This is a genomic window from Gordonia sp. CNJ-863, from assembly GCF_001942325.1.
GTDB classification, from domain to species: Bacteria; Actinomycetota; Actinomycetes; order Mycobacteriales; family Mycobacteriaceae; genus Gordonia; species Gordonia alkanivorans.
In genome coordinates this window covers 173,014-403,699 of the sequence record NZ_MKKG01000022.1, presented here as the reverse complement: position 1 = coordinate 403,699, position 230,686 = coordinate 173,014, and the positions used below count along the sequence as shown (strand labels likewise).

Here is a 230,686-nt window from a genome sequence, read left to right as displayed (position 1 = left end):
TGCGACGAGCTCCACAGCACGACTGCACCGGCATTCGGTGCACGCTGCGCACCTCGCGATGACCACCCTCAACCGCACAAGCGGCCATCTCTGCGTGGCCGCGCATCACGACGGCCGCTAACGGCAGCCGCTACGAAGGGATTCCACCCCACATGACAGATGTGAACACCACCGAAGAATTCACCGACGAGTACGACGACGCCATCACCGAGGCCACCGCGATCATCGACAACGGGAGCTTCGGCACCCGCACGATCCGCTTCGAGACCGGACGCCTCGCCCTGCAGGCCGCCGGCTCGGTGACCGCGTACCTCGACGACGAGAACATGCTGCTCTCGACCACCACCGCGTCGAAGCACCCGAAGGAGCACTTCGACTTCTTCCCGCTGACCGTGGACGTCGAGGAGCGGATGTACGCCGCCGGCCGCATCCCCGGATCGTTCTTCCGTCGTGAGGGCCGTCCGTCGACCGACGCGATCCTCACCTGCCGTCTGATCGACCGCCCGCTGCGCCCGTCCTTCGTCGACGGCCTCCGCAACGAGATCCAGGTCGTCGTGACCGTGCTGTCGCTCGACCCGAACGACCTCTACGACGTCGTGGCCATCAACGCCGCGTCGGCGTCGACCCAGCTCGCGGGTCTGCCGTTCTCCGGCCCGGTGGGCGGCGTGCGTGTCGCGCTCATCCCGACCGAGGAGAACAAGGCCGGCCAGTGGGTGGCGTTCCCGACCGTCGAACAGCTCGAGGGCGCCGTGTTCGACATGGTCGTCGCGGGCCGTATCGTCAGCGGTGAAGGCGATTCCGCCGACGTCGCGATCATGATGGTCGAGGCCGAGGCCACCGACAACGTCATCGACCTGATCGCCGGCGGTGCTCAGGCGCCGACCGAGGCGATCGTCGCCGAGGGCCTCGAAGCCGCCAAGCCGTTCATCGCCCGCCTCTGCGAGGCACAGAAGTCGCTGGCCGCAGCCGCTGCCAAGGACACCGGGGAGTTCCCGCTGTACCCGCCGTACCAGGACGACGTCTACGAGGCCGTCGCCGCCGCCGCGACCGAGCGCCTCTCGGAGATCCTCACGATCCCCGGCAAGCAGGAGCGCGACGACAAGACCGACGAGCTCAAGGCCGACATCCTCGCCCAGCTCGGCGAGCAGTTCGAGGGTCGTGAGAAGGAGATCGGCGGCGCCTACCGTTCGCTGACCAAGAAGCTGGTGCGCCAGCGCATCCTGACCGACCACTTCCGCATCGACGGTCGTGGCATCACCGACATCCGCGCACTCTCCGCCGAGGTCGGCGTGATCCCGCGCGCCCACGGCAGTGCGCTGTTCGAGCGTGGCGAGACCCAGATCATGGGCATCACCACACTCGACATGGTCAAGATGGCGCAGCAGATCGACTCGCTCGGACCCGAGACGTCCAAGCGGTACATGCACCACTACAACTTCCCGCCGTACTCGACCGGTGAGACCGGCCGCGTCGGTTCGCCCAAGCGTCGCGAAATCGGACACGGAGCGCTCGCCGAGCGTGCCCTCATGCCGGTGCTCCCGAGCGTCGAGGACTTCCCGTACGCGATCCGTCAGGTCTCGGAGGCCCTGGGCTCCAACGGTTCCACCTCGATGGGTTCGGTCTGCGCCTCGACCATGTCGCTGCTCAACGCCGGTGTGCCGCTGCGCGCCCCGGTCGCCGGCATCGCCATGGGCCTGGTCTCCGACACCGTCGACGGCGAGACCCGCTATGTCGCACTGACCGACATCCTCGGCGCCGAGGATGCCTTCGGCGACATGGACTTCAAGGTCGCGGGCACGAAGGACTTCGTGACCGCTCTGCAGCTCGACACCAAGCTCGACGGCATCCCGTCGCCGGTGCTCGCGGGTGCGCTCAGCCAGGCCAAGGACGCCCGGCTGACCATCCTCGACGTCATGGCCGAGGCCATCGACGAGCCCGACGAGATGAGCCCGTTCGCACCGCGGATCACCACCATCAAGATCCCGATGGACAAGATCGGCGAGCTGATCGGCCCCAAGGGCAAGACGATCAACGGCATCACCGAGGAGACCGGCGCCAACATCTCCATCGAGGACGACGGCACCGTGTTCGTCGGCGCCTCCGACGGGGTGAAGGCACAGGCTGCGATCGACCGCATCAACGCGATCGCCAACCCGCAGCTCCCCAAGGTCGGCGAGCGTTTCCTCGGCACCGTCGTCAAGACCACCGCCTTCGGTGCGTTCGTGTCGCTGCTGCCGGGTCGTGACGGCCTGGTGCACATCTCGAAGCTCGGTAAGGGCAAGCGCGTCAACAAGGTCGAGGACGTCGTGAACGTGGGCTCCAAGCTCCGCGTGGAGATCGCCGACATCGACGAGCGCGGCAAGATCAGCCTCGTCCCGGTCGACGAAGAGGCCGACAAGGCAGAGGCCGCAGCCGCCGAAGCGGCCACCGCCGACGCCTGAGCCGTTCTGAACTGAGGTACCCATCGGGCCCGCCGTCCATCCGGACGACGGGCCCGATGTTCGTCCTCTTCGGCCTAAGATCTTCAGAGATGAACGGTCCGCCTGACCAGCTGACGGTCGCGCACCGCCGCGACGCCGCGCGCACACCCGCGTCGCGCACCGTGGCCGACCTGCTGCGAACCGCGCCGGTGATCGGACGGGCGGACATGACCGTGCGTCAGGCCGCGACGCTGATGACCGAGCGCGACCAGGACTACGTCGTGATCCCGCAGCCCGGCCACGGTCTCGGGCTGCTCACCGACGCCGACATCCGGGCGCGCGTCGTCGCCGCCGGACGAAACCTCGACACCCCGGTGGGGGAGGTCGTCGACGGTCCGGCGTTCGTCGTCGACGCCCGGACGTCGGCGATCGACGCCCTCACCGCGCTCGTCGACCGCGACCTCACGGTGATCCCGGTACGCGACGCCGACGGCACCGTCCTCGGCGTTGTCGGCGCGAGTGATTTCGTCGCCGACCCGGCCGGTTCGAGCATGCCGCTGCGCGAACAGATCTCACGGTCGCAGACGGTGGAGGAACTGCAGGGACACGCGCAACGCATCCCGCAACTGGTCGCCGATCTCGTGCGGCGCGATCGACCGGCACACGAGGTCACCCAGGTCGCCTCCCTCATCGTCGACGCCGTCGTGCTGCGGGGACTGCGGCTGGTCGTCGACTCCCGTCCCGACGTCGATCCCGCCGCGTACACCTGGTTGTCGCTCGGCAGCAATGCGCGTCGGGAGCCGGTGCTGAGTTCGGATGTCGACTCCGCGGTCGTGTTCGACGACTCGCTGGGAGGGTCCGAGCTCGACGGCTACCGTGGGGCTTTCGCGGAGCTCGACGACCTGTTGCGCGGTGCCGGCCTGACCGTGGACACCAAGGGCGCCGTCGCGTCGAAGCCGTTGTTCTCGCGGACCCGCAGCCAGTGGCAGACGGCGGCACGCGGGTGGATCGACACGCCGCTGGAAGACAAGGGGATGATCTTCACGTCGCTGATCCTCGACGGCCGGCCGCTGGCCGGGCCGCGTCGTGGTTCGGCGGCACCGACGCCGGGAGTCGAGATGATCGGCGCCCTGCGCGCCGACCCGCGCACCATGCGGTTGCTGCTCGAGGAGTCGTTGTCGACCAAGGCGCGACTGCGCTCGATGCGCGACGTCCTGACCCGGCGCCCGGGGGCGTTCGACGTCAAGGCCAATGCGCTGACGCCGCTGATCAACATCGCCCGCTGGGTGGCGTTGAGCGTCGAATCCACCGAGGTGAACACACGCGCGCGTCTCCAGGCGGCGTCGGGGAGCGCCTTGCTCACCGACGACGATGCGACGACGCTGACGGAGGTGTTCGACGTCCTGCAACGGGTGCGGTTGCGGTATCAGGTCGCGCAGTTCGATCGTGGCGAGACACCGACGGACGTGCTGGAGATGGGGCGGCTGTCGCCGCTGGACCGGAGCCTGGTGGCGCAGGCGGTGCGAGAGATCGCCGGTGTCCAGCGCAGAATGGCGGGTATGAGCCACTACCAGGTGAACTGAGATGCCATGTGCCTGATCCTCTTCGCGTGGAACGCACATCCCGAGCACCGGCTGATCGTCGCGGCCAACCGCGACGAGTACCACCGGCGGCGCACGTATGCGCTGTCCCGGTGGGATGAGCTGCCGATCATCGCCGGACGCGACGCCCTCGCCGGCGGCACCTGGATGGGTGTGTCCGCCGACGTCCCCGGCCGGGTCGCGATGGTGACGAATGTGCGGGTCGGTCCGCCCGAACGCGCCGGGGTCCGCTCGCGCGGGCAGTTGCCGGTGGACTTCCTTGACGGCGACGAGGACCCGAAGGTGTTCGCCGATCGCGTCGTGGAACAGGCCGCCGACTACGACCCGGTGAACCTGCTCATCGGTGATGCCACGGATCTGTGGTGGGTGACGAATCGACCGGCTCCGCACGCCGAGCGGGTGGCCGACGGCGTGCACGGCGTGTCCAACGGTGCGCTCGACAACGACTGGCCGAAGGTCGCCGACGGTACTGTTGCACTCCGTGACCTGATCTCCGCCGGCGCGTCCGACGACGACTACTTCTCGATGCTGGCCGACCAGGACCGCCCCGACCCGGTGCGGCTGCCCGACACCGGCGTCGGAGCCGAGTTCGAGGCGGCCCTGTCGTCGAAGTTCATCAACATCCCGGGATACGGGACGCGGGCGTCGACCCTGCTGCGCATCGGTCACGACGGCCACGGCGCGATCGTCGAACGCCGCTACGGGTACCGCGGGAAGCGGCGGGGAACCACCCGCATCGCCTTCTGAACGCGGGTGGCCGCGCTGATCAGTTGTGTGCGAACGGCATCGCCGCGACGGGGAGACCGAGCGCCTCGCCGACCTCGGCGGTGAACAGCTCGCCGCGATGGGTGCTCAGACCCGATGCCAGTGCCGGATCGGTGTCGCAGGCCTTCTTCCAGCCCTGATCCGCCAGGCGCAGCACGTAGGGGAGGGTCGCCCCGGTGAGCGCGTGCGTGGATGTGCGGGCGACGGTGCCGGGCATGTTGGCCACGCAGTAGAAGGTGGTGTCGTGCACGGTGAAGGTGGGGTCGGCGTGGGTCGTGGGATGCGAATCCTCGAAGCAACCGCCCTGGTCGATCGCGATGTCGACGAGAACCGCACCCGACTTCATCTGCGCGACAAGGCTGTTGGGCACCAGGACCGGCGCCTTGGCGCCCGGGACGAGGACGGCGCCGATGACCAGGTCGGCCTTCTTGACCGCGTCGTCGAGCGCGAGCTTGGTGCTGTAGCGGGTGTGGACGCGGCCGGCGAACCGGGCGTCGATCGCGCGGAGCTTGGCGATGTCGAGGTCGAAGACGGTGACCTGGGCGCCCATGCCGACGGCGATCGTCGCCGCGTTGAGGCCGCTGACCCCGCCGCCGATGACGACGACCTCGGCCGGCTCGGTGCCGGGGACGCCGCCCATGAGGACGCCGCGGCCACCCTCGGACTTCATCAGGTGATAGGCGCCGACCTGAGGTGCGAGCCGTCCGGCGACCTCACTCATCGGCGCGAGAAGGGGGAGCGCGCCGTCTGCGGTGCGGACCATCTCGTAGGCGATGGACGTGGTGCCGGAGGCGAGCAGCGCATCGGTGCACTCCTTGCCGGCGGCCAGGTGGAGGTAGGTGAAGATCGTCTGGCCCGCGCGCATGAGGTCGAACTCGGAGGCGATCGGTTCCTTGACCTTGAGCAGCAGATCGGCCTGCTCCCAGACCCCGGCGGCGGTGCCGAGGATCTGCGCGCCGGCGGCCTTGTAGTCGTTGTCGGTGATGGCCGACCCCTCACCGGCGCCCGCCTGGACGATGACGTCGTGGCCGCGGTGGTGCAGCTCGGCGACGCCCGCCGGGGTGACGGCGACGCGGTACTCGTGGTTCTTGATCTCGGTGGGGACGCCGACGCGCATGATGCTCCCTCTCTTGTCGAAGTTTGTGCAGGAAACCTGTCCTGAGGGTGAAGGAACTTCAGAAGTGACACAATGCGGGTGAAGAAGATTCTTGACCAGCCGAATCTGACGAAGATGTTTCTATCGAGGAGGGTTCGATGCCTGCCGCACCGAAGGATGTTCAGCCCGGGGAGCTCGACGCGACGGACCGTGAACTGCTGAAGCTCCTGCAGTCCGACGCGCGCATGCCCAACAGTGAGCTGGCACAACGCGTGGGGATCGCCGCGTCGACGTGTCACGGCCGCATGCGCAGGCTCGTCGAACTCGGTGTCATCCGTGGTTTCTTCGCCGACGTCGATCCCGCCGCCGTCGGTCGCCCGCTGCGCGCGATGGTGGCGGTCAGTCTCCAGTCCGATGCGCGTGGGCAGATCCGGCGCTTCGTCGGCGAGATCGCCGCGTACGACGAGGTGATCGACGTGTTCTTCCTCGCCGGCGCCGACGACTACATGCTCCACGTGGCGACCGCCGACACCGAGACGCTGCGCCAGTTCGTCGAGCGGCTCAACAGCCGTCGCGAGGTCGCGGGCACCACCACGTCGCTGGTCTTCGAGCATCGCCGCGGCGATGCGCCGATCTATTGAGAATGTCCTCGCCACTAGACTGAGACCCGTTGGCACGTCGAGATCGAAGAGGGTGGACATGAGCGGTATCACGGTGGGCGTCCTGGGCAGTCAGGGCAAGGTCGGGCAGGCGATCGTCACGGCGGTCGAGAAGGCCGACGACCTCACCTACACCGTGGGCGTGGACAAGGGTGACTCGCTGGAGTTCTTCTCCGACACCGACACCCAGGTCGTCGTCGACTTCACCCACCCCGACGTCGTGATGGACAACCTCAAGTACCTCATCGCCAACGGGATTCACGCCGTCGTCGGTACCACCGGTTTCACCGAGGAACGCCTCGAGACCGTCCGCGGCTGGCTCGCCGAGAACCCGAAGGTCGGCGTGCTGATCGCCCCGAACTTCGCGATCGGCGCCGTCCTGTCGATGCGTTTCGCCGCGCAGGCCGCCAAGTACTACGACTCGGTCGAGGTCGTCGAACTGCACCACCCGCAGAAGGCCGACGCCCCGTCGGGCACCGCTTACCGAACCGCCGAACTGATCGGCCGCGCACGTGCCGAGGCGGGCGTCGGACCGAGCCCCGATGCGACCACCTCCGAACTCGACGGTGCGCGAGGGGCCGTGGTCGACGGTGTGCACGTCCATTCGGTGCGCCTGGCCGGCCTCGTCGCCCACCAGGAAGTGCTGCTAGGGACCGAGGGTGAGACGCTCACCATCCGCCACGACTCGCTCGACCGGTCGTCGTTCGCGCCCGGTGTGCTCCTCGGGGTGCGCAGCATCGCGGACCGTCCGGGTCTGACCATCGGACTCGAAGAACTGATGGACCTCTGATCACCATGGTCGATGACGGCACTCACGACGAGGGCACCCACACCGGCGACACCGAGGGCGGCGCGCCGCAGCTGGGGCCGAAGAAGAAGGACGCGCGACCGATCGTCTGGATGATCGGGTTCCTCGTCGTGGCGCTGATCGTCTACTTCGTGCTGCTCGGCTGGCGTGGCTTCCAGCTCATCGCCACGGGGACCGCAGCGGGAATCGGGTTGGGGCTCGGTGTCATCGCCCTACCGCTCATCGGCGCCTGGCTGATCTACGCGACGCTCCGCGCAGGCCTGGAACACCAGAAGCTCGCCGCGATCATGGCCGAGGAGGGTCGCGAGCTCGACATCTCGAACCTTCCGCACCGCGCCTCCGGCCGCATGGAACGCGGCGCCGCCGACGAGCTGTTCGCCCAGGTCAAGGCCGAGTGGGAGGCCGATCCGAACGACTGGCGGAACACATACCGCATCGCCCGCGCCTACGACTACGCCGGCGACCGCCCCCGAGCCCGCGCGATGATGAAACGCGCGGTCGCGCAGTTTCACGGCAGCGAGCAGTAGGGACCCGGGAGGGCCAGATGGTTCTGCTCGAGGGTGCGAACGCGGCTGATAGGTTGCTGGCGTTCGCGGGGAGGTCGTGATGTCCGACGATGCCAAGCGACTCCTGATCGTTCACCACACGCCGTCGCCCCACTGCCAGGAGATGTTCGAGGCCGTCATCTCCGGTGCGACGGACCCGGAGATAGAAGGCGTCGAGGTGGTCCGTCGAGCCGCGCTGGCGGTGACCGCGAGCGACTTCCTGGAGGCCGACGGTTACATCCTCGGCACCCCCGCCAACCTCGGATACATCAGTGGCGCACTGAAACATTTAAGTCACGGATACCCCGCTATTAAGAGTTCGGCGAGGTCAGCGGCATGACACAGCTCCTGATCGTGCATCACACGCCCTCGCCCTACTGCCAGGCGATGTTCGAGGCCGTCGTCAGCGGCGCAACTGATCCCGAGATCGAGGGCGTCGAGGTCGTTCGCCGGGCGCTTGTCAGTCTCGGCGAGCGACTTCCTCGCGGCCGACGGGTACCTACTCGGCAGCCCCGCGAACCTCGGGTCGATTTCAGGTGCCCTCAAGCACGCGTTCGATCAGAGTTACTACCAGATACTCGACTCAACTCGTGGCCGTCCGTTCGGGCTGTACCTGCACGGCAACGAGGGCACCGAGGGAGCCGAACGCGCCGTTGATTCGATCACTACGGGCCTCGGGTGGGCGAAGGCGGCCGACTACGTCGTCGTGTCGGGCAAGCCCGAGAAGGCAGACCTGGAGCGGTGTTGGGAGCTGGGCGCGACGGTGGCCGCCGGACTGATGGGGGACGCATAGTGACAGCGACTGAGTTCTTTGGCCCGTGGGAGGGCGACCCGATCGAATCATGGTCAGACGCGCAGCGAGCGATTGAGGAGATCATCGAGAAGATCGGCGACCGCACGATGGCCTGGCGAGGCCAGGTCGATGCCGCATGGAGCCTGCACAGCGGCCTGTACCGCAGCTTACCGGGCGTGCTCGACGGGACGGGGAAGGCTCCCAAAGAGGACGATCTACTGCGACTGGAAAGGCGAGTTGTTGCTTATGTCAGGGATCGGTGGCGATTCGACCAGATGCCCTACCTCCAGCTACTCGCACAGCTTCAACACTTCCGCGCGCCGACCAGAATGTTGGATGTGTCTCTGAGTCCCCTGGTCGCTCTGTGGTTTGCGGTCGAGCGCCAGTTCGATGACGCGGATGGGGTGGATGGTCGGGTCTTTGCATTCGATGTGTCGAATCGGACCGTCTACCTCACTCAGAAATGGAGTGACTACGACATTCCGTGGCGCGAAGACGGCGCGAACACGCCGTGGTGCCGAGAGCTTCCACTCTTTTGGAGGCCGCCCGCGTACAACGAGCGGATACCGGCTCAGCAGTCAGGTTTCCTGCTGGCGGGCGTCCCCAAGGTGTACAGCGGCGACAATTCCCAGTATCGCAAGCGACCTGCGGCCGGTGACCTCTGGAAAATTGATGAGGTCCGACGAGCAACCTCAGTGCCGACGCGGTTGACTGGCCGCGAGCGTTCGGCTCAGGAGCGGTCTCAGCCGTCTTTTACGCTTCGTATCGCGGCTGCGGCCAAGGCAGAAATTCGGGCGAAGCTGGAGAGGAACTACGGGATAAACCCAGCGACTATGTATCCCGATGCGTTCGGTATGGCGGCAGAGACCCGCAAGGTAATCACACACGACGCTCTCGACGGATAGAGGCCGTGGCCCGGGAGGGGCTGCACCGCCGCTCGATACCGTCACGATGTGCGGCTTAGTGAGGCCACACGACGACGCCCCGGCCGATCCTCACGGCCGGGGCGTCGTGCGGTCTGGGCTCAGAGCAGCGCCGGGGTGATCTTGAAACTGCCCGGCACGCGGCCGGAGCGGATCGAGGCGAGCACGAAGGCTCGCGCCTCGGGCTCGTCCTCGGGGAGCCACAGCGACCGGTCGACGTCGGCCTGATTCGCGATGCCGTTGATGAACAGGTGCCGAGCAAGGCCCGAGATCGAGCCCCAGCAGTTCGCGATGAGACGAGGGACGTCCTCGGGTCGCGGGTCACCGCTGGCACGGACGACTCGCTCATCTTCCCGGCCGGACGCGGTGAGCACCCGGCGCAGCGTGCTCGACGTCGGCGGCCCGCCATGTCTCCAGTACGCCTCGGCGTACGGCCCGGCGAACGCGATACGGGCGGTGTTGATGCCCGCGAACTGCTCGGCGGCGAGGGTGCATTGCCCGACGATCTTGGGGTCGTGGGGTGTCAGCTCGACTGTGCCGACGGTATCGCCGAGCACCGTCGCGGTGATCGCGTGCCCGGCTTCGTGTGCGCAGATCGCGAAGCGCTGCTTCTCTTCTGGGGTGATGTCGCGGAGCCGGAGCTTGCCCATCATGTCGTCCTATCTATCCGTTGAGGTGAGGGTGCGTGACGATCCCGGCACCGACGAGGCGACACGCAGCCAGACCCTCGTCGGTGCCGGTGGGGCGGTGGGAAAGGAGGATGAAACCACCGCCCCTATCAGTGATCGCCAGGTGGTCTAGGTGAGCCAGGCGGTCGCGACGGCCGTTTCCCAGCCGACAACGACGCTGCGCTCGGCGATCGCGATGAACTCGTTGTTCTCGGCGCTGATGGTCTCGCGGACGGCGACCTCGTCGCGCCAGCCGAACGTCGGCGAGGTGGCGATGAGCGCCTTGCCGAGGCCATCGACGTAGCCGCCGCCGAACACCCAGGTATGGCCGAGGGGCGTCTTCAAGGTAGAGCCGGTGCGGATGACGAGGTTGGCGGCCGACGCAGCCGCCGCGACACCGGCGGACGCATGGATAAACCCGGTGGTATTGGTCTTCGCCAGCTCAGCTTCGAGGTGACCCAGTGCGCTCACCAGGTCGGCCGGTGCCGGACCGGCGGGGGCGTCGGCGATCAGCCGTGCCGCGATCTCCCGTTCGACGGCGACCTGCTCCAGCAGGCGCATGTTCTGCCGTACGCGGAGTCGTACCTCCTCCTGCGATCCCGGGGTCGGGTCGCACGAGTCGAACGCCCACACCGTGATCGGGTCGAACGGGGTGGTCTCGGGGTCGGGCCGGTCGCCGTCTTTGAGTTCGTCGCCGGGGTCGCCGCACCACGAGGCTGCCCAGACGCCGAACGCGGATTCGCCGCCGAAGTTGTGCGGGCGCACCTGCACACCGGACGCGAGCCAGCGCGGGACCGCGTCGTTGGTCCAGGTGGTGACGCCGTAGAGCCCCGAGGGGCTGGGGTTGACGAGCGGCGCGTCGAAGCGAACCGGGTGAAGGGTGGGAGTGGTCATTGCGTTGCCTCAATTCCGAGTTCGTGCAGTGTTTTTCGGTGTGCGTCGAGTTCGTCCTCGTGCGGGCGGTCGACCGGGCGGGGGTTCTGCTCGCGGTAGGTGCGGGCACGGTGAATCCGGCGCGCCAGGTCGAGCACCGCCCGGTCGAGATCGCGCAGCTCGGCGGTGAGTGCCTGACTGAGTCCGCTGGGTTCGCCGTCCACGGTCTGTGCCACCGCCCCGAGCGCATCGGCCAACGGTTGCGAGTATGGCGCGGCCAGCTCGATCAGCGGGGCGGTCCAGGTTCCGGCGAGCACGTCGGCACGGGTGATGGTGACGGCGGACGGCTTCGACAGGCCAACCAGCGCCGCCCGCGCACGTTCCCGGTCGTCCGGGGCAAGGGCGTTGATCTTCTCGCGGGCGTCACGGGCGGTGACGGTCCCCGCAACCGATGTGACGAGCGTGTGGACGGCACCAGCGATCACCTCGACGGCGTCGAGATACGACCCGGGGCAAGGCTCCTGTGCCAGCTCAGCGGCCACTGGCGCGAGGACGCCCCCGACCTCAGCGGCGAGGTTGAAACTGCCGTTGTAGGCGACGATGTGGGCGTGACGTCGCCGCTCGCGCAACTCGTCCTGGCTGTAGACGCGCGGTGTGCGTCGGGTGGGCCATTGGAGCTGCTCTCGGCGGATCGTGGCGAACCGATCGCCCGAGGTACTGACCTTGGCGATGTCGCCGCGCTTGATTCGGGTGGTCATGCGGAGTGCTCCTTGTCGATGGTGGTGATGGTGGGGCCGCTGGTCGCAGCTTGGAGGGCGAGGTCGGGTCGGCCGTGGGCAGCGAGGCGGAATACCTCACCGACCCAGTCGACGGCGATCGAGTCGGCCGATGAGGCGGTGGCCCACAATTGCCGGCCGATCTCGTCGGGCTCGATCGCGGCGGCGGTCATGCGGCGTACACCTTCGGGCCGATCGCCTTGTCGAACTCGTCGGCGAGCCCGATCAGCGGCGACCCGCCGACCTTGACGACGGCGATCTCGCCGCGCTGCCACAGCTCGGTCACGGCCTCCTGCACCGCCCAGTAGCCGCCGGTGATCTTGGGGCGGACGGTCGATAGTCGGACGAGGGTGCCGTCGGCGTCGGGGTCGCGTCGGCGTAGTTCGGTGAGTATCTGGGTCTCGACGGTGGTCATGCGGGGCTCCTCGTGGTGTCGTGCGGTGGTAGTCCTTCTCGGTTGTGGGACGCGCACGGTGGAGAGCGTCAGGTCGACATAGCGGCCTCCGTCCCGATGAGGGAGTCGAGCACAGCATCGGCCCGGTTTTCGTCAACGAGCCCCGAGGCGACCTCGCGATCGACGGCGGCGCGCAGCCTCCACCACGACAGCGCTGCCCGCGCCTCATCGACGCGGGGGCCGCTCGTTTCGCCTCGGGACGCGAGGACGCCGAGCCGAGATCGCCACCCAGCCATCGACCGGCTGCGGGGGTCTGCCATCACTTTCGTGCTCATGCTCACGATGTAAGCAAGTAGGGGTGCAACCGACTTCGGCGTAAAGGTCTCTACGTCGCCCTGTGTCCAGGGCGGGCAAGGGCGTCAAGCGCGAAAGGCGTTGCAACGCTCCGTGATTAGCCGATATTGCGATACGCCGACCGGCTGTGCGTGCTGACCACGGACAGCACGATTTTAAGCGAGGTCGTAATGTCAGGTGGTATTACGCGATGAAGCTCAGCGGCTCAGCTCACTCGTCGAACGGCCCGAACTTCCAGCCATTCTTCTTGGCCCGGTTGAGCAGCGCCTTCGCCGCGAAGTCGTACGCGCCGCGATCAGATGGCGGCAAGTTGTCGTAGTCGATATGACCGTGGGTGTCTGGGATGTGGTCGTTCATTGAGTCATCCCACGCAGTCAGGGGCCGACGCGCCTCAGAACCCTCGGGAGACTTGATCTCGATGGACTCGACATCGTCGACCGTCACCGCCAGAACACCAACCGGCGCGCGATAGGGCTTGTTGTTCTCGTCGCACCGCTTCTTGACGGCGTCAGCGCGCTCGTTGTAGGCGTCCTCGGCGGTGGTATCGCCGTGCGCGATCGAGAGCCGATTCGAGTCGGCCTTATCGGCGGTGCTGAGCTTGAAGGCCTGCGGCGTTACATCGCCGTTGGGAGCCCAAGCGCGGATGATGGGCCGGAATAGCACTGTCTCGGACTGGGTGATGGGTTCGCGAACGGTCTCGGCGACCTCGGTCTCGTCACTCACCAGTCACCTCCGAAAGCCATGTGTCGAGAGTGTCGACGAGATCGACGGCGTCGGAAGCGATCTTGTCGTCTGCGAAGGTACCGGCGGCTAGGTCGGTCGTGTGGATATAGAGCGCGCCGGACGGCTCGACCTCGATCGAGAGCTGGTTCTCGGCGTCGGGCCAGAAGAAGCTCACACCGCCGTCCTCGGTTGGGCTCACGGTTCGGGTGATGTTGCTCAGCGCGATCATCGTGTCTATCACGGCGTGGCCGCGCTCGATCACGGCCTGCGAGATAGCTTCGCCGGACTCGCCGTCAAGCCATCCGTCGTCGAGATCGGCGAGCGCATCGAGCGCTGCGCGCACGACGCGGGCGTCCTCGGTCACGTCGGTGACGTCGAGGGAGGTGACGGTCGTGAGCTTCGTCAACTTACCGTCTGCGTTGAACTCGCCCACACCTTCGGCAACGCATTCGAAAAGCTGCTTGGCGGAGTCGATACTTGCCCGCACACCGGATTCTAGGTAGGGAACGAGGATGTCTGCCTTGTGTTCGCGGTCCCTAACGACGAGGCTGCCCGACGAGACACGGAAGTCGATTACTTGACCTTCGACGGTGACGCGTTGGGTGAAGTTGCCGACGAGGGTGACGAGGGCATTGCGGCGTGCGTCGGGGGTGAACCGAGTCACGGCATCCCAAGAATCGGGGACCGTCGCGGCCACCTGGATAGCCTCGCCCTTACGGATCGTCTGCCCGAACTTCTTCATCTTGTTGGACGGCAGGCGGCGGATATCGTCGGGAATCTGCCCCTTGTCGCTGTAGCCGTAGTTGACGAACTGCTCCAGGGCGTCGATCGCCCGGGCGAAGTCTTCCTTGATCTCGTCGGGGCCGAACAGGTCGTCGGCCCGCAGCGTCGCGTCATGTTCGAGCACCGGAACGGCCGACCCTTCGCCGATCGCCGTGAGGCGCAGCGTGATCTCGTCGTCGTAGCCGTTGGGCATCCGCTTTCGGCCGGGGTGGCGATCGCGCCAGTAAAGCCGGACCAAGGATCGGAGTATGTCCTCAAAGGCGGCAACCTCGACGAGCGCGTCGGCGGGCATGCCCTCGGAGTTGAACCGTGCCCCGCTCAGGCGCATCACCGCGATAACGCGGGAGTCGTCTGGCGTTGGTTCGGTCATGGTCAGCAGGTTATCCGAGGGCACCGACTGGGGAGGCGTGAACCCCAGGGATTACGCCGCCCGGCGTAGCAGTCGGGCCACCGACGCGACGACCAACGGCCACCCTTGCGCGTCGTCAGTCCCTCATCGTTGACGACGTCGGCGATTGCGCGGGTGGCGAGGCCGTCGGCGTGGAGCGAACGCATACGGGTGAGCACCGCCTGTTCGGCGTCGTCGGGCACCAGCTCGCCCGAGGCGTCGCCGCCCCGGTATCCGAACGGGGGTTGCCCACCCGCGTAACCACCGCTGGCCTTCTTGATCCGACGCCCTGCCTGCATTCGCTGCACGATCATCGACCTGTCGTACTCGTTGATCGCGGCGATGATCGTGCGGATGAGCTTGCGCTGTGGGTCGTCGGGATCGTCGAGCATCGACTGTTCCTCGCCCGAGGTCGAGAACAGCCGGGCACCGCAGGCGCTCATCTCGTCGATCGTCAGCTCTAGGTGGACCTGATCGCGGGTGAGCCGGGAGAGATCGGAGGCGACCACGCCGTCGGCCTCGCCGCCGCACACCCGGGCGACCACGTCGACCCATGCCTCGCGGCCCGATGGGGCAACGGTGCCCGAGACATCTTCGACGACCTCGGCGACGATCCGGTGCCGGTTCCGCTTGGCCCACTCGGTGATCGCCTCGCGTTGGCGGGCGGGACCGTAGGCGGCGAGCTGGTCGCGGGTCGAGGTGCGGATGTATGCGATGACCTTCACGCGATCAACCCTATATGGCTTTGACCAGCAACGCGATACTTACTGTTAAGTATCTATCGCGGCGTTGCGTCCGTTGAGCTTTCGCCCCTTCACCAGTCGGCGGCCTCGCCGCCGATCTCGATGATGGGCTGGCGTCGGCCCGAGATCGAGCGGGACAGAAGTGGGTTGGTGACACCGGGAGGCCCGTAACCGCCGGGCTGGACTTTGTAGCGCCGCTGGCTGCTCGTGGTCTGTGAGACCTCGACGATCTCGGCGTCGATCACGTCCTCATCGCCGCTGTCGTCAGCCTCAGGTTCATCGGGCTCGGCTGCGGGCGAGGGCTGTTCGTCCGCCAGCGGTTCGCTCAGCGCCGGGGTGGGTTCATCCCACCGCTCGGCCTCGGCGGGTGCGGCCAGCGCGGGATGGTCGTCAACGTCGCCCCAGGCGGTACGCCGCCACAGGTCGGACCGCTCCTGCTCGCTGAGCAGCATGAGCACCTTCTCGGTAGCGGCCAGTTGCTCGTCCCACAACGGGCCGCCGCGCTCGACGTGGCGGAACACTTTGCCGATGCTCTCGGCGATCTGCCGATCGAGGTCTTCGGCGTTGAGCTTGCCGTCGGCGATCTCGGTTGCCGAGTCGATCCCTGCCTCGACGACGTCGAGAACAGCGGGGTCGTGTTCGTTCTCCGTGAGCACGCGGGCGAGCCCCACCGCCTTCTTCATGACGTCCTTCTTGTCGGTCATTCCTCCACCTCACCGTCGATGACGTTGCTGAACTTCGCTTCCAGTTCGTTGAGCAGATCGGTCGTTGTCGTGTGGACCACTGCCTCGACCTGATGCCGCTCGGGGCTATTCGCGCCGGTGAGCTGTGCCCACTGGCTCAGGTTCCGGTGCACCTCGCGGCTGATCTTGACGAGGGTGTCGTCGTCGCCTCGGCGACTCGCGTCGGCGAACCGGCCCATCAGAACCGAGCGCGTGATTCTCAGCGTCTCGCTGGCGGACCGGCGTACCTCGTCGACCGACTCGCCGGGCTCGGCGTCGAGGTATCGCTGCACCGCCGTACGGGCCGCACCGCGAGAGCGGAATCCTTCGCTGTCGGCGATCTCGGCCCACGTCCGGCCGAGGGCGCGCAGGCGATGCGCGCGCTCAGCGCGACGGCGCGAGTCTTCGCGGTTCATGACGGGTCCAGGGCGGGGCATGGTTCCCATTGTGTACCAATTGCGTGCAGGCCCAGAACGCCGAGTTTGACGGGTAATACGTTGGCGGCGTCTATGATTCGGCTGACCAACGCTCATCCCGCCCTGGGCTCAGACTTCGCCGACCGGGGGTCAGACGGGTCAGACGGGTCAGACTCCCCGTGTGGGAAAAATCAGTCAAACCGAAAACACCGACATAGGTAGGCCACTTCGCTGACCAGCATAGATAAAAATAGAACTCTATTTTTCTAGCGACTTAGGTGTCTGTCTTAGTCTTAGTCTTACCCGGGGGAGTCTGACCCGTCTGACCCGTCTGACCCTGAGGGGCTAGGTCAGACGGTCCGAGTCGGAGCTAGTGGAACCTACTGTCCGACAACGCCTATCAGTGTCAGTGTTAATCATGCTCCGACTCGCCGACGTCGCCGTAGACCTCGTGAGACCCGGCTCGATCAGCTATAGTTGACGCGTTCCCGGTCATGCCGATCCCAGCCGGTTCCGGGAATACTGGCCGTGTAAGAGGGTCGAGCCTCACCGAGAGGATCGCCCACCCCGCCCGGCCGGGACGCAGTGGCCGCGCTAGGGCACCGGGAATCCGGTTGTCCTCACGCCGCAAGAGCCGAGGGTCGCGTCTGGGATGACCCGCTCCGGTTGCGCGACGTGGAACCACCCGAATCCTTTCGGAGAGTTCCATGTCCCAGTTCCTCAACCAGGACGAAGTCGCTGCTCACCTCGGCGTCAAAGACCTCGGCACCATTCGCAAGCTCGTCCGTGGCGAAGGCCTACCGGCTCACCGGATCGGTAGCCGACGGTTGCTGTTTGACCGAGATGAGGTTGATGCGTGGGTTCGATCCCGCGCCAGCGGCAACACCGATTCCGATCACCCCAGCATCCTTTCTGGTTCGCCGGAGGGGTGGGTCGCTGACCAGGTTGCCAAGTTCGGCCCCGATGATCTGCGCCGGGCGGCAACACTACTCACGAGTCTCGCCAGCGATCTCGAAGCGATGGCGGGGAGCCGGTAACCCATGCCCCAGACAACGAAAAGCGGGCGCGGTCCCAGCTCCGCGCCCGCCTCCAACGTCAACACCACGATCGACAACCCCGAGAATAGCACGGGTTCTTCGCCTTTCGCTGATCTGACCAGCCTGATCGGCCTCGTCGAGACTGACGCGATTGAGGTCTGCTGGTTGCCGGTCGACGGCACCTTCCAGTTCGAGCACACCACCACACAGCTCGCCCCCGGCGTCGTCGACCGGGTCGCTGACGGTGCTGATGTGTGGTTCTCGATCAACCCCGTAGCCCCACCCGCACGAGGCCGAGGCAAGGCCGACGACGTCACCCGATGCGCAGCGCTGGCGATCGACCTCGACGTCAAGAGCGGCGGGGTTCCCGACGCGGCGACGGCGCGGGCGATCGTGACGGACTTGACGAAGGTGCTCGATGAGTACCCGGTCGCTGTCGTCTCCAGCGGCCACGGCTGGCATGTGTACTGGGCTCTGGATGCCGACGACCTGGCCTGGACCCTCGACGCCGAACGCAAGCGTGTTGCAGCGCAGTCGGTCTACCGCCGGTTCCACCGTCTCGCTGCCCACGTCGCTGAGCGTCACGGTGCAGGTGTCGACAACATCTCCGACCTATCCCGCATTCTGCGTGTGCCGGGCACCTCCAATCGGAAAGACCCGTCTCACCCGACCAACGTCGAGCTGTTCACCGCGCACCCGTATGGCGGTGGCGCACCCATGTCGATCGAGCAGGTCACCGAAGTGCTGACGGCCTACGGCGTCCCCGAGACCGATGAGGATCGTGCTGTTGCGGGAGTGGTGGTATCGGAGACGTCCGCGTGGGAGTTCGGCCGGCAGACGACCGCCTACGTCGAGGCGATGGTGGCCGGGTGGTCGGCTGACCGTCCCGACGCCGGACGTCACGGATGGCTCGTCTCGCAGGCCGTCCGGCTGGCGTGTGCGTGCCGCCTCGGTCGGATCACCGAGCCCGACTACCGGCACGCCACGGAAGCTCTGGACGCTCGGTTCAAAGAGCTTCTGCGGACCCACGGCGACTGCCGCGAACCGACGCCCGGCGAGGTGCCTGGAGCCCTTGCGTGGGGCATATGGAGGGCGTCCACCCTCACCGACGAACAGGCCGCCGACGAAGTTGGTGGAGTCGACGACGCCGATGAGCACACAGAACCCTCTCACGCCGGTGGGGTGTACCTGCCCGCGGAGTTCTTCGAGAGCCGGGCATCGCTCCGACATATCCGCGACGCGGCCTTGTCGTACCCGGCCGCGCCGGACGCGACCTTGATCGCCGCGCTGGCTCGAATCTCGGCGGCGATCCCGCCCTCGGTGCGCGTCGACACGGGCTCGATGGCTCCGTTGCCGCTGCACCTATACGCCGACCTCGTTTCCCGAACCGGAGCGGGCAAGTCCACGGCGATTGAGGCGGCCATGAAGGCCATCGAGGTGTGCCCCGAGTGGGCAGACGACGCCCTGGGGCTGACGCCCGATGGTGTGCTTATCCCGGTTGGTGAGCCCTTCCCTCACGTCGCCAAGCCACGAACCAGCGCGGGCATCGCAGAACAGTTCTGGGGGATGATCCCCGATCTCATGGACCCGAAGAAGAAGGTTCGTGACCGGGTGCGGTCCAACGTGCTGTTGCTGACCGATGAAGGCTCCGGCCTTATCAAACACATCCGCGACGACAAGGAAACCGTCGGCGAGACACTGCGGGAAGCGTGGTCCGGCACGCTGATTGGGCAGAGCAACGCCGATTACATGAAGTACCGGCCGGTCGCGCCGGGCACGTACACAATCGCTCTCGTGACGGGTATGCAGCTCTCGGTTCTGGGGCAGCTACTCAGTCGCGAGGAGCTGGAGAAGGGTACGCCGCAACGGTTCGTCTACTCCTGGTGCAAGCCCAATCCGGCCGAAGTCACCGCTGAGTCCATTGCGGCCGTCGTCGCCCCCGATCATGCGCTGGAAGTGAAGATCCCGACGCGCGGACTCCGGCTGTGCGAATCGCTACGCACTCGCGTGCGGACGGAGCGGATCGCGTCAATGCTGGCTGACGATAGCGACCAGACGACGCGCCTGATCGAGTCCCAGAAGCCCGCCTCCGTCGCTCGACTGGCCGCTCTGTTGGCGATTCTCGATGGCCGAACCGAGACCGACGACGGCGGCTTGCTGGTCGTCAACGAGGAAGACTGGGCGCTCGCCGAAACGGTGTTCGCGACGTCGGTGGCGATTGCCGATCTCGCCGTTGCCGAACGCCGAAACAAGGCCGCCACTGACAAACGGGTTCAGCGCGAACGCAACCTCGCCGAGTCGATCGAGGACGACGAAGCCCGCTCCACACCGGAAGGTCGGGCCGCCGCCCGGATCATCGGCTACCTGCGAGACGCCGGTCCCGGTACCCATCGCTGGTCCGGCAAGGGTGGCCTACGTACGAAGTTCAACAGCGACCAGATCAAGACCGCCGACGCCGCCCTCGACCAGCTCGACGGCACGAAGGTCAAAGTCACCAGGAAAGGCCAGAGCGTGAGCGTTGAGCTAATGGCCTGATGTCTCGACTCTCGAATATCGAAGTTAGACAACCGAACTAGAAGGAATTGATATGACCAACGACAACCTAACTGACTACTGGGTGACTACCGCTGTCACCGCGCTCGCGATGGGCTGGATCACGGTCTACGAGAACGACGAGCGGGCCGCCGACGGGTCATGGTTCCACGTCGAGCCGTGCCCTGGGGTGCTTCTCCGGGAGCGCCGCGACTCGGACGGCGACCGCGAGACCCGCCTCATCACCGGACACTTTACCGACGGCCTCGTCGTGCTGGAGGAGCACGGCTGCCTCGACGATGTTTACACGACGACGACCGCGCGGAGCAGTGGGCGGCCGAATGTGACTCCGCCGAGCGGTTCGTCACTGCCGCCCGAGAACGTATCAGGGAGAAGATGCTTGACCGCCTCGCCGCCGCTGGTGCCGAGGGGGTCACCGCCGCCGACTTGGTCGCTGGATTCAACCTCGATCCGGACCACCGCGCCGTGGCTGTGCGTCGCCAACTCGAAATCGAGCAGCCGAACGTCGCGACGGAATGGGTGCCCCGGCCTGACGCGATCGGCGGCCGGGAGTGCATCTTCCGACTCACCGACCCGATGAGCGATACGAACGAGACGATCCAACGGACCTGAGGCACAGCCCTAGTGGACGGCGACAGGGCGACGAGGCGTGATCGTGATCGCGTCAGACGGCTTGTGCCACCGGCCCCGGCCGACGCGGTCGATGGTGATGGTCATGGTCGACCGGATGAACTCACGCTTCGCGACCAGCGGTAGCTCCCGCCACATCGCCATCGGGTCCGGGGCGGTCGCGAGGTCGCGAATCAACGGGTCCGTGAACACCGGTGTCGTGTCGGCCTCGGCGTTGGCGATCTGCGCCTCCAGTCGGGTCGCGACCCGCGCGCCGGTGCTCGGCGGCATCCGGCCCTCGGCGATCTCGTTCTCGACGTCCTCAAGGCGATGACGTAGCTCGGCCAGCCGTGCCGGGGCGGTGGGGTCAGACGCCGGTACCTCGGCCAGCGCGGCTAGTGACTCGGGTGCGGTCAGGATGCCTTCGACGACCGCGAGAACTACGCCGTCGGTCGCCGCCATATTTCGGCCGACACAGTGCTCCTTGCACTGATAGACGACGTAGCCGGTCCCGTCTTTGCGGCGGCCGCCGCGCGCCTTCCAGACGTACTCGCCGCACACCGCACACCGAGCGATGCCGGTGAGGAGATGCTTCACCGGCACCCCACGCGGCCCGGTCTTGCGGCCCGCGAACAGCGCCACGAGGTCATGGTGCTGCTCGTCGGTGAGAATCGGCTCCCATGTGCCCTTACCGTGGATTTCCTGCGGGCCGCGTTTGCCGTCGATGGTGGCGCTGACGGTGCGGTACCCGGCGTAGGTCGCGTTGAGCAGAATGCGACGCAGCTTCGCCGAGTCCCACCCGATCGGGTCTTTCGTCTCGATCCAACGGACCACCGAGCCGAACGATTGCCCGGCCAGCACCCGACGCGCGGCCTCTTGAACGAGGGGAGCGCGGTCAGGGTCGGGGGTCCGGCCGATCGACTTGCCTGTCTCGGGGTCACGAACGATCTTGTAGCCGTACGGAACTCGTCCGTGAGGCTTTCCATCGGCGAGGTTGGCCCGGTGCGCCCGGAGGATGCGCTCGCGGGTCTTCTTGGCCTCCTGCTCGGACATCATGCCGTCGATGACGAACTTGGGCTCGTCGAGGTCGACGAGTTGCCCGCCATACGACATCGCCACGCCTCGCTCGATACACAGATCGCGCAGCCCGATAAGCGCGCCGAGATCACGTGAGAGCCGTGACGCCTCCCAACACACAATCACGTGCCCCGGGGCGACGATCTCGCGGAGCCGGTCGAAGCCGGGGCGGTCTTTGCGGGCATACCGGCTCGCCGACCGATCGTTGTCGCAGATCACCTCGGCGACCGGCCAGCCCTCCCGCTCGCACACTGCCCGGCACTCGGCCTCCTGCTCGGCGACGGATCGGCCCTTTGCGTTGTCGCGGGAGACGCGGGTGTAGATGATTGCGCTGGTCGCGGGCGTGTTCATAGTAAGAGAGTTTACGACTAATAAACACGCCTTCGACGTCAGCTACTACCAGATCCTCGACTCGACGCAGGGTCGCCCGTTCGGTGCGTACTTCCACGGCAACCAGGGAACCGAGGGCGCGGAGAAGGCCCTCACCTCCATCACCACCGGCCTCGGCTGGGTGAAATCCGCTGAGTACGTGGTGGTTTCGGAGAAGCCGACCAAAGTCGACCGCGAAGCGTGCTGGGAGTTGGGCGCGACGGTTGCGGCGCAGCTCATGGGCTAGTGTCCTCGGCCGCGTCCCCTGGGCCGGCGGCTTCGTTCCTTTTCGCCTCGATCAACCCCCGTCGTCCATTGGCGCCGTGTGTTCCGCGGAACACTTGCGAGTCTGTGACCTGCAGAATTGTCGGTGCCCGGCGATAGCTTGTTCGTATACCTGTTCGAACTGGCTGGGGGGTCGGGATGTCTGTTACCGCGTTACGTGCCGAGGGTGTGTCGTCGATGTTCGATGGCGCGGATCCGAAGTCGTTGTCGGACGAGGTGCTCGAGGTTCGGGTGCTCGGTTACGCCGCACAGATCACAGCGTTGACGGCCGATCTTCTTGATTTGGTGGCGGAGTTGGATGAGCGGGAGTCGTGGCGGGGGCCGGGGATTCACTCACTGGCGCACTGGCTTTCCTGGAAGGCGGGGATTGCGCCGCGGACGGCGCACGAACAGGTGCGGGTCGCGAAGGCATTGCGCGAGCTCCCGCTGATCCGGCAGCACTTCAGCGAAGGTCGGCTGACGTATTCCAAGGTGCGAGCGTTGACGCGGGTGGCCACGCCGATGCGGGAGCCGGAGTTGGTGAATCTGGCGTTGTCGTGCACGGCGTCGCAGCTGGAGAAGGCGGTGCGGGCGATGCGGCAGATCGACCGGGGCTACAGCGATGGTGGGGAGTTGACGCCGCCGGCGGAGTCGTCGGCTCGGTGGAAGTGGAATGCGGATGGATCGTTGTCGGTGTCGATGACACTGACGCCTCTTGATGGGGCGCGGTTTCTGGCGGGGACGGTGCGCGCGGAGTATGAACGCGCCCGCACGATGGGCGATCCGGACCTGCCGAGTGTTCCGCGGAACACTCCCGGCGAACTGGAAACCGAATCCGGGGAGACGGATTCGGAGGTGAAGCCGGCGAATCGTCGGGATCTGTGGCGAAACGTACCGTCAAATATTGCTGCGGCGGTGGTGGCGATGGCCGATGCGGTGCATGAGGGAATCGCGATGCCCGACCTCGCTCCCGGGGCCGAGATCTTGATCCATGTCGGAGACGGGGTGGAGCATGCGCATCTGGATGACGGTCCGGCGTTGTCGGAGGCCGAGGTAGAGGAAGCGGCGTGTGGTGCGTCGTTGCGGGAAGCGTTGTCCCGCCGGGTGGCGGGGAGTCCGGGGAAGCGGGCGTTGTTGGGGTTGGGGCGCAAGCAGCGGGCTCCGTCCAAGGCGATGATTCGGGCGTTGTTCCTGCGGGATCGGTGTTGTCAGACGCCGGGATGTGGGCGGACGCGGCATCTGCATGCGCATCATGTGGTGTTCTGGTCGGCCGGTGGGGAGACCGAGTTGGACAACCTGATTCTGTTGTGCGGCTCGTGTCATCGAGCATTGCATCGGGGCGAGTTTGCGATCAAGGGACTTGGGCAGCAACGGTTTTCGTTCCATATGTCCGATGGTTCGGTGATTCAGTCGAGTCCACCGACAGGCGCGTCCGGACAATGGCGACCGGACGGACGGATTGCCGCGGGTGCGACGGTGCCGATCGGTGGCGGGAAGCTCGATCTCGGGTACGCCACCGAGGTGATCTACGCGGTGTGGGAATGGAAGGAGCGCCAGTCGACGGCCAATCCTGCGGCAGCTTGATTCAGGCCGGCCCGCCCAGAGTGCAGAGCGTTCCGCGGAACGCTCGTGACGCCGATTGTCCGGTGCGCTGTTAAGCTTTCTCCCGGAGTGCCGGGAAGTCTGGTCGGCTGCGTGTTTGTCGTTGGTCGTGATCCGCGGTCGGCGGCGACGCGTACGTTGCCGCACCACTGAGGACGACCATGCACTCACTTCAGCACCCTGAACCGAAACCACGCCTGTTCGCGCGAGGCTCCTGGCCGGAGACCTCCCGCATCACCGACATCCTCCGCAAGGAAACCGTCGGCGGGATGCTCCTCCTCGTTGCCACCGTGGCGGCGTTGGCGTGGGCGAACTCCCCATGGTCGGCGGCGTACTTCGATCTCGCCGATGTTCGAGTCGGTACCGACGCCCTCGGCCTGCACCTCGACCTCACCCTCGCCACCTGGGCGGCCGACGGCCTCCTCGCGATCTTCTTCTTCATCGTCGGCCTGGAGTTGAAGCGAGAATTCGTCGCCGGCGACCTGCGTGACCCCGCCCGGGCCGCGCTGCCGGTGGTCGCCGCCATCGGGGGCATGGCGGTACCGGCCGTCATCTTCGTCGCATTCACCGCACGAGCCGGCGACGGCGCAGTACAGGGGTGGGCCATCCCGACGGCCACCGACATCGCCTTCGCGGTCGCGGTGCTGGCGGTGATCTCCACACACCTGCCCGCGGCGCTGCGTACCTTCCTCCTGACCCTGGCAGTGGTCGACGACCTGCTCGCGATCACCGTCATCGCGGTGTTCTACAGCGACACGATCAACGGCTCGGCCCTGGCGCTCGCGCTGCTGCCACTCGCGGCGTTCGCGATCTGTGTACAGCGGGGGATACGCGCCTGGTGGATCCTGCTTCCGCTCGCGGTGCTGACATGGGCGTTCGTCCACGAGTCAGGAGTGCACGCAACCGTCGCGGGGGTGTTGCTCGGGTTCACCGTCCCGGTCCTGCACCGGATATCCGACGACTCGGCCAAGCCAGGTCTCGCCGAACAGTTCGAGCACCGGATCAGGCCCCTCTCAGCAGGTTTCGCGGTCCCGGTGTTCGCCTTCTTCGCCGCAGGCGTCGCCATCGGCGGGCTCGACGGTCTCCGCGACGCCCTCGGCGATCCCATCGCGCTCGGCATCGTCTTCGGGCTCGTCATCGGCAAGGTGGTGGGGATCGTCGGCACCAGCGCCCTGCTGGCCACCTTCACCCGCGCATCGCTCGACGCCGACGTGCGGTGGATCGACGTGGTCGGCGTCGCGATGCTGGCCGGAATCGGATTCACGGTGTCGCTACTCATCGGTGACCTCGCCTACGAATCGGGCACCGAACGCGACGAGCTGGTGAAGATCGGGGTCCTGGCCGGCTCCCTCATCTCCGCGTCGGCGGCCGCGGTTCTCCTTCGCCTACGAAATCGTCACTACCGCGCAGTCGCTCGCGAAGAGTCGCGTGACGACGACCACGACGGAATACCCGACGTCTACCAGCGAGAGCAGTGACATGCAGCAGACCGGACTCGGCGTGATCAACGTTCCCGAACGCGCACAGAATCCAGTACGTGCGATCGGTATACGCGTCGCCATCGCCGTCGGCGTCATCTCGATCGCGACGGCGGTGGTCTACGTCGACCGGGATGCCTACAGCCACGCACTGGATGCTCCACTCACACTCCTGGACTGTCTGTACTACGTCACCGTGTCGCTCTCGACCACAGGTTACGGCGACATCGCTCCCATGACCCCGGGAGCTCGAGTCGTCAACGTTCTCGTGGTCACGCCGTTGCGCGTCCTGTTCCTGGTGGTGCTGATCGGGACGACTCTCGAGGTGCTGACCGAACGGTCTCGTCGGGCGTGGCGGATTCAACGGTGGCGGCACAACCTGCGCGACCATCACGTGATCGTCGGCTTCGGCACCAAAGGTCGAAGTGCGGCCCGCGCGCTCATCGACGCCGGCGTGGACACCGCGAGTCTCGTGGTGGTCGACAGCGACCCGAATGCGCTCGACGCCGCGGAATCGCTCAACCTGGTGGCTGTTCGTGGAGACGCCACACGGAGTGAGGTCCTCAAGCTGGCCGAGGCCGGCGCGGCCCGTGCCATCCTCATCGCTGTTCACAGCGACGCGACAGCCGTCCTCATCACCCTTACCGCCCGCCAGCTCAGTCCCGGGGCCAACATCGCGGGTGTGGTCCGCGACGCGCAGAACGTGTCGCTGCTGCGCCGATCGGGTGCCGACACCGTCGTCGTCTCCGCGGCGACCGCGGGGCGCCTCATGGGAATTGCGACTCGGACACCACATGTCGTCGAGGTGGTGGATGACCTGTTGACTCCGGGAACACGGCTGTCGATGGTCGACAGGCCCGAGGACCGTTGACCGCGGCAATGTTCCGCGGAACACCTACCTGGGGGTCAGCTTGATGATCGGCAGTTCTCGATCGGTCTTCTCCTGATACCCGGCGAACCGCTCGTTCTTGCTGATCTGATTCCAGGCCTGGGCGCGTTCGTCGCCGTGGAGCTGCTGGGCGCGGACCTCGACGGTCTTGCCGCCCACCTCGATCCGGGCCTTCTCGGGGTTCGCTTTCAAATTGTGGTACCAACCGGGGTTGTTCACGGCTCCGTTCGCCGACGCCACGATCAGCCAGCTGCCGTCGGGGCCCGGGAACCAGGCGAGCGGGGTGGCCCGCTCCTGACCGCTCTTGCGGCCGACGGTCGTCAGCACGAGCGCATTCATCCCGCCGAACTGTCCCTTACGGCGGATCATCGGCGCGACGACCTTGTTCACGATGCGCATGAAGGGGCCCTTCGGCACCCGGCCGCCGCGCGTACCCGCCGAGGTCTCGAAACTCATCGTCGAACTCTCCTTCGCCAGATGGTCTCAGTGTGCGCCTCCCGAGTGTTCCGCGGAACACTTCGGACCTGCCAGATCGGGCTCCGCACTACTCGACGTCGGCGAGGAGCCTGCTCACCTCGTACTGCCGCACCAGGAACGCCTTCTCGTCGAGCTTCTTGCGGCGCATCCAGGAGGTGACCTCGGAATTGCACTTGCTGGCATTGCACGAACCGCAGCACGGGACGACGTTGGTCACGGTGTAGCGGCCGCCCCGCGAGATCGCCAGCATGCAGTCGCGCTGGAGGGCGACGCCGTCCGCGCCGCAGTACGCGCACCCACCCCAGGCCTCCTGGAGTGCGAGCCACTGGGTGTCGGTGAGGTCGTTGTCGCGGGAGGCGACGCGCTTGCGACGCCGCTTGGCATAGCGGTTGGCGCGGGTGGTGCTGCGAGTGGCCACGGGAGGAGGATACCCCCGACGCCACATGCGTCACTGCAGTCACAGCAGGTGGTTGCCGCGTGTCGTGCGGGCGGCGACGTGTCGGGGGCTTTGCCTAGACTGACACCCGTGAGTACGGCCATCCGCGACATCTCATCGACCGGGACGATCCCCACTCCTTACGAGGACCTGCTGCGCCTCGTGCTCGAGACGGGCACCCCGAAGGCGGATCGCACCGGCACGGGCACAAGAAGTCTCTTCGGGCATCAGCTGCGCTACGACCTCGCCGAGGGCTTTCCGCTGATCACCACCAAGAAGGTGCACCTCAAGTCGATCATCTACGAGCTCCTCTGGTTTCTGCGCGGCGACTCCAACGTCCGCTGGCTCCAGGAGCGCGGCGTGACGATCTGGGACGAGTGGGCCGACACGAACGGTGAGCTCGGACCGGTGTACGGCGTCCAGTGGCGCAGCTGGCCGACTCCGTCAGGGGAGCAGATCGACCAGATCTCCGCAGCTCTCGAGATGCTCAAGACCAATCCGGATTCACGACGCAACATCGTGTCGGCGTGGAACGTGGGGGAGATCCCGCAGATGGCGCTGCCGCCCTGCCACGCGTTCTTCCAGTTCTACGTCGCCGACGGCAAGCTCTCCTGCCAGCTCTACCAGCGCTCGGCCGACCTGTTCCTCGGCGTGCCGTTCAACATCGCGTCGTACGCGCTGCTGACCCACATGATGGCGCAGCAGGCGGGCCTCGAGGTCGGCGAGTTCGTGTGGACCGGCGGCGACTGCCACATCTACGACAACCACCTCGACCAGGTGAACCTGCAGCTCTCGCGCGAACCCTACCCGTATCCGAAACTCGAGCTACGCAAGCGGGATTCGATCTTCGACTACGAGTACGACCACATCGAGATCGTCGGCTACCAGTCGCATCCCGGGATCAAGGCGCCGGTGGCGGTGTGACCCGCCGAGTCCGGCTCGTCTGGGCGCAGGGCCGCGAGGTCACCGGTGAAGGGGCCACGATCGGACGGGACAACACCATCCCCTGGCGCGTCCCCGAGGACATGGCCCGGTTCAAGGAGAAGACCCTCGGCAACCCGGTCGTCATGGGCCGCAAGACCTGGGATTCCCTTCCACCGAAGTTCCGGCCGTTGCCGGGCCGCACCAACATCGTGGTGACACGCAATCCGGACTGGTCCGCCGACGGTGCGGTGGTGGCCCGATCCGTCGAGGAGGCGTTGGATCTCGCCGACGGCGACACCGTCGGTGTCATCGGCGGTGGCGAGATCTACCGGGCGGCAATGCAGTTCGCGACCGAACTCTGCCTCACCGAGATCGACGTCGACGTCCCCGGAGCCGACGCGTTCGCGCCGGAGATCGGGCCGGGATGGACGGTGGCCGACAAGGGGGAGTGGCAGACCTCGACCACCGGTACGCCCTACCGCTTCATCGACTACACCCGCTGATGGCACCGGAACGGCTGTCTGTGGCACAGGCGCGTCGAACCGCGCTGGCGGCACAGGGTTTCGCCGATCGAGCACCGTCGGGCACCCCGACCATGGCCCACCTCAAGCGCGTCGTCGGCCGGACGGGTCTGCTCCAGATGGACTCGGTCAACATCGTCGCGCGGGCGCACTTCATGCCGCTGTACAGCCGGCTCGGTCCCTATGACCCCGACCTCCTCCATCGCGCCGCGTGGCAGCCGACGAGGGGCCGACGGCTCCTCGTCGAGTACTGGGCTCACGAGGCCGCACTCATCCCGGTCGAGGACTGGCCGCTGTTCCGTTGGCGCATGGACGAATTCGCCGACGGGCGGTACCGACACACGCGTGAGGTCATGCGCCGCAACAAAAGTCTCGCCGCGGACGTCCGCAGCGTGATCGAGGAGACCGGTGCCGCGATGCCGCGGACCATCGAGGAGAAGCTCGGCATCGAACGCGAGCCGGGCACGGCGGGGAGCTGGTGGCAGCGCGGCGAGGTCAAGCACCTGTGCGAGGCGATGTTCGCCGCAGGCGACCTGTCGGCGGTGCGGAACGGCAACTTCATGCGTCACTACGACCTCACCGAACGGGTCGTGGGCGCCGACATCGCCGCGCAGCGTCCGGATCGCGCGCAGGCACACCGGGATCTTCTCGCCCGGGCCGCGCGTTCACTCGGCGTCGCGACCGTCGCCGACCTCGCCGACTACTACCGCATCAAACCTGCCGACGCCCGGCCGGCCGTTGCCGACCTGGTGGATTCAGGTGTGCTGCACGAGGTCTCGGTGGACGGATGGCGCGACCCCGCCTATCTCGCCGACGGTGCGCCGATGCCGCGAAGCATCGACACCTCGGCGATCCTCTCGCCGTTCGACCCGCTCGTGTTCTTCCGGCCGCGAGCCGAGCGCCTCTTCGACTTCCACTACCGCATCGAGATCTACGTCCCCGAGCACAAACGCATCCACGGTTATTACGTGCTGCCCTATCTGCTGGGCACCGACATCGCCGCACGCGTCGACCTCAAGGCCGACCGCAGGTCCCGAACCCTGTTGGTACTCGGTGCCTTCTGTGAGTCCGGGCACGATCGCGGCACCGTCGCCGAACGATTGGCCGCCGACCTGCGGACTTTCGCGCGGTGGCTCGACCTCGACGACGTGTCGGTCGGCACGAAGGGTGACCTCGCGCGCGATCTCCGAGTCGTGATGGGATGCTGAGCACCGGGAGAACGCGAACCAGCGGAACAAACATCCGGGGACCAGAAGGAGAGTAGCGACGATGACCGTGTCGTATGAAGGCAACGACTACCGCTTGGTGATGTTCGACCTCGACGACACACTTGCCCCCTCGAAGAGCCCGCTCGATGACCAGATGGTGGACCTGCTCCATCGAATGCTCGACGTGAGCCTCGGGTGCATCATCTCCGGCGGCAACTTCACCCAGTTCGAGAAGCAGGTCCTCGCGCGCCTCGGCACCTTCGACTCCGTCGGCAACCTCCATCTGATGCCCACCTGCGGCACCCAGTACGTCCGTTGGGCGGGCAGCGAGTGGGAGACCGTCTACGCCGAGTACCTGACCGACGATGAGAAGAAGCGCACGGTCGACGTCCTCGAGACCGGTGCCAAGGCGCTCGGCATCTGGGAGAGCGAGACCTGGGGCGAGATCCTGGAGGACCGCGGCAGCCAGATCACCTTCAGTGCGCTCGGGCAGAAGGCCCCGGTTGACGCCAAGGCCGCCTGGGACCCGGATGGCGCGAAGAAGGAGTCGCTGCGCGCCTACGCTGCCGAACGTCTGCCCGACCTCGAGGTCCGCAGCGGCGGTTCGACGTCGGTCGACGTCACCAAGAAGGGCATCGACAAGGCGTACGGCGCGCTCAAGCTGATGGACATCCTCGGCCTGACCACCTCCGACATCCTGTTCTTCGGCGACCGCCTCGACGAGGGTGGCAACGACTACCCGGTCAAGGCACTCGGCATCACCTCGATCGCCGTGCACGGCTGGCCCGACACCCACGCCAAGCTGTCGGCGATCCTGGATCAGAGCTAGACCGCGGGTCGCCCGACCGGCTGGACCCGCTGCGTTCCGCTGCGCACCCGGAAGGACTTGGCGCAATACTGCCCCGAACGCGGGTTGGTCTTGTCGTTGAGGAAATACCAGTCCATCTGGGTGGCGGACGGCGTGACGGTCAGCACCGAGTATCCATGCGAGTCCAGCTCGCAGTAGCGGATGTGGTGATTGGCGGCCCCGAACGCGGCCGCGATCGTCGGACCGGTGGTGTTCTCCGGCACGTTGAACATCTCGTCGATGTTGGTCGACGTCACCGACGTCCCGACCAGTTCTGTCGCGACGGTTCCGGCGCCGGGATAGTTCGCGACGTCGACGGGGATGTCACAGGCCCACGACGAGTGGATGTCGCCGGTGATGAACACGACGTTGTCGACGCCGTTGCTCGTGATCGAGTCGAGCAGACGCCGGCGGTCGGCGGCGTAGCCGTCCCACTGATCGGCGTTGTAGGGGATACCTTCCCGCGGAACGCCGAGCAGCTCGGTGACCGCGCCGGTGGTCTGCGGGTCGAGCGGCGGGATCAGCACCGGCGTGATCATCACCGGGTTGCCGACGATTCGCCACCGGGTCTCCGACGACGCGAGTCCGTTGGTCAGCCACGACATCTGGGCGCGGCCCATCATCGTGCGGGCGGGATCGTCGATGCGTGACGACACCGCGTCGACCTGGAGGTCGCGGTAGGAACGCAGATCCAGCATCGACAGCTCGAGCAGCTTTCCGAACCTGAGTCGGCGGTACAGGTGTCGGCCCTGCGGGTCGACGCCCGGTCGGATCGGCATCCACTCGGAGTAGGCGCGCAGGGCCGCACTGCGGCGCACGATCCACGAGCCCTCGCCGGGCTGATGGTTCTCCGCGCCGTCCCGCCAGCTGTCGTTCGACGACTCGTGGTCGTCCCAGATGCAGATGAACGGCGTCGACCGGTGCAGTGCGGTGAGGTCGGGATCGGTCTTGTACTGCCCGTGGCGGGTTCGGTAGTCGCGCAGTGTGCGGATCTCGTGGCGCGGGTCGTGGATGCGGACCGCGCCGGTCTTCCCGGTGTACCGGCCGGTTTGGTACTCGTAGTAGTAATCGCCCAGGTGCACCACGGCGTCGAGGTCCGGCTGGTTGTTCAGATGCCGGTAGGCCGAGAAGTACCCGGCCTCCCAGTTGGCGCAGGACACGACGCCGAAGCGGAGCCGCGCGACGTCGGCCCCGGTCGCGGGAGCGGTGCGGGTGTGGCCGACCGGCGAGACGGCCCCGGCGGCCGGTCCGGACGTCACGGTGAACCGGTAGTGGTAGGTCGTCCGCGGACTCAGCCCGGTGGCGTCGACCTTGACGGTGAAGTCCTTCTCGGCCGACGTCTGCTCGACCCCGGAACCGACGATCGCACCGAAACCAGCGTCCCGAGCGATCTCCCAGCGGACCGAACATGGTTGTCCCACACCGGAACCCGGTGTCGATGCGGGGGACTGGGTGATGCGGGTCCACAGGATGACCGCGTCGGGCAGCGGGTCGCCGGAGGCCACGCCGTGAGCGAAGACGTTTCGCGGGGCGGCTTGCGCCGAGCCGGATTCGGCGACGGCGGGCAAGGTGAGGGCGGCGCCGGTGACGACCGCACCGGTTCGCAGGAAAGTCCGTCGGGTGGACTCATGCCGAGTGGACACATAGGGACCTTACCCACCGCGGACCGCGACTTCAGGCCGAATCCACGCCCCGTGGAGCGGTGGGGGACAATCAGGGCACACAAACGTCGAACGGAGGGGACTGCGTGTCCGAGTTGGTGCCACTGAAGGTGCAGATGGTCGCCATGACCCAGTTCACCCCGCCCGAGGACCTGCCGTGGAGCACGGATGCCGAGGGCGGCGAGGCGCTCGTCGAGTTCGCGGGCCGCGCCTGCTACCAGAGCTGGGACAAGCCCAACCCCCGTACCGCCACCAACGCCGGCTACCTCCGACACATCCTGGAGGTCGGGCACCTGTCGCTGCTCGAGCACGCCTCGGTGACCTTCTACATCTCCGGCATCTCGCGCTCGTGCACCCACGAGCTGATCCGCCACCGGCACTTCTCCTACTCGCAGCTGTCGCAGCGGTTCGTGCCCGAACACGACTCCAACGTCGTGGCGCCGCCGGCGATCGTCGGCGACGAGCACCTCGAGGAGCTCTTCACCGCCGCCACCGACGCGAGTCGCGAGGCCTACACCGAACTCCTCGATGCGCTGGAGGCGAAGTTCGCCGACGTGCCGAACGCGATCCTGCGCCGCAAGCAGGCACGTCAGGCGGCACGATCGGTGCTGCCGAACGCCACCGAGACCAAGATCGTCGTGACCGGCAACTACCGGGCGTGGCGGCACTTCGTCGGCATGCGCGCCACCGAGCACGCCGACGTCGAGATCCGGCAGCTCGCCGTCGAATGTTTGAGGCAGTTGATGCAGGTGGCGCCCACGGTTTTCGGCGATTTCGAGATCGGCACGCTCGCCGACGGCACCGAGGTCGCGACCTCACCGTTCGTGCTGGAAGGGTGAGACCCGTCACGGATACGGAGGCGGTAGCCTTTAGCACCATGAACGCAGTCCAGGAACCGCTGCACGAGCATCCCTTCGGGACGAACGTGGTGGCGATGGTGACCCCCTTCCGTCCCGACGGAAGTCTCGATCTGGACAAGGCCGCCGTCCTGGCCGACCACCTCGTGTCGAAGGGTTGCGACGGGCTTGTCGTGTCCGGCACCACCGGCGAATCGCCGACCACCACCGTGCCCGAGAAGCTCGACCTGCTGCGCGTCGTGCTGGACGCCGTGGGCGACCGCGCCCGGATCACCCAGGGTGCCGGTAGCTACGACACCGCCGAGAGCGTGCGGTTCGCCATCGAATCGGAGAAGATCGGCGCCCACGGTCTGCTCGTGGTGACCCCGTACTATTCCAAGCCGCCCCAGGCCGGCCTCCTCGCGCACTTCCGGACCGTCGCCGACGCCACCGCACTTCCCGTGCTGCTCTACGACATCCCGCCGCGCTCGGTCGTGCCCATCGCCAACGAGACGATGCTGGCGCTGGCCGAACACCCGAACATCCGCGGCGTCAAGGACGCCAAGGGCGACCTGCACTCGGCCGCCGGCCTCATCGCCACCACCAAGCTCGAATACCTGTCGGGCGAGGACGCACTCAACCTGCCGTGGCTGTCGATCGGTGCCACCGGTTTCGTCAGCGTGATCGGGCACCTAGTTCCGGATCGCCTGCGCGAGATGCAGATCGCGGTGGAGAAGGGGGATCTCGCCACGGCGCGGACCCTCAACACGTCGATGCTTCCGCTCGTCAACGCCATGGGACGCCTCGGAGGTGTCACGATGGTGAAGGCGGCGCTGCGCATTCTCGGACTCGAGGTGGGCGATCCGCGCCTGCCCCAGGTGCCCGCCTCCGGGCCTCAGATCGAGGAGCTGATCGTGGATCTACGTGCGGCAGGTGTTCTCGCCTGATGTCCGACAACACCGGCACTGACACCAACGGTCCCGAAGCACGGACCACGCGCCCCCGACGCCGTGCCGCCTCCCGTAAGGCCGGACCGCCGAGTACGCCGCCGGTGGAAGCGGTCCCGGTCGACACGGTTCCGGCCACCACCGCGCCCGACGCGGGCCCGGCTCGCCAGGCCCCCGCGAAGACCGAGACCGCACCCAGGCATTCCGCCAAGCAGAAGTCCGGTTCGTCGTCCGGTGGCCGGCGCGGCCGGCACGAACGCGGCGGCGACTCTCGCGGTCGCCGCAACGAGCAGGCGACCCCGGCGCCGGTCGATCGCCTCGGCACCCCGCGCCGCCTGCCCAAGGGTGGACTGCGGATCGTCGCGCTCGGCGGTATCGGCGAGATCGGCCGCAACATGACCGTCTTCGAGTACGACGGACGTCTGCTGATCGTCGACTGCGGTGTGCTGTTCCCCGAGGACCAGCAGCCCGGCGTCGACCTGATCCTGCCGGACTTCCGCTACATCGAAGACCGCATGGACGACGTCGATGCGGTGATCCTCACCCACGGCCACGAGGACCACATCGGCGCGATCCCGTTCCTGCTGCGGCTGCGCAGCGACATCCCCGTCGTCGGTTCGAAATTCACGCTCGCCCTCGTCGAGGCCAAGTGCCGGGAACACCGCCTGCGGCCCCAGCTCGTCGAGGTCACCGAGGGGGAGCGGACCGACCACGGCCCGTTCGAGTGCGAGTACTTCGCCGTCAACCACTCGATCCCAGACGCCCTCGCGGTCGCGATCCGCACCCCCGCGGGTCTCGCGCTGCACACCGGAGACATCAAGCTCGACCAGCTGCCCCTCGACGGTCGGCTCACCGACCTCGCCGGCTTCAGCCGCCTCGGCGACGAGGGTGTGGACCTGTTCCTCGTCGACTCGACCAACGCCGAGGTCCCCGGCTTCGTCACCCCCGAACGCGAGATCGGCGGCGTGCTCGACCAGGTCATCGGCAAGGCCAGGCAGCGTGTCATCGTCGCGTCTTTCGCCAGCCACGTGCACCGCATCCAGCAGATCATCGACGTCGCGCACACCCACAACCGGCGCGTCTGCTTCGTCGGCCGGTCGATGGTGCGCAACATGCAGATCGCGCAGGACCTGAACTACCTGTCGGTGCCGGACGGTGTCGTCGTCGACCTCGACACCGCCGCAACGCTTCCCGACCACCGCATCGTGCTGATCTCCACCGGTTCGCAGGGCGAACCGCTGTCGGCGCTGTCGCGGATGGCGCGCGGCGAGCACCGCCAGATCAACATCCGCGCCGACGACCTCGTCGTGCTGGCGTCGTCGCTGATCCCGGGCAACGAGAACTCGGTCTTCGCCGTGGTGAACGGCCTGGCCAAGCGCGGTGCCACCGTGATCACGCAGCAGAGCGCGAAGGTGCACGTGTCCGGCCACGCGTCGGCCGGCGAGTTGCTCTACCTCTACAACGCGGTGCGCCCGTCGAACGTGATGCCGGTGCACGGCGAATGGCGTCATCTGCGCGCGAACGCGGCACTCGCGGTCGCGACCGGCGTGCCGGAGGACCGCGTCGTGCTGGCCGAGGACGGTGTGGTGGTCGACCTCGTCGACGGCCGCGCCGAGATCGTCGGCCGCGTCCCGGTCGGACACGTCTACGTCGACGGACTGTCCGTCGGCGATGTCGGCGAGTCGACCCTGTCCGAGCGTCTCGTGCTCGGCGAGGGCGGCTTCATCGCGATCACCGTCGCCATCGACGCCACGACGGGTCGCGCGGTCAGCTCGCCGGAGGTCTCCGGCAGAGGCTTCTCCGACGACCCGGACGCGCTCAAGTCGGCCGCCGACCTGGTCAACCAGGTCCTCGACTCGCTGGCCGCCGAGGGCGTCAGCGACGCGCACCGCATCGCACAGGGAATCCGGCGCGCCGTGGGCCGCTGGGTCTCCGACGTCTACCGTCGCCGGCCGATGATCGTGCCGACGGTGCTCGCCGTGGGCGCCGATTAGTACTCGCTACTGTGGGCTGGGTGACCGGTGCACAGGAGGAACGAGCGGCTCTCGTCGAGACCATGAAGAAGGTGGGCCCGGACGCGCCCACCCTCTGTGAAGGCTGGACCACCCGCGATCTGTTGGCTCATCTCGTCGTCCGCGAACGTCGCCCCGACACCGGGCCGGGCATCCTGATCCCGGCCTTCGCCGGGTACACCGAGAAGGTGCGGGCCAAGGCCGCCCGGCGAGACTTCGACGAACTGCTCGACGAACTCGCCTCCGGGCCGCCGGTCTACTCGCCGTTCAAACTCGTCGACCGGTTCGCCAATCTCGCCGAGATGTTCGTCCACCACGAGGACGTGCTGCGTGGGGGAGCGGACCCGGCGGGGCGCTGGACGCCGCGGACGCTGTCGCCCGAACTCGAGGCCGAGCTGCGCGGTCCGGCCACCTCGATGGCGAAGATGACCCTCAAGAACATCCCCGCGCGCGTCACCCTGCGCACGACCGCCGGCGAGGACCTCGTCACCGTCGGCTCCGGGAAGGAAGTCGTGGTCACGGGATCGATCGGCGAACTCCTCCTGTTCGCGTTCGGACGCGCCCCCGTCGCGGTCACCTTCGACGGCGATCCGAGCGCGATCGCCGCGGTTCGTGACAGTTCTCACGGCCTGTAGGGCGTGTCGGCGATGCAGGCGGGTAACAACTTCGACACGCCGCCGTTATCAGTGTTGCCCGTGTGACTGAAGTGAACAGAGCCGACTAGTCTGTCGGTATGGCTTCGAAGGCAAGCACGGGTACGCGCACGTCCGCGTCGAAGGCATCCGGCACACGGTCGGGTGGCACGAGCACCGGACGGTCGACCGGGTCGGCGGCACGTTCCGGCGCGAGCCGGTCAGGCAAGGGCACTACGAACAGCCGCGGGACGAGCAAGTCGTCGACCCGTGCCGGTTCCGCACGGTCCGGTGCGGGCAAGTCCGGGTCCTCGCGCACGTCGAGCCGATCCACGAGCACCGGGTCCCGCACCCGGCAGTCCGCCACCGCGACGCCGCGTCGCCGGAACACCTCCGCGTCGGCCGAGTCGGTCGATCTGCACCGCCGTTCGGTGGCCGCCGCCGGCGCCTCCGCGGTCGGGAAGGGGATCGGCGCAGGCTGGTCGCTGTTCGCCCGCGGTGTCGGCAGCGCGGCTCGCGTGGGTTCCGGCGTCGGCCGGGGGCCGCGCACCGAGTCGCGACCGTTCGACGACGATGATCTCGAACTGGATGCCGTCGACGCCGACTACGACGACGAGGTCGACGCCGATGGTGCGCCCGGTCCGCGTGGACCGGCTCCGCGCGGGCAGGGACACAGTCATCGCCGCGACGGTGTTGCTCTGGGACTGCTCGCGCTGGGTCTGTTGTTCGCGGCCAGTGTCTGGTTCGGGGCCGCCGGACCCGTCGGCGCATTCATCGAGGCGCTGATCCGCGCGATCGTCGGCTCGGCGGCGGTCGTGGTGCCGGTGGCGCTCGTCGTGGTCGCGATCATGCTGATGCGACGCCCCGCGGCACCCGAACGACGTGGCCGCTATCTCGGCGGCGGGTCCCTCGTCGTGCTGCCGCTGCTGGGCATCATGCATCTCATCGCCGGTGCACCGCTGGATCTGCCGGGCCGATCGTCGGCGGCGGGTTTCGTCGGTTTCGCCATCGGCACGCCGCTCACCACGGGCGTCACCGCCTGGGTGTCCGTCCCGATCCTGTTGCTGTGCATGGCCTTCGGCGTCCTGATCCTCAGTGGACGCACGGTGCGTGAGGTCGTCGACGCCGCCGCCGGATATCTCGGACTGGGTGTGCCCGGTGCCGACGACGCGCCGTGGGAGAGCGACCTCGACTGGGACGAGGACGCGGAGAACTACGAGGAGCCCGACTTCGGCGATCCCGCGGCGGACGACGCCGACGATGACGCCTTCGGCTCCCGCGCGACACGTCGCTCGTACTCGTCGAACCCGTACGACAACTACCCGCCCGACGAGACCCCGTCGCGGCCGGTGAGCCGATCGCGCCGCAAGCCGGCCAAGGTCGCCGAGGAGCCGATCGAAGAAGCGGTCACCGAGAACTTCGCCGACGCCTACACCGAGCCGTTCGGCGACAACGCCGCCGACGAGCAGATGACCGAGGTCATCGAGCCACCGGCCCGCCCGGCCGCCGCACGTCGTACGACGCCGGCCGCGCGTCCGGCGCCCAGGCCGGCACCCGCACCGGAGCCGGAACCCGAGCTCGACGACGAGGCGTTCGCACCCTCGGAACCGGCAGCCGAGGGCGACTACATCCTGCCGCCCCCGCACCTGTTGCTCGAGGGCGATCCGCCGAAGGCCGGCACCAGCGCCAACGACGAGATGATCGACCGGATGACCGGCGTGCTCGAACAGTTCAAGATCGACGCGGCCGTCACCGGCTACACCCGCGGACCAACGGTCACCCGCTACGAGGTCGAGCTCGGACCGGGCGTGAAGGTCGAGAAGATCACCGCGCTCCAGCGCAACATCGCCTACGCCGCGGCGACCGACAACGTCCGCCTGCTCGCGCCGATCCCGGGCAAGTCCGCGGTCGGTATCGAGGTGCCCAACGCAGACCGCGAGATGGTCCGCCTGGCCGACGTCCTCAGCGCGCCGTCGACCCGCAAGGACAAGCATCCGCTCGTCATCGGTCTCGGCAAGGACATCGAGGGTGACTTCGTCAGCGCGAACCTGGCGAAGATGCCGCACCTGCTCGTCGCCGGTTCGACCGGCTCGGGTAAGTCGAGCTTCGTCAACTCGATGCTGGTGTCGCTGCTCAGCCGTGCCACCCCCGAGCAGGTCCGGATGATCCTCATCGACCCGAAGATGGTGGAGCTCACCCCGTACGAGGGCATCCCACACCTGATCACCCCCATCATCACGCAGCCCAAGAAGGCTGCCGCCGCCCTCGCGTGGCTGGTGGAGGAGATGGAACAGCGCTACCAGGACATGAAGGCCTCGCGGGTTCGCCACATCGACGACTTCAACACGAAGGTGCGTTCCGGCGAGATCACCACCCCGCTTGGCAGCGAGCGGGTGTACAAGCCGTACCCGTACATCCTCGCGATCGTCGACGAGCTCGCCGACCTGATGATGACCGCACCGCGCGACGTCGAAGAGGCGATCGTGCGCATCACCCAGAAGGCGCGCGCGGCCGGCATCCACCTGGTCCTCGCGACCCAGCGTCCGTCGGTCGACGTGGTCACCGGTCTGATCAAGACCAACGTGCCGTCTCGCCTCGCCTTCGCCACGTCGTCGCTGACCGACTCGCGAGTCATCCTCGACCAGCCCGGCGCCGAGAAACTCATCGGCATGGGCGACGGACTGTTCCTGCCGATGGGCGCCAACAAGCCCATCCGCATGCAGGGCGCCTACATCTCCGACGAGGAGATCGCGGCCGTCGTCGACTTCGCCAAGGAGCAGGCCGAGCCCGAGTACACCGAGGGCGTCACCGCGGCCAAGGCCGGCGAGAAGAAGGACATCGACAGCGACATCGGCAACGACCTCGACGACCTGCTGCAGGCGATCGAACTCGTCGTCTCCAGCCAGTTCGGTTCGACGTCGATGCTGCAGCGCAAGCTACGCGTCGGCTTCGCCAAGGCCGGCCGCCTGATGGATCTCATGGAAACCCGCGGCGTCGTCGGACCGAGTGAGGGCTCCAAGGCGCGCGAGGTGCTCGTCAAGCCCGACGACCTCGCCGGGGTCATCGCCTCCATCACCGGCGGCGGGGACGACGAGTCGGCCGAGGGCTGAGAAAGCGTCTGAACAGGGATTCCGGCGGCAGCTACCGGCATCCGGTAGGCTGGCCGCCAGATCCATGAGGGGAGTATCCCCGACGCGGCGTCTCCGTCAGTACGGTGCCGATCCGCGGTGATGCCGATCATCACCGCCTCGGTGACCCGGAGCGTCGGCCCCCGATTTCCGGGTGGGAGAGACCTCTGGCTCGTCAGCTGATGCTGCCTGCTGGAGGACTACTGTGGACGTTTCCTTATCCCTATGGCTGATCACCGTTGCGGTGATCCTCGGATTGTTCGTGTTCGACTTCTTCTCACACGTGCGCGTGCCCCATGCACCGTCACTCAAGGAGTCGGGCACCTGGTCGGCGGTCTACATCTCGCTCGCCATCGCCTTCGGTGTCTTCGTCTGGTGGAAGTGGGGCGGAACGTACGGCGGCGAGTACTTCGCGGGGTACGTCACCGAGAAGGCGCTCTCGGTGGACAACCTGTTCGTCTTCGTCATCATCATGGCGAAGTTCGCGGTGCCGCCGGAGTACCAACAGAAGGTGCTGCTGCTCGGTATCGTGATGGCGCTCGGCATGCGCGCCGTCTTCATCGCCGTCGGGGCGGCCGCCATCAACGCCTACAGCTGGGTGTTCTACCTGTTCGGGGCCTTCCTGATCCTCACCGCGATCAAGCTGCTCCGCGAGAGCGACGACCCCGTCGAACACGAGGAGCAGCGGGAGACCAGGCTCGAACGCTTCGTCAAGCGGTTCCTGCGCACGCATGACTCCTACGACCGCGACAAGCTCTTCACCCGCGTCAACGGCAAGCGGCTCGCGACGCCGATGCTGATGGTGCTCATCGTCATCGGCTTCACCGACTTGCTGTTCGCACTCGACTCGATCCCGGCGATCTACGGCCTGACCTCCGAGCCGTACCTGGTGTTCACCGCCAACGCCTTCGCGCTCATGGGCCTGCGCCAGCTGTACTTCCTGCTCGGCGGACTGCTCGACCGGCTGGTGTACCTCTCGATCGGCCTGTCGATCATCCTGGCGTTCATCGGCACCAAACTGGTCCTGCACGCCCTGCACGAGAACACGCTGTCCTTCGTCAACGGTGGCGAGCACGTGAGCGTCCCGGAGATCTCGACGCCGCTGTCGCTGTCGGTGATCCTGGGTGTCCTCGTCGTCACCACCGTCGCGAGTCTGGTGAAGAGCAGGTCAGGGGCTGACAAGGATCAGGCGCAGACCTGACGCGACCCGTCAGAACGGTCCGAAGACCTGGTTCCACTCGTCGATCCGCACGGCGTCGACGGCCTCGTGAGCCTGGAACGGGTCGTTGGCGAGGAAGGCCTCGGCGGCCTCGAGGTCGGCCGCGCTGATGATGATCAGCGCGCCCGACCCGTCCGGGTACGGCCCGGCGAGGAGCACGTTGCCCGCCTTGTTCTCCTCGCCGAGCCACTCCCGATGCAGCGGACGGTGCTGGTCGCGGAGTGCGGCCTTGGCCGGACGGTAGGTGTACTGGACGGCGAAAAAGGGCATCTGCTCACTCCTCGGAGATGGTGGCCAGCATCCTGGTGTTCCCCAGGGTGTTGGGTTTGACGTAACTCAGGTCCAGGAACTCGGCGACACCGGTGTCGTAGGAGCGGCACATCTCCTCGAACACCTCACGCGTGACCGGGGTGCCCTGGATCTCGCTGAACCCGTGCTTGGCGAAGAAGCTCGTCTCGAAGGTCAGCACGAAGACGCGGGACAGTTCGAGTTCGCGGGCGATCTCCATCAACCGGCCGACGATCTTGTGACCGATCCCGCGACCGGAGAACGTGGGGTCGACCGCGACCGTGCGGACCTCACCGAGATCGGCCCACAGCACGTGAAGGGCCCCGCAGCCCACGACCTCCCCGTCGAGTTCGCCGACCCAGAACTCCTGCACCGACTCGTACAGGGTGACGAGGTTCTTCTCCAGGAGGATCTTGCCCGCGTACTCGTCGATCAGTTCCTTGATGCGCGGCACGTCCGAGGCACGCGCGCGTCGCACCACGACATCGCCAGTAGTCGATTCGGGCGCAACGGGATCCGCCGTGGATTCGGGTTCGGCGGGCTCCGGGGAGACGGGGGACATGGGACATCACCTTAGTCCTGTGCGGACATGCGCATCGGCCCGGTTTAGCTTCTGCGCGGCGTGGGCCGATACCCTGTTGAGCGTGCGTATGAGAATTCCCGTGTATCGCGGAACCCGTCCGCGCCCGGGGGTGTGCTCATGACCGATCGCATTCGGCGGGCCGTCGACGAAAAAGGTATCGCGAATGTGGGCCGCGGGCCGGATCACATCACCGATCCGGTCGACCCGGTCCCGGTGGTCAACATCGCGAACGCACTCACCGTCTTCCGGATCCTCCTGGTCCCGGTGTTCCTGGCGGCCCTGTTCATGGAGTCCGGTGAATCCACGCTGTGGCGCACGGTGGCCACGGTCGTCTTTGCGGTCGCGGCCCTCACCGATCGGTACGACGGGCGCATCGCCCGGCAGCGCGGCCTGATCACCGACTTCGGCAAGATGGCCGACCCGATCGCCGACAAGGCCCTCATCGGCGGTGCGCTCGTCGGGCTCTCGATCCTCGGCATCCTGCCCTGGTGGGTCACCGCGGTCATCATCGCGCGCGAACTGTGGGTCACGGCGCTGCGCTTCTGGGTGCTGCGCCACAAGGTGATCCCAGCCAGCCGCGGCGGGAAACTCAAAACCCTGCTGCAGGCGGTCGCGATCGGTCTGTACCTCGCGCCGCTCGGCGGGGGATGGCAGATCGCCGCCGGGATCCTGATGGGTCTCGCGGTGGTCGTGACCATCTACACCGGGCTCGACTACACCTGGCAGGCGATCAAGGTCCGCTCCGGCGGGTCCGGCACCGGCACCCCCGATCCGGGGTCGGCGCCGCAGGCGCGACGGGCCGTCGGAGGAACCGGCGCGGGCCGCTGAGTTCGACTACTGTCGGGGGAACCGCGGCCGGGGAACGATCCGGCCGCGTGAGGCGTTGGCTGAGGAGTGAACAGGGAGAGGAGACTCGATGGCGATGCTCTTACGTGAGGCGCTCGGCGACAGCCTTCGTCGGGTCCGCACGCAGCAAGGTCGGACCCTTCGTGAGGTGTCCACCGGTGCACGCGTGAGTCTCGGTTACCTCTCCGAGGTCGAGCGCGGTCAGAAGGAGGCCTCGAGCGAACTGCTCGCGGCCATCTGCGACGCACTCGACGTGGAGATCGCCGACCTCCTCCTCGACGTCGGGCACGCGATGCGTCCCGCCGAGACGGTGGCCCCCGAGGTCGCCGAGGCCGGTCTCACCGCGACCAAGGTGGTCATCCCCGCGCCTGCCGGACGCCGCGACGCGACCGCGCTGGCCGCGGCCTGAACGCGCAGCCACTAGATTGGTCTGCACAGTCCTCAAACCCTTGAATGGAGTGACGTAGAGCATGGCGAACCCGTTCGTGAAGTTGTGGCGCTACCTGACGGCACTCGGTAACGCGAAGATCGACGAACACGCCGACCCGAAGGTCCAGATCCAGCAGGCGATCGAAGATGCTCAGCGTCAGCATCAGGCGTTGTCGCAGCAGGCCGCCTCGGTCATCGGCAACCAGCGACAGCTCGAGATGAAGCTGAACCGGCAGCTCGAGGACATCGAACGCCTGCAGGCCAACACCCGCCAGGCGCTGACGCTCGCCGATCAGGCCGCGGCCGCCGGGGACACCCACAAGGCCACCGAGTACACGAACGCCGCCGAGGCGTTCGCGGCCCAGCTGGTGACCGCGGAGCAGAGCGTCGAGGACCTCAAGTCGCTGCACGATCAGTCGCTTCAGGCTGCCGACCAGGCCAAGAAGGCCGTCGAGCGCAATGCGATGATCCTCCAGCAGAAGCTCGCCGAGCGCTCCAAGCTGCTCAGCCAGCTCGAGCAGGCGAAGATGCAGGAGCAGGTCAGCGCGTCGCTCAACCAGATGAGCGAGCTGTCGGTGCCCGGCAACACCCCGAGCCTCGACCAGGTGCGAGACAAGATCGAGCGCCGCTACGCCAATGCCCTCGGCTCGGCCGAACTGGCGAAGAACTCGGTCCAGGGCCGGATGCAGGAGGTCGAGCAGGCCGGCATCCAGATGGCCGGTCACTCCCGCCTCGAGCAGATCCGCGCCAGCATGCGCGGCGACGCCCTGCCGTCCGCCGGAGCGACCGCACCGCCGCTGCAGAAGGGGCAGCCGGCGACGCAGGCCACCCCGCCGACCACCGAGCCGCCCGCGCAGAACTGATCCGCGGCGCGTGCATGTCGCACTTGTCGCGGGTTCTGATGCAGGACATGCCTTTCCGGCCTTCGCCCTCGCCGAGCGGTTCGTCGAGGCGGGGCACCGGGCGACGGTCTACACCGGACTGAACTGGGCGGATGCCGCGCGTCGTCGTGGCATCGACATCGCCGAACTCCCGGGTCTCGCGGCCACGGATGTCGACGACGACGCCGACGCCGGGGACAAACTCGGCGCCCGTGCGGCGCGGATGGCGCAGCTGCTGGCACCCGTGCTGTCCGAGTCCGGCGCCGAACTCGTCGTCTCCGATGTCATCACCGTGTGCGGGGGATGGGCGGCGCAGCTGAACGGCCTGCCATGGATCGAGCTCTCGCCACATCCGCTGTACCTGCCGTCCCGCGGACTACCGCCGATCGGTTCGGGTCTCGCCCCGGGAACCGGGTTTCGTGGTCGCGTCCGGGACGCGCTGATGCGTGCCGCGACCGCGACCTCCATCCGCAAGGGCGAACGGCAGCGTGCCGCTGCGCGGGTGTCGATCGGTCTGCCCGCCGCCGACGACGGCCCGAGTGCGCGGTTCGTGGCGACCCTGCCCGGCCTCGAGGTGGCACGGCCCGACTGGCCCGCCGACACCCATCTGATCGGCCCACTCCTGTGGGAACCCACCGACGACCTCTTCGACCGCCCCGCCGGTGACGAGCCGCTGGTGGTACTCGCGCCGTCCACGGCCGAGACCGGCGCCGCCGACATGGTCGGTGTGGTGCTCGAGGCGCTGTCCGAGCCGGTTCTCGGACGGCGTGTCCGGGTGGTGGTCTCCGGGCTGCACCGGCCGACGGCCGAGGACCTGGCCCGCTTCGGCGGCGGCGTACCCGCCCCGATCACCGCGGGACTGGGACGGCAGGACGAGGTGCTGGCCCATGCCCGGGTACTCATCTGCGGCTCCGGGCACGGCATCCTCGCCAAGGCGATGACCGCCGGGGTGCCGGTGGTCGCGGTACCCGGCGGCGGCGATCAGTGGGAGCTGGCGAACCGTCTCCAGCGCGCGGGTGCCGGCCGGTGGGTCCGCCCGCTCACCGTCGACGCCGTCGCCGACGCCGTCCGCGCGGTCCTCGACGACACCGGACACGCCCGCTGCGCCGAGCGGATCGGGGAGAGCGGCACCGACACCGTCGACCCGGTGGTGGTGGCCGAACGTAGGGTGGGGCTGTGCGCCTGACCGAGTTCAACGAACTGATGACCACCGAATTCGGTGTGACACGGGCGGATTCGATCCTCGTCGACCATGTGCTCACCGAGTTCGCCGGCCGCACCGGTGCGCAGGCGATCGACGACGGGATCGACCCCCGCGATGTCTGGGTGGCGATCTGCCGCGACTTCGACGTGCCGCGACAGCGGTGGTGACACGCCCCGCGTGTCGCACTTGCCATCGAACACCTGTTCGTTCATTCTGGTGATCAGACGGAACCGAACGGGCCGCCGCCGCGTCTGAAGTATCGGGACCGAGGAGAAGAATGGGTCGCCGGGAGCGCCGCCAAGACTTGTCGGACCCACGCGATACCTTTCAGACATGAACGCCCGGACCGCACCGACCACCCGCCGGAAATCCGGCTCACAACCGAGGAGAACTCCGATGGCATCTGCGCCTCAAGACCGTGAGAAGGCTCTCGATCTGGCCCTCGCCCAGATCGACAAGAACTTCGGCAAGGGTTCGGTCATGCGTCTCGGTGAGGAGACTCGTCAGCCGATCGAGGTCATCCCGACCGGCTCGATCGCACTCGACGTCGCCCTCGGTATCGGTGGTCTGCCCCGCGGCCGCGTCGTGGAGATCTACGGTCCGGAATCCTCGGGTAAGACCACGGTGGCGCTGCACGCCGTCGCGAATGCCCAGGCCCAGGGCGGCATCGCCGCCTTCATCGACGCCGAGCACGCTCTCGACCCCGACTACGCCGCCAAGCTCGGTGTCGACACCGACGCGCTGCTGGTGTCCCAGCCCGACACCGGTGAGCAGGCTCTCGAGATCGCCGACATGCTGATCCGTTCGGGCGCTCTGGACATCCTGGTCATCGACTCGGTGGCCGCACTGGTGCCCAAGGCCGAGATCGAGGGCGAGATGGGCGACAGCCACGTCGGCCTGCAGGCCCGCCTGATGAGCCAGGCGCTGCGCAAGATGACCGGTGCGCTCAGCCAGTCCAAGACCACCGCGATCTTCATCAACCAGCTGCGTGAGAAGATCGGCGTCATGTTCGGTACGCCCGAGACCACCACGGGCGGTAAGGCTCTCAAGTTCTACTCGTCGGTGCGCCTCGACGTCCGGCGCATCGAGACCCTCAAGGACGGGACCGATGCCGTCGGTAACCGCACCCGCGTGAAGGTCGTCAAGAACAAGGTCGCGCCGCCGTTCAAGCAGGCCGAGTTCGACATCCTCTACGGTCACGGCATCAGCAAGGAGGGCTCGCTGATCGACATGGGTGTCGCCGAGGGCTTCATCCGCAAGTCCGGCTCGTGGTTCACCTACGAGGGCGATCAGCTCGGCCAGGGCAAGGAGAACGCCCGCAAGTTCCTGCTCGAGAACCTCGACATCCGCGACGAAATCGAGAAGAAGATCAAGGAGAAGCTCGGCGTCGGCGCCACCGTCGACGCCGACGACGTCGCCCCGGCGCCAGTCGAATTCTGATCGGTCCCGCCTGATCCGATATGAACGAGGCATCAAGCCCCGAACGGACGGACCCCGAGCGGACGCAGAAAAAGGGACCCAGTGCATGGGACTCCGCACTGCGGCTGCTCGGGGTCCGTGCGCGTTCACGGCACGAGATGCGGGAGAGGTTGACCCGCAAGGGATTCGACGCCGACACCGTCGACGAGGTGATGGCACGGCTCGACAAGCACCAGCTGCTCGACGACACCGATTTCGCCGCGGAGTGGGTGCGTTCCCGACACCTGAACTCGGGTAAGGGACGTGTGGCGCTCCGTCACGAACTGCGCACCAAGGGGATCTCGGAGTCGATCATCGCCGAGACCCTGGCCGACATCGATCCCGATGACGAACGCGGGGTCGCGGCGGGACTCGTCGAGCGAAAACTGACGCCGTCGGTCGTCGAACGCGTCGTCGCCGATCGTGCCGAGCGCGAGAAGACGCTGCGCCGGCTGGTCGCATTCCTTGTGCGGCGCGGTTATTCGCAGTCGCTGGCCTTCGACGTGGTGGGGGAGGCGCTCGGCGCGTTGGACGACGCCTGACGCCTCCCCGTCACGGGATCACTCGGATCAGAGCAGGTTCTCCGACGCGGCCTGCTCGGTCTTCTCCGGGTCCGCGGGCTCGGTCGCCCGACGCCCCTGACGCAGCCGTCGTTCGACGTAGGTCGCCAGGTTCGACAGCCCGAAGTTGATGAGGATCATGATGATCGCCACCACGATCAGCGCCGGGATGTAGTTGCCGTAGCGCGAGGCCGACAGCAGACCGCTGCGTACGACCTCCGAGTAGCCGATGATGTAGCCCAGCGCGCTGTCCTTCAGGGCCACCACCATCTGCGAGATCAGTGCCGGCATCATCGCGGTGATCGCCTGGGGGAGCAGCACGATCCTCATCATCTGGCTCTTCCGCAGACCCAGCGCCATCGACGCCTCGGTCTGGCCCTTCGGCAGCGAGTTGATGCCCGAGCGCAGGATCTCGGCCATCACCGACCCGTTGTAGAGCGTGAGGCCGGTGACCACGGCGGCGAACGCCAGCATCGACGACGGGAAGATGCCGTAGATGGCGAACAAGAACCAGGTGAACACCATCAGGATCAGCACCGGGATCGCGCGGAACACCTCGACGAATACGCTCGAGACGGCACGCACCCAGAGATGATCCGACAGCCGGCCGATGCCGAGGACGGCACCGAGGATCAGCGACAGCACGATCGAGACGGCGGCCGCCGCGAGCGTGCGCCACAGGCCGGGCAGGATGTAGCCGGTCCAGGTGGACCAGGTGACGAACGGGCTCCACTTCTCGCCGGTGAACTGCTCGTTGGCAGCGAGCACGGTGATCACGTAGATCGCGATCGCCGCGAGGATCGCGATGAACAGGATCGCTGTCAGGCGGTTCCGGGTTCGTGCGCGTGGGCCGGGGGCGTCGTACAGGACAGTCGATTCGGCGCTCATCGTTTCACCGCCAGTCGCTTGGCGAGGTAGCCGAAGACGGCTCCCTCGGTGAGGGTGATGATCATGAAGCCCACGGCGATGACGCCGAAGATCACGAACAGCTGGTCGGAGAAGGTCTCGATCTCGGTCTTCATGAGGGCCGCGGCCTCGGCGACGCCGATGACCGAGGCGACCGTGGTGTTCTTCGTCAGCGCGATCAGCACGCTGCCCATCGGACCGATGACGGCTCGAATGGCCTGCGGCAGCACGATGATCCCGAACACCTGGGTGAAGGGCATGCCCAGCGACCGCGCTGCCTCCGCCTGCCCGAGGGGCACGGTGTTGAAGCCGGAGCGCAGCGTCTCACAGACGAACGTCGACGTGTAGAGGACGAACGCGAGCACCGCGAGCCAGAAATTGTTGGACTTGATCGTCGGCGCGAAGGTCAGCCCCAGGTTCTGGTACAGGCCGATCGCGCAGAACAGCACGACGAGCGTCAACGGGGTGTTGCGGACGACGTTGACGTAGACCCCGGCGAAGGCGCGCATCACCGGGACGGGGGACACCCGCATCGCGGCGAGGATCGTGCCCCAGACCAGCGAGCCGATCGCCGAATAGAAGGTCAACTGGATGGTCACCCAGAAGGCGGGCCACAGCTGGGGGCCCATGCTCTCCCACAGAGAGGCGTCATTCATCGATTACTCCTCTCACTCGAGTCCGGGCGGGCACGGCGTGGACGGTGAATCGAGGAACTCGAGGTCACCGGGGTCCGGCAGGTAGGGGAACTTCGAACCGGGACGGTCCGCGCGGGCGATGATCTCGTCCACGTACTCGTTGCCGAGTGCTTCGCGGAGGTCGGCGTTCCAGGGCGACTCGATGCCCTCGGCCGGGGTCAGCATGGTGTCGAGGGCCTTGTTGATCGCCTCGACCGCGGCGGTGTCGCCGAGTGCGACACCCACGCCGTAGCGTTCGGTCGAGAACGGGCTGCCCGCCGTCTTCAGCGCGTCCTTGACGCACGCGTCCTTGAGGTACGTCATCTCGACGAGCTTGAACTCGTCCTTCCAGAAGTTGGAGTAGCCGGCGAGGATCGCCTCGTCGGTCGTCAGCGCGTCGACCTTGCCGCGGCGGAGCGCCTCGACGCAGGCCGAGTAGGAGTCGTACTCCTGCAGCTGCACGGTCGGCAGCTGCGCCTTCACGTTCTGCGCCGACGTCGAGCCGGTGACCGAACAGAGCTTCTTTCCGTTGTCGAGGTCGGCCAGCTCGGAGATCGAGTTGTCGTCGTCACGCACCATCAGGCCCTGGTAGGTCTGCAGGTAGGGGCCGCCGAACGACACCTTCTTGGAACGGCTGGCGTTGATCGAGTAGGTGGCGGCGATCAGGTCGACCTCGCCGTTGTCGATCATCGCCTCGCGGCGGGCCGACGGCGTCTCGCGCCAGGTGATCTCCGGGTGATCGACGCCGAGGTCGTCCGCGATGGAGTTGACCACGTAGGTGGCGACCGACGCGTCGAAGCCGGTGACGTTGCCGTCCGGCTCGTACAGGCCGAGGCCGGGCTGGTCGAACTTGACGCCCAGGACGACCGCTCCGTCACGGATCGAGCTGAGCAGGTTGCGGGGTTCGGTGCTGCCACATCCCGACAGCAGTCCGGCGAGCAGTGCCCCGACCGCGACGACCAGTCCGGCGCCACGCCATCGGGACACCTGCGGGCGTACTCGGTGTGTTTCCTGACTCATCCGCATCTCAGTGCCCCAGGATCTTGCCGAGGAAATCGCGTGCTCGGTCGGTCTTGGGGTCGGTGAAGAAGGTGTCGGGTTCGGCGTCCTCGATGATCGCGCCGTCGGCCATGAAGATCACCCGGTCGGCGGCCTTGCGGGCGAAGCCCATCTCGTGGGTGACCACGAGCATCGTCATGCCCTCTTTGGCCAGGGCGACCATGACGTCGAGGACCTCGTTGACCATCTCGGGGTCGAGCGCCGAGGTCGGCTCGTCGAACAACATGACCTTCGGATCCATGGCGAGGGAGCGGGCGATGGCGACGCGCTGTTGCTGGCCGCCGGACAGCTGGGCGGGGTACTTGTCCTTCTGGCTGGCGATGCCGACCCGCTCGAGCAGTTCCAGCGCCCGCTTGCCGGCGTCGGCCTTGGACTTCTTGCGCACCTTCGTCGGTGCGAGGGTGACGTTCTCGAGGATCGTCTTGTGGGAGAACAGATTGAAGGACTGGAACACCATGCGACGTCGGCACGGAGTCGAGCGAGGTCCTTGCCCTCGGCGGGCAGGAGCTGACCCTCGACCCGGATCTCACCCTCGTCGATCGGTTCGAGGCGGTTGATCGTCCGGCAGAGAGTGGACTTGCCCGATCCGGACGGACCGAGGACCACGACCACCTGTCCGGCGGGAACCTCGAGGTCGATGTCCTTGAGGACGTGCAGCGACCCGAAGTGCTTCTGCACCCCGCGCATCGCGATCATCGGCTGGGACCCGGGGTCCGCGGACTTGCTCGGCGAAACGGTCATTGGAGAACCCTAACCAAATTCGTGCCGAGGAGCGGTACCGGTCACGCAACGTCGGCGATTTGCGTCGGCACCGTACCCTGGTAGGAGTGAGTATCGAGTTGTCGGATCGGCCTGACCAGGCTGCATCAGCCCCAGGCCCCCTCGGCGATCAAGCACCCCGCAGCTACCAGGTTCGAACCTACGGCTGCCAGATGAACGTCCACGACTCCGAACGCATCTCCGGGCTCCTCGAGGACGCGGGTTATGTGCGTGCCGGCGAGGACGACGACGCCGATCTGGTCGTGTTCAACACGTGTGCCATCCGCGAGAACGCCGACAACAAGCTCTACGGCAACCTGTCGCACCTGGCGCCGGTGAAATCCCAGCGGCCCGGCATGCAGATCGCCGTCGGCGGTTGCCTCGCGCAGAAGGACAAGGACACCGTCATCGCCAAGGCGCCGTGGGTCGACGTCGTGTTCGGCACCCACAACATCGGCTCGCTGCCGGCGCTGCTCGACCGTGCCCGTCACAACGAGGAGGCGCAGGTCGAGATCCTCGACTCCCTGGAGCGCTTCCCGTCGACGCTGCCCGCCAAGCGCGACTCGGCCTACTCCGGTTGGGTGTCGGTGTCGGTGGGCTGCAACAACACATGCACCTTCTGCATCGTGCCGTCGCTGCGCGGCAAGGAGGTCGACCGCCGACCCGGTGACGTGCTCGCCGAGGTCCGGGCACTCGTCGACCAGGGTGTCGTCGAGGTGACGCTGCTCGGTCAGAACGTCAACGCCTATGGCATGTCCTTCGCCGATCCGGACCAGCCGCGCAACCGCGGCGCCTTCGCCGAACTGCTGCGTGCCTGCGGCGACATCGAAGGACTCGAACGGGTCCGGTTCACCTCGCCGCATCCCGCCGAGTTCACCGACGACGTCATCGAGGCGATGGCCGAGACCCCCAACGTGTGCCCGCAGCTGCACATGCCGCTGCAGTCCGGCTCCGACCGCATCCTGAAGGCGATGCGACGCAGCTACCGCCAGACCAGGTTCCTCGGCATCCTCGACAAGGTCCGCGCGGCGATGCCTCATGCGGCGATCACCACCGACATCATCGTCGGGTTCCCGGGGGAGACCGAGGAGGACTTCCAAGCGACCCTCGACGTCGTGGAACGCGCCCGGTTCTCCAGCGCCTTCACCTTCCAGTACTCGCCGCGCCCGGGAACCCCGGCCGCGACGATGCCCGACCAGGTGCCCGCCGACGTCGTCGGTGAGCGCTACCAGCGACTCATCGCGCTGCAGGAACGAATCTGCCTGTCCGAGAACGAATCCCTGACCGGCACCGAGGTGGAACTGCTCGTCGTCGCCGACGAGGGACGCAAGTCCGCCGAGACCCGGCGGATGACCGGTCGCGCGCGGGACGGACGCCTGGTGCACTTCGCGCCCGGCGACACCGCGGGCATCCGACCCGGCGACGTGATCCACACCGTGGTCACCGCGGCCGCGCCGCACCACCTGATCGCCGACGCCGGGGTGCTCTCGCACCGCCGCACGCGCGCCGGCGACGCCCACGAGCAGAGCCGCACGCCCACGACCGCCCCCGTCGGAGTCGGCCTCGGCCTGCCGACGATTGGTCCCCCCGTACCCACCCCCGCCACCGCCGCTGCACCCGCGTCCGCCGGATGCGGCTCCTGCGGCTAGAGCGCGCGCCACACCAGACCCACTCGTGAGAAGAGGCGATGACATGTCCGAGAACCCGGACCGCACACCCGGCGCTTCCGACCGGGACGCGTTGAAGGAATACGAACAGGACCTGAGGAAGGCCGAGCGCAAGGTCGCCGGTGAGATCGACCCCGGCGCACGCGCGGTGGTCGTGGCCATCGCCGTATTGCTGGCCATGGTGTCGCTGGTCCTGCCGCACACCGGCTCGGTCACCGGCCTCGAGGTGCTGTCCTTCGCGCCGGAGGCCGCAGCCGAACGAGTCACCATCGTGTCGAAGATCTTCGTCTACCTGGTGGCGATCTTCGGCATCGTGGTCTCGATGCTCGCGCTGCTGACCCGCCGGTGGATTCTGGCGTGGATCGCCTTGTGCGGCTGTGCGATCGCCTGCGTGGCCGGAATGCTCGCCTGGTGGTCGCGCAACACCCCCGGCGTCGGTGGCGTGGAGCCTCCGTCGGGTGTGGGCATCGGACTGGTCCTCGGCTGGATCTCGGTCTTCGTCCTGACCTTCCACTGGTCACGCGTGGTGTGGGCGCGCTCGTCCTACCAACTGGCGATGGAGGCCGAGCGTCGCCGCCAGGCTGCCGAGCAGGAAGCCTATGCCTCGGCGCTCTACCACAAGGACCCCGAACAGCCGAAGTAGTCGGCGGCCCGGGGTCCTCGGGTCGTTGTAGCGGGTTCGCTCAGCGGTCGGTGACGGCGCTGTGGGCGGCCTCGGCCCACTCGCGCCACTGCGCGGCCTGCTCGCGCAGCGACGCCGCCTCACGGTCCTTGCCCTTCTCCACAGCCTTGCGGGCCTGCTCCTCGAACTGCGCGGCGCGGTCGGCGAACTGGGCGGCACGCGCCTGGGCCTCCGGGTCGGTGCGCTGCCACTGGGCGTCCTCGGCGTCGCGGATGCGCTTCTCGATCGCTCGTGCGCGTCCCTCCAGCGAGTGCATCTGATCGCGCGGGACCTTGCCGATCTCGTCCCACTTGTGGCGGAACGCCCGGAACTCACGACGCGCCGCGTCGAGGTCGGCGGCCGGGTCGATGGCCTTCTCGGCGGCCTCGAGCAGCGCGATCTTGGCGGTCGCGTTGGCCGCGAACTCGGCGTCGCGTTCGGAGGTCGCGGCGTTGCGGGCGTTGAAGAAGACGTCCTGAGCGGCCTTGAACCGCTGCCAGAGTGCCTCGTCGGTGTCGCGGGGCGCGCGGCCGGCGGCCTTCCACTCACCCAGGAGTTCGCGGAACCTGGCCGAGGTGGGACCCCAGTCGGTCGACGAGGACAGTTCCTCGGCGCGGGCGATCAGCGCTTCCTTGCGTTCCTTGGCCCCGGCGCGCTCGCGGTCGAGCTCGGCGAAGTGGGCACCACGGCGGCGGTTGAAGGCATCGCGTGCCTTCGCGTAGCGCTTCCACAGGGCGTCATCGGTCTTGCGATCGATACCCTTGATGGTCTTCCACTCGTCGAGGATCTCGCGGAGTCGATCGCCGGCACCCTTCCAGTTGGTGGCCTCGGCGCCGATCTGTTCGGCCTCGGTGGCAAGGGTCTCCTTGCGGGCGATGGCGGTGGCGCGGGTCTTCTCACGCTCGGCGCGCAGCGACTCGGCGACCTCGTCGGCGGAACCGACGATGGCCTCCAGTCGACGCTGTAGCGCGGCGACATCGCCGATGACGTGGGCGTCGGGCAGGTCGTCGAGCAGGTGCTTGGCGGCTGCCTGGGCCTTGCGCGGGTCACCGGACCGTGCACTGAGACGTTCCTCGAGGATCTCGACCTCGGTGGCGAGGTCGTCGAAGCGGCGCGCGAAGTGGGCCAGACCCTCTTCGACGGTGCCGGCCTGCCACTGGCCGATCTCGCGCTCGCCGTCGGCGGTCTTGAGCCACACCACACCGGAGGAGTCGATGCGACCGTATCGGTGCGGGTCGCCGGCACTGATGTGCGTGATGACGGGTTCGTGCGGACCGGGTCGTGGGCCCGGCTTGGGACGCGGACCGGGTTTGGGGCGGGGCGTCGGGACCGGAGTGCTCGTCTGCGGCGCCTCGGTGGCCGTGGAGGGATCGGTCGGGTGGGTCATCTGCACATGTCCTGCCGCTCAGTGGTGCCGCGCGTCACGGCTGCCGGTCGCTGGGTCGGTTCTCGCGGGGCATCGTAACGCCCCGTCGACAGCCGACAGTACGGATCCATTCAAGCAGTTCAGGCGCGTGCATGTGGCGTGCGCGGCGAGTTGTCGGAATCCGTGTCGGGGTTCGGGCGTCGGTCGCGATGTCTGGTTCGACTAGCGTCGTGGTGTGCTTGCGGCCGTCGTCTTCGTACCGAGTGCCCCGTTGCTGGTACCCGAATTGGCCGGTCCGTCGGCGTTCGACACCGAACCCGTGCGATCGGCGGTGCGGGATGCCCTTGCCGACGCGGCGTCGACCGGGATCGATCGCTGGGTCGTGGTCGGCGCCTCCGACGACCCGGTGACCGGACCGGTGGAGGAGTCGGGGTCGGGCGGTTTCGCCCGGTACGGGGTCGACGTCCGGGTGAGCGTGAGCGATCGGACCGGTCGTCGGATGAGTCTGTCCGCCCTGATCGGAGCCTGGCTGCGTGAGTGGGCGGCGCTGGGACCGACGAGCATGTCGATCGTCGGCCGGGCGACGACGCCCGCCGAGTGCGCGGTCATCGGTGCGGATCTCGGCGCACGGCTGAGGAAGTCGCCGGAGCGGATCGGACTCCTGGTCGTCGGCGACGGCTCGACCGCGCTGACCCCCAAGGCGCCGGGCGGTGGCCGACGGGATTCCGCGGTTGCCCTCAACGACTCGATCGTCGCGGCGATCGCCGCCGCCGACACCGCTGCCCTCCTGGACCTCGACGACGCGCCCTGCGACACGGAGGGAGTCGGCGGCCGGGTCGCATGGCAGGTCGCCGCCGCCGCGGTCGACCACTCCGGTTCCGGCGTCGTCGCGAAGACGAGGTACGCCGAAGCCCCGTTCGGGGTCGGCTACGTCGTCGGCACGTGGACCGTCACCGGTGACCGTTCATGAGCGACCAACCGGCCCTGCGGCCGATCATGGTCGTCGGCCCGACCGCGTGCGGGAAGTCCGACCTCGCCCTCGACCTGGCCGAGCGGCTGGGCGGGGAGATCGTCAACATCGACGCGATGCAGCAGTACCGCGGCATGGACATCGGCACGGCCAAGGTCCCGGTCGCCGAACGCCGCGGCATCCCGCACCACCAGATCGACGTCCTCGACGTGACCGAGGTGGCCACCGTCGCCCGGTACCAGCAGGCCGCGGCCGCCGACGTGGAGCGACTCCTCGCCGCAGGTCGCGTCCCGGTCATCGTCGGCGGTTCGATGATGTACGTCCAGGGGCTGCTCGACAACTGGCAGTTCCCGGCGACCGACCCCGAGGTCCGCGGCCGGTACGAGGAGATGCTCGCCGAACGCGGCGTCGCCGAGATGCACCGGCTGCTGGCGTCGGTCGACCCCGCCGCGGCCGCAACGATTCTCGACACCGACGGCCGGCGCATCGTCCGCGCACTGGAGGTCGTAGAACTGACCGGGCAACCGTTCGCGGCGTCGCAGCCGACGATCGGCGAACCCCGGTGGGGGACCGTGATCCTCGCGCTCGACCGGGAGACCGCCGAACTCGACGACCGGATCGCGCGTCGTACCCGGCTGATGTTCGAGACCGGGCTGCCCGACGAGGTCGAGACCCTGTGCGCCGGCGGACTGCGGGAGGGGCGCACGGCCTCGCAGGCGATCGGCTACAAGCAGGTGCTCGCCGCCCTCGACGGTGAGTACGACATGGCCCAGGCCGAGGAACTCACCTTCATCGGCACCCGCCGGTACGTGCGCAGGCAGCGGTCGTGGTTCCGCCGCGATCACCGCGCCGTCTGGCTCGACGCCGCCGCCCCCGACCTCGCCGACCGCGCCCTCGCCGCCGCCGCTGTCTGAGGTCACCGGCGCCTGACGCTCTGCGCGAGAAGTAGTCTGGTGCGCGTGAGTTCTCATCAGACGGGTCTGCGCTTCGTCAAGGGCCACGGCACCCAGAACGACTTCGTCGTGCTCGCCGATCCGGCCGCCGAGCTGTCGCTCGACGCCGAGATGGTCGCGGCACTGTGCGACCGGCAGCGGGGCATCGGTGCCGACGGTCTGCTGCGCGTGGCGCGCACGGGTGCGCTCGTCGAACGCGGCGTCCTCGACGCACTGCCGGACGGCGTCGCGGCCGACGACTGGTTCATGGACTACCGCAACGGCGACGGCTCGATCGCCGAGATGTGCGGCAACGGCGTCCGGGTCTTCGCCCACTTCGTCCGCGCGACCGGACTCACCGACACCGACACCTTCACCGTGGGCTCGCGTGCCGGAGCCCGGCCCGTGACCATCCACTCCTTCGACGACGTGCACGCCGAGGTCACCGTGGAGATGGGTGTCGCCCGCCTCGACGGCACCTCGGTCGTGCGCATCGGCGACGACATCTATCCGGGTGTCAAGGTCGACGTCGGGAACCCGCACCTGGCGTGCGTGGTCGCCGACCTCACCGCCGACGGCCTCGCGGCTGTCGACTTCACCGCCGGCGTGGTCATCGAGGCCGACGACTTCCCGAACCGGGCCAACGTCGAGCTGCTCACCCCGCCGGTCGAGGACGTCGACGGACGTCTGTACGCGCGGATGCGGGTCTCGAACGCGGCGTCGGAGAGACGCGTAGCTGCGGAACGGGCCTGGTCGCGGCCACGCGCGCCGCCCTCGACGCGCGCGGACAGGACACCGGCGAGCTGCGCATCGGCATCCCGGGCGGCGAGGTCACCGTGACGATCCGGACCGACGGCTCGACCCTGCGTGGCCCGTCGATGCTGGTCGCCGACGGCGTCCTGCGACCGGGCTGGGACCGCTGAGCCGATAATCACGTGCTCGGCGGGGGCGGGGCGTGAGACCATGGATCCCGTATGACCGAATCATCAGCACAGATCCTGTCCGACGCGGACCTCGACGATCGCCCCGGTGACCCCCACCGCGACGACGATCCGACCGTCGGCGAACTCCAACTCTCCGAGCGTGCGTCACTCCAGCGCGTCGCCGGGCTCTCCACCGAACTCACCGACGTCACCGAGGTCGAGTACCGGCAGCTCCGCCTCGAGAAGGTGGTCCTCGTCGGTGTCTGGACCGAGGGCAGCGCCGCGTCGGCCGAGGCCAACATGGCCGAGCTCGCCGCCCTGGCGGAGACCGCCGGTTCGCAGGTGCTCGACGCGTTGATACAGCGCCGTTCGAAGCCGGACTCGGCGACCTACATCGGTAGCGGCAAGGCCGAGGAACTCCGCGAGATCGTCCTGGCGACCGGGGCCGACACCGTCATCTGCGACGGTGAGCTCACGCCCGCCCAGCTGACCGCGCTGGAGAAGGTCGTCAAGGTCAAGGTCATCGACCGGACCGCCCTGATCCTCGACATCTTCGCCCAGCACGCCACGTCCCGAGAGGGCAAGGCGCAGGTCTCGCTGGCGCAGATGGAATACATGCTCCCGCGCCTGCGTGGTTGGGGTGAGTCGATGTCCCGGCAGGCCGGTGGCCGTGCCGGCAGCAACGGCGGTGTGGGTCTGCGTGGGCCCGGTGAGACCAAGATCGAGACCGACCGCCGGCGCATCCGTGAGCGGATGGCCAAGCTGCGCCGCGAGATCCGCGACATGAAGAAGGCGCGCACCACCAAGCGTGCGGCGCGCAACCGTTCGGCCATCCCGTCGATCACCGTCGCCGGCTACACCAACGCCGGCAAGTCGAGCCTGGTCAACGCGATGACCGGCGCCGGTGTGCTCGTCCAGGACGCGCTGTTCGCGACCCTCGACCCGACGACGCGCCGGGCCACCCTCGACGACGGGCGGGCCGTGGTCTTCACCGACACGGTCGGTTTCGTCCGCCACCTGCCGACCCAGCTCGTCGAGGCGTTCCGGTCGACGCTGGAGGAGGTCGTCGACGCCGATCTGCTCCTGCACGTGGTCGACGGATCGGATCCGTTCCCGATGGAACAGATCTCGGCGGTACGTCAGGTCATCAGCGAGGTCGTCGCCGAGGAGAAGGCGGAGGCGCCGCCGGAACTGCTGGTGATCAACAAGATCGACGCGATCGACGGTAACCGGCTCACCGAGCTGCGCGGCGCGGTCGGCGCCGACGCGGTGTTCGTCTCGGCACGCACCGGCGAGGGACTGCCCGAACTGTTCGACCGGGTCCGCGAGTTCGTGGGCCGCGAAGACGTCGAGCTCACCATCGAGGTGCCGTTCTCCCGCGGCGACATCGTCTCCCGGATCCACAGCGAGGGCGAGGTCCTCACCTCCGAGCACACCGAGTCGGGTACCACCATGAAGGTCCGCGTCCCGGCCGCTTTCGCGGGCGAGATCGCGGACCTCGAGGTCTAGCTGTCAGTCGGCATCCAGGTCGGTTTCGACGAGGGTGACGATCTTGTCGAGCGCCGCCTGGTCCTCGGCGGTCACCACGACCCGGGTGCCCTTCTCGGCGCCGAGCGTCATGATCATCAGCGCGGAACCGGCGTCGACCGGGTCGCCGCCCTCGAGTCCGAGGGTCACGGTGCTGCCGGTGTCGGCGACGGCCTCGGCGATGATCGTGGCCGGCCGGGCGTGCAGGCCGACTGCCGATCCGACGGTGACGGTGGTGCTGGGCATGGTGCCTCCTGTGTTGGCGATTGCTTGTCGGTTGGTGGTTGTGCGTGGCGATGTGGTCGCGCGTCGGGGTCTGGACTTCAGGCTGCCACGGCCTCGAGATCGGCCGCGGCGATCTCGCGGGTCCGGCCGAACTGCTTCGCCGCGATCACCACGACCGCGCTCAGGACGGTGCCGGCGAGCAGGGCCACGAGGAACAGCACCCAGCTGTTCATGGCGAAGAAGACGAAGATGCCGCCGTGCGGGGCGCGGAGCTCGACACCGAATGCCATGATCAGTGCGCCGGAAAGGGCGCCGCCGGCCATCATCGACGGGATGACTCGGAACGGGTCGGCCGCGGCGAACGGGATGGCGCCCTCGGAGATGAACGACGCCCCGAGAAGCCATGCGGCCTTGCCGTTCTCGCGTTCGGGTTCGGTGAACAGGCCGGGACGCAACACCGTTGCGAGCGCCAGGGCGAGCGGCGGGACCATGCCGGCACACATGACGGCGGCCATGATCTGGAACTGTGCGGGACCGGCGGTCGCGGCATCGGCGATACCGGCGGTGGCGAACAGGTAGGCGGTCTTGTTGACCGGGCCGCCGAGGTCGAAGCACATCATCAGACCGAGCACGATGCCCAGGACGACGGCCGATCCGCCGGACATGCTCTCGAGTCCGGAGTTCATCTGCTCGGTCAGCCAGGCGAGCGGCTTGCCGAGAACCAGGTAGAGCAGACCGCCGACGATCAGGCTGCCGAACAACGGGATGACCACGACCGGCATCAGTCCACGGGCCCACTGCGGCACGGGGAGTCGCGAGATCCACAGGCACGCGGCACCGGCGATGAGGCCGCCGATGAGTGCGCCGATGAAGCTCGCGCCGACTGCGAGGGACACGATGCCCGCGACGAAACCGGGTGCGATGCCGGGACGATCGGCGATCGCAAAGGAGATGTACCCGGCCAGGACCGGGACGGCGAGTCCCATCACCCCCGACCCGATCGCGAAACTGACCGCGCCGAGGTACTGGAGGAGACCCCCGGAGGGGAGATCCCAGAGGCTGTTGTTCAGGGCGATGAAGGCGGCGTCGTTGAGGGAACCGCCGGCATCGAGCGTACTGTTGGCGATCTCGTAGCCCGCGAGCAGGAAGCCCAGCGCGATGAGCAGACCGCCCGCCGCGACGAACGGGATCATGTAGCTGACACCGGTCATGAGTGCCTGACGGGTGCGCCCGGCCAGTCCGACGCCGGATGAACCCGCCTCGGCGGACTCGGTGCCGCCGTCGTCGGTCACGCGAGCCGCATCCGGATTCCGTCCGGCCGCAACGGCTTCGGCGATCATCGTGTCGGGTTCGTTGATGGCGCGCTTGACGCCCGAGGCGATCACCGGCTTGCCGTGGAAGCGGCCCTTGCCCTTGACCCCGATGTCGGTGGCGAAGATGACGGCGTCGGCGGACGCGATGACCTCGGGATCGAACGGTGTGGTGGCCGAGGAGCCCTGCGTCTCCACCGCGAAGTCGACCCCGGCCCGTTCGGCAGCGTACTTCAGTGCGTCCGCGGCCATGTAGGTGTGCGCGATCCCGGTGGGGCAGGCGGTGATCGCGAGGATGCGCGGCCGGTTCTCGGAGACCGTCTCGCTGCGCTTCTCGGTGGCGGCCGGGGTCTCCCTCGCCGCCGGGGCTGCCGGGGGAGTGGCGGCCTTCCCGGCGTCGGGATCGATGGCCGCGGTGACCAGTTCGATGACGCGGTCGTCGGTCTCGGCCTCGCGGAGGCTCGCCACGAAGTCGGGGCGGACGAGCGAGCGCGCCAGGGAACTCAGCAGTTTCATGTGCGCGGCCGCACCGCCCTCGGGGGCGGCGATGAGGAAGACGAGATCCGCCGGACCGTCGGGTGCGCCGAAGTCGACCTTGCGGGACAGGCGCGCCATGGCGAGGCTCGCCGACGTCACCGATGCGGTGCGGGCGTGCGGGATCGCGATGCCACCGGGTAGTCCGGTGGCGGACTTGGCCTCTCGCTCGAGTGCCGCCCGGGCCAGGTCGGCGGGATCGGTGGTCCGTCCGGCCGCGGCCAGAGCATCGGCGAGAGTGGTGATGACGGCGGCGGGGTCGGCGCCGGCGTCGACGTCGAGACTCACCGTCTGCGCGGTGATGATCTGCTCGGTCATGGGATGTCCTTCGGCAATGTGGGTCGGGGGTTTGTGGGGGTCCTGTGGGCGCGGGATCGGCTTCATCTCATCGGCCGGCCCCGGAGAGTTCCGTGATCGTGACCCCGGACAGGTCGAGATGATCGGGAGTGGGGGAGGCGGTGCCGGCGAGCGCGGCGGCCGCCGAACCGTAGGCGACGGCGGAGCGGAGACATTCCGGAGCCGACGCACCGCGCGTCTGGGCGATGAGGAAGCCGGCCAGGGACGAGTCGCCCGCGCCGACGGTGCTGCGCGGGACGATCGGCGGTGGGGTCGCGCACCAAGTGCCCGCAGCGGTGACGAGGACGGCGCCCCGCGCCCCCAGCGTCGCCAGGACGCTGCCGCCGATCTGCTCGACAAGGGCCTGCGAGGCGGTCACGACCGGCCGGAGATCGTTGCGCGACAGGGAATCACGGAGCTCGGCGGCATCGGCGCCGGTGAGTTCGGCGAGTTCGTCCTCGTTGGGTTTGATCAGGTCGACACGTCCTGCCGCGGCTGCGCGCAACGGTGCTCCCGAGGTGTCCACGGCCACGCGGCATCCGGCGGTGACCAGCGCGTCGGCGACCGTCCGGTACCAGTCCTCCGGCACGCCGGGTGGAAGTGATCCACACAGCGTGACCCACTCCGCGCCGTTCGCGTGGGTGCGGATCAGAGTGGACAGCGACTCGAGCTGAGCTGCTGTCAGGGTCACGCCCGGGGCGTTGATCTTCGTGGTGGTGCCGTCGGATTCGGCGATGGTGACGTTGGAACGGACCTCGCCGTCGACGGGGACGGCGTCGTAGGGGAGTCCGAGGTCGTCGAGCGCGGCGAGCAGGGGGTCGCCGGTGCGAGCGGGCAGCAGGGCCCGTGTCGAGAGACCGGCGGCGGCGACGGTGCGGGCGACGTTGACGCCCTTGCCGCCCGGTTCGGCGCGGACGACGCCGGCCCGCTGGACCTCGCCGCGTCGCAGCGGGGTGGCGAGTTCGAGGGTGCGGTCGACGCTGGGATTGGCGGAGACGGTGAGGATCACGCGATCACGACCTCGACGCCGCGGGCGGACAGTGCGGCCGAGAACTGCGGATCGACGCCGGAATCGGTGATGAGAACGTCGATGTCGTCGATGCCGGCGAAACCGGACAGCTCCTCGCGCTCCATCTTCGAACTGTCGGCGAGGACGACGACGCGGCGGGCTGCGGCGACCATCGCCGCCTTCACCGCCGCCTCGTCGGGATCGGGGGTGGACAGACCGTGCGCCTCGCTCAGGCCGTTGGTGCCGATGAACGCGGTCGTCACGCGGAGTCGGCCGAGCGCGGCGACCGTTTCGGCGCCGACCGTCGCCTGCGTGAGTCCGCGGACGCGACCGCCGAGGGAGTGGAGACCGTCGGCATGGCGTCCGGCGAGCAGCCCGGCGATCGGGAGGCTGTTGGTGATCAGTGTGAGATCGCGGTCGCGCGGCATGGCCTCGGCGGCCCGGAAGGTGGTGGTGCCGGCGTCGAAGAGCACCGATCCGCCGTCGGGCGGGAGGAAACGAAGCGCGGCACGGCCGATCGCGGCCTTCTCCTCGGTCTGTTCCGTCTCGCGCTCGTCGATGCCGAGTTCACCGATCACGCGCAGGACCTCGGGGCGGACGGCACCGCCGTGGACTCGCTGCAGGTGCCCGGCACGTTCGAGCACCGCGAGGTCGCGGCGGACCGTCTCACTGGTCACGTCGAACTTCGCGGCGAGCTCGGCGACCGAGGCGCGTCCTGCGACGCGTACCTCCTCGGCGATGGCCTGCTGTCTCTCCTCGGCGTACACACCGGCTCCGTTCTGATCGTTCCCGTGGCGCTGATCGGGCCGTCCAATGTGGGAACATGTGGCTTTGCGTGTTGTAGTAATTGTGTTTACGCCTGTTTATGTTGACAAGTCAAGAAGAATTTGTAACCGTGGTCACATGACGCAGATTCTGACGGGGACGCCGGTTGTCGGTGGTGTGGCTCTCGGGCCCGCACTCTGGCCGGGACGCCGACCCGACCACTCCGCAGAGGCACTGGGCGCAGGCGTCGAGATCGCCGAGGACCGTCGCGCCGACGAGGCCGAACGGTTCACCGCCGCGGCGGCCGCGGTCGCCGCGCGCCTACGTGAGCGTGCATCGCAGAACACCGGCGTCGCCGCCGAGGTGCTCACCGCAACGGCCGGACTCGCGGAGGACCGCGGCTGGATCGGTGCCGCCTCGGGTCTGATCGCCAAGGGCGCCTCGGCGCCGTCGGCCGCCGTCGCCGCCACTGAACAGTTCGCCGCCGTGTTCACCAAGCTCGGTGGGCTCATGGCCGAGCGCGTCACCGATCTCAACGACGTCCGCGACCGCGTCCTCGCCGAACTCCTGGGCCTCCCCGAGCCCGGCGTGCCCACGCCGGACGTGCCCTCGGTCCTCCTCGCCGACGACCTCGCGCCCGCCGACACCGCGGGGCTCGATCCCGCCACCACCATCGCGCTGGTTACCCGCCTGGGCGGGCCCACCAGCCACACCGCGATCATCGCCCGGCAGCTCGGCATCCCGTGTGTCGTCGCGGTCCCCGGTCTCGCCGGGATCGACTCGGGCACGGTGATACTCGTGGACGGCACGACAGGCGAGATCGTCGTGCAACCCGACAACGCCGCCGCGCGGGCCCGTGTCGACGAGTACACGCGTCAGGCCGCACGGGTCGCCGGCTGGTCGGGCCCGGGTCGCACCGCCGACGGTGTGGAGGTGGCGATCCTGGCCAACGTCGCCGACGGATCGTCGGCCCGTGCGGCCACCGATCATCCGGTGGAGGGCGTCGGACTGTTCCGCACCGAACTGGCCTTCCTCGAACGCGCCGACGAGCCGTCGGTGGAGGAACAGGCGGACATCTATCGCGAGGTGCTCGACGCGTTCGGCGGCCGCAGGGTCGTCATCCGTACGCTCGACGCCGGCTCGGACAAGCCGCTGCGCTTCGTGCACCAGCCCGAGGAGGCCAACCCGGCGCTCGGTGTGCGCGGCGACCGGATCGCCTTGGCACACCCCGAGATCCGTGCCCATCAGCTCGACGCGATCACACGCGCCGCGGAGGGTTCCGAGACGAGCCCCTGGGTCATGGCGCCGATGATCGCCTCACCGGCCGAGGCGGCCGCCTTCGCCGCTCAGGTACGGGAACGCGGACTGGTCGCCGGGGTGATGATCGAGGTCCCCGCCGCCGCGATCCTCGCGCCGGCGATCCTGGCCGAGGTCGACTTCGTCTCGATCGGCACCAACGACCTCACGCAGTACACGATGGCCGCCGACCGGATGTCGGCCGATCTCGCATCGCTGACCGATCCGTGGCAGCCGGCGGTCCTGCACCTCATCGCGACGGTCGCGCGGGCCGGACGGGATCAGGGGAAACCGGTGGGCGTGTGCGGCGAGGCCGCGGCGGACCCGATCCTCGCCTGTGTGCTCGTCGGGTTGGGTGTCACCTCGCTGTCGAGTGCTCCGGTGGCGGCCGCCGCGGTCGGTGCCCGCCTCGGCGGCGTCTCACGGTCGACCTGCGAAAACGCGGCGACAGCCGCGCTCGCCACCACCGATCCGGCTGCGGCGCGCGAGGCTGCCGCCGCGGTTCTCGAGAACGAAGAGGTCAGATACGCCGCATCACGGTGACGACCTTGCCGAGGATCACGGCCTCGTCGCCCGGGATCGGGTCGAACAGCTCGTTGTGCGGCATCAGCCAGACATGACCCTTCTGGCGTTTGAAGGTCTTGACCGTGGCCTCGCCGTCGATCATCGCGGCCACGATGTCGCCGTTGTCGGCCACGTTCTGCTGGCGGACGACCACCCAGTCGCCGTCGCAGATCGCGGCGTCGATCATCGACTCACCGACGACCTTCAGCAGGAACAGCGAACCCTCGCCGACGAGCTCGCGGGGGAGCGGGAAGACGTCCTCGACGGCTTCTTCCGCGAGGATCGGGCCGCCTGCGGCGATCCGGCCGAGCACCGGCACGAAGGTGGGCTCGGGTAGCGCACCACCGGTCGGTGAGGTGGGCGTCGGCGGCTCGCTCGGTGCGATGTTGACCGCTCGCGGACGATTCGCGTCGCGCTTGAGGAGGCCCTTGCGTTCGAGCGTCCGCAGTTGGTGGGCGACGGAGGAGGTCGACGTGAGACCCACCTCGTCACCGATCTCGCGGATGCTCGGCGGGTAACCGCGCTCGCGCACGGATCTGCGGATCACCTCGAGAACTCCGCGCTGCCGCGGCGTCAGCGAGGCCTCGGCCGCCGCCATGTCTGCCGGGGCGACGGGCTCGTCGGCGCCCCGCGCTCCGGTGCGCTTACCGCCGTCATCGCTCATGATCGGGTTCCTCTCGATTCCGAACGTGCTGGTAGATCGCTTGTCTGACGACGACCCTAGCCGAGAATGCCGACCGCATCAAACATTTGTTCGACGTGTTGCGAGACAAGTGTCGGAGTGCCGTGCTACAAATCGAACATCAGTGCATCGAACAGATGATCGACAATCGAACAGTTCGAACGCCGACGACGCAGTCGGAGCACGGACAAGCGTTCGACCGGAAACACGGAGGGCATCATGCGCACCGCCACTCTCATCGACCCCGACCGCTCCACCGATTCGGTCCGTGGTGACGTCCTGGAGCGTCCGCGCCCGATGCGCCGCGGCGACGGCCGCCGGCCCGTCGACGGGCGTCCGGTGCCGGAGTCGGCGGTCCGGGTCCGCCGGGTCGCCTCCACCCGGTGCGCCTCGCCGGTCGGTATGCGGGGTCGTGCACCGGTCGTACCCGTCTCGCGTGTTGCGCATACCGCGCCCTCGGCCGTCATCCGGCGGCGTCGGCGCACGGCGACGGCAATTCTCGCCGGCGTCGGGCTCGCTCTGGCCGTGTGGGTCATCGCGGTCGTCGGTCAGAACTACGCCGCGACGGTCACACCTTCTTCGGTCGGCACCGAGGTCGTACACGTGCGGTCGGGCGACTCGCTGAGCACCATCGCATCGCGCGTCGCCCCCGAGATGCCGCGTGAGGCGGTCGTCGACGAGATCATCCAGCTGAACGACCTCCCGTCGAGCGGGCTGCGCGTCGGTCAGCCGCTGCTCGCCCCCCGGTACCACTGAGCACGGGCGGTATCCTCGATGTCACAGGGACCGGCCGACTACCGGCCTGGCATGCGGCGCGGCTGCACCAGAGTGTCCCGTGACCTGCGTGAGGATACGATGCGCTGCCCCTTCTGCAAGAACGACGACACCAAGGTCATCGACTCGCGTGTCGCTGATGAGGGGCAGGCCATCCGGCGCCGCCGCTCCTGCGTGGAGTGCGGGCGACGCTTCTCGACCGTGGAGAGCGCGGTGCTCGCGGTGGTCAAACGCAACGGCGTCACCGAACCGTTCAGTCGCGAGAAGGTGATGAGGGGCGTCCGGCGCGCATGCCAGGGACGCCACGTCGCCGAGGACGCATTGGCGCAGCTCGCCCAGCAGGTCGAGGACACCGTACGTGCCAGTGGATCGGCCGAGATCCCCAGCAACGAGGTCGGTCTCGCGATCCTCAAGCCGCTGCGCGACCTCGACGAGGTCGCCTACCTGCGGTTCGCGTCGGTCTATCGCTCGTTCGACTCCGTCGAGGACTTCCAGCGCGAGATCGACGACCTCCGAGCCGCCTCAGCCGAGTCGGTCAAGAGTTCGTAGGACCCGCTTCTCCGACACCGGGTACGCGGTGCCGAGCCGTTCGGCGAACAATCCCACCCGCAGCTCCTCGACGAGCCACTGGGCCTCGTCGTTGACGTGCGCCTTCCGGTGGTCGGGCACCTGAGTCAGTCGTTGCGCCCACCGCTCGGTCACCCGGTCGACGACGGCTACTCCGGCCTGATCCCGGGCCGCCGATGCAGGGAGCGCCGACAGGCGGGCCTCGGCGGCCGCGAGGTAGCGCGGCACATTCTCCAGATGTCGTCGTGCGGTGGCGGCGACGAATCCGTCGAAGACGAGATTGTCCAGCTGTTCGGCGACGTCATCGGCCGCGAGTGAACCGGCATGTCGGTCGATCGCGGCACGGACCGGTGCCACCCAACCGAGGGATTCGACGGCGAGAGAGAAGTAGTCCGGTGCCGACTCGGTGATCCGTGGACGCAACTTCTCGGTGAGCACGCGGAATGTCTCGGGAGAGCGCACCGCCGACAGGGTGCCGGCGTCGAGGCCCGCCACGACATCGCGGATGGCGCGACGTGTGCAGTCGGCCAGCAACGCATCGAGATCCGGGTAGGGGCTCTGGCTCAGCGCGAGTCGACCCGCGGCCCCGAGGGAACCGGCCACGCGGCGGTGCAGGGGCGGGATCGCCAGGTCGAGGAGCGCGACGATTCCTCTCGCCGGCAATCGATCACGGGTCTGCTCCGACGCGGCGTCGATCACGACCACCCCGCGCGTGCGTCCGGCGTCGTCGGTGATCGCGTCGATGGTCGGGTAACGGGTGAGGCGTTGTCCGGCGATGTCGACGGTCCGCTGTGCGGCGAGAGTGCCGATGCCCTCGTCGGTCCAGGCGCGATACAGGGTGCGCTTCACCGTCTTCGACGCTGGCGGGGTGGCCGCGCGCTGCAGTTCGGCGATGGAATCGGCTCGCGCGGTGATCTCCCCGGCGTCGTCGGCGACCGCGAAATGCATCCGTAGGTGGGCCGGAATCCGGTCGACGTCGAAATCGCCTGCGGTGACCGTCATCTGCGTGATCGTGGTGAGCTCGCGAGCGAGCCCGACCGTGAGCGGCTCGCTCCGTGGGGTGAGGCGGGCCAGTGCCAGTTCGGCGAAACGCTGTGCCGGCGACATCGACTTGCGTAGCTGCTTCGGCAACGACTTCACCAGTGCGGTGGCCAGTTCCGTCCGCATGCCGGGCACCGACCAGTCGAAACCCGCCGGGCGCACGTGGGGGAGCAGTGCGCGCGGGATGATCACGGTGACACCGTCATCGGGGGCGCCGGGCTCGAACCGGTAGCGGAGTTCGAGTCGGGTGTCGCCCTGCTGCCAGGCGCCCGGATAGTCGGTGGGGGCGGCTTCGGTACTCGCCGCGACGTCCTCCGGCTTGAGATCGAGCAGAGCCGCATCGGAGCGTCGGGCCTTCTTCCACCACGTGTCGAAGTGCCGTGCGGAGGTGACCTCGGCGCCCACCCTCTTGTCGTAGAACTCGAACAGCTGGTCCTCGGTGATCACCAGTCCGCGTGTGCGCATACGGTTCTCGACGTCGGAGGCGGCCTCGAGCAGTGCGCGGTTGCGTTCGAAGAACGGGTGCTGCGTACGCCAGTCGCCCTCGACGAGGGCATGGCGGATGAACAGTTCGCGTGAGACGACCGGGTCGATGGGGCCGTAGTCGACACGACGACGCGCGACGAGGGTGACCCCGTAGAGGGTGACCCGCTCGTAGGCCATCGCGGCACCGCGCTTGGACGACCAGTGCGGTTCGCTGTGCGTGCGCTTGACCAGATCGCCGGCCAGCTTCTCCGCCCACAGCGGGTCGATGCCGGCGACCGTGTGCGCGAACAGTCGCGAGGTCTCGAGGACCTCGGCGGCCATGATGAACGGCGGCGGCTTCTTGGCGAGCGGGGACGCCGGGAAGATCATCAGCGTCGTGTTGCGCGCCCCGGTGAACTCGCGGCCCTCGGTGTTGCGGGCGGCGATGTTGGACAGCAGTCCTGACAGGATCGCGCGATGGACGGCGTCGGCGTCGACCTCGGGCAGGTCGGAACCGGCCGGACTCACCGGCCAGTCGAGGTCCTTGACGATCTCGGTGAGCTGGCGATGCAGGTCCCGCCATTCCCGGATTCGCAGGAAGTGCAGGAACTCCCGTTCGCACATCCGACGGAACTTGCTGCTGGACAACTCCTTGCGCTGTTCGTCGAGGTAGCGCCACAGCTCGACGTAGGACAGGAAGTCCGACTGCGGCACGACGAAGCGCCGGTGCGAGGCGTCGGCGGCCTCGCGATGTTCGGCCGGACGCTCGCGGGGGTCGGGCAGGGACATCGCGGAGGCGATGACCAGCAGGTGGTCGAGGCAGCCGAGTTCGCGACCCGCGATCAGCATCCGTGCGATCCGCGGATCCACCGGGATCCGGGACATCGAGCGCCCGACGGGGGTGAGGCGCGGCGGGCCGCCCTCACGGCTCACGGTGATCGCCCCGAGTTCGGTGAGCACACCCATGCCGTCGCGGATGGCGCGCTCGTCGGGCGGCTGCACGAACGGGAAGTCCGCGATCTCACCGAGTTTCAGCGAGGTCATCTGGAGGATGACGGCGGCGAGGTTGGTACGCAGGATCTCCGGGTCGGTGAACGCGGGCCGGGCGTCGAAGTCGTTCTCGCTGTAGAGCCGAATGCACACACCGGGGGCGACGCGACCGCACCGCCCGGCGCGCTGGCGGGCGCTGGCCTGCGAAACCGGTTCGATGGGAAGGCGATTGACCTTGGTGCGGGTCGAGTACCGGCTGATACGAGCGGTGCCGGTGTCGATGACGTAGCGGATGCCGGGGACAGTCACCGACGTCTCGGCGACGTTGGTGGCCAGCACGATGCGGCGACCGTTCGACGGGGCGAAGACCTTCTGCTGGTCGGCGATCGACAACCGCGCGAACAGCGGGACGATCTCCGCGCCGCCGTTGCGGCCCGTTCCCGTCCGGCGCTTCAACGCATCCGCGGTCTCGCGGATGTCGCGTTCGGTGGGGAGGAAGACCAGGATGTCGCCGCGGCCGCCGGCCCACAGTTCGTCGATCGCGGCGTCGATGCCCTGGATCTGGTCGAGGTCGGCGTGTTCGCCGCCGCCGGTGTCGTCGCCGCTGTCGGGGCGCTCCTGCAGACTCAACGGCCGGTAACGGACCTCGACGGGGTAGGTGCGACCCGACACCTCGATGACCGGGACCGACATCTCGGGTGTGCTGAAATGCCGTGCGAAGCGGGCGGGTTCGATCGTCGCCGAGGTGATGATCACCTTCAGGTCCGGTCGTTGCGGTAGCAGCCGTCGCAGATAGCCGAGGATGAAATCGATGTTGAGGCTGCGCTCGTGGGCCTCGTCGATGATGAGGGTGTCGTAGCGCCGCAGCATCGGATCGGTGGCGATCTCGCGGAGCAGGATGCCGTCGGTCATCACGCGGATCAGGGTGTCGGCGCCCGAGCGGTCGGTGAACCGGACCGAATAGCCGACCGCGTCACCGAGTTCGGTGTCGGTCTCGTCGGCGATGCGCTTGGCCACCGAGCTCGCCGCGATACGACGCGGCTGCGTGTGGCCGATGGTGCCGCGGATGCCCCGGCCGAGTTCGAGGCAGATCTTCGGCAGCTGCGTGGTCTTGCCGGAACCGGTCTCACCGGCCACGACCACGACCTGGTGGTCCCGGATCGCGGCGGCGATCTCCTCGCGGGCGGCCGAGACGGGGAGTTCGTCGGGGAAGCGCAGCACCGGCACCGTGGCCCGGCGACGGTCGAGGCGGTGCCGGGCCTTCTCGACGTCGGCGACGAGCTGTTCCCATCTGTGCGGATCGGGGGTGCGGCCGAGTTTGTCGACCCGGCGGCGCAGACGGTGGGCGTCGACGATCGCGACCGCGTCGAGCGACCGCAGCAGTTCGGAACGGGAGATGCCGGGCTGAGGATCTCGCGGGGCTGGATCTGAGGACTCGACCGACATGATGACTCCAGGATATGGGTCGATGCCGGGGGCGCTCACCTCGCCCGGCATCATGGTGGGCATGTCTGAAACTTCTGGTGCTCTGTGGCACGGCTTCGCCGACATGGGTGCGGTGACCGCGAGTGGCCCCTTCGTCGTGACCAAGGGTGAGGGGACCCGTATCTGGGACCGCGAGGGCAAGGAATACATCGACGCGACCGCCGGTCTGTGGTTCACCAACGTGGGCCACGGGCGTACCGAGATCGCCGACGCGGTGTCGCGTCAGCTCGGCACCATCGCGCACTACTCCAACTTCGGGGACATCGCGAGCGACGTCACGCTGCAGCTCGCCGACGAGCTCGCCGCGATCGCGCCGGTGCCCGGGTCGAAGATCTTCTTCACCTCGGGCGGCAGCGACTCGATCGACACCGCGGTCAAGCTGGCCCGCCGCTACTGGGTGGAGCAGGGCAAGCCCGCCAAGCGCGTCGTCATCAGCCGCACCAAGGCCTATCACGGCATGCACGCCGCCGGTACGTCGCTGGCGGGCATCCCGCTCAACCACGACGGCTACGGCGAACTCATGCACGACGTGCAGAACGTCGACTGGGATGACGCGAAGAGCCTGCTCGGTCTGATCGAGCGGGTCGGCGCCGAGAACATCGCCGCGTTCTTCTGCGAGCCGATCATCGGCGCCGGTGGCATCTACCTGCCGCCGGCCGGATACCTGGACGAGGTCCGTGCGATCTGCCGGGACCACGACATCCTGTTCGTCGTCGACGAGGTCGTCACCGGCTTCGGCCGTATCGCCGGCAACTCGTGGTTCGCCTCGGCACGTTTCGACCTGCAGCCGGACATGATCACCACCGCCAAGGGGCTCACCTCGGGCTACGTGCCGATGGGTGCGGTCTTCATCGCGCCGCGCCTCGCCGAACCGTTCTTCGCCGGCGGCGTCTGGTGGCGCCACGGCTACACCTACGGCGGTCATGCCGCGGCCGCGGCCGCCGCACTGGCCAACCTCGAGATCATCCGCCGCGAGAACCTGCTCGCGGAGGCCACCCGACTCGAGGGCGACCTTGCGGCGGCCCTGTCCCCGCTGGCCGACCTCGACGCGGTGGCCGAGGTGCGCACCGGGCTCGGTGCGGTCACCGCGGTGCAGCTCGCCGATCCGGCGACGGCGCCGGCCACGGTGGTGAAGCTGCGTGAGCACGGCGTCAGCACACGCGCCGCCGGGCAGGGTGCGCTGCAGATCTCGCCCTCGTTCGTCATGACGACCGACGAGGTCGGCGAGATGGCCGACCGCATCCGTGCCGCGCTGAGCTGACGGCCCGAACACTGTCGAACACCACGAAGCCCGGCTGCCGAAAGGCAGCCGGGCTTCGTCGTGTTGCCTGGATCAGGCGTTCGCGAGCACCTCGGTGGTGGCGATGGCCTGGGCCACACCGGTCACGATCGAGGCGACCTTGAGGGCCTCGAAGATGGCCTCGCGGTCGACGCCGGCCTCACGCAGGGTGTTCTCGTGGGCGGCGACGCAGTGTCCGCAGCCGTTGATCGAGGACACGGCGAACGACCACAGCTCGAACGCGGCCTTGTCGACACCCGGGTTGCCGATGATGTTCATCCGCAGGCCGGGACGCAGGTCGTCGTACTTGCCGTCGAGGAAGCCGCGACCGCGGTAGAACACGTTGTTCATACCCATGATCGACGCGGCACCGAGTGCGGCGTTGTAGGCCTCGGCCGACAGGTTGTCAGCGGCCTCGTCGGCGATCTCGCTGAGCACCTTGGCGCTCTTGGTGGCAGCGGCGGTCGACAGCAGGGTTCCCCACAGCTGCTCCTCGTTCAGCGCGGTGGTGCGGCTGATCGAACCGAGGTTGAGCTTGAGGTCCTTCGCGTACTCCGGAAGGGCTTCCTTGAGATTGTCGATGCTCATCTTGATCTCCTTCTCTAGACGCCCGAGGACATGAGCTCGCCGGCGTCGATCGTCGGGTCACCCTTCTTCCAGTTGCAGGCGCACAGCTCGTCGGACTGCAGGGCGTCGAGGACGCGCAGCACCTCGTCGACGTTGCGGCCCACGGAACCGGCGGTGACCGACACGAACTGGATCTCGTTGTTCGGGTCGATGATGAAGGTGGCGCGATCGGCGACCCCGTCGGCGTTGAGAACGCCTGCAGCGGTGGCCAGCTCACGCTTCAGATCGCTCATCATCGGGAACGGCAGGGTCTTCAGGTCCTCGTGCTGTGCACGCCACTGGAAGTGGACGAACTCGTTGTCGACCGAGGCGCCGAGCACCTGGGTGTCACGATCGGCGAACTCGTCGTTCAGCTTGCCGAACGCGGCGATCTCGGTCGGGCACACGAAGGTGAAGTCCTTCGGCCAGAAGAAGACGACGCGCCACTGGCCGGGGTGGTCGTCGGAGGTGACGGTGGTGAAGTAGTCATCGGGCTGCTGGGCGTTGACCTTGCTGAGGTCGCCACCGATCACGGCGGTGAGGTTGTAGGCGGGGAACTGGTCACCGATGGTGAGCAGGGCCATGTATCGCTCCTTCAGCTGAGGGGGTGTACCGGAATTGCGCGCGAAAGACTTTCGCGACGTACGAGTACTATCGTGCCGGAAATTCGACAAAAGCGAAACGTGATTAGTAGCACTACACTGATAGCCATGCCCGATAAAACTTATCAGCCCACCATCGCCGGTCTGCGCGCGTTCGTGGCGCTCGCCCAGCGCAGACACTTCGGGTCCGCCGCCGCGGACCTGGGAGTGAGCCAGCCGTCGCTGTCGCAGGCCCTGTCGGCGCTCGAGACGGGTCTCGGGGTGACGCTCGTCGAACGGACGACGCGCCGGGTGCTGCTGACCCAGGACGGCGAGGAACTGCTGCCGCGGGCGATCGCGGCCGTGGACGCCGTCGACGAGTTCACCGCGGCGGCCGCGGGTGCCGGTCAGCCGCTGCACGGGGCGATCCGGCTGGGAGTCATCCCGACGGTCGCGCCCTACGTGCTGCCCGCGGTGCTGCGCGGACTCGCCGAGAGGCTTCCGGACCTGCGGCCCCGCGTCGTCGAGGAACAGACCGGGCGGCTCGTCGAACAGCTGCGGGGCGGCACGCTCGACGTGGCGCTCCTGGCGCTGCCGCTCGACGTGCCCGGAATCGCCGAGATACCGCTCTACCGTGAGGATTTCGTCCTCGCCCTGCCGGCCGGGCACGCTCTTGCCGGCAAACGACGGGTGGACCCGAGCGCATTGGCCGACCTGCCGTTGCTGCTGCTCGACGAGGGGCACTGCCTGCGGGACCAGGCGCTGGAGGTGTGTGCTCTCGCTGGGGTCCGGCCCGACCTGGGGCAGACGCGCGCGGCATCGCTGACGACGGCCGTGCACTGCGTCGTGGGCGGGCTCGGGGTGACCCTCATCCCGCAGACCGCGGTCGCGTCGGAGACGGCTTCGGGGGACCTGGCGATCGCCACCTTCGCCTCGCCGCGACCGGGGCGGCGGATCGGGGTCGTCTTCCGCCGGTCCGCACGCCACGACGACGCGTATCGACAGCTCGCGACGATCATCGGGGAGATCGTCGCCGACACCGGCGCCGTCACGCCGGTGTGAGGGTCAGACCTCCGCGGCCTGGGCGGCGAGTGCCTCCCACTCGTCGACGAGACTCGAGTCGACCTCGCGGACCATGGTGCCGAGATCGGCCACGATCTGTTCGATCTCCGGCGTCACCGCACTGGTCGGAACGCCCTGGCGGAGAACCCGATAGCAGTCGGACAGGTAGCGCAGCACCACGCCCTCGCTGCGGGCGAGACCGTAGGCGGAGATCAGCTCGGTGAAGGTCATCGCCTTCTCCAGCATCTCGCGGAGCACCGACTTCGGGTTGGGTGGGAACGACGCCACCCAGGGGTGACCGCGCCGGTAGATCTCGAAGGCGCCGAAGATCTCCTCGAAGAGCGGCTGCGGCCAGGTGATGTCCTCCAGCCGCGTCATCCGTTCCTCGTACTCGATGCCGTCGGCCTTCATCTCGGCGATCGCGGCGTCCCGGGCGACCTTGCGCTGGGCGAGCAGCAACGGTCGCGGGTTCTCCAGCGTCGACTCGAGAACGGAGATGACATCGAGGGCGTACGTGGAGGATTCGGGGTCGAGGATCTCGAACGTGGCCATCGCGAACGCGGACAGCGGGTTGGTCAGCGCGAAGTTCTCCGGCATGTCCACGCTGAGCGCGATGTGCCGGCCGGTCTCGTCCGGTTGGTCGAGCTGCACGACGATGCCGGCATCGCGCAGGCCGCGATAGAGCTCGATGGTGTGCTTGATGTGGCGCAGCTGCCGATCTCGCGGTTCGTGGTTGTCCTCGAGCAGGTGCCGGATGGCGGCGAAACAGTCGCCGGGACGGCCGAGGACCTCGAGCAGCATCGCGGTGGTCATCTGGAAGTGCGACCGCAGCGGCTCGTCGGGCGCGTCGATCAGCTGGGTGAAGGTCTTCTCTCCCCACGACACGAAACCCTCGGGAGGCTTGCGGCGCACCAGTTTCCGCAGCTTCTTCGGATCGTCGCCGGCCTTGGCGACGGCGCGGGCGTTCTCCACGTCGTGCTCGGGTGCCTGAGCCACGACGTACCCGACGGTGTCGAAGCCGGCGCGGCCGGCGCGGCCCGCGATCTGATGGAACTCCCGCGCCCGGAGGCGACGGACGCGGCGACCGTCGTACTTGCTCAACCCGGCGAACAGCACCGTGCGGATCGGCACGTTGATGCCCACGCCCAGCGTGTCGGTGCCGGCGATCACCTTCAGGAGTCCCTGCTGCGCAAGACGTTCGACGAGGCGACGGTAGCGGGGGAGCATCCCGGCGTGGTGGACGCCGACACCCGAACGCAGCAGCTTCGACAGGGTGTTGCCGAAGCCGGTGGAGAAGCGGAAGTCGCCGATCGCCTCGGCGATGGCGGCCTTCTCCTCCTTGTCGCAGATCTTGACGCTCAGGAGAGCCTGGGCGCGTTCGACCGCGGCGGCCTGGGTGAAGTGCACCACGTAGACCGGGGCGCGACCGCGGTCGACGAGATCGGCGATGGTCTCGTGGATCGGGGTCATCGCATAGTCGTGGACGAGCGGCACGGGCCGCTGGGCGCCGGTGACCTCGACCGTGTCGCGGCCGGTGCGGCGCGCGAGATCGTCGACGAAGAACGAGACGTCACCGAGCGTTGCCGACATCAGCAGGAACTGCGTGGAGGGCAGCTCGATGAGCGGGACCTGCCACGCCCAGCCGCGGTCGGGTTCGCCGTAGTAGTGGAACTCGTCGGCGACGAGCGTGCCGATGTCGCTGTCGCCACCGGCGGCGAGGGCCAGGTTCGCGACGATCTCGGCGGTGGCGCAGACGATCGGCGCATCCGGGTTGACCGACGCGTCACCGGTCAGCAGACCGACCTGGTCGGCGCCGAACATCCCGCACAGTTCGAAGAACTTCTCGCTGACGAGGGCCTTGATCGGCGCGGTGTAGAAGGCCCGCTCGCCCCGGCAGCGCGCGAAATACAGTGCGCCGGCGGCCACGAGCGACTTGCCCGAACCGGTCGGGGTCGCCAGGATGACGTGGCTGCCGGCGAGCAGCTCGAGCAGGGCCTCTTCCTGGTGTTCGTACAGGTCGAGGCCACGATCGGTCCACCACTGTGTGTAGGTGTCGAGCGCCTGGTCCTCATCGTCGACGGGCACCAGGGCCGTCGGGCTCGCGGTCAGATCGACGATCGCGGTCCCTCGTCTCCGGGCTCATCGTCCTTCGGGGTCTGCTCGGCTGCCTGCTCGGCGAGGAACCGTTCGAGTTCGGCGCCCAGTTCGTCGCCGCTGGGCAGCGACTCCTCGGCGGCGAGCAGCGACGCGCGCTCCTCGGCGGCCTGGGTGAAGGTGTCGTACTGCGTCTCCAATGCGGCGACGACCGACTCGATCTCGGAGTTGCCCTCGACCTCGGTGTCGACCTGGGCGCGCACCTTCTCGGCGGCGCTCTCGAGCGCGGCGAGCGGCAGGTCGAGACCGGCCAGTTCGGCGACCGCGGACAACAGTCGCGCAGAGGCCGCCGGGTAGTTGGTCTGCGCCAGGTAGTGCGGCACGTGGACCGACAGGCCGGAGGCCCGGTAGTCGTGCTCACCCATCCGCAGTTCGAGCAGCATCGAGGCGCTCGCGGGCAGCTTCATCGCCGAACCCCAGCGCGGGAGGTCGCCAAGGGCGTCGGGGTCGCTCCCGTGCGCGGTGATCGACGGCGGACGCGTGTGCGGCACGGCCATCGGGATGGCGTTGAGTCCGATCACATCGGTGACGCCCAGCCGGTCGGACAGGCGGCGCACCGCGTCGACGAACTGCTCCCAGCGCAGATCGGGTTCGGCGCCGGCCAGCAGCAGGAAGCCCTTCCCCGAGTTGTCGCGGATCGCGTGCAGGGTCAGCGCCGGCATCTCGACCTCCGTGAAGGTCTCACCGCTGAACGAGATCGTCGGGCGGCGGGAGCGGTAGTCCATCAGCTCGTCGGACGAGAACGTCGCGACCAGTTCCGACTCCAGGCTGTCCCGGAGGTGGGCGGCCGCGAGAGCGACGGCGTGGCCGGCGTCGGCGAACCCCTCGAGAGCATGGATCAGAACGGGGCCCGTGCCGTCGGCGCGGGTGACCTTCGGAGCGGGAAAGGCGAGTTCGTACAGCGCGTCGTTCCGCGCGGGTTGCTCGTCCACGTCATCCCTCCTTGTACGTGGCGGCCGTGGCACAGCACGGCCGGATTCTCGTCATATGTCTCATTGTCTCGCACCTCCGGTCGCGGTTGGGCACCGGCGTCCGGCGAGACACCGAATATGTAACGACATAGCCGCGCCAGGGATTCCCTCGTCGGGTGTGTCACCCGCACGGGCGGGCTCTCGCGGTGGCACAGTAGATCGCTGTGACCCCGGCAACCGCTGCACCCCGTACGTCCTCCGGACGCCGCCTGCCCGTGCTCGTGCTGGCCGCCGCCTGCGTCTTTTTCGCCGGTGGTGTCCTCTCGGCGTGTTCGATCGCGGGTGACGCCCAGTCGGCGAACCCGGACCTCTCGTCGAGGTCGGTGCTGGCCTCGGACTTCCCGGGTGGACCGGCGAGCCCGATCCCGCCCCAGGCGGTGGCCAACGCACTGGCCGACGTGACCGGCAGCCCGGCGCCGGGGCAGGGGGCCGACACCGAGGTCTCACCGGCCGACTGCGCACCTGCCCCGGTCTCCGCCGACGGCGCCGTCGCCTTCCTCGGCCCCGGCACCGCGGAACGCTCGACCCTGACCACCGTCGTCGCCCACGTCGACACCCCGCTCGCCGAGGTCGTGCAGCGCGCCGAGAGGTGCCCGGAACTGACAACGACCACCTTCGGGGCGTCGTCGACGGTGACCACCGAGGTCCTGCCCGCCCCGCCCGCACGGGACGGCGTCGAGACCGCGACCATCCGCCGCACCATCGTCACCGGCGGTGGTACCGCACCGGTCACCACCAGCTCGCTCGCATTGACAGGCCAGCGCGACGGGGTCCGTGTGTACGCCGAATATCGTTGGCCCGCAGCAGGTCCGGTGCCCGCCGAGGATTCGGCTGCGCTCGACGAGCTGTTCACCAAGGCGGTGTCGGCCGCCTTCGGCTGAGAAGACCACGGCCTGTGGACGGGCCGCCGCGGTTGTCCACAGGTCAGCCGGCGCGCCGTCGAGGCGCCCTCACGCGGCCGATGCTTCGTGCATGCCCGCCTTCGCGTCCTCCCGTTCCGTCCGTGACCCCATCGACCCGACGACGCTGCTGACGGCGATACCGGCGTTGCTCGGCTTCATCCCGGAACGCTCGATCATCGTGGTCGCCTTCGCGCCCGACCGGGGGATCTCGGCCACCATGCGCCACGATCTCGCCCTCGACGACGCCGGCGAACCGACATCCGAGCTGTCCACTGTGCTCGCGGGACTCGGGGCGATCACCCACTCCTACGGCGCCGACGAGGTGGTGGCGATCATCGCCGACAACCGCTATCCGGCCGACAGTCCTCGGTATCGACGGGTGCTCGCGATCGCCGACCGCCACTTCGACGCCATCGGGGGTGTCGCCGCCGGATTCGCTCTGTCCGCCTTCGATGCCGGGGCGGCGTGGTCGGTGATCTGGTGTCCCGACGGGCAAGCGTGGTCGGTCGACGTCCTCGACGACCGCGAGGGCGTCCTCGACGATCCGCAGACCTGTCCGACCGCCATCGCCGAGGCGGTGAAATCCGGCCGGCGCATCCTGCCGCGCCGGTCGGAGATGCGGGCCATGCTCGAACCGGTCGCCGGGGAGTGCAGCGCCGGACGGCCCTGCCCGGACTGCACCCGCGGCGTCGTTCCACTCGGGCGGGCGATGTCCGACGCGCAGCTGCTGGACCTCACGATCGGATCGGTCGCCGACGGCGGGGGACCGCTGGACTGCGCGGAGGTCGCCGTGCTGGAACAGGCCGTCCGACGACCTCAGGTCCGCGACGCCGCGCTGGCGCTCGCCGTCACCGACCTACGAGAAGACGCCGAATCGGTGTGGCGAGAACTCACACGCCGCCTGGCCGGACCCGGCCGTGCAGGAGCGGCCACCCTCCTGGCACATCTGCACTACATCGGCGGGGAAGGGGCGTACGCCGGAGTCGCACTCGACGTCGCCCTCGAAGCCGACCCGGACGCGAACCTGGCCCGACTCCTCGACACCGCCCTGCGGGCCGGCGTCCGGCCGACGATGCTGTGGGAGATGATCGACGGTTCCTACGGCACCGCCCGGGAACTCGGGGTCCAGATGCCAGAGATCACCCGGCGCGCCGCCGGGTGATCTCCGAGATTTTGTGGTGCCGGCCTCGTTGGGCCAGACCGCTGCCGCGTCAGACCTTCTCCACGACCTTCTCGACGAAGACCGAATGCGCCATGTCGGCGGAGAGCTCCAGGCCCTCGTGTCCGGGGGTGTTGATCGTGATGGTGCCGGCGACGTTGGTCACGGTCACGCGGGCGTTCGGAACCACGCCGGCCTCCCGCAGATGCGAGATGAGACCCACGTCGGACTGTGCGTGCTCGGACAGTCGCCGCACGATGACCGCCACGGTGTCGCCTGCGGGCAGATCCGCGATCCGGGTCGCACCGTCGTCGGTCGAGGACACCTCGACGCCGAGCAGATCCAGACCCGGGATCGGGTTGCCGTAGGGCGAGGTCGTCGGGTACTCGAGCACGGCGAGCAGACGACGCTCGACGTTCTCGCTCATCACGTGCTCCCAGCGGCAGGCCTCCTCGTGGACCTGGTCCCAGGGCATGCCGATGACGTCGACCAGGAGCCGCTCGGCCAGGCGGTGCTTGCGCATGACCGCGACGGCCAGCGACCGGCCGCGCTCGGTCAGTTCGAGATGGCGGTCGCCCGCGACGCGCAGAAGTCCGTCGCGTTCCATCCGGGCGACGGTCTGGGAGACGGTCGGGCCGCTTTGGTCCAGGCGCTCGGCGATACGCGCCCGCAGCGGCATGATCCCCTCTTCCTCGAGGTCGTAGATCGTCCGCAGATACATCTCGGTGGTGTCAACCAGATCGTTCACTGTGCCCAATCCCTTTCGTCCCCGCCAAGATTACCCTGTTCGCCCACGGTGACAGCCCTCTCACGAGGCCGCGGCACATGGCGACGACCCCGACCGTACCCACATGTGGTCGAACCGACATCGTCCAGCCGCCCGCCAGGTGAACCACTAGCCTGAACCTGTGACCGACACTTCCACGACGGCCGTCATCTGGAGCGAGGACTTCCTGTCCTACCGGTGGGCCCACACCCACCCGATGAATCCCGTGAGGCTCGCGCTGACGATGACCCTCGCCCAGAGCCTCGGGGTGCTCGACGACGTCGAGACGGTGCCGCCGCAGGCCATCGACGACGACGCCCTCACCGCGGTGCACACCCGCGACTACATCGACGCCGTCCGCGCGGTGGGTTCCGGCACCGCGTCGCTGTCGGGTCCGCTGCTCGAGCGGCTGTTCGGACTGGGCGACGCGGACAACCCGGTGTTCGCCGGGATGCACGAGGCCGCCCGGCTCCTCGTCGGCGGCACCCTCGCCGCCGCGCAGACCGTGGCGTCGGGTGCCGCGACCCGCGCGGTCAACATCGGCGGTGGCATGCACCACGCGATGAAGGCCCGGGCCGCCGGGTTCTGCATCTACAACGACTGCGCGATCGCGATCCGATACCTGCTGGACAAAGGCTTCGACCGGATCGCCTACATCGACGTCGACGCCCACCACGGCGACGGCGTCCAGGTGGAGTTCGCGGCGGACCCGCGCGTGATGACCGTCTCGCTGCACCAGCATCCCGCGACGCTGTGGCCGGGGACGGGCTGGCCGACCGAGGTCGGCGACGGCGACGCGCAGGGGAGTGCGGTCAACCTCGCGCTGATGCCCAACACCGAGGATCGCCTGTGGCTGCGGGCATTCCATGCCGTCGTGCCGTCACTGATCGCCGGGTTCAAACCGCAGATCATCGTCAGTCAGTGCGGCGCCGACAGTCATCGCGCCGATCCCCTCACCGACCTGTCGCTCACCGTCGAGGGGCAGCGCGCGGCGATGATCGCGATGCGTGATCTCGCCGACAAATACTGTGAGGGACGGTGGATCGCGGTCGGCGGTGGTGGCTACGGCGTCGTCAACGTGGTGCCGCGCAGCTGGACCCACCTGCTCGGCGTCGCTCTCGACCGGGAGATCGACCCGACCACGACCATCGACGAATCCTGGTGCGCCACAGCCGAACAGATCTCCACCCAGGTGCACTCCGACTATGCCCGGCCGCCGGTCGGGGTGATGGGCGACGGCGGCGACGTCGACTATCAGCCGTGGGACGGCGATGCGGGTCAGGAGCCATTCGAGGGGGTGAGTGCAACGGCACAGCGACAGACCGATCGCGCGATCCTGGCGACCCGCCGCGCGGTGTACCCTCTGCACGGTCTCGACCCGGAGGATCCCCGTGACTGATCAGGACGTGTCGTCCACCCCAGAGCAAACGCCGACCACGCCGGAAACACTGGCCGATCAGCCCGAACCCCGTGGCGCGTGGGACTATCCGCGACACTGGATCGCCGACGTGCTGGCCTCCGACGGCGGGGTCGTGCACCTGCGTCCGATCGTCCCCGACGACGCCGAGCGGATCGTCGCCTTCCATTCCAAGCTCTCCGAACGCACCCGCTACATGCGGTACTTCGGCCCGACACCGACGCTGCCGCCCCGCGAGGTCGCCCGGATGACGACCGTCGACCATCAGCAGCGCGTGGCGATCGTGGCGGTGCTCGGCGGCGAGATCATCGCCGTCGGCATCTACGAGGGACTCGCCTTCGACGGCAAGCCGGAATCGGCCGAGGTCGCCTTCGTCGTGGCCGACGAACACCAGGGCCGCGGTCTCGGACCGATCCTGCTCGAACACCTCGCGGGCGCCGCGGCCGAGAACGGTTTCACCCGCTTCGAGGCCGAGGTGCTCAGCGAGAACCCGAACATGGTCGCCGTGTTCCGCGACGCCGGCTACCAACTCGCCCGCAGCTTCGACGGCTCGACGGTGCACGTGGAGTTCCTGATCGACCCGACCGAGGCGCTCCTGTCGGTGCGCAACGCCCGCGAGAACGCGTCGGAGGCCCGCAGCGTCGCGAACCTGCTGCGCCCCACCTCGGTCGCGGTCATCGGTGCGTCGACCGATCCGAACAAGGTCGGCAACGCGTTGCTGGCCAACATCATCGCCGGCGGGTTCACCGGTCCGGTCTTCCCGGTGAACGGACCGGCCCGCGTCGAGGAGGAGCCCGGTAGCGACGCGCAGCGGCTCGGTCGCATGACGAGCCCGAGCCGGAAGCGAACCCGCGAACGGCCGCCGTCGGTCCGCGGCATCCGTGCCTACGAGACGGTGCGTGACATCCCGGACCCGGTGGATCTCGCGGTGGTCGCGGTCCCGGCGTCCCGGGTCGACGACGTCCTCGACGACTGTCTGGTGAAGGGTGTGCGGACGCTGGTCGTCGTGTCGGCGGGTTTCGGTGACTCCGGCGAGGAGGAGGGCCTCGAGAACGAGCGTCGCCTCGTCGCGCAGGTCCGCGAACACGGCATGCGGCTCGTCGGGCCGAACGCGCTCGGCGTGGCCAACAACGACGCCGGGATCGCGCTCAACGCCACACTTGCACCGCGGATCCCGGCTGCCGGCCGGGTCGGGTTCTTCTGCCAGTCCGGTGCGCTGGGCATCGCGATCCTCGACACCGCTGCCCGGCGGCAGATCGGGTTGTCGACCTTCGTCTCGGCGGGCAACCGTGCCGACGTCTCCGGCAACGACCTGCTGCAGTACTGGGACAGCGACGCCTCGACCGACGTGATCCTGCTCTACCTGGAGAGCTTCGGTAACCCGCGCAAGTTCTCGCGCATCTCGCGGCGGGTGTCGCGGGCCAAGCCGATCGTCGCGGTGAAGTCGGGCAGGGGAGCGATGAGCCCGGTCCGTGCGGCCCGGTCGACGGCCAACTTCGACGACCAGATCGCGCGCATGATGCTCGAACAGGCCGGTGTCATCCAGGTCGAGACGATCCCCGAGTTGTTCGACTGCGCGGCGTTGTTCGCCTATCAGCCGCTACCGCGCGGACCCCGCGTTCGGATCATCGGCAACTCGTCGGTGCTGGGCAGTCTCGCCGCCGACCAGGCACGCAACGGCGGCCTCGAGGTCGTCGACAACATCGACCTCGGTGCGGGGGCGTCGGAGGAACTGTTCGAAGATGCCGTCTCGGCGGCCATGACCGACACCGGCGTGGACGCGATCATCGTCGTCTTCGTGCCGCCGGTGGCGGTGGACGCCGACTGGCACGCCCGCGCACTGATGGCCGCGGCCAACACGCCGGGTGCCGATGGCGAGAAGCCGATCGTCACGACGTTCCTCGCCGTCGACGGCATCCCGCCGGGTCTCACCAAACCCGGCCCGAACGGTATGCCCGAACGCGGGTCCATCCCGTCATATGCCAGCCCGGAGCGCGCCGCGGCGTCATTGGCCCGTGCGTGGCAGTACGCGAAGTGGAAGTTGCGGCCGGAGTCGGCGATCCACCGGGCCGAGGGCACCGACCCCGAGGCGGCCCGTATGTACGTCCGCGAGGCGATGGACTCGGACGGGCAGTCGTCGGACCGTCTCCTCGGCCAGGTCGAGTCGGCGAGACTGCTGCGCTGGTACGGCGTCTCGGTCGTCCCGTTCCGTGAGGTCAGGACGATGCACGAGGCGTCGGCCGCAGCGCGGGAACTCGGCTTCCCGGTGGCGGTGAAGGCCACCTCGCCCAAGTGGCGGGGTCGTCTCGACCGTGAGGGTGCCCGGCTCGACCTGCCCGACGCGACGGCGGTCGTCAACGCGTTCGCCGAGCTGAGCGAACTCACCGGCGATCACGTCCTGCATGTCCAGAAGATGGCCCCGAAGGGCGTCGGCACGGTCATCCGCGTCCGCGACGACGAGTCGTTCGGGTCGGTGATCTCGTTCGGGTTGTCCGGGCGGACCTTCGACCTGCTCGGGGACCACGGCTACCGGGCGATCCCGCTCACCGAACCCGACGCCCGTGAACTGATCGACGAACCGCGTTCGGCGCCGCTCCTCTCCGGGTATCGAGGTGAGGAACCGGCCGACAAGGAGGCACTCGTCGACCTGTTGCTGCGGATCTCCACACTCGTCGACGACATCCCCGAGGTGCGCGACGTGCTCTGCGACCCGATCCTCGTGTCGGTCGAGGGCGCCTCGGTGCTCAACGCCCAGATACGAGTCGGCCCGGTGCCCGGAAGACGGGACACCGGACCGAGACGGCTCAGCTAGGAGACCGGAAGCGTCAGCTGGCGTAGGCGCGCAGGCGCTCGGCACGATCGCCGGCGCGCAGCTTGCCCATGACCTCGCGCTCGATCTGACGCACGCGCTCGCGCGACAGTCCGAACATGCGGCCGATCTGATCGAGGGTGCGCGGCTGGCCGTCGTCGAGGCCGTAGCGCATCCGGATGACCTGCTGCTCACGCTCGTCGAGGGTTGCGAGGACCGCCCGGATGTCGGAGTGCAGGAGACCGGCGATGACGGCGTTCTCGGCGGAGGTGGCCTCGGCGTCCTCGATGAAGTCGCCCAGCGGCGCCTCCTCGTCGCTACCGACCGGCATGTCGAGGCTCACCGGGTCGCGGCTGTGGTCGAGGAGGTCGGCGATCTTCTCGGCCGGGATGCCCGACTCGTTGGCCAGTTCCTCGTCGGTGGCCTCGCGGCCGAGCTGCTGGTGGAGCTCACGCTTGATGCGGGCGAGCTTGTTCACCTGCTCGACGAGATGGACGGGGAGCCGGATCGTGCGGCTCTGGTCGGCCATGCCGCGGGTGATGGCCTGACGAATCCACCATGTGGCGTACGTCGAGAACTTGAAGCCCTTGGCGTAGTCGAACTTCTCCATGGCGCGGATCAGACCCAGGTTGCCCTCCTGGATGAGATCCAGGAGCGGCATGCCGCGACCGGTGTAACGCTTGGCCAGCGAGACGACGAGACGGAGATTCGCCTCGAGCAGGTGGGCGCGTGCCGCCTCACCCTCGCGGACGATGGTCGCCAGGTCACGCTTCTTGGTGGCCGAGAGGCGCTTCTTGGTTGCCAGGACGTGCTTGGCGTAGAGGCCGGCCTCGATCTGCTTGGCGAGTTCGACCTCCTGCTCTGCGTTGAGGAGAGCGGTGCGTCCGATCCCGTTGAGGTAGACGCGGACGAGGTCCGCGGCCGGCGACTGGGCGTCGAGATCCTGCTCCGTCATCGCCGGGCGGGTGCCCGGGGCGGCGGGATCGGCGAAACCTGTGGTCGGGGTCGAACGTGCAACTGTCGAGCGTGACATGCGCCTCCTGACTTGAATGCGTTCACTGGGTCCAACGTCCATGTGATGGCGATAGTTCCCGAAAGTCATTCGGCGCAAACCCGAAGGAGGCTTGGTGACCTGCGAAGACTTTCGCCGATTCGCAGGAGCGGCTGAGAAGTTGCTGAGATGTCGAACGCGGGGGAACCGCGAGCGCGTCAGTCGTCGGGATCGACGACGTGCCCCTCGACGGTTCCCCGGTCGAGTTGCTGATCGGTGTGCGAGAGGGCGGGCGGGCCGACGACGTGATGGTCGGCGCCGTACTTATAGTGCGGTACCTCGCCGCGCTTGCGGGGCGGGCGGTCGTTGGCGATCAGCACGGCCATCCACGGCAGCGGGATGGAGATGGCGACGATGGCCAGGGCGAGGAGTCCGGAGCCGGTGATCGAGTAGGCGATGCCGGCGACTATCAGTGCGGGGACGCGGAACGCCATCATGATCAGGTACTTGCGCACCCGGGCCTTCTGCTGCGCTTCGAGCGAGTCCTGGGCGTCGGTGATCAGGAAGGTCTCGGCGGCCACGGCCGGGTGTTCCGACCTGCCGAATCGTCTCGAGTCCTCGTGGTGGTCGTGCGGCTGACGGCCGGTCGCGCCCATGGAATCCCTTTGTTCGAACACCCTCTCCACTGTCCCACTTTCGGTTGCTCATTGCACTGACGGATTCCGGGCACCTGACGGCTGCCGCGGAGCAGCCTGTGCTTCGGGTTCCCCGGTGACGCACAATAGAGCAATGGCAACTGAAACCATCGAACGCCCCGATCTCGACGAGTGGACCGACACCGAGACCGACGAGAGGTCCGACGCCGACGCCACCGACAGCAGTGACGACGACCGGCCCAAGTTCTTCCACTACGTCAAGAAGGACAAGATCGCGGAGAGCGCCGTGATGGGCAGCCATGTGGTCGCGCTCTGCGGCGAGACCTTCCCGGTGACCCGTGCGGCCAAGCCGGGTTCGCCGGTGTGCCCGAAGTGCAAGAAGATCTACGCCAAGCTGCGCAAGTAGCGAGGGGGTCGCCGGGACCGGTCAGTCGCTCTCGCGGTCGCGCGTGGGACGTCGGATCGGTCCCGACGACAACCGGTCGGGAATCGTCTTGAGCTGGCCGGTGAAGTCGGAGGTCTGCGAGTTGACCCAGTGCCGGACCTGGGTCGTCGTGGACGCCTTGGCCGGCCAGAACTGTTGCACCGCCGCGTTGAACTCGGCCCCGATGACGATGCCGAAGCCGAGCGAGAAGGTGAACAGCAGGAAGGCGATCGGTGTCGCCAGCGCCCCGTATGACACGCCCGCCTCGGTGATCTTCGTCAGGTAGATGCGCAGCACGTAGCTGGCGACCCAGAAGAACACGCCCGCGACGATCGCGCCGCCGATGAGCCGGTGCCACGGCAGCGGATTGGGCAGGGCCAGGTGGTAGAGCGTGGTGAGCACGAACAGCAGGAGCACCGCGACGAACGGGAAATAGCCGAAGTCGATGAGTGTGGTCACGAACGACCCCCACGACTCCGGGACGATCGCCCGCAGATAGTTCGGTCCGAGTGCGACCAGCGGCAGCAGGAACACCGCCACGAACAGGAAGCCGACGTAGAGGAACAGCGCGAAGAACCGCTGCCACACCGGATGCCGGACCTCGTGCTGATCGTGCGCCTTGGCGATGGAGGCGATGAAACACGACATCGCCGACGAGCCGGCCCACAGCGACAGGATGAAGCCGACCGACATGAGTCCGATGCGGCCCCGTCCCAGGACGCTGTCCACGGTCGGGGTGATCAGGTCGTCGACGACCGTCTCGGTGAAGGTGCGCTGCGCGAACTCGATGATGCGGTCGTAGACGATGTCGACGGTGCCGGGTCCGAACCAGCCCGCGACGTAACCGACCGAGCCGAGGAGCCCGAGCAGCAGCGGGGGCAGCGAAAGCGCCTGCCAGAACGCGGCCTGCGCCGCCCAGCCGATGATCCCGTCGTCCCAGGACTTCACGATCGTCCGCCACACCACCCGGTGCATGTTGGGTAGGACCGGGGGACCGGGTTCGTTCTCGGCGTCGTCCGAATCCGAAGCCGCCTTCGCGCCGTTCGCCGGGACGGGCTCGTCGACTCCCTCGGGCTTCTCCGGCCGGTCGTGCACGACCGCGACGTCACGGGAGGCGGGTGCGGTGACGCCGGGGATTTCGGTGTCGCCGGCGAGCGGGGCCGGCCGGCGCGGCGTCCGGATCGTCGTGTCGAGCGGAGCGGTCACCGCGCTCGACGGATTCGGGCGCACGGCAGCCACCGGCGACGTCGCGTCGTCGGTCAGTGGCACCGGATTCCTCTTTCGCGTTGTGATGAGTTCAATATCCCCGATCGAAGGCCGTAAAGGGTACCCGGGTCACCAGGCGCGTCGTTCGGAGCGACCACACGGTGATGTCCGCGTCGGTGTCGGCGAGCCGCGGCGAGGGGGTGTCGCGATGCGGGTGCGGGGGCGGCCCGGCGGTACGATTGCCGGGTCCCCTTCGGCGCGGGTCCTCCCAACGCGAGGGGTCATTTCATGCCCGGTAGGGAATCCGTACGCCGTCAGGAGCAACACACACGTGACGTCCGCCGAACCCTCCACCAGCAGTGCCGATGCGTCGGGAACCGCCGCTCCCAATCTCGGGTCGCTCCGTGCCTGGCAGCGCCGTGCGCTGACCAAGTACCTGACGCGCAGGCCGAAGGACTTCCTCGCGGTGGCGACGCCCGGCGCCGGCAAGACGACGTTCGGCCTGCGTGTCGCCCGCGAACTGCTCGACGATCGGACTGTCGAACAGATCACCGTCGTGGCGCCCACCGAGCACCTCAAGCACCAGTGGGCCGAGGCGGCCGCGCGCGTGGGTATCGCCCTGGACTCGCATTTCTCGAACTCGGCCGGACAGACCAGCTCCGACTACAACGGCGTCGTCCTCACCTACGCCCAGGTGGCCGCGCACCCGACCAAGCACCGGGTCCGCACCGAGAACCGCCGCACCCTGGTCATCCTCGACGAGATCCACCACGGCGGTGACGCCAAGTCGTGGGGTGATGCGATCCGCGAGGCCTTCGACGACGCGGAACGCCGCCTGCTGCTCACCGGTACGCCGTTCCGCTCCGACGACTCGCCGATCCCGTTCGTCGTCTACGAGGCCGAGGCCGGCGGACACCAGCGCTCCAAGGCCGACCACACCTACGGCTACGCCGACGCGCTGAAGGACGGCGTCGTCCGTCCGGTGGTGTTCCTGGCGTACTCCGGCGAGGCGAGCTGGCGGACCAGCGCGGGCGAGGAGTTCACCGCGCGTCTCGGTGAGCCGTTGTCGGCCGAGCACACCGCGCGCGCCTGGCGGACCGCCCTCGACCCGCACGGTGATTGGATTCCGGCGGTCCTCACCGCCGCGCACACCCGACTCGGCCAGCTGCGTGCCAGCGGGATGCCCGATGCCGGCGGCCTGGTCATCGCGACCGACCAGTCGACCGCCCGCGACTACGCCGAACTGCTCACCGCCATCACCGGCAAGCAACCGACTCTGGTCCTCTCCGACGACCCCAAGTCCTCCTCCCGGATCGCCGAGTTCTCCGCGTCGAAGGACGAGTGGATGATCGCGGTGCGCATGGTGTCCGAGGGCGTCGACGTGCCGCGGCTCGCGGTCGGCGTGTACGCCACCAGCTCGTCGACCCCGCTGTTCTTCGCGCAGGCGATCGGTCGCTTCGTGCGATCGCGGCGCCCCGGCGAGACCGCGAGCGTGTTCCTGCCGTCGGTCCCCGTGCTGCTCGACCTCGCCAGCCAGATGGAGGCCCAGCGCGACCACGTCCTCGGCAAGCCGCACCGCGAGAGCGACGGCCTCGACGACCAGCTGCTCATCGACGCGAACAAGCAGAAGGACGAACCGGGGGAGGACGAGCCGGCGTTCCAGTCGCTGCACGCCGACGCCGAACTCGACCAGGTGATCTTCGACGGAGCGTCGTTCGGCACCGCCACCTTCGCCGGCAGCGATGAGGAATCGGACTACCTCGGCCTGCCCGGACTCCTCGACGCCGATCAGGTGCGCGCTCTGCTGCAGAAGCGCCAGGCCGAACAGGTCGTCGCCCGGTCGACCCCGGCGGCCGAGCCCAAGTCGGAAACCCCTGATCCCGGTCGTGCGCCCGGTACCACCGGGGAGAACCTGCACGCGCTGCGCAAGGAACTCAACACCCTGGTCGCCATGCACCACCACCGCACCGGGAAGCCCCACGGCATGGTGCACAACGAGCTCCGAACCCGGCTGGGTGGTCCGCCGACCGCGATGGCCACCGCCGAGCAGCTCAAAGAACGTATCGCCGCGCTGCGGACGTGGCGCTGAGCGCCCTCGGGGACCCGAACATGAGAGAACCCGGCCGGATGTTCCGGCCGGGTTCTCTCATCGTCTGGGGCTCGCCCGTCAGGCCATGACGAGTGTCAGACCAGTTCGCCCTCGGCTTCGACCACGGTGGCGCTGAGCTCCACCAGTCGGGCTTCGTGCTCGTTGAAGTGATGACGGCAGAAGAGAAGCTCGCCGCCCTTGGGCAGGACGGCACGTACCTTGGCTGCGGCACCGCAGCGATCACAGCGATCGGCGGCGGTGAGCGGTAGGTAGATCGGGGCTGTGGTGGTGGCGATGTCAGTCATTGTTCCTCCGTCCCGGTCCGGCGCCGGTATCCGGACGCCTTCCCTTCGAGCCGACACATCCGGGCGATGCGTCAAACCTCACTCTGTCAGACGCTCGGCGGCTTCGTATTGTTCCGGCAGGTGCTATCGGTGTGTCGTCACTCACCGTTAACCCCAGGCAACAATCCGACAACGTCTCCCGGAATCAGCCGTCCGGGGTCGGCGACCGGTTTTCCGGAGTGCGGAACTAGTCCAGGTAATCCCGGAGAACCTGCGACCGCGACGGGTGGCGTAGCTTCGACATCGTCTTGGACTCGATCTGGCGGATGCGCTCACGCGTGACGCCGTAGACCTGACCGATCTCGTCGAGGGTGCGGGGCTGGCCGTCGGTGAGACCGAAGCGCAGACGCACCACGCCCGCCTCGCGCTCGGACAGCGTCTCGAGGACCGACTGCAGCTGATCCTGCAGGAGGGTGAAGCTCACCGCGTCGACCGCGACGACCGCCTCGGAGTCCTCGATGAAGTCGCCGAGCTGGCTGTCGCCCTCGTCGCCGATGGTCTGGTCCAGCGAGATGGGCTCCCGGGCGTACTGCTGGATCTCCAGCACCTTCTCCGGGGTGATGTCCATCTCCTTGGCGAGTTCCTCGGGAGTCGGCTCGCGGCCGAGGTCCTGGAGGAGCTCACGCTGGATACGGCCCAGCTTGTTGATGACCTCGACCATGTGCACCGGGATGCGGATGGTGCGGGCCTGGTCGGCCATCGCGCGGGTGATCGCCTGGCGAATCCACCACGTGGCGTAGGTCGAGAACTTGTAACCCTTTGTGTAGTCGAACTTCTCGACGCGCGGATCAGACCGAGGTTGCCCTCCTGGATCAGATCCAGGAACGCCATGCCGCGGCCGGTGTAGCGCTTGGCGAGCGAGACGACCAGACGGAGGTTGGCCTCGAGCAGGTGGTTCTTCGCACGGTTGCCGTCGCGGGAGATCCAGTTCAGGTCGCGCTTCTGCGCGGTGCTGATCTTCTCGCCGGAATCCATCATCCGACGGAGACGCTCGGTGGCGAACAGACCGGCCTCGATGCGCTTGGCGAGCTCGACCTCCTCTTCGGCGTTGAGGAGGGCGACCTTGCCGATCTGCTTGAGGTAGGCGCGCACGCTGTCGGCGGAAGCGGTGAGCTCGGCGTCCTTGCGGGCCTGGCGGAGTGCCTCCGACTCCTCTTCGTCCCAGACGAAGTCACCGGACTTGGCGGCGGCGTCGGTCTTGGTCGGCTCCTTTGCCGCGGTCTTGGCGCCGGCGGGTGCCGCCTCGGCCTCCTCGGACTCGTCCGCGTCGTCGGAGTCCTCGGTCTCGTCCTCGTCGTCGACCTCGATGTCGTCGATCTCCACGTCCTCGAGCTCGCCGTCGGCGACGTCGATGTCGTCGATCGAGTTCGGGTCATCGGGCTCGGCGTCGGTGTCGGCGACACCCTCGGCGGAAGTGGCCTTCTTGGCTGCCTTCTTGGGGGCTGCCTTCTTGGTGGCCTTCTTCGCTGCTGCCTTCTTCGCGGGCGCCTTCTTGGCAGCGGTCTTCTTCGCAGCCTTCTTGGCGGTCCGCTTGGCCGGGGTTTCGGTCGAGGCGGTGGTCGACTGGGTCTCGTCGGCCTCGGCGTCCCCCTGGCGGGTCTTGATGGCTGCCACGTACAACCTTTCGAACTTCTCTTCAGCGGAGTCTTTGTCGGGTCCCGTGAGACGTGACACGGCAGCACGAGCCGCCGTGGACAAGGGCTTGGTTTCTCGGTTCAGATGACCGGTGACGACCATTGTAACGACATCGGCTCGCCCGATGTGACAAAGCCCTGGTCAATCGACGCGGCGGCCTAGGTTTTGATGCCCTGTGAGACCGCCATCGCCGCGCCCACGATACCGGCGGTGTTCAGCAGCGTGGCGGGCACGACCGGGGTCTTGTTGGTGAGCAGGGGAATCCACTTGTCGGCCTTGCGGCTGATGCCGCCGCCGGCGATGAACAGCTTGGGCCAGAACAGCGCCTCGTAGGCCTTGAGGACGTCGGACACCTTCTCGGTCCATTTCTCGTAGGACCAGTCCTTCTCCTCCTTGATCCGCGACGACGCCTGGTGCTCGGCCTCCTTCTTGCCGACCTGCATGTGACCCAGCTCGGTGTTGGGCACGAGGTTGCCGTTGATGAGGATCGCCGAGCCGATGCCGGTGCCGAACGTCAGCAGCATCACCACGCCGTCGACGCCCTTGCCCGCGCCGTAGGCGTCCTCGGCCATCCCGGCCGCGTCGGCGTCGTTGAGCACCGAGACCGCGCGCCCGCCGAGGTGGCGGCTGAACAGCTCGTAGACGTCGGTGCCGATCCACGCCTTGTCGATGTTCGCGGCGGTCCGCATGATGCCCTCGGTGACCACGCCCGGCAGGGTGATGCCGACCGGACCGGCCCAGTCGAAGTGGGCGACGACCTCGGCGACCGCGGCGGCGACCGCCTCCGGGGTGGCCGGCTGCGGGGTGAGCACCTTGAATCGCTCGCCGACGAGTTCGCCGGTGTCGAGATCCACGATGCCGCCCTTGATCCCGGAGCCGCCGACGTCGACGCCGAAGCCCGGATTCCTGGGGGTCGGCGAGCTGTCGGTGGCGGGCGTGTCGGTCATGGCGGAGTCCCCTTCGGCGGCCGGCGGTGATCGACATCAGGCTATCGGCGCCCGCCGCCGCACGCGCGGCATCCCTCCAGATGCGTTGCTTCGCCTCACCGGTGAACGGTCCCGGCCGCCGATGTGCTGACATGGAACACGTGGATCAGACAATTCCGGTGGACGAACTGGCCGCCATCGCGGTGGACGTGGCGCAGGAGGCGGCCGCCCACGTGCGACGCCGCCGACCCGAATTGTTCGGTGCGACACCGGCACTTAACCCGGTGTCGACCAAGTCGACGGAAACCGATCCGGTCACCGTCGCCGACACCGAGACCGAACGCCTCATCCGGCAGCTCCTGCACCAGGCGAGGCCCGACGACGAGGTCCTGGGGGAGGAGCACGGCGGGAGTCGTGCCGTCCCGTCCGGTGTGCGCTGGGTGGTCGACCCCATCGACGGCACGGTCAACTTCATGTACGGCGTCCCCGCCTACGCGGTGTCGCTGGCGGCGCAGGTCGACGGCCGCTCGGTCGCCGGCGTCGTCGTCGACGTGGCGCGCGAGGTCGTCTACGGGGCCGCTCTGGGCGGCGGTGCCTGGGTCGCCGACGGTGACGGCGACCGAGTGCCGCTGCGCTGCAATCCTGTCGACCGTGCGGAACTCGCCCTCGTGGCAACGGGTTTCGGTTACGCAGCCGACCGTCGGCGCGCGCAGGGACGGATCGTCGCGGAGCTGCTCCCGAAGGTGCGGGACATCCGGCGGATCGGTGCCGCGGCGCTCGATCTGTGCATGGTGGCCTCCGGCGCGGTCGACGCCCATTACGAACACGGCCTGAGTCCCTGGGACTGGGCTGCGGGCGGTCTCATCGCCGCCGAGGCGGGTGCGGTCGTGGTGACCCCGCCGCCGGACTCCCGGGCGGACGAGGGGCACATCACCGTGGCCGTCGCACCGGGTATCGCCGACGAGTTCCTCGGACTGCTGGACGAGGTCGGGGCGCGGGAACCGCTGGTCTAGGACGAACTCAGCACGGGGCCGAGTGGACCGCCTTCACCAGGGCGGGATCGGCACCGGTCTCGGGGTTGGTGGGATCGGCCGACCGCAGTGCCTCGAGCGCCGCCTGCGCGTCCTGGGAGAGCTCACCACCCGAGTGGTAGGTACCGAGTGCGACGTCGACCGCGGTACCCCGGCGTCCGTCGTCGACGAGCTGCGCGCAGGGGAACGCCAGCCAGGCGGCCGCGGCGGAGGCGCGGCCCGCAGGACCGAACCGGATCTGCGCGACGCAGTTGAGATCCCGGTTGACGTAGACGGGATCGTCGGCGAACGGGGTGTCGACGGCCGGCGTGAAGCCCTGGGCCGCGAGGTCCTCGGACACCGATCGGGCAGCGCCTCGTTCCTCGGAGGCGTTGAGGACGCGGACCTGGAAGGTCGACAGGGCGGCGGGTGCGACCTCCAGCATCTCGTCGCGGGGGACCGGGGTGAGGGCCGGCGGCTCCGCCGGCTCCGGCGCGCCGGCCTCCGTGGCGGTTGCCGGGGACGGCTGATTACAAGCCGTGGGAACCGATTCGCTGTCGTCGCTGCCGAGCACGACCGCCCAGACGATCACGCCGAGGACCATGAGGACCACCACCGTGATGATCGCCGGGGCATACCGGCGGCGCGGGTACGGGCGGCCCTGTTCGTCGGTCGGGTAGCCGGTCGTAATCTTCGAGACCACCGTGGAACGACTCCTCACTGGGGAAACTCACGAGCGGGTGTACTGCACCGGGAACGACGCCCCGCGCGATCTCCGCAACACTCTAGAGGGTCGATCGCGCCGCGGGTGCGAGCCTCGCCGCCGGTGCCGTGTCGTGACCTCACCTACGGGCCCGACCTGCGTCAAACGCCCGATTTCGGACAAATTCGCGGTGCCGCATTGACGATTGACTGGACGTGGTCTATTCTTCGGGCGCTCGCGCTTCCAGACTCGGGGTGCAGCCGACATCGAACCGTGACCGAAGTCACACAATACGCCGGATTCTCGGGAACGAATTGCGCTCGAGCCGGTGTTGTAGTGACCCCACCGGCTAGACAATCCCGGCGGAGTCGTGCGCACACCCCTGGTGACGGCCGAGCCGGAACCGAGAGCGCCCCCTCACACTCGCAACAAGTAAGGCACACAATGGCTACTGATTACGACGCGCCACGACGCACCGAGGCCGAGGACCTCAACGAAGACTCGCTCGAGGAGCTGAAGGCCCGTCGGAGCGAGGCGCAGTCCGCGGCGGTCGACGTCGACGAGAGCGACACCGCGGAGTCCTTCGAACTGCCCGGGGCCGATCTCTCCGGTGAAGAACTGTCGGTCCGGGTCATCCCGAAGCAGGCCGACGAATTCACTTGTACCAGCTGCTTTCTCGTCTACCACCGTAGCCGGTTGGCCGAGGAGAACGGCAACTCGCTGATCTGCGTCGACTGCGCGTGAGTTCCGCGGATCACCCGCGGATGAGCACGACGAGTCCCTGACAGACAGGGCCTGACGAAGAAGGGGCCGCGCCATCAGGCGCGGCCCCTTCGTCGTGTCCTGTGTGACGTCCCGGTGTCGTCAGGCGGTCGTCGACGGGCGATCCGCGGCGGCGTCCGGGATGTCGAGCGCTGCCAGCAGCTCGGCCGGGCGACGGGTGGACACCAGCCAGTACGGGGTCGGGTCGTCGGGATCGTCGAGGACGATGAGGACCATGGTTTTCACCCAGAAGCGGTGCACCAGGTAGGCGGCGGGGTCGAGCTGCCGGCCGAGGGCGGCGCTCTTGGCGGTCGCCGGGATCGAGGCGCCGCGCGCGACGACGGCCCGCGGCAGACGCGCACGATGCGCCTGCAGTTCGCGGTCGGCGGTCACCCGGACGCGGGTGCGGCCCATCGACCACAGCACCAGGACACCGAGGATGGCGGTGACGATATAGCCGATCACGCTCCACTTGCTGCCGTGGGCGGACAACTGGATCTCGTAGCCCACCACGCCGGTCACGACGGCGGCGGCCAGCCACCACCACCACGGCACGTGCAGGCGCTCGTCGAACAGGTCCGCGGACCCGGAGTCGCGGCGCGTCGCCGGATTCTCCGACGTGCCGCCGGTGTTGTCAGGCGATTGAGGTGCGGTCACGTTGACCAGCGTAGTCTGCGTGCGTGACCCCAGATCTCCCCCCTCTGCCGCCCATCGCGGTCCGTCGACTCGACCCCGATCTGCCGTTGCCCACCCGGGCTCATCCCGGGGATGCGGGCGTGGACCTGTGCTCGACGATCGACCTGGAGCTGCCCGCGGGACGCCGGCAGCTGGTCGGCACCGGGATCGCGATCGCGCTGCCGTTCGGCACCGTCGGGCTGATCCATCCGCGCTCCGGGCTGGCCGCCCGCGCCGGCCTGTCCATCGTGAACACGCCCGGCACGATCGACGCGGGGTATCGCGGGGAGATCAAGGTCTGCCTGATCAATCTCGACCCCGAGCAGTCCATCACCATCTCGCGCGGTGACCGGATCGCGCAGCTGATCGTGCAGCGCGTCGAGCTGCCCGACTTCGTGGAGGTCGACGAACTCGACGACACCAGCCGCGGCGACGGCGGATACGGGTCCAGCGGCGGCCACGCCGTCCTGGGCTGAGCGCGACACGCCGGGCGTCGTCTGCCCCCGCGTCGATTAATCTTCAACACGAATGCGGATCAACGAGGAGTAGGCGATGACGAATAACGGTTCGGACGAACTGCGGGTCGGACAGGCACTGGGCCCCTACGACATCGACGCCCTCGCGACGGAGACGAGCGAGCTGGAGAACTCCCATCTCGACCTGGGCTCCGTGCTCGTGCCGGTGGTCGAGGGCGGGCAGGTGACCGTCGAGATGTCGGAGACCCACCAGCCCCAGAACGTCTACCTGGTCACCCCGATCGGCCGGATCTCGGTGAGTGCCTTCGCGGCGCCCAAGTCGCCGGGGATGTGGCGTGAGGTGGTCCGCGAACTGGCCGAGTCGCTGCGCGACGGCGGTGCGGCCACCAGCATCGAGGACGGCCACTGGGGCCGTGAGGTCGTGGCCGAGGTCGAGGGCGGCACGCACCGCTTCATCGGCGTCGACGGCCCGCGGTGGCTCGTGCGCTGTGTCGGCAGCGGTCCGTCGGAGAGCGCCGAGGATCTCGCGCGCCTGAGCCGGGCCGTGCTGGCCGAGACCGTCGTGCGTCGCGGTTCCGAGCCGCACCCGCCGCGCGAACCCCTCCCGATCGTGCTGCCGCCGGTGCTCGCCGACCAGGTGGCCGCCGCGCAACAGCAGATCTTCGCCGAGGCGGAGGCGGAGGCAGGGGCCGGGTCGCAGGCCCAGGCGCCCGCCCCCGAGGTCCCGGCCGCCGACGAATCGGACGGGGTTGCCGGGGGAGCACTGGACCAGGTCGCACACGCCACCGTCTACGGCGAGAACTCCTACACCGAGACCCCGGCCGGGGGCGGGTCGGGTGGACATGACGACCCGTCGGTCACCGCCGACCCGGACCCCGAGGACGACGCTCCGTTGCCGCCGTCGTCGGGCTCGGCGATGCAGCGCTTCTTCCGTCGGCGCTGATCCCGCTGCGGCCGGCCGACGGCTCGACGCGTAGGTATGCATCGAGGCAACTCGCACCGAGCAGCGCGGGATCACGGCCCCACCCCTCGAGGGTGACCTCGACCAGCGCCGAACGCGGTGCTGCGTCCTCCCAGGCTCGGGCAACGGTGATCGGATGGATCGCGTCGTCGGGCGCCGCGACGAGTGCCAGCGGAACGGTGAGCCCGGCTATCCGTGCGGGTGTCGGGGCGCAGTAGCGCGCCGCGTCACGCAGCTGACCGATGACCTCGGGGTGCAGTCTGCGCCAGGAACGGGACAGCTCCTCGGCCAGCCAGTCCGGACTGCTCGCCGCCATCTCGGCGACCGTCGCCTCCAGTCCGTTTCGTTCCATCGCGTCGGCGGTCGCCCGTGCGCTCGCGGCGGCGAGCGCGGAGTCGGCGTCCCCGCTCCAGGCCGGTAGGGCCGCGAACACGCCCGCACAACGTCCGACGTGGTCGGCGAGGGCCCATTCGAGGGCGATCGCGGCGCCGATCGACACTCCTCCGACCAGAACGCAGTCGTGCTCGGCCGCCGCGCGGTCGAGGCCTCGACGGTGTCCGTCGACGAGAGCCGACGTCGGCTCGAGTGCCACCAGCTCCACCCCGAGCGTCGCGGCGGCGTGACCGAAGGCACGTGTGACGTTGTCGGCATCGGAACCGGTCCCGGGAATCACCACCAGCGCGGTGGGTTTTCGTGTTTGCGGACTGTCCACGACGGCATCAACTGTCATCCGGATGCGAGGCACCCAGAGATCATCCCTTAGGGTGTCCCGGGACTGCGGGTGCGCCCCAGTCGTCCACGTTGTCACCGGAGGGTGCCGGGTCTACGCTGGCGGACAGCCACCGATCATTCGTTCGGTGGCCACGGACGCTACGGCGGAAGCCTGGCGCCGGTTGAAATCCATTGGGAGGTTGGGATGCCCACAGCTGGTTATCTCAAGCGACTGACCCGCCGACTCACCGAAGACCTCGGGGACGTCGACGCGGAGCGAATCGCCGAGGAGTCGAAGGCGACGGGCGCACAACGCGCGTCGGACTGCACCCGCGGCGAGGAGGTCACCATGCACGGCGAGCTGCGCGCGGTGGAGACCTGTTCACGCACGGCCAAGGCCGGCGTGAAGGCGGAGTTCTTCGACGGCTCCGACACCGTCATGCTGAAGTGGCTGGGCCGCAATCGCATCGCCGGCATCGAACCCGGCCGCAAGGTGACCGTACGGGGCCGACTCGCCCTGCAGGACGGCCACAAGGTGATCTACAACCCCTACTACGAGCTGCAGGGCAGCGACGACGAGTGACACCCACGAGTGACACCGGCAGGTCGGACGACGAGTCCGCCGACCACGACGTCGAGCAGGAACCGGGCCTCGAGCCGGCCCCCACGGTGCTGGAACAGATCGGCGGCGTCTCCGGCCTGATCTACTCGACCGTCCCGGTCGTCGTGTTCGTCCCCGTCAACTCGTTCTTCGGCCTCACGGCCGCCATCGTCGCCGCGCTCACCGCCGCGGCCCTCGTCTTCGGAGTGCGGCTCGTCCGCCGCGAAGGGCTCTCCCCGGCGATCTCCGGCCTTCTCGGCGTGGCGATCTGCGTCTTCATCGCCAACCGGGTGGGGGACGCCAAGGGATACTTCCTCTTCGGGATCTGGACCACCCTCACCTATGCGATCGTGTTCGTGATCTCCATCGTCGTGCGCTGGCCGCTGATCGGTGTCGCCTGGCACCTCGTCAACGGGCAGGGGACCGCCTGGCGCAAGCATCGTCGGACGTTGCGCGCCTACGACATCGCCACCGCCCTGTGGGCCCTGGTCTTCGCGGCGCGGTATCTCGCCCAGTCCGAGCTCTACGACCTCGGTGCCACCGGATGGCTGGCCTTCACCCGGATCGCGATGGGATGGCCGCTCACGGCTCTCGCGGTGCTCGCGACGGTCCTGCTCGTCCGCCGCGCGGTCCGCGAGGAAGAGACCGTCAGCGCGTGATCGTCAGCGTGTGATCTGCATGGCGTCGTAGAGGGCAGGTTCGGCCTCCGACGGGGCGATGAAGATCAGCTCGTCGCCGCCCTCGATCGGGTCGTCGCTCTGCGGCACGATGACGCGCCCGCCCCGCAGGATCGTGACCAGAGCCACGTCGCGCGGGAGTTCGAGCTTGCGTACCGGCTTGCCCGCCATCGGGGTGTTCGACGGCAGGGTGAGTTCGACGAGGTTCGCCTGTCCCTGGCGAAAGGTCATGAGGCGGACCAGGTCACCCACCGATACCGCCTCCTCGACCAGGGAGGCCAGCAGGCGCGGGGTCGACACGGCGACGTCGACGCCCCAGTCCTCACCGAAGAGCCACTCGTTGCGCGGGTCGTTGACCCGCGCGACGACGCGGTTGATCGCGAACTCGGTCTTGGCCAGCAGGCTCACGACCAGATTGGCCTTGTCGTCGCCGGTCGCGGCGATCATCACGTCGAAGGTCTGCAACTGCGCGTCTTCGAGTTTCGCGAGTTCGCAGGCGTCGGCGAGGATCCACTTGGCGCCCGCCACCGAGTCCGGGTCGATGTGGTCGGCCTTGCGCTCGAACAGCGTGACGTCGTGCGAGTTGACCAGGAGTTCGCGGGCGATCGAGCGCCCGACCGCGCCGGCTCCGGCGATGGCGACCTTCACAGGATGACTCCTCGGTGTTCGGGGCTCTGGTGTTCCGGGGTGTTCAGGACTCGGCCTGGGTGAACGGTCCCGCGGCGATGCTGCGCGCGTCGGCCAGGTGGTCGAGCAGGACGGCGCCGTAGACCACGTCGTCCTGCTGGAGAACGGTTTTGGACTCGGGCAGGATCGGCCGGCCGACCCGGTTGAGGAAGGCCACGCGAGCGCCTGTCTGCTCCTGGAACTTGGCGACCGACACCCCGATCCACGACTCGTCGACGTCGATCTCGGCGACGGCCAGGGAACCGGACGGGTCACGCCACTCGGCCGTCGCGGTCTCGCCGAGCGCGGAGACGAAACGTTCGGTCGTCCACGGCACGGTCGCGACGGTCGGAATGCCCAGACGCTCGTACACCTCGGCACGCTTGGCATCGTAGATGCGGGCGACGACGCGCTCGACGTCGAAGGTCTCCCGGGCCACGCGGGCGGCGATGATGTTGGAGTTGTCGCCGGAGGACACCGCGGCGAAGGCGTCGGCGTGCTCGATCCCGGACTTGACGAGGATGTCCCGGTCGAAGCCCACGCCGGTGATCGTGCGGCCCGCGAAATCGGTGGACAGCCGGGCGAACGAGGACGGGTCCCGGTCGATGATCGCGACGTCGTGTCCGCGTTTCTGCATCGCCATCGCGAGCGACGATCCGACGCGCCCGCAACCCATGATGACTACCTGCACGACATTCCTCTCCTGACGCGACCTGCGTGCCGCGAGTCGAACCTACCCGCCACGACGCGGACGCTCTAGGGTTGCCTGGTGTCCACCGTCTCCAAGGTGTCCGTCGCGACGAAGCGCCTCCTGCTCGGCAGGCCCTTCCGCAGCGACAAGCTGGGTCACACTCTGCTCCCCAAACGGATCGCCCTCCCGGTTTTCGCCTCCGACGCGATGAGCTCGGTGGCCTACGCGCCCCAGGAGATCTTCCTCGTCCTGTCGGTGGCCGGTATCACCGCGCTCGCGTTCACCCCCTGGGTCGCCGTCGCCGTCGCGGTGGTCCTCGCGGTCGTGGTCGCCAGCTATCGGCAGAACGTGCACGCATATCCGTCGGGTGGTGGCGATTACGAGGTCGCCACCGTCAACCTGGGCCCCAACGCCGGCCTGACGGTCGGCAGCGCTCTCCTCGTCGACTACGTGCTGACGGTTGCGGTGTCGGTGACGTCGGCGGCGGAGAACATCGGTTCGGCCGTGCCGTTCGTCAACGAGCACAAGGTCTGGTTCTGCGTCGGCGCGATCCTGATCCTGGCGGCGGTGAACCTCCGCGGCATCAAGGAATCCGGTGCGTTCCTGGCCATCCCGACCTACGCCTTCATCGTCGGCGTGCTGGGCATGCTCGTCTGGGGGTTCACCGAGATCTTCGTCCTCGGCGAGGAGATCCGTTCGGAGACGGCCGACTTCGGTATCGTCGCCGAACAGGACAACCTCACCGGACTGGCGCTGGTCTTCCTCGTCGCGCGCTCGTTCTCCTCCGGATGTGCCGCGCTGACAGGGGTCGAGGCCATCAGCAACGGTGTCCCCGCGTTCCGGAAACCCAAGTCCCGCAACGCCGCGACCACCCTCCTCATGCTCGGCGCATTCTCGATCACCCTGCTGCTGGGCATCGTCATGCTCGCCCAGGAGATCGGCGCGAAGTACGTGATGGACCCGTCGAAGGACCTCGTCGGTGCCCCCGAGGGCTACCAGCAGAAGGCGATGATCGCGCAGCTGGCTCACGCGGTCTTCGACTCGTTCCCGGCCGGTTTCTTCTTCGTCGCGGTGGCCACCGCGCTGATCCTGTTGCTGGCCGCGAACACGGCGTTCAACGGTTTCCCGGTGCTCGGTTCGGTCCTGGCGCAGGATCGATACCTGCCGCGACAGTTGCACACCCGTGGCGACCGCCTCGCGTTCAGCAACGGCATCCTGTTCCTGGCGGCCGCGGCGATAGTCTTCGTGGTCGCGTTCGGGGCGCAGGTGACCGCGCTGATCCAGCTCTACATCGTCGGCGTGTTCGTCTCGTTCACGTTGAGTCAGACCGGCATGGTGCGGCACTGGACACGACTGCTGCGCACCGAGACCGACCCCAGTGCCCGGCGGCGGATGATGCAGTCGCGGGTGGTGAACTCGGTCGGCCTGGTGATGACGGCCACGGTCCTGGTGGTGGTGCTGATCACGAAGTTCACCGCCGGTGCCTGGATCGCGGTGCTCGCCATGGTCTCGATCTTCGTGCTGATGAAGCTGATCCACCACCATTACGCGTCGGTTCAGCGCGAGCTCGACCGGGCCGAGACCGACGACGAGGGCGTGCTGCCCAGCCGGACGCATTCGATCGTTCTCGTGTCGAGTCTGCACATGGCCTCCAAGAGGGCCATGCGCTACGCCCGGGCGACGAGACCGGACGTCCTGGAGGCGATCACAGTGAACGTCGACGACCGGGACACCCGTAAACTCGTCTCCGAGTGGGAGGCCAGCGACATCACGGTCCCGCTGAAGGTCATCGCCTCCCCGTACCGCGAGATCACCCGGCCGGTCATCGATTACGTGCGACGCATCCGCCGTGAGTCCCCGCGCGACGTGGTGACCGTGTTCATACCCGAATACGTCGTCGGACACTGGTGGGAGCAGATCCTGCACAATCAATCCGCGCTGCGGCTCAAGGGACGCCTGCTGTTCGAACCCGGGGTGATGGTGACCTCGGTGCCCTGGCAGCTCACGTCGTCGGACCGCCGCAAGGAGACCAAGAGGTACTGGGCGCCGGGTGAGACCCGCCGCGCCCTGGGCGAATCGGAGCGCACACTGTGACACCCCCGGCACCGACGCGGCGCGTCGAGGTCACCGTCGATCGTCCCGCGAACGGTGGGGAGGCGGTCGGACGTGCCGACGGTCGGGTCCTGTTCGTGCGCGGCGCGATTCCGGGCGAACGCGTGGTCGCCGAGATCACCGACGACCGCCACGACTCGTACTGGCGTGCCGAGGCCGTCGAGATCCTCGACGAGTCCCCTCATCGGGTTCCGGTGGTGTGCCCGGCGGCGGCCGGGGGAGCGGGATGCTGCGATCTCGGGCACATCGAGCCGGGGCACGCGCGCGACCTGAAACAGGCCGTGCTGCTCGACGTCCTGAGCCGGATCGGCCACCTCGACGAGGCGACGATCGCCGGCACCGACCTCGCGACGCGGGGGGTCGACCGGTTGCCGGGAACCGACACCGGCTGGCGCATCAGGACACGGCTGGCCGTCGACGGACGGGGTCGCGCCGGACAGCACGCGTTCCGCGGTTCCGCGGTGATCCACGACGTCTGCGTGCAGCCGGCGCCGGGAATGGTCGACGACCTCGCCGGCCGCCGGTTCACCCCGCACGCCGAACTGGCCGTGGTCCTCGACGCCGACGGCACCCGCCACATCACCGAACTCGCACCCGTCGCCGAGGTCCGGCACGGTGACGCCCGACGCCGCGCACAGCAAAACCGTCGCCGCCGCTCCCGACCCCGCGCACAGGTGGTCGTCGAGGGCGCCGAGTCCGCGGTGCATCGCGTCGGTGACCGGTCGTGGGACATCCCGGTGACCGGGTTCTGGCAGGCGCACCGCGCCGCGCCGCAGACCTACGCCGACACCGTCGTCGGCTTTGTTCGAGACCATCTCGGCACCGGCCCGCGGGTCGCATGGGACCTCTACGGCGGCGCCGGGGTCTTCGCCGGCGCGTTGCTCGACCACCACCGAACGGGCCTCGAGGAGGTCCACATCGTCGACTCCGACGCGGGCGCACTGGCGGCCGCGGCCCGGACCTTCGACGCCGACGGCGATCGCGTGGTCACCCATCAGGGTGAGGTGGCGGCCCGGGTCCACGACCTCGGGGCGGCGCCCGACGTCGTCGTCCTCGACCCGCCGCGCACCGGCGCCGGCGAGCGGGTCGTCGAGGCGATCGCGGCCGCCGAACCGGCCGTGGTGGCGCACGTCGGCTGTGATGCCGCCCGCTTCGCACGTGATCTCGGTCTCTTCGCCCGTGCCGGATATCGCGTCGCGCAGGTGCGCGGCTTCGACGCGTTCCCGCTCACGCACCATGTCGAGGCCATCGCGTGCCTGGTTCCGGTCTGAGCTCCACCCGCCGAGTGAGGTCGTCGACCATCCGAGGGGCGGGGTCGTGCCGAATGCTTCCGTAGACTGACGGGTTATGAGCCGGGGGGTTTCTCCCGGAATCGCGAACCGGGGTTCCCGGGGGCATCACGTGATGGAGGAAACGATGGGTGTGCTCGACCGGATCAGCTCGCCGGCCGATCTGCGGTCACTGTCGGAAGCGGAGATGGAGACTCTCGCCTCCGAGATCCGGACGTTCTTGATCGAGAAGGTGGCGGCGACCGGCGGTCATCTCGGCCCCAATCTCGGCGTGGTCGAACTGACCCTCGGAATCCACCGGGTCTTCGACTCGCCGCACGATCCGATCCTCTTCGACACCGGCCACCAGTGCTACGTCCACAAGATCGTGACCGGCCGCAAAGACGGCTTCGATCATCTGCGCCAGCGCGGCGGTCTGACCGGCTACCAGGAGCGCGCCGAATCCGAGCACGACTGGGTCGAGTCCTCCCACGCCTCGGCCGCGCTGTCCTACGCCGACGGCCTGGCCAAGTCCTTCGAGCTGACCGGACAGAACGACCGCACCGTGGTCGCGGTGGTCGGCGACGGCGCGCTCACCGGCGGCATGTGCTGGGAGGCGATCAACAACATCGCCGCCTGCAACCGTCCCGTGGTGATCGTCGTCAACGACAACGGCCGGTCCTACGCCCCGACCATCGGCGGTCTCGCGAGCCACCTGTCGGGTTTGCGCCTGCAACCCGGCTACGAGAAGTTCCTCGACGAGAGCCGCCGCGTCGTCAAGCAGATGCCCGTGGTCGGCGAACCCGCCTACGCGGTCCTCCACGGCATGAAGAGCGGTCTCAAGGACCTGCTCGCACCCCAGGCGATGTTCACCGACCTCGGTCTCAAGTACGTCGGCCCCGTCGACGGACACGACATCAACGCCGTCGAGTCGGCACTGCGGCACGCCCACGACTTCGGCGGACCGGTCATCGTGCACACCGTCACCCGCAAGGGTATGGGCTACGCCCACGCCGAGAACCACGTCGCCGACCAGATGCACGCCACCGGCATCATCGACCCCGTCACCGGGCGACCCACCAGCGTGGCACCGCAGGACTGGACCAAGGTCTTCTCGGCCGCGCTGCTCGACGCCGGCGCCAACCGCCCCGACGTCGTAGCGATCACCGCGGCCATGCCCGGCCCCACCGGCCTGACGCCGTTCGGCGAGCGCTACCCGGACCGCATGTTCGACGTCGGTATCGCCGAACAGCATGCGATGACCTCGGCGGCCGGCCTGGCTCTCGGCGGCCTGCATCCGGTCGTCGCCATCTACTCGACCTTCCTCAACCGCGCCTTCGACCAGCTCCTGATGGACGTCGCGCTGCTGAAGCAGCCGGTCACCCTCGTCCTCGACCGGTCGGGCATCACGGGGCCCGACGGCCCGAGCCACCACGGCATGTGGGATCTCTCGCTCATGGCGATGGTCCCCGGTCTGCGGGTCGCCGCGCCTCGGGACGCGGTCCGGCTGCGCGAGGAGTTCGACGAGGCGCTCGGCACCGACGACGGCCCGACCGCCCTCCGCTTCTCCAAAGGTGCTGTCCCCGAAGACATCCGCGCGGTCGAACGTCTCGACGACGGGGTCGACGTGCTTCACCGCAGCGATCGCGATCTCGGCCCGGCCTCCGGTGACGTGCTCATCGTGGCGGTCGGTGCCTTCTGCAGCCTCGCCGTCGACACCGCCGAACGTCTCGGGCAGCAGGGCATCGAGGCCACGGTCATCGACCCGCGCTGGGTGCTGCCCGTGCCGACCTCGGTGGTCGAAGTCGCCCGTCGTCACCGCCTGGTCGTCACCCTCGAGGACGGCTGCGTCAGCGGCGGAGTGGGATCGGCTGTCGCGGGAGCACTCTCGGCGGCCGAGGTGACTGTTCCGGTGCAGATCAAGGGAATCCCGCAGGCGTTCATCGAACATGCCTCGCGCGGGGAGATCCTCGGCGACCTCGGTCTGACCGCCCAGGATCTCGCGCGCTCGATCACCGCGACGGTGTCGGGCATGCAGGCCGGTCCGGCGCTGGAGCGCCAGATCGAGAGCCCCGCGGATCCCGCACAGAGTCGCGCCGAGGACTGATGCCTCAGGTCGGCGCCGGAGGTCGGCGCGACCTGTGACCATCGATCTCAGCGCAGGGTGGCCAGATTCGAGATCGACTTGTGCACATCGGATTCCAGCACCCTGGCGACGAGACGCCCGACGGGTCCGTTGAGCAGACCGCCGGACACGTCGGCGGACAGGTCGAAGTGCGAGCCGTCGACGATCTCGTCGACCTTCATCGCGAGGTCGATGTCGATCCCGCCGCGGCCCGTGCCGGACAGTGCGATCAACCGTGGTTCGTCGTACTGGATGACGGTCCAGTGGATGACGTTGCGGAACCCCTTCACCTTGATCAGCGACGAGACCTTCGTCCCCTCGGTGATCGAGTCGGGGACCGGGGACTTCCACCCGCCGAAGATGGTCATCCACTCGTCGAAGCGCGAGAGGTTGCCGGCGAGTGCCCAGGCTGCGCCCGGGTCGAGGTCAGAGTCGATGCCGACGGAGACTGTGGCCACTGAGTGCTCCCATTCCGTGAGGTCGTGCCTGTTGCGAGGTCGTGCCTGTCGGAGGGTCTCTTACCCAACTCGGAGCGGGGCTACTCCGACGATGTGGTCTCGGTCGTCCCGGCCTCGCGCAACGCCTCGGTCAACGCGTCCACGCTGAGCTGCCGCTGCCACGGACGAGCTCCGGCGGCGGTGAGGTGTGCGTCCATCGCCTCGGTGGTGACGGGCTCGGCCAGTCCGTCCCAGCACAGCTGGCGGACGACGTCCGGGGCGAGGATGTTCTCCACCGGGAGGGTGTGGTGCTCGGCGACCTCTTTGAGCGCCGGGCGGACCTTCTGCATCCGCGCCGCGGCCTCCGGGTTGCGCTGTTCCCAGCGGCTCACCGGGGGAAGCCCGGGGCCGGTGGTCTTGCGGGCCGGCAACTCGCTGTCGGGGAGTTCGCGGGCCCGTTGCAGGGCGCTGAGCCAGATCCCGGCCTGGCGACGCTGGCGAGGGCCACCGAAGACCGGCAGGCGGGTCAGTTCGCTGTTCGATTTCGGGTCGACGGTCGCGGCGTTGACGATCGCGGTGTCGGGCAGGACGCGACCCGGAGCGACGTCCCGGCGCTCCGCCAATTCTTCGCGCGCCGTCCACAATTCGCGGACCGCCGCGAGTGCACGAGCCGACTTCACGGTGTGGATGTTGGAGGTCTTGCGCCAGCGGTCGGTGCGCGGGGGGGCCGGCGGGCGGGACAGCACGTAGGCGAACTCCTCGCGGGCCCAGCCGTCCTTGCCGGACTCGGCCAGTGCCGCGTCCATCGCGTCCCGGAGTTCGACGAGCACCTCGACGTCGAGGGCGGCGTAGTTCAGCCAGTCGTCGGGGAGCGGTCGTCGTGACCAGTCCGCCGCGCCGTGACCCTTGAGCAGGCCGAGCCCGAGGAACTGGGCGACCATCGCGGCGAGGTTCACCTTGGCGAGGCCGAGCAGGCGCCCGGCGAGCTCGGTGTCGTACAGCTCGACGCATTCGAAGCCGAGCTCGCGTAGGCAGGGGAGATCCTGATCGGCGGCGTGCAGCACCCACTCGGGCCCGCGTAGCGCGTCGATCACCGGGGCGAGTGCCTCGGGATCGGCGATCGGGTCGAGCAGGAAGCTGCCCGAGCCGCGTCGTTTGATCTGGATCAGGTAGGCGCGCTGGGAGTAGCGGTAACCGGAGGCGCGTTCGGTGTCGACGGCGATGGGTCCCTCGCCCGCGGCGAGTGCTCGCGCGGCGTCGGCGAACTCCGCCGCGGTCGAGAGCACCGGCGGGACACCGCCGGCGGGGGCGAGCAACGGCTCGACCTCGGGGGCTTCGTCCCCTGGGGGGTTGTTCTCGGCTGCTCGGTTCTCGGGTGGTGTGTCCACAGTGCTCACGTCGCGCCGAGTTGGGTCACGCCCGTCGGCGGGAGGCCGGCAGCGACGACAGAACCTCGCAGAACGCCTCGAGGTGCCCGTTGAGACCCTCGGCGGTCAGCGCGGTCCACGACGCCCGGACCTCGAGCTGGTGGGCGCGCGGCGGTCCGGCGATGTCGCCGTAGCGCACCGACGTCGTCGACGTCACGGTGCCGCCGAGGGCGGTCACCTCGATGCGGTGTGCGGTGCCGTTGGGGGAGGCGGGGGTGCTGCTCTCGCCGACCGGCACGCCGAGGGCGTCGGACAGCCAGCTCCAGGCGACCTCGGGCAGCAGCGGGTCCATCGCCAGGGCGGCCTCGACCTCTGCCTGCAGGTACGCGACGAGGCGGATCGTCCCGTTCCAGGCGTCCTGGCCGGCCGGGTCGTACAACAGGATCAGCCGTCCGAAGGCGGTGCCCTGAGAATCGGTGGGGACGACGTCGGGGTCGTCCGGCGGGCGCACCTCGGCGCCGACCGCATAGCTGTACGGCGCCAGCCGTTGCGGCGGGCGGATGGGGCCGACCTCGATCTCACGGCGGACGCGGGCAGCATGCAGCGACTCCACCGCCGCGCGGAAATCAGCAGGCTCGTCCGGAGCTCCCGAGGAAGTCACCGTTCGACCGTAGGTGTGTCGTGCCTGGCAGCGGCGGAGGCGCGCCGAGTCACCGGCCCCAGAAATGGGGACGCGGACCGGGAAGGGTGGCGCGAGGCGACCCGGGGCGGGTCAGATCGCCGAACATGGCAGAGTAAGCGGTGATGTCGAACGTAACTGGTACCCGGGTCCATCGGTCGCACCTGCCGCTCGTCGCCGCGGCCACGGGTGGGACCCCGTCACGCCGTCCGGTGTGGTTCATGCGGCAGGCGGGCCGATCGCTGCCCGAGTACCGCGCCATCCGCGCGAACCACGGCATGCTCGAATCCTGCTTCGACGCCGAGCTGGTCTGCGAGATCACCATGCAGCCGGTGCGTCGTCATGACGTCGACGCCGCGATCCTGTTCTCCGACATCGTCGTCCCGCTCAAGGCCGCGGGCATCGACCTCGACATCGTCGCGGGCACCGGTCCGGTGATCGCCGAACCTGTGCGGTCGGCGGACGCCGTCTCCCGCATCCCGCGCCTGGAACCCGCCTCGGTCGGCGCGATCTCCCGCGCCATCGAACTGTTGCTCGCCGAACTCGGCGACACCGCGCTGATCGGTTTCGCGGGTGCACCGTTCACCCTCGCGTCGTACCTCATCGAGGGCGGACCGAGCCGCAACTACGAGCGCACCAAGGCGATGATGCACGGCGACCCGGAGACCTGGGCCGAGCTGATGGCCCGCCTCGCCGACATCACCATCGTCTTCCTGCAGGTCCAGCTCGAGGCCGGCGTCGACGCCATCCAGCTCTTCGACTCCTGGGCGGGCATGCTGTCGGCAGCCGACTACCAGCGTTTCGTGGCACCGCACAGCGCCCGCGTCCTCGCCGAGGTCGCCGGATACGGCGTTCCGCGCATCCACTTCGGTGTCGGGACGGGTGAACTGCTCACGCCCATGGCCCATGTCGGGGCCGACGTCATCGGCGTCGACTGGCGGGTGCCGCTCGACGAGGCCGTCCGTCGCGTGGGCCCCGGCAAGGCCGTCCAGGGCAACCTCGACCCGACGATGCTCTTCGCGGGACCGGAGGTTGTCGACAGCGAGGTGCGTCGTGTGGTCGCCGACGGTGACCGGGCGCTCGCGGCCGGCGCGATCGGCCACATCTTCAACCTCGGCCACGGCGTGCTGCCGGGCACCGACCCGGACGTCCTCACCCGCGTCGTCGAACTGATCCACAGCCTCTGATGGCTGCCCGGCGCCGGATCGCGGTCGTCGGCGGAGGTGTCTCCGGCCTGACGGCGGCGTACCGGCTGCGTCGCGAACTCGGCGCCGACGCGCAGATCGACGTCCTCGAGGCGAGCGAGCGGCTCGGCGGCATCCTGCACACCACGACGGTCGGTGGCCAGTCGGTCGACGTCGGGGCCGAGGCGTTCATCGTCCGACGACCCGAAGCGCTCGGCCTGGTCCACGAACTCGGTCTGGGGGACCGGGTCGTGTCACCGACCGGCCGGCGTCCGTCGGTGTGGTCCGGCGGCCGCCTGCACCCACTGCCGGCCCCGGCGCTCATGGGAATCCCCGCGACCCCCGAGGCGGTCGCCGATCTCGCCGACCCCGCCGACCTGGAACTCCTCCGCACCGAGCCGCATCGTCTCTGGCGTTGGGACGCGTCCGCGGACCCGACGGTCGGGGACCTCGTCGCCGACCGTTTCGGTCCGTCCGTGGTCGCCCGCAGCGTCGATCCCATGCTGGGCGGCGTCTACTCGAGCCTCGCCGCCGACATCGGTCTGCGTGAGGCGCTCCCGGCCCTCGTGGCGCGTCTCGACGGCGGTGCGCCCAACCTGACCGCGGCCGTTTCCGGCCTCGTCGCCGACGCCACCGGTTCGGGTCCCGTGTTCGGCACTCTTGTGGGTGGCTACCGGGTCCTGCTCGACGCGCTCCGGTCCGCCGCGGCCGTCGAACCCGAACTCTGCTCGTACGTCCGCGGCCTGGAGCCGACCGCCACCGGTTGGACGCTCGATGTCGCCGGCGGTGCCCGCGAGGACATCCGGGACTACGACGGTGTCATCCTCGCGATCCCCGCGTGGCAGGCCGGGCATCTCCTGCGCGGTTCGTTACCCGACTTCGCCGCCCCGCTACGTGCGGTCCGGGGTGCGTCGTCGGTCGTGGTGTCGATCGCGCTGGCCCCCGGGACGCCGGTACCCGATCACTCCGGCGTTCTCGTCGGGACCGGGGAGAGTCTGCGCGCCAAGGCGTTCACGCTCAGCTCACAGAAGTGGGGACACCTGTCGCACGACGACGCGCCGGTGTCGGTGCGGGCGTCGTTCGGCCGGTTCGGCGCCCCGGTACCGAGCGTCGACGAAGAACCCGGTGTCGACGACCGGCTGCGGACCGAGGCCCTCGAGGATCTCGACGAGGTGTGCCGGGCCGCCGGCGTGGCACCCGCATCGCCGAACGTCGTCGACACCTACGTGCAGCGTTGGACCAACGGCCTGCCCGTCTACGGTCCCGGACACCTGGCCACGATGGCGCAGGTCGCCGCGTCCCGTCCGCGTCGGCTCGCGCTCGCCGGGTCGTCGTATGCGGGGGTCGGTGTCCCGGCCTGCATCGGCCAGGCCGGACGCGCCGTGTCGGCTCTGCTGACCGACCTGACCTGACTGTTCGTCCCGCCGGACACGGTGGCACCATGTCAGTCATGGCCCGCTTGGATTATGCAGAACTCAATTCCACGATCCGCTACCTGATGTTCTCGGTGTTCGCCGTTCGCCCCGGCGAGCTCGGCACCGACCGGGACCAGGCCAAGTCGGATGCCGCCGACTTCTTCAAGTCCCTCGAGGACACCGGCGTCGTGGTCCGCGGCGTGTACGACGTGTCGGGTCTCCGCGCCGACGCCGACTTCATGATCTGGTGGCATGCCGCCGGCGTCGAGTCCATCCAGGCCGCCTACGCGAAGTTCCGGCGCGAGACCGTCCTCGGCCGTGCCTGCAACCCGGTGTGGAGCAACGTGGCGCTGCACCGTCCCGCGGAGTTCAACAAGAGCCACATCCCGGCCTTCCTCGCCGGTGAGGAAGCGGGCAACTACATCTGCGTGTACCCGTTCGTGCGATCCTACGAGTGGTACCTGCTGCCCGACGAGGAGCGTCGCAAGATGCTCGCCGACCACGGCAAGGCCGCCCGCGAGTACAAGGACGTCCGCGCCAACACGGTGTCGTCGTTCGCCCTCGGCGACTACGAGTGGCTGCTGGCCTTCGAGGCACCGGAACTGCATCGCATCGTCGATCTGATGCGTGACCTGCGCGCCACCGAGGCCCGTATGCATGTTCGGGAGGAGACGCCGTTCTTCACCGGGCCGCGCGTCGAGGTCTCGGCGCTCATCGACGCCCTGCCCTGACCGAGAGACCTCCAGCAGGGGCACCCGCGATCACCGCGGGTGCCCCTGCTTTTTGTGGGGAGTGACCTGTGTCGCCCGGTTAGATGAAAAGCGGACAAAACTCCTGCGGATCAGATCACGGTGAGCGAAAGGTGAATGGAGCCTCAAGAAGAGGTAACGAATTGCTCTCGATCTGGAGGAAGCACATGGTCCGAATCGCTCCCGCGGCCCGGGTTGTCGCCGGCCTGATGTTCTCGGCGGCGCTCGCCGGTGGCGTCGCAACCGCGAATGCCGAACCGTGCAAGATGAATCTCGCCAACGGTCAGCACGCTCCCTGCGCGCCTGAAGTCATCTCGCATGTACCCGGCGACCCGGGCGGCGGCAACGACCCGGCATCCGATCCGGCGTCGTTCGAGCATGTGCTGGTGGAGCCGGCTTGGCCCATTGTCGAGGAGTCGACCGAACCCGAGCGGTCGCCCGCGGTGTGATGGCCCAGTTGCCTACCGTTGAAGGGGGCACCCGCGGACACCGCGGGTGCCCCCTTTTTCTGGGTGGAGTTTCCCGATTCTTCTTGAATATGGCTGTGGCACAAGTGACTTGGTCGACCGACCCAGGTCGCCGCAAAGGGTGAAAAACGGACAAAACGCCATAAGTTCTGTTATGACGGGAGTGTGAGCTTCGTCTCACGAGGGACACAGCACCGTTCTACCCGACGTGAAGGAACCCCCATGACCCATCTCGTCCCCGCGGTCCGCATCATCGCAGCACTGATGTTCTCGGCTGCACTGGCCGGCGGCGTCGCGACCGCGAACGATCCGATCCTGGCTCGTTCGAACACACGCCGCTGGACCGGATCTCGCCTGTCGCGGCTCCGCCCGTAGAGGAGCCGGTCGACGACCACCAGATCGACATCCCGCAGCCCGAGGAGAAGGACCCGGACAAGGAGAAGGAAGAGAAGGCGCAGAAGGAGAAGGAAGAGCGGGAGGCCAAGGAAAAGGAAGAGCGGGAGGCGAAGGAAAAGGAGCAGAAGGAGAAGGAGCAGAACGGCTAGTCCTGCTTCGTCCGACCTGCTGTGCTACAGCGCTACTCGGCCGGCTCGAGTTTCAGGCTGATCGAGTTGATGCAGTAGCGCAGGTCGGTGGGGGTGTCGTAGCCCTCGCCGGCGAACACATGCCCCAGGTGACTCTTGCAGTTCGCGCAGAGCACCTCGACCCGCTTCATGCCGAGCGAGTTGTCCTCGACCTCGATGATCTTGTCGCCGGCGAGGGGTGAGAAGAACGACGGCCAGCCGCAGTGGGATTCGAATTTCTGCTCGCTGCGGAACAACTCCGTGTCGCACGCCCGGCAGCGGTAGACGCCGACCGTCTTGGTGTCGGTGTACTCACCGGTGAAGGGTGCTTCGGTGCCGGCCTGGCGCAGGACACGGTACTCGGCCGGGGTCAGGCGCTGCTTCCACTCCTCGTCGGTGAGTGTCGCGAGGTTCTCGGTCTCGGGCATGCTGTCGGTCATGGGTTCCACGTTAGCGCGGCATGCACCTCGGTAGCGCGGCGCGCGGCGGCGCTACTTCGAGAGCGACAGCGAGTCGTCGGACTTCGCCGTCGGTGCCGGGGGAGCGTCGGTCTCCGACCGCATCACCACGTCCTCACCGGCGACGCCGTCGGATCGCATGTCGAGCCAGCGGAACAGCAGCGAGCAGAACACCGCGATCATGAGCAGCGACCATCCCCAGGTCACCTTGTTGTACTCGACCATCCAGCCGAAGGCCGTCCACCGCTGCGAGTAGAAGCTGTCGAACGTCATGCAGCCGTACACGCCGAGCCAGGCAGGCCAGTTCCGCATCGCCGACCCCGGAAGCAACACCGTCATCAGCAGCGGGAACAGCAGCATCGAGTAGTAGCCCTGGCCGAGCGAACCCACCAGGAACGCGGTGCCCAGCAGCACGCCCGACGATGTCGCGAGCCACAGCAGCTCGTTGGTCTTGCGGTAGTAACGGTAGAGGAACCACAGGGAGAACGCGGCCATCACCACGAAGGCGGCGCGCAACAGCAGCACCAGCCACGGCGAGACCCCGAAGTAGGCGCCGTTGCCGGCGATCGAGCTGTTGTAGTAGTCGCGGGCCTCGCCGAGGTAGGGAACAGTCCGGCTGATGAATGCGTCGGCGTCGACCGAGAGCGGCCAGGCGACCGCGGTCAGCACGAGGGGGACCACGACGGCGAAGACGAACACCCGCCACTGCCGGTTGAGCAGGGGGAGAAGCATCAGTGGAGCCAGAATCGGTTTCACCGCGATCGTCAGGCCCATCGGGACACCGGCCCACCAGTCGTGCCGTGAGCGCATCAGCATGAGGAATGCGATCATGCCGAGAAGGACGAACGAGTTGAAGTTCGTGAAGATCAGGGTGTGCGAGACGGTTTCGGTGAAGAAGAACACGAACAGGACCGTCGGCATCACCCAGGAGTTCAGGGCGTACCCGAACATCCGGGTCAACAGGTAGGCGGAGATCAGCAGTGCCACCACGCTGACCGCGATGAACGCCCAGCGGGCACGTTCGTAGTCGATGATCGCCACCGGCGCCATCAGCAGGGTGCCCGACGGCGGGTACAGGTAGTGCGGGTCGACCGTGGCGTAGTTCTCGCCGTAGACGGGCAGGTTGTTCAGAAAGTTGTAGGCCGCCGCGTACACCGGCTTGAAATCGTCGGTGCGGTCGCCGTTGACGCCGAGGAACACCGACCGGTGCACCACCATGAGCAGGCTGATCGGCCACAGGATCATCGGGATGATCCGTTGCGCGCTCATCTGGGGATACAGATACCTGTCGAGATTGGCCACCCGCGCACCGTACTACGAGCGGGTCGGGACCTTCCGCAGAACCCTCCGGGCCGGTGCCGGTCACGGGTGGTCAGGCGGGGCAACCCCGCTGGGTCGGTCCTTCGAGCGGTGCCTTCTTCACGTACTCGGCGGCGACCTGTGCCGCGCAGGCGCTTCGGCCCAGCACCGAGAAGCCCAGTCCGTCCCAGCTGACGGTCACCGGTTCGGCTCCGGCGTTCATGAACAGCGGCACGAGCGTGCCCGCGCCGCTACCGCCGTTGATGGGGTCCCGGGTGCCGTTGAGGACCAGCGGGTCGGCGGGCAGTGACGACGGGGGACGGACGGCGGTGCCCGACGCCCAGCCGTTGCAGCGGACCAGCGACAGCGCGCTGTCGGAGCCGGTCAGCGGACTCTGCTTGGTCCAGGCCTCGACGAGGCCGGGGATCTCGTTCTGACCCACCGGGCCGGTGACGTCGTTGCAGCGCGAGACCAGGGCGCCGTCGGTCGTCCGTAGGGCTGCGGCCCGGTCGGCCAGCCGGACCAGCTCACCGGTGTCGCCGCGGTCGGCGGCGGTGATGGCTCGGGACAGGTCGAGCAGTGCCTCGGGGCGATCCGAGGCGACGGCGAGCGTGGTGGTGATGGCGTTGAGAGCGGTGGTGTCCGACAGTCCGTCCAGGCGTCCGGCGCGCGCCTTGGTGAGCAGACCGGTCATCACCCGCACTCCGTTGGTGCCGAGCGTGCAACCGTCCAGCGTCGAGCATCGCTGCGCGAATCCCTGCAGCGCGGTCTGCACACCCTGGGCGCGCAGGAGCGCGCGATCGCGGGCGTTCGCGCCGAAGGGCGTCGGGGTGTCGAGGATGATGCGTCCCGCGCGGCCGCCGTAGAGGGAGGAGTACGCGAGGACGACGTCGGAGCCCTCACCGACGCCGATGAGACCCAGGTGCTCGACGCCCCACCGCTGCCGGAGTGTCTCGAGGTCGGCTGCGGCGAACTGTGCGCCGAAGTTGAGTTGGTAGGGCGTCAGTGTCTCGGTACAGCCGTCCGAGGCCGACGACGCGGCCGCGGCGAGCCGCGAGATGCGTGCCTGGGTGGTGGTCCCGCGCGTGGTGAGCCCGTTGTCGGCGATCGTGCTCCGCTCGAGCCGGGTCATGCAGTCGAGGTCCTCGCTCTGGGGGATGCCGCGATGGTCGACGGCCACCACGGGGTGGGCGTCGACGAAGGCCCGGCCCGGACCGGACGACATCACCATCAGCGTCCGCGACGACGGGAGATCCGATCCCGAGGTGAGGACGAGCGGCGGCGCGTCGGCGGGCGTCGCCGCGGTGCGGGCCCGGGTCGCCGCGATCCGCACGACCTCACCGTCGGGCTTGTTCCGGTCGACAGGGGAGTCGAACTCCGCGCATTCGATGGTCACCCCGGCCGGACGGGCGACCCCGTAGCGTCCGGCCGTCCCTGCCGCACAGTCCGACCACTCGAGGTCGGACTTCGGTACGGCGAGCGCCGGCGCCGGGGGCGGTGCGGACGACGAGGGTGCGGGACCCTGACCGCCGCCGCCACCGGGGATGAGTTCGGGGCCCCGGTCGGGGCCCACGGCGCACGACGACACGAGGATCGCGACGATCACACCCAGGACTGCCGTGACGGCGTGCGCTCTTCGCATGTCCGCGAGCGTAGTCAACGACGCCGGGCGACGGTCGTGCAGTGATCCGTTCGGTCAGTGGATGGACGACCGGCCGTGACGCAGCCAGCGCGTGAAGACGTAACCGTCGTCGTCGGTGATGATCGCGGCCGGTGACATCCCCTTGAGGGTGGCGGTGTCCTCCCCGTCCCCGGTGCGGGTGACGATGCGTCCCGCGCGCCCGCCGGCCAGATGGGGGCTGGTCGTCAGGCACAGTTCGTCGAGCAGGTCGTCGGCGATGATCGAACCGAGCAGGCTCGGGCCGCCCTCGCAGAGCACCCGCGGCCGGCCCCGCTTCCCGCACGTCTCGATCAGTGTCGACGTCTCGACGTCGTCCTCGCCGCAGTCGATCAGGGTGGCACCGGCGTCGACGAGCGCGGCGCGACGATCCGCGGGGGCCGACGCGCAGGTGAGTACGACGGTGTCGGGGTGACTCAGCGGCGGGTAATCCGGCGGGATCGAGAGCGACCGCGACACCAGGGCGAGCGCGGGCGCGGGTGTCTGTCCGTTCTCCTCCCGGAGGTCCGCGAACGCCTCGTCGGGTTGCGGTTGGCGGTATCCCTCGGTGGTCGCCGTCCCGGCGCCGACGAGGATGACGTCGGCGAGTCCGCGCAAGACCCGGAAGACGGTCTTGTCTCCGTCGCCGCCGAGGCCGCCCGACTTCCCGTCGTGGGTGGCGGCGCCGTCGATCGAGGCCACCATGTTGGCCCGCACGAAGGGGGCCGCGGCGCCGGGCCCCTCCGACGGCCGTGGTGGATAGCGGTAGTGCTCGGCCAGCCGGAGCAGAATGTCGTTCCCCGTCTGATCGGACTCCGCGGATGTGACCTGGGTCGCTTTCTGCAGGTGGAACATGCATCCATCATTCCGCGGATGGCTACTCTCCACACATGGCGGCCCGACTTTGCGATCGCAACCCTGCGACCTCGCCGGACGCACTCATCGACGAGATGGTGCCTCCGTCGACCTTCGACGAGGTGAGTTTCGACTCCTACATTCCCGATCCGAAGGAGCCCTCGCAGGCCCAGGCGGTCGCGAAAGCGCGCGACTTCGTCGCGCGGGCGTCGAAGGCGCGCTCGGGGAAGAAGGGGCTCTTCTCGCGCAAGGCCCCCGCGCAGGGCATCGGGCTGTACCTCGACGGCGGGTTCGGCGTCGGCAAGACCCACCTCCTCGCCTCGATCTACCACTCCATGCCCGAGCCGAAGTCGTTCGCGACCTTCGTCGAGGTCACCCACGTGGTGGGTGCGCTCGGCTTCGTGAACGCGGTGGAACGGCTGTCGAAGCACACGGTGCTCTGCATCGACGAGTTCGAACTCGACGATCCCGGTGACACGATGCTGGTGTCCCGACTGCTCACCGAGCTCACCGCCAAGGGTGTGTCGGTGGTCGCCACCTCGAACACCCTGCCCGGCCAGCTCGGCGAGGGCCGCTTCGCAGCGCAGGACTTCCTGCGCGAGATCCGCAAGCTCTCGGCGGTGTTCGAGACCATCCGCGTCGACGGCCCCGACTATCGTCACCGCGACCTGCCGCCGGCCCCGGACCCACGCACGGAGTCCGAGCTGGCCGACATCGCCGACTCCACCGAGGGCGCGACCCTCGACGAATTCGATGCACTGTGCGATCACCTGAGCACGCTGCATCCGTCCAAGTACAAGGACCTCGTCGACGGCGTCTCGCTGGTCTGCATCAACGGTGTCCACCCTGCGAAGGACCAGTCGGTGGCCCTGCGGCTCGTGGTGCTCGCCGACCGCCTCTACGACGCGCACATCCCGGTGACGGTGTCCGGCGCCAAGCTCGACGAGATCTTCACCGACGAGATGCTCGCCGGTGGTTACCGCAAGAAGTATCTGCGCGCGACGTCGCGCCTGCTGGCCCTGTCGCGGTTCGCCGAATCTGCTGCCTGAGAGGTCTTACAGCTTCTGTGTGAACACGTAGTCGTGTTCGACGCTGCCCCCGAGGTCGAAGGTCCGCACCCCGGCGCGGGTGAAACCCGTTTTGGCGTAGAACTTCTGGGCCCGTTCGTTGAGCTGGTTCACCCCGAGCCAGACGACGACGCTCCCGCGGTCTCGGGCACGATCGAGCGCCGCTTCCATGAGCGCACGCGACGGGCTGAGACCGGGACGCGCATGATGGTCGGGGAGTACGTACATCTTCGACACCTCGCTCGCCGGCCGCTCCGGGACTATCTCGGCGACAACGGGATTCGACGGATCGCCGTGCAGCACCAGTCCATAGCCGATGACCGGGCCGTCATCGCCGTCCCGGACGACGAGCACGTCGGCGTCCGGGTCGGCGATGTAGCCGCGAAAGTTCTTCTCACCGAGATTGGTCGCGATGAACTGGGCGATGTCCTCGGCCGCGGCGTGCGGCGGGCACGCCAGGGGGAAGGTCGCGCCGGCGACCTCGGCCACCGACGCCGCCCGGTCGGGATCGGTGAGGAGTTCGACGGTCGCCGCGGGATGAGTCGGCGTCATGACCGCGAATCGGCCGACGACAGCGGACGATCCGGGTCCGCGGTCCAGGCGTTCATCGACCCGTCGTACACCGCGACATCGTCGCGACCGAGTGCCTTCAGCGCAAATGCCGCTGCGGTGGCGGCGATCCCGCCGCCGCAGTAGGTGACCGGGCGCACCGTCGGGTCGAGGGCGCCCGCGTCGGCGAACAGTCCGCGCAGTTCGTCGAGCGGCTTCAGCGTGCCCGCCTCGTCGACGAGTTCGCCGAACGGGACGTTGACGCTGCTCGGGATGTGGCCGCCGGCGAACGACTCCCGGTCGAGGGCATTGACCAGCAGCACCGACGATTCGGCGGTCGCCGTGACGACCTCGTCGGTCGACGCGATCCGCTCCGGGCGGCGGTGTGCGGTGAAAGTGGCCGCCGGATGGGTGGATTCACCGGTCTCGGTGGGGAGCCCCGCTGCCACCCAGGCGTTGTACCCGCCGTCGAGGACGACGACGTCGTCGAAGCCCTCGAGGCCGAACTGCCACCACAGTCGTGTCGCCCAGATGCCGTTGACCGTGTCGTAGACGACGACGGTCGAGTCGTTGCCGATCCCGGCCGCGCCGACCGCCGCGGCGAAGTTCTCCGACGACGCCGCTGCGAACGGGGCCTCGCCATTCGGATCGGACAACTCGGTGATCTGGTCGAGGAACACCGCACCGGGCAGGTGCCCCTGCAGGTAGGTGTCGCGGCCGGAGCGGACGTGCGCGCCGTCGGCGTCGAAGCTCAGGTGGACCGTCGCGTCGACGATGCGCAGACGTCCCTCGCCGAGGCGCTTCTGCAGTTCGTTCGGGGTGATGAGCGGTGCGGGGGTCATGCCTGACACGGTAGTCCCGCCGTGCCTGCGCCGGTTCTCAGGGATCGAGCGGTTCGGCCGTCATCGGTTCGGTGTGGAAGTCGGCGAGATCGACGTGGCGGGTCTTGGCCCAGTAGTCGACGATCCGCCACGGCAGCACCGCCACGACCCGACCGTCGGGGTTGCGGTACCAGTTGGTCATCGCGGGATGCGTCCACACCATCTGTGCGTGCGCGCGGTCGACGGCGTCGTTGTACTCGTCGGTGACGTCGCGTCGCACCTCGAGGGCACCGAGCCGGCGCTCGATCATGGCGCGGATGGCGTCGCAGACGTAGCGCACCTGGTACTCGAGGATGCTGATGAAGCTGCCCCCGTGTCCCAGTGCGGTGTTGGGGCCGGTGAGGATGAACAGGTTGGGGAAGTCCGGCGCAGTGATGCCGAGGTAGGCGTACGCGTCGTGATCGCCCCAGGCCTCGACCGTCGTCTTGCCGCTGCGACCGACGACGTCCATCGGGTACAGGTAGCGGTCGCTGTGGAAGCCGGTCGCGAACACGATGATGTCGAAGTCGTGTGCCCGGCCGGTGCTGTCGACGAGACCGGTCTCGGTGACGGAGTCCACGCCGTGCCCCACCAGCTCGACGTCGGGCTGCCGCAACATGCGAAACCAGCCGTTGTCCAACAGCATTCGTTTGCCGAAGGGCGGGTAGTCCGGCGTCGACAGCTCGACGAGATCGTCGCGGTCGCCGAGCTCGCTGCGCATGTACCGCAGGTAGAACTCGCGGTGACCGTGATTCACGGCGTTGATCGACGCGGTGGGTTCGGGCCATTCGGGGTCGACGTGCAGGGTGGAGTGGACGTTGTCGTTGAAGATCCAGGACAGCCGCGCGCGGTACCACTCCCGGTAGCCGGGCAGGTTGTTCATCAGCCAGTGCACGCTGTCGCCGACCGGCGCGAAGTAGTCGTCGTTGGGGGCGATCCACTGCGGCGACCGCTGGAAGATCGTCAGCGATCCGACCTTGTCGACGATGGCGGGGCCGATCTGCATCGCCGACGCACCGGAGCCGACGATGGCGACGCGTTTGCCGGCCAGGGCGCCGGGCTCGTCGAGTTCGGTGGGCCAGTGGGCGGAGTGGAACATCTTGCCGGTGAAGGTGTCCATGCCGGCGAGCGCGGGGAGCTTGGGCCGGTTGAGGATGCCGACCGCGCTGATCAGGATGCGTGAGGTGAGGGTGCTCTCGTTTCCGTCCCGGTCGCGGACCCGGACGACCCACTGCTGGGCGGCGGAGTCGTAGGCCGCGGAGAGGACCTCGGTGCCGAATCGGACGCGGTCGCGCACCGCGTGGCGGTCGGCGAAGGCCTGCAGATAGCCCTGGACCTCGTCGCGCTTGCCGAAGTGGGTGGACCAGTCGTGGTCGAACGACGAGATCGAGTACAGGTAGCTCGGGGTGTCGACGCCGGCGCCCGGGTACTGGTTCTCGTACCAGGAGCCGCCGACCTCGTCGTTCTTCTCCAGGACGGTGTGCTCGATGCCGGCGTCGGCGAGCTGGGTGGAGATCAGCATCCCGGCCACGCCGGCGCCGATGACCAGGGCGTTCATCGTCGAGCCGAGCTCGTCGGGCAGCGCTGGCAGGTGGGTGCCGCGCAGGTCGCCCCGCACGATCTCGCTCATCATCGGCGCGAACTCCGGTGCCACCGGTTCGCCGGCTGTGAAGGACATCAGTGCGGCGACGAGTTCCTCGTCGGCCGGCACGCGTGCCGGTGAGCCCTGCTCGTACCAGTCCTCGAGGGCGTCGACGACGGCGTCGCGGATCTCGGCCTGCACGTCCGCGGGCAGGCCGCCGGTCGAGTTGTCGTCCATGCCGCGGCTACGGGTCGGACGGTAGCGGTCGGCCAGCCAGCGGCGATCCCCGGTCATCTCCACCAGCACGGCGAGCAGCGTCGGGATGTTGCCCGCGTCGACCGCGGTCCGGATCTCCGAGGGGGCCGGACGCGTCGCCGGGCGGGTGGAAACTGAAGTCATAGCTGCAACTAACCACTGTTAGTCCCGTTTCGTCAACAGGAGGAAAGTCTCGATTTCCGATGCTTGACTGCCGCTATCTCGTGTGGAACTGTGTCCCCAGTCATACTAACAACGGTTAGTGATCACGGAGGTTGACATGGAACTCAGCGAGGCAATGCGCACCACGGGCACATGCCGCTACTTCAGCGACAAGCCTGTCGAGGACGAGGTGTTCTACCGGGCGTTCGACGACGCGCGCTTCGGTCCGCAAGGCGGGAACCGCCAGCCGGTCCGCTGGGTCGTCGTCCGTGATGACGTCACCAAGAAGGCACTCGCCGACCTCTACCTGCCCTTCTGGGAGCCGTACTACAACTCGATCCTCGAGGGCTCCAAGAAGGTCGGCGCCGTCCCGAAGACCATCGAGAGCGCCAACTACTTCGCCCATCACCTCGCCGAGGTGCCCGCCCTCGTCGTGGTGTGCGCCGAGGCGGAAGGGCTGCATCCCACCGACCACGAACTCGGCCGGCTCAGCGTCGTCGGCGGCGCGTCGATCTACCCGAGCGTGCAGAACCTGACCCTTGCGCTGCGGCAGCAGGGCGTCGCCACCGCACTCACCACTCTGCTGTGTGCGGCCGAGAACGAGGTCAAGGAACTGCTCGGCATCCCGGACGAGTACATCACCGCGGCACACATCGCGGTCGGCTACCCGCGCAACGGTTTCCCGCGCAAGCTCACCCGCAGCCCGGTCGAGGAGATCGCCTTCCTCGACCGGTTCGACAATCGGATGTTCGCGTGAGTGCCCCAGCCGTGACGGACGACCGCAAGCTCACCCGAACCCAGACGTCGCCGCTCGGACGCGCGACGATCGGTGATCAGCTCCGCAGGCTCTCGCGGTCGCAGGGCGACAAGCCCGCGATCATCGCCTACGACGCGGCCGGCGGCCGCACGTCGACCAGCTACGGCGACCTCGATCGCATGGCCAACCGCGTTGCCCACGTCCTCGTCGACCTCGGCGTCCGGCGCGGCGACCGAGTCGCGGTGATGAGCCGCAACCGCGTCGAGACCGTCGCGTCGTACTACGGCGCGCTGAAGGTCGGCGCGGCATACTCCGGTGTCAGCCCGATGTTCCGCGAGAAGGAGATCGCCCAGCAGCTGGGTCATCTCGAGCCCGCGGTCCTCGTCGTCGAACGTGACCTGGCACCTCTGGCCGGTCCGATCGCCGACAGCCTCGGCGTCTCGGTTCTCGTCGTCGGGGAGTCGGGATCGGATTCGTGGAACTCCTTCGACGAGCTGGTCGGGCAGGCTGACGACGCCGAACCCGACTGTGACGTCGACGAACACGATCTGGCGATGATCGTCTACACCAGCGGTACCGAGTCGACCCCCAAGGGTGTCGAGATCGCGCACCGCAACTACCTGATCTCCACCGCACCCGCGTACACCTGGGGTCTGCGTTGTCAGAACGACGACGTCTGGCTGTACGTCATGCCGTTCCACACGATCGCGGGTATCGGATCGCTGACCTCGCTGACCCTGCTCGGCGCCACGCTCGTGCTACCGGCCGCGGTCGACCCGGCGACGTCGCTGCGGATGATCCGCGACGAGAAGATCTCGGTGCTCGCCCAGACCCCGACCTTCTTCATCGCCCTCGCCAACCACGCCGACTTCGGGCCCGACACCGTCGGGACGGTCCGCCGGTGTCTGACCTACGGCGGTCAGGTGTCGCCGCATGCCGTCGACGCATGGGCCACCGCCACGCCGGAGTCGGTGTGGGGCACCTACTGGGGCCAGTCCGAACTCACCCAGCTGGGCTCGGTCGGGTGGTTCAAGCGGCTCGAGGACGTGCCCGGACAGGACCCGACGTGGATCGGCAAGCCGGTGGGCCATCTCGAGGTGCGCGTGGTCGACGCCGACGGCAACGAGGCCGAAGAGGGTGAACTCCTCTGTCGTACACCGTCGGTCATGCTCGGCTATCACAGGGACCCGGAGAAGACCGCGCAGGTCCTCGAAGGTGGTTGGGTGCACACCGGCGACATCGTGCGCATCGACGACGAGGGCAACATGTTCTTCCGCGACCGGCGCAAGGACATGATCAAGACCGGCGGATACAACGTCGCCTCCCAGGAGGTCGAGCGTGTGCTGCAGGCGCATCCCGACGTCGAACGGGCCGCGGTCGTCGGCCTGCCCGATCCGTACTGGTCCGAGGCCGTCACCGGTTTCGTCGTGCTGCGTGCGGGTACCTCGGTGTCCGCGGAGGACATCCGCGAGTACTGCCGCACCGACCTGGCGTCGTACAAGGTCCCCAAGGCGGTGCACATCGTCGACGAACTGCCGACCGACGCCCAGGGCAAGTTGCTCAAGCGTGAGTTGAGGAGAGCCCATGGAACCCCTCAGGGCTGACGCCGCCGAGGCCGCCGTCTCGAAAGCGGCGGTGGCGGAAGAGCGTCCGCGGACCCGCCGGGACGAGATCGTGGAGGCCGCCGCACGGTATTTCGCCGAGCACGGTTACGCGAACGCGGGGATGCGCGACATCGCCGAGGCCGTCGGCATGCGAGGTGCGAGCCTCTACAACCACTTCCACTCGAAAGAGGAGATCCTCTACGCCATCGCGTTGCGGATGACCGAGGACCCGCAGCAGGATCTGCTGGTGCTCGACGGCGAGGGCGGCCCGGTCCAGCGCCTCACCGGCCTGGTGGAGGCGCATGTCCGGAGGCTCGCGCGGTACCGGGTGGAACACCTTGTGGCGCTGCGGGAACTGTCCGCCTTGACGCCTGAACACCGCCGGGCGGTCACCGACTACCGCAAGTACTACCAGCGGCGCATCCGCGACGTGATCGAGGCGGGCGCCCGCATGGGCGTGTTCGAGGTGCGCGATGCCCATCAGTCCGCGATCGCGGTGCTCGACCTGATGAACGGCATCAGCTGGTGGCTGCGCGACGAGCACGATGTCGACCAGTTGGTCAGCGACTACGTCGATTTCACGATCCGCGGCGTCCTGCACCACCAGGCGGGTTCGTGAGCGGTCCGCTCGCCGGCGTGCGCGTGGTCGAGATGCCGGGCCTGGGTCCGACACCGCACGCCGCGATGATGCTCGCCGACCTCGGCGCCGACGTCATCCGGATCCGACGCCCCGGCCCCGAGACCCCGGGTCCCGACGGCATCGTCGACGCGGACGCCGGTCTCTACCGGTCCCGGCGCAGCGTCGAGGCCGATCTCAAGGACCCCGCCGACCTGAACCGCATCCGCGAGATGATCCGGCGCGCGGACATCCTCATCGAGGGTTTCCGGCCGGGCGTGATGGAACGCCTCGGCCTCGGACCCGAGATCTGTGACGATGCAACGCAACTCGTGTACGCCCGCATGACCGGGTGGGGTCAGGACGGCGACCGCGCGATGCTCGCCGGACACGACATCAACTACCTGGCCGTGACCGGCGTGCTCGAGGCGATGGGCCCGGCCGGATCACCACCCGTACCGCCGCTGTCCCTGGCCGGTGATTTCGGCGGGGGATCGATGCTGCTCGTGGTCGGCGTACTGGCCGCGCTGCACGACCGGTCGCGGACCGGACGCGGGCAGGTCGTCGACGCCGCGATGGTCGACGGTGCCGGTCTGCTCGCCCAACTGCAGTGGTCGTGGAAGGCCGCCGGTCGCTGGGTGTCCCGATCGGAGGGCAACCTGCTCGACGGTTCCGCCCCCTTCTATGCGACCTACGAGTGTGCGGACGGCCGCTTCGTCGCCGTCGGCGCGCTCGAGGAGAAGTTCTGGCGCAACCTGATCGGCACGCTCGGTCTGGCCGACCTGCCCGACCGCTGGGACCGCGCGCACTGGCCGGTCATCTCCGCCGCGCTCGCCGCCCGGTTCGCCGCGCGCACCCGTGATGAGTGGGCCGCTGAGTTCGCCGGCGTCGACGCGTGCCTCACCCCGGTGCTCGACTTCGACGAGGCGGCCGCCGATCCCGTTGCGCAGCAACGCGTCAGCTACGTCACGGTCGATGACGCCGTGCAGCCCGCACCCGCTCCGCGGTTCTCGCGAACCGTACTGCCCACGCCGTCAGGGAGTTCGACCGCAGACCTGACGCAGATCCTCGATCAATGGTCGACCGATTCACCTGTGGAGGTGTCGTGAGTTTCACCAGCCCGTTCCCCGACGTCGAGATCCCCGAGGTCAGCGTCCACGAATTCCTGTTCGGTTCGATCGCCGACGACGAGCTCGGGCGTACCGCTCTGGTGGACCCGAAGTCCGGTGCGGTGACGTCGTATCGAGAGCTGATCACTCAGATCGACGCGGTCGCCGGCTGGCTGGCGTCGCGGGGGATCGGGGTGGGCGACGTGGTGGGCATCCTCTCGCCCAACATCCCGGCGTTCGCGCCGGTCTTCCACGGAATCCTGCGGGCCGGGGCCACCGCGACGACGATCAACGCGCTGTTCACCGCGCCCGAGATCGCCAAGCAGCTCCGCGATTCCGGTGCCACGATGCTGGTCACGATCTCGCCGATGGCTGCTCAGCCGAAGGCCGCCGTCGCCGAGGTCGGGCTGGATGACACGAGCCTCGTCGTCCTCGACGGTGAGGGACAGGACGCCTCGGCTCACCCGAACGCCGCCGACATGCTCGGCGCCCGATTGCCCGCGCCTCAGGTGTCCTTCGACCCGGCCACCCATGTGGCGGTGTTGCCCTACAGTTCCGGGACCACCGGCAATCCGAAGGGTGTTGCGCTCTCACACCGGAACCTGGTCGCCAATGTCGCCCAGCTGAAGCCGTTGCAGGGCATGACCGCCGACGACGTGGTGATCGCGGTGCTGCCGTTCTTCCACATCTACGGCATGACCGTGTTGCTGAACGCGGCGCTGTTCAACCGGTCCTCGCTGGTCGTCATGCCCAAGTTCGACCTCGTGGAGTTCTTGGAGAACATCCAGGACCACAAGGTGACGATGGCCTACATCGCGCCGCCGGTCGCCGTCGCCCTGGCGAAGCATCCGATCGTGGACGACTACGACCTGTCGTCGCTGCACACGATGATGTCGGGCGCGGCTCCGCTCGACGACGAGCTGGGCCAGGCCGTTGCCAAGCGTCTGGACCTGCACATGCTGCAGGGCTACGGCATGAGCGAGTTGTCCCCGGTGTCCCACATCATCCCGTTCGATGGGAAAGCGCTTCTCGGACTCGAAGATCCGCCCCTGTCGTCGACGGGCTGGCCGGTGCCGAACTCGGAGAACAAGATCGTCGACCCGGCCACCGGAGAGGAAGTCCCGCTGCCGACCGAGGGTCTCTCGGAGCCGGGTGAGTTGTGGGTGAAGGGGCCGAACGTGGATGCTCGGTTACCTCAACAACGAGCAGGCCACCGCCGACACGATCGACGCCGACGGCTTCCTGCACACCGGTGACATGGCGCAGGTCGATCCGACGGGGTGTGTCTACATCGTCGACCGGCTCAAGGAGCTCATCAAGTACAAGGGCTACCAGGTGCCGCCGGCCGAGTTGGAGGCCCTGCTCCTGACGCACGAGAAGATCGCGGACTCGGCGGTCATCGGTGTGATCGATGCGGAGTCGGGGGAGGAGATCCCGAAGGCGTTCGTCGTCCGGCAGCCCGAGGCCGAGCTCACCGCCGACGAGGTGATGGAGTTCGTGGCGTCGAAGGTGGCCCCGCACAAGAAGGTTCGTGCGGTGGAGTTCATCGAGGCGATCCCGAAGTCGGCGTCGGGCAAGATTCTCCGTAAGGATCTGCGCAAGTAGGAGAGCGGAGCAGCGTCTATCCCAGGTCGCGCCTGCCGAAGCCGACGACTCCGAGGATCACGGCAAACAGTGCGAGCGCCGTGACCCCGAGGATGCCTCCCGCCCCCACACTGTCGAGCGGGGCCTGCGGCAGATGCTGGAACGGTGATGCGGCGCGGGTCCATTCGGGCAGGTTGAACGATTCGGCGAGGATCTCGGCGACCAGGCAGTACGCGAAGTACGTCCAGGCGATGATCGCGGCCGCTCGGGGCACGAAGCCGATGCCGGCCACGGCGACCGCGAGGATCAACCAGACCGCCGGGACGTACACCGCTGCCGCGGCGAGAAGGCGTGGGATCTGACCGGGATCGCCGATGGTGAGGCCGTAGGCCAGCCCTTCGCCCACCGCGCCGGCCGCCAGGACGGCGGCGCTGCCGACGAGTGCCATCGTGATGTGGCCGCCGAACCAGTAGAGCCGGTTGGTGTTCGCGGCGACGAGCGACTCCGCCCGGTCGGCGGTTTCCTCACGGCGTGCCCGCAAGGCGCTGTTCACCCCGTATCCGGCCGACATCAGGGCGGCGATCGTGAGCGTGAGTGCGAGGTAGGCGTCCACGGCGTCCTCGGCGCCGCCGGGCAGGAACTCCGCGATCTGAGGGTTGTTCTCCATGAAGTCGGTGATCGCGTCGCCGAACGAGCCGTAGGCGGCCGATAGGACGAACACGCCTGTCGCCCAGGCGGCGATCGACCCGCGGTGCAGACGCCACGCCAGACCCGTCGTCGTATGCAACAGCCACGACGCCTCTGCGCGCCCGGCCCGGTTGCCGAAGATCCCGGCGCCGAAATCGCGGTGCTCGGAGACCGCCACGGCGGCTGCGATGGTCAGCGTCGCTGCCACGAGTGGAAGCAGGATCGGCCACCACCTGTCGTCGACGTACGGGTACGTGCGCTGACCCCAGCCGATGGGGGAGAGCCACGACATCGCTCCGTTGCCGACATCACCGATCGCCCGCAGCACATACGCCAGCCCGAGCATCGCGGTGATCGAACCGTAGACGCTGCGGGGATTCTCGAAGATCTGCGCGGCCAGTGCCGTCAGTGTCGCGAAGGTGAGGCCCACTCCGGCCAGTGCCGCGCCGAAGAGTACGGAACCGCCGAGCGGGAGGCCGGTGGCGACGGCGGTGATCACGACGGCGACCCCGGCGGCAAGATTCGCGACGGCCGCAAGAGTCAATGCGGTCGCGACCGGCGCATCGCGGCCGACCCGCGTCGAGCGGAGGAGTTCGGCGCGACCGTTCTCCTCGTCGGTACGCGTGTGGCGACCGACGAGAAACATCGACATGAGTCCGAGAACGATGGCGGCATAGCCGAATATCTCGAACACGACCTCGCCGCCGATGGTGGCGAGCAGCTGCTCCGGGCCGCCGAGCGCGATCACCGCGGGACTTCCGCCGATGGTCTCGCGGAGGGCGGCCAGCTTGGCCGGGGTGTCGTAGAGGTTCTGGCTGGCGACGGCCTGGAATCCCACCAGGGCGGCGGTACCGCCGATCCACGCCACGAGCGCGGCTCGTTCGCGCCGAACGTAGAACTTCAGAAGTGTTCGGAGCCCGGTGGCGTCCGCAGTCCGTCCGGCGCCACGTACCGTGTTCCGCTCCGCGACCTGCACCATCTCGATCTCCGCCATCGGATCTCCTCAGGCCCCAGTCGCCCGGGTGCCGGTTCCGTAGTGCCGGAGGAAGATGTCCTCCAGCGTCGGCGGGGCGCTGGTCAGATCGTGGACACCCAGGGTCGCGAGTTCGCGCACCACGGTGTCCAGGGCGGCGGCGTCGACGGTGCAGCGGATGCGGTGTCCGTCGCGGATCAGGTCGTGCACGCCGGGGACCGCGTCGAGCGTCGAGGGATCGTGGGCGGTCTCGGCACTGATCTCGAGCCGACCGAGGTGGCGCAGCTCCGACAGTGATCCGCTGTCCACCGTCCGCCCGGCCCGGATGAGGGTGACCCGGTCGCAGAGCGCCTCGACCTGGGCCAGGATGTGACTCGACAGCAGAACGGTGCGACCGTTCCGGCGTTCCTCCTGGATGCACCGCTGGAACTCGGCCTCCTTGAGCGGATCCAGACCGGACGTCGGCTCGTCGAGCAGGAGCAGTTCGGCGTCGGAGGCCAGCGCGGCGATCAAGGCGACCTTCTGCCGGTTGCCCTTCGAATAGGTCCGGGCCTTCTTCCGCGGGTCGAGTTCGAATCGCTCGATCAATTCGTCACGACGACGCCGGTCACGGTCACCGCGGAGGTTGCACAGGAGATCGATGACCTCTCCGCCGGTCACGCCCGGCCACAGATTCACCTCTCCGGGTACATACGCGATGCGGCCGTGCAGATTCACGTTGTCGCGCCACGGATCTCGGTCCAGGACGCGGACGACGCCCGAATCCGCGCGCAGCAATCCGAGCAGAACACGGATGGTGGTGGTCTTGCCGGAGCCGTTGGGTCCCAGGAATCCGTGGACCTCGCCCTCGGTGACGGTCAGGTCGAAGGCGTCGAGGGCCCTGACATGGTCGAACGACTTGGTCAGCTCCTGGATCGCGATCGCGGGCACATTCCCAGACTAAGACCGTCGGGCGCCCCGATCGCGGGGCCGAAAGTCACCTGATTCCGGCCCCGCGAACATGGCGATGAACTCAGCTGGAACCGAAGAGACCGTCGAGCGAGCCGCCTCCGGAGCCGGCGCAACCGGTCACGGTCACGGTGTGCCACTCACGGTTCCCGATCCATTCGCCCCCGCCTTCACCGTTGTTCCCGGGCGGGCCGAGGACCATCCGGTACTTCACCGTGTGTGTCGCGGCGTCCGGATTGGGGAGCGGCGGATTGTAGGAGTCGCTCAGATTCTTCAGATCTTTGGTGTACGTGGCTGTGGACACGCTGCGGTTGCTCACCATCCACCGGTTCTGCTCGGTGTTCTCACCTTCGGTTGCGATGTCGTCCGGCCACCGCGGGGCATCGTTGACCGTCGTGTGCATCCCACCGGTCCGTCCGACCTTGAAGTCGGCATAGTCGACGTCGCGCAGCGGTTCGTCGTCGATCTGCCAGTCGATCGTTTAGCTCGTGACGTTGGTGGTGTTCTTGATGGTGAACTCCACCTTGCAGTTTCCCTGGTTCTCGGCCCAGAACTGGACAGGACCTGTCCGCTGACCGTTGTCGGCTGCCTGCGCGACACCGGGTGCGATGGAGAGCGCCAACCCCCCGGCGGCGACCGTCGCCAGTCCGGTAACGATGGTCCGTTTGATCAATTGCCTCACCCATTTCGTCTTGTCCCGACCTGTTCGGGACGCTATGGACGGGTCAAATGTCCAATGGTGAGATCTGGATCACATGGCACGAATTTGCCGTCGCTGGGCACGTGCAAGTCACAGAAAAGCCCCGGTCCGGGGACCGGGGCTTTTCTTCCTACGAGCGGATGACGGGATTCGAACCCGCGACCCTCACCTTGGCAAGGTGATGCGCTACCAGCTGCGCTACATCCGCATGCTCACGAGCGATGGCACTGCCCGCGTGGCCAAGAGAAAGCCCCGGCCGGGGACCGGGGCTGACTTCTCTCGTGGTGCGCGATACAAGGATTGAACTTGTGACCTCTTCCGTGTCAGGGAAGCGCTCTCCCACTGAGCTAATCGCGCGGGACTGTGTTGAGTTGTGATGCGTGGAGGTGGCGACGGGAATCGAACCCGTGTACACGGCTTTGCAGGCCGTTGCCTCACCACTCGGCCACACCACCAGATGCGAGGTCGACTCGCGCCGAGCGGATGACGGGATTCGAACCCGCGACCCTCACCTTGGCAAGGTGATGCGCTACCAGCTGCGCTACATCCGCATGCCCACGAGCGATCTTGTGGATCTTGCTGCTCGCGGTGCGAAGAGAAACTTACGCGATCGATTCCGGACTTTACAAATCGGCAGGTCAGACGCTTGACGAACGGCGAATTCCCAGCGTGTGATTCCCGGTGGCTGCCGAATCGGACGTCTGTGACGTGGCGCACGTCCGTGATTTGGGAACTCTGCGCAAGCCGTGTAATCTTCTGGCTCGTGCGCAGGCGCCCCTGTCACAGACATCAGGCGCCCGACACGGTCCCGTGGCTCAGTGGAAGAGCGTCCCGTTCACACCGGGAAGGTCGCTGGTTCGATCCCAGCCGGGACCACAGAGAAAAGCCCCGCCGAGTCTCGGCGGGGCTTTCTGCGTGCTGGGTGCTGTTTCGACGCGAATCGGCAACGACTCGCGCACCGTCGGCGTTTCTCGTGATCTGGATCACAGCTCGGGCGTAGTCTCGGCCGCGTGTCCGCACCGACCGTCCACTCCCGTTCCATCCCGACGTGGGCGATCGTGCTGGCGGGGATCGCGGCTCTCGGCGTGATCGCCTGGCACATCAGCGCTTTCCCGATCACCAATCCGTTCTACGGGCTGTTCGAGAACGCGACCGATGTCCGCGTCTACCGTGCCGGCGCCGACGCCGTGCTCGACTCGCGCCCCCTCTACGACGCCCCGGTCCTGTGGCGCCTGCACTTCACGTATCCGCCGTTCGCGGCGATCGCCTTCGTGCCGCTCGCCGTGGTGGGTGCCGGGTTCGCCGACATCATCTGGTGGGCAACCGGTTTCGCCGCACTCGTCGCGGTGGTGGCGCTGGGCACGCGCAGCCTGGGCTACCGGTTGGGTGCCCGCCTCATCGTGTTCGCCGCCCTGTTCTCGATCGCGGTCACCGCGCTCGAACCCGTGCGGACCACCATCTGGCTCGGCCAGATCAATCTCGTCGTGATGGCGCTTGTCCTCACCGACCTGGTCTTCCTGCGCGTCGATTCGCGGTGGCGGGGGATCGCGCTCGGGATCGCCGCCGGACTCAAGCTGATGCCGCTGTTCGCGGTTTTCTATCTGGTCGTCACGCGGCAGTGGCGTGCGGCGGCCACCGCGATCGCCACCTTCGGCGCCACGGTCGCGATCGGATTCCTCGTCATCGGGTCGGATGCCCGGACGTACTGGACTCGTCACCTGTTCGAGTCCGCCCGCATCGGCCGTGCCGATTCGCCTGCCAACCAGTCGGTCCGCGGCTTCGGTTCGCAGATGCTGGCACACCTCGACGTCCGGCGTTTCAGCCATCCGGGACCGGGCGGGCCGGTGTTCGAGGCGCCGTCGTGGCTGTGGGTGCCCGCGGCACTGGTGGTCGCGGTACTGGGCCTGTGGGCCGCGGTCGTCGCCCGGCGGATGTCGCAGCCGCTCCTGGCCGCGACGATCGTGGGGATGACGATGTGCGCGGTGTCGCCGTTCGCATGGGGACACCACTGGGTGTGGTGCGTACCGCTGCTCCTGGTGACCCTCGATCTCGCCCTGCGGCATGGGTCGCGTCAGACCTGGTGGTACTGGCTCGCCCCGGCCGGCGTCGTCGCGCTCACCTTCACCTGGTGGCGGCACTGGTGGGACAGCGGGCCCTATCTGACTTCTGATCACGCGATCTCGCTGGGGCTGTTCATGATGCCGCGAAGTCCCGGCCCGGGCGTGGGCGGCCATGTACTGGCCGTGATCTACGCCGGTTGCTACCCGCTGCTGCTCGCCGTCACCGTGGTGGCGACCCTGGTCGGACACTCGGTCGCGCGGCGTCGTGCCGAGGCGCGGACGCCGGCACGAGATGACGTCATCGCGGTTGCGTAGCGGGATCGTCGGCGCCGAGCCCGCCCGTCTCACCGAAGTACCCGAGCCGGAGCAGGTCGGTGATCTCACTGATCAGCGGCATCCGCGGGTTGGTGCGGTTGCTCAGATCACCGAAGGCGGTCATCGCCAGCTGTGGCAGCGCGTCGAGGAACTCGGCTTCGGGCACGCCGATCTCGGCGAGTGTGCGTGGCATTCCCAACCTGCGCAACAGATCGTCCACGCCCTGGAACAGCCGGCGCCGGCTCTCGGCCGGTTCGCGGCCGCCGAAGACGACCCGACCCAGTTGCGCATACTTGTCCGGCGCGACGTACGCCGAATAGCCCGGCGCGGGCATGAACTTGGTCGGCACGGAGGCGTTGTAGCGCAGAGTGTGCGGTAGGAACACACCGTTGACCCGACCGTGCGCGATATTGAACCTGGCGCCGACGGCATGGGCGAGAGCGTGATTGGTCCCCACGAACGCGTTCGAGAAGGCCAAACCCGCGAGAGTGGCCGCGTTGGCCATGTCGGTTCGGGCCGCGAGGTCGGCCGGATCGTCGTACGCACGGGGCAGCGCGTCGAAGATCAGTCGGGCGGCCTGGACGCAGAACGCGTCGGTGTACGGGGAGGCGAAGATCGAGGCGACGGCTTCCAGCGCATGGGTGAGCGCATCGATGCCGGTGTCGACGGTCAGCGTGCGCGGCATGGAAAGGGTCAGGGTCGGGTCCACGATCGCCATGTCCGGGACGAGCGAGTAATCGACGAGAGTCTCCTTGCGGCCCGCTACGGTCAGCACCGCGGCCGGCGACACCTCGGAACCGGTGCCGGCGGTGGTGGGAATCGCGACCAGTCGCAGTGTGTGCGGGTCCTGGGGGTACTCCGCGATCCGCTTGCGGGGATCGAGGAACGGCAGCGTCAACTCCGCAAGGTCGGTCTCAGGGTGCTCGTAGAAGAGCCGGATCGCCTTGGCGGCGTCGATCACCGACCCGCCTCCGACGGCGATGAGCAGATCCGGCCGCTGACCTTGCAGCACCGCGACGCCCCGACGGATCGTCGCTTCATCCGGTTCCGGCTCGACCTCGGCGAAGACCCTGACGTGTTGGGCGCGCAGGTGGGCACGCAGCTCGTCGACCACGCCGCGTTCTTCGCTCAGGACATCGGTGACGACCACGACATCCGTACACGGGACGTCGCGGAGATTGTCCAGTGCGCCGGCGTTGAAGAAGGTGTTCGCGGGCACGCGGAACCACTGGGACGGGGACCGTCGACGGGCCACGGTCTTGATGTTCAGTAACTGCAGGTAGTTCACGTTCTCGGTGGTGCTCGACCCGCCCCAGGTGCCGCAGCCCAGCGAGAACGTGGGCGCGAGGTCGTTGTAGATCCCGCCCAGTGCCCCGACTGCGGTGGGTGCGTTGACGAGAATCCGCCCGGTGCGTACGGCGGCACTGAAGGCGTCGACGACCGACTCGTCGGCGGCATAGACGGCCGAGGTGTGGCCGAGGCCGCCGTGCTCGGTGACCAGGACCGCGGCGTCGATCCCGTGCTGCACGTCGCGGGCGCGGACGAGTCCGAGGACGGGCATCAGCTTCTCCTGCACCAGCGGGTGTATCGCGAGCTCGTCCAGATCCGACGGAAGTGGCGCGAGCAGCACCTTCACCGCGGGGTCGACGATGAAACCGGCTCGGGCGGCCAACTCGGGAGCCTGCTGGCCGAGCGCGCCGAGGTTGACCTTGTCGCCGTCGCCGAACGCGAAGTCGGCGATGGCCGTCGCCTGCTCGTCGGTGAGCAGGTGAGCGCCCATCCGACGGAACTCTGCAACCGTGGCGTCGTAGATCGCGTCGTCGACGATGCAGGTCTGTTCGGCGGGGCAGATGACGGAGGCATCGAAGGTCTTGGAGATCAGGATGTCGACGACGGCACCCTTGATGTCGGCGGTTCGGTGCAGGTAGATCGGTGCGTTGCCGGGGCCGACGCCGAGCCCTGGTTTGCCGGCTGCGTTGGCGAGTGCGACGATCTTCTGTCCACCGGTGACCCAGATGAAGTCGACGAGCCGGTGCCGGAACAGGTAGTGGGTGACCTCATGGGCGGCGTCGGGAATCACCTGCAGGGCGCCGGGGGGCATGCCGGCCGCCTCGGCTGCCTCGCGCAGGATCGCCACCGTCCGTTCGCAGGAATGCGCCGCCACCGGTGAGGGGCGAAAGATGATGGCATTGCGGGTCTTTGCCGCGATGATCGCCTTGTACAGCACCGTCGACGTGGGATTGGTCACCGGAGTGATCGCGAGGACGACGCCGATCGGCTCGGCCACGCGCGCGACATCGCGTTCGGCGTCCTCCTCGATCACGCCCACCGATTTCTTGTTCTTGAGGTGGTCGTAGAGGAACTCCGTGGCGATGTAGTTCTTGACGACCTTGTCCTCGAAGACCCCGAAGCCGGTCTCCTCGATCGCCACCGCGGCGAGTTCGGCGGCGGCCCTCACCCCGGCCCGTGCCATGGCCGCGACGATCGCGTCGACCCGTTGCTGATCCAGCGTGCGGAACTCCGTCGCGGCGGCCGCGGCCCTCTCGACCGCGGCGTCGACATCGGTCAGATCGAGTGTTGGTGCTTCGGCGTTCTCGCGGATGGTCGACATTCGATATCACCTCGAACCGGTGTGTCGTCGCGCTTTCAGAAGATACGCGGCCGTGTTCGCGCACGTTACTCGCGACCGTGGGGACACGGGCCCCTTTGGGTCTTCCCCGGCACGATCTTCGACCCGGTGTGCGCCGGCAGTCGGGTTTGCCGGCATCAGCCGTCCGGGTTCTGAGCCAGGAAGTCCGCGAGTTCCCGACGCCACCCGTTCGCTCTGACCGAGCAACAGGTGTCCACCGGAGTCGAGGCTGACCAGTCGCGCGCCGGGAATCCTCGACGCCGCCTCGGCGGCCGCGGAATACGACGTCAGTGGATCATCCACGGCGTGGGCGATGAGCGTCGGGACAGCGATCTCCTCGAGTGGGTACGTGTTGATCTCGGGGTCGGCGACATATGCGTCGAAGACCGCACCCCGCCTGCGTAAGCCGATGGGGAAGATCGCGTTCGACAACTCCGTCAGGACGTGGCGCTGGGCGGGGGAACGTGGGAAACCCCTGGGCACACCCAGTAGGCGGAAGAACGCCGGGCGGGCGAAGTGCTTCAGCCACCACATCGCCGGATCGTTGTAGAACGATCGAGCCCATCGTGGCGGGATGCGTGTCGTCCGGCTGCGCGGGAAGCTGCCCGAGATGACGACCAGATGCCGGACCCGTCCGGGATGTCGAAGCGCGAACCGGACCGCGGCGCTCGTGCCGGCCGAGAGCCCGACGGCGTCCACCTCGTGATACCCGAGGTGGTCGAGCAATTCCGCGAATGCATCTGCCTGGTCGTCGACCGAGGCACCGTCGGGCATCATCGATCCCAGGTAGCCGAAGCGCGACGGCGCGATGATCCGGCTGTCCGCCACCAGGTCGCGCATCGACAGCAGTCCGCCATCGCAGCCCTGAAAGATGCCGTGGCTCACCAACAGTGGGTCTCCGGCGCCGCGTCCCGCGTAATCGATCGCACCGAACCGCGACTCGACCGTGTGTCGGGGGGTCGACCCGATCCGTTTGCGAGCTGCGACCAGGTCGCGGACATAGGCGACACGGACGAGTCCGGCCACCGTCGCGACGACGGCGGCGACGATCAGGCAGAGTACGCGCACTCTCACCGGGGTTCGGCGACGGAGAGATCTCGATCTCATGAGAACTCGACCGTTTGTCCGGGGGCGAGTTGCACGAACGAGTCGCGACACTGGACATCGATCGGGTCGACGTCTCGTTGCTCGGAGGTCACCTCGACGCCGCTGCCGCTGACGGTCAGCTTCAGCCGGTGTCGCCGGTAGTAGATGCGAAACGACAGTGCGCCCAGCGATCGCGGCCACCGGGGATTGAGGATCAGCCGGTCGTTGCGGAGTTCGAGGCCGGTGAAGCACCGCTGCAACAGGTCGATGCTGCCGCACATGGCCGCCAGGTGGATGCCCTCCGACGTCGTGCCGCCCTGGATGTCGGTGATGTCGGCGTCGAGCACCTGCTCGAAGAACTTCACCGCGTGCTCGCGGTCGGCTCGGGCGAGGACCCACGAATGGACCACCGAACTCAGCGTCGAACCGTGCGAGGTCCGCGCCATGTAGTAGTCGATGGTGTGCGGAATCATTTCGGCCGGTAGCCCATAACCCAAGTCCTCCAACAGTTCCCGTAGCTCCTCCGCGGACAGCAGATAGAACAGCATGAGGACGTCGGCCTGCTTGGACACCTTGTACCGGGTCACATCGTCGTTCTCGGCCTCGAGGATGCGGTCGAGGCGTTGGATGCTCCCGTACCGGGCGCGGTAGGCCTCCCAGTCCAGTTCTTCGAGCCGGTCGTAGCCTTCGAACTGGCTGATCGTCCCGTCGTGGAAGGGCACGAACATCCGGCGGGTGAGGGACCGCCACAGTTCGAGCTCGGGTTCCCGCAGCCCGAGGTCGACGAGCAGATTCACGCGGTCCCGCTGCGGGATCGTCGCGAGTGCGTCGAGGGCGCGACGGATCACCCACACCGCCATGACGTTGGTGTACGCGTTGTTGTCGATCCCGTCGTAGGGCGCGTCCGGATAGCCGGCATGGAACTCGTCGGGTCCGATGACCCCGCGGATCACGTAGCGGTCGCGGTCGGGGTCGTACTCCGCGAGGTCGGCCCAGAAGCGTGCGATCTCGACGAGCATCTCGGCGCCGGGCCCGATCAGGAAGTCGAGGTCGTGCGTGATCTGGAAGTACTGCCAGACGTTGTAGGCGATCGCCAGGCCGACGTGATGCTGGCGCGCGCTCGGGTCCGGGTTCCACCGGCCCGAACGCGGGTTGAGATGCAGCTTCTGGCTCTCCTCGCGGCCGTCGCTGCCGGATTGCCAGGGGTACATCGCGCCGCGGTGGCCGGCGTCGCGGGCGGCGATCCGGGCCTCGTCGAGCCGGCGGTAGCGGTAGCGGAGCAGCGCTTCGGCCAGGCGGGGGAGTCGGGGGGTGACGACCGGGAGGACATACATCTCGTCCCAGAAGATGTGTCCGCGGTAGGCCTCTCCGTGCAGTCCGCGTGCGGGGATCCCCACATCGGTGTCCACGGTGTTGTGCGAGACCACCTGCAACATGTGCAGCATGTGGAACCGGATCGCCCGCTGCGGGTCGGGTTGGTCCTCGAGGTCGATCCGGCACAGATCCCACAGCCGCACACAGGCACGAGCGTGGCCGGCGAGCAGGCCGTGAAACCGTCCGAGCCGCGTCAGACCGTCGGCGGCGGCCATTCCCGGCTCGGAGATGCCGCGGTCGCGGGAGGTGTAGAGCGTCACGACCTTCTCGACGACGACCTCCTCACCGGCGGTGACGTCGACGGTGAGGAGATGTCCGATCCGACCGTGGTCGGAGACGAGGTCGCGGTGCGCGGGCAACTGTTCGTTCCCGCGCCACACCGTGGTCCGGGCCGCCATCGCGATCTGGACCCGCGACTGGTTGGTCTGCACCCGCAGCAGCACGGAATCCGGTGTGGGTGCGCTGGTCTCGTGCGCGGTCAGGTGCCGGCCGGCGAGTTCTCGGTAGCGATCGACCCCCGTGTTGGCGACCTCCCCGTCGAGAACCGAGGAGAACTCCACCCGGCCCGACCAGTCCTCGGCGAGGACGCTCGTCTCCAGGGCGCACACATGGGGCCGGTCCATCGACACGAAACGACGCTGCCGGAGCTTGGTGGTGCGTCCGTGCGCATCGCGGAATCGGATGTCACGGATCAGAACCGCGCGGCGCAGGTCGAGAATCTGACGGAACGCCAGGATCTCGACCGCGTCGATGTCGAAGTTCTCGCCGTCGTCGATCCGGAAGGTCAGCGGCAGCCAGTTCGGGAGGTTGACCAGGCTCTCGTTCTCCACCATGCCGGCCGGGAGATCGTCGCTGAGCCGGTTGTAGACGCCGGCGGCGTAGGTGCCCGGATAGTGGATCGCGCCGGCCACCGACTCCGGCGCGGCGCCACGCGTCGCGAAACAGCCGTTCCCGACCGTGCACAGGGCTTCCCGGAGTTTCTCCGCGCCCGGGTCGTAGTGTTCGTAGATCAGCGACCAGGCGCTCGAGGGTTGGGCGGCCTGTGCGACCAGGTCGACGACCCGGCGCAGCAGCGCAGGGACGGCCGCGGGCGACTCGACGGCGAACTGCGCGGCCGTGCGACGGTCGCGGTTCTCGTCGGCGCACACCACCACGCCGAGCCCGTCGGTGGCCACCCGGTCGAACGCATCCTCGTCGGGCAGATCGTCGCCGAAGTAGATCGGGATCGACTCGTCGTCGGCCGCGCCGACCTGATGGAGTATCCAGTCCACCGCTCGGCCCTTGTCCCAGTCGACATCCGGACGCAGCTCGAGCACCTTGCGGCCGGGAAGCGCCCGCAATCCGTGCCGGACTCCGATCTCGCGGGCTCCCGCGACGATCTCGTCGGCCAGGTCGGGGGCCGCGTTGCGGTAGTGCACCGCGACGCTGAACTGTTTGGATTCCACCAGGACTCCGGCCGAGTCGGCGAACCGCTGCCGGAGATCGGCGGTCGCGGCGGTCACCTCCGAGGTGGACGCCCGCGCGACGTCGTTGACGCGATGCTCGCCGTCCGGGCCGACGAGTTCGAGTCCATGACACCCGGCGTACCAGAGACCGGGAATGCCGACGCGCTGCCGGATGTCGGGCAGATCGCGTCCGCTGATGATCGCCACCGGGCACAGTTCCGACAGCCGGCTCAGTGCCTCGCCCGCACCGTCGACGAGGGTCGCCGCCGCCGGGTCGTTGACGATCTCCGACAGCGTCCCGTCGAAATCGAGGAAGACCACGGGTCGGCGCGCGACCGCGATGGCGTTCAGATGCTCCAGGTAGGTGACGGCGTCCGGCATCGTGGCGATCCGCGCGCCGCCGAGACGCGTTTTGATGTCTGCGGGGTGCTCGAGGACGGCATCGGCACCGTGACGCCGGAGTTCGTCGGCCGATGCGGTGCCGTCGACGCCGATCACCAGGGCGAACGCGCCGCTTCGAGCCGCGGCCACGCCGGCCGTGGAGGACTCGACGGCAACACATCGTGCCGGTGACACCCCGAGGCTCCCGGCCACGTGCCGGAGGGCGCCGCGGTCGGGCGGGCCGACCAGGGCCGGCAGATCACCCATACCCGCGGTGTCGAGCAGGGCGGGCAGGTCGCGATGCGACGAGTGCACCCCGCACGCGATGCCGAACCCCCGCAGCCGGTGGACGAGTGCCCCGGTGGATCGGAGCAGTGCCGAGTCGGCCTCGAGATCAACCGAATCGAGACCGAAGACCACGCCGTCGTGCAGGCGTGCGTCGATAGTGACCGTTCGCATCGTCCCCATCTGCTCAGCATGAACGCGTGCCCGGGCGTACACGCCGGACTTCGGTAGCCTGGACCCGACTTTTGACATTGACGGGTCCGACGTAGGGGGAACATGGCGGAGTCGTGGTGGAAGCGCATGCGGGTCCGAGCGCGTCATCGCCGGTACGTAGTGCGTTCCGACCCGCGCTGGCATCGCATCTATCGCATCGGCGTCGCCGTCGTCGGCACGATCGTGCTGCTCTGCGGCATCGTCGCCATCCCGTACCCGGGCCCCGGCTGGCTCATCGTGTTCCTCGGCCTCGGGATTCTGGCGTCGGAGTTCGAGTGGGCCCATCGCCTGCTGAAGTTCGCGCGAGCGAAGTACGACGCCTGGATGGAGTGGATCGGCCGGCAGCACTGGTCGGTGCAATCCGTGTTCTGGATCGGCACCTTCGCCATCGTCGTGGGAACGCTCTGGCTCCTGGGAGCACTGCACACGGCGGCCGGATGGGTGAACCTCGACTACCAGTGGCTCGCCAGCCCCATCTTCTCCTGATCGCCCTTCCGGGCCGCGCCGCGCGCCGGGAGAGGAGGGGTACGGCCGGTCGGGATGACACGCGGATACCATCGGAGTCGCAAACGTCCGCCGACTCCACGCGAACTCAGCGTGTCCGAACCCATTCGAGGAGCGTCCCGTGCCCGACGACGTCCAGGTGACCAGCCCAGCCACGATCCGTGTGCCGGCTGGAACTACCGCGGGCACCGCACTCCGTGACCACGACCTGCCCAACAAGGGCCCCGAGGCGATCGTCGTCGTCCGCGACGCCGCCGGCGACCTTCGTGACCTGTCCTGGGCGCCCGCCGAGGACGCCGAGGTCGAGCCGGTGGCGGCCAACACCGAGGCCGGACGCAGCGTCATCCGGCATTCGTGCGCGCACGTGCTCGCGCAGGCGGTCCAGGATCTGTTCCCCGACGCCAAGCTGGGCATCGGACCGCCCATCAAGGACGGCTTCTACTACGACTTCGATGTCGCCGAACCCTTCACGCCTGAGGACATCAAGGCCCTCGAGAAGAAGATGAAGCAGATCATCAAGTCCGGTCAGCGTTTCTCGCGCCGCGTCTATGAATCCAAGGACGAGGCACGCGCCGAACTGGCGAACGAGCCGTTCAAGCTCGAACTGATCGACGACAAGGGTGCCGCCGACGACGCCGAGGTCATGGAGGTCGGCGGCGGAGAGCTGTCCGTCTACGACAACCTCAATCCGCGAACCGGTGAACGCATCTGGTGCGACCTGTGCCGCGGGCCGCATGTGCCGACCACCAAGTACATCGCCGCGTTCAAGTTGACCCGGTCGTCGGCCGCTTACTGGCGCGGTGACCAGGACAACGCCGACCTCCAGCGGGTGTACGGCACCGCATGGGAGTCCGCCGAGGCCCTCGACACCCATCTCGAGCTGCTCGCCGAGGCGGAGAAGCGCGACCACCGCAAGCTGGGCGCCGAACTCGACCTGTTCAGCTTCCCCGACGAGCTCGGCTCGGGCCTGCCGGTCTTCCATCCCAAGGGCGGCATCATCCGCAAGGAGATGGAGGACTACTCACGGGCACGGCACGTGGCCGCCGGGTACGAGTTCGTCAACACGCCGCACATCACCAAGGGACACCTCTACGAGGTCTCCGGTCACCTCGACTGGTACCGCGACGGGATGTTCCCGCCCATGCACGTCGACGCCGAGATCGACGAGAACGGCGAGGTGCGCAAGCCCGGCCAGGACTACTACCTGAAGCCGATGAACTGCCCGATGCACAATCTGATCTTCCGGGGCCGCGGACGTTCGTATCGTGAACTGCCGCTGCGCATGTTCGAGTTCGGGTCGGTCTACCGCTACGAGAAGTCCGGCGTGATCCACGGCCTCACCCGGGTGCGCGGCATGACGCAGGACGACGCGCACATCTACTGCACGCGCGAGCAGATGCGCGACGAGCTGACGTCGATCCTCAACTTCGTCCTCGGTCTCCTCAAGGACTACGGCCTGGACGACTTCTACCTCGAACTGTCGACCAAGGACCCGAAGAAGTTCGTCGGCTCCGACGAGGTGTGGGAAGAGGCGACCAACACGCTCGCCGAGGTCGCCGAGGCCTCGGGTCTCGACCTGGTGCCCGATCCGGGCGGCGCCGCGTTCTACGGCCCCAAGATCTCGGTGCAGGCCAAGGATGCGCTCGGCCGCACGTGGCAGATGTCGACCATCCAGCTCGACTTCAACCTGCCGGAGCGGTTCGAACTGGAGTACACCGGCCCGGACGGCACCAAACAGCGTCCGGTGATGATCCACCGCGCCCTGTTCGGCTCCATCGAGCGGTTCTTCGGTGTGCTCACCGAGCACTACGCGGGCGCCTTCCCGGCTTGGCTCTCGCCGGTCCAGGTCATGGGCATCCCGGTCGCCGACGCGTTCGCCGGTCACCTGCAGGGCGTCGTCGACGCGCTGCGTGCCGCGGGTGTCCGCGCCGAGGTCGACCACTCCGACGACCGCATGCAGAAGAAGATCCGCAACCACACCACCGGCAAGGTGCCGTTCATGCTGCTCGCCGGCGAACGCGATGTCGAGGCGCATGCGGTGAGCTTCCGGTTCCGCGACGGGTCCCAGATCAACGGTGTCCCGGTGGGTGCCGCGATCGCGGCGATCACCGACTGGGTGGGCGCCCGGCGCAACGAGTCGCCGACCAAGGAGCTCCTGGAGGCGAAGCTCGGCACCGTGGGGGCCGTCGATGGCTGAGGCACCGGGCGAGATCCGCGACGAGGGCGTCGGCGTCGGTGGTCGTCTGGAGCGGCTGTGGAGTCCGCACCGGATGACCTACATCGCCGACCCGCAGCCGGCGGCCAAGACCGGGCACCCCTTCCTCGACATCCCGACGATGTCGGACGAGGACGGGCTGATCGTCGCACGCGGCGAGTCGGTGTATGCGGTGCTCAACCTGTACCCGTACAACCCCGGGCACACGATGGTGGTCCCGTACCGCCAGGTCGCCGACCTCGAGGATCTGACGCCCGCCGAGTCGGCCGAGCTGATGACCTTCACGCAGCGGACGATCCGCACGATCAAGGCGGTCTCCAACCCGAACGCCTTCAACGTGGGACTCAACCTGGGCTATGCCGCGGGCGGGTCGCTCTCCGAGCACCTGCACCAGCACATCGTGCCCCGCTGGATGGGCGACGCGAACTTCATCACGATCGTCGGCGAGACCAAGGTGATGCCGCAGTTGCTGCGCGACACCCGGGGACTGCTCGCCGAGGCGTGGCAGCGTCTCGATGACTGAGGGGGGAGGAGCTCGCGGATGCTGAGCATTCTGGGTCGGGCGTCGGTCTCCAAGGTGACGTTGCCGATGGGGCGGGCGCTGCTGCGTACCGGGCTCACGCCGGACATCATGACCGTGATCGGGACCGTGGCGACCGTGGCGGCCGCGCTCACGCTGTTCCCGATGGGCTACCTGTTCGCGGGCACCCTGGTGATCTGGCTGTTCGTCATGTTCGACATGCTCGACGGTGCGATGGCCCGTGCCCGCGGCGGCGGAACCCGCTTCGGGGCCGTCCTCGACGCCACGTGCGACCGCATCGCCGACGGCGCGATCTTCGCCGGCCTCGTGTGGTGGTGCACCATCACCGAACCCCACCGCCTGCTCCTGGTCGCGACCCTCATCTGCCTGGTCACCTCGCAGGTGATCTCGTACGCGAAGGCCCGCGCCGAGGCCAGCGGCCTCTACGGCGACGGCGGTCTCATCGAGCGCCCCGACCGCCTGATCATCGTGCTCGTCGGTACCGGCCTCACCGGTCTCGGCCTGCCCTGGGCGGTACACGTGGCGATGTGGCTGCTCGCCGTCGGCAGCGTGATCACCGTGGGCCAGCGCATGTGGTCGATCTCCAACTCGCCGGGTGCGCGGGATCTGATCCCGCTCCAGGCGGAAACCGAAGCCGCCGATCCCGACGCGGACGGCCCGACGACCCCGCCCACCGGGTCACGATGACCGGCATCGCCGCACTCGCCGCCGACCTGGGGTACCGGGCCGGCTGGGCCGCGGTCCGTTACGCACCGGAACGCGCCGCCCGCACCGTGTTCGACCGCGCCGGTGGGTTCGCGGGACGCCGCAACGGCGGTCCGGATCAGTTGCGCCGCAACCTGGCCCGCGTGATCGGGGTCGCCGACCCCGCCGACGTGCCCGACGAACTGGTCGCGGATGCGGTGCGTTCCTACGCTCGGTACTGGTGCGAGCCTTCCGGCTGCCCGCTCTGGACCGTGCCACCGTGGCGTCGACGGGGAACCTGCCCGACGCCGATCACGCCCGGCTCGACGCCGCGGTCTCGCGCGGCAAGGGTGTGGTGCTGGCCCTGCCGCACACCGGCAACTGGGACATGGCCGGCGTCTGGCTCGTCCAGCACTACGGGAAGTTCGCGACGGTCGCCGAACGGCTCGAACCGGAGTCGCTGTTCAACCGGTTCGTGGAGTACCGGGAGTCGCTGGGCTTCGAGATCTTCCCGCTCAGCGGTGGTGAACAGCCCCCGTTCGGAGTGCTCGCCGACCGCCTGCGGGCCGGCGGCATCGTCTGCCTGCTGGGGGAGCGCGACCTCGCGCGCCACGGCGTCCCGGTCACCTTCTTCGGGGAGCGCACCCGGATGCCGGCCGGATCGGCGAGGCTGGCGATCGAGACCGGCGCAGCCCTGTTCCCGGCCCACCACTGGTTCGAGGAGGCGCCCTACTCGTCGATGAGCGTCGGCGAGGAGATCGATGTCTCCGGCGGCGTGGAGACGGCCACCCAGGCGCTCGCCGACGCGTTCGCCGAGAACATCGCCGCACATCCTGCCGACTGGCACATGCTGCAACCGCTCTGGGAAGCCGACTGGACCGATCGGCAGAGGGCACGGATGAACGAAACCGGGGGAGCCGCATGAGAATCGGGATGATCTGCCCTTATTCGTTCGACGTCCCCGGCGGTGTGCAGGCGCACGTCACCGAACTCGCCCACGTCTTCATCGACCGCGGTCACGAGGTGAGCGTCCTCGCCCCGGCGTCGCGCCGCACCGAACTGCCCGAGTACGTGGTGCGCGTGGGCCCGTCGTTGGCCCTCCCGTACAACGGGTCGGTGTCGCGGGTGAACTTCAGTCCTAAAGGGTATCTGCGACTGCGTCGTTGGATCGCGGAGAACGGCTTCGACGTCCTGCACGTCCACGAACCCAACTCACCGTCGATCTCCATGCTCTCGCTGATGGTGGCCTCCGGACCAATCGTCACGACCTTCCACACGGCGACATCGAAGTCGTTGTGGCTCAGCGCTTTTCAGGGCATCCTGCGCCCGTATCACGAACGCATCGCCGGCAAGATCGCCGTCTCCGAACTCGCCCGGCGCTGGCAGATGGAGTCGCTGGGCTCCGATGCGGTGGAGATCCCCAACGGCATCAACGTCGCCGGCTTCGCCAACGCCGAACCGCTCGACGGCTACCCGCATCCCGGCCGCACGATCCTGTTCCTCGGCCGCTTCGATGAACCCCGCAAGGGCATCGACATCCTGATGCGCGCGCTGCCGTCCGTGGTGGAGAAGTTCCCGGACGTGCGCGTCCTGGTCGTCGGCGGCGGCAACCAGGCCGCGCTGCGCCGGCGCGCGGGAAGCCTCGCCGATCACCTCGTCTTCCTGGGGCAGGTCGACGACGCGACCAAGGCGCGCGCCCTGGCCTCCGCCGACGTCTACTGCGCCCCCAACCTCGGCGGCGAGAGCTTCGGCATCGTCCTCGTCGAGGCGATGGCCGCCGGTGCCGCGGTGATCGCCAGCTCGCTGAACGCCTTCCGGCGCGTCCTCGACGACGGCCGGGCGGGCAAGCTCGTCGACACCGGTTCCCCGGATCAGCTCGCGGCGGGCATCATCTCGCTGCTCTCCGACGACGAGGCGCGCGAGCAGCTGGTCGCCCGGGGACGTGTCCGCGCCGACAAGTACGACTGGTCCCGCGTGGCCGACCAGATCCTCCGCGTCTACGACACCGTGACCGTCGGTGCCGGACCGGTGGTGGTGTCCGACTGATGGCGACCTGGATCGTCCTCGGGGTCGTCGCGGTCCTGCTGGCCGCCGGCTGGGCCTATCACACCGCCAACCGCCTCGACCGCCTCAACGTGCGCGTCGACCTCGCCCGGCAGTCCCTCTACGCGAGTCTCGACCGACGGGCCGTCGTCGTGCGTGCCATCGCCGCGGAACTGCCGGGATCCGAGCTGGCCGCACTGGCGGACCGGGCGGAACGAGCAGCCCCCGAGGCTCGTGAGGACGCGGAGAACGCGCTGTCGTCGGCGCTGGCCCGCGCCGACGCCTCCGGACGGTCTCCGGCGCTGGTCATCGAGCTCGCCGACGCCGAGACACGGGTGATGATGGCCCGTCGGTTCTACAACGACGCGGTGCGCGACACCCGTGCCCTCGCCGAGCGACGACTGGTCCGGTGGTTGCGTCTGGGCGGCCGCGCGTCGCCGCCGACGTACTTCGAGATCATCGAGCGCGTCTCACCGGGCCGGGGCGAGTGATCCTGACACCAGGGCGTTCACCGGGCTGACCTAGACTGGTTCCACGCTGCCGCGGGGTCCGCTGAAGGGGGATCGGCTGCGGCACGCCGAGACAGCGACATGAGGAGAAATCAGTGAGTCACAACGGCGCGACCGTTCCCGAGGTCGGACAGGGCACTGCCCGTGTCAAGCGGGGAATGGCCGAGATGCTCAAGGGCGGCGTGATCATGGACGTGGTCACCCCCGAGCAGGCGAAGATCGCCGAGGACGCCGGCGCGGTGGCCGTGATGGCTCTCGAGCGCGTGCCCGCCGACATCCGCGCCCAGGGCGGCGTCTCGCGGATGAGCGATCCGGACATGATCGACGGCATCATCTCCGCGGTGTCCATCCCCGTGATGGCCAAGGCGCGTATCGGGCACTTCGTCGAGGCGCAGATCCTGCAGAGCCTGGGCGTGGACTACGTCGACGAGTCCGAGGTGCTGACCCCGGCCGACTACTCCAACCACATCGACAAGTGGGCGTTCACCGTGCCGTTCGTCTGCGGTGCGACCAACCTGGGTGAGGCGCTGCGTCGGATCACCGAGGGTGCGGCGATGATCCGCTCCAAGGGCGAGGCCGGCACCGGTGACGTGTCCAACGCCACCACCCACATGCGCAAGATCCGCGACGAGATCCGTCGCCTGACGTCGCTGCCGAAGGATGAGTTGTACGTCGCGGCAAAGGAACTGCAGGCTCCCTACGACCTGGTGGTCGAGGTCGCCGAGGCCGGCAAGCTGCCGGTGACGCTGTTCACCGCCGGCGGTATCGCCACCCCGGCCGACGCCGCGATGATGATGCAGCTCGGCGCCGAGGGCGTCTTCGTGGGCTCGGGGATCTTCAAGTCCGGCAACCCGGCTCAGCGTGCGGCCGCGATCGTGCAGGCCACCACCTTCCACGACGACCCCGACGTGCTGGCCAAGGTCTCGCGCGGCCTGGGCGCGGCGATGGTCGGCATCAACGTCGACGACATCCCGCAGCCGCACCGCCTGGCCGAGCGCGGCTGGTGACCCCCACCGCCGCCGGAACGCCCCCGTTCAACACGCCGGAGACCGAACAGTCGACATGCGTGGCGAGCCGGGGGTGTTCCGGCGGTAGGATCTGCTGATCATGGATGCGGCGACCATCGTTCGGGATGCCTCGGTCTCGGGCACACACATCGTGGGTGAATTGCGGCTCGAGTGGTCGGCGGCGTGCAACGTCGGCCGGGTCCGCGAGACCAACGAGGATGCCGCACTGGCACTGCCGGGCATGTATCTCATCGCCGACGGCATGGGCGGTCACGACAGCGGCGAACTCGCCAGCGAGGCCGCACTGCTCACGCTCTCCGAGGCGACGAGCGCCGGTGAATTGAACGCCACCAAGGTGCAGCTCGACGACCTGCTGGTCGCGGCACAGCGTCGCATCGGCGAGATCGACACCGAGACCGACCGTCGGGCGGGCACCACCGCCACCGGTGCTGTGCTGGTCACCCACGAACAGAGCCCGCACTGGCTGGTCCTCAACATCGGCGACTCGCGCACCTACCGGTACCAGAACGGTTCGCTGCAGCAACTCACCACCGATCACTCGCAGGTCCAGGAGTTCATCGACGCGGGCTTCCTGACGCCGGAGCAGGCGCGAACCGACCCGCGGCGCAACGTCATCACCCGTGCCCTCGGTGCCGGGATGGTCGATCCCGTCCCGGATTTCTTCAACACCCCGGCCTTCCCGGGCGATGTCCTGCTCCTCTGTACCGACGGGCTCACCGGTGAGCTGCCCGACGAGGAGATCGGCGACATCCTCGCCAACGCGTCGACCTCCGACGAAGCGGCCGAACGTCTCGTCGACGCGGCGCTCGCACTCGGCGCCCACGACAACGTCACCGTCATCGTGGTGACCGTGCACGAGTCGGTTCCGACCCTGACGATGCCTGCTCTCGACGGCGCCGCCGAGGGAAAGTCCACCGACGAGGCGACGGTCTCAGACCCCAACTGATGGAGGTGATCTGGTGAACACAGGTCACGATCCCTCGGTCTACGACCCCTCGGACGCCGCCGACACCGGGCTCGACGACGGTGCGACCTACGTCGAGTACTGCGGCGAACGAACCGCGCTCGACGCCGACCGGCGTTTCTTCATCGGCCGTGAGGCCGATCTGTCGATCGACGACAACCCGTATCTCCACCGCCGATTCCTGGTGGTGCACAACGAGAACGGGCTGTGGTGGCTCACCAACCTGGGCACCCACCTGTCGGCGAGCGTGTCGGCCGGTGATGTCGGCTTCTCGGCCACCCTCGGTCCGGGGGCCCGCATGCCGCTGGTGTTCGGCGAGACCACCATCGTGTTCACCGCCGGCCCCACCACCTACGAGCTGAGTGTGTTCGCCCGTGCGCCGCAGGTGAAGTCGGTGACCCGCCCGGAGTTCAGCGGCGGCCACACCACTCAGGGCGTGCCGACCCTGACCGAGAGCCAGAAGCTGCTCATCGTCGTACTGGCGGAGGAGATCCTGCGCCGCGAGGGGACCGGCGCCTCGTCGATCCCGTCCTCGGCCCAGGCCGCCCGACGCCTCGGCTGGCCGCTGACCAAGTTCAACCGCAAGCTCGACAACGTCTGCGACAAGCTCGATCAGCTCGGCGTCAGCGGGATGCGCGGCGGCGGCGGCAAACTCGCGAGCAACCGCCGCACCAAGCTCGTCGAGTACGCGGTGTCCTCGCGCATCGTGACCCGAGAGGACCTCCCGCTGATCGACGCGGAGGCCGCGCGGAACGCCGCAGGCTGACCGGGTCCTCTGACCTGCGGTTATGGCATGGGTAGTTCTCCCCATGCGGTGGGGAGTTCTCCCCATCGACCGGGGCGCGAAACGCCCATAATCTTCAACTCATCGCCGGCGAAGACCCGGCACAGACCACCCGGTTCGATGAGTGAAGAGGAAGCACACATGACTGCGATCGCCCACCAGGCCCCCCAGCACCTGCGCCAGATCAACGCTCGACGCGACGCCGAGGCGCAGGCCCGTCGCCAGGAGGCACTGGCCCGTCTCGCGGCCCGCCGGATGCCGCTCCCCGGGCAGGTCTCCCGTCAGAACCAGCCCGGCCTCGGTCTCCGCGCCGGGCACCCGCACCTGCACCGCGTCGCCTCGCCGATGCCGGCGTCCGAAACCGCGGTGACCACCGAGGCGTCCACCGGTCGCGCCAAGCCCAATCTCACCTCCCGCGAGGTCGAGGTGCTGCGGACCTGGATGCTCGTCGACTCCAAGCCCGCCGTCGCCCAGGAGCTCTACATCTCCCTCGGCACGGTCAACACCCACCTGACCCGCATCCGCGCCAAGTACGCCGAGATCGGTCGCCCGGCCCCCACCAAGGCCTCGCTCGTGGCCCGCGCCATCCAGGACGGGATCATGACGCTCGACGAGCTGTAGAGGCTGACATCGGGATGGGTTGCCCGGTGCGGGATACTGGTCGGCGTGGCAGCCATCGAGGACATACTCCAGGTCGAGCAGATCGAGACCGACATCTACCGGGGTGGTGCTTTCCCCAGCCACCTCCAGCGCACCTTCGGCGGCCAGGTCGCCGGTCAGGCGCTGATGTCGGCGACGCGAACGGTCGACGCCGACCATTACGTCCACTCGCTGCACGGATACTTCCTGCGACCCGGCGATCCCGACATCCCGGCGGTGTTCCTCGTCGACCGGATCCGCGACGGGCGGTCCTTCGTCACCCGGCGGGTCACCGGGATCCAGCGTGGTGAGGCGATCTTCACGATGTCGGCGTCGTTCCACGTCCGGACCGACCAGGGCTACGAGCACCAGGACCGCATGCCGCCGGTGCCGGACCCCGAGGAACTCACCGACCGCCTCGACGAGCTGGGCGAGGAAGAGCGCGCGGTGTTCAAGGAATGGCGAAACTTCGACCTCCGCATCGTGCCGCCCGAGAAGATGGTCACCTCCCCGTATCTCGCTGCGCAGCAACGGGTCTGGTTCCGGTATCGGCACCAGCTGCCCGACGACACGGTGTTCCACGTGGGGACGCTCGCCTACATGAGCGACATGACCCTGCTCGGGTCGTCGCGCGTGCCGCACCCCGAGTCCAACCCGCAGGTCGCCTCCCTCGACCACGCGATGTGGTTCATGCGCCCGTTCCGCGCCGACGACTGGCTGCTCTACGACCAGACGTCGCCGTCCGCGGACGGCGGACGTGCCCTGACGCAGGGCCGGATCTTCGACCGGCAGGGACGCATGGTCGCGGCGGTCACGCAGGAGGGGCTCGCCCGCACCGGACGCCAGATGCCCGAGGACCAGCACGCCCGGACCGATCGGTGAGCGCCGGATCGCGACCGCGGATCGGGGTTCTCGCACTCCAGGGTGACGTGCGCGAACACGTCCACGCCCTCGAGGCCAGCGGCGCCGACGCACTGCCCATCCGCAGGCGGTCCGAGCTCGACGAGATCGACGGCATCGTCATCCCCGGCGGGGAGTCGACGACGATGAGCAAGCTGCTGGGCATCTTCGATCTCTTCGACCCGCTCGCCGAGCGACTCTCGGACGGGCTGCCCGCTTACGGCTCCTGCGCGGGCATGATCATGCTCGCCTCCACGATCCTCGACACCCGTCCCGACGCGCGCCACCTCGACGCGCTCGACATCACGGTGCGGCGCAACGCCTTCGGCCGTCAGGTGGAGAGTTTCGAGACCGATCTCGACTTCGTCGGCATCACCGATCGAGCCGGTGCGCAGCCGATGCGGGCGGTCTTCATCCGGGCGCCCTGGGTCGAATCGATCTCACCCGACGTGGAGGTCCTCGCCCGGGTCCCGGAGGGGCCGGCCGAGGGTCGGATCGTCGCCGTACGTCAGGGAAATGTGCTCGCGACGTCGTTCCATCCGGAGGTCACCGGCGACCGACGCGTACATGAATACTTCGTGCAGATGGTGCGTCGGTAAGATCGTGCCGAACCAGCGACAGTGCAAGCGCCTGCGGCAGCAGTCGGCAGGCTTGAGGATCGTCGGATGCGGGGCCACGGGCCCGGCATGCGTTCCGCGGGTGACCACCCGCTGCGCACCGGCACCGGGAAAGGATGCGACGACATGAGCGGCCATTCCAAATGGGCCACCACCAAGCACAAGAAGGCGGTCATCGACGCCAAGCGCGGGAAGATGTTCGCCAAGCTCATCAAGAACATCGAGGTGGCGGCACGAACCGGCGGTGGTGACCCGGCCGGCAACCCCACCCTCTTCGACGCCATCCAGAAGGCGAAGAAGTCGTCGGTGCCCAACGACAACATCGAACGCGCCCGCAAGCGCGGCGGTGGTGAAGAGGCGGGCGGCGCCGATTGGCAGACCATCATGTACGAGGGCTACGGCCCCAACGGCGTGGCGATCCTGATCGAGTGCCTCACCGACAACCGGAACCGTGCGGCCGGCGAGGTCCGCACGGCGATGACCCGCAACGGCGGCAACATGGCCGACCCGGGTTCGGTGTCGTACCTGTTCACCCGCAAGGGCGTCGTCACCCTCGAGAAGAACGGCCAGTCCGAGGACGACGTCCTGATGGCCGTGCTCGACGCCGGTGCCGAAGAGGTCACCGACCTCGGCGACACCTTCGAGATCGTCAGCGAACCGACCGATCTGATCGCGGTGCGCAGCGCCCTGCAGGAAGCCGGCATCGACTACGACTCCGCCGAGGCCAGCTTCCGCGCATCGGTGGAGGTCGCCGTCGACGCCGACGGTGCGCGCAAGGTCTTCAAGCTGATCGACGCGCTCGAGGACTCCGACGACGTGCAGAACGTCTACAGCAACGTCGACATCAGCGACGAGGTCCTTGCCGAGCTCGAGAACGACTGAGGCTCGCCGCCCTCGCGGGGGCGTGTTGATCATCGGAGTTGTCCGCTCTCCCCGATAGGATCTCGAACAGTTGTTCGTAACATCGTTCGGATGCCTGGGAGGGTACGAGTGCGCGTCATGGGCGTCGATCCGGGTCTCACGCGGTGCGGCATAGCGCTGGTGGAGTCGGGTCGCGGAAGGTCGGTGACCGCACTCGACGTGGACGTGGTGCGCACGCCGAGCGACATGGATCTGGCCGAGCGGCTGCTCGCGATCTATACCTCGGCGTGCCACTGGCTCGACGTCCACCAGCCCGATGTGGTGGCCATCGAGCGTGTGTTCGCGCAGAACCAGGTCTCGACCGCGATGGGCACCGCCCAGGCCGGCGGCGTGATCGCGCTTGCGGCGAGTCAGCGTGACGTGCCCGTCCGGTTCCACACGCCGTCGGAGGTCAAGGCCGCCGTCACCGGCAGCGGTCGGGCGGACAAGGCCCAGGTGACCGCGATGGTGACGCGGATTCTCGGCATGCAGACCAAGCCGAAGCCGGCCGACGCCGCGGACGCTCTCGCGCTCGCGATCTGTCACTGCTGGCGCGGACCCATGATGGAGCGGATGGCAGCCGCGCAGAAACAGGCCGATGCGGCCGCCGCGAAGCATCGCCAGCGGCTCGCCCAGGCACGAGAGGGGAGTCGCGCATGATCGCGTCAGTCCGCGGTCCGGTTCTCGAGATCGCCCTCGATCACGCCGTGATCGACTGTGCGGGAGTCGGTTACCGGGTTCTGGCGACCCCGGTCACGTTGTCCCGTCTTCGCCGCGGCGACGAGGCCACGCTGTTGACCTCGATGATCGTCCGCGAGGACTCGATGACGCTGTACGGGTTCACCGAACCCGACGCCCGCGCGCTGTTCGCGCTGCTGCAGACGGTCACCGGCGTCGGTCCGCGGCTGGCGATGGCGACCCTCGCGGTCCTCGAACCCGACGCCTTGCGTCGTGCGCTGGCCGACTCCGACACCAAGGCACTGACGTCGGTGCCCGGCATCGGCAAGCGGGTCGCCGAAAGACTCTGCGTCGAACTGCGGGACAAGGTGGACCGTCCGACGGCCGACACGGCCACCGGCAGCGTTCCCGCAGTCGGAATCCGCGATCAGGTGGCCGAGGCGCTCGTCGGACTCGGCTTCACCGCTGCCCCCGCAGAGAAGGCGGTCACCGCGGTCCTCGCCGAGAACCCCGACGCCGATGCGTCGACCGTGCTCCGCCGGTCGCTGGCGATGCTGGGCAAGGCTTCGTGATGACCGGCGATCCCGACGACCTCGAGGATCGCGAGGTCAACGCGACACCGGTCCGGTCCGACGGCGATCTCGACGCAGGCCTGCGTCCGCGGTCGCTGGCCGATTTCATCGGTCAGCCGCGCGTCTGCGAGCAGCTCGAACTCGTCCTCCACGGGGCCAAGGGCCGCGGCGGGACCCCCGACCACATCCTGCTGTCCGGTCCTCCGGGACTCGGCAAGACCTCGCTCGCCATGATCATCGCGTCCGAGATGGGTGCGGCGATCCGGGTGACATCGGGTCCGGCACTCGAACGCGCCGGGGACCTCGCCGCCATGCTGTCGAACCTCGTCGAGGGCGACGTGCTGTTCATCGACGAGATCCACCGCATCGCCCGGCCCGCCGAGGAGATGCTGTATCTCGCGATGGAGGACTTCCGCGTCGACGTCGTGGTCGGCAAGGGCCCGGGTGCCACCTCGATCCCACTCGACGTCGCCCCGTTCACCCTGGTCGGCGCCACCACCCGTTCCGGCTCGCTGACCGGCCCGCTGCGCGACCGCTTCGGGTTCACCGCGCACATGGAGTTCTACGACCCCGCCGAACTCGTCCGGGTGCTCAACCGGTCCGCGGGCATCCTCGGCATGGAGCTGCGGCCCGACGCCTCCGAGGAGATCGCGCGCCGGTCACGCGGCACGCCCCGAATCGCCAACCGCCTGCTCCGACGCGTCCGCGACTACGCCGAGGTCCGCGGCGACGGCTCGATCACCGTCGACGTCGCCCGCGCCGCCCTCAAGGTCTACGACGTCGACGAACTCGGTTTCGACCGACTCGACCGCGCCGTCCTCGACGCCCTGATCCGGGCGTTCGGCGGGGGACCGGTGGGGGTGTCGACGCTGGCCGTGGCGGTCGGCGAGGAGCCCGCGACCGTCGAAGAGGTCTGCGAGCCGTTCCTGGTCCGGGCCGGGATGATCGCCCGCACCCCACGTGGCCGAGTCGCCACCGCGGCGGCGTGGCATCACCTCGGCCTGACGCCGCCCGCCGGCGCGATGAACGCCTCGTTCGGCGCCCGCCCCCGCGACGTCGGGGGCGAGTCCCTGTTCGGCGAACTCTGACCCGACCCGCGTGCGGAACCCCGGTGTGACGCGGGGCACCACCTGCAGGGATGCTCTCTCCGGTGGACGTGGCACACTGTGTGGAGCACAGCGTGACCATCTGACGCCTCTCGCCGTTCGGCGCGGGGTGGTGGTGCACGCGGTACAACCCGAAACACAAAGGACTGACTCTCACCCATGGACGCTCTGCTCTTCCCCCTCTTGCTGGCACTGCTCGCCGGCTTCATGTTCTTGTCGATGCGGAAGCAGAAGAAGCGCGCGGCCGAGATGCAGGACATGCAGAACTCGGTGTCGACGGGTACGCGCATCCAGCTGACCTCGGGCCTGTTCGGCACCGTCATCGATGCGGCGTCGTCCGACTTCGTCGACGTGGAGATCGCCACCGGTGTGGTCACCCGCTGGAACCGTCTCGCGATCATGCGCGTCATCCCCACCGACGAGGCCGCCGCGACCTACCCGGGCCACACCGCTCCGGAAGCCGACTACAGCGACTACGCCGACGACTCGGACTCGGTCAGCCTCGACAAGCCGTCGTCCGACGACGCGCGCGACACCGACAAGTAATCCCGGAGCAGCGCCGCGCCGGCGATCGGCGTGGCGCCTCCTGCCCACCTCCCGCGCATCGCCTGTCTTGCTGAGGTCTGCGTGCCCCGCTGCCATCGCGGCGCGCGCACGCAGACCTTCGGAGTCGGTGGGTCATGCGGTCAGAGTGCCCTCGGCCGGTTGACGTTCCCAAAGGAGACCTGAACAGCTGTGACAAGTCCTCGCTCGACCGCAAAGGCGGACAAGCCCGCCGGCAAGCGGTCGCGACCGAGTCGAGAGATCCCACCGTGGCGTCCGCTCGTGGCCTTCCTCGCTCTGCTCGCCGTCGTGTACGGGTTGATCTACTTCACCGGTCCCCGGACGCTCGAGCCCAAACTGGGTATCGACCTGCAGGGCGGAACCCGGGTGACGCTGACCGCGCGCACCGAGGACGGCAAGGAGCCGACCCGCCAGCAGCTCGACCAGGCCAAGCAGATCATCGAGCAGCGTGTGAACGGCCTCGGCGTGTCCGGTTCCGAGGTCGTCGTCACCGGCAACAACCTCGTGATCACGGTTCCCGGTGAGGACGGCGCGCAGGCCAAGTCGCTGAGTCAGACCGCGCGTCTGTATGTGCGGCCGGTCGTCGGCGCCACGGCGGCGACCCCGCAGCCGCCCAAGCCGGAGAACCAGGACGAGGACCAGGGCAACGCGATGCCCACCGAGGTGGCCGCGGCGGCGATCGCCGAACAGCGCAAGATCCGTCAAGCGCCCGGCGATGCCAAGCAGGAGCAGCTGGTCCCGCTGCAGGAGCAGATGGCGAAGATGGACTGTTCGCCGACCGCCAACGACCCGCTCCGCGGCAACGATCTGCCCGATCAGTACCTGGTGGCGTGTTCCACCGACGGTAAGGAGGTCTACCTCCTCGGTCCGCAGATCATCGACGGCCGCGACATCAAGGACGCGTCCGCCGGCACCGATCCGCAGACCGGCGAATGGGTCGTCACCCTCGAGTTCAAGGGCAAGGCCGCGGACTTCTGGCCCAAGTACACCGCCCAGGAAGCGCCCAACCGCACGCAGACCGCGTTCACCCTCGACTCGGCCGTCGTCTCCGCACCGGCCATCAACGAGCCGATCCCCGGCGGCCAGACCCGCATCAGCGGCAGCAGCGCCGACCCGTTCACCGAGAAATCGTCCAACGAACTCGCGAACGTGCTCAAGTACGGCTCACTGCCGCTGTCGTTCAACGCCTCCGACGCCGAAACCGTCTCCGCGACACTGGGTCTCTCGTCGCTGAAGGCGGGCCTGCTCGCCGGTGCGATCGGCCTCGTCGCGGTGTTGATCTACGCGCTGGCCTACTACCGCATGCTCGGCATCCTGACGATGCTGTCGCTGGTCCTCGCCGGAGCGATGGTCTACGGCATCATCGTCCTGCTCGGCCGCTGGATCGGATTCACCCTCGACCTCGCGGGCATCGCCGGTCTGATCATCGGTATCGGTATGACCGCGGACTCGTTCGTCGTCTACTTCGAACGCATCAAGGACGAGATGCGCGAGGGTCGGAGTTTCCGCTCGGCCGTGCCACGCGGTTGGGCGAGTGCCCGCCGCACCATCTGGTCGGGCAACGCGGTCAGCTTCATCGCCGCCGCGGTGATCTACATCCTCGCGATCGGTGAGGTGCGCGGCTTCGCGTTCACCCTGGGACTCACCACGATCCTCGACGTCATGGTCGTGTTCCTGGTGACCCACCCGCTGGTGGTCTACGCGAGCCGGTCGTCGTTCCTGTCCAAGCCGAGCGTCAACGGCCTCGGCGCGGTCAGCGAGGTGGCTCGCGAGCGCAAGGTCGCGGCCCGCCGCCAAGCCGAGGCCGCCGACAGCGAAGCGACCCCCGCCGACGCGTCCACCAGCGAGAAGGGGACTGTGCGATGACCCGTCCGGACAACCCGAACAAGGACTCGCGGGAGGCCGGCCACACCACGGTCGTCGAACCGCCGTCACCGTCGACCGGTACCGACGCGGACTTCGTCTCCGACAACAGGCGCGGCTTCTTCGCCCGGCTCTACACCGGTACCGGCGCCTTCGAGATCGTCGGCAAGCGCAAGACGTGGTACATCGTCACCGCGGTGATCATGCTGATCTGCTTGGCGTCGATCGCGATCCGGGGCTTCACCTTCGGGATCGACTTCGAGGGCGGCACCCAGATGTCGGTGCCGGTCGCCTCGTCGGAGATCACCGCCGACTCGGTCGAGAAGGTCGTCACTGAGGCCCTCGGCGAGGAGCCCGAGTCGGTCCAGACCGCCGGTGCCGGCAACAGCGCCACCGTGCAGGTGCGCACCGAGACCCTCGACCTCGCGCAGGCCGAGGCGGTGACCCGTGCGCTCACCGAGGAGTTCGGTCCCGCACTGACGGCCTCCGAGGTCAGCATCTCCGACGTCAGCTCCACCTGGGGCCGCGAGATCACCGAGAAGATGGCGCTCGCGCTCGCGGTGTTCCTCGTCATCGTCTTCGTCTACATCGCGGTCCGGTTCGACCGGGAGATGTCGATCGCGGCGATGGCGTCGCTGGCCTTCGACATCGTCGCCACCGCGGGTGTCTACTCGCTGGTCGGCTGGGAGGTCACACCGGCCACGGTGATCGGTCTGCTGACCATCCTCGGCTTCTCGCTCTACGACACGGTCGTCGTGTTCGACAAGGTGCAGGAGAACACCCGCTCGGTGTTGCAGACCTCGCGTCGGACCTATGGCGAGCAGGCGAACCTGGCGGTCAACCAGACGCTGATGCGGTCGATCAACACGACCATCATCTCGGTCCTGCCGATCATCGCGCTGATGCTCGTGGCCGTCTGGCTGCTCGGCGTCGGCACGCTGAAGGACCTGGGTCTGATCCAGCTCGTCGGCGTCGTGGTCGGCACGTACTCCTCGATCTTCCTGGCCGCGCCGCTGCTGGTGACGCTGAAGGAACGTCGTGAGGACGTCTCCCGGCACACCGCCAAGGTGCTGAACCGTCGCGCCGGGATCGAGTCGGGTGTGGCGCCGAGCGGCGACGCCCGGCCGGTTCGCCGCCGTCGGGGCGCGTCCGACACGGACGACGCCGAACGGGTACCGACCGGCAAACGCCGTCGCAACCGCTAGTCTCACCCACGTGATCGTCAGGCACCGGGAGTTCATCAGGGTCCTGAGCCTGCTCGTCGGGATCGTCACGGGCGCCGGCGTCCTGACGGCCTGCGGCGACGACGGGCCGCCGACCATCGACTACGTGATCGACGCCCACGTGACCAGCTACAACGCGAACACCGTCGACGGCAACGCCAACGGTGTGCTGATGGCGACCAGTCGTCTGCTGCCGGGTTTCAGTCTGCTCGGACCCCAGGGGCAGGTCATCCCGGACCGCGACGTCGGCACCGTGTCCCGGATCCCGGGACGCGCACCGGCGTTGCGCTACGAGTTCACGCCCGAGGCGGCCTTCACCGACGAGGTCGCGCTCGACTGCGACGACCTGATGCTGGCCTGGGCGGCCATGAGCGGACGTTTCCCGGGGTTCACACCGGCAACGACCGCCGGGTACCGCGACATCGAGAAGGTGGAGTGCTCGCCGGGCGAGAAGTCGGCGACGGTCACGTTCGCGCAGGGGCGTGAATACCGCAACTGGCTGTCGTTGTTCGGCGCGGGCACGTTGCTCCCGGCGCACATCGTGGCCCGCGACGCCGGGCTCGCCAACGTCGTCGACGCCATCCGCGCGATGGACCGCGGCGCGCTGGCCCGTATCGCCACGGCCTGGAACACCGGCTTCGACCTGACCTTCGGTCCGGTCGACCACGCCCGGTTCCCGTCTTCCGGGCCATACCGCATCGACCGCTACTCGCGGTCGGGCGGACTGGTCCTGATCCCCAACGAATCATGGTGGGGGAACAAGCCCGAGACCTCGCGCATCGTGATCTGGGGCCGCGGAACCGATTCCACGCGACGGCTGCCCGACGGCAAGTTCGACGTCGTCGACGTCACCGCGGGCATCGTCGAGGGCGATCTCGCCGGGACGTCCGGACCCGACGGACCGGCCTCACCCGCCCGGGCGATCGGGGTCGAACAGATCGTGCTCGCCGGCAAGGGTGTCTTCGGGGACGTGCGGATGCGGCAGGCGTTCGCCTCGTGCGTGCCGCGCGCCGACCTCGCCCGCGACTTCTCCGGTGGCGCCACCGTGTGGAATCTGCGTGTCCTCGCGCCCGCCGACAACCTCGCGGGACCGATGAACCCCGAGTTCGGACGCGCCTACCAGAGTCCCGACCTCGAGCGGGCACGGAACCTGCTGCGCGCCGCGACCGGTCAGGGCGCGGCGGACGGGACCACGACCACCGCGAGTCTGCAACCGCGTCGCGTCCGCATCGGCTACGTGGCGCCGACCCTGCGCTGGCAGCAGATGGTCGCGGCCATCGCGGCGTCGTGCCGGGAGGCCGGCTTCGTGGTCGAGGACGTCGCCACACCCGACGTGCAGCCGCGCTCACTCGGCAAGGACGTCGACGCGGTGATCATGGCCAGTGGCGACTCCTTCGCCGCAGCCGGTGCCGCCGACCCGAGCCGTGATGCCTACTCGTTGCGCGGCGGCGACCCGCTCAATCTCTCCGGAACCCGGGATCAGCAGGTCAGTCGCGGGATCGATCAGTTCGCGGTCACGGTGTCCGAACCCGACCGGCTCCGGCTGGCCCGCTCGATCGAGAACGCGAGCTGGTCGTCGATGCCGTCGATACCCCTGTTCGCGTCGCCGCGTATCCGGCAGTGGAAGGATCAGGTGGGTGGTGTCGCAGCGGGACTCAGTCGCGCCGGCACCGGATGGAACATGGATCGATGGACGATCCGCCAGTGACGGCAAGTGACAGGGGAGTTCTGATGGGCGGCGTGGTACCCGAACGGACCGCGGAGGCGGTGACACGTGCCCAGGCGGCGATCGCCCGGCACACCCGGCTCGTCGACGACTTCCCGAGCCCCGGGATCGCCTTCAAGGACCTGACCCCGGTCCTCGCCGATCCCGAGGGGTTGTCCGCGATCGTCACCGCGCTGACCCACGGCTGCACCGAGATCGACCTCGTCGCCGGTATCGACGCCCGCGGGTTCCTCCTCGGCGGCGCGGTCGCCCGTGAACTCGAGGTCGGGGTCCTCGCGGTGCGCAAGGGCGGCAAGCTGCCGCCTCCGGTTCATGCTGTCACCTACAGCCTCGAGTACGGCTCGGCGACCCTGGAGATCCCGGCCGACGGCCTCGACCTGACCGGGCAGCGTGTGCTGCTCGTCGACGACGTCCTGGCCACCGGCGGTACCGCGGTCGCTGCGGCGGATCTGCTCAACCGCACCGGGGCGAGCGTCGTCGGTGTCGCGGTGATCATGGAGCTCGTCGGGCTCGGCGGGCGCGACACGATCGCCGGCGGCCTCGGCCCGCACGTACCGGTCCACTCGGTGGCGCTCGACTGACCGTCGGGGATCTAGACTCGGAAAGACCACGACAGACGGAGGAGGACCGGTTATGCCCGATGAATCCGGCACGGCTCAGCACTCCGTGACTCCCGCGGCCGACGCCTCGGACGACGCCGTCGGCGCACCGACCTCGACATCGGCCTCGGCCTCGACCTCCCCGTCCGCCTCGCGGCGTGTCCGCGCCCGTCTGGCCCGCCGGATGACGGCGACGCGCAGCCAGGTCCGGCCGGTGCTCGAGCCGCTGGTCACCCTGCACCGCGAGATCTACCCGAGGCCGACGTCGCCCTGCTGCAGCGGGCCTACGACGTCGCCGAGGAGCGTCACAGCGGGCAGAAGCGCAAGTCCGGTGACCCGTACATCACCCATCCGCTGGCGGTCGCGACGATCCTCGCCGACCTCGGCATGGACACCACGACCCTGATCGCCGCGCTGCTGCACGACACGGTCGAGGACACCGGTTATTCGCTGCAGGCGCTCGAACGCGACTTCGGGCAGGAAGTGGCGCACCTCGTCGACGGCGTGACCAAACTCGACAAGGTCGCGCTGGGCAGTGCGGCCGAGGCCGAGACGATCCGCAAGATGATCATCGCGATGGCGCGTGACCCGCGCGTCCTCGTGATCAAGGTCGCCGACCGGCTGCACAACATGCGGACGATGCGTTTCCTCCCGCCGGAGAAGCAGGCGCGCAAAGCCCGCGAGACGCTGGAAGTCATTGCGCCGCTTGCTCATCGACTCGGTATGGCGACGGTCAAGTGGGAACTCGAGGACCTCTCGTTCGCCATCCTGCACCCCAAGCGCTACGAGGAGATCGTGCGCCTGGTCGCCGACCGCGCCCCGTCGCGCGACACCTACCTCGCGCGGGTGCGGGCCGACATCAACAACGCGTTGTCCGCGGCGCGAATCCAGGCAACCGTCGAAGGCCGACCCAAGCACTACTGGTCGATCTACCAGAAGATGATCGTCAAGGGCCGCGACTTCGACGACATCCACGACCTCGTCGGCATGCGCATCCTCTGCGAGGAGGACCGCGACTGCTACGCCGCCGTCGGCGTCGTCCACTCGCTGTGGCAGCCGATGGCCGGACGCTTCAAGGACTACATCGCGCAGCCGCGGTTCGGCGTCTATCAGTCGTTGCACACCACCGTGATCGGGCCCGAGGGCAAGCCGCTCGAAGTCCAGATCCGCACGCACGAGATGCACCGCACCGCCGAGTTCGGCATCGCCGCGCACTGGCGCTACAAGGAGAGCGGTTACCGGAAGTCGGGCAAGAAGTCCGACACCGCCGAGATCGACGACATGGCCTGGATGCGCCAGCTGCTCGACTGGCAGCGTGAGGCCGCCGACCCCGGCGAGTTCCTGGAGTCGCTGCGGTACGACCTCGCCGTCCGCGAGATCTTCGTCTTCACGCCGAAGGGCGACGTGGTCACGCTGCCCGCCGGGTCGACGCCGGTCGACTTCGCCTACGCCGTCCACACCGAGGTCGGGCACCGCTGCATCGGTGCCCGCGTCAACGGCCGGCTGGTCGCCCTCGAACGCAAGCTCGAGAACGGCGAGGTGGTGGAGGTGTTCACCTCCAAGGCGCCGACCGCCGGGCCGTCGAAGGACTGGCAGACGTTCGTGGTGTCGCCGCGGGCCAAGGCCAAGATCCGCCAGTGGTTCGCCAAGGAACGGCGCGAGGAGGCCCTCGAGACCGGTAAGGACGCGATCGCCAAGGAGGTCCGTCGCGGCGGACTTCCGTTGCAGCGCTTGCTGTCCGCGGAGTCGATGGCGGCGATCGCGAAGGAGCTGCGGTACAACGACGTCACCGCACTGTATGCCGCGGTGGGCGAGAACCACGTCTCCGCACGGCATGTCGTCAACCGCCTCGTCGCATCCCTCGGTGGCATCGAGGATGCGGAGGAGGCCCTCGCGGAACGGTCCACCCCGTCGACGATGCCGACCCGCTCACGTCAGGGCGGAGACGCCGGCGTGGTCGTCGACGGCGTCGACAACGTGGTGATCAAACTCGCCAAATGCTGTACGCCCGTACCGGGTGACGACATCATGGGCTTCGTCACCCGTGGCGGCGGCATCAGCGTGCACCGGACCGACTGCACCAACGCGACGTCGCTGCAGCAGCAGTCCGAACGCATCCTCGACGTCTCGTGGGCACCGTCCCCGGAATCGGTGTTCCTCGTGGCGATCCAGGTCGAGGCACTCGACCGCCACCGACTGCTGTCCGACGTCACCAAGGTGCTCGCCGACGAACGCGTGAACATCCTGTCGGCGTCGGTGACCACCAGCCGCGACCGAGTCGCCATCAGCAAGTTCACCTTCGAGATGGGCGACCCCAAGCATCTGGGTCACGTGCTGAACGTGGTCCGCAATGTGGAGGGCGTCTACGACGTCTACCGCGTCACCTCGGCTGCCTGATCTGACCTCCGAAAACCAGAGATCCCGCTGCGTTCTGTCCCGGAATTCGGGACAAAACGCAACGGGATCTGGCGTGACTCAGCGGTTTTCGCTAGTCGATGACCGCGGTTTCGATGGTCACCGGGAGCTTCGGCTTACCGTCGCCCGGCTGGCTGCCGGCGGGGCCGGGGGTGATCCCGCCCTCGTAGACCTTGTCCAGGACCGCGAGTCCGGGCTCGTCGACCTTGCCCACGATGGAGTAGTCGGGACCCAGTTCGCTGTCGTCGATGACGATGAACAGCTGGCTCGACCCGGTGTTGGGGTTCTGGCCGCCCTGGCTGCTGTTGGCGATGGCCACGGTGCCGCGCGGGTAGACGACGGGCTGCGATCCGCTCATGGGATCGGGCTGTCCGACCTTCTTCAGGTCGGTCGGCGGCTCGTCGGGGCTGGTCCAGCCCGGACCGCTCATGCCGGTGCCGGTCGGGTCGCCGCACTGCAGGATCTTCAGCTTGTCGCTGGTGGTCATGCGGTGGCAGGTCGTGTCGTCGTAGAACTTGTTCTCGATCAGCGAGGTGACCGCGGCGACGTTGCAGGGGGCGCCGTCACGTTCCAGGGTGATCGGCAGAACACCCTGGGTGGTCGTGAAGGTGGCCTGCTCGGTACCGGACTTCAGGACCTTGTCGTCGGGCTTCGGGGACTTGCGTTCGTTCTTCGCCGCCGCCTTCAGCTCGTCGAGTTCGGCCTGGTACTGCGGCCGCTGATCGGCGGGCACGTTGTCGGGCACCTGGTCGGGAAGCTGGTCGAACCGGCTCGGGGAGTCCTCGAACGCACAACTGGTCCAGCGTGCGGCCTCGCGGTCGTCCATGATCTTCTTCACCACGACGGCGGTCACGCCGGCGACGACGGCGACCACGACGGCGGTCGAGACCGAGGCGATGACGATCTTCCGCTTCCGACGGGCGAGGCGTTCGGTTTCGAGGCGTTCCTCGAGCTTCCGCTTCGCTGCCTCGCGGCGCTCCTCATTGGTGGTCACGCGGGTGGATCCTCCTGAATCTCGGCATAGTCGTGCCGACAATCTGCGCGGATGTCACTTACTCGAGAGGCAAGTCTGCCAGTTGTACCTGAGAACAGCGTTCAGCGGGTGTTGGAGTGGGGTCTCGCGGCCGGGGAATCGGTGCGTGGAGAACCGGCTGTCGGTCGCCGTGGGCAGCTAGGACACAATGGAGGGACCCGCGACCCTCGAGGAGTGCCATGCTGATCACCGGATTCCCCGCCGGCATGTTCCAGACGAACTGCTACGTCGTGGCGGCCGAACCCGGGTCGGATGCGGTGATCATCGACCCCGGCCAGGACGCCGCGCCCCGCGTGCGTGAACTGCTCACCGAGAACGATCTCACCCCGGTCGCCGTCCTGCTCACCCATGGCCACCTGGACCACACCTGGAACGCCACGCAGCTGTGCGACGAGTACTCCATCCCCGCCTACATCCATGCCGCCGACCGGCCGATGCTCACCGATCCCGGCCTGGGCATCGGACGCGCGCTGGGCGCGATGATCGGCGACGAGAAGTTTCGCGAGCCGGAGAAGGTCATCGAGTTCTCCGACGGAGAACCGGTCGAGCTCGCCGGCATCCACTTCTCGGTGGACCTCGCACCCGGCCACACCCAGGGATCGGTCCTGCTGGGCATCGAGGTGACCGTGCCGGGGGAGTCCCCGTCCGACACCCCGACGAGGGTGCAGGTCCGCTTCGCCGGCGACGTCCTCTTCGCCGGCTCCATCGGCCGCACCGACCTGCCCGGCGGCAGCCATCAGCAGCTGCTCGACTCCATCGCGGCGAAGCTGCTGCCGCTGCCGGACGACACCCTGGTTCTCCCCGGCCACGGGCCGCAGACCACCATCGCGCAGGAACGTGCCACCAACCCCTTCCTGGCCGGCCTGCGGGCTCCGGGAACCGACACCACCATCGCGACTGATCGACCGAAGGGACGACACGGACTGTGAGCGGAGCATTTCAGGCACCCCGGGGCATCCCGGACTACTTCCCGCCGAACTCGGCGGATTTCCGGAAGGTGCGGGACACGCTCACCGACGCGGCGCGTCGTGCGGGATACGGGCACATCGAGCTGCCGATCTTCGAGGACACCGCGCTGTTCGCCCGCGGCGTCGGCGAATCGACCGACGTCGTCAGCAAGGAGATGTACACCTTCAACGACCGCGGTGACCGGTCGGTGACGCTGCGCCCCGAGGGCACCGCGGGTGTGGTGCGCGCGGTCATCCAGCACGGCCTCGACCGTGGACAGCTGCCGGTCAAGGTCTGTTACGCGGGTCCGTTCTTCCGCTATGAGAAGCCGCAGACCGGTCGCTACCGCCAGCTGCAGCAGGTCGGCGTCGAGGCCATCGGCGTCGACGACCCGGCACTCGACGCCGAGGTCGTGGCCGTCGCCGACGAGGGGTACAAGCGTCTCGGACTGTCCGGCTACCGCCTCGAGATCACCTCGCTCGGCGACGACGCGAGCCGCCCTCGCTACCGGGAGGCGTTGCAGGATTTCCTCTTCAAGCTCGACCTCGACGAGGCGACCCGAAAGCGTGCCGAGATCAACCCGCTGCGCGTGCTCGACGACAAGCGCCCGGAGATCAAAGAGGCGACCGCGAACGCGCCGCTGCTGATCGACTACCTGTCCGATGAGGCGAAGGCCCACTTCGACCTCGTGCTGGCCAACCTGGACCGGCTCGGCGTGGCCTACGAGATCAACCCGCGACTCGTGCGCGGCCTGGACTACTACACCAAGACCACCTTCGAGTTCGTCCACGACGGCCTCGGTGCACAGTCGGGCATCGGTGGCGGCGGCCGGTACGACGGCCTCATGCGCCAGCTCGGCGCCAAACAGGACCTCTCGGGTATCGGCTTCGGCATCGGCGTCGACCGCACGATGCTGGCCCTCGAGGCCGAGGGAGTCGCGGGCACGCAGGCGGCGCGCTGTCAGGTCTTCGGTGTCCCGCTCGGTGCGGACGCCAAGGCCGAACTGGTCGGTGTCGCAGGCGCATTGCGCGCGGCCGGGCTCAGCGTCGACCTCGCCTACGGCGACCGCGGACTCAAGGGCGCGATGAAGGCCGCCGACCGGTCCGGTGCGCGGCTGGCGCTGGTGCTCGGCGAGAACGAGCTGGCCGAACGCCAGGTCGAGGTCAAGGACCTGAGCAACGGTGAGCAGCACCGTATCTCACTCGATGACGTCGTCGTCGAGGTCACCCGGCTGCTTGGCTGACGTCCGCGCGACGCGCTTTTCAGACGTCGTTGTCGGGGCCGGTCATCTCCTCGGCCAGGACGTCAAGTGACACCCCGCCCAAGGCCAGTGCGCGGGTGTGGAAGTCCTTGAGCGTCCACTCCGGGTGGGCGCTGAGGGCGGCGTGCCGGGTCTGTTCCCAGACTCGTTGTCCCAGTGCATAGGACGGTGCCTGGCCGGGCCAGCCGAGGTATCGGTCGAGTTCGAAACGCAGCACCGAGTGGTCCATGGCCACCGAGGCGGTCAGGAACTCCCACGCCTTGTCGGCATCCCAGATCCCGCCGCCCAGGGACTCCGGTGCGGGCAGACGGCAGTGCACGCCGATGTCGACGACCACGCGTGCCGCGCGTAGCCGCTGTGAGTCGAGCATGCCCATGCGGTCGCCCGGGTCCTCGAGCCAGCCCAGTTCGTCCATCAGCCGCTCGGCGTAGAGCGCCCAGCCCTCACCGTGCCCGGAGGTGAAGGACGCCAGCTTGCGCCAGGTGTTCAGGTCGGGATCGACGATGGCCGAACCGAGTTGGAGGTGATGGCCGGGGACGCCCTCGTGGTAGACGGTCGTCTTCTCCTGCCAGGTGTGGAAGACGGTCTGATCGTCGGGGACCGCCCACCACATGCGGCCCGGCCGGGACAGGTCGGCGGTCGGCTGGGTGTAGTAGATGATCCCGGTCGACGACGGCGCGAGGCGGCATTCGAGCCGGGACAGGCGGGCGGGGACGTCGAAATGCCGGCCGGCGAGTCCGGTGACGGCAGCGTCGGAGGTCTCCTGCATCCAGTCGACGAACTCGTGGCGGTCGTGGATCTGGTACTGCGGCTGGCGATCCAGCCAGGCGAGTGCCTCGTCGACGCCGCGGCCGGGGAGAAGTGACTCGGCGATCTCGTGCTGTTCGGCGACGATCTGCTCGAGGCGGGTCAGCGCCCAGGCGTAGGCGTCCTCGGGGTCGGCGTCGGCACCGAGGTACGCGGGCAGGTGGAGCAGGTAGCGATCCCGGCCCACCGCGTCGTCGTCGACGGAGGCCGGCAGGACCTCGGTCTCGAGATAGTTGGCGAACGTGCCGAACGCGGTGCGGGCCGCGTCGAGGGCGGTGCCGAGCGTGCCGGCGAGCGCCGGGTCGGCGGCGATGGACGCGGTGTTGTCGGTAATGGCGTCGGTGGCCGAATCGGCTTGTCGCACCACGGCCGCCACCTGTCGGCGCGCAACCGGGGGGCCGTGCCGCAGGCGGTGCGCCAGCCCGTCGACGGCGCGGTTCAGCGCACCCGGGATCGCGGTGAGGCGGGCGAGGAACACCTCGCGGTCGGTCCGGGTGTCGGTGGGCATCAGATCGAAGATGTCCCGCATCGCCTGCAGCGGCGAGGCGATGACGTTGCACTCGCCGATGTGCTCACCGGCGTCGGCGAGGGCGAGTTCACGACGCAGTGACGCAGACATCGTCGCGACCGTCACCCGGTCGACGGCGTCGACGACGGGTGCTTTCGCAAGTGCCGTCAGGGTGTCGGCGGCGACCGCGGCCCGCTCGGCACATGCCTGCGCGGAGAAGTCGGTCAGGGCATCGTCGTGGTCGCCGTGACCGATCTCGGTACCGAGCAGGGGATCGAGCTCACACAGTCGATCCAGGTGCGCCTCGGCGATCGCATCCACCTCGGTGCGTTCGCGCGGGCTCGTGGGGGTCGCGGCGGTGGGGGTCATCTCGAGGTCGCGTCAGAGATCGTTGGTCGCGAAGGTGTCGCACCGGTTGGGGTCACCGGACCGGTACCCGATGCCGAACCACTTCGCGCGTTGCGTGGCCGATCCGTGCGTCCAACCCTCCGGGTTGGAACCCGGGCCCTGGATGGTGTCGTCGCCGATTGCCTTGGCGGTCTGGATGACCGAGGAGATCTGCTGCTCGGAGATCGGGGCGAGCAACGCGTCGGGGCCGTTGTCGGCGTGGTACGCCCAGACACCGGCGAGGCAGTCGGCCTGCAGCTCCACGCGCACCGAACCCGACCGCGGTCCCTGCGAGCCCATCCGCTGCCCCTTGGCCAGGGCGCCGGTCAGGTTCTGGATGTGGTGTCCGTACTCGTGGGCCACCACGTACTCCTGGGCGAGCGGCCCGTCGCTGCCACCCATGCGGCGCAGCTGGGTGAAGAAGGACGGATCGAAGTACGCGGTGCTGTCCGCGGGGCAGTAGAACGGCCCGGTCGCCGCACTGGCCGCGCCGCACCCGGTGTCGACCGAGTCGGCGAAGATGACCGTCTTCGGCGGCTGGTAGCCGGGCATGAGCTCCGACCACACCTCGTCGAGGCTGACGGTGGTCGCCTTGATCCGGCAGATGGTGTTCTCGTTCGCCATCTCCCAGGTGCAGGAGTCGAGCTGCTGCTGGATCTCGGCGGCACCCGACGAGGTGCCCTGCTGAGGGGCCTGGCTGCCGAGGAGTTCACCGGGGTTCACGCCGAACAGCAGCGCCACGATCGTGATGATGAGACCCGCACCACCGCCGAGCGCGATCCGCCCGACACCGCCACCGCCGCCGCCGGAGACGTTGCCGGTGTCGATCGATCCGCTGCCTTGGAATGTCACGCGGTCATTCTGGCACGCCGCGGTGCGCGGACCGGGCATCTCCGGGTGGCCGGGTTCAGGACACCGACGCCGATGCGGCACGATGGGTACCTGGCCTGCGTTTCCACCGGGTCACGAACAAGCCGACACAAACAACGCCTCCGTCGCCGCCCGCGAGACCGGGCCGGCTGCACGACGTTGGGAAGGACTCTCAGTGCTCCGCACGCATTCCGCAGGTTCGCTGCGCCGGGCCGACGCGTCGCAGACCGTCACCGTCGCCGGTTGGGTCGCGCGCCGACGCGACCACGGCGGTGTGGTGTTCATCGACCTGCGCGACTCCACCGGCCTGGTTCAGGTGGTCTTCCGCGAGGAGTCGGTCGCCGCGGCCGCCCACCGCCTGCGCGCCGAGTACTGCGTCGCCGTCACCGGCGTGGTCGAGGTCCGTCCCGAGGGCAGCGAGAACCCCAACCTGAGCTCCGGCGAGATCGAGATCAACGCCGTCGAACTCGAGGTGCTCAACGAGTCGGCGCCGCTGCCGTTCCAGCTCGACGAGTCGCCGGGCGAAGAGGCGCGGCTGCGTCACCGCTACCTCGACCTCCGCCGCGAGGGTCCGAGCGCCGCCCTGCGCCTGCGGTCGAAGGCCAACGCCGCCGCCCGCGGTGTCCTCGCCGCCCACGACTTCGTGGAGATCGAGACCCCGACGCTGACCCGCTCGACGCCCGAGGCGCCCGTGACTTCCTGGTGCCCGCGCGCCTGCAGCCCGGCACCTTCTACGCCCTGCCGCAGAGCCCGCAGCTGTTCAAGCAGCTGCTGATGGTCGCAGGCATGGAGCGCTACTACCAGATCGCGCGTTGCTACCGCGACGAGGATTTCCGCGCCGACCGCCAGCCCGAGTTCACCCAGCTCGACATCGAGATGAGCTTCGTCGACCAGGACGACGTCATCGCGGTCGCCGAGGAGATCCTGGTGGCGCTGTGGAAGCTGATCGGCGTCGACATCTCGACCCCGATCCCGCGCATGACCTATGCCGACGCGATGCGTCGCTACGGCTCGGACAAGCCGGATCTGCGATTCGACATCGAACTCGTCGAGTGCGCCGAGTATTTCGCGAACACCCCGTTCCGCGTCTTCCAGGCCCCGTACGTCGGTGCCGTCGTCATGCCGGGCGGGGCGTCGCAGCCGCGTCGTCAGCTCGACGCCTGGCAGGAATGGGCCAAGCAGCGCGGCGCCCGGGGTCTCGCGTACGTGCTCATCGCCGAGGACGGCACGCTGTCCGGCCCGGTCGCCAAGAACCTGTCGGAGGAGGAGCGCGCCGGTCTGGCCGCCCATGTCGGCGCGAAGCCGGGCGACTGCGTCTTCTTCGGAGCCGGCGAGGTCAAGCCGACCCGCGCCCTGCTCGGTGCGGCGCGCGGCGAGATCGCCTCGAAGCTCGGTCTCATCAAGCAGGATGACTGGGCGTTCGTGTGGGTCGTCGACGCACCGATGTTCGAACCGACCGCCGACGCCACCGCGTCCGGTGACGTCGCACTCGGACATTCGGCCTGGACCGCGGTGCACCACGCGTTCACCTCGCCCAAGCCGGAGTCGATGGAGAAGCTCGACACCGATCCGGGCGAGGCACTGGCCTACGCCTACGACATCGTCTGCAACGGCAACGAGATCGGCGGCGGCTCGATCCGTATCCATCAGCGTGACGTCCAGGAACGCGTCTTCGAGATCATGGGCATCGGGCACGATGAGGCGCAGGAGAAGTTCGGCTTCCTCCTCGACGCCTTCGCCTACGGCGCCCCGCCGCACGGCGGCATCGCCTTCGGCTGGGATCGCATCACCGCGCTGCTCGCCGGTGAGTCCTCCATCCGCGAGGTCATCGCCTTCCCGAAGTCCGGCGGCGGCGTCGACCCGCTGACCGATGCACCCGCGGCGATCACCCCGCAGCAGCGCAAGGAGTCGGGCATCGACGCCAAGCCGGCACCGCGCGGCGGAGCCGAGCGGGCCGATGGCGCCCCCGAGAAGGCGGCCGAGCAGAAGGCAGCAGCCGACAAGTAGATCCCCAGAGCAACGAAAAGCGGTGGCCGAGCGTGAGTTCGGCCACCGCTGTCGTCTGTGCGGTCCGGCTGCGCCCGGCACCACATTCGCGGACGCCGATCCAGGCGTACTCGCTGAAGGTCGAGCCGGGGGAGCACTTCCTCAACTGGCAGCAGGACGCGTTCAGCAACTACCTCGCGCGGCTGGTGTTCCCGGAACCCTCGACCACGCTGAGCATCACCGTCAGCCTCGTGGCCGACCTGACCGCGATCAACCCCTTCGACTTCTTCATCGAGGACCGGGCCGAGCACTACGGGTTCGAGTACCCGGAGGAGTTGCGCCGCGACCTGGAGATCTTCCTGCGCCCGGTCGGTGTCGGCGAGGGCGAATTCGCCGGTGCGCCGGTGCATCCGGAGGTCGCCGCGTTCGCCGCGAAGCACAAGCCGGTCGGCAGGACACGCGTCATCGACTTCCTGGTGGCGCTGAACACCGCGGTACGCGAGGCGGTCGGCTACACCGTGCGTCTCGAGGCGGGTGTGCAGACACCCGAGTTCACGCTGTCGAGTGCGATCGGTTCCTGTCGTGACTCCGCCTGGCTGCTCGTGGCCCTGCTGCGCGAACTCGGTCTCGCGGCGCGGTTCGTGTCCGGCTATCTCGTGCAGCTGACCTCCGACATCAAGTCGCTCGACGGCCCGTCGGGTCCCGACGCCGACTTCACCGACCTCCACGCGTGGACCGAGGTGTACCTGCCCGGTGCCGGCTGGGTCGGATTGGACCCGACCTCCGGCCTGTTCGCGGGGGAGGGACACATCCCGCTCGCGGCGACACCGCATCCGGTGGGCGCCGCACCGATCACCGGCGCGACCGGCCCCTGCCACGCCACGCTCGATTTCTCCAACACCGTCACGCGCTTCCACGAGGATCCGCGCGTCACCCTGCCGTACACGCCCGAGCAGTGGGATCGCGTCGTCGACCTGGGTGCGCTCGTCGACGAACGCATGGAGCGCAACGATGTGCGTCTCACGATGGGTGGCGAGCCGACCTTCGTCTCCATCGACAACCAGACCGCGCCCGAGTGGAACACCGCCGCCGACGGCCCGCACAAACGGCTTCTGGCGTCCCGGCTCGCCGAACGTCTCAAGGCGGCCTACGCGCCGCAGGGCCTCATCCAGCGGAGCCAGGGCAAGTGGTATCCCGGAGAACCGTTGCCGCGCTGGCAGATCGAGATCATGTGGCGTGCCGACGGCGAGCCGATCTGGCGTGATCCGGACCTGCTCGCCGACCCGTGGTCGACGCCGGAACAATGCGCGTCGGCGATCGAGACCGAGACCTACGGTGCCCACCCGGACACGACCGTCGACGCCGAGCCCGCACAGAAGCTGCTGACCGCCTTCGCGACCGACCTCGGCCTGCCCACCGACCAGGTGATGCCGGCCTACGAGGACCCGCTGGTGCGCATGCGCGAGCTGGCCGCCATGCCGCCCGGAGACCCGGGCGACGACCCGACCCTGCCCACGGCCCGGAAGTTCGCCCAGTCGGAGTTCGACGTCGACCTGGAGACCCTGGAGGACGGCGACGAGGAGGAGCTGGCGCCCGAGAAGGACTCGGTGGCGCGACGCCGTTCACTGTTGGCCCGGCTCGACGCCGCGGTCGACGACCCCAGCGCCTACGTCCTGCCGCTGAACCGGTCGGAGGACCGGACCGCCTGGCAGAGCGCGGTGTGGTCCCTGCGACGCGGCCGCATCGTCCTCACCCCGGGCACCTCGCCGGCGGGTCTCCGTCTGCCGCTGAACTCGTTGTCGTGGGGGCCGGCGCCGACCATGTTCGAGGCCGACCCGACGGCGCGACGCGAAGCACTTCCGGCCGACCCGGCTGAAGCACTCGGCCACTCCGTACGCGCGGTGGACCCGTCCGAGTTCCTGCCGCGCACGGCGGTGGTCGCCGAGGTCCGCGACGGCGTGACCTATGTGTTCATGCCGCCCACCTCGACCGGCGAGGAGTTCCTCGCCCTCATCGAACTCGTCGAGGGCGCCGCCGCGGCGACGTCGACCCCGGTTGTCGTCGAAGGCTATGGGCCGCCGTCGGATCCGCGTCTCACGTCACTGTCGGTGACCCCCGACCCCGGCGTCATCGAGGTCAACATCCAGCCGGCGGCGAGCTTCGCCGAACAGTCCGAACTGCTCGAGTCCCTCTACGGCCACGCCCGCCAGGTCCGGCTCGGCACCGAGAGCTTCGACCTCGACGGCAGTCACGGCGGCACCGGCGGCGGTAACCACATCACGCTCGGCGGGACGACGCCGGCCGACTCGCCGATGCTGCGCCGCCCCGACCTGCTGGCGTCGATGCTGACCTACTGGCAGCGACACCCGTCGCTGTCGTATCTGTTCTCCGGCCGCTTCATCGGCACCACCTCGCAGGCGCCGCGCGTCGACGAGGGCCGGGAATCGGCGCTCTACGAACTCGAGATCGCCCTCGCCGAGATCGACCGGCTCGCCGCCACGGTCGCGGACCCGCGTGGGACCGGCCCCAAGGGCGCCCACAGCGCCGACGAGCCCGATACGAACGCACCCAATCCGTGGGTCACCGACCGTGCGCTGCGGCATCTGCTCACCGACATCACCGGCAACACCCACCGCGCCGAGTTCTGCATCGACAAGCTGTACAGTCCCGACTCGGTCCGCGGCCGTCTCGGCCTGCTGGAACTGCGCGCCTTCGAGATGCCGCCGCATCACCGGATGGCGATGGTCCAGTCGCTGCTGGTACGCAGTCTGGTGTCGTGGTTCTGGGAGAAGCCCTACCGCGCCCGGCTCATCCGCCACGGCGGCGACCTGCACGGCAAACATCTGTTGCCGCACTACGTCATCGAGGACATCGCGCTCGTCGCCGAGGAGCTCCGTGAGGCGGGCTACCCGTTCGAGACCGCCTGGCTCGACCCGTTCACCGAGTTCCGTTTCCCGCGTCTGGGAACCGTGCAGATCCGTGATCAGGAAGTGGAACTCCGCGGTGCCATCGAACCCTGGAACACGCTGGGGGAGGAGTCGACCGGAACCGGCACCGCCCGGTACGTCGATTCCTCCGTCGAGCGGGTCCAGGTGCGTGTCCTCGGCGGTGAGGACGACCGGTACCTGTTGACCTGCAACGGTTTCCCCATCCCGCTTCGGTCCACCGGCCGCACCGGCGAACGGGTCGCCGGCATCCGGTTCCGGGCCTGGCAGCCCCCGAGCGCTCTGCACCCGTCGATCAGCATCGACACCCCGCTGACCTTCGACCTCGTCGACACCGTCAACGGCCGGTCGGTGGGCGGTGCGACCTACCACGTCGTCCACCCGGGTGGTCGCGCCTACGACCGCCCGCCGGTGAACGCCGTCGTGGCCGAATCGCGTCGCAACGGGCGCTTCGAGGCGTCGGGTCACACCACCGGCACGGTCGACGTCGGATTGCTCCGGGAACGACAGGCCCGGCAGGCCATCGACTTCGGGGTCCCCGGGATCCTCGATCTACGGCGGGCACGTACAGTTCTCCGGTGACCTCTCCACCGGGCAACGCTTCCGCGGTGTTCGATGCATCCACGGTTTTCGACCGTTACCGTGACGAGGGTTACACGCTCTTCGACGTCGCCGGAACCGGCGATCCCGACCTCGTTTCCGGGGCCCACTACGACGAGCTCCTCGACTCCGCCGGCATGGTCCGTCCCGCGTGGGAAGACCTTGTGCGGCTGTATCAGCGGCGCGGTGACAGCCGCCTGCGCGAGTCCGCGGACCGGCTCGCCGCGGCCGTCCGGGACGACGGCGTGGTCTACAACGAGTTCGACGGTCAGACCACCCACACCCGCGACTGGGACATCGATGCGGTGCCGCTCCTCGTCGACGGCGTCGAGTGGGCCGAGCTGGAGAAGGCGATCACGCAGCGCTCGATGCTGCTCGATCTGCTGCTGCGCGATCTCTACCGCGATCAGAAGACCATCACCTCCGGTCTCGTGGCGCCGGAGATGGTCTTCGGGCACCCCGGCTACATCCGCAAGGCGGCGCGCCTCGAGGTCGCCGGACCCCATGCCCTGTTCCTGCACGCGGTCGACATCTCACGGTCCGCCGACGGTCGGTTCGTGGTCTACCGCGACCGCACCCAGGCCCCGTCGGGCATCGGTTTCTCGATCGTCGGCCGGCGCCTGCTGACCAAGGCCCTCCCGCAGCTCTTCCAGGCGTGCGCGCCGCGCCCGGTGACCGGTTTCGCCGGGACGATGCGCCTCGCGCTCGCCGAGTACGCCCCGCCCGGTGTCGACGATCCGACGGTCGCCGTGCTCAGCCCCGGCAGCATGTCCGAGACCGCCTTCGACCAGGCGTATCTCGCGTCGGCGCTCGGCTACCCGCTGGTCGAGGGTGCGGACCTCACCGTGCGCGACGGCGCGGTCTACATGCGCTCTCTCGGCAGGTACAAGCGGGTCGACGTCCTGCTGCGCCGGGTCGACGCCGCCTATGCCGACCCGCTCGATCTGCGGACCGACTCCCGGCTCGGCGTCGCCGGTCTCGTCGAGGCGATCTCGCGCGGCAACGTCACGGTGCTGAACACGCTCGGTTCCGGTGTTCTCGAGAACCCCGCCCTGCACACGGTGCTCGAACGACTCGCACCCGTCCTGCTCGACGAGGAGCTCGCGCTCGGCTCGGTCACCACCTACTGGGCCGGAGATGACCTGGAGCGCAGCAAGATCCAGAGCCGCGTCGGATCGCTGGTGCTCACCAACACCCGGACCGGCGAGGAGTTCATCGGCCCGCTGCTCGACGCGCGGACCCGGGCCGAGGTCGTCGCGCGGATCGACGCGCAGACCTGGCAATGGGTCGGACGCGAACTCGACGCCTACTCGGTGGCACCGACCGTCACCACCGGGACACGACCCGGACGCCACACCACCGCGCTGCGCGCCGCACCCGTGTCGATTCGCGCGTTCAGCGTCGCCCAGGGTCCCACCTACGCCGTGATGCCCGGCGGTCTCGGCGCCGTCCTGGCCGACGGCGTCGAAGGGGCCGCCCACCACGTCGTGTCGGCCAAGGACGTCTGGGTCACCAGTACCGAGGTCGGCGGACATGTGTCGCGTCGTTCGGAGACCCGCGTCGAACCGGCCGGTGAGGTCATCCCGGAGGCGGGGCGTCCCGTCTCGCTCGAGTACTCCGAGGTCGCGGCCGCCGCGAGTCCGCGTGTGCTCGCCGACCTGTTCTGGCTCGGCCGCTACGCCGAACGCACCGAGCAGGTCACCCGCCTCGCGAAGGTCTCCCGCCAGCGCTATCAGGACTTCCAGTACCGGCCGTGGATGTCGGGTACCCCGGCGGTGCCCCTGCTGCTGCATGCGGTCACGACGATCACGGGGACCGACGGCTACCTCGACACCGCGGATCTGGTGCTGTCGGGCACCGACCGCCAGCCCTCGCCGGAACAGGTCAACGAGGCCATCGAGAAGATCGCCGACCTGACCGTGGCCCGGTCGATCCCGGGTTCGGTCGCCCACTCGGTCGACCGCCTCGTCGGCGCCGCCCGCGCCGTTCGCGACCAGATGTCGACCAGCACGTGGATGGTCCTGGCGCCCGTCGAGCGGGTCGTCGCGAGTACCGCGCGTCTGGTCTCCCGGTCGCGGGCGGACTCCGCCGACGCGGGCACCGAGGGTCTGGGCGACGCCGCCCTCGACCTCGGTCCGGACCTCGCGCGGGCGCACGAGGAGATCCTGCACGGTGTTCTCGCCCTGACCGGACTCCAGGAGGAGTCGATGGTCCACGACCCGGGCTGGATGTTCATGGACCTCGGTCGACGCATCGAGCGCGCGATCACCCTCGCCGACCTCACCCGGGCGATGTTCACGCAGGCCCACGACACCGACACCGAACAGGCGCTGCTTGAGTCGTACCTCGCCGCCAACGAGTCCTCGGTGATCTACCGGCGCCGCAACCGCGGTCTGTACCGGTTCTCGAGTGTCGCCGAGCTGCTGCTGTTCGACCCGACCAACCCGCGTTCGATGATCTTCCAGCTCGAGAAGATGAACCACGACCTGACCTCGGTCCCCGAACCGCTGCGCTCGGCCGGGGCCGAGCGAGGGGTGCAGGACATGATCGCCGAACTGCGCCGGAGCGGTCCGGCCGACCTCGCCGGCGTCGACTCGCAGGGTCGGCGGACCGACCTCGCCGACCTGATGACCACGCTGCGAACCGTTTCCCGTGAACTGTCCGACCTGCTCAGCAGGACCCGCTTCGCCGTGCCGCGCCAGGCGCAGCCGATCTGGGGCGGGGGTGAGATGTGAGCACCCGCGTCTACCGGGTCATGCACCGGACCCGGTACACCTACAACGACGACGTGTCCTCGTCGTACGGCCGGTGCTACCTGACCCCGCGCGACCTGCCGGGACAGCGGGTGCTCTCGGCCACCGTCGACATCGAACCAGAGCCCGACGACCGGTCGACGGGCATCGACGTCTACGGCAACAACGACAGCTACTTCCACGTCCGCACTTCCCATCGGGAACTGACGGTGACCGCGCGCTCGGTCGTCGAGGTCGACGGCGTCGACCAGGGCATGATCATCGGTCCCGCGGCGCGCGCACCCTGGGAGTCGGCGCGCCCGGCGGTGGCCGGTAGTCGCGAGGCCGCGCTCGCCGCCGAGTTCGTCATCGATCTCGATCCGCCGGAGATCACCGCGTCGGTACGCGACTATGCGTCCCGGGTGTTCACCCCGGGACGACCGCTGATCGAGGCCGTCACCGACCTCACCACCCGGATCTTCGACGACTTCACCTACCGCTCCGGATCGACGGCGATCTCGACGAAGGTCGACACGGTGATGCAGCGGCGCGAGGGTGTCTGCCAGGACTTCGCCCGGGTCGCGATCGCGTGTCTGCGCTCGGTCGGACTCGCCGCCCGCTACGAGTCCGGGTATCTGGCGACCGATCCGCCACCGGGCAAGGAGAAGATCTTCGGCGCCGACGCGAGCCATGCGTGGGCGGCGGTGTGGATGCCCGACGGCCGCTGGCTGCCGTTCGACCCGACCAACGACAAACTGGTCGACGAACGCCACGTCACCCTCGCCTGGGGCCGCGACTACGACGACGTCCCGCCGCTGCGCGGGGTCATCTACACCGACTCGACCAAGAGCCACATCGACGTCTCGGTCGACGTCAGTCCGGTCGAGGACGAAACGCCCGACCCGGCCGGCGCGACCCCTCCGGTTGTGTCCATCGAGGGCGCAACCCGGCACGAATTGTGAGCCGGTCCGCTAAACCCCTGGGAGGCACCGTAATCGGCGCGTCTGAATCGTCATTCACCAATCCCGAGGTCGTACAGAAGGATGAACACCGGTGTTGCAACACAGTTGCAACGGGTACCTTGGGATACGACATGACGGTCATTACTGAAAGCCGCATCACCAGCGTGGTGCGGGCGGCAGAGGCGCTGCTGTCACACCGCGCCGGTTCCTCCGTAGTCCTCGACGACCCGGAGGACCTCGGTGGTAGCGGCCGTACGACGGTGGTTCGGGTGAGGGTGGCGCAGAACCCCCTCAGCCTGGACCGTTCGCTGGTGATCAAGGCGCTGCCCGAGCACGAGGACCCGCAGGCGTTCCACCGGGAGATCGCCTCGTACAAGTACGCCACCGCGCTCCCGAACGAGTCGCGGCCGGGCCCGCAGCTGATCGCCTCCGACCCCGACCTGCGCCTGATGGTGCTCTCCGACCTCGGGCACGGCCGCTCGATGCTGGAGTACCTCGACGGCGTCGACCCGGTGGAGACCTCCCGCGCGGTGAGTGCCTGGGGCCAGGCCCTGGGCCGCATGCACGCCGCCACCGTCGGCGGCGAGATCGACTTCGACGCCCTGGTCCGCCGCGGCAGGTCGGGCACCGAGGGACGCGACATCCTCCGGGACGAGGCCCGACGCTCCGTCGAGGCACTGGCCGGACACGCCGCCGCGCTCGGCGTGCAGGTGCCGGACCGCGTCCTCGAGGCACTCGAGACCGCGGCCGCCCTGTTCGACGACGGTGAGCACCGCGCATTCAGTCCGTCGGACGTGGGCCCCGAGAACATCATGCTCAACGACGACGGCGTGCAGTTCATGGACTACGAGTGGGGCGGTTTCCGCGACGCCACCCTCGACATCGCGTACGCGGTGGTGACCATGACCGCCCAGCTGCCCGCGCGCGCCGCGGCACGTGCCACCGACCTCGAGGTGTCGATGGTCGACGCCTGGCGGTCGGAGGTGAACCCGATCTGGCCGGCCCTCGCGCACGAACGCGAGATGCAGCGCAAGGTGCTCGTCGCCCGGCTGCTGTGGGTGTGGCTGTCGACCGCGTGGATGTTGCCCGCCGACACCGACCTCATCGCCACGGAGAACGCGGTCGGTGCGGACTCCGACGCGAGCCTCGAGATGACCTCGTTCGACCCCGAACTGCAGGGCTCCGCCGCGGGCACCCCGACCGAGAGCACCGGCGGATTCACCCACGACTGGGCACTGCACACGAACGATCCGCGTGTACTCGTGTCCCGCTGGACCGACCTCGCGGCCGCCGCCGGTCGCGCCGGTGAGGACGCGATCGCCGACTTCGCGACTGCAACGGGTCTCGCGTTGCAGCGCATCTGGATGGCCTGATCGGCTCGTGGACGGATTGTTCGACCCGCCCGTGGATCCCCGGGCCGGAGCCGGTGGGCCGACGCCCGGCGCCGACGGCCTGACCGCGGCACCGAAACCGACGGCACCGCTCGCGGTCCGCATGCGTCCGCAGACCCTCGACGAGATCGTCGGCCAACAGCACCTGCTCGGGGACGGCTCGCCGCTGCGTCGCCTGATCAGCGGCGTGGGCGCGGCGTCGGTGCTGCTCTACGGCCCGCCCGGCACCGGCAAGACGACGATGGCGTCGCTGATCGCCCGCGCCACCGGCGGCCGGTTCGAGGCGTTGTCCGCCCTGTCGGCGGGAGTCAAAGAGGTGCGCGCCGTCATCGACGTCGCCCGTCGCCGGCTCATCGACGGTCAGCAGACCGTCCTGTTCATCGACGAGGTCCACCGCTTCTCCAAGACCCAGCAGGACGCTCTGCTCGACGCCGTCGAGAACCGGATCGTGCTGCTCGTGGCGGCGACCACCGAGAACCCGTCGTTCTCCGTCGTCGCACCCCTGCTGTCACGGTCCCTCGTGTTGCAGTTGCGGTCGCTGACCGACGACGACATCCGTGAGGTCCTCACCCGGGCCGTCGCCGACCCGCGGGGCCTCGACGGGCAGGTCGAGGTGACCGAGGCCGCCTACGACCACCTGGTCGCGGTCGCCGGCGGCGATGCCCGGCGGGCCCTCACCGCGCTCGAGGCCAGCGCCGACTCGGCCACCCACGTCGACCTCGCCGACGTCGAGACCGCGATCGACCGCGCGGCGGTGCGCTACGACCGCGACGGCGACCAGCACTACGATGTGACCAGCGCGTTCATCAAATCGATCCGCGGCTCCGACGTCGACGCCGCCGTGCACTACCTGGCGCGCATGATCGCGGCGGGGGAGGACCCGCGCTTCATCGCCCGGCGCCTGATGATCCACGCGAGCGAGGACATCGGCATGGCCGATCCCACCGCGCTGCAGACCGCGGTCGCCGCCGCCCAGGTGGTCAACCTCGTCGGCATGCCGGAGGCCAAACTGGCCCTGACCCAGGCGACCATCCACCTGGCGACCGCACCGAAGTCGGCCGGCGTGGTCTCGGCGATCGGCGCCGCACTCGCCGACGTCGAGGCGGGCAAGGCCCGGGCGGTGCCCGCCCACCTGCGCGACAGCCACTACGCCGGTGCCAAGAAACTCGGCAACGGCGTCGCCTACCGGTACCCGCACGACCATCCCGACGGCGTGGTGCCCCAGCAGTACCCGCCCGACGAACTCGTCGGCGTCGACTACTACGAGCCCACCGATCACGGGCTCGAACGTGAGATCGGGCCGCGCGTGGCACGCCTGAGATCCATCGTCCGGGGTGCCGTCACACGTTTCCGATCCCGCTGATCACGCCGGATGTGCCGGGGTATGACGCCCGGGACCGGTTCCGCGACGCGCCGACGGTACTCTGGGATGTCGCGACAACCAACGGCGAGGACGAGACCAACAGTGCAGACGCATGACATCCGGAAGCGTTTTCTGGACCACTTCATCAAGGCCGGCCACACCGAGGTGCCCAGTGCCTCGCTGCTGCTCGACGACCCCAACCTGCTGTTCGTCAACGCCGGCATGGTTCCGTTCAAGCCGTACTTCCTGGGCGAGCAGACCCCGCCGTACGACCGCGCGACCAGCGTCCAGAAGTGTGTCCGCACCCTCGACATCGACGAGGTCGGCATCACCACCCGCCACAACACCTTCTTCCAGATGGCGGGCAACTTCTCCTTCGGCGACTACTTCAAGCGCGAGGCCATCAACTTCGCCTGGACCCTGCTGACCAACAGCGTCTCCGACGGCGGCTACGGCATCGACCCGCAGAAGCTGTGGCCCACGGTCTATCTCGACGACGACGAGGCCGAGGCTATCTGGCGCGACGAGATCGGCGTGCCCGCCGAGCGCATCCAGCGTCGCGGCCTGAAGGACAACTACTGGTCGATGGGCGTCCCCGGCCCCTGCGGTCCGTGCTCGGAGATCTTCTACGACCGCGGCCCCGACTACGGCGTCGAGGGCGGCCCGGAGGCCGACGAGGACCGCTACATCGAGATCTGGAATCTCGTGTTCATGCAGAACGTCCGCGGTCCGGGCGGCGGCAAGGACAACTACGAGATCCTCGGGCCCCTGCCGAAGAAGAACATCGACACCGGCATGGGTGTCGAGCGCGTCGCCTGCATCCTGCAGGGCGTCGACAACGTCTACGAGACCGACCTGCTCAAGCCGATCATCGACCTGGCCGCCGAGCTCACCGGCCGCGCCTACGGCGCCGGTTCGCATGCCGACGACGTGCGCTTCCGCGTGATCGCCGACCACGCCCGCACCTCGGCGATGCTGATCGGCGACGGCGTGCTGCCCGGCAACGACGGTCGCGGTTACGTGCTGCGTCGCCTCCTGCGCCGCGTCGTGCGGTCGATGCGGCTGTTGGGAGCGGGGGACAACCAGGCGACCATGGGCACGATCATCGGCAAGGTCATCGACCTGATGGCCCCGTCGTACCCGGAGCTCGAGACCAGGCGTGCCGACATCGTGAAGGTCGCGGTGGGCGAGGAGACCTCCTTCGCCAAGACCCTCGCCGCGGGCTCCAAGCTCTTCATCGACGCCGCGACCGCCACCAAGAAGTCCGCGAGTACCACCATCACCGGTGCCGACGCGTTCACCCTGCACGACACCTACGGCTTCCCGATCGACCTCACGCTCGAGATGGCAGCCGAGGCCGGGCTGGAGGTCGACCAGGAGGGCTTCACCGCCCTGATGGCCGAGCAGAAGCAGCGCGCCAAGGCCGACGCGACCGCCCGCAAGACCGGGCACGCCGACCTGAGCGTGTACCGCGACTTCCTCGACCGCGGACCCACCGAGTTCACCGGCTTAGACGAACTCGTCTCCGAGGCACGCGTTCTCGGTCTCGTCGCCGACGGCGCCCGGGTGCCCGTGGCGACGGCCGGCCAGGAACTCACCGTGGTGCTCAACCGCACCCCGCTCTACGCCGAGTCGGGCGGCCAGATGGCCGACGTCGGCACCATCACCACCGGTTCCGGTGTGCGCCTGTCCGTCACCGATGTGCAGAAGGTCGGGAAGTCGGTGTGGCTGCACAAGGTCCGCGTGGACGAGGGCGAGATCGAGGAGGGCGACGAGGTGCTCGCCGCCGTCGACACCGCCTGGCGTCACGGCGCCACGCAGGGCCATTCGGGCACCCACATGGTGCACGCCGCGCTTCGCGAGGTCCTCGGACCCGGTGCGACACAGGCGGGTTCGCTCAACCGCCCGGGCTACCTGCGCTTCGACTTCAACGCCAGCGGCCCGGTGACCGAGTCGCAGCGTCGCGAGATCGAGGAGATCTCCAACGCCGCGGTCGAAGCCAACTATCAGGTCAACACCTTCGAGACCGGACTCGACGAGGCCAAGGCGATGGGTGCGATGGCACTCTTCGGTGAGAACTACGGCGACGTCGTACGTGTCGTCGAGATCGGTGGCCCGTTCTCGATGGAACTGTGCGGTGGCACGCATGTCGTGTCGTCGTCGCAGATCGGTCCGATCACCCTCATCGGCGAGTCCTCCGTCGGTTCCGGTGTGCGTCGCGTCGAGGCCTACGTAGGTATGGATTCGTTCCGCTTCCTGTCCAAGGAGCGTGCTCTGCTCGCCGGTCTGGCGTCGTCGCTGAAGGTGCCGTCCGAGGAAGTGCCCGGCCGCGTCGAGCAGCTCGTCACCAAGCTGCGCGATGCCGAGAAGGAACTCGCCCGGGTGCGTGCCGAGCAGGCGCAGGCGGCCGTGTCCGGTCTCCTCGACACCGCGACCACCGTGGGTTCCACGCTCGTGGTCGAGGGGCGTGTCCCAGGACTCGACGCCAACGGACTGCGTTCGGTCGTCACCGATCTGCGGGGCCGGGTCGCCGACCGCCAGGCCGTGATAGCCCTGTTCTCGCCGAGCGGCGACGGACCGGATGCCAAGGTGCCGTTCGTGATCGCCACGACCGCCGCGGCCCGCGACGCCGGGATCAAGGCCGGTGATCTGGTCAAGGAGGTGGCGCCGCTCGTCGGTGGCCGCGGTGGTGGCAAGCCCGACCTCGCCCAGGGCTCGGGAACCGAACCCGGCGGGATCGACGCCGCCCTGTCGCGTATCCGCGAGTTCGTCGGCTGATGCCCATCGACCAGGATCCGCGCCTGCAACGAGGCCGCCGCCTCGGTATCGACGTCGGGAGCGTCCGGATCGGTGTCGCGGTCTGCGACCCCGACGGGATTCTCGCCACACCGGTGGAGACTGTCCGTCGAACACCCTCTGCCACAACCGATCTCGATCGGATCGTGGAACTGGTCGCCGAATACGGGGCGATCGGCGTCGTCATCGGGCTGCCGAAGACGCTGAAGAACACCACCGGGGTCGCGGCGGAGACCGCACGCGCCTTCGGTGATCGACTCGCCGAGCGGATCGCGCCGGCCGAGGTGCATTGGCAGGACGAACGATTCACCACCGTGACCGCGCAGCAGGCGCTGCACGCGAGCGGCCGGACGGTGAAGTCATCACGAGGAGTCATCGACCAAGCCGCGGCGGTCGCTATCCTTCAGGGATGGCTGGATGCGCGACGGTGAGTCCGATGATCCCTCGACAGAGTCGGGAGGGGAGCCGGCGGTGACCGAAGAACGGCGTCGCACGCGACACCGGGACAGCCAGGGACGCCGTGCCGACGCGCACCAAAGCGGTGCCGAGGGTATGGATCCGGAGCGTCTGCGGTACTTCACGCAGCCCGGCGAGGGTGCGTCACACACCCGGCATCGTCGCCGGCGTGCAGCCCCGCCCGCGCAGCCCGGCGAGCCCACGCCCCCGGCCCAGAGTGGCCGGCCGGGTGGGATTCCGGGACGTGCGCAGCCCGTCCGGATTCCGCCGGGCGGTCAACCCCCGCAGCCGCCGCGTGCACAGCAGGCACCTCCGCCGCCGGCCCCCCCGCGCCGGCCCGAACCGGAATACGTCGAACCCCGGTACGACGACCATGAGTTCAGCGACGTCGACGCCCAGCCCGCGTACGACGAGCCCACCTACGACGAGCCTGCGTACGGCGAGCCCGCACACCCCGAGCCCGTGGCGACGACGCCGCGTGGACCGCGTGCGCGCGACGAGGACGACTGGTGGCCGGGTGCCGACGACGCGGAGCCGGCCGCGGCGCCACGACGCCCGCGCCGACGCAACCGGGAGAACCAGAAGAAGCGTCGCGTGGTGCTGGCACTCGCCATCGTGTTCATGCTCGCCCTCGTCGGCGGCGTCGGCTACTACGGTCTGCGTTCCATGGGAGTCCTGGAGTCGCGCAAGGACTACACCAACACCGCCGGTGCCAGCGACGTGATCGTCGACATCCCGGAGAACTCGACCCTGTCCGACTTCGGCCGGATCCTGGTCGACGCCGATGTCGTGGGCAGCGTGCGCGCCTTCATCGACGCCGCGGACGGTCAGCCCATGTCCGGCGGCCTCTACAAGATGCGGACCCAGATCCCGGCATCGACCGCAGTGGAGATGCTCACCGACGACAGCGCCCAGCACCGCGTCGGACGGGTGGTGATCCCGCCGGGTCTGCAGCTCGACTCCAAGACCGGCATCGACGGCAAGATCACGCCGGGCATCTTCCAGCTGATCCAGGACGCGACGGCGACCGAGGTCAACGGTCAGCCCGAGGGTGTCACCGTGGCCCAGCTCGAAGAGGCGGCCGCCACCTCGACCCCCGAGGCCCTCGGGGTGCCGGACTGGGCGAAGGAGAACGTGGCGTCGATGACCGGCGACCACCGCCGCGTCGAGGGCCTGATCGCGCCCACCACCTGGGAACGCGTCGAACCCGATCACACCGCGGTGCAGATCCTCAACGAGATGATCTCCAAGAGCGCGGTGATGTTCGATCAGTGGGGTCTGGTGGACAACAACAAGTCCGGACTGTCGCCCTACGAGACGCTGATCGCCGCGTCGATCGTCGAACGCGAGGTCCGGCACGTCGAAGATGCGCCGAAGGTCGCCCGCGTCATCCGCAACCGGCTCGACGAGGATCAGCGGCTCGAGATGGACTCGACGCAGAACTACACCGCCGCCGTCACCAACATCGATGTGCACGGTGAGGCCTACAAGGCGGACAACGAGTGGAACACCTACCGCTACAAGGGTCTTCCGCCGACCCCGATCGCGGCCGTCGGTGTCCCGGCACTCGAGGCGATGCTCGACCCGGCTCCGGGTTCGTGGTTGTACTTCGTCACCGTCGACACCGCGGGCACCACGCTGTTCGCGAACACCTTCGAGGAACACAAGCGCAACCGCACTGTCGCCTGCAAGAACAAGCTCGTGTCGACGGGATGCCAGTGAGCCGTTCGCCGTACGGTGACCGTCGCCGGGCGGCGGTCCTCGGTTCGCCGATCGCGCATTCCAAGTCGCCTGCCGTCCACCTGGCCGCCTACCGGGCGCTCGGTCTCGACGGCTGGACCTACGACCGGATCGAGTGCACGGCCGATCGGCTGCCCGAGATCGTCTCCGGCGCGGCACCGGAGTTCATCGGGTTCTCGGTGACCATGCCGAACAAGCTGGCCGCCCTGGACTTCGCGACCGAACGGACCGAGCGGGCCGAACTCGTCGGATCGGCGAACACGCTCGTCCGCGTCGACGACGGCTGGCGGGCCGACTGCACCGACATCGACGGCATGACGGGAGCGCTGGCCGAACTCGGCGTCGACACCGACATCGCCGCGGGGGCCGCACCCGACGCGGTCGTGGTCGGCGCGGGCGGCACGGCGCTGCCGACCGTCATGGCGCTCGCCGAGGTCGGCGTCTCGACGATCTCGGTCGTCGCGCGCGACGCCGGCCGGGCCGCGTCCGTCCTGGAGTTGTGCGAGCGCCTCGGCATCACCGGTGAGGTCGTCCCCTTCGACGCCGGGACTGTGCTCGAAAACCGTTGCCGCGCTGCGTCTGTGGTGGTGTCGACGGTGCCCGCACCGGCCGCCGGGACGCTAGCGCCCGCAATCGCCCACGCGGGCAAGGTCGTCGACGTGATCTACGACCCCTGGCCGACGCCGCTGGCGGCCACCGTCGAGGCGTCCGGTGGACTGGTCATCGGGGGACTGGTCATGCTGCTGAACCAGGCCTTCCGTCAGGTCGAGCTGTTCACCGGGCTCCCGGCACCCCGCGAGGCGATGACGCAGGTGCTCATACCCAACGCCTGAGGCTGTGGAGACCGTCCGCGATCCTGCCCGGATGCGCGCGATGCTCGGCACATGGCCGAACCCGCGATCCTGCTCTGGTTGCTCACGATCGCCGTCACCGACGCACGCACCCGGCGCATCCCCAATGCGATGGTCTGGCCAGGACTCTGCGCGGTGGCTGTCGTCGCCGTCGCCCAGCCCGCCGTGGGGCTCGCCGCAGCGGCTGCCGCGACGCCGTACCTGCTGACGTTCACGGCCGGGTGGTGCGGCGGCGGTGACGTGAAGCTCGCCTTCGCCTGCGGCGGTCTCGCGCTGCGCTGGGACACCGCGATGATCATGGTGGCGTGCGCCTCCCTCGTGGCGCTGATGATCGCCTGGTGAGCATCGGGCGTCGCGGATCGACGGGGGGACACGCACATGCCCCCGCGCTCGTCGGCGCGCTGATCGTCGTGTCCGATCTGGCCTGACGGCGCCCGCCCCACGACCGCTGTCGGGGAGTTGTGGGGCACATGGAACAATTGATCACTGTGCTGCGCTGGATAACTGCCGGAGAATCCCACGGACCCGCCTTGGTCGCCCTCGTCGAGGGCATGGTCGCCGGGGTCGAGGTGACCTCGTCGGACATCGCCGAACAGCTCGCCCGCCGTCGCCTCGGCTACGGCCGCGGCGCGCGGATGAAGTTCGAGGCCGACAAGGTCACCGTGATCGGTGGCGTACGCCACGGTCGCACGATGGGTGGTCCGGTGGCGATCGAGATCGGCAACACCGAATGGCCCAAGTGGGAGACCGTCATGTCGGCCGACCCGGTCGATCCCGCCGAACTCGAGGGCAGCGCACGCAACGCGCCGCTGACCCGTCCGCGTCCCGGTCACGCCGACTACTCGGGCATGCTCAAGTACGGCTTCGACGACGCCCGTCCGGTCCTCGAACGCGCCAGCGCCCGGGAGACCGCGGCCCGCGTCGCCGCCGGCACCGTCGCCCGCAACTTCCTGCGTCAGGTCTTCGGCATCGAGGTCGTCTCGCACGTCATCTCGATCGGCGCGAGTGATCCCTATGTCGGTCCGCCGCCGCGCTTCAGCGATCTCGAGGCCATCGACGCCAGCCCGGTCCGTGCCTTCGACGCGGCCGCCGAGAAGTCGATGATCGACGAGATCGAGGCCGCCAAGAAGGACGGCGACACCCTCGGCGGCGTCGTCGAGATCGTCGCCACCGGAGTGCCCGTCGGGCTCGGCTCGCACGTCAGCGGCGAGACCCGGCTCGATGCACGTCTGGCCGCCGCCCTCATGGGCATCCAGGCCATCAAGGGCGTCGAGGTCGGCGACGGCTTCACCACCGCCCGCCGCCGCGGCAGCGAGGCCCACGACGAGATGGTCCCCGGACCCGACGGCGTGCTGCGCTCGACCAACCGCGCGGGCGGCCTCGAAGGCGGCATGACCAACGGCGAGGACCTGCGCGTCCGCATCGCCATGAAGCCGATCTCGACGGTGCCGCGCGCCCTGTCGACGGTCGACATGGAGACGGGGGAGACCGCCAGCGCGATCCACCAGCGCTCCGACGTGTGCGCCGTGCCCGCGGCCGGTGTGGTCGCCGAGGCCATGGTGGCGCTCGTCGTCGCCCAGGCGGCGCTGGACAAGTTCGGTGGCGACTCGGTCGCCGAGACCGCCGCCAACCTCGGTGCCTACCTGACTGCCGTCCACGCGCGCCCTCCGCGCCCATGACCCAGACGCCGACCCCCACACGGGCGACCACGGGGCGACGCCCCAGCGCCGTGCTGATCGGCTTCATGGGCGCCGGCAAGTCGACCGTCGGGCGTCTGCTTGCCGACCGTCTCGGGGTCGACTTCGTCGATACCGACATCGAACTGGTCCGGCGGACCGGCCGTAGCATCCCGGAGATCTTCGAATCGGACGGTGTCGACGGCTTCCGCACGATCGAGGAGAACGTGGTCTGCGACGTCCTCGACAACCACGGCGGGGTGGTCTCGCTCGGCGGGGGCGCGGTCACCACGGCGGGTGTCCGCGATGCCCTGGCCGATCAGCGGGTGGTCTTCCTGCGCGTCAGCCCCGAACGCGGTTACGAGCGGGTCTCCGGCACCGACCGGCCGCTGCTCGCCACCGAGGACCCGGCCGCCCGCTACGCGGAACTGCTCGCCGAGCGCACCGAGATCTATTCGTCGGTGTGCACCTTCGAGGTCGACGCCGACGCAGCTCCGGAAGCCGTCACCGACGCCATCGTCGCCGAACTCGCCCGCGAACTCGACGTGAGGACACCAGAATGACCGACATCGAACCCGTTGCGATCCGCGTCAACGCGGGTGCGCCCTATGACGTCACGATCGGCCGCGGGCTGCTCGGCGAGGTCGCCGAGGCCGCCGCCGGCGCCGACCGCATCGCGATCCTGTATCAGCCGCCGCTGAACAAGACCGCCGAGCAGATCCGGGAGTTCCTGGCGGACAAGGGCTTCGACGCCCACCGCATCGAGATCCCGGACGCCGAGGCGGGCAAGGACCTCTCGGTCGCCGCCTTCTGCTGGGAGGTCTTCGGCCGGATCGGTCTCAAGCGCAACGACAAGGTCATCAGCCTCGGCGGCGGTGCCGCGACCGACGTCTCCGGATTCGTCGCGGCCACCTGGATGCGCGGCATCGGCGTCATCCACGTCCCGACCACGCTGCTGGCGATGGTCGACGCCGCGGTGGGCGGCAAGACCGGCATCAACACCGAGGCGGGCAAGAACCTCGTCGGCTCGTTCCACGAACCCGACGCGGTCCTGATCGACATCGGCACCCTCGAGACCGTGCCGCGCAACGAGATCGTCGCCGGGCTCGCCGAGGTCATCAAGACCGGTTTCATCGCGGATCCGACCATCCTCGACATCATCGAGGCCGACCCGGAGGCCGCGCTCGACCCCACCAGCCCGGTCCTCCCGGATCTGATCCGCCGGTCGGTGCAGGTGAAGGCAGACGTCGTGTCAGCGGATCTCAAGGAGTCCTCACTGCGCGAGATCCTCAACTACGGCCACACCCTGGGCCACGCGATCGAACGCCGGGAGCGCTACCGCTGGCGTCACGGCGCCGCGGTGTCGGTGGGCCTGGTGTTCGCAGCCGAGCTTGCGCGCCTGGCCGGGCGTCTCGACGACGCGACCGCCGACCGTCACAAGTCGGTGCTCGAACTCGTCGGCCTGCCGAGACCTACGATCCCGATGCCTTCGCCGACCTGCTCGAGGGGATGGCGGGGGACAAGAAGAACCGTTCCGGTGTGCTGCGGTTCGTCGTGCTCGACGGGCTGGCCAAGCCGGGCCGTCTCGAGGGACCTGATCCGGGCCTCCTCGCCGCCGCCTACTCGGCCGTCGCCGGCGGGGCGGGCAAGAGCACGTCGGTCCTGCTCTAGCCGCTACTCGGCCAGAAACGAGCGAACCGGCTCTACTGCGCGGTCGCGTCGGCGTGACGGTCCTCGTGGGCCGACCAGTCGTCCTCGGGGGCGTGCTTGTTCTGGTCGCGGCGGATCAGCCAGCGGCCGATGGCTGCGCCGACGAAGGCCGGGACGAACACCAGCAGGGCGGTGAACGAGGCGCCGGCGATCAGCTCGACGAACAGACCGGCCTGGCCGATGCCGGCGAGGACCGTGTTGCCGAGGATCCAGGAGATGAGTCCGGCGATGACACCGGCCATGACACCGGCCTTCAGCCAGCGGACGGTGAGGTCCTCGTAGTCGTCCGGATCGGGATTGGCGCGGGCATCACGGATACCGTCGAAACCGCCCCAGACCAGGGCGATCAGGACGACCGCCGCGATGGTGACGGTGCGCCACACGGTGGAGTTCAGCGGGGCCTCGACCACCGCGACACCGAGCAGGATTCGGGCGAGGACGTGAACGGCGGTCATCGTCAGACCGCGTACCAACCACGAAGACATGCGCGTCATACTACGCATCCGTGCCGTGATCGCCGACACACCCGGTCGATCCGGGCGGTCCAGCGTGCCGGGGTCGCACTGTGCGACGTCCCACCGTAGCGTTGCCCGGGTGCCGATCATCCACGACACAGCAGGCCGGCGAGACCGGCTGCGGAACCAATTGCGTGAACGCGCGGACGCCGAGCAGGTGTCGGCGTTCGTGGTCTCCGACCTCGTCAACGTCCGCTACCTGACCGGTTTCACCGGGTCCAACGCGGCGGTCCTCATCGACGTGTCCGACCCCGCGGAGGACCGGATCGCCACCGACGGCCGCTACCTCACCCAGGTCGCCGCGCAGGTCCCCGACGTCGAGCCCGTCATCGAACGCGCGTGCGTCCCGGCGCTGGTCGCACACGCGCGCACCGCTGGTGTCACCCGCATCGGCTTCGAGGCCGACGCCGAGACCGTCGCCGGCCATCGGGCGCTGACCGCGTCGATCGAGGACTCCGGTGTCGAACTGGTCGGCCTCACCGGCGTCGTGCAGGGCCTGCGGGCCGTCAAGGACGCGGGGGAGATCGCGCTGCTGCGCGCCGCGTGCGCGATCGGTGACGCCGCCCTGGCCCGGATCATCGCCGACGGCGTCCTGCGTGCCGGAACCACCGAACGTCAGGCCGCCCGCGCGCTGGAGTTCGAGATGTACCGCCTCGGCGCCGACGGCATCGCCTTCGAGACCATCGTCGCCGCCGGTGCGCATTCGGCGATCCCGCATCACCGGCCCACACACACCGCGCTGGCCGACGGCGATCTGGTGAAGATCGACTTCGGCGCGGTCGTCGGCGGGTACCACTCCGACATGACCCGCACCTTCGTGTTGCGCCGCGCGGCGGATTGGCAGCGCGACATCTACGACCTCGTCGCCACCGCGCAGGCCGCCGGGCGGTCGGCACTGCGCCCGGGTGCCGAGCTGCGAGAGGTGGACGCCGCCGCACGCGACGTCATCGACGATGCGGGGCACGGCGACCACTATGTGCACGGACTGGGCCACGGCGTGGGTCTCGAGATCCACGAAGCGCCGGGAATCGGCAAACTCGCGGCGGGTACACTGCCATGCGGTGCTGCGGTCACCGTGGAGCCCGGTGTGTACCTACCCGGATGGGGTGGGGTCAGGATCGAGGACACCCTGGTCGTCACACAAGGCGACCCGGAACTGTTGACCACCACCGACAAGACATTCACCGTCATCTGACTGCAAGGGAAGAAACACCACATGGCGACCACCGCCGATTTCAAGAACGGCCTCGTGCTGCGCATGGACGACCAGCTCTGGCAGATCCAGGAGTTCCAGCACGTCAAGCCGGGCAAGGGCCCCGCGTTCGTGCGCACCAAGATCAAGAACGTGCTGAGCGGCAAGACCGTCGACAAGACCTTCAACGCCGGCGTCAAGGTCGAGACCGCCACCGTCGACCGTCGGGACATGACCTTCCTGTACAACGACGGCACCGACTACGTCTTCATGGACGCACAGGACTACGAGCAGTTCGCGCTGCCGCCGGCCGTCGTCGGCGACGGCGCACGCTTCCTGCTCGAGAACATGACCGTGCAGGTCTCGCTCAACGAGGGCAACCCGCTGTTCGTGGAGCTCCCGGTCACCGTCGAGCTCATCGTCGCCCAGACCGACCCGGGTCTGCAGGGTGACCGCTCCACCGGTGGCACCAAGCCCGCCACACTGGAGACCGGCGCCGAGATCCAGGTGCCCCTGTTCATCAACACCGGTGACAAGCTCAAGGTCGACTCGCGTGACGGCAGCTACCTCGGCCGCGTCAACTCCTGAGCTGTGAAACAACCCGGAACCCGACACAAGGCGCGGCGGCGCGCGGTCGACCTTCTCTTCGAAGCCGAGGCAAAGAAGGTCAGCCCTGCGCAGCTCGTCGCCGAACGCCGTGAGTACGTCCGCAGCGACGAGAGCGTCGGCTCGATCCACGACTACACCGCCACGGTGATCAACGGACTCGCCGACGATCAGAACCAGATCGACGCGGTCATCTCCTCCTATCTGCGGGAGTGGACGCTGGAGCGTCTGCCCGCCGTCGACCGCGCCATCATGCGCCTGGCGACCTGGGAGCTGTTCAACTCGCTCGACGTCGACACCATCGTGGTGGTCGACGAGGCGGTGGAGCTCGCCAAGGAGCTGTCCACCGATGATTCGCCGGCCTTCGTCAACGGTGTGCTCGCCAAGATCGCCGAGCTCGCGCCGCAGGTCCGTGCCGCCGCGTCGGCCGAGCCGCGGCCGTCGGGTGACGCCGAGTAGTACCGAAGATCTCATGTCATCGGTCCCGGTCGTGTTCGCGACCGGGACCGCTTGCTGTGGCGCAGGTCGCGGGAATTCGTCTGTCTCGCCACGCGGTGTAAAGTGTCGCGAGACAGACATCCTTTAACGATCCGTCCTGCGAGGCGGAGAAGGAGGTCGGCTTTGGCCAGCCCCGCCCCCAGGGTGCTGCTCGATGCCGCTGACGTGTCGCGCACGATTGCTCGTGTCGCACACCAGGTTATCGAGAAGACAGCACTGGACTCGCCCGACGCCCCGCGCGTCGTTCTCATCGGAATTCCCACTCGCGGAACGTCTCTCGCGACCCGCCTGGGTTCCAAGATCGGCGAGTTCGCCAATGTCGAGGTGCCGGTCGGCTACCTCGACATCACCCTCTACCGCGACGATCTGCGCGGCAAGCCCCATCGCCCACTCGAACGGACAATGGTCCCGGCCGGTGGCGTCGACGGCGCGATCGTGATCCTCGTCGACGACGTGCTCTACTCCGGACGCACGGTCCGCGCCGCGCTCGACGCGCTGCGTGATCTCGGTCGCCCCGCCGCGGTTCAGCTCGCGGTGCTGGTGGATCGCGGCCACCGCGAATTGCCGCTGCGCGCCGACTATGTCGGCAAGAACATCCCCACCGCTCGAGACGAGCAGGTGTCGGTTCACCTCACCGAACACGACGGGATCGACCAGGTCGTCCTGAGTTCCGGCGCCGATGTCGTTGCCGCCGAGGGTGATTCGTGATGCGGCATCTGCTCTCCACGCAGGATCTCAGCCGCGACGAGGCCACCGCGCTCCTCGATGACGCCGAGCGCTTCGAGCAGGCACTGACGGGCCGCGAGGTCCGCAAGCTCCCGACGCTGCGCGGCCGGACCGTCATGACGGTGTTCTACGAGAACTCGACCCGCACCCGCGTCTCCTTCGAGGTCGCCGGCAAGTGGATGAGCGCCGACGTCATCAACGTCAGCGCGTCGAGTTCCTCGGTGGGCAAAGGCGAATCGCTGCGGGACACGGTCAAGACCCTGCACGCCGCCGGCGCCGACGCGCTGATCGTCCGCCACCCCGCCTCGGGTGCGCCCGCCCAGATCGCCGACTGGACCACCGATTCCGACGGTGAGGGCCCGGCGATCATCAATGCCGGTGATGGCACGCACGAACATCCGACGCAGGCCCTGCTCGACGCGCTCACCCTGCGCCAGCGGCTCGGGTCGCTGGACGGGCGTCGCATCGCGATCGTCGGCGACGTCGTGCACTCGCGCGTCGCGCGGTCCAACGCGCACCTGCTGTCGACCCTCGGTGCCGAGGTCGTCCTCGTCGCCCCGCCGACCCTGCTCCCGGCGGGAGTGGGCGAGTGGCCGGTCACCGTCTCGGGCAACCTCGACGCCGAACTGCCCGCCGTCGACGCGGTGATGATGCTGCGCGTGCAGGCCGAGCGGATGAACGGCGGGTTCTTCCCGAGCCCCCGCGAGTACGCGGTTCGCTTCGGTCTCAACGACCGCCGCCTGGCGATGCTCTCCGACGACGCGGTGGTCCTGCACCCCGGCCCGATGCTGCGCGGCATGGAGATCGGCTGGTCGGTCGCCGACTCGCCGAAGGCCACCGTCCTCGACCAGGTCCGCAACGGCGTGCACGTCCGCATGGCGGTGCTCTTCCGCCTCCTCGTCGGCTCCGATTCGGCGGGAGCCCAGCTGTGACACCGAGTACGCCCACCCCCAGCACGTCAGGAGTTCGCAAGTGACCGCCCCGGCAACCGGAACCGTCCTGCTCGGTGATGTTCGCCCCTACGGCGAAGGTGAGCCGGTCGACGTTCTCGTCGTCGACGGCGTGATCACCGAGATCGGCCCCGAACTGTCCGCACCCGCGGGCGCCGAGCGCATCGAGGGCAAGGGCGGGGTGCTGCTGCCCGGTTTCGTCGACCTCCACACGCATCTGCGCGAACCCGGCCGCGAGGACACCGAGACCATCCGGTCCGGCTCCGAGGCCGCCGCCCTGGGCGGGTACACCGCGGTCTTCGCGATGGCCAACACCAGCCCGGTCGCCGACAACTCGACCGTCACCGACAACGTATGGCGCTCCGGCCGCGAGGTCGGCCTCGTCGACGTCTACCCGGTGGGTGCGGTCACCGTCGGACTCGAGGGCCGCCAGCTCGCCGAGATGGGCATGATGAACGCCGGCGCCGCGGGCGTCCGGATGTTCAGCGACGACGGCAAGTGCGTCGACGACCCGCTGCTCATGCGCCGCGCCCTGGAGTACGCGACCGGACTCGGTGTGCTCATCGCGCAGCACGCCGAGGAGCCGCGCCTGACCGTCGGTGCCGTCGCCAACGAGGGCCCCACCGCGTCCCGCCTGGGCCTCGCCGGCTGGCCGCGTGCCGCCGAGGAGTCGATCGTCATCCGCGACGCGCTGCTCGCCCGCGACGCCGGCGCCCGCATCCACATCTGCCACGCCTCGACCGAGGGCACCGTCGAGCTGCTGCGCTGGGCCAAGGACCAGGGGATCGCGATCACCGCCGAGGTGACCCCGCATCACCTGCTCCTCGACGACTCGAGACTCGAAACCTACGACCCGGTCAACAAGGTCAATCCGCCGCTGCGCGAGGTTCGCGACACCGAAGCCCTGCGTCGGGCGTTGGCCGATGGGATCGTCGACTGTGTGGCCACCGACCATGCGCCGCACGCCGCGCAGGAGAAGTGCTGCGAGTTCGCCCAGGCCAAGCCGGGCATGCTCGGGCTGCAGACCGCCCTGCCGATCGTCGTCGAGACCTTGGTCAAGCCGGGACTCCTCGACTGGCGCGGCGTCGCACGGGTGATGAGCGAACGGCCCGCGCAGATCGTCGAGTTGACCGATCAGGGCCGCCCGATCGAGGTTGGTGAGCCGGCCAACCTCACCGTCGTCGACCCGGACTCCTCGTGGGTGGTCCGCGGCGACGAACTGGCCAGCCTGTCGCGCAACACCCCGTTCGAGGAGATGACGATGCCGGCGAGCATCACCGCCACCGTCCTGCGCGGCGTGGTCACCACCCGCGAGGGCCGGGTGACCCGATGAACCTCCGGGCCCGGCGCGGCCTCATCCCCGGCATCCTCGTGCTCGTCGTGGTCGCCTCGGTGATCGGCACCGTGCTCGGCTACGGCAGGTTCGTGTTCAACGCGTGGTTCATCGGCGTGTGCGTGCTCATCGTGCTCGGCCTGCTGTCGATGTTCTACCTGCTGATCACCGGCAACAAGAAGAAGCAGGCGGCGCAGGCCGAGCTGATCGGCGAACTTCCGCCCACCCCGGCCGATCTCGGGGCGGAGCAGCGCGGCCCCGACACCGGCCTCTACCTCGGTTCCACGATGGCACCGAGTTGGCAGAACCGCGTCGCCGTCGGGGACATCTCCGATCGCGCGTCGGCGACGATCGCCGAGTTCGCCGCGGGCATCCTGATCACCCGTCAGGGTGCAAGCGACATCTGGATTCCGCGTGAGGCGATCACGGCGGTCCGCACCGAGCGCGGCATCGCGGGCAAGGTCATGAGCGCCGACGGTGTCCTGGTGATCCGGTGGGTCCTGCCCAGCGGCACCGAGATCGACTCGGGAATCCGCGCAGACGACAAATCGATCTATCCCGGTTGGGTGAATGCCTTTGCCGGGCAGCATGACAGTGGACAGGGGACACAGGAATGAACACAGCGGTCTTGGTGCTGGAGAACGGCCAGGTGTTCACCGGCCGGAGCTTCGGCGCAGTGGGCGAGACCCTCGGTGAAGCGGTGTTCTGCACCGCGATGACCGGCTACCAGGAGACCCTGACCGACCCGAGTTACCACCGGCAGATCGTCGTGGCCACCGCGCCGCAGATCGGCAACACCGGCTGGAACACCGAGGACGGCGAGAGCACCGGCAGCGCGGGCAGCACCGGGGTCGACGGCGACTCCGGCAAGATCTGGGTGGCCGGATACGCGGTGCGCAATCCCACGCGTCGCGTCTCGAACTGGCGCGCCACCACCTCCCTCGAGGACGAACTCGTCAAACAGGGGATCGTCGGCATCGGCGGGATCGACACCCGCACCGTGGTCCGCATCCTCCGCGACCACGGCTCGATGAAGGCCGGCATCTTCTCCGGACCGGCACTGGCCGACACCGACGAACTCGTCGGCCGGGTGCGCAACCAGCCGGACATGAAGGGCGCCAAGCTCGCCGACGAGGTCACCACCACCGACGGCTACATCGTCGAGCCGGTCGGCCAGCACCGGTTCACCGTCGCGGCCATCGACCTCGGGATCAAGACCAACACCCCGCGCATGTTCGCCGAGCGCGGCGTCCGCACCCATGTGCTGCCGGCGAACGTCGCCCTCGACGCGATCGCCGACCTCAAGCCAGACGGTGTCTTCCTGTCGAACGGGCCCGGTGACCCGGCGACCGCCGACGACGTCGTCGAGCTCACCCGCGGCGTTCTCGGCCGGGATCTGCCGCTGTTCGGCATCTGCTTCGGCAACCAGATCCTGGGCCGGGCCCTCGGCCGGTCCACCTACAAGATGAAGTTCGGGCACCGGGGCATCAACATCCCGGTTGTCGACCACGCCACCGGCAAGGTCTCGATCACCTCGCAGAACCACGGCTTCGCACTCGAGGGTGAGGCGGGGGAGGAGTTCGACTCCGACTTCGGCCGCGCGCGGGTCAGCCACGTCTGCGCCAACGACGGCACCGTGGAGGGTCTCGAGCTGCTCTCCGGCCGCGCCTTCTCCGTGCAGTACCACCCGGAGGCGGCCGCCGGGCCCCACGACGCCGCGTATCTGTTCGACAAGTTCGTCACCCTGCTCGAGGGTGACCGTGCGCAAGGAGCGAGTGCCTGATGCCGCGCCGCGAAGACATCAACCACGTCCTGGTCATCGGCTCCGGCCCGATCGTCATCGGCCAGGCCTGTGAATTCGACTACTCGGGCACCCAGGCCTGTCGCGTGCTCAAGGCCGAGGGCCTGCGCGTCAGCCTGGTGAACTCCAACCCGGCGACGATCATGACCGACCCGGAGTTCGCCGACGCCACCTACATCGAGCCCATCACCGCCGAGTTCGTCGAGAAGGTGATCGAGGCCGAGCGCGACGCCGGTCATCCCATCGACGCGGTGCTCGCCACCCTCGGCGGGCAGACCGCGCTGAACACCGCGGTCGCACTGCACGATCGCGGCTCGCTGGAGAAGTACGGCATCGAGCTGATCGGCGCCGACTTCGACGCCATCCAGCGCGGCGAGGACCGCCAGATGTTCAAGGACATCGTGGAGAAGGTCGGCGGCGAGAGCGCCCGCTCCCGCGTCTGCCACACCATGGACGAGGTCCGCGAGACCGTCGCCGAGCTCGGCTTCCCGGTCGTCGTGCGGCCGTCGTTCACCATGGGCGGCCTCGGTTCGGGTATGGCCTACGACGACGCCGACCTCGAGCGCATCGCCGGTGGCGGTCTCGCCGCGTCGCCGACGGCCAACGTCCTCATCGAGGAGTCGATCCTCGGATGGAAGGAATACGAGCTCGAGCTCATGCGCGACAACCGCGACAACGTGGTGGTCGTCTGCTCGATCGAGAACCTCGATCCGGTCGGTGTGCACACCGGCGACTCGGTGACCGTCGCCCCGGCGATGACCCTCACCGACCGCGAGTACCAGATCATGCGCGACCTCTCGATCGACATCCTGCGCGAGGTCGGCGTCGACACCGGCGGCTGCAACATCCAGTTCGCCCAGGACCCGCGCGACGGCCGTCTCGTCGTCATCGAGATGAACCCGCGCGTGTCGCGGTCGTCGGCGCTGGCGTCGAAGGCGACCGGCTTCCCGATCGCCAAGATCGCCGCGAAGCTGGCCATCGGCTACAGCCTCGACGAGATCGTCAACGACATCACCAAGGAGACCCCGGCCTGTTTCGAGCCCACGCTCGACTACGTGGTGGTCAAGGCTCCGCGCTTCGCGTTCGAGAAGTTCCCGGGCGCCGACGACACCCTGACCACCACGATGAAGTCGGTGGGCGAGGCGATGAGCCTCGGCCGCAGCTTCGCCGAGGCGCTCGGCAAGGTCATGCGGTCGCTGGAGACCAAGGCCGGTGGCTTCTGGGTGGAGGCCGACCGGCCCGACCCCAAGACCGTCGATCTGCCCGCGCTGCTCGAGGAGATCAGGACGCCGAAGGACGGGCGTCTGTACAAGCTGATGCTGGCCTTCGACGCCGGCGCCACGATCGAGGAGCTCTACGAGGCCACCGCGATCGACCCGTGGTTCCTGGCCGAGATCGGCGGCATCGCCGCGCTCGGAGCGGAGATCCGCGACGCCGACACCCTCGACGAGGCGCTGCTGCGCGAGGCGAAGTCGAACGGCTTCTCCGACCGTCAGATCGCTGCCCTCCGTCCGGAGTTCGAGGACGAGGCCGCCGTGCGCGCGCATCGTCTGTCGCTCGGTGTGCGCCCGGTCTTCAAGACCGTCGACACCTGTGCGGCCGAGTTCGAGGCGAAGACGCCGTACCACTACTCGACCTATGAGCTCGATCCCGCGGCGACCAGCGAGATCGCACCGCAGCCGGATCGGCCGAAGGTGCTCATCCTCGGTTCGGGCCCCAACCGCATCGGTCAGGGCATCGAGTTCGACTACTCGTGTGTCCACGCCGCGCTCACCCTGAGCGAGGCCGGGTACGAGACCGTGATGGTCAACTGCAACCCGGAGACCGTCTCGACCGACTACGACACCGCGGATCGTCTGTACTTCGAGCCGCTGACCTTCGAGGACGTGCTCGAGGTCTACTACGCCGAATCCCAGTCGGGCACCGTGGCCGGCGTCATCGTGCAGCTCGGCGGCCAGACCCCGCTGGGTCTCGCACGCCGCCTCGAGGAGGCGGGTGTCCCGATCGTCGGCACCAGCCCGGCCGCCATCGACCTCGCCGAGGATCGTGGCGAGTTCGGCAAGGTGCTCACCGGGGCCGGCCTGCCGGCCCCGGCATTCGGTACCGCGACCAGCTTCGCCGAAGCCCGCGACACCGCCGCCCGCATCGGCTACCCGGTGCTGGTGCGTCCGTCGTACGTCCTGGGCGGCCGCGGCATGGAGATCGTGTACGACGAGAAGTCCCTGGAGGACTACATCTCTCGTGCCACCGAACTGACCCCCGACCACCCGGTGCTGGTCGACCGCTTCCTCGAGGACGCGGTGGAGATCGACGTCGACGCCCTGTGTGACGGCGACGAGGTCTACATCGGCGGCGTGATGGAGCACATCGAGGAGGCCGGTATCCACTCCGGCGACTCCGCGTGTGCGCTGCCGCCGGTCACCCTCGGCCGCGCCGACCTGGAGATGGTCCGCACCTCCACCGAGGCGCTCGCCAAGGGCATCGGCGTGAAGGGTCTGCTCAATGTGCAGTACGCGCTCAAGGACGACGTCCTCTATGTGCTGGAGGCGAATCCGCGCGCGAGCCGGACGGTCCCGTTCGTCTCCAAGGCGACCGCGGTGCCGCTGGCCAAGGCCTGTGCCCGCGTGATGCTCGGCTCGTCGATCGCCGAACTGCGCGAGCAGGGCATCCTGCCGAAGACCGGAGACGGCGGCGAGGCTCCCGCGACCGCGCCGATCTCGGTGAAGGAAGCGGTCCTGCCGTTCAACCGGTTCCGTCGCCACGACGGCAGCGGTGTCGACAACCTGCTCAGCCCCGAGATGAAGTCGACCGGTGAGGTCATGGGCATCGACGCCGACTTCGGTCGCGCGTTCGCGAAGTCGCAGACCGCCGCGTACGGTTCGCTGCCGACCAGCGGCAAGATCTTCGTCTCGGTTGCCAACAAGGACAAGCGCGCGCTGATCTTCCCGGTCAAGCATCTCGCCGACCTCGGCTTCGAGATCCTGGCGACCGAGGGCACCGCGGATGTGCTGCGCCGCAACGGCATCAAGTGTGAGACCGTGCTCAAGCACTTCGAGGCCGCCGAGGGACAGCGCACGGTTGTGGACATCATCCGCGCCGGTGAGGTCACCATGGTGATCAACACCCCGTACGGCAACTCCGGCCCGCGCATCGACGGGTACGAGATCCGCAGTGCGGCAGTCTCGGTCAACATCCCGTGCATCACCACGGTGCAGGGTGCCAGCGCCGCGGTCCAGGGCATCGAGGCCGCGATCAACGGCGACGTCGCGGTGCGCTCGATCCAGCGACGCCACGCGGACATGGCCGGCCGGTCATGACGGTGGTGTCGGCATGATGGGGGCGTCCGGTTTCGGCGCCCGCTACCGGCAGGTGACGGCCGAACGCGGACGCCTGTGCGCGGGCATCGACCCGCACGCGGCGCTGCTGACCGACTGGGGTCTGGACGTGTCCGTCGACGGGTTGTCGCGCTTCGCCGACATCTGCGTCGAGGCGCTGGCCCCGTCGGCGGCGGTGATCAAGCCGCAGGTGGCCTTCTTCGAGCCGTTCGGCGCCGCGGGTTTCGCGGTGCTCGAACGGGTCGTCGCGGGTTGCCGCGAGGCGGGTGCCTGGTGATCGCCGACGCCAAGCGCGGTGACATCGGCTCGACCATGTCTGCCTACGCGCAGGCCTGGTTGGCCGACGCCTCGCCGCTCTGCGCCGACTCGGTGACCGCCTCGCCCTACCTCGGGTACGAATCACTGCGTCCAGCACTGGATCTGGCTCGTGCGGGGCAGCGCGGCGTGTTCGTCCTGGCACGAACCTCGAACCCGGAGGGCGGCGACGTGCAGAAGGCGATGGCAGGGGAGCGGACGGTAGCCCAGTCCATCGTCGACGCCGCTGCGGCCGAGAACGCCGACGGCACGGCCACCGTGGGTCTCGTCGTGGGCGCGACCCGCGAACACGGACTCGACCTCGCCGGCCTGAACGGCCCCATCCTGGCACCCGGCCTGGGTGCTCAGGGCGCCACCGCCGAGGACCTGAAGGTGGTCTTCGACGATGCCGACCCGGCCTGGGTGTTGCCGGCGAGCTCGCGTGGCGTGCTGCGGGCGGGTCCCGACGTCGCCGCTCTACGGGACGCGTTCATGCAGGCGCGCGACGAGGTCGAGGCCGCGCTGGGCTGAGACGACGCGGGCCCGGCGCTACGCCGGGGAAGCGCGCGACACGCTCGAAACGCGATCCAATTCCGGACGAATCTGGTCACATCACTCCAGTCACATCCGTCTCAGCAAGTGAATCACGCGATCGCGTGTCTTTCGCATTGCTACCGACCTGCGCGGATGGCGTCATCGCCGTGACCTGCAGGTTCCTGGTAAAACCCGTAGTCAGAGCGCTGCAACACTGAGTGAAGGGTTGAAGGGCCGGAGCGGACTGCTGCAGTGCACTACAACATGAGAAAACACCGCGAAAACGGGGGGTCGCGCTCGCAAATGCCTGCTCACGTCGGTACGGTCGCATTCGCCGCCAACAATCGGTGGTGCCGGACGGGTACCCCACCCGACCGCATCGTTGCGAAGACGACGCAGCGCCGCCAGTGTGGCAACAGCCGTCGGACGCCTCAGGGCGGACGATGACAGTCCCAATCAAGAACGAAAGACGGAGGAACCCGTGGCCCTTCCCCAGTTGACTGACGAGCAGCGCGCCGCTGCGTTGGAGAAGGCAGCTGCCGCTCGTCGCGTCCGCGCGGAGCTCAAGGAGCGCCTGAAGCGCGGTGGCACCGATCTCCAGCAGGTGCTCAAGGATGCCGAGAACGACGAGATCCTGGGCAAGATGAAGGTCTCGGCACTGCTCGAGGCCCTTCCCAAGGTCGGCAAGGTCAAGGCTCAGGAGATCATGACCGAGCTGGAGATCGCCCCGACCCGCCGCCTGCGCGGTCTCGGCGACCGTCAGCGCAAGGCTCTGCTCGAGAAGTTCAGCTCCTGAGCGTGAGCATCGCAACCGAACACGGCAGCGTGATGAGCTCGTGGGACCGGCGGTGACCAACCGGCCGGATACCGCGGGAGCCGCACGCACGAGGGGTCGACTGATTGTCTTGGTCGGCCCCTCGGCCGTCGGCAAGTCCACCGTGGTCGCCAAGGTGCGCGCCGCGTTGCCCGACCTGTACTTCAGCGTCTCGGCGACCACCCGCGCACCGCGCCCCGGTGAGGTCGACGGCCGCGACTACCACTTCGTGTCCGCCGAGGACTTCGACAAGATGATCGCCGGTGACGAGCTCCTGGAGTGGGCTGAGATCCACGGTGGCCTGCAGCGATCGGGTACACCGCTCGCGCCCGTCCTCGCGGCTCTGGAGGCCGGCAAGCCCGTTCTGGTGGAGGTCGACCTCGTCGGTGCGCGCAACGTCGTCACCCGACTGCCCGAGGCGACCACCGTCTTCCTCGCGCCGCCGAGCTGGGACGAACTGGTCGCCCGGCTGACCGGCCGCGGCACCGAGAGTCCCGAGGCGATCGAGCGCCGGCTGGCCACCGCGAAGGTCGAGATGGCCGCCAAAGACGAGTTCGACCACGTCATCGTGAACAGCGAAGTCGACCGAGCGGCCTCCGACTTGGTATCCTTGCTGGTCGGACCTGAGCAGGCCACCGCGCCCGCGACCTGACCAGCCTCTCTGACATCCCAGACCTCGACGCAGGAGTTTGTGTGACCACCCCGACCAATTTCGACATCACCGAGATCGCCGACGCACCGGCATACGACACGCCGCTGGGTATCACCAATCCGCCGATCGACGATCTCCTCGAGCGCGCCTCGTCGAAGTACGCCCTCGTTATCTACGCGGCCAAGCGTGCCCGCCAGATCAACGACTACTACAACCAGCTCGGCGACGGCATCCTCGAGTACGTCGGCCCGCTGGTCGAGCCGGGCCTCCAGGAGAAGCCGCTGTCGATCGCGATGCGCGAGATCCACTCCGACCTGCTCGAGCACACCGAGGGCGAATAGTCTCGACGTCGGGATGACCACACCGACCAAGCCGCGACGCCGAATCCTCATCGGCGTCGGTGGAGGTATCGCCGCATACAAGGTGTGCTCGGTGATCCGCCACTTCACCGAGTCCGGGCACGAGGTCCGCGTCGTGCCGACCCCCGCCGCACTCAAGTTCGTCGGCAAGGCGACCTTCGAGGCACTCAGCGGTAACCCGGTCAGCACCACCGTCTTCGACGACGTCGACGAGGTCGCGCACGTGCGTCTGGGCCAGGGCGCCGACCTCGTGATCATCGCCCCGGCGACCGCGGACCTCATGGCCCGCGCCGCCCAGGGCCGCGCCGACGATCTGCTCACCGCGTCGCTGCTCACCGTGCGGTGCCCGGTGCTGTTCGTGCCGGCCATGCACACCGAGATGTGGGAGCACCCGGCCACTCAGGCCAACATCGCGACGCTGCGCGAGCAGGGCTCGACGGTCATGACCCCGGCGTCCGGTCGGCTCACCGGCACCGACTCCGGCCGCGGCCGTCTACCGGACGCGCGGGAGATCGCGCTCACCGGCGAGCTTCTCCTCGATCGCGCCGACGCCCTGCCCTACGATCTCGCCGGTGTCCGCGTGCTCATCAGCGCCGGCGGCACCCGCGAACCTCTCGATCCCGTGCGTTACCTGGGCAATCACAGCTCCGGCAAGCAGGGATTCGCGCTGGCTCGTGCGGCCGCGCAGCGCGGTGCGAGCGTCACCGTCGTCGCCGGTTCGACCGCTGATCCGGGCGATCCCGCCGGCGTGCAGATCGTGCGGATCTCGACGGCTCAGGAACTCTCCGAGGAGATGACCAAGCGCGCGGCCGACGCCGACGTCGTCATCATGGCCGCCGCCGTCGCCGACTTCCGGCCGATCGCGGTGGCCGACGCGAAGATCAAGAAGGGCGATCAGGGTCCGGCCCCGATCGAGCTCACCACCAACCCCGACATCCTCCGCGGCCTGGTCGAGGCGCGGGACGACGGTCGGATTCCGTCCGAGACCGTCATCGTCGGCTTCGCGGCCGAGACCGGGGACGAGACCGGCGGGGTCCTCGACCACGGTCGCGCCAAGCTCGCCCGCAAGGGTTGCGACCTGCTCGTGGTGAACGCCGTCGGTGACGGCAAGGCGTTCGGCACCGAGGACAACACCGGGTGGCTGCTTTCCGCCAAAGGTGACGAGACCGCTCTGCCCTTCGGATCGAAAACACTCATGTCGAGTCGGATACTTGACGAAGTGCGACAACTGGTGCCTGATGGTCGGGGGGCCTGAGCGGCACCGTAGTTTTGAAAGTGACTCCACCGGCCACACCGACCGGCCGACACCTGCCAAACGGCGCCGGACACATCCGCGCGCGAGATCTCGAGAGGATCTGATGACCACCTCGTCACGCCTGTTCACGAGCGAATCCGTCACCGAGGGACATCCCGACAAGATCTGTGACGCGATCAGCGACTCGATCCTCGACGCCATCCTCACCGACGACCCGAACGCGCGGGTCGCGGTCGAGACGCTGGTGACCACCGGCCAGGTCCACGTCGCGGGTGAGATCACCACCACCGCCTACGCCGACATCCCCAAGATCGTCCGGGACAAGGTCCTCGAGATCGGTTACGACTCCTCGACCAAGGGCTTCGACGGCGCGTCGTGCGGCGTCAACGTCGCCATCGGTGCGCAGTCCCCGGACATCGCCGGTGGCGTCTTCGACTCGCACGAGAGCCGCAGTGGCATCTCCGAGGACGAGATCGACAAGCAGGGTGCGGGCGACCAGGGCCTGATGTTCGGTTACGCCACCAACGAGACCCCGGAGCTCATGCCGGTGCCGATCGCCCTCGCGCACCGGCTGTCGCGACGACTCACCGAGGTCCGCAAGAACGGCACGCTGCCGTACCTGCGCCCCGACGGCAAGACGCAGGTCACCATCGAGTACGACGGCGACACCCCGGTCCGGCTCGACACCGTGGTGCTCTCGACCCAGCACGCCGCCGACATCGACCTCGACAACCTCCTCGCCCCCGACATCAAGAAGCACGTCGTCGACGCGGTGCTCGCCGAGATCGGCCTGCCGTCCCTCGACACCTCCGATTACCGCCTGCTGGTCAACCCGACGGGCAAGTTCGTCCTCGGCGGCCCGATGGGCGATGCCGGACTGACCGGCCGCAAGATCATCGTCGACACCTACGGCGGCATGGCCCGCCACGGCGGCGGCGCCTTCTCCGGCAAGGACCCGTCGAAGGTCGACCGCAGCGCCGCGTATGCGATGCGCTGGGTCGCCAAGAATGCGGTGGCGGCAGGCCTGGCCGACCGCATCGAGGTCCAGGTGGCCTACGCGATCGGCAAGGCCGCACCGGTCGGCCTGTTCGTCGAGACCTTCGGCACCGAGCATGTCGACCCGGCGGTCATCGAGCGCGTCATCAAGGAGAACTTCGACCTGCGTCCGCTCGCGATCATCCGCGACCTGGACCTGCTGCGTCCGATCTACGGTCCGACCGCCGCGTACGGCCACTTCGGCCGCACCGACGTCGATCTCCCGTGGGAGCGGACCGACCGCGCGGACAAGCTGCGCGCGGCCGCCGGTCTCTGACCGGCGAAGGGCGCAGTCCCTGCCCCCGAAAGGCGCACGGGTCCCGGCTGATTCGCTGCCGGTGGCACGTGTGCTGCCCATTCTCGGACTCGCACACCTCGACCGACCGTTCGACTACCTGATCGACTCCGATCAGGATGCGACGGCGGTTCCGGGGGTGCGGGTCCGCGTTCGGTTCTCCGGCCGTCTCGTCGACGGATTCCTGCTCGACCGCATCGAGAAGAGTGATCACCCCGGCAAGCTGGGCTGGCTCGACCGTGTCGTCTCCGCCGAACCGGTGCTGTCACCGGAGCTGGCATCGCTGTGCCGCGCCGTCGCCGATCGCTACGCCGGCACCATGGGAGATGTTGTCCGGCTGGCCATTCCGCCGCGCCATGCGCGAACCGAGAAGGAGACGACACCCGAACCGACGACCGTCGTCGAGGCGCCGGACCTCGAGGCGTGGCGACGCTATCCGCTGGCCGGGTCGTTCTTCGAGGCGATCGCCGGGGACGGTCACCCGCGAGCGGCGTGGCAGGCCCTGCCGGGCGAGGACTGGCCCCGACGACTCGCCGAACTGGCCGCGGCGACCCTGGCGGCCGGACGCGGCTGCATCATCGTCGTGCCCGACCAGCGCGACCTCGACCGGGTGTGGGCGGAATGCGAACCACTCATCGGCGATCAGGGAGTCGCGCTGGCGGCCGGACTCGGACCCACCGCCCGGTACCGGCGCTGGCTCGCCGCACGACGCGGGGCGGCGAAACTCGTGATCGGCACGCGCAGTGCGGTGTTCGCGCCCGTCACCGACCTCGGTCTGGTCGTCGTCTGGGATGACGGTGACGACAGCATGGCCGATCCCCGTGCGCCGTACCCGCACCCGCGTGAGGTCGCGGTGCTGCGGTCGCATCAGGAACGCTGCGCACTGGTCCTCGGCGGCTTCGCCCGAACCGCGGAGGCTCAGGCGCTCGTCGCATCGGGGTGGGCACACGACCTCGTCGCCGATCGTCCGCTCGTTCGTCACCGCAGCCCGCGCGTGCAGGCCATCTCCGACGACGACCGGCAGATCGCCCGCGATCCGATGGCGAGGTCCGCGCGAATCCCCGAGGTCGCCTTCGACGCTGCCCGTTCGGCGTTCGCCGCCGACCAACCGGTGGTGTTCAGCGTGCCGCGTCGCGGCTACGTGCCGTCGCTGGCGTGTACCCGGTGTCGCGAGCATGCTCGGTGTCGCGGCTGCAACGGACCGCTGCAGATGGACGGAAACCAGCGTCTGAGTTGCCGGTGGTGTGGTCGCCCGGAGCCGACCTTCCGCTGTCCCGAGTGTGGCAACACGAAAGTGCGGGCCACGGTCACCGGCGCTCGACGCACTGCCGAGGAACTGGGGCGCGCCTTCGCCGGTGTGCCGGTCCACACCAGCGGTGGCGACTCCATCATCGACGAGATCGAACCGGGCGCACGGCTCGTCGTCGCCACACCGGGTGCCGAACCGGTCGCACCCGACGGCTACGGCGCAGCGATCGTCGTCGACACCTGGGCACAACTCGACCGCGCCGACCTGCGCGCGGAGGAACACGCCGTCCGACGCTGGATGGCCCTGGCCGGCATGGTCCGGCCCCACGGCGAGGGCGGCCGCGTGGTAATCGTCGCCGACTCGACTCTCGCGCCGGTTCAGGCGCTGATCCGTTGGGACCCCGTCGGATTCGCCTCCATTCAGTTGAGTGAACGCGTGGAACTGGGTTTCCCGCCGGCGGTCACGATGGCCTCGGTCGACGGTCCCACGCAGGTCATCACCGACTTCGTCGAACACCTCGAGCTGCCCGAGGGCTCGGACGTTCTCGGACCGGTGCCGCTTCCGCCGGGGGTGCGGCCGCCCGCCGGTAGCGCCGAATGGGAGGCCGCTGCGGACGACGAGATGGACCGCATCCTGGTGCGGTTGCCGCGCAAGCACGGACGACTCCTCGCCCAGGCTCTCGCCGCCGGGCAGGCGCGGCGCAACACACACCGGCAGACCGGGCCGATCAGGGTTCAGGTGGACCCGCCTACGATCGGATGAATGCGCATCGTTTTCGCCGGCACCCCAGAGGTGGCCGTGCCGTCGTTGCAGGCCCTGCTCGACTCGCCGTCGCATGAGGTCGTCGGCGTCATCACCCGGCCCGACGCGGTGTCGGGGCGCGGCCGCAAGGTCGTGCGGTCACCGATCGGCGTCCTCGCCGACGAGCACGGCCTCGAGGTGATCACCCCGCGCCGCATGTCCGAACCCGACGTCGCCGAGACGTTGCGACGCTGGGCGCCGGACTGTGCGGCCGTGGTCGCCTACGGAGGCCTCGTGCCCGAGGATCTGCTGGCGCTCCCGACCCATGGCTGGATCAACCTGCACTTCTCGGTGTTGCCCGCGTGGCGTGGGGCGGCGCCGGTGCAGGCCGCGATCGCCGCGGGCGACGAGGTGACCGGTGCCAGCACCTTCCGGCTGGAGAAGGGGCTCGACACCGGACCGGTGTTCGGCATCCTGACCGAGACCATCCGGCCCACCGACACCAGCGGCGACCTGCTCGCACGTCTCGCCGACGCCGGGTCCGGCCTGCTCGTCAACACGCTCGACGGCATCGAGGCCGGGGAACTCACCCCCGAACCGCAACCCTCGACCGGCGTCAGCCACGCGCCGAAGGTCGAGGTCGAGGATGCGCGCATCCGCTGGGATCTGCCCGCGCACATCATCGATCGCCTCATCCGCGCCTACACACCGGCGCCGGGTTCGTGGACGAGTCTCGACGACGCACGGATCAAGGTGGGCCCGGTGCGGCCCGTCGCCGAGGACGACGCGACATTGCCGGACTCGGTTCGGGCCGAACCGCTGGCCGCGGGTGCGATGGCGGTGACCAAGAAGGCGGTGTTCGTCGGGACCGGTTCCACGCCGGTGAAACTCGGCACGGTACAACCGCCGGGGAAGAAGCCGATGCCTGCCGCGGACTGGGCCCGTGGCGCACGACTGACCGATGGGACGGTACTGGGATGAGTGGGGATCGAAAGTTACGGCAGAAGGACCTCGACCCGGCGCGCGTCGCGGCGCGGGACACGCTGCGCGCGGTTCGTGAGCGGGACGCCTACGCGAACCTGGTTCTCCCGAAGATGCTGCGGGATCGCAAGATCGAGGGTCGCGACGCCGCATTCGCGACCGAACTCGCCTACGGCACGGCGCGTGCCCAGGGGCTGCTGGATGCGGTGATCGCCGCAGCGGCCAAGCGTCCCGTCGAGGAGATCGACGGTCCCGTACTCGACGTGCTGCGGCTCGGGGCGTACCAGTTGCTGCGCACGCGCGTGGGTTCACATGCCGCGGTGTCGACGTCGGTGGATCTCGTGCGTTCCGAGAACGGTATGGGCCCTTCGGGTTTCGCGAATGCCGTGCTGCGCAAGGTGTCGCAGAAGACCGAGGATATGTGGGTCGACGAGCTCGCGCCGTCGCCCGCCGAGGATCTCGTCGGCTATCTCGCGTTCCAGTACGCGCATCCGCGCTGGATCGCGGAGGTGTTCCGGGATGCGCTCGGGGGGTCGGCCGGCCAGCTGCAGGCGGCGCTCGCCGCCGACGACGAGCGGCCACCGGTGCACCTGGTTGCCCGCCCCGGCTACATCACCGCCGAGGAGTTGGCGCTGACCAGCGGGGGAGAGGAAGGCGACTACTCGCCGTACTGCGTGTATCTGCCCGGCGGCGATCCCGGCGACGTGGAGGCGATCCGCGAGGGCTACGCGGGTGTGCAGGACGAGGGCAGCCAGCTGATCGCGCGGGCGGTCACGGTCGCCGAGGTCGCCGACGACTCCGGCCGCTGGCTCGACATGTGTGCCGGGCCCGGCGGAAAGGCCGCGCTGATCGGTGCGCTCGCCGAGATCGATGCTGCCCGCCTCGACGCGATCGAGGTGTCGAAACATCGCGCGGAGCTGATCCGGAAGGTCGTGAACGATCTGCCGGTGACCATCCACGTCGCCGATGCACGATCGAGTGGCCTCGAACCGGGATACGACCGCATCCTGCTCGACGCTCCGTGTTCCGGTCTGGGCTCGCTGCGTCGCCGCCCCGAATCCCGTTGGCGCCGAACCGCTGCAGACGTCGAGGAGCTCGTCGTGCTGCAGAAGGAGTTGCTGACCGAGGCGTTGAGGTTGGTCAAACCCGGTGGCGTGGTGGCGTATTCGACGTGCTCGCCGCATCCCGCCGAGACCACCGCGGTGGTCGCCGACGTGCTGGCATCGGTGGACGGGGCCCGTCAGCTCGATGCCCGCCCACTGGTGACCGTCGGCAAGCTCGGGCCGGAGCTGCTCGGCGACGGCCCACACGTGCAGCTGTGGCCGCACATCCACGGCACGGACGCGATGTTTCTGGCGGCGCTCACTCGGGATTAGACGTTCAGTTCTCGTGTGAGCCTGTAACTGCCGCCGCCACGCCTTCGTAGTCCGCGACCGCCGCTCGGCCGTTCGGCTCGTACTCGAGGATCAGGAGTCCTGCGGGCGTCGCGGTGTGGTGTCTCAGTCGGAAGCCCAGGTCGGTTGTGTTGCGACCGAACAACTGTCGGCCCGTGCCAAGTGCGGTCGGGGCCACGACCAAGCGCAGTGTGTCTACGAGACCTGCTTCGAGGAGCGACGCGGCGAGGGTGTTGCTGCCGTGGATCTGTAGTTCGCGTCCCGGCTGCGAGCGCAGGGCGGACACCTCCTCTACCGGCTCGCCGCAGAGGAGGGTCGCGGGCTGCCAGGGCAGTTCGGTGAGGGTGCTGCTCACCACGTACTTGGGGAGGCCGTTCATCCGCCCTGTGAACGGGTCGTCGGGGTCGGTGATCTGCGGCCAGTCGCGGGCGAAGGCCTCGTAAGTTCGACGCCCGAGGAGGAGTCCGCCGGCGAGGTCGAGCCACTCCGACGCCTGCCGGATGAAGGTCTCATCCATGTGCGGCACGAGCCATCCGCCGGCGGTGAAGCCGTCGGAGGTGTCCTCGTCGGCCGACCCGGGGCCCTGGGTGACGCCGTCGAGGGTGATGAATTCGGTGACGGTGATCTTCATTGCCGGGCTTCACTTTCCACCAGTTCGGCGAGCGCCGCGGTCACCGAACCCCAACCGTCGTAGAAGCCGAGTTCATGATGTCGGTCGCGATCGGATGGATTGCCGTGGCGCACGACGACGCTGTACTCGGTTCCGTCGGTGTGTTCGGCGAAGGTGATCTCGGCGGTCATGGGGACCGGCGCCGGTTCCGCGGGTCGCCAGGAGCTGTCGATGGCGTTGGTGAACACCAGACGCTCGGTGGCGTCGACGACGACGAAAACGGCGTCCATGTGCGGGACGAACGTCGCGCCGTCGTCGCTCATTTGCGTGACCAGGGCGCCGCCGGGGCGTGGCTCGAGTCGGTCGACTCGGGTGACGGTCGGGGAGGGCGTCCACCATTTCGCGAGCTGTTCGGGTCGGGTCCACGCATCCCAGATCCGTTGTCGCGGTGCGCGGATGATGCGTTGCAGGGTCAGGTCGAGTTCGGGGTCGATCATGATGTCTCCTCTGGTTCGGTGACGAAGGCTTCGAGTCGGTCGGTGCGTTCGGTCCAGACGATGCGCTGGTGTTCGAGCCAGGTCTGCAGGCGTCGCAGGCGTCGCCGGTCGAGCGTGCACACCCGTGTTCGGCCGGTCTTCTTGGTCATGACCAGTCCGCTGTCCTCGAGGACCCTCAGGTGCTTCATGAACGACGGCAGCGTCATGGGGAAGGGATCGGCGAGTTCGCCGACGCTCGCGGGTCCGCGCCCGAGACGTTCGACGACGGCGCGGCGGGTCGGGTCCGACAATGCGCCGAAGATCTCGTCGAGAGTCGCCGTACGGTTTGCCATGTGGCTAAGTGTCGCACGGCTCGTCACTTAACTCAATGGTTAAGTGAAGGATCGTCTTCGGGTTGTGGATAACTCCGGCGGGCCTGGCGACATCGGCGTACTATCGAATGTATGTACGAATCATCGTCGGGCGGAACATCGGGTCTGTCGACGGACGGTCTACGTGCCCTCCAAGGCCTCCTCGCCGGGATGCCTGCAGGCGTCGACGAGGCCGAGTCGGTGCGGCGGCTGACGCTGCTCGAGGAGATCAAGTCGGCCTGCACTGCGGTCCAGGTGCGTGAGACCGCGAATCTCGACCGGCTACGTGCCGACGATGAGGCGGCACGGAATGTTCCGCAGAAGCGGCGGGGCCGGGGACTCGCCGCCGAAGTCGGGCTGGCACGGAAGGTCTCACCGAAGAAGGGGAGTCAGTACCTCGGGTTCGCTCGTGCTCTGGCACACGAGATGCCGCATACGATGGCAGCACTCACAGACGGTGTACTGACCGAATGGCGTGCCACCATTCTCGTTCGCGAAACCGCTTTTCTGACTCGCGAATCGCGCGAAGAGATCGATCGGCGGGTGTGCGGTGACCGTGCGGAATTGGTGGGTGTGTCCGACCGCGAGATCGAATCGACGGCGAAGCGTCACGCCTACGAACTCGAGCCGGCGGCGGTGGTCGCGCGAAAGGCCAAGGCCGAGAAGAGTCGGCGGGTTAGCGTGCGGCCGGCGCCGGATCTGATGACCCAACTCTCGGCGTTGTTGCCGATGACACAGGGAATCTCCGTATATGCCTCGCTCAAGAAGCACGCCGACTCCATACTCGGTGCCGACGATCGCACGCATGCGCAGATCATGGCCGACACGCTGGTCGAACGTGTCACCGGCCGATCCGCAGCGGAACCGGTTCCGGTGTCGGTAGACATGATCATGTCCGACGAGTGCCTGTTCGGGCTCAACGATTCGGCGGCCGAAGTGAAGGGGTACGGACCGATTCCGGCAGCAGTGGCACGGGAACTCGTCGCCGCGTCGGTGTCGCCCGATGGTGAGACCGCCTCGACGATGCGTCGTATCTATGCACGTCCGTCGGATGGCGCACTGGTGGCGATGGAGTCGAAATCGCGAACCTTCCCGGCCGCGCTCGCACACTTCGTCCGACTCCGAGACCAACGCTGCCGAACTCCGTACTGCGGTGCGCCCATCGCGGAGATCGACCACGCGAAACCACATCGCCACGATGGCACGACCAGCGAGGCCAACGCCGACGGCATCTGCGTCATCCACAATCGGGCCAAAGAGGCCGACGGCTGGGACTACTCGGTCCGCATGGCCGGTGACATCCGGGTCATCGACGTCATCACCCCGACCGGTGCCCGTCATCGGAGCACCGCACCACCGGCGATCGGGCACCAGAGTCCTGACCGCAGCGTCGTCGAGACGAAGCTGCTGCAGCTGCTCGCGGTCGCCTGAGCGGTGCCGGCGCCGGGTAACGTCCAACGGCGTGACGATCCGCCCTTTGATTCGGCCGGCGACTCCGGCTGACGTCGACGCTGCCGCAGTTACTCTCGGCCAGGCCTTCGCCGACTACCCGTTCACCCGGCACACAGTCGACTCGCATGATCATGGCGACCGAGTGCGGTCGTTGCAGCGGCTGTTCCTCGCCGAGATCGGCATGCGGTGCGGACGTGTTTGGGTATCGGACGACCTTGCCGCCGTGGCGGTGTGGATCACACCGTCCTCGAGTGGCCTTGACGAGGCGTTCGGCGACATCGCATCTCGAGTCGTCGACCTCTACGGCGACAGAGCGGAGATCGCAGCGCGGGCCGACGAGGCAACTGCCGGTCTTCGGCCGGCCGAACCTGTCTGGCATCTGGCCACGGTGGGGGTCGCGCCGCATTCACAGGGGCGAGGGCTCGGTGCAGCTGTGCTCGAGCCGGGGCTAGCGGCCGCGCAGTTGGAAGGGCACGTCGCCTACCTGGAGACCTCGTCCCCGGCGAACGTCTCGTTCTATGAACGACTCGGGTTCGAGGTGGCCGGGAAGGTGTCTTTGCCCGACGACGGCCCGGAGGTGTGGGCGATGACTTGTGGAAGGTGAATCCCGCATCTCCTTGTCTCGTACTAAGTTGTCCGAGGGGAGTGGTGTCAGGACGCTGGCGCCGGGAACGGGGGACTCACAGTGACTTATCGCCTGGAAGCCGAGAAGTGTGTGATCGAGGGCGTCGGCAAGACGTTGGCCGGGTGTTCGGACGCCACGCGGGCGCTCTGGTCGGGCAGCGCGGGATTCGCTGACGCAGCTGCCGCGATGCCTGGATCAGCGTTCAGCGCCGCTTGTGCCGGCAAGGACGACGTCATTCGTACCCTTCTTGGACGCGCGGCCGCTCGCATGGACGCGGTGTCGCAGACGTGCTATCAGGTTGCCACCGAGTTCGCCGATACCGATGGAGAGTTGGCGAGCGGTTTCCGAGCCATTTCCGTGTTCTGATGAGCCGACCGACTCGATCGACGGTCAACAGCTGGGATGTGATGGTCCTGCTCCAGTCCGCGAGTTCGCTGGAGACAACAGCTGAGAACCTACGAACCCAGACCAAGACGATGGCCGACGCACCGATGAACGTGACGGGCTGGTCGGGCGAATCCAGGCGCGCGTGCGAAGACCGTACGACGTCTGACCGAGACGAGATCAACAAGCTCGGCACCGAACTCAGCGCGGCCGCAAGGGTGCTGCACGACACCGCCGCCGCGATCAGCCCCAATCGCAGCACTGCGCTGACGAAAGCGCTCGGCCTTGAACTCGACAAGTTCAGCGTCTCGGACGACTGGACCGTGCGCGACGCTCGTGACTACGCGTCAGAGTTGGGCGGAGTGGAGGCCGGAAGCGCGGCCGAACAGTCGATCCTGAATGATCAGGCCACACGTGCAGAAGAGGCGAAGACAGCGACGCTGTCGCTACAGTCGCTCGCGGACGAGATCGGGGAAGACGACCGGAACGGTGCACGCGCGCTGAATGTGGTCTTCGGCAATGCAGAGATCAATGCTCCGCTCAGCTCGAGCTTTTCCGCAGGACAAGCAAGCCGCGATGTCCAGGCGATCATGAGGGGGAACGCGACGCCTGATCAGAAGGAGCGGTTCTACCGAGCGACCAGCCTGACACCTGAGCAGCGCGCGGCACTGGCGAGGGGTGACGATGCTGTCATCCCGAAAGAGCAGTTCGATTATCTAAAGGCCACCTACACCCCCATCTGGGGACAGAATGCGGATGGGTCCGCGCCCTATTCTCTCGACGCGTTGAAGCGTTTCGGAGACGAATACAGTGGTGCGGAACGGCTGAAGCTCAAGAACGCGCTCGGTGACGGTATCTACATGCTCGGCAACCCGAGTCTGCGGACGGACCAGCAGGTCGAGCCGGCGTTCCTTGCTGGGCCGCTGCAGCAGATGGGATTGGCGCCGGGGCCGAAGTTCGTAGGCGGCGGGATACATCAGCTATCCACGCCTGTCCGTGAGGTGTTGACCAGTCCTGCATCGAGCAAAGGTCAACTTAGCCTGCCCGATGCCTCCGCGCATTCAGGCGGCGACAAGCTGATCAATGATCTGAAGACTTACAAGGATCTCAAGTCCTTGATGGACATCATTGAAAATAGGTCCGACGACGGCGAAGGCACCTACGGTTCGAAGTCGGTGCAACTGGGCAGCGACGTCGATCGAGCGCTGATAGCTCGCGCTGGTGAGATCGCCAGTGGTACACAGGAAATGTACGTCACCGACCTCAGGACTATGGGGCACAGCAACATTTCGAAGCATGAGGTCGAAGATCTCCTCATACGAATGCTGGACGTTAGCGGGTCTGACCATATTGCGGTGCATGATGCGGTAATGGCTTCCACTGGGAAGGCTGCTGGCGGACCAGCATTGCTCGCGTACGACATCGATGGCAATCAGGGTTCTCTGAAAGATGCGGAAACGCTGAAGAATCTCATGACCTTCGATTGGACAGACGGCGCTGGTCATAAGGACGCGGGCGTCAATCGGCTGTTCAACTGGATGCCCGGCGCTGCTTATGGCGACGAGGCATCGTCTGTGGAGCAGTTGATGGATAACGAGCGTGCTGGAAAGATTGCTACAGAGCTAACCAAGTACTTTGGTGCGAACAAGGATTCGTTGATCGATATCAGTGCTGATGACAAGCGGGCATTGGGTGAACTGAACCCAGAGCTTGCACGGACACTCGCTGCCGCTATCGGTCCGCACACGGCGGTGATGGGCGGTGCGGACGCGGGTCTCTTTGGATCGTCGGGTGTATCGGAGGTAACCGGAGCAGAACTGAAGGCAATGTTCCAGATTCTAAATTCAGACGCTGAGGCTGGAAAAATAGTGAATTCGCTGACCGCGCTTCAGGTCGACATCCTTCAGGAAGAGTTTGGTAGAGACCACAATGACTACGGTCTTGGTGAGATCGCCGGCCGCATAGAGGGGGCGATGATCGGTGGGCTGGATTCACACATCCAAGAGACATTCGAAGATAAACGCTATGAAGCAGCTAAGGATGCTGCTCGGGCGGGAGCGCTCTTCGAGAGCGCTACGGCCCTCCTGAAGGTGACCGGCTTGAATCCGGTGGTCAGCGCACTGATCGACGGGACCGCGGCGGAAGTCAAGTTGGAACTCTTCGGACTACCCAAAGATCCCGACACGATAATCACCGACGAAGATACTGCAAAACTACGCCATGATGTCTATAACTCGGAGATTCAGCCCAACGCCAAGTATGTGCAGGTCCTTGAAGGGTATTTCAGGACCCACACGGATCTGGTCGATCAACCTGAATTTCGGAAATTGTTTGTCGGGCAGGAGGTCGATTTCGAAGAGATGAGACGAACCGGAGAAATGCCACCAGTGTCTCACGATAGCGCCGCAGCTACGTACATCCAGCAGTTACTTGAGTCTGACATGAGTTCCTTCGTGAACCGTCATAATGAGAATCACCACCATGCATACGGTCAGAAGTAGTCTGGTGCTTAAAGGCCACGGTTTTCTGACTGGGGTGTTGTGTACTCTGCTCACGCTTTGTGTCGCGTGCGGACCATCTCCGAACACCGGTGGTGATTCGACAAGTTCGTCGCAGCCGTCGGTGGCGGATCGGTTGCCTCCGAGGCTGCAGACCTCGTATCGATGGTTCGAAACTGATGTCCTTGACCTGGCGAGTTCGGAAGGAACGTTTGTACGCGCTTACACGGAGTCGTTCGAGTTGTCTTTTGAGGGCCAGTCTCCGCAATGGGGCTATCCCGGATTTGTCGAGGCCTCGCCGTCAGACATCGACGAGAAGGTCACATTCGTGCCCAGTGAGAGTTCGCACAATGATGTGGTGAGCACTTTGTTCTTCCGTCCACTGCGCCGAGTGGACGATGGTCCGAATGTGCGCATTGTGTTGTGCCGTAGTGAGATCTTCTCGATCGCTCCCAGTGCCCGGGGCGGTTCGCAGGAGTGGCGAAACGTGCACGCGCAATGGGGATTTCCTGTCACGATCGATCTCACGAAGTCCGGTGACGTTCTGCCACCCGCAGACCAAGCGGGCCCGGCGCCGGCGCCGTACCGTTCGGTGTTCGGCAGTTGGAAGGTGACGGATTTCGAGAGGCTCGGAGTCCGGCCGGAGAACTCTGCAGACATTGTCGCGTGCGACGCGTTGCCTGACAATCCTGACATTCCACGGATCGACATGTACTCCGGTCCAGACCCGGTGCCGACGCTTCCGTCTTACCCCGGGTGGCCGGCCAACGGAGTCTGAGACACCCGGACGCTTTCGTCCGCACCGACCCTCTCGCCCTACACTTGTCCACCATGTGCACCGCTGGTAACGCGCCGATGATCGCCCCGTCCATCTTGTCCGCGGACTTCGCGAATCTCGCCGACGAGGCGGCTGCTGTTGCCAAGCCCGGTGCCACCCGCGCCGACTGGCTGCACGTCGACGTCATGGACAACCACTTCGTGCCGAACCTGACGCTGGGTCTGCCGATTGTGGAGAGCCTGCTGAAGGCGACCGACATCCCGCTCGACTGTCACCTGATGATCGACAACCCCGACCGCTGGGCGCCGCCGTACGCCGAGGCCGGCGCCCACAACGTCACGTTCCATGCGGAGGCCACCGAGAATCCGATCGCCGTGGCCCGCGACATCCGTGCTGCCGGTGCGAAGGCCGGTCTGTCGATCAAGCCGGGCACCGCGCTCGAGCCTTACCTGGAGATCCTCCGCGACTTCGACACCCTGCTGATCATGAGCGTCGAGCCGGGCTTCGGCGGACAGAAGTTCATGCCCGAGGTCCTCGAGAAGGCCCGCGCCATCCGCAAGTTCATCGACGCAGAGGACTTGACGCTGCTCGTCGAGATCGACGGCGGCATCAACGCCGACACGATCGAAGAGGCCGCCGAGGCGGGAATCGACTGCTTCGTCGCCGGATCGGCCGTCTACGGCGCCGCCGACCCCGGCCAGGCCGTCGCCGCCCTGCGGGAGTCCGCCGCGACCGCACGCGCCCACAGCGACATCTGACCCGCCACATGGACATCGTCGCCGCCATGGACCGCGCCGTCGAGGCGTCGTTTGCGGCCATGGGTGTCAGCTCGCCCAATCCGCCGGTCGGAGCGGTGATCCTGACCGCCGACGGCGCCGTCGCCGGTGTCGGCGCGACCCAACCGCCGGGCGGCCCGCACGCCGAGGTCATGGCCTTGCGCGCAGCGGGTGAAGCCGCGCGGGGCGGTACCGCGATCGTCACGCTCGAACCCTGCAACCACACCGGACGCACCGGGCCGTGCTCGCAGGCGCTCATCGAGGCCGGCGTCGCCGAGGTCCACTACGCGGTCAGCGATCCCAACCCCGTCGCCGCGGGTGGCGCCGACACTCTTCGGGCCGCCGGCATCCGGGTGACCGGGGGAGTCGCGGTCGACGCCGTGGAGAACGGTCCGCTGCGTCCGTGGCTCACCCGTCAGCGGCTCGGGCGGCCGATGGTCACCGCCAAGATCGCGGCGGGCATCGACGGCCGGATCGCCGCACCCGACGGCACCAGCCAGTGGATCACCGGGCCGGCGGCCCGCGACCACGCCCACCAGCAGCGTTCACGCCTCGACGCCATCGTCATCGGCACCGGCACGGCCCTCGCCGACAACCCGACCCTCACCGCCCGCACCGCCGATGGCGGGCTGTACCCGCATCAGCCGGCACGTGTGGTGCTCGGGCACCGCGACCTGCCTGCCGACGCCAACGTCCGCGGCGACACCGGAGGACCGCTGGTCTGCGTCGACTCCCACGACCCGGCCGACGTCCTCGCAGCCCTGCCCGACGCGCTCTGGGTCCTGGTGGAGGGCGGCCCGCACATCCTCGGCGCCTTCTTCGCCGCCGACTTCGTCGACGAGGTCCACGCCTACGTCGCGCCGATGGTGCTGGGCGCCGGACGCAGTTCCGTCGAGATCCCGGGAGTCACCACTCTGGACGACGCCAGACGGTTCGAAACCCGCGAGGTCACGACGCTCGGAAGTGACATCTTGATCGCACTCGACCGCTCATCGCGGGCATCGGCGCAGGACTGAGCGGGGCGAGATGCACGACACACCGGCGGCGATCTGTTTCGCTCAGCGAAATTCCAATGCGACTCCGTTCTCGCGTCGTGCTAGCGTCGATACCACCAGTTCTCGGGGCGGGGTGAGATTCCCCACCGGCGGTGATGAGGGTGCTACGGACATGCACCTTCCAGCCCGCGAGCGCCTGTCGGAAGACAGGGACAGCAGATTCGGTGAGAATCCGAAGCCGACGGTCATAGTCCGGATGCGAGAGAACAGGCGACACAGTGCCGCCCTGTCTGCTCCGAGCGAGCAGGAGGAGTGCGTGTTCACCGGAATCGTGGAGGAACTCGGCGTCATCGCCGACCGCGAGGATCTCTCTGATGCAGCCCGCTTCACCGTGCGGGGACCCATCGTCACCGCCGATGCCGGCCACGGCGACTCCATCGCGGTCAACGGCGTGTGTCTGACCGTCGTCGACCTCCGACCGGGCGAGTTCACCGTCGACGTGATCGGCGAGACGCTTCGTCGCAGCTCCCTGTCCGACCTCGCCGCGGGCAGCACCGTCAATCTCGAACGCGCCATGCCCGCGAACGGGCGTTTCGGCGGCCACATCGTGCAGGGCCACGTCGACGGGACCGGTCGCGTCCTGTCCGTGAGCCCCTCGGAGAACTGGACCGTCGTGCGCATCGGCGTGCCGGCGAAGCTCACCCGCTACCTCGTCGAGAAGGGTTCGATCACCGTCGACGGTGTGTCGCTGACCGTCTCGTCCGTCGGCGGCTCGGGTGACGATTCGTGGTTCGAGATCTCCCTGATCCCCACCACCCTCAACGAGACCAACCTCGGTGCCACCAAGCCCGGCACCGTGGTCAACCTCGAGGTCGACGTGATCGCGAAGTACGTCGAACGTCTGCACCTCGGAAACACCCAAGATGTCCCTGCGCTTGATGTCACCGGGACGAAATGAGGACAGCGGGCGAAATGAGCACAACGAGTGAGGTTCTGATGAGCGAATCGCCGCGTGATGATGACGACGCGACCACCGACGAACGAGTCCAGCTCGACTCGATCGAACGGGCCATCGCCGACATCGCCGCCGGCAAGGCGGTCGTCGTGGTCGACGACGAGGACCGGGAGAACGAGGGCGACCTGATCTTCGCGGCCGAGAAGGCCACCCCGGAGCTCGTCGCCTTCATGGTCCGCTACACCTCGGGCTACCTGTGCGTCCCGCTCGACGGCGACGCCTGCGACCGCCTCGGTCTGCCCCCGATGTACTCGATGAACCAGGACAAGCACGGCACCGCCTACACCGTGACCGTCGACGCCCGTGAGGGCATCGGCACCGGTATCAGCGCCTCGGACCGCGCCACCACCATGCGTCTGCTCGCCGACCAGGAGGCCACCGCCGGTGACTTCACGCGTCCCGGCCACGTCGTCCCGTTGCGCGCCAAGGAGGGCGGCGTGCTGCGTCGTCCCGGCCACACCGAGGCCGCCGTCGACCTGGCCCGGCTCGCCGATCTCGCGCCGGCCGGCGTCATCTGCGAGATCGTCAGCCAGAAGGACGTGGGCTCGATGGCCCGCTCCGACGAGCTGCGCGTCTTCGCCGACGAGCACGACCTCGCCATGATCTCGATCGCCGACCTCATCGCGTGGCGTCGTCGCCACGAGAAGCACGTCGTGCGCGTCGCCGATGCCCGGATTCCGACCCGTCACGGCGACTTCCGCGCAGTCGGCTACTCCAGCGTCTACGACGACGTCGAGCACGTCGCCCTGGTGAAGGGCGACGTCTCCAGCGACGACGGACACGACGTCCTCGTCCGCGTGCACTCGGAGTGCCTGACCGGCGACGTCTTCGGCTCGCTGCGCTGCGACTGCGGTCCGCAGCTCGACGCCGCGATGGAGATGGTGGCCGAAGAAGGCCGCGGCATCATCCTGTACATGCGCGGCCATGAGGGTCGCGGCATCGGCCTGCTGCACAAGCTGCAGGCCTATCAGCTGCAGGACGCCGGCGCCGATACCGTCGACGCAAACCTGGAACTGGGTCTGCCCGCCGACTCCCGCGACTACGGTCTCGGCGCCCAGATCCTCGTCGATCTCGGGGTGTCGTCGATGCGTCTGCTGACCAACAACCCGGCCAAGCGCGTCGGCCTCGACGGTTACGGCCTGCACATCGTCGACCGGGTGCCGATGCCGGTGCGCGCCAACGCCGAGAACCTGCGCTACCTTCGCACCAAGCGCGACCGGATGGGACACGACCTCGTGGGTCTCGACGATCACGCACATACCGGCGACGACGCATCTGAAGGAGCCCCTGCATGAGTGGTCACGGAGAACCGACCCTCGAACTCGCCGATGCCGGCAAGCTCCGGCTGGCGATCGTGTCGTCGCAGTGGCACGAGAAGATCTGTGGCGCACTGCTCGACGGCGCGGTCCGCGCGGCCCACGAGAACGGTGTCACCGAGCCGACCATCGTGCAGGTCGCGGGCGCCATCGAGTTGCCGGTCATCGTGCAGGCGCTGGCCCGCACCCACGACGCCGTCGTCGCGCTCGGCGTCGTGATCAAGGGTGAGACACCGCATTTCGATTACGTGTGCGACGCGGTGACCGCGGGTCTGACCCGCGTCTCGCTCGACGAGTCGACCCCGGTCGGCAACGGTGTGCTGACCACGCTCACCGAGGAGCAGGCCATCGCCCGCGCGGGCTTACCCGGTTCGACCGAGGACAAGGGCGCGCAGGCGACCGTCGCCGCACTGGCGTCGGCCCTGACCCTACGCGCGCTGGCACGCGGTGAGGCCCTGCCGAGCACGGTCGGAGGAGCATCGGCGTGACCTCCCCTCGATGGGACCTGGTCTATCGGCCGCGCAGGCTGCCCCGCTGGGCGATCGTCGCGGCCGTGATCGTGATGGCCATCCACATCACCTTCGGGCTGCTGCTGACGATCGAGGACGTCGGGGTCCGCAACCTCGGCAGCTCCGACCAGGTCGCGATCATCCTCATCGGTGTTCTCTTCACCGGCGCCATCCTGCTGTTGACCCGTCCGCGGCTGCGGGTGGGCGCCGAGGGTGTCGAGGTGCGCAACCTGGTGCCCACTCGACTCTTCACCTGGGACCAGGTACTCGGACTGACCTACCCGGAAAAAGGCTTCGGCGCCTGGCTGCTGTTCCCGTCCGACGAACACATCACCGTGCTGGCTGTGCAGGCGAACGACGGGCCGCAGGCCGTCGAGGCGATGGCCCGGTTCCGCGAGCTCGAAGAGCGCTATCGCGGGACCGTCCGACCCGCCAACTAGCCTGGAACACGTGGCCGACCCGACTACCTACCGTCCTGCTCCCGGAACCATCCCGACCGATCCCGGGGTGTACAAGTTCCGTGACGAGCACGGTCGTGTCATCTACGTGGGCAAGGCCAAGAACCTCCGGTCGCGTCTGACGTCGTACTTCGCCGACATCGCCTCGCTGCACCCGCGCACCCGTCAGATGGTGACGACGGCGGCGTCGGTGGAGTGGACCGTCGTGGGCACCGAGGTCGAGGCACTTCAGCTCGAATACAACTGGATCAAGGAGTTCGATCCGCGGTTCAACGTCCGCTATCGCGACGACAAGAGCTACCCGATGCTCGCCGTGACCCTCAACGAGGAGTACCCGCGGCTGTTCGTCTACCGCGGACCCCGCCGCCGTGGCGTGCGCTACTTCGGGCCGTACGCGCATGCGTGGGCGATCCGCGAGACCGTCGACCTGCTGACGCGGGTGTTCCCGGCGCGCACCTGCTCGGCGGGCGTGTTCAAGCGGCACCGCCAGATCGACCGGCCGTGTCTGCTCGGCTACATCGACAAGTGCTCCGCGCCCTGTATCGGCCGGGTCGACGCCGAGGAACACCGCGAGATCGTCGAGGACTTCTGCGACTTCCTCGCCGGCCGCACCGACCTGCTGATCCGCAAGCTCGAACGTGACATGTCCGCTGCGGCCGAGGATCTCGATTTCGAACGCGCGGCCCGCCTGCGCGACGACATCGGCGCCCTCCGACGCGCCATGGAGAAGCAGGCCGTGGTTCTCGGCGACGGCACCACCGCCGACGTCGTCGCGATCGCCGGAGACGACCTCGAGGTGTCGGTACAGGTTTTCCACGTGCGCGACGGACGCGTCCGCGGTCAGCGCGGGTGGGTCGTCGAACGCAGCGACAACGGGACCGACGGCGACGTCATCGGCGAGTTCATCACCCAGTTCTACGGTGCGCAGGTCGATTTCGACGCCACCGTCGACGTCGGCGAGGACCGCGCGCACGGCGAATCGGTCCCGCGCGAGGTCCTGGTCCCCGAATTGCCCGCCAACGCAGCCGAACTCGAGGAGTGGCTGTGCGGACTGCGGGGGAGCAGGGTCACCCTGCGTGTACCGCAGCGCGGCGACAAGAAGGCGCTGTTCGAGACCGTCGCCCGGAACGCGGGGGAGGCGCTCACCCAGCACAAGCTCCGACGCGCCGGTGACCTCACCACCCGGTCGGCCGCCCTCACCGAACTGCAGGAGAACCTGATGCTCGACCAGGCGCCGCTGCGCATCGAGTGCGTCGACATCTCGCATGTGCAGGGCACCGACGTCGTGGCTTCTCTCGTCGTCTTCGAGGACGGTCTGCCGCGCAAGTCCGACTACCGCCACTACGCGATCCGCCATGCCGCCGGCGACGGCCACTCCGACGACGTCGCATCGATCGCCGAGGTCACCCGCCGCCGCTTCCTCCGGCATCGCGCCGACCGTGACGCACCGCCGCCCGAGTCGGGGGAGGTCGACGCCGAACCGCAGACCTCTGCGCAGCCGCGGAAGTTCGCGTACCCGCCCAATCTGTTCGTCGTCGACGGCGGTGCGCCTCAGGTGCATGCCGCGGCGGCGGTTCTCGACGAGCTCGGTGTCACCGACGTCTCGGTGATCGGACTCGCCAAACGCCTCGAGGAGGTGTGGGTGCCCGGTGAGGACGACCCGATGATCCTGCCGCGCAGCAGCCAGGCGCTGTTCCTGCTGCAACGTGTGCGCGACGAGGCGCACCGGTTCGCCATCACCTTCCACCGCAGCAAGCGCAGCAAGCGGATGACCGCGTCGGCGCTCGACGGCATCCCGGGTCTCGGCAAGACACGACGCACCGCGCTGGTGACCCACTTCGGGTCGGTCGCGCGTCTGCGTGAGGCATCCTTGGAGGAGATCGCCGAGGTCCCCGGGATCGGCCTCACCACCGCCCGTGCGGTGCAGACCGCGCTCGGCGGTGGCACTGTTGCGGAGACGGTGTCGCCGGTACCGGGCGAGACGGTGAACGAGGCGGAGATGACGGTGGTGACCGGTGACGCGGGACGAGGTGTCGATGAGTGAGCGGGCCGAGGCCGAACACGACGAGCAGTTGACCGGAGGCGTGCGGAACGACGGGGTACCGGACGGACTCACCGTCCTGTTCGTGACCGGCATGTCCGGCGCGGGCCGCTCCACGGCGGCCAACGTGCTCGAGGACGACGGCTGGTACGTCGCGGACAACGTTCCGCCGTCACTGATCTCGACGATGGTCGGGATGGTGCGGGAGAGCGACCCGACGATCACCCGTCTCGCGATGGTGTTGCGCGCATCCGGCCCCGACCTCGCCCACGAACTCGAACAGCTGCGGGACAACCTCGAGGAGTCGGGGATTCGTACCCGGCTGCTGTACCTCGACGCGAGCGAGGAGGCGCTGGTCCGTCGCTTCGAGCAGGTGCGTCGCCGACACCCGTTGCAGGGCAAGGAAACTCTCATCGAGGGCATCGCCCGGGAACGCGCGATCCTGGCGCCGATCAAGAACGTCGCCGACCTCGTCGTGGAGACCTCGGCGCTGACCGCGGCCAAGCTCCGCTCCGTGGTGGAGGGTGTGTCGCCGGGAGACACCGAACCGCGGCTGAGCATCGCGGTGCAGTCCTTCGGCTTCAAGTACGGACTGCCCATCGACTCCGATCTCGTCGCCGACGTGCGGTTCCTGCCCAACCCCCACTGGATCGACGAGCTGCGCGACCACAACGGGCAGGAGGCGGCGGTCCGCGACTACGTCCTCGGCCAGCCCGACGCCGGCGACTTCCTCGACCTGTACACCGACCTGGTGTCCATCGTCGGTCGTGGCTACCTGCGAGAAGGTAAGCGCTACATGACGATCAGCGTCGGCTGCACCGGCGGTAAACATCGAAGTGTTGCCATCTCCGAGGAGCTCGCACGGCGTCTCCGCAAAGCCGTCGACGACTCCGGCGTGGCCACCTACGACGTGCGCGTGATGCACCGCGATCTGGGGCGCGAATGACCCAGGAGATCGTCGACCCCAAGATCGTCGCGCTGGGTGGCGGCCACGGCCTGTACGCGACGCTGACCGCGATGCGTTACCTGAGTACCGACATCACCGCGGTGGTGACGGTCGCCGACGACGGGGGATCGTCGGGCCGCCTGCGTGCCGAACTCGGCCTCATCCCGCCGGGAGACCTGCGAATGGCCCTGGCCGCGTTGATGTCCGCGCCCAAGGCGCTCGAGGACTTCCAGACCGCGGGTGACCCCGACACCCGTCGACGCCACGAACTGTGGGCCGAGGTGCTGCAGCACCGCTTCGGCGGTCGCGGCGCGCTCGCCGGACACCCCATCGGCAATCTGATGCTCGCGGGGCTCACCGAGGTCCTCGGTGACACGGTGGCCGCGCTGCAGGAACTCCGGTCGATGTTCGGGATCGTCGGGCAGGTGCTGCCCATGTCGACCGTCCCGCTCGACATCGAGGCCGACGTGTCAGGACTCGAGGCGGACCCGCGCATCAGCCGGGAGATCCGCGGACAGGTCGCGGTGGCGACGACGCCCGGCAAGGTGCGTCGCGTGCGGCTGATCCCCGAGGAACCGCCCTCCTGCGAGAGTGCCGTCGAGGCAATCGAATCCGCCGATCTGGTGATGCTCGGACCCGGCTCCTGGTTCTCCAGCGTGATCCCGCACGTGCTGGTGCCCGAGCAACTCAAGGCGTTGCAGCGCACCGCCGCCCGCAAGGTGCTGGTGGTCAACCTCGCACCCGAACCGGGGGAGACCCCGGGGTTCTCGGTGGAGCGGCATCTGCACGTCCTGCACGCCCACGCCGACACCTTCCGCGTCGACAACGTCCTGGTCGACGCGTCGTCGGTGCCCGCCGGACGCGAACGCGAGCACCTCGTGCGCGCGGCCGGACTCTTCGGCGCCGAACTGAACGTCGGCGATGTCGCGGTGCCCGGCCGCCAGGTCCATGACCCGGCGAAAGTCGCCGCCGTGGTGAACGAACTGTGCGAAGGTGAATCGAACCGTTACGCTGACCGGGCCGACGCCTGACCCAGGCGATGATTCGGCGTTTTCTCGAGGGACGTGTGGGCAGTTGACAGGAGGACAGGGACCGGTGGCGATGACGGCAGCGGTGAAAGACGAGCTGAGTCGCCTGACGGTGACCCAGGTGAGTTGCCGGAGAGCCGAGGTGTCGGCCCTGCTGCGTTTTGCCGGCGGCCTGCACATCGTGGCGGGCCGCGTCGTCGTGGAGGCCGAGGTCGACATGGGCAATGTCGCGCGGCGCCTACGACGCGAGATCCACGACCTGTTCGGCTACGGCTCCGACGTCCACGTCCTGCGAAGCGGCGGCCTGCGCAAGTCGGCCCGCTACATCGTGCGCATCACCAAGGACGGTGAGGGACTCGCCCGGCAGACCGGCTTGCTCGATCTGCGTGGCCGGCCGGTGCGCGGCCTCCCGGCCCAGGTGGTCGGCGGTAGCGTCGCCGACGCCGAAGCCGCTTGGCGCGGTGCGTTTCTCGCCCACGGTTCGTTGACCGAACCAGGACGCTCGTCGGCGCTCGAGGTCAGCTGCCCCGGACCCGAGGCCGCGTTGGCGCTCGTCGGCGCCGCCCGTCGCCTCGGTGTGACCGCGAAGGCGCGCGAGGTCCGCGGCGCCGACCGCGTCGTCATCCGCGACGGCGAGGCGATCGGCGCGCTGCTCACCCGGATGGGCGCCCACGACACCCGCCTGGTCTGGGAGGAACGCCGCATGCGCCGCGAGGTGCGCGCGACCGCGAACCGCCTCGCCAACTTCGACGACGCCAACCTCCGGCGCTCGGCCCGCGCGGCGGTCGCTGCGGCCGCCCGCGTCGAACGCGCCTGGAGATCCTCGGTGACGAGGTCCCCGACCATCTCATCGCGGCCGGACAGCTGCGCATCACCCATCGGCAGGCCTCTCTGGAGGAGCTCGGCCAGCTCGCCGACCCGCCGATGACCAAGGACGCCGTCGCCGGACGCATCCGCCGGCTGTTGTCGATGGCTGACAAGAAAGCTCGCCAGGACGGCATCCCGGACACCGAATCGGCGGTCACCTCAGAGCTGCTCGACGAGGCCTAGGGACCTGCGGTGTGCCGGACCGAACCCGGCCTACTAGGCTGAAGTCGGCGTGTGCGGACCGGGGGTCACCCCTGTGTGCCATCGGTGACCGCTCACGGCGCGGCCAGCAGGGCTTGACCCACAGGCCTGACCATGAATACCGCTAAGGAGCACAACTGTGACTGTTCGGGTAGGCGTCAACGGATTCGGCCGGATCGGCCGCAACTTCTTCCGTGCCGTCGAAGCGCAAAAGGCTTTGGGCACCACTGACATCGAGATCGTCGCGGTCAACGACCTCACCGACAACGCGACTCTCGCGCACCTGCTGAAGTTCGACTCGATCCTCGGCCGTCTGCCCGAAGACGTCAGCCTCGAAGGCGACGACACCATCGTGGTGGGCGACAAGAAGATCAAGGCGCTCGAGGTCAAGGAAGGCCCCGCAGCCATCCCGTGGGGCGACCTGGGCGTGGACGTCGTCGTCGAGTCGACCGGCATCTTCACCGCACGCGCCAAGGCCCAGGGCCACCTGGACGCCGGCGCCAAGAAGGTCATCATCTCGGCCCCCGCCTCGGATGAGGACATCACCATCGTCATGGGCGTCAACGACGACAAGTACGACGGCAGCCAGAACATCATCTCCAACGCCTCGTGCACCACGAACTGCCTCGGCCCGCTGGCCAAGGTCCTCAACGACGAGTTCGGCATCGTCAAGGGCCTCATGACCACGATCCACGCCTACACCCAGGATCAGAACCTGCAGGACGGCCCGCACAAGGACCTGCGCCGCGCACGTGGTGCCGCGATCAACATCGTGCCGACCTCGACCGGTGCCGCCAAGGCCATCGGCCTGGTCCTCCCGGAGCTGAAGGGCAAGCTCGACGGTTACGCCCTGCGCGTGCCGATCCCCACCGGCTCGGTCACCGACCTCACCGCGCAGCTGGCCAAGCAGGCCACCGCCGAGGAGATCAACGCCGCGCTCAAGGCTGCCGCCGAGGGTCCGCTCAAGGGCATCCTCAAGTACTACGACGCCCCGATCGTCTCCTCCGACATCGTCACCGACCCGCACAGCTCGCTGTTCGACGCCGGCCTGACCAAGGTCATCGACGATCAGGCCAAGGTCGTGTCCTGGTACGACAACGAGTGGGGCTACTCGAACCGCCTCGTCGACCTCATCGGACTCGTCAGCAAGTCTCTCTAGTCCACTCGTCGTACAACGAAAGAGGAGTCAACGCCTCATGGGTGTTCCCACTCTGAAGAACCTTCTGGAAGAGGGTGTTTCGGGTCGCGGAGTGCTGGTCCGTTCGGATTTCAACGTCCCGCTCGACGGGTCGACGATCACCGATCCGGGTCGCATCCTCGCCTCGCTGCCCACCCTCAACGCGCTGATCGACGCCGGCGCCAAGGTGATCATCACCGCCCACCTGGGTCGGCCGAAGGGCGAGCCGGATCCGAAGTTCTCGCTCGCGCCCGTCGCGGCGCGGCTCGGCGAAGAACTCGGTCGCAACGTGCAGCTCGCCGGTGACGTCGTCGGCACCGACGCGCTCGCCCGCGCCGAGGGTCTCACCGACGGTGACGTCCTGCTCCTGGAGAACATCCGCTTCGATCCGCGGGAGACCTCCAAGGACGACGCCGAGCGCGAGAGGCTGGCCAAGGCCCTCGTCGAACTCGTCGGCGAGGACGGCGCGTTCGTCTCGGACGGCTTCGGAGTGGTCCACCGCAAGCAGGCATCGGTCTACGACGTCGCCAAGCTGCTCCCGCACTACGCGGGAGAGCTGGTGGCGGCCGAGGTCGACGTCCTGTCGAAGCTCACCGAAGAGGTGACCCGTCCCTACGCGGTCGTCCTCGGTGGCTCGAAGGTCTCCGACAAGCTCGGGGTCATCGAGGCGTTGGCTCCCAAGGTCGACACGCTCGTCATCGGTGGCGGCATGGCCTTCACCTTCCTGGCCGCACAGGGCCATTCGGTGGGCACCTCGCTGCTGCAGGAAGACCAAATCGACGTCTGCAAGAGCCTGCTCGAGCGCTTCGG

General features: G+C 68.4%; 200 protein-coding genes, 5 tRNA genes, 13 pseudogenes and 1 riboswitch (1 of these 219 cut by a window edge). Of the genes and pseudogenes, 146 read left to right on the top strand and 72 right to left on the bottom strand.

Annotated elements, in window-relative coordinates; translation table 11 throughout:
- The first annotated feature begins 152 nt into the window (after positions 1-152).
- The 3 genes from BJF87_RS13755 to BJF87_RS13745 all read left to right on the top strand — a co-directional run bounded on the left by BJF87_RS13755 (position 153) and on the right by BJF87_RS13745 (position 4,768).
- Positions 153-2,441, top strand: a complete 2,289-nt coding sequence (locus tag BJF87_RS13755; RefSeq protein ID WP_042375766.1) for a polyribonucleotide nucleotidyltransferase — start codon at positions 153-155, stop codon at positions 2,439-2,441.
- Between the two features lie 89 nt (positions 2,442-2,530).
- On the top strand, positions 2,531-4,003 hold the full coding sequence (locus BJF87_RS13750) for a putative nucleotidyltransferase substrate binding domain-containing protein (RefSeq protein WP_042375767.1): 1,473 nt from the start codon (positions 2,531-2,533) through the stop codon (positions 4,001-4,003).
- Between the two features lie 6 nt (positions 4,004-4,009).
- Positions 4,010-4,768 carry an NRDE family protein gene (locus BJF87_RS13745; RefSeq protein ID WP_006359558.1) on the top strand — a complete coding sequence of 253 codons (759 nt, stop codon included), beginning with the start codon at positions 4,010-4,012 and terminating at the stop codon, positions 4,766-4,768.
- A gap of 19 nt (positions 4,769-4,787) precedes the next feature.
- Here the strand turns inward: BJF87_RS13745 and ald are convergent, their stop codons facing one another.
- A complete protein-coding gene (ald, locus tag BJF87_RS13740) occupies positions 4,788-5,903 on the bottom strand; it encodes an alanine dehydrogenase (RefSeq protein WP_075863319.1) in 1,116 nt (371 codons plus the stop codon).
- Between the two features lie 137 nt (positions 5,904-6,040).
- On the opposite strand from ald, the gene BJF87_RS13735 reads away from it, so the two are divergent.
- The 6 genes and pseudogenes from BJF87_RS13735 (at position 6,041) to BJF87_RS13710 (ending at position 9,592) form a co-directional block, all read left to right on the top strand.
- Positions 6,041-6,523 (top strand): Lrp/AsnC family transcriptional regulator, encoded by a 483-nt coding sequence (locus tag BJF87_RS13735; RefSeq protein WP_006359556.1) that lies wholly within the window; start codon positions 6,041-6,043, stop codon positions 6,521-6,523.
- Positions 6,524-6,581: 58 nt separating this feature from the next.
- Entirely contained in the window at positions 6,582-7,331 is a 750-nt protein-coding gene (gene dapB, locus BJF87_RS13730) for a 4-hydroxy-tetrahydrodipicolinate reductase (protein WP_006359555.1), read from the top strand.
- 5 nt (positions 7,332-7,336) lie between these two features.
- Positions 7,337-7,876 (top strand): hypothetical protein, encoded by a 540-nt coding sequence (locus tag BJF87_RS13725; RefSeq protein WP_006359554.1) that lies wholly within the window; start codon positions 7,337-7,339, stop codon positions 7,874-7,876.
- Between the two features lie 79 nt (positions 7,877-7,955).
- Positions 7,956-8,234, top strand: coding sequence for a hypothetical protein (locus BJF87_RS13720; protein WP_075863343.1), 279 nt, complete (start codon positions 7,956-7,958; stop codon positions 8,232-8,234).
- Positions 8,231-8,687, top strand: a pseudogene (locus tag BJF87_RS13715) (flavodoxin family protein). Before BJF87_RS13720 ends, BJF87_RS13715 begins: the two are co-directional and overlap by 4 nt.
- The gene (locus BJF87_RS13710) at positions 8,687-9,592 is read left to right on the top strand and encodes an FRG domain-containing protein (protein WP_075863318.1); all 906 of its coding nucleotides are present in this window, start codon (positions 8,687-8,689) and stop codon (positions 9,590-9,592) included. The pseudogene BJF87_RS13715 and the gene BJF87_RS13710 overlap by 1 nt, the downstream one beginning before the upstream one ends.
- A 119-nt stretch (positions 9,593-9,711) precedes the next feature.
- Here the strand turns inward: BJF87_RS13710 and BJF87_RS13705 are convergent, their stop codons facing one another.
- From BJF87_RS13705 to BJF87_RS13655, 10 genes are all read right to left on the bottom strand, one after another.
- On the bottom strand, positions 9,712-10,263 hold the full coding sequence (locus BJF87_RS13705) for a hypothetical protein (protein ID WP_075863317.1): 552 nt from the start codon (positions 10,261-10,263) through the stop codon (positions 9,712-9,714).
- Between the two features lie 144 nt (positions 10,264-10,407).
- Positions 10,408-11,172 (bottom strand): hypothetical protein, encoded by a 765-nt coding sequence (locus tag BJF87_RS13700; RefSeq protein ID WP_075863316.1) that lies wholly within the window; start codon positions 11,170-11,172, stop codon positions 10,408-10,410.
- The gene (locus BJF87_RS13695; RefSeq protein WP_075863315.1) at positions 11,169-11,909 is read right to left on the bottom strand and encodes a hypothetical protein; all 741 of its coding nucleotides are present in this window, start codon (positions 11,907-11,909) and stop codon (positions 11,169-11,171) included. The genes BJF87_RS13700 and BJF87_RS13695 overlap by 4 nt, the downstream gene beginning before the upstream one ends.
- Positions 11,906-12,100: a hypothetical protein gene (locus BJF87_RS13690; RefSeq protein WP_075863314.1), complete on the bottom strand. Its 195-nt coding sequence runs from the start codon at positions 12,098-12,100 to the stop codon at positions 11,906-11,908. The genes BJF87_RS13695 and BJF87_RS13690 overlap by 4 nt, the downstream gene beginning before the upstream one ends.
- The gene (locus BJF87_RS13685) at positions 12,097-12,342 is read right to left on the bottom strand and encodes a hypothetical protein (RefSeq protein ID WP_075863313.1); all 246 of its coding nucleotides are present in this window, start codon (positions 12,340-12,342) and stop codon (positions 12,097-12,099) included. Before BJF87_RS13685 ends, BJF87_RS13690 begins: the two co-directional genes overlap by 4 nt.
- Before the next feature lie 543 nt (positions 12,343-12,885).
- The gene (locus BJF87_RS13675; RefSeq protein ID WP_075863312.1) at positions 12,886-13,398 is read right to left on the bottom strand and encodes an endo-1,4-beta-xylanase; all 513 of its coding nucleotides are present in this window, start codon (positions 13,396-13,398) and stop codon (positions 12,886-12,888) included.
- The gene (locus BJF87_RS13670; RefSeq protein WP_139319496.1) at positions 13,391-14,551 is read right to left on the bottom strand and encodes a hypothetical protein; all 1,161 of its coding nucleotides are present in this window, start codon (positions 14,549-14,551) and stop codon (positions 13,391-13,393) included. Before BJF87_RS13670 ends, BJF87_RS13675 begins: the two co-directional genes overlap by 8 nt.
- A 2-nt stretch (positions 14,552-14,553) precedes the next feature.
- Complete coding sequence (locus BJF87_RS13665) at positions 14,554-15,294, bottom strand: recombinase family protein (RefSeq protein ID WP_075863310.1); 741 nt, start codon at positions 15,292-15,294, stop codon at positions 14,554-14,556.
- Between the two features lie 89 nt (positions 15,295-15,383).
- Positions 15,384-16,016 (bottom strand): hypothetical protein, encoded by a 633-nt coding sequence (locus BJF87_RS13660; protein ID WP_075863309.1) that lies wholly within the window; start codon positions 16,014-16,016, stop codon positions 15,384-15,386.
- Entirely contained in the window at positions 16,013-16,471 is a 459-nt protein-coding gene (locus BJF87_RS13655; RefSeq protein WP_139319495.1) for a hypothetical protein, read from the bottom strand. The genes BJF87_RS13660 and BJF87_RS13655 overlap by 4 nt, the downstream gene beginning before the upstream one ends.
- 686 nt (positions 16,472-17,157) lie before the next feature.
- On the opposite strand from BJF87_RS13655, the gene BJF87_RS13650 reads away from it, so the two are divergent.
- From BJF87_RS13650 to BJF87_RS25810, 3 genes are all read left to right on the top strand, one after another.
- Positions 17,158-17,487, top strand: coding sequence for an AlpA family transcriptional regulator (locus tag BJF87_RS13650; RefSeq protein WP_075863307.1), 330 nt, complete (start codon positions 17,158-17,160; stop codon positions 17,485-17,487).
- Positions 17,488-17,490: 3 nt separating this feature from the next.
- Positions 17,491-20,022: a hypothetical protein gene (locus BJF87_RS13645; protein WP_075863306.1), complete on the top strand. Its 2,532-nt coding sequence runs from the start codon at positions 17,491-17,493 to the stop codon at positions 20,020-20,022.
- Between the two features lie 393 nt (positions 20,023-20,415).
- Positions 20,416-20,652, top strand: a complete 237-nt coding sequence (locus BJF87_RS25810) for a hypothetical protein (RefSeq protein ID WP_139319494.1) — start codon at positions 20,416-20,418, stop codon at positions 20,650-20,652.
- A gap of 9 nt (positions 20,653-20,661) precedes the next feature.
- Here the strand turns inward: BJF87_RS25810 and BJF87_RS13640 are convergent, their stop codons facing one another.
- Positions 20,662-22,077 carry a recombinase family protein gene (locus BJF87_RS13640; protein ID WP_075863305.1) on the bottom strand — a complete coding sequence of 472 codons (1,416 nt, stop codon included), beginning with the start codon at positions 22,075-22,077 and terminating at the stop codon, positions 20,662-20,664.
- A gap of 22 nt (positions 22,078-22,099) precedes the next feature.
- Here BJF87_RS13640 and BJF87_RS13635 point away from each other — a divergent pair.
- The 4 genes and pseudogenes from BJF87_RS13635 to BJF87_RS13620 all read left to right on the top strand — a co-directional run.
- Positions 22,100-22,342 (top strand): annotated as a pseudogene (locus BJF87_RS13635) (flavodoxin family protein); the annotation flags it as partial.
- A gap of 215 nt (positions 22,343-22,557) precedes the next feature.
- Positions 22,558-23,943 carry an HNH endonuclease signature motif containing protein gene (locus BJF87_RS13630; RefSeq protein ID WP_187346504.1) on the top strand — a complete coding sequence of 462 codons (1,386 nt, stop codon included), beginning with the start codon at positions 22,558-22,560 and terminating at the stop codon, positions 23,941-23,943.
- Between the two features lie 179 nt (positions 23,944-24,122).
- A complete protein-coding gene (gene nhaA / locus BJF87_RS13625; RefSeq protein WP_006359551.1) occupies positions 24,123-25,439 on the top strand; it encodes a Na+/H+ antiporter NhaA in 1,317 nt (438 codons plus the stop codon).
- 1 nt (position 25,440) lies between these two features.
- Positions 25,441-26,310: a TrkA family potassium uptake protein gene (locus BJF87_RS13620; protein WP_006359550.1), complete on the top strand. Its 870-nt coding sequence runs from the start codon at positions 25,441-25,443 to the stop codon at positions 26,308-26,310.
- A gap of 24 nt (positions 26,311-26,334) precedes the next feature.
- Here BJF87_RS13620 and BJF87_RS13615 read toward each other — a convergent pair whose 3' ends face one another.
- Both BJF87_RS13615 and BJF87_RS13610 read right to left on the bottom strand, forming a co-directional pair.
- The gene (locus tag BJF87_RS13615; RefSeq protein ID WP_006359549.1) at positions 26,335-26,784 is read right to left on the bottom strand and encodes a nitroreductase family deazaflavin-dependent oxidoreductase; all 450 of its coding nucleotides are present in this window, start codon (positions 26,782-26,784) and stop codon (positions 26,335-26,337) included.
- A gap of 88 nt (positions 26,785-26,872) precedes the next feature.
- Positions 26,873-27,250 (bottom strand): HNH endonuclease, encoded by a 378-nt coding sequence (locus BJF87_RS13610; protein ID WP_187346503.1) that lies wholly within the window; start codon positions 27,248-27,250, stop codon positions 26,873-26,875.
- Between the two features lie 81 nt (positions 27,251-27,331).
- Here BJF87_RS13610 and BJF87_RS13605 point away from each other — a divergent pair, with 81 nt between their 5' ends.
- From BJF87_RS13605 to BJF87_RS13590, 4 genes are all read left to right on the top strand, one after another.
- Positions 27,332-28,165, top strand: a complete 834-nt coding sequence (locus BJF87_RS13605) for a thymidylate synthase (protein ID WP_035754128.1) — start codon at positions 27,332-27,334, stop codon at positions 28,163-28,165.
- The gene (locus BJF87_RS13600; RefSeq protein WP_075863303.1) at positions 28,162-28,668 is read left to right on the top strand and encodes a dihydrofolate reductase; all 507 of its coding nucleotides are present in this window, start codon (positions 28,162-28,164) and stop codon (positions 28,666-28,668) included. The genes BJF87_RS13605 and BJF87_RS13600 overlap by 4 nt, the downstream gene beginning before the upstream one ends.
- Complete coding sequence (locus BJF87_RS13595) at positions 28,668-29,894, top strand: winged helix-turn-helix domain-containing protein (RefSeq protein WP_075863302.1); 1,227 nt, start codon at positions 28,668-28,670, stop codon at positions 29,892-29,894. Before BJF87_RS13600 ends, BJF87_RS13595 begins: the two co-directional genes overlap by 1 nt.
- Positions 29,895-29,955: 61 nt before the next feature.
- On the top strand, positions 29,956-30,723 hold the full coding sequence (locus BJF87_RS13590; RefSeq protein WP_006359544.1) for an HAD-IIB family hydrolase: 768 nt from the start codon (positions 29,956-29,958) through the stop codon (positions 30,721-30,723).
- On the opposite strand, the gene BJF87_RS13585 is transcribed toward BJF87_RS13590, so the two are convergent.
- Positions 30,720-32,384 (bottom strand): alkaline phosphatase, encoded by a 1,665-nt coding sequence (locus BJF87_RS13585; protein WP_075863301.1) that lies wholly within the window; start codon positions 32,382-32,384, stop codon positions 30,720-30,722. The genes BJF87_RS13590 and BJF87_RS13585 overlap by 4 nt on opposite strands.
- Before the next feature lie 104 nt (positions 32,385-32,488).
- Here BJF87_RS13585 and thyX point away from each other — a divergent pair, with 104 nt between their 5' ends.
- The 6 genes from thyX (at position 32,489) to BJF87_RS13555 (ending at position 41,158) form a co-directional block, all read left to right on the top strand.
- Positions 32,489-33,241 carry an FAD-dependent thymidylate synthase gene (gene thyX / locus BJF87_RS13580; protein ID WP_075863300.1) on the top strand — a complete coding sequence of 251 codons (753 nt, stop codon included), beginning with the start codon at positions 32,489-32,491 and terminating at the stop codon, positions 33,239-33,241.
- Positions 33,242-33,279: 38 nt separating this feature from the next.
- Positions 33,280-34,185, top strand: a complete 906-nt coding sequence (gene dapA / locus BJF87_RS13575) for a 4-hydroxy-tetrahydrodipicolinate synthase (RefSeq protein ID WP_005197420.1) — start codon at positions 33,280-33,282, stop codon at positions 34,183-34,185.
- Positions 34,185-36,179: a ribonuclease J gene (locus tag BJF87_RS13570; RefSeq protein ID WP_075863299.1), complete on the top strand. Its 1,995-nt coding sequence runs from the start codon at positions 34,185-34,187 to the stop codon at positions 36,177-36,179. Before dapA ends, BJF87_RS13570 begins: the two co-directional genes overlap by 1 nt.
- A gap of 20 nt (positions 36,180-36,199) precedes the next feature.
- Positions 36,200-36,832: a TIGR03085 family metal-binding protein gene (locus BJF87_RS13565; protein ID WP_042375818.1), complete on the top strand. Its 633-nt coding sequence runs from the start codon at positions 36,200-36,202 to the stop codon at positions 36,830-36,832.
- A gap of 98 nt (positions 36,833-36,930) precedes the next feature.
- Positions 36,931-39,939: a DNA translocase FtsK gene (locus tag BJF87_RS13560; protein ID WP_075863298.1), complete on the top strand. Its 3,009-nt coding sequence runs from the start codon at positions 36,931-36,933 to the stop codon at positions 39,937-39,939.
- 223 nt (positions 39,940-40,162) lie between these two features.
- Positions 40,163-41,158: a TerC family protein gene (locus BJF87_RS13555; RefSeq protein WP_075863297.1), complete on the top strand. Its 996-nt coding sequence runs from the start codon at positions 40,163-40,165 to the stop codon at positions 41,156-41,158.
- A gap of 9 nt (positions 41,159-41,167) precedes the next feature.
- Here BJF87_RS13555 and BJF87_RS13550 read toward each other — a convergent pair whose 3' ends face one another.
- Positions 41,168-41,446 carry a YciI family protein gene (locus tag BJF87_RS13550; RefSeq protein ID WP_006359536.1) on the bottom strand — a complete coding sequence of 93 codons (279 nt, stop codon included), beginning with the start codon at positions 41,444-41,446 and terminating at the stop codon, positions 41,168-41,170.
- A gap of 4 nt (positions 41,447-41,450) precedes the next feature.
- On the bottom strand, positions 41,451-42,026 hold the full coding sequence (locus BJF87_RS13545) for an amino-acid N-acetyltransferase (RefSeq protein ID WP_006359535.1): 576 nt from the start codon (positions 42,024-42,026) through the stop codon (positions 41,451-41,453).
- 138 nt (positions 42,027-42,164) lie between these two features.
- Between BJF87_RS13545 and pgsA (BJF87_RS13535) the strand changes: the two genes are divergently transcribed.
- The 7 genes from pgsA (BJF87_RS13535) to BJF87_RS13505 all read left to right on the top strand — a co-directional run bounded on the left by pgsA (BJF87_RS13535) (position 42,165) and on the right by BJF87_RS13505 (position 47,407).
- Complete coding sequence (gene pgsA / locus BJF87_RS13535) at positions 42,165-42,875, top strand: CDP-diacylglycerol--glycerol-3-phosphate 3-phosphatidyltransferase (RefSeq protein WP_006359534.1); 711 nt, start codon at positions 42,165-42,167, stop codon at positions 42,873-42,875.
- An 88-nt stretch (positions 42,876-42,963) separates the two neighbouring features.
- A complete protein-coding gene (locus BJF87_RS13530; RefSeq protein ID WP_005197401.1) occupies positions 42,964-43,302 on the top strand; it encodes a helix-turn-helix domain-containing protein in 339 nt (112 codons plus the stop codon).
- Between the two features lie 61 nt (positions 43,303-43,363).
- Positions 43,364-44,185 carry a phage shock protein PspA gene (pspA, locus tag BJF87_RS13525; RefSeq protein ID WP_075863296.1) on the top strand — a complete coding sequence of 274 codons (822 nt, stop codon included), beginning with the start codon at positions 43,364-43,366 and terminating at the stop codon, positions 44,183-44,185.
- Positions 44,186-44,195: 10 nt separating this feature from the next.
- Entirely contained in the window at positions 44,196-45,389 is a 1,194-nt protein-coding gene (locus BJF87_RS13520; protein ID WP_075863295.1) for a glycosyltransferase, read from the top strand.
- Positions 45,380-45,574 (top strand): DUF3046 domain-containing protein, encoded by a 195-nt coding sequence (locus tag BJF87_RS13515; protein ID WP_075863294.1) that lies wholly within the window; start codon positions 45,380-45,382, stop codon positions 45,572-45,574. Before BJF87_RS13520 ends, BJF87_RS13515 begins: the two co-directional genes overlap by 10 nt.
- A 229-nt stretch (positions 45,575-45,803) precedes the next feature.
- Positions 45,804-46,847, top strand: a complete 1,044-nt coding sequence (gene recA / locus BJF87_RS13510) for a recombinase RecA (RefSeq protein ID WP_006359530.1) — start codon at positions 45,804-45,806, stop codon at positions 46,845-46,847.
- A gap of 20 nt (positions 46,848-46,867) precedes the next feature.
- Positions 46,868-47,407, top strand: coding sequence for a regulatory protein RecX (locus BJF87_RS13505; RefSeq protein WP_006359529.1), 540 nt, complete (start codon positions 46,868-46,870; stop codon positions 47,405-47,407).
- 27 nt (positions 47,408-47,434) lie between these two features.
- Here BJF87_RS13505 and BJF87_RS13500 read toward each other — a convergent pair whose 3' ends face one another.
- The 4 genes and pseudogenes from BJF87_RS13500 to BJF87_RS13485 form a co-directional block, all read right to left on the bottom strand.
- A complete protein-coding gene (locus tag BJF87_RS13500; protein ID WP_006359528.1) occupies positions 47,435-48,313 on the bottom strand; it encodes an amino acid ABC transporter permease in 879 nt (292 codons plus the stop codon).
- Complete coding sequence (locus BJF87_RS13495) at positions 48,310-48,987, bottom strand: amino acid ABC transporter permease (RefSeq protein ID WP_006359527.1); 678 nt, start codon at positions 48,985-48,987, stop codon at positions 48,310-48,312. The genes BJF87_RS13500 and BJF87_RS13495 overlap by 4 nt, the downstream gene beginning before the upstream one ends.
- A 12-nt stretch (positions 48,988-48,999) precedes the next feature.
- Positions 49,000-50,031, bottom strand: a complete 1,032-nt coding sequence (locus BJF87_RS13490) for a glutamate ABC transporter substrate-binding protein (RefSeq protein ID WP_006359526.1) — start codon at positions 50,029-50,031, stop codon at positions 49,000-49,002.
- A 1-nt stretch (position 50,032) separates the two neighbouring features.
- Positions 50,033-50,760 (bottom strand): annotated as a pseudogene (locus BJF87_RS13485) (amino acid ABC transporter ATP-binding protein).
- A 131-nt stretch (positions 50,761-50,891) separates the two neighbouring features.
- On the opposite strand from BJF87_RS13485, the gene miaB reads away from it, so the two are divergent.
- Together miaB and BJF87_RS13475 are read left to right on the top strand one after the other, a co-directional pair.
- On the top strand, positions 50,892-52,472 hold the full coding sequence (miaB, locus tag BJF87_RS13480; RefSeq protein ID WP_372512871.1) for a tRNA (N6-isopentenyl adenosine(37)-C2)-methylthiotransferase MiaB: 1,581 nt from the start codon (positions 50,892-50,894) through the stop codon (positions 52,470-52,472).
- A gap of 43 nt (positions 52,473-52,515) precedes the next feature.
- Positions 52,516-53,133: a hypothetical protein gene (locus BJF87_RS13475; RefSeq protein ID WP_006359523.1), complete on the top strand. Its 618-nt coding sequence runs from the start codon at positions 52,516-52,518 to the stop codon at positions 53,131-53,133.
- 40 nt (positions 53,134-53,173) lie between these two features.
- Here the strand turns inward: BJF87_RS13475 and BJF87_RS13470 are convergent, their stop codons facing one another.
- Positions 53,174-54,538: a DUF349 domain-containing protein gene (locus BJF87_RS13470; RefSeq protein WP_187346502.1), complete on the bottom strand. Its 1,365-nt coding sequence runs from the start codon at positions 54,536-54,538 to the stop codon at positions 53,174-53,176.
- A 214-nt stretch (positions 54,539-54,752) separates the two neighbouring features.
- Here BJF87_RS13470 and BJF87_RS13465 point away from each other — a divergent pair, with 214 nt between their 5' ends.
- The 4 genes and pseudogenes from BJF87_RS13465 to hflX all read left to right on the top strand — a co-directional run bounded on the left by BJF87_RS13465 (position 54,753) and on the right by hflX (position 58,851).
- Positions 54,753-55,487 carry a hypothetical protein gene (locus BJF87_RS13465; protein WP_006359521.1) on the top strand — a complete coding sequence of 245 codons (735 nt, stop codon included), beginning with the start codon at positions 54,753-54,755 and terminating at the stop codon, positions 55,485-55,487.
- Positions 55,484-56,401, top strand: a complete 918-nt coding sequence (gene miaA / locus BJF87_RS13460; RefSeq protein WP_006359520.1) for a tRNA (adenosine(37)-N6)-dimethylallyltransferase MiaA — start codon at positions 55,484-55,486, stop codon at positions 56,399-56,401. Before BJF87_RS13465 ends, miaA begins: the two co-directional genes overlap by 4 nt.
- 39 nt (positions 56,402-56,440) lie before the next feature.
- Positions 56,441-57,342 (top strand): annotated as a pseudogene (dapF, locus tag BJF87_RS13455) (diaminopimelate epimerase).
- 51 nt (positions 57,343-57,393) lie between these two features.
- Positions 57,394-58,851: a GTPase HflX gene (gene hflX, locus BJF87_RS13450; protein ID WP_006359518.1), complete on the top strand. Its 1,458-nt coding sequence runs from the start codon at positions 57,394-57,396 to the stop codon at positions 58,849-58,851.
- Positions 58,852-58,854: 3 nt separating this feature from the next.
- Here hflX and BJF87_RS13445 read toward each other — a convergent pair whose 3' ends face one another.
- From BJF87_RS13445 to BJF87_RS13430, 4 genes are all read right to left on the bottom strand, one after another.
- Complete coding sequence (locus BJF87_RS13445; protein ID WP_006359517.1) at positions 58,855-59,115, bottom strand: HPr family phosphocarrier protein; 261 nt, start codon at positions 59,113-59,115, stop codon at positions 58,855-58,857.
- Between the two features lie 77 nt (positions 59,116-59,192).
- Positions 59,193-61,256, bottom strand: coding sequence for a fructose-specific PTS transporter subunit EIIC (locus tag BJF87_RS13440; RefSeq protein WP_006359516.1), 2,064 nt, complete (start codon positions 61,254-61,256; stop codon positions 59,193-59,195).
- Between the two features lie 67 nt (positions 61,257-61,323).
- Positions 61,324-62,283: a 1-phosphofructokinase gene (gene pfkB, locus BJF87_RS13435; protein WP_006359515.1), complete on the bottom strand. Its 960-nt coding sequence runs from the start codon at positions 62,281-62,283 to the stop codon at positions 61,324-61,326.
- Positions 62,280-63,050 carry a DeoR/GlpR family DNA-binding transcription regulator gene (locus BJF87_RS13430; protein WP_006359514.1) on the bottom strand — a complete coding sequence of 257 codons (771 nt, stop codon included), beginning with the start codon at positions 63,048-63,050 and terminating at the stop codon, positions 62,280-62,282. The genes pfkB and BJF87_RS13430 overlap by 4 nt, the downstream gene beginning before the upstream one ends.
- Positions 63,051-63,186: 136 nt before the next feature.
- On the opposite strand from BJF87_RS13430, the gene BJF87_RS13425 reads away from it, so the two are divergent.
- Positions 63,187-64,887, top strand: coding sequence for a putative PEP-binding protein (locus tag BJF87_RS13425; protein WP_006359513.1), 1,701 nt, complete (start codon positions 63,187-63,189; stop codon positions 64,885-64,887).
- On the opposite strand, the gene lexA is transcribed toward BJF87_RS13425, so the two are convergent.
- Entirely contained in the window at positions 64,865-65,572 is a 708-nt protein-coding gene (lexA, locus tag BJF87_RS13420) for a transcriptional repressor LexA (protein WP_042375778.1), read from the bottom strand. The two genes, BJF87_RS13425 and lexA, sit on opposite strands and share 23 nt — an antisense overlap.
- A gap of 237 nt (positions 65,573-65,809) precedes the next feature.
- On the opposite strand from lexA, the gene BJF87_RS13415 reads away from it, so the two are divergent.
- Positions 65,810-66,346: a LysM peptidoglycan-binding domain-containing protein gene (locus tag BJF87_RS13415; RefSeq protein WP_006359511.1), complete on the top strand. Its 537-nt coding sequence runs from the start codon at positions 65,810-65,812 to the stop codon at positions 66,344-66,346.
- Between the two features lie 99 nt (positions 66,347-66,445).
- On the top strand, positions 66,446-66,913 hold the full coding sequence (gene nrdR / locus BJF87_RS13410; RefSeq protein ID WP_035754175.1) for a transcriptional regulator NrdR: 468 nt from the start codon (positions 66,446-66,448) through the stop codon (positions 66,911-66,913).
- Here nrdR and hrpA read toward each other — a convergent pair.
- Entirely contained in the window at positions 66,887-70,873 is a 3,987-nt protein-coding gene (gene hrpA, locus BJF87_RS13405; protein ID WP_075863340.1) for an ATP-dependent RNA helicase HrpA, read from the bottom strand. The genes nrdR and hrpA overlap by 27 nt on opposite strands.
- A gap of 22 nt (positions 70,874-70,895) precedes the next feature.
- On the opposite strand from hrpA, the gene BJF87_RS13400 reads away from it, so the two are divergent.
- A complete protein-coding gene (locus BJF87_RS13400; protein ID WP_006359508.1) occupies positions 70,896-72,173 on the top strand; it encodes an aspartate aminotransferase family protein in 1,278 nt (425 codons plus the stop codon).
- A 72-nt stretch (positions 72,174-72,245) separates the two neighbouring features.
- Here the strand turns inward: BJF87_RS13400 and BJF87_RS13395 are convergent, their stop codons facing one another.
- Together BJF87_RS13395 and BJF87_RS13390 are read right to left on the bottom strand one after the other, a co-directional pair.
- Entirely contained in the window at positions 72,246-72,779 is a 534-nt protein-coding gene (locus tag BJF87_RS13395) for an alkyl hydroperoxide reductase (RefSeq protein WP_006359507.1), read from the bottom strand.
- A 14-nt stretch (positions 72,780-72,793) separates the two neighbouring features.
- Complete coding sequence (locus BJF87_RS13390; RefSeq protein WP_006359506.1) at positions 72,794-73,381, bottom strand: peroxiredoxin; 588 nt, start codon at positions 73,379-73,381, stop codon at positions 72,794-72,796.
- 126 nt (positions 73,382-73,507) lie between these two features.
- On the opposite strand from BJF87_RS13390, the gene BJF87_RS13385 reads away from it, so the two are divergent.
- Positions 73,508-74,440 carry a hydrogen peroxide-inducible genes activator gene (locus BJF87_RS13385; protein WP_006359505.1) on the top strand — a complete coding sequence of 311 codons (933 nt, stop codon included), beginning with the start codon at positions 73,508-73,510 and terminating at the stop codon, positions 74,438-74,440.
- 3 nt (positions 74,441-74,443) lie between these two features.
- Here BJF87_RS13385 and BJF87_RS13380 read toward each other — a convergent pair whose 3' ends face one another.
- Both BJF87_RS13380 and BJF87_RS13375 read right to left on the bottom strand, forming a co-directional pair.
- Positions 74,444-76,525, bottom strand: a complete 2,082-nt coding sequence (locus tag BJF87_RS13380; RefSeq protein ID WP_006359504.1) for an RNA helicase — start codon at positions 76,523-76,525, stop codon at positions 74,444-74,446.
- Positions 76,526-76,545: 20 nt separating this feature from the next.
- On the bottom strand, positions 76,546-77,526 hold the full coding sequence (locus BJF87_RS13375; protein ID WP_006359503.1) for a PAC2 family protein: 981 nt from the start codon (positions 77,524-77,526) through the stop codon (positions 76,546-76,548).
- A 254-nt stretch (positions 77,527-77,780) separates the two neighbouring features.
- Between BJF87_RS13375 and BJF87_RS13370 the strand changes: the two genes are divergently transcribed.
- Both BJF87_RS13370 and BJF87_RS13365 read left to right on the top strand, forming a co-directional pair.
- Positions 77,781-78,446, top strand: coding sequence for a hypothetical protein (locus BJF87_RS13370; protein WP_006359502.1), 666 nt, complete (start codon positions 77,781-77,783; stop codon positions 78,444-78,446).
- 91 nt (positions 78,447-78,537) lie between these two features.
- Positions 78,538-79,629, top strand: coding sequence for a DUF4192 domain-containing protein (locus BJF87_RS13365; protein WP_006359501.1), 1,092 nt, complete (start codon positions 78,538-78,540; stop codon positions 79,627-79,629).
- Positions 79,630-79,678: 49 nt separating this feature from the next.
- Here the strand turns inward: BJF87_RS13365 and BJF87_RS13360 are convergent, their stop codons facing one another.
- Complete coding sequence (locus BJF87_RS13360; protein WP_006359500.1) at positions 79,679-80,374, bottom strand: metal-dependent transcriptional regulator; 696 nt, start codon at positions 80,372-80,374, stop codon at positions 79,679-79,681.
- Between the two features lie 160 nt (positions 80,375-80,534).
- Between BJF87_RS13360 and BJF87_RS13355 the strand changes: the two genes are divergently transcribed.
- Both BJF87_RS13355 and BJF87_RS13350 read left to right on the top strand, forming a co-directional pair.
- Entirely contained in the window at positions 80,535-81,791 is a 1,257-nt protein-coding gene (locus BJF87_RS13355) for an acetoin utilization protein AcuC (protein WP_006359499.1), read from the top strand.
- Entirely contained in the window at positions 81,784-84,621 is a 2,838-nt protein-coding gene (locus tag BJF87_RS13350) for a bifunctional GNAT family N-acetyltransferase/acetate--CoA ligase family protein (protein WP_035754135.1), read from the top strand. Before BJF87_RS13355 ends, BJF87_RS13350 begins: the two co-directional genes overlap by 8 nt.
- A 13-nt stretch (positions 84,622-84,634) precedes the next feature.
- On the opposite strand, the gene BJF87_RS13345 is transcribed toward BJF87_RS13350, so the two are convergent.
- Both BJF87_RS13345 and BJF87_RS13340 read right to left on the bottom strand, forming a co-directional pair.
- Positions 84,635-85,573 (bottom strand): sigma-70 family RNA polymerase sigma factor, encoded by a 939-nt coding sequence (locus BJF87_RS13345; protein WP_174310882.1) that lies wholly within the window; start codon positions 85,571-85,573, stop codon positions 84,635-84,637.
- Between the two features lie 254 nt (positions 85,574-85,827).
- The gene (locus BJF87_RS13340) at positions 85,828-86,265 is read right to left on the bottom strand and encodes a DUF3099 domain-containing protein (protein WP_035754136.1); all 438 of its coding nucleotides are present in this window, start codon (positions 86,263-86,265) and stop codon (positions 85,828-85,830) included.
- 133 nt (positions 86,266-86,398) lie between these two features.
- Between BJF87_RS13340 and BJF87_RS13335 the strand changes: the two genes are divergently transcribed.
- Positions 86,399-86,671 carry a DUF3039 domain-containing protein gene (locus tag BJF87_RS13335; protein WP_005197294.1) on the top strand — a complete coding sequence of 91 codons (273 nt, stop codon included), beginning with the start codon at positions 86,399-86,401 and terminating at the stop codon, positions 86,669-86,671.
- Positions 86,672-86,692: 21 nt separating this feature from the next.
- On the opposite strand, the gene BJF87_RS13330 is transcribed toward BJF87_RS13335, so the two are convergent.
- Entirely contained in the window at positions 86,693-87,958 is a 1,266-nt protein-coding gene (locus BJF87_RS13330) for a YihY/virulence factor BrkB family protein (RefSeq protein WP_139319493.1), read from the bottom strand.
- A gap of 268 nt (positions 87,959-88,226) precedes the next feature.
- Between BJF87_RS13330 and BJF87_RS13325 the strand changes: the two genes are divergently transcribed.
- Positions 88,227-89,984, top strand: a complete 1,758-nt coding sequence (locus tag BJF87_RS13325) for a DEAD/DEAH box helicase (RefSeq protein ID WP_006357269.1) — start codon at positions 88,227-88,229, stop codon at positions 89,982-89,984.
- Between the two features lie 95 nt (positions 89,985-90,079).
- Here the strand turns inward: BJF87_RS13325 and BJF87_RS13320 are convergent, their stop codons facing one another.
- From BJF87_RS13320 to ppgK, 3 genes and pseudogenes are all read right to left on the bottom strand, one after another.
- On the bottom strand, positions 90,080-90,289 hold the full coding sequence (locus tag BJF87_RS13320) for a hypothetical protein (protein WP_005197291.1): 210 nt from the start codon (positions 90,287-90,289) through the stop codon (positions 90,080-90,082).
- Positions 90,290-90,515: 226 nt separating this feature from the next.
- Positions 90,516-91,933: pseudogene (locus BJF87_RS13315) on the bottom strand (RNA polymerase sigma factor).
- A gap of 188 nt (positions 91,934-92,121) precedes the next feature.
- Positions 92,122-92,910 carry a polyphosphate--glucose phosphotransferase gene (gene ppgK / locus BJF87_RS13310; protein ID WP_035754137.1) on the bottom strand — a complete coding sequence of 263 codons (789 nt, stop codon included), beginning with the start codon at positions 92,908-92,910 and terminating at the stop codon, positions 92,122-92,124.
- A 131-nt stretch (positions 92,911-93,041) separates the two neighbouring features.
- Between ppgK and BJF87_RS13305 the strand changes: the two genes are divergently transcribed.
- Positions 93,042-93,902 carry an inositol monophosphatase family protein gene (locus BJF87_RS13305; protein WP_006357272.1) on the top strand — a complete coding sequence of 287 codons (861 nt, stop codon included), beginning with the start codon at positions 93,042-93,044 and terminating at the stop codon, positions 93,900-93,902.
- A gap of 7 nt (positions 93,903-93,909) precedes the next feature.
- Here the strand turns inward: BJF87_RS13305 and cei are convergent, their stop codons facing one another.
- Positions 93,910-94,602, bottom strand: coding sequence for an envelope integrity protein Cei (gene cei / locus BJF87_RS13300; protein WP_035754138.1), 693 nt, complete (start codon positions 94,600-94,602; stop codon positions 93,910-93,912).
- A gap of 444 nt (positions 94,603-95,046) precedes the next feature.
- On the opposite strand from cei, the gene BJF87_RS13295 reads away from it, so the two are divergent.
- The gene (locus BJF87_RS13295; RefSeq protein WP_005197286.1) at positions 95,047-95,346 is read left to right on the top strand and encodes a DUF4193 domain-containing protein; all 300 of its coding nucleotides are present in this window, start codon (positions 95,047-95,049) and stop codon (positions 95,344-95,346) included.
- Positions 95,347-95,466: 120 nt separating this feature from the next.
- Here BJF87_RS13295 and BJF87_RS13290 read toward each other — a convergent pair whose 3' ends face one another.
- Entirely contained in the window at positions 95,467-96,021 is a 555-nt protein-coding gene (locus BJF87_RS13290; RefSeq protein ID WP_006357274.1) for a DUF3093 domain-containing protein, read from the bottom strand.
- 23 nt (positions 96,022-96,044) lie between these two features.
- Here BJF87_RS13290 and dut point away from each other — a divergent pair, with 23 nt between their 5' ends.
- Both dut and BJF87_RS13280 read left to right on the top strand, forming a co-directional pair.
- The gene (gene dut / locus BJF87_RS13285; RefSeq protein ID WP_006357275.1) at positions 96,045-96,515 is read left to right on the top strand and encodes a dUTP diphosphatase; all 471 of its coding nucleotides are present in this window, start codon (positions 96,045-96,047) and stop codon (positions 96,513-96,515) included.
- A 76-nt stretch (positions 96,516-96,591) separates the two neighbouring features.
- Positions 96,592-97,458, top strand: coding sequence for a DUF3710 domain-containing protein (locus BJF87_RS13280; RefSeq protein WP_006357276.1), 867 nt, complete (start codon positions 96,592-96,594; stop codon positions 97,456-97,458).
- On the opposite strand, the gene BJF87_RS13275 is transcribed toward BJF87_RS13280, so the two are convergent.
- Positions 97,373-98,206 carry an alpha/beta hydrolase gene (locus BJF87_RS13275; protein ID WP_231380942.1) on the bottom strand — a complete coding sequence of 278 codons (834 nt, stop codon included), beginning with the start codon at positions 98,204-98,206 and terminating at the stop codon, positions 97,373-97,375. The genes BJF87_RS13280 and BJF87_RS13275 overlap by 86 nt on opposite strands.
- 186 nt (positions 98,207-98,392) lie before the next feature.
- Between BJF87_RS13275 and BJF87_RS13270 the strand changes: the two genes are divergently transcribed.
- Both BJF87_RS13270 and BJF87_RS13265 read left to right on the top strand, forming a co-directional pair.
- Positions 98,393-98,770 carry an OB-fold nucleic acid binding domain-containing protein gene (locus BJF87_RS13270; RefSeq protein WP_006357278.1) on the top strand — a complete coding sequence of 126 codons (378 nt, stop codon included), beginning with the start codon at positions 98,393-98,395 and terminating at the stop codon, positions 98,768-98,770.
- Positions 98,767-99,447 (top strand): DUF3159 domain-containing protein, encoded by a 681-nt coding sequence (locus tag BJF87_RS13265; protein ID WP_006357279.1) that lies wholly within the window; start codon positions 98,767-98,769, stop codon positions 99,445-99,447. The genes BJF87_RS13270 and BJF87_RS13265 overlap by 4 nt, the downstream gene beginning before the upstream one ends.
- 3 nt (positions 99,448-99,450) lie before the next feature.
- Here the strand turns inward: BJF87_RS13265 and BJF87_RS13260 are convergent, their stop codons facing one another.
- Together BJF87_RS13260 and BJF87_RS13255 are read right to left on the bottom strand one after the other, a co-directional pair.
- Positions 99,451-100,113, bottom strand: coding sequence for a TrkA family potassium uptake protein (locus BJF87_RS13260; RefSeq protein ID WP_035754141.1), 663 nt, complete (start codon positions 100,111-100,113; stop codon positions 99,451-99,453).
- 43 nt (positions 100,114-100,156) lie between these two features.
- Complete coding sequence (locus BJF87_RS13255) at positions 100,157-100,822, bottom strand: TrkA family potassium uptake protein (RefSeq protein WP_006357281.1); 666 nt, start codon at positions 100,820-100,822, stop codon at positions 100,157-100,159.
- Between the two features lie 78 nt (positions 100,823-100,900).
- Between BJF87_RS13255 and BJF87_RS13250 the strand changes: the two genes are divergently transcribed.
- The 3 genes from BJF87_RS13250 (at position 100,901) to dxs (ending at position 106,309) form a co-directional block, all read left to right on the top strand.
- Complete coding sequence (locus tag BJF87_RS13250) at positions 100,901-102,916, top strand: APC family permease (RefSeq protein WP_006357282.1); 2,016 nt, start codon at positions 100,901-100,903, stop codon at positions 102,914-102,916.
- Positions 102,913-104,205 carry a class I SAM-dependent RNA methyltransferase gene (locus BJF87_RS13245; protein WP_006357283.1) on the top strand — a complete coding sequence of 431 codons (1,293 nt, stop codon included), beginning with the start codon at positions 102,913-102,915 and terminating at the stop codon, positions 104,203-104,205. The genes BJF87_RS13250 and BJF87_RS13245 overlap by 4 nt, the downstream gene beginning before the upstream one ends.
- Before the next feature lie 145 nt (positions 104,206-104,350).
- On the top strand, positions 104,351-106,309 hold the full coding sequence (dxs, locus tag BJF87_RS13240) for a 1-deoxy-D-xylulose-5-phosphate synthase (RefSeq protein ID WP_006357284.1): 1,959 nt from the start codon (positions 104,351-104,353) through the stop codon (positions 106,307-106,309).
- Positions 106,310-106,356: 47 nt separating this feature from the next.
- Here dxs and BJF87_RS13235 read toward each other — a convergent pair whose 3' ends face one another.
- From BJF87_RS13235 to BJF87_RS13225, 3 genes and pseudogenes are all read right to left on the bottom strand, one after another.
- On the bottom strand, positions 106,357-106,785 hold the full coding sequence (locus BJF87_RS13235) for an SRPBCC family protein (RefSeq protein WP_006357285.1): 429 nt from the start codon (positions 106,783-106,785) through the stop codon (positions 106,357-106,359).
- An 80-nt stretch (positions 106,786-106,865) separates the two neighbouring features.
- On the bottom strand, positions 106,866-108,152 hold the full coding sequence (locus tag BJF87_RS13230; RefSeq protein ID WP_006357286.1) for a ribonuclease D: 1,287 nt from the start codon (positions 108,150-108,152) through the stop codon (positions 106,866-106,868).
- 5 nt (positions 108,153-108,157) lie between these two features.
- A pseudogene (locus BJF87_RS13225) lies at positions 108,158-108,792 on the bottom strand (DUF3000 domain-containing protein).
- Between the two features lie 143 nt (positions 108,793-108,935).
- Here BJF87_RS13225 and hemE point away from each other — a divergent pair.
- The 5 genes from hemE to BJF87_RS26725 all read left to right on the top strand — a co-directional run bounded on the left by hemE (position 108,936) and on the right by BJF87_RS26725 (position 113,000).
- Entirely contained in the window at positions 108,936-109,997 is a 1,062-nt protein-coding gene (gene hemE / locus BJF87_RS13220) for a uroporphyrinogen decarboxylase (RefSeq protein WP_075863293.1), read from the top strand.
- Positions 109,997-111,406 (top strand): FAD-dependent oxidoreductase, encoded by a 1,410-nt coding sequence (locus BJF87_RS13215; protein WP_006357289.1) that lies wholly within the window; start codon positions 109,997-109,999, stop codon positions 111,404-111,406. Before hemE ends, BJF87_RS13215 begins: the two co-directional genes overlap by 1 nt.
- A 38-nt stretch (positions 111,407-111,444) precedes the next feature.
- Positions 111,445-112,140: a hydrogen peroxide-dependent heme synthase gene (gene hemQ / locus BJF87_RS13210; protein WP_006357290.1), complete on the top strand. Its 696-nt coding sequence runs from the start codon at positions 111,445-111,447 to the stop codon at positions 112,138-112,140.
- 185 nt (positions 112,141-112,325) lie between these two features.
- Entirely contained in the window at positions 112,326-112,607 is a 282-nt protein-coding gene (locus tag BJF87_RS13205; RefSeq protein WP_006357291.1) for a hypothetical protein, read from the top strand.
- A 240-nt stretch (positions 112,608-112,847) separates the two neighbouring features.
- Positions 112,848-113,000 carry a hypothetical protein gene (locus BJF87_RS26725; protein WP_230461800.1) on the top strand — a complete coding sequence of 51 codons (153 nt, stop codon included), beginning with the start codon at positions 112,848-112,850 and terminating at the stop codon, positions 112,998-113,000.
- A 202-nt stretch (positions 113,001-113,202) separates the two neighbouring features.
- Here the strand turns inward: BJF87_RS26725 and msrB are convergent, their stop codons facing one another.
- The 4 genes from msrB to BJF87_RS13180 form a co-directional block, all read right to left on the bottom strand.
- On the bottom strand, positions 113,203-113,628 hold the full coding sequence (gene msrB, locus BJF87_RS13195; RefSeq protein ID WP_006357292.1) for a peptide-methionine (R)-S-oxide reductase MsrB: 426 nt from the start codon (positions 113,626-113,628) through the stop codon (positions 113,203-113,205).
- Between the two features lie 51 nt (positions 113,629-113,679).
- A complete protein-coding gene (locus tag BJF87_RS13190) occupies positions 113,680-114,948 on the bottom strand; it encodes a glycosyltransferase family 87 protein (protein WP_006357293.1) in 1,269 nt (422 codons plus the stop codon).
- A gap of 70 nt (positions 114,949-115,018) precedes the next feature.
- Entirely contained in the window at positions 115,019-116,587 is a 1,569-nt protein-coding gene (locus BJF87_RS13185) for an alpha/beta hydrolase (RefSeq protein ID WP_232283137.1), read from the bottom strand.
- A gap of 54 nt (positions 116,588-116,641) precedes the next feature.
- Positions 116,642-117,457 (bottom strand): dihydrofolate reductase family protein, encoded by an 816-nt coding sequence (locus BJF87_RS13180; protein WP_006357295.1) that lies wholly within the window; start codon positions 117,455-117,457, stop codon positions 116,642-116,644.
- A gap of 35 nt (positions 117,458-117,492) precedes the next feature.
- On the opposite strand from BJF87_RS13180, the gene zapE reads away from it, so the two are divergent.
- On the top strand, positions 117,493-118,506 hold the full coding sequence (gene zapE / locus BJF87_RS13175) for a cell division protein ZapE (protein WP_006357296.1): 1,014 nt from the start codon (positions 117,493-117,495) through the stop codon (positions 118,504-118,506).
- 6 nt (positions 118,507-118,512) lie between these two features.
- Here zapE and BJF87_RS13170 read toward each other — a convergent pair whose 3' ends face one another.
- From BJF87_RS13170 to BJF87_RS13160, 3 genes are read right to left on the bottom strand one after another with little or no spacing between them, the layout of a single operon-like run.
- Entirely contained in the window at positions 118,513-119,076 is a 564-nt protein-coding gene (locus tag BJF87_RS13170; protein WP_006357297.1) for a GNAT family N-acetyltransferase, read from the bottom strand.
- Positions 119,073-119,915: a sulfurtransferase gene (locus BJF87_RS13165; protein ID WP_006357298.1), complete on the bottom strand. Its 843-nt coding sequence runs from the start codon at positions 119,913-119,915 to the stop codon at positions 119,073-119,075. The genes BJF87_RS13170 and BJF87_RS13165 overlap by 4 nt, the downstream gene beginning before the upstream one ends.
- A 37-nt stretch (positions 119,916-119,952) precedes the next feature.
- Positions 119,953-121,914, bottom strand: a complete 1,962-nt coding sequence (locus tag BJF87_RS13160; RefSeq protein ID WP_006357299.1) for an NAD(P)/FAD-dependent oxidoreductase — start codon at positions 121,912-121,914, stop codon at positions 119,953-119,955.
- Between the two features lie 136 nt (positions 121,915-122,050).
- Here BJF87_RS13160 and BJF87_RS13155 point away from each other — a divergent pair, with 136 nt between their 5' ends.
- The 5 genes and pseudogenes from BJF87_RS13155 to BJF87_RS13135 all read left to right on the top strand — a co-directional run bounded on the left by BJF87_RS13155 (position 122,051) and on the right by BJF87_RS13135 (position 127,623).
- Positions 122,051-122,689, top strand: coding sequence for a nitroreductase family protein (locus tag BJF87_RS13155; protein WP_006357300.1), 639 nt, complete (start codon positions 122,051-122,053; stop codon positions 122,687-122,689).
- Positions 122,686-124,293 carry a class I adenylate-forming enzyme family protein gene (locus tag BJF87_RS13150; protein ID WP_040003954.1) on the top strand — a complete coding sequence of 536 codons (1,608 nt, stop codon included), beginning with the start codon at positions 122,686-122,688 and terminating at the stop codon, positions 124,291-124,293. The genes BJF87_RS13155 and BJF87_RS13150 overlap by 4 nt, the downstream gene beginning before the upstream one ends.
- Complete coding sequence (locus tag BJF87_RS13145; RefSeq protein ID WP_006357302.1) at positions 124,274-124,912, top strand: TetR/AcrR family transcriptional regulator; 639 nt, start codon at positions 124,274-124,276, stop codon at positions 124,910-124,912. Before BJF87_RS13150 ends, BJF87_RS13145 begins: the two co-directional genes overlap by 20 nt.
- Positions 124,909-126,018 carry a CaiB/BaiF CoA-transferase family protein gene (locus BJF87_RS13140; RefSeq protein WP_006357303.1) on the top strand — a complete coding sequence of 370 codons (1,110 nt, stop codon included), beginning with the start codon at positions 124,909-124,911 and terminating at the stop codon, positions 126,016-126,018. Before BJF87_RS13145 ends, BJF87_RS13140 begins: the two co-directional genes overlap by 4 nt.
- Positions 126,015-127,623: pseudogene (locus BJF87_RS13135) on the top strand (4-coumarate--CoA ligase family protein). The gene BJF87_RS13140 and the pseudogene BJF87_RS13135 overlap by 4 nt, the downstream one beginning before the upstream one ends.
- A gap of 16 nt (positions 127,624-127,639) precedes the next feature.
- Here the strand turns inward: BJF87_RS13135 and BJF87_RS13130 are convergent.
- The 8 genes from BJF87_RS13130 to BJF87_RS13100 all read right to left on the bottom strand — a co-directional run bounded on the left by BJF87_RS13130 (position 127,640) and on the right by BJF87_RS13100 (position 131,461).
- Positions 127,640-129,283, bottom strand: coding sequence for an ABC transporter permease (locus BJF87_RS13130; protein ID WP_006357005.1), 1,644 nt, complete (start codon positions 129,281-129,283; stop codon positions 127,640-127,642).
- A 9-nt stretch (positions 129,284-129,292) separates the two neighbouring features.
- Positions 129,293-130,192 carry an ABC transporter ATP-binding protein gene (locus BJF87_RS13125; RefSeq protein WP_006357004.1) on the bottom strand — a complete coding sequence of 300 codons (900 nt, stop codon included), beginning with the start codon at positions 130,190-130,192 and terminating at the stop codon, positions 129,293-129,295.
- Between the two features lie 82 nt (positions 130,193-130,274).
- Positions 130,275-130,613, bottom strand: a complete 339-nt coding sequence (locus BJF87_RS26720; protein WP_006357003.1) for a hypothetical protein — start codon at positions 130,611-130,613, stop codon at positions 130,275-130,277.
- A gap of 78 nt (positions 130,614-130,691) precedes the next feature.
- Positions 130,692-130,892 (bottom strand): hypothetical protein, encoded by a 201-nt coding sequence (locus BJF87_RS26715; RefSeq protein ID WP_232283129.1) that lies wholly within the window; start codon positions 130,890-130,892, stop codon positions 130,692-130,694.
- A gap of 153 nt (positions 130,893-131,045) precedes the next feature.
- Positions 131,046-131,118: transfer RNA gene (locus BJF87_RS13115), tRNA-Gly, on the bottom strand.
- Between the two features lie 74 nt (positions 131,119-131,192).
- A tRNA-Val gene (locus BJF87_RS13110) sits at positions 131,193-131,267 on the bottom strand.
- Positions 131,268-131,291: 24 nt separating this feature from the next.
- Positions 131,292-131,365 (bottom strand) — tRNA-Cys (locus tag BJF87_RS13105).
- A 23-nt stretch (positions 131,366-131,388) separates the two neighbouring features.
- Positions 131,389-131,461: transfer RNA gene (locus BJF87_RS13100), tRNA-Gly, on the bottom strand.
- 253 nt (positions 131,462-131,714) lie between these two features.
- Between BJF87_RS13100 and BJF87_RS13095 the strand changes: the two genes are divergently transcribed.
- Both BJF87_RS13095 and BJF87_RS13090 read left to right on the top strand, forming a co-directional pair.
- Positions 131,715-131,786, top strand: a tRNA-Val gene (locus tag BJF87_RS13095).
- Positions 131,787-131,920: 134 nt separating this feature from the next.
- Positions 131,921-133,285, top strand: coding sequence for a glycosyltransferase 87 family protein (locus BJF87_RS13090; RefSeq protein ID WP_075863292.1), 1,365 nt, complete (start codon positions 131,921-131,923; stop codon positions 133,283-133,285).
- Here the strand turns inward: BJF87_RS13090 and adhE are convergent.
- Genes adhE through otsB form a run of 3 tightly spaced genes read right to left on the bottom strand, consistent with a single transcriptional unit; the run spans position 133,269 to position 140,668 of the window.
- Positions 133,269-135,896, bottom strand: a complete 2,628-nt coding sequence (gene adhE / locus BJF87_RS13085; RefSeq protein WP_075863291.1) for a bifunctional acetaldehyde-CoA/alcohol dehydrogenase — start codon at positions 135,894-135,896, stop codon at positions 133,269-133,271. The two genes, BJF87_RS13090 and adhE, sit on opposite strands and share 17 nt — an antisense overlap.
- A 6-nt stretch (positions 135,897-135,902) precedes the next feature.
- A complete protein-coding gene (locus BJF87_RS13080; RefSeq protein ID WP_262338962.1) occupies positions 135,903-136,982 on the bottom strand; it encodes an alpha/beta fold hydrolase in 1,080 nt (359 codons plus the stop codon).
- A 35-nt stretch (positions 136,983-137,017) separates the two neighbouring features.
- Positions 137,018-140,668 (bottom strand): trehalose-phosphatase, encoded by a 3,651-nt coding sequence (otsB, locus tag BJF87_RS13075; protein WP_035751422.1) that lies wholly within the window; start codon positions 140,666-140,668, stop codon positions 137,018-137,020.
- Positions 140,669-140,761: 93 nt separating this feature from the next.
- Here otsB and BJF87_RS13070 point away from each other — a divergent pair, with 93 nt between their 5' ends.
- The 23 genes and pseudogenes from BJF87_RS13070 to BJF87_RS12960 all read left to right on the top strand — a co-directional run bounded on the left by BJF87_RS13070 (position 140,762) and on the right by BJF87_RS12960 (position 163,754).
- Positions 140,762-141,184, top strand: coding sequence for a TIGR02611 family protein (locus tag BJF87_RS13070; RefSeq protein ID WP_035751424.1), 423 nt, complete (start codon positions 140,762-140,764; stop codon positions 141,182-141,184).
- Positions 141,185-141,323: 139 nt separating this feature from the next.
- Positions 141,324-143,399 (top strand): threonine--tRNA ligase, encoded by a 2,076-nt coding sequence (gene thrS / locus BJF87_RS13065; RefSeq protein WP_035751426.1) that lies wholly within the window; start codon positions 141,324-141,326, stop codon positions 143,397-143,399.
- Positions 143,392-143,940 (top strand): HIT domain-containing protein, encoded by a 549-nt coding sequence (locus BJF87_RS13060; protein ID WP_035751428.1) that lies wholly within the window; start codon positions 143,392-143,394, stop codon positions 143,938-143,940. The genes thrS and BJF87_RS13060 overlap by 8 nt, the downstream gene beginning before the upstream one ends.
- 18 nt (positions 143,941-143,958) lie before the next feature.
- Complete coding sequence (gene pgsA / locus BJF87_RS13055) at positions 143,959-144,645, top strand: phosphatidylinositol phosphate synthase (protein WP_035751430.1); 687 nt, start codon at positions 143,959-143,961, stop codon at positions 144,643-144,645.
- Positions 144,642-145,567, top strand: a pseudogene (locus BJF87_RS13050) (phosphatidylinositol mannoside acyltransferase). The gene pgsA (BJF87_RS13055) and the pseudogene BJF87_RS13050 overlap by 4 nt, the downstream one beginning before the upstream one ends.
- The gene (locus BJF87_RS13045; protein WP_035751433.1) at positions 145,564-146,688 is read left to right on the top strand and encodes a glycosyltransferase family 4 protein; all 1,125 of its coding nucleotides are present in this window, start codon (positions 145,564-145,566) and stop codon (positions 146,686-146,688) included. Before BJF87_RS13050 ends, BJF87_RS13045 begins: the two are co-directional and overlap by 4 nt.
- Positions 146,688-147,176 (top strand): NUDIX hydrolase, encoded by a 489-nt coding sequence (locus tag BJF87_RS13040; RefSeq protein ID WP_035751435.1) that lies wholly within the window; start codon positions 146,688-146,690, stop codon positions 147,174-147,176. The genes BJF87_RS13045 and BJF87_RS13040 overlap by 1 nt, the downstream gene beginning before the upstream one ends.
- Positions 147,177-147,289: 113 nt before the next feature.
- On the top strand, positions 147,290-148,201 hold the full coding sequence (gene pdxS / locus BJF87_RS13035) for a pyridoxal 5'-phosphate synthase lyase subunit PdxS (protein ID WP_075863290.1): 912 nt from the start codon (positions 147,290-147,292) through the stop codon (positions 148,199-148,201).
- Positions 148,202-148,301: 100 nt separating this feature from the next.
- Positions 148,302-149,168, top strand: coding sequence for a PP2C family serine/threonine-protein phosphatase (locus BJF87_RS13030; protein ID WP_035751439.1), 867 nt, complete (start codon positions 148,302-148,304; stop codon positions 149,166-149,168).
- Positions 149,169-149,181: 13 nt separating this feature from the next.
- Entirely contained in the window at positions 149,182-149,952 is a 771-nt protein-coding gene (locus BJF87_RS13025; RefSeq protein ID WP_006356987.1) for a hypothetical protein, read from the top strand.
- A 159-nt stretch (positions 149,953-150,111) separates the two neighbouring features.
- Positions 150,112-150,591 carry a LuxR C-terminal-related transcriptional regulator gene (locus BJF87_RS13020; RefSeq protein ID WP_035751441.1) on the top strand — a complete coding sequence of 160 codons (480 nt, stop codon included), beginning with the start codon at positions 150,112-150,114 and terminating at the stop codon, positions 150,589-150,591.
- Positions 150,592-150,636: 45 nt separating this feature from the next.
- Positions 150,637-151,491 carry an acyl-CoA thioesterase II gene (locus tag BJF87_RS13015; RefSeq protein WP_006356985.1) on the top strand — a complete coding sequence of 285 codons (855 nt, stop codon included), beginning with the start codon at positions 150,637-150,639 and terminating at the stop codon, positions 151,489-151,491.
- Positions 151,488-152,108, top strand: coding sequence for a pyridoxal 5'-phosphate synthase glutaminase subunit PdxT (pdxT, locus tag BJF87_RS13010; RefSeq protein ID WP_006356984.1), 621 nt, complete (start codon positions 151,488-151,490; stop codon positions 152,106-152,108). Before BJF87_RS13015 ends, pdxT begins: the two co-directional genes overlap by 4 nt.
- Before the next feature lie 144 nt (positions 152,109-152,252).
- Positions 152,253-153,008: a YebC/PmpR family DNA-binding transcriptional regulator gene (locus tag BJF87_RS13005; protein WP_035751683.1), complete on the top strand. Its 756-nt coding sequence runs from the start codon at positions 152,253-152,255 to the stop codon at positions 153,006-153,008.
- Between the two features lie 108 nt (positions 153,009-153,116).
- The gene (gene ruvC, locus BJF87_RS13000; protein WP_035751443.1) at positions 153,117-153,686 is read left to right on the top strand and encodes a crossover junction endodeoxyribonuclease RuvC; all 570 of its coding nucleotides are present in this window, start codon (positions 153,117-153,119) and stop codon (positions 153,684-153,686) included.
- Positions 153,683-154,276 carry a Holliday junction branch migration protein RuvA gene (gene ruvA, locus BJF87_RS12995; protein WP_006356981.1) on the top strand — a complete coding sequence of 198 codons (594 nt, stop codon included), beginning with the start codon at positions 153,683-153,685 and terminating at the stop codon, positions 154,274-154,276. Before ruvC ends, ruvA begins: the two co-directional genes overlap by 4 nt.
- Positions 154,276-155,364: a Holliday junction branch migration DNA helicase RuvB gene (gene ruvB / locus BJF87_RS12990; RefSeq protein ID WP_006356980.1), complete on the top strand. Its 1,089-nt coding sequence runs from the start codon at positions 154,276-154,278 to the stop codon at positions 155,362-155,364. The genes ruvA and ruvB overlap by 1 nt, the downstream gene beginning before the upstream one ends.
- A gap of 177 nt (positions 155,365-155,541) precedes the next feature.
- Positions 155,542-155,928 carry a preprotein translocase subunit YajC gene (gene yajC / locus BJF87_RS12985; RefSeq protein WP_006356979.1) on the top strand — a complete coding sequence of 129 codons (387 nt, stop codon included), beginning with the start codon at positions 155,542-155,544 and terminating at the stop codon, positions 155,926-155,928.
- Between the two features lie 189 nt (positions 155,929-156,117).
- Positions 156,118-157,812 (top strand): protein translocase subunit SecD, encoded by a 1,695-nt coding sequence (secD, locus tag BJF87_RS12980; RefSeq protein ID WP_075863289.1) that lies wholly within the window; start codon positions 156,118-156,120, stop codon positions 157,810-157,812.
- Complete coding sequence (gene secF / locus BJF87_RS12975) at positions 157,809-159,014, top strand: protein translocase subunit SecF (protein WP_075863288.1); 1,206 nt, start codon at positions 157,809-157,811, stop codon at positions 159,012-159,014. The genes secD and secF overlap by 4 nt, the downstream gene beginning before the upstream one ends.
- A 10-nt stretch (positions 159,015-159,024) precedes the next feature.
- A complete protein-coding gene (locus tag BJF87_RS12970) occupies positions 159,025-160,740 on the top strand; it encodes an ABC transporter substrate-binding protein (RefSeq protein ID WP_075863339.1) in 1,716 nt (571 codons plus the stop codon).
- 23 nt (positions 160,741-160,763) lie between these two features.
- Complete coding sequence (locus tag BJF87_RS12965) at positions 160,764-161,339, top strand: adenine phosphoribosyltransferase (protein ID WP_006356975.1); 576 nt, start codon at positions 160,764-160,766, stop codon at positions 161,337-161,339.
- A 52-nt stretch (positions 161,340-161,391) separates the two neighbouring features.
- Positions 161,392-163,754 (top strand): annotated as a pseudogene (locus BJF87_RS12960) (RelA/SpoT family protein).
- 91 nt (positions 163,755-163,845) lie between these two features.
- On the opposite strand, the gene BJF87_RS12955 reads toward BJF87_RS12960, so the two are convergent.
- Positions 163,846-164,766, bottom strand: coding sequence for a peptidylprolyl isomerase (locus tag BJF87_RS12955; RefSeq protein WP_042375798.1), 921 nt, complete (start codon positions 164,764-164,766; stop codon positions 163,846-163,848).
- A gap of 218 nt (positions 164,767-164,984) precedes the next feature.
- On the opposite strand from BJF87_RS12955, the gene BJF87_RS12950 reads away from it, so the two are divergent.
- On the top strand, positions 164,985-165,734 hold the full coding sequence (locus tag BJF87_RS12950; RefSeq protein ID WP_035751449.1) for an MBL fold metallo-hydrolase: 750 nt from the start codon (positions 164,985-164,987) through the stop codon (positions 165,732-165,734).
- Entirely contained in the window at positions 165,731-166,996 is a 1,266-nt protein-coding gene (gene hisS / locus BJF87_RS12945; RefSeq protein WP_006356971.1) for a histidine--tRNA ligase, read from the top strand. Before BJF87_RS12950 ends, hisS begins: the two co-directional genes overlap by 4 nt.
- Positions 166,997-167,015: 19 nt before the next feature.
- Here the strand turns inward: hisS and BJF87_RS12940 are convergent, their stop codons facing one another.
- Positions 167,016-168,698, bottom strand: a complete 1,683-nt coding sequence (locus BJF87_RS12940) for a DUF885 domain-containing protein (protein WP_075863287.1) — start codon at positions 168,696-168,698, stop codon at positions 167,016-167,018.
- A gap of 12 nt (positions 168,699-168,710) precedes the next feature.
- Positions 168,711-169,568: a neutral zinc metallopeptidase gene (locus BJF87_RS12935; protein WP_040003919.1), complete on the bottom strand. Its 858-nt coding sequence runs from the start codon at positions 169,566-169,568 to the stop codon at positions 168,711-168,713.
- 193 nt (positions 169,569-169,761) lie between these two features.
- Between BJF87_RS12935 and aspS the strand changes: the two are divergent.
- The 14 genes and pseudogenes from aspS (at position 169,762) to aroB (ending at position 190,755) form a co-directional block, all read left to right on the top strand.
- Positions 169,762-171,593: pseudogene (gene aspS, locus BJF87_RS12930) on the top strand (aspartate--tRNA ligase).
- Between the two features lie 32 nt (positions 171,594-171,625).
- Positions 171,626-175,099 (top strand): DUF2126 domain-containing protein, encoded by a 3,474-nt coding sequence (locus BJF87_RS12925; protein WP_075863286.1) that lies wholly within the window; start codon positions 171,626-171,628, stop codon positions 175,097-175,099.
- Positions 175,096-177,852 carry a circularly permuted type 2 ATP-grasp protein gene (locus tag BJF87_RS12920; protein WP_035751452.1) on the top strand — a complete coding sequence of 919 codons (2,757 nt, stop codon included), beginning with the start codon at positions 175,096-175,098 and terminating at the stop codon, positions 177,850-177,852. The genes BJF87_RS12925 and BJF87_RS12920 overlap by 4 nt, the downstream gene beginning before the upstream one ends.
- Positions 177,849-178,811 (top strand): transglutaminase family protein, encoded by a 963-nt coding sequence (locus BJF87_RS12915; protein ID WP_042375802.1) that lies wholly within the window; start codon positions 177,849-177,851, stop codon positions 178,809-178,811. The genes BJF87_RS12920 and BJF87_RS12915 overlap by 4 nt, the downstream gene beginning before the upstream one ends.
- Positions 178,812-178,942: 131 nt before the next feature.
- A complete protein-coding gene (locus BJF87_RS12910) occupies positions 178,943-180,184 on the top strand; it encodes a phosphotransferase (protein WP_042375804.1) in 1,242 nt (413 codons plus the stop codon).
- A gap of 7 nt (positions 180,185-180,191) precedes the next feature.
- A complete protein-coding gene (locus BJF87_RS12905) occupies positions 180,192-181,565 on the top strand; it encodes a replication-associated recombination protein A (RefSeq protein ID WP_042375806.1) in 1,374 nt (457 codons plus the stop codon).
- A 102-nt stretch (positions 181,566-181,667) separates the two neighbouring features.
- On the top strand, positions 181,668-184,343 hold the full coding sequence (alaS, locus tag BJF87_RS12900) for an alanine--tRNA ligase (RefSeq protein WP_042375808.1): 2,676 nt from the start codon (positions 181,668-181,670) through the stop codon (positions 184,341-184,343).
- Positions 184,343-184,792: a Holliday junction resolvase RuvX gene (gene ruvX, locus BJF87_RS12895; RefSeq protein WP_006356961.1), complete on the top strand. Its 450-nt coding sequence runs from the start codon at positions 184,343-184,345 to the stop codon at positions 184,790-184,792. The genes alaS and ruvX overlap by 1 nt, the downstream gene beginning before the upstream one ends.
- On the top strand, positions 184,779-186,539 hold the full coding sequence (gene mltG, locus BJF87_RS12890) for an endolytic transglycosylase MltG (protein ID WP_075863285.1): 1,761 nt from the start codon (positions 184,779-184,781) through the stop codon (positions 186,537-186,539). Before ruvX ends, mltG begins: the two co-directional genes overlap by 14 nt.
- A complete protein-coding gene (locus tag BJF87_RS12885; protein ID WP_187346501.1) occupies positions 186,530-187,390 on the top strand; it encodes a shikimate dehydrogenase in 861 nt (286 codons plus the stop codon). Before mltG ends, BJF87_RS12885 begins: the two co-directional genes overlap by 10 nt.
- 51 nt (positions 187,391-187,441) lie before the next feature.
- Entirely contained in the window at positions 187,442-187,750 is a 309-nt protein-coding gene (locus BJF87_RS12880; protein ID WP_316042964.1) for an A24 family peptidase, read from the top strand.
- Positions 187,751-187,878: 128 nt separating this feature from the next.
- A complete protein-coding gene (gene aroC, locus BJF87_RS12875; protein WP_075863284.1) occupies positions 187,879-189,087 on the top strand; it encodes a chorismate synthase in 1,209 nt (402 codons plus the stop codon).
- Positions 189,084-189,647 (top strand): shikimate kinase, encoded by a 564-nt coding sequence (locus tag BJF87_RS12870; RefSeq protein ID WP_035751461.1) that lies wholly within the window; start codon positions 189,084-189,086, stop codon positions 189,645-189,647. Before aroC ends, BJF87_RS12870 begins: the two co-directional genes overlap by 4 nt.
- Positions 189,644-190,755: pseudogene (aroB, locus tag BJF87_RS12865) on the top strand (3-dehydroquinate synthase). The gene BJF87_RS12870 and the pseudogene aroB overlap by 4 nt, the downstream one beginning before the upstream one ends.
- Positions 190,756-190,787: 32 nt before the next feature.
- Here the strand turns inward: aroB and BJF87_RS12860 are convergent.
- Positions 190,788-191,279, bottom strand: coding sequence for a B-4DMT family transporter (locus BJF87_RS12860; protein WP_035751690.1), 492 nt, complete (start codon positions 191,277-191,279; stop codon positions 190,788-190,790).
- A gap of 109 nt (positions 191,280-191,388) precedes the next feature.
- Between BJF87_RS12860 and BJF87_RS12855 the strand changes: the two genes are divergently transcribed.
- The 18 genes and pseudogenes from BJF87_RS12855 to BJF87_RS12770 all read left to right on the top strand — a co-directional run bounded on the left by BJF87_RS12855 (position 191,389) and on the right by BJF87_RS12770 (position 211,335).
- On the top strand, positions 191,389-192,504 hold the full coding sequence (locus BJF87_RS12855) for a Xaa-Pro peptidase family protein (protein ID WP_042378404.1): 1,116 nt from the start codon (positions 191,389-191,391) through the stop codon (positions 192,502-192,504).
- Between the two features lie 21 nt (positions 192,505-192,525).
- Positions 192,526-193,089, top strand: a complete 564-nt coding sequence (gene efp / locus BJF87_RS12850) for an elongation factor P (protein ID WP_035751479.1) — start codon at positions 192,526-192,528, stop codon at positions 193,087-193,089.
- A 3-nt stretch (positions 193,090-193,092) separates the two neighbouring features.
- Positions 193,093-193,566, top strand: a complete 474-nt coding sequence (gene nusB / locus BJF87_RS12845) for a transcription antitermination factor NusB (protein ID WP_035751481.1) — start codon at positions 193,093-193,095, stop codon at positions 193,564-193,566.
- Positions 193,567-193,728: 162 nt separating this feature from the next.
- On the top strand, positions 193,729-194,313 hold the full coding sequence (pyrR, locus tag BJF87_RS12840; RefSeq protein WP_006357196.1) for a bifunctional pyr operon transcriptional regulator/uracil phosphoribosyltransferase PyrR: 585 nt from the start codon (positions 193,729-193,731) through the stop codon (positions 194,311-194,313).
- The gene (locus BJF87_RS12835; RefSeq protein ID WP_006357197.1) at positions 194,313-195,263 is read left to right on the top strand and encodes an aspartate carbamoyltransferase catalytic subunit; all 951 of its coding nucleotides are present in this window, start codon (positions 194,313-194,315) and stop codon (positions 195,261-195,263) included. The genes pyrR and BJF87_RS12835 overlap by 1 nt, the downstream gene beginning before the upstream one ends.
- 40 nt (positions 195,264-195,303) lie before the next feature.
- The gene (locus BJF87_RS12830) at positions 195,304-196,614 is read left to right on the top strand and encodes a dihydroorotase (protein WP_035751484.1); all 1,311 of its coding nucleotides are present in this window, start codon (positions 195,304-195,306) and stop codon (positions 196,612-196,614) included.
- Positions 196,611-197,231, top strand: coding sequence for a hypothetical protein (locus BJF87_RS12825; protein ID WP_006357199.1), 621 nt, complete (start codon positions 196,611-196,613; stop codon positions 197,229-197,231). Before BJF87_RS12830 ends, BJF87_RS12825 begins: the two co-directional genes overlap by 4 nt.
- Complete coding sequence (carA, locus tag BJF87_RS12820) at positions 197,228-198,397, top strand: glutamine-hydrolyzing carbamoyl-phosphate synthase small subunit (protein WP_035751485.1); 1,170 nt, start codon at positions 197,228-197,230, stop codon at positions 198,395-198,397. The genes BJF87_RS12825 and carA overlap by 4 nt, the downstream gene beginning before the upstream one ends.
- Complete coding sequence (gene carB, locus BJF87_RS12815) at positions 198,397-201,732, top strand: carbamoyl-phosphate synthase large subunit (protein WP_042378403.1); 3,336 nt, start codon at positions 198,397-198,399, stop codon at positions 201,730-201,732. Before carA ends, carB begins: the two co-directional genes overlap by 1 nt.
- A gap of 13 nt (positions 201,733-201,745) precedes the next feature.
- Positions 201,746-202,575: pseudogene (gene pyrF / locus BJF87_RS12810) on the top strand (orotidine-5'-phosphate decarboxylase).
- Between the two features lie 484 nt (positions 202,576-203,059).
- Positions 203,060-203,374 carry an integration host factor, actinobacterial type gene (mihF, locus tag BJF87_RS12805; RefSeq protein ID WP_004021989.1) on the top strand — a complete coding sequence of 105 codons (315 nt, stop codon included), beginning with the start codon at positions 203,060-203,062 and terminating at the stop codon, positions 203,372-203,374.
- Between the two features lie 40 nt (positions 203,375-203,414).
- Positions 203,415-204,044 (top strand): guanylate kinase, encoded by a 630-nt coding sequence (gene gmk / locus BJF87_RS12800; RefSeq protein WP_187346500.1) that lies wholly within the window; start codon positions 203,415-203,417, stop codon positions 204,042-204,044.
- 41 nt (positions 204,045-204,085) lie between these two features.
- Positions 204,086-204,385, top strand: a complete 300-nt coding sequence (rpoZ, locus tag BJF87_RS12795; protein ID WP_006357204.1) for a DNA-directed RNA polymerase subunit omega — start codon at positions 204,086-204,088, stop codon at positions 204,383-204,385.
- A gap of 13 nt (positions 204,386-204,398) precedes the next feature.
- Positions 204,399-205,658: a bifunctional phosphopantothenoylcysteine decarboxylase/phosphopantothenate--cysteine ligase CoaBC gene (gene coaBC / locus BJF87_RS12790; RefSeq protein WP_075863283.1), complete on the top strand. Its 1,260-nt coding sequence runs from the start codon at positions 204,399-204,401 to the stop codon at positions 205,656-205,658.
- A gap of 103 nt (positions 205,659-205,761) precedes the next feature.
- Entirely contained in the window at positions 205,762-206,970 is a 1,209-nt protein-coding gene (gene metK, locus BJF87_RS12785) for a methionine adenosyltransferase (protein WP_075863282.1), read from the top strand.
- Positions 206,971-207,031: 61 nt separating this feature from the next.
- Entirely contained in the window at positions 207,032-208,999 is a 1,968-nt protein-coding gene (locus tag BJF87_RS12780; protein WP_035751494.1) for a primosomal protein N', read from the top strand.
- Entirely contained in the window at positions 209,000-209,959 is a 960-nt protein-coding gene (gene fmt, locus BJF87_RS12775) for a methionyl-tRNA formyltransferase (RefSeq protein WP_042378401.1), read from the top strand.
- Positions 209,956-211,335 carry an RsmB/NOP family class I SAM-dependent RNA methyltransferase gene (locus BJF87_RS12770; RefSeq protein ID WP_042378400.1) on the top strand — a complete coding sequence of 460 codons (1,380 nt, stop codon included), beginning with the start codon at positions 209,956-209,958 and terminating at the stop codon, positions 211,333-211,335. Before fmt ends, BJF87_RS12770 begins: the two co-directional genes overlap by 4 nt.
- 4 nt (positions 211,336-211,339) lie before the next feature.
- On the opposite strand, the gene BJF87_RS12765 is transcribed toward BJF87_RS12770, so the two are convergent.
- Genes BJF87_RS12765 through BJF87_RS12755 form a run of 3 tightly spaced genes read right to left on the bottom strand, consistent with a single transcriptional unit; the run spans position 211,340 to position 212,792 of the window.
- On the bottom strand, positions 211,340-211,984 hold the full coding sequence (locus BJF87_RS12765; RefSeq protein WP_006357210.1) for a dihydrofolate reductase family protein: 645 nt from the start codon (positions 211,982-211,984) through the stop codon (positions 211,340-211,342).
- A complete protein-coding gene (locus BJF87_RS12760) occupies positions 211,981-212,460 on the bottom strand; it encodes an SRPBCC domain-containing protein (protein ID WP_035751500.1) in 480 nt (159 codons plus the stop codon). The genes BJF87_RS12765 and BJF87_RS12760 overlap by 4 nt, the downstream gene beginning before the upstream one ends.
- Positions 212,457-212,792, bottom strand: a complete 336-nt coding sequence (locus BJF87_RS12755; protein WP_035751502.1) for a helix-turn-helix transcriptional regulator — start codon at positions 212,790-212,792, stop codon at positions 212,457-212,459. Before BJF87_RS12755 ends, BJF87_RS12760 begins: the two co-directional genes overlap by 4 nt.
- A 189-nt stretch (positions 212,793-212,981) precedes the next feature.
- On the opposite strand from BJF87_RS12755, the gene BJF87_RS12750 reads away from it, so the two are divergent.
- The 17 genes and pseudogenes from BJF87_RS12750 to BJF87_RS26410 form a co-directional block, all read left to right on the top strand.
- Positions 212,982-214,241: a DUF222 domain-containing protein gene (locus BJF87_RS12750; protein ID WP_187346509.1), complete on the top strand. Its 1,260-nt coding sequence runs from the start codon at positions 212,982-212,984 to the stop codon at positions 214,239-214,241.
- A gap of 31 nt (positions 214,242-214,272) precedes the next feature.
- Complete coding sequence (locus BJF87_RS12745) at positions 214,273-214,866, top strand: GNAT family N-acetyltransferase (RefSeq protein WP_035751506.1); 594 nt, start codon at positions 214,273-214,275, stop codon at positions 214,864-214,866.
- 81 nt (positions 214,867-214,947) lie between these two features.
- The gene (locus BJF87_RS12740; RefSeq protein WP_006357215.1) at positions 214,948-215,253 is read left to right on the top strand and encodes a hypothetical protein; all 306 of its coding nucleotides are present in this window, start codon (positions 214,948-214,950) and stop codon (positions 215,251-215,253) included.
- The gene (locus BJF87_RS12735; RefSeq protein WP_006357216.1) at positions 215,253-217,772 is read left to right on the top strand and encodes a hypothetical protein; all 2,520 of its coding nucleotides are present in this window, start codon (positions 215,253-215,255) and stop codon (positions 217,770-217,772) included. The genes BJF87_RS12740 and BJF87_RS12735 overlap by 1 nt, the downstream gene beginning before the upstream one ends.
- The gene (locus BJF87_RS12730; RefSeq protein ID WP_262338960.1) at positions 217,753-218,547 is read left to right on the top strand and encodes a hypothetical protein; all 795 of its coding nucleotides are present in this window, start codon (positions 217,753-217,755) and stop codon (positions 218,545-218,547) included. Before BJF87_RS12735 ends, BJF87_RS12730 begins: the two co-directional genes overlap by 20 nt.
- Before the next feature lie 53 nt (positions 218,548-218,600).
- A complete protein-coding gene (gene rpe, locus BJF87_RS12725) occupies positions 218,601-219,305 on the top strand; it encodes a ribulose-phosphate 3-epimerase (RefSeq protein WP_075863281.1) in 705 nt (234 codons plus the stop codon).
- A gap of 8 nt (positions 219,306-219,313) precedes the next feature.
- Positions 219,314-220,339 carry a bifunctional diaminohydroxyphosphoribosylaminopyrimidine deaminase/5-amino-6-(5-phosphoribosylamino)uracil reductase RibD gene (gene ribD / locus BJF87_RS12720; protein WP_075863280.1) on the top strand — a complete coding sequence of 342 codons (1,026 nt, stop codon included), beginning with the start codon at positions 219,314-219,316 and terminating at the stop codon, positions 220,337-220,339.
- 94 nt (positions 220,340-220,433) lie between these two features.
- A riboswitch (FMN riboswitch) is annotated at positions 220,434-220,590 on the top strand.
- A gap of 44 nt (positions 220,591-220,634) precedes the next feature.
- A complete protein-coding gene (locus tag BJF87_RS12715) occupies positions 220,635-221,276 on the top strand; it encodes a riboflavin synthase (protein ID WP_075863336.1) in 642 nt (213 codons plus the stop codon).
- Between the two features lie 38 nt (positions 221,277-221,314).
- Positions 221,315-222,628, top strand: a complete 1,314-nt coding sequence (locus BJF87_RS12710; protein ID WP_075863335.1) for a bifunctional 3,4-dihydroxy-2-butanone-4-phosphate synthase/GTP cyclohydrolase II — start codon at positions 221,315-221,317, stop codon at positions 222,626-222,628.
- On the top strand, positions 222,625-223,137 hold the full coding sequence (gene ribH, locus BJF87_RS12705) for a 6,7-dimethyl-8-ribityllumazine synthase (protein WP_006357222.1): 513 nt from the start codon (positions 222,625-222,627) through the stop codon (positions 223,135-223,137). Before BJF87_RS12710 ends, ribH begins: the two co-directional genes overlap by 4 nt.
- A complete protein-coding gene (locus BJF87_RS12700; RefSeq protein WP_075863279.1) occupies positions 223,134-223,598 on the top strand; it encodes a PH domain-containing protein in 465 nt (154 codons plus the stop codon). Before ribH ends, BJF87_RS12700 begins: the two co-directional genes overlap by 4 nt.
- A 10-nt stretch (positions 223,599-223,608) precedes the next feature.
- Entirely contained in the window at positions 223,609-225,660 is a 2,052-nt protein-coding gene (uvrC, locus tag BJF87_RS12695; protein WP_075863278.1) for an excinuclease ABC subunit UvrC, read from the top strand.
- A complete protein-coding gene (gene rapZ / locus BJF87_RS12690; RefSeq protein WP_187346499.1) occupies positions 225,653-226,603 on the top strand; it encodes an RNase adapter RapZ in 951 nt (316 codons plus the stop codon). The genes uvrC and rapZ overlap by 8 nt, the downstream gene beginning before the upstream one ends.
- Positions 226,600-227,634 carry a uridine diphosphate-N-acetylglucosamine-binding protein YvcK gene (gene yvcK / locus BJF87_RS12685; protein ID WP_075863277.1) on the top strand — a complete coding sequence of 345 codons (1,035 nt, stop codon included), beginning with the start codon at positions 226,600-226,602 and terminating at the stop codon, positions 227,632-227,634. The genes rapZ and yvcK overlap by 4 nt, the downstream gene beginning before the upstream one ends.
- A gap of 70 nt (positions 227,635-227,704) precedes the next feature.
- Positions 227,705-228,681, top strand: a pseudogene (whiA, locus tag BJF87_RS12680) (DNA-binding protein WhiA).
- A gap of 157 nt (positions 228,682-228,838) precedes the next feature.
- Positions 228,839-229,858, top strand: coding sequence for a type I glyceraldehyde-3-phosphate dehydrogenase (gene gap / locus BJF87_RS12675; RefSeq protein WP_006357228.1), 1,020 nt, complete (start codon positions 228,839-228,841; stop codon positions 229,856-229,858).
- A 37-nt stretch (positions 229,859-229,895) separates the two neighbouring features.
- Positions 229,896-230,686 carry the 5' portion of a phosphoglycerate kinase gene (locus tag BJF87_RS26410; protein WP_035751518.1) on the top strand. Its footprint extends 421 nt past the window's final position, so the window shows 791 of its 1,212 coding nt (coding positions 1-791); its start codon is at positions 229,896-229,898; its stop codon lies off the right edge, out of view.

Coding starts and splice junctions, on each gene's coding strand:
- BJF87_RS13005 (WP_035751683.1), top strand. CDS start 152,253: ATGAGCGGCCATTCCAAATGGGCCACCACCAAGCACAAGAAGGCGGTC.
- BJF87_RS12950 (WP_035751449.1), top strand. CDS start 164,985: ATGCTGATCACCGGATTCCCCGCCGGCATGTTCCAGACGAACTGCTAC.
- BJF87_RS13755 (WP_042375766.1), top strand. CDS start 153: ATGACAGATGTGAACACCACCGAAGAATTCACCGACGAGTACGACGAC.
- BJF87_RS13640 (WP_075863305.1), bottom strand. CDS start 22,077: ATGAACACGCCCGCGACCAGCGCAATCATCTACACCCGCGTCTCCCGC.
- BJF87_RS12860 (WP_035751690.1), bottom strand. CDS start 191,279: ATGTCTTCGTGGTTGGTACGCGGTCTGACGATGACCGCCGTTCACGTC.
- BJF87_RS13160 (WP_006357299.1), bottom strand. CDS start 121,914: ATGACTTCAGTTTCCACCCGCCCGGCGACGCGTCCGGCCCCCTCGGAG.
- aroC (WP_075863284.1), top strand. CDS start 187,879: ATGGAACAATTGATCACTGTGCTGCGCTGGATAACTGCCGGAGAATCC.
- yajC (WP_006356979.1), top strand. CDS start 155,542: ATGGACGCTCTGCTCTTCCCCCTCTTGCTGGCACTGCTCGCCGGCTTC.
- BJF87_RS13590 (WP_006359544.1), top strand. CDS start 29,956: ATGACCGTGTCGTATGAAGGCAACGACTACCGCTTGGTGATGTTCGAC.
- BJF87_RS13735 (WP_006359556.1), top strand. CDS start 6,041: ATGCCTGCCGCACCGAAGGATGTTCAGCCCGGGGAGCTCGACGCGACG.
- dxs (WP_006357284.1), top strand. CDS start 104,351: ATGGGTGTGCTCGACCGGATCAGCTCGCCGGCCGATCTGCGGTCACTG.
- msrB (WP_006357292.1), bottom strand. CDS start 113,628: ATGACCGACAGCATGCCCGAGACCGAGAACCTCGCGACACTCACCGAC.
- BJF87_RS13205 (WP_006357291.1), top strand. CDS start 112,326: ATGGTCCGAATCGCTCCCGCGGCCCGGGTTGTCGCCGGCCTGATGTTC.
- BJF87_RS25810 (WP_139319494.1), top strand. CDS start 20,416: ATGCTTGACCGCCTCGCCGCCGCTGGTGCCGAGGGGGTCACCGCCGCC.
- BJF87_RS13595 (WP_075863302.1), top strand. CDS start 28,668: ATGGCACCGGAACGGCTGTCTGTGGCACAGGCGCGTCGAACCGCGCTG.
- BJF87_RS12755 (WP_035751502.1), bottom strand. CDS start 212,792: ATGGCAAACCGTACGGCGACTCTCGACGAGATCTTCGGCGCATTGTCG.
- ruvX (WP_006356961.1), top strand. CDS start 184,343: ATGCCCATCGACCAGGATCCGCGCCTGCAACGAGGCCGCCGCCTCGGT.
- BJF87_RS13470 (WP_187346502.1), bottom strand. CDS start 54,538: ATGACCCACCCGACCGATCCCTCCACGGCCACCGAGGCGCCGCAGACG.
- lexA (WP_042375778.1), bottom strand. CDS start 65,572: ATGAGCGATGACGGCGGTAAGCGCACCGGAGCGCGGGGCGCCGACGAG.
- BJF87_RS13400 (WP_006359508.1), top strand. CDS start 70,896: ATGCCGGGGGCGCTCACCTCGCCCGGCATCATGGTGGGCATGTCTGAA.
- hemQ (WP_006357290.1), top strand. CDS start 111,445: ATGGCCCGCTTGGATTATGCAGAACTCAATTCCACGATCCGCTACCTG.
- BJF87_RS13650 (WP_075863307.1), top strand. CDS start 17,158: ATGTCCCAGTTCCTCAACCAGGACGAAGTCGCTGCTCACCTCGGCGTC.
- BJF87_RS13440 (WP_006359516.1), bottom strand. CDS start 61,256: ATGACCGAGCAGATCATCACCGCGCAGACGGTGAGTCTCGACGTCGAC.
- BJF87_RS13620 (WP_006359550.1), top strand. CDS start 25,441: ATGCAGCAGACCGGACTCGGCGTGATCAACGTTCCCGAACGCGCACAG.
- BJF87_RS13560 (WP_075863298.1), top strand. CDS start 36,931: ATGGCTTCGAAGGCAAGCACGGGTACGCGCACGTCCGCGTCGAAGGCA.
- BJF87_RS13445 (WP_006359517.1), bottom strand. CDS start 59,115: ATGCCCAGCACCACCGTCACCGTCGGATCGGCAGTCGGCCTGCACGCC.
- BJF87_RS13145 (WP_006357302.1), top strand. CDS start 124,274: ATGGAACCCCTCAGGGCTGACGCCGCCGAGGCCGCCGTCTCGAAAGCG.
- efp (WP_035751479.1), top strand. CDS start 192,526: ATGGCGACCACCGCCGATTTCAAGAACGGCCTCGTGCTGCGCATGGAC.
- BJF87_RS13390 (WP_006359506.1), bottom strand. CDS start 73,381: ATGGCCCTGCTCACCATCGGTGACCAGTTCCCCGCCTACAACCTCACC.
- ribD (WP_075863280.1), top strand. CDS start 219,314: ATGGACATCGTCGCCGCCATGGACCGCGCCGTCGAGGCGTCGTTTGCG.
- pspA (WP_075863296.1), top strand. CDS start 43,364: ATGGCGAACCCGTTCGTGAAGTTGTGGCGCTACCTGACGGCACTCGGT.
- BJF87_RS13040 (WP_035751435.1), top strand. CDS start 146,688: ATGGCGACCTGGATCGTCCTCGGGGTCGTCGCGGTCCTGCTGGCCGCC.
- fmt (WP_042378401.1), top strand. CDS start 209,000: ATGCGCATCGTTTTCGCCGGCACCCCAGAGGTGGCCGTGCCGTCGTTG.
- secF (WP_075863288.1), top strand. CDS start 157,809: ATGACCCGTCCGGACAACCCGAACAAGGACTCGCGGGAGGCCGGCCAC.
- BJF87_RS12825 (WP_006357199.1), top strand. CDS start 196,611: ATGAACCTCCGGGCCCGGCGCGGCCTCATCCCCGGCATCCTCGTGCTC.
- BJF87_RS13185 (WP_232283137.1), bottom strand. CDS start 116,587: ATGCGAAGAGCGCACGCCGTCACGGCAGTCCTGGGTGTGATCGTCGCG.
- coaBC (WP_075863283.1), top strand. CDS start 204,399: ATGACCACACCGACCAAGCCGCGACGCCGAATCCTCATCGGCGTCGGT.
- BJF87_RS13550 (WP_006359536.1), bottom strand. CDS start 41,446: ATGCCCTTTTTCGCCGTCCAGTACACCTACCGTCCGGCCAAGGCCGCA.
- BJF87_RS13610 (WP_187346503.1), bottom strand. CDS start 27,250: ATGTGGCGTCGGGGGTATCCTCCTCCCGTGGCCACTCGCAGCACCACC.
- BJF87_RS13705 (WP_075863317.1), bottom strand. CDS start 10,263: ATGATGGGCAAGCTCCGGCTCCGCGACATCACCCCAGAAGAGAAGCAG.
- BJF87_RS13340 (WP_035754136.1), bottom strand. CDS start 86,265: ATGGGCGCGACCGGCCGTCAGCCGCACGACCACCACGAGGACTCGAGA.
- nrdR (WP_035754175.1), top strand. CDS start 66,446: ATGCGCTGCCCCTTCTGCAAGAACGACGACACCAAGGTCATCGACTCG.
- BJF87_RS13490 (WP_006359526.1), bottom strand. CDS start 50,031: ATGCGGATGAGTCAGGAAACACACCGAGTACGCCCGCAGGTGTCCCGA.
- BJF87_RS12760 (WP_035751500.1), bottom strand. CDS start 212,460: ATGATCGACCCCGAACTCGACCTGACCCTGCAACGCATCATCCGCGCA.
- BJF87_RS26725 (WP_230461800.1), top strand. CDS start 112,848: ATGACCCATCTCGTCCCCGCGGTCCGCATCATCGCAGCACTGATGTTC.
- BJF87_RS13155 (WP_006357300.1), top strand. CDS start 122,051: ATGGAACTCAGCGAGGCAATGCGCACCACGGGCACATGCCGCTACTTC.
- miaA (WP_006359520.1), top strand. CDS start 55,484: ATGAGCGACCAACCGGCCCTGCGGCCGATCATGGTCGTCGGCCCGACC.
- BJF87_RS13215 (WP_006357289.1), top strand. CDS start 109,997: ATGGCTGCCCGGCGCCGGATCGCGGTCGTCGGCGGAGGTGTCTCCGGC.
- hrpA (WP_075863340.1), bottom strand. CDS start 70,873: ATGTCGGTCGAGTCCTCAGATCCAGCCCCGCGAGATCCTCAGCCCGGC.
- yvcK (WP_075863277.1), top strand. CDS start 226,600: ATGACCCAGGAGATCGTCGACCCCAAGATCGTCGCGCTGGGTGGCGGC.
- BJF87_RS13545 (WP_006359535.1), bottom strand. CDS start 42,026: ATGTCCCCCGTCTCCCCGGAGCCCGCCGAACCCGAATCCACGGCGGAT.
- BJF87_RS13495 (WP_006359527.1), bottom strand. CDS start 48,987: ATGAATGACGCCTCTCTGTGGGAGAGCATGGGCCCCCAGCTGTGGCCC.
- pgsA (WP_035751430.1), top strand. CDS start 143,959: ATGCTGAGCATTCTGGGTCGGGCGTCGGTCTCCAAGGTGACGTTGCCG.
- BJF87_RS13720 (WP_075863343.1), top strand. CDS start 7,956: ATGTCCGACGATGCCAAGCGACTCCTGATCGTTCACCACACGCCGTCG.
- dapB (WP_006359555.1), top strand. CDS start 6,582: ATGAGCGGTATCACGGTGGGCGTCCTGGGCAGTCAGGGCAAGGTCGGG.
- BJF87_RS12710 (WP_075863335.1), top strand. CDS start 221,315: ATGAGCGAATCGCCGCGTGATGATGACGACGCGACCACCGACGAACGA.
- BJF87_RS12835 (WP_006357197.1), top strand. CDS start 194,313: ATGCGGCATCTGCTCTCCACGCAGGATCTCAGCCGCGACGAGGCCACC.
- recA (WP_006359530.1), top strand. CDS start 45,804: ATGGCATCTGCGCCTCAAGACCGTGAGAAGGCTCTCGATCTGGCCCTC.
- BJF87_RS13060 (WP_035751428.1), top strand. CDS start 143,392: ATGGCTGAGGCACCGGGCGAGATCCGCGACGAGGGCGTCGGCGTCGGT.
- rapZ (WP_187346499.1), top strand. CDS start 225,653: ATGAGTGAGCGGGCCGAGGCCGAACACGACGAGCAGTTGACCGGAGGC.
- BJF87_RS13345 (WP_174310882.1), bottom strand. CDS start 85,573: ATGACGGAGCAGGATCTCGACGCCCAGTCGCCGGCCGCGGACCTCGTC.
- BJF87_RS12770 (WP_042378400.1), top strand. CDS start 209,956: ATGAGTGGGGATCGAAAGTTACGGCAGAAGGACCTCGACCCGGCGCGC.
- ald (WP_075863319.1), bottom strand. CDS start 5,903: ATGCGCGTCGGCGTCCCCACCGAGATCAAGAACCACGAGTACCGCGTC.
- BJF87_RS12880 (WP_316042964.1), top strand. CDS start 187,442: ATGGCCGAACCCGCGATCCTGCTCTGGTTGCTCACGATCGCCGTCACC.
- BJF87_RS26720 (WP_006357003.1), bottom strand. CDS start 130,613: ATGCACACGACGGTCAACGATGCCCCGCGGTGGCCGGACGACATCGCA.
- BJF87_RS13475 (WP_006359523.1), top strand. CDS start 52,516: ATGTCCGAGAACCCGGACCGCACACCCGGCGCTTCCGACCGGGACGCG.
- BJF87_RS13695 (WP_075863315.1), bottom strand. CDS start 11,909: ATGACCACCCGAATCAAGCGCGGCGACATCGCCAAGGTCAGTACCTCG.
- BJF87_RS12735 (WP_006357216.1), top strand. CDS start 215,253: ATGAGCCGACCGACTCGATCGACGGTCAACAGCTGGGATGTGATGGTC.
- BJF87_RS13320 (WP_005197291.1), bottom strand. CDS start 90,289: ATGACTGACATCGCCACCACCACAGCCCCGATCTACCTACCGCTCACC.
- BJF87_RS13395 (WP_006359507.1), bottom strand. CDS start 72,779: ATGAGCATCGACAATCTCAAGGAAGCCCTTCCGGAGTACGCGAAGGAC.
- BJF87_RS12965 (WP_006356975.1), top strand. CDS start 160,764: ATGGGCGGCGTGGTACCCGAACGGACCGCGGAGGCGGTGACACGTGCC.
- BJF87_RS12910 (WP_042375804.1), top strand. CDS start 178,943: ATGACGGTCATTACTGAAAGCCGCATCACCAGCGTGGTGCGGGCGGCA.
- BJF87_RS13685 (WP_075863313.1), bottom strand. CDS start 12,342: ATGACCACCGTCGAGACCCAGATACTCACCGAACTACGCCGACGCGAC.
- carA (WP_035751485.1), top strand. CDS start 197,228: ATGAACACAGCGGTCTTGGTGCTGGAGAACGGCCAGGTGTTCACCGGC.
- BJF87_RS13530 (WP_005197401.1), top strand. CDS start 42,964: ATGGCGATGCTCTTACGTGAGGCGCTCGGCGACAGCCTTCGTCGGGTC.
- BJF87_RS13295 (WP_005197286.1), top strand. CDS start 95,047: ATGGCTACTGATTACGACGCGCCACGACGCACCGAGGCCGAGGACCTC.
- BJF87_RS12870 (WP_035751461.1), top strand. CDS start 189,084: ATGACCCAGACGCCGACCCCCACACGGGCGACCACGGGGCGACGCCCC.
- BJF87_RS13045 (WP_035751433.1), top strand. CDS start 145,564: ATGAGAATCGGGATGATCTGCCCTTATTCGTTCGACGTCCCCGGCGGT.
- BJF87_RS13130 (WP_006357005.1), bottom strand. CDS start 129,283: ATGGCGGAGATCGAGATGGTGCAGGTCGCGGAGCGGAACACGGTACGT.
- carB (WP_042378403.1), top strand. CDS start 198,397: ATGCCGCGCCGCGAAGACATCAACCACGTCCTGGTCATCGGCTCCGGC.
- BJF87_RS13280 (WP_006357276.1), top strand. CDS start 96,592: ATGACGAATAACGGTTCGGACGAACTGCGGGTCGGACAGGCACTGGGC.
- BJF87_RS13725 (WP_006359554.1), top strand. CDS start 7,337: ATGGTCGATGACGGCACTCACGACGAGGGCACCCACACCGGCGACACC.
- zapE (WP_006357296.1), top strand. CDS start 117,493: ATGGCGGCCCGACTTTGCGATCGCAACCCTGCGACCTCGCCGGACGCA.
- BJF87_RS13180 (WP_006357295.1), bottom strand. CDS start 117,457: ATGTTCCACCTGCAGAAAGCGACCCAGGTCACATCCGCGGAGTCCGAT.
- BJF87_RS13750 (WP_042375767.1), top strand. CDS start 2,531: ATGAACGGTCCGCCTGACCAGCTGACGGTCGCGCACCGCCGCGACGCC.
- BJF87_RS12940 (WP_075863287.1), bottom strand. CDS start 168,698: ATGACCCCCACCGCCGCGACCCCCACGAGCCCGCGCGAACGCACCGAG.
- pgsA (WP_006359534.1), top strand. CDS start 42,165: ATGACCGATCGCATTCGGCGGGCCGTCGACGAAAAAGGTATCGCGAAT.
- BJF87_RS13615 (WP_006359549.1), bottom strand. CDS start 26,784: ATGAGTTTCGAGACCTCGGCGGGTACGCGCGGCGGCCGGGTGCCGAAG.
- BJF87_RS12765 (WP_006357210.1), bottom strand. CDS start 211,984: ATGAAGATCACCGTCACCGAATTCATCACCCTCGACGGCGTCACCCAG.
- BJF87_RS13425 (WP_006359513.1), top strand. CDS start 63,187: ATGACGCAGATTCTGACGGGGACGCCGGTTGTCGGTGGTGTGGCTCTC.
- BJF87_RS13070 (WP_035751424.1), top strand. CDS start 140,762: ATGGCGGAGTCGTGGTGGAAGCGCATGCGGGTCCGAGCGCGTCATCGC.
- BJF87_RS13660 (WP_075863309.1), bottom strand. CDS start 16,016: ATGACCGACAAGAAGGACGTCATGAAGAAGGCGGTGGGGCTCGCCCGC.
- BJF87_RS13165 (WP_006357298.1), bottom strand. CDS start 119,915: ATGACCCCCGCACCGCTCATCACCCCGAACGAACTGCAGAAGCGCCTC.
- BJF87_RS13645 (WP_075863306.1), top strand. CDS start 17,491: ATGCCCCAGACAACGAAAAGCGGGCGCGGTCCCAGCTCCGCGCCCGCC.
- BJF87_RS13500 (WP_006359528.1), bottom strand. CDS start 48,313: ATGAGCGCCGAATCGACTGTCCTGTACGACGCCCCCGGCCCACGCGCA.
- otsB (WP_035751422.1), bottom strand. CDS start 140,668: ATGGGGACGATGCGAACGGTCACTATCGACGCACGCCTGCACGACGGC.
- BJF87_RS13275 (WP_231380942.1), bottom strand. CDS start 98,206: ATGACAGTTGATGCCGTCGTGGACAGTCCGCAAACACGAAAACCCACC.
- BJF87_RS13030 (WP_035751439.1), top strand. CDS start 148,302: ATGGATGCGGCGACCATCGTTCGGGATGCCTCGGTCTCGGGCACACAC.
- BJF87_RS13745 (WP_006359558.1), top strand. CDS start 4,010: ATGTGCCTGATCCTCTTCGCGTGGAACGCACATCCCGAGCACCGGCTG.
- BJF87_RS12730 (WP_262338960.1), top strand. CDS start 217,753: ATGCATACGGTCAGAAGTAGTCTGGTGCTTAAAGGCCACGGTTTTCTG.
- ribH (WP_006357222.1), top strand. CDS start 222,625: ATGAGTGGTCACGGAGAACCGACCCTCGAACTCGCCGATGCCGGCAAG.
- BJF87_RS13305 (WP_006357272.1), top strand. CDS start 93,042: ATGGAACACGTGGATCAGACAATTCCGGTGGACGAACTGGCCGCCATC.
- adhE (WP_075863291.1), bottom strand. CDS start 135,896: ATGTCGACCATCCGCGAGAACGCCGAAGCACCAACACTCGATCTGACC.
- ruvB (WP_006356980.1), top strand. CDS start 154,276: ATGACCGGCGATCCCGACGACCTCGAGGATCGCGAGGTCAACGCGACA.
- metK (WP_075863282.1), top strand. CDS start 205,762: ATGACCACCTCGTCACGCCTGTTCACGAGCGAATCCGTCACCGAGGGA.
- BJF87_RS13335 (WP_005197294.1), top strand. CDS start 86,399: ATGGCAACTGAAACCATCGAACGCCCCGATCTCGACGAGTGGACCGAC.
- BJF87_RS13570 (WP_075863299.1), top strand. CDS start 34,185: ATGTCCGACAACACCGGCACTGACACCAACGGTCCCGAAGCACGGACC.
- hflX (WP_006359518.1), top strand. CDS start 57,394: ATGACCGAATCATCAGCACAGATCCTGTCCGACGCGGACCTCGACGAT.
- BJF87_RS13670 (WP_139319496.1), bottom strand. CDS start 14,551: ATGACCGAACCAACGCCAGACGACTCCCGCGTTATCGCGGTGATGCGC.
- BJF87_RS12750 (WP_187346509.1), top strand. CDS start 212,982: ATGCCTGCAGGCGTCGACGAGGCCGAGTCGGTGCGGCGGCTGACGCTG.
- mltG (WP_075863285.1), top strand. CDS start 184,779: ATGCGCGACGGTGAGTCCGATGATCCCTCGACAGAGTCGGGAGGGGAG.
- BJF87_RS13505 (WP_006359529.1), top strand. CDS start 46,868: ATGAACGAGGCATCAAGCCCCGAACGGACGGACCCCGAGCGGACGCAG.
- BJF87_RS12885 (WP_187346501.1), top strand. CDS start 186,530: ATGCCAGTGAGCCGTTCGCCGTACGGTGACCGTCGCCGGGCGGCGGTC.
- BJF87_RS13365 (WP_006359501.1), top strand. CDS start 78,538: ATGCCCGCCTTCGCGTCCTCCCGTTCCGTCCGTGACCCCATCGACCCG.
- BJF87_RS13385 (WP_006359505.1), top strand. CDS start 73,508: ATGCCCGATAAAACTTATCAGCCCACCATCGCCGGTCTGCGCGCGTTC.
- rpe (WP_075863281.1), top strand. CDS start 218,601: ATGTGCACCGCTGGTAACGCGCCGATGATCGCCCCGTCCATCTTGTCC.
- BJF87_RS13690 (WP_075863314.1), bottom strand. CDS start 12,100: ATGACCGCCGCCGCGATCGAGCCCGACGAGATCGGCCGGCAATTGTGG.
- BJF87_RS13630 (WP_187346504.1), top strand. CDS start 22,558: ATGTTCGATGGCGCGGATCCGAAGTCGTTGTCGGACGAGGTGCTCGAG.
- BJF87_RS13020 (WP_035751441.1), top strand. CDS start 150,112: ATGACTGCGATCGCCCACCAGGCCCCCCAGCACCTGCGCCAGATCAAC.
- hemE (WP_075863293.1), top strand. CDS start 108,936: ATGTCGAACGTAACTGGTACCCGGGTCCATCGGTCGCACCTGCCGCTC.
- BJF87_RS13700 (WP_075863316.1), bottom strand. CDS start 11,172: ATGACCACTCCCACCCTTCACCCGGTTCGCTTCGACGCGCCGCTCGTC.
- BJF87_RS13655 (WP_139319495.1), bottom strand. CDS start 16,471: ATGCCCCGCCCTGGACCCGTCATGAACCGCGAAGACTCGCGCCGTCGC.
- dapA (WP_005197420.1), top strand. CDS start 33,280: ATGAACGCAGTCCAGGAACCGCTGCACGAGCATCCCTTCGGGACGAAC.
- nhaA (WP_006359551.1), top strand. CDS start 24,123: ATGCACTCACTTCAGCACCCTGAACCGAAACCACGCCTGTTCGCGCGA.
- BJF87_RS13170 (WP_006357297.1), bottom strand. CDS start 119,076: ATGACGCCGACTCATCCCGCGGCGACCGTCGAACTCCTCACCGATCCC.
- ruvA (WP_006356981.1), top strand. CDS start 153,683: ATGATCGCGTCAGTCCGCGGTCCGGTTCTCGAGATCGCCCTCGATCAC.
- ppgK (WP_035754137.1), bottom strand. CDS start 92,910: ATGACCGACACGCCCGCCACCGACAGCTCGCCGACCCCCAGGAATCCG.
- BJF87_RS13415 (WP_006359511.1), top strand. CDS start 65,810: ATGCGCACCGCCACTCTCATCGACCCCGACCGCTCCACCGATTCGGTC.
- BJF87_RS13270 (WP_006357278.1), top strand. CDS start 98,393: ATGCCCACAGCTGGTTATCTCAAGCGACTGACCCGCCGACTCACCGAA.